Raw genomic sequence first — 230,686 nt, forward strand, 5'->3', positions numbered from 1 at the left:
TTGGCCGACTTCACAATCAACAGCCCGGTGTTTTCGTCTTCCTGTTCCTCAAATGCAGGCGCTTGCAGCAGTTCATCAAAATGCGCCCTGATGTTTTGCAGCGTGGCATCGGGGTCTGTTAAAGCATTTGTTGGTGTGTGTTCTTGTAAAGAATCACTTTTGTGTGGATTTTTTAAATTCTTAGTCATCAAACAAAAAAATATAGTAAAACAAAAAACAAACTCACAGTCATATCATTTTAGGGTCAGATTGAGCAGTAAGCAATATTTTATAGCCTATAAAGCATCTATAAAGCCATTATCTGCTTGTTGTTACTCTCTATAAATTTATGCTTTTTTGCTGATTTATTTTTGCAAAACACAAAAGATTTTTTGTGGATAAACTGATAAAAAAAGCGGCCGGAATATCAATCCCGGCCGCTTGCTAAACCTCTTTTTATGGGCTGCTTCAAATCACCCCAACTTCACCAAAGCCTCTTCCAAAGCCTTAATTTTGGCGTCGGCATCGGCTAGTTTCTGGCGTTCTTTTTCTATAATTTCGGGCTTGGCATTTTGTACGAAACGCTCGTTGGCCAACTTGGCTTCGGTTGATTTCTTAAAGCCCCGGGTGTACTCCAGCTCTTTTTGCAGGTTGGCTTTTTCGGCCTCTACGTCCATGTTTGAGCCCAGGTCAATCGTAAATTCATCGCCTTTAATTACGAAGCTGATACCGTCTGTTTTATCGCTCACATACCGGATTTCTGAAATATTGCCCAGTTTCTGAATCAAGCCTGCCAATGCTTCATAACGTGCCTGATTACCCGTTTTAACAGCCAATGGCAAAGCCTCTTTAGGCGATATCTGCTTGGCATTACGGGTGTTACGTACTGTGGTGATGATTTCTGTCAGGATATCAAAATCGGCCAGAATCTCTTCATCTACTGCTCCGGCAGTTGGGAACGGTGCGATACAGACAGAGTCTTTATCTGCTCTGGGTTTAATGTTCTGCCAGATTTCTTCGGTTATAAACGGCATCCACGGATGCGCCAGGCGCATCAGGGCATCAAATATCTCAAGCGTGGCGTTGTAGGTTTGGCTGTCAATCGGTAAGCTCTTGCCATCTATGTAAGCCGGCTTAATCATTTCCAGATACTGTCCGCAGAAATCGTCCCAGATTACGTTATAGGTACTCATCAGGGCATCAGACATCCTGAACTTGCTGTAATGGTCAAGTGCCTCGGCCACTACCTTATTCAGCCTCGAGTTAAACCATTCAACCGCTTTGGCCGAAGCAGGGTTCTGGTCGGCGGTTTCGGCTACCTCCCAGCCTTCTATCAGCCTGAACGCATTCCATATCTTGTTGTTGAAATTACGGCCCTGCTCAATCAGTTTTTCATCATACAGCAGGTCATTACCCGCCGGTGAACTGAACAGCATACCCGTACGAACGCCATCGGCACCGTATTTTTCAATCAAATCGAGCGGGTCGGGCGAGTTACCTAATGATTTCGACATCTTACGCCCCTGCTTATCGCGCACGATACCCGTCAGGTACACATTCTTAAACGGATAGATACCACGGTACTCATACCCGGCAATTATCATACGGGCTACCCAGAAGAACAGAATCTCGGGGGCAGTTACGAGGTCGTTGGTTGGGTAATAGTAGTTAATATCTTCATTATCAGGATTTTTGAAGGCATCAAAAACCGACATCGGCCATAACCATGAGCTGAACCAGGTATCCAGCACGTCTTCGTCCTGGGTTAAATCCTGCTCGCTCAGGGCAAACAACTGGTATTTGTTGCGGGCTATTTTCAGGGCTTCCTGCTTGCTGGCGGCCACTATACAGGTGCCGTCGGGCATATAATAGGCGGGAATCCGATGCCCCCACCAAAGCTGACGGCTGATACACCAGTCGCGCACGTTTTCCATCCAATACTTGTAGGTATTCTTGAATTTCGGCGGTATAAACTGAATCGTATCGTCCATTACGTTTTTCAGCGCAGGCTCCGACAAGTCTTTCATTTTCAGGAACCACTGTAACGATACCTTCGGCTCTATTACGGCTCCGGTGCGTTCTGAAGTACCAACGGTCGATTTATAATCTTCCACCTTCTCCAGATTGCCCGATTCTTCCAGCATCTTGATAATCTTCTTACGCGCCACAAAGCGGTCTTCTCCTACCAGAATACGGGCTTTCTCGTTCAGTTTACCGTCATCGGTTAGTATATCAATCACTTCCAGATTATGTTTCTGGCCAAGTGCGTAGTCGTTCTGGTCGTGTGCGGGGGTTACCTTCAAGGCTCCGGTACCGAAGTCAACGGTTACGTATTCATCGGCAATAATGCTGATTTCACGGTTTATGAGCGGTATTCTCACTTTCTTGCCTATGAGGTGTTGGTAACGCTCATCTTCGGGATTCACACAAATGGCGGCATCGGCCATGATGGTTTCAGGGCGAACGGTGGCAATGGTAATGCTGCCGGCATCGCCATCATAGCGGATATACACCAGCTTCTGCTGGATATCCTTCATGATAACCTCTTCGTCAGATACCGTGGTTTTGGCCTGTGGGTCCCAGTTTACCATTCTGTATCCGCGGTAAATCTCACCTTTGTTATACAGGTCAACAAAAACCTCAATTACAGCATCATACAGGCTGGGTTCCATGGTAAAACGGGTACGGTCCCAGTCGCACGATGCCCCCAGTTTGCGCAATTGCTGCAAGATGATTCCGCCGTATTTCTCTGTCCACTCCCAGCAGTATTTCAGAAATTCTTCACGAGACAAATCACTTTTGTTGATTCCCTGTTCTTTCAGCATGGCTACAACCTTGGCTTCGGTGGCAATAGAGGCGTGGTCGGTACCCGGCACCCAGCAGGCTTCTTTGCCTTCCATTCTGGCTTTGCGTGTAAGCACATCCTGTATGGTATTGTTGAGCATGTGGCCCATGTGCAGCACGCCCGTAACGTTTGGCGGAGGGATAACGATACAGTAAGGCTCTTTGTCGGGGTTTGGTTTTGAACTGAAGAATTTGTTCTCAGTCCAGTACTGATACCACTTGTCTTCTATTTCTTTCGGATTGTAGGTTTTGCTTATCATACTTATCTGGTGGTCTGTCAATACATCTTTTATGTTTCTCCGGTGGTTCCAATTGGTTATCCGGCAATCTTTCGTGTAATCTTTCCAATTATAAAAAAGAATGCAAAATTACTGATTTTTTGCTGAATCTGCACCTGGGCGGGCTATAAAAAAACCTGCACTCTCTTTCGGAAAATGCAGGCTGTTCAGGATAGGTTACAGGGAAAAAGGGTAATTAGTTGGCATCTATTATTTTACCCGAACCGCTGATGCGGTGGCTGATTCTGGGTGCACCCCTGAACCACACAATTCCGCTGCCTGCAATGTACACATCCAGGTAATTGTAAGCGGTGGTTTCGCAACGGCCCGAGCCATTAATCTGCACATCGGTGTTGTCGGCACGCAGGCCAAAGGCTTCTATTTTTCCGCTGCCTGTCAGGGTATAAATGGCGTTGCGGGTATCGCCTTCCAGATATATCAGCCCTGAGCCGCCAATTTCGGCATCTACGTCGCCGGTCATGTCGGTGGCTACGTCAATCAGCCCGCTACCCGACAGCAGCAGCTCTATGTTTTTGCCAAAAATCTTGTTGTCGCTCACCACCCGGCCACTGCTTGACACATAGATGCCGTACACGTCGGGTGTCTGAATCCAGATTTTCACCTTATTGTTGCTATACCAGCCCCCGTTGCTGTCTATAATAAGGGTATTACCGCTGATACGGGTAACAATACGGGGGATAATGTTGTTTTCTGCTTCAATTTTTATGTCACGGGCTGGGCCTTGGGTCAGAATTACCTCGGCGGCTACATTCAATTCAATGCGGTTGAAGTATCCGGCCCGGCGGAACTCGGTTGCGATGATTCCGGTGCCGGGGTCATCATAATAAATATTGCAGGAAGATAATCCTGTTACTCCCAAAAGGATTATGCCGATAAACATCAGGGTGCGTTTCATAAGTAATACGATTTTTAGCTTTTTCTATGTTTTTTTTGTCTTTAACTCTTAGATGCTATATGTTTGCGTATAGTTGTCTGCCAATATGTTAATAACATGTTAATGACATTTGAACGGCGTTTTTCCCTTATAACAGAAGCAAAAAAAATGAAAACACTTTGGGGCGTAGACCTGGGCGGTACCAAAATTGAAGGCGTAGTAATGAACGCCGATACCAACGAAGTTTTATTAAGAAAGAGGATTCCGACAGAGGCGCATGAGGGCTATGCGCATATCATCAGCCAGATTGCCCGGCTGATTAATTTACTGAAGGAAGAAACAGGCCTGGCACCGGTAGCGGTGGGGTTTAGTACTCCGGGGGCTTTAGACCCCAGTACACAAACCATGAAAAACTGCAACACCACCTGCATGAACGGGCAATTTATGAAGAAAGACATAGAAAAAGCCATTGGTGTACCTATTGAAATTGCCAACGATGCCAACTGCTTTGCACTGGCCGAAGCCACTATGGGTATTGTGAAAGACGTAGTGCCAGATGCCAAAGTGGTGTTTGGTATTATTATGGGTACAGGTGTAGGCGGTGGCGTAGTAATAAACGGCCAGGTGCTGAACGGCAGACACGGCATAGGCGGCGAATGGGGCCATAATGTGTTGGAAGAAGACGGCTACGACTGCTACTGTGGCAAAAAGGGTTGTAATGAAACCGTTTTCAGCGGGCCGTCGTTGCAGCGGTATTATACCAAAATAAGTGGCAAAACACTGACCATGAAAGAGATTTACCAGTTGCATCTGGCCGGTACAGACCCGCATGCTACGCAAACTTTGCAGTATCTGGTGAAATCGTTCGGGAAAGCCATTTCTTATATTGTTAATGTACTAGACCCCGATGCCATTGTAATTGGTGGCGGTGTAGGTAACATTGACGAGATTTATACCGAAGGCCCCGAAGAACTGAAAAACTGGATATTTAACAGCCGGGTGGTTGAAACGCCGTTTCTGAAACCCAAACTGGGCGACAGCGCAGGGGTATTTGGCGCAGCAGAGCTGGTAAGAGGATATTGAGATTTAGATGAACTGCCAGAAAAAATGGAGCCACCATTGCGGTAGCTCCATTTTTATTCTATTGCTCTAACGATTTGCCTATTTCATTAATCTGCTCGTCATCAGACTCTTCATTGCCAAGCCCTTTCGGGTTTAAGCCATACTGGTTTACGCCGTAATCGCTATCCTGAAATAACATCCATAACCCATAAAATGGAATTAACTGAAACCAGCCGCTATTGCCCAGGTCGTGGCAACGTTTGGCGTTCTGCGCCCAGCCAAACCATGTAAGAGGTATCAATGCCAGAATCCAGATTAAAAAGCCCAGGGCAGGTGAGGCGGTAAGGAGCATTGAAGCGATGGAACCAATAATCATAAGAACAAAAGTAGAAATAATAATACTTAGACCGTACTCTGTTCTACGGATGCGGCCTTCGAAAGAAAATGGTTGTTTAAACATTTTAGTAAAATTTAGGGTAATTAGATTATATAAAAGCTCAAAGTCTTATTTCAGAACATCGGCTGTTGGCAGCAATAAATTTTAGACAAGCACTTTCGTCTATTACGACTCTAATGATTTACCTATCTCATTGATTTCATCATCGTACGCATCGCCATTTCCAATACCTTTAGGGTTCATTCCGTACTTGTTTTCTCCCGGGTCACTATTCTGAAAAAGCATCCAAAGTCCGTATAATGGAATCAACATAAACCAACCACTATTGCCTAAATCATGACAACGCTTGGTACCCTGAGATAACGAGAACCATATGTCTCCCAAAAAAACTATAGTTCCTAAAAATTTAACAAAGGGAGCCTCACTGAAGTCGTATATAAACCCGATAAGAAAAAAAATCACATAATAAATTATCAGACTTAGCCCGAATTCCAGTCTTCGGATTCGGCCTTCGAAAGAAAAAGGTGCTTTAAACATTTTAATATAGAGTTTAGGGTAATTAAATCATTTGTTTCTTTTTAATCTGGATATACTTGTTGATGGCTGAAATGCTCAACAAGTGTGGCTGGGTAATTAAACCCTGAATACCGGCTTTTACCAGTTCTTTTAAAATCAGGTGGTTCTGGGTCAGAAAATGCTTGCCAATGGTTTTGGTATAAATATCGCGCAGGTTACCGGCCGGTTCGCTTACCAGCTCTACAATCTCGGTATTTTCAAAAAACACCACCAGCACCAGGTGATACTTGGCAATGGCTTTCAGGTACTGGAGGTTTCGCTTCAGACTATTGATGGAGTCAAAGTTGGTGAAAATAATCAGCAGACTTCTTTGCCGAACCTTTACCCGAACGAATTTATAAAGCCGCTCAAAGTCTGACTCCAGGAAATCCGTCGTCAGATTATACAGTTGGTCATTTACTATTCCAAACTGCTTGTACTCGCTTCTGGCAGGCAGGTATGAACAGTTCTTTGACGAGAAAGTTATCAGCCCTGCCTTATCTTTTACATCTAATATTGACTTCGTAAGGGCAATGGTGCCGTTAATGGCGTAGTCGAGCAGGGTTTGCTGTTTAAAGGGCATTTTCATGCTGCGGCCCATATCTATTACCATATAAATATCCTGGCTGCGTTCTGCCTGATACTGGTTCAGCATCAGCCGCCCCTGCTTGGCGCTGGCTTTCCAGTTAATGTGCCGGTAGTTGTCGCCGCTTATATAGTCTTTTATCTGCTCAAACTCAAGGCTCTGCCCTATTTTACGAATATGGGTGGTATTGGTTTCAGCGTAGCTGCTGGTAAGGGCATGAATAGGCAATTTCTTGAACTGCTCAAAAGACGGATAACAACTGACAGACGACAGCCCCTCGAACTTCATTTTGCGGGCAGTAAAAGCCAGAAAAGATATGCTACACAAAACATGGGTGTGTTCCCAGGTGTAAATGCCCCTTTGTGTGGGTCTTACTTTATAAATAGCTTTGTGCTGTGCCAGTTTATTTAAAGACAGCTTCAGCTTCCAGGTTCTTAGTTGCAGCAGGTCGGGTAAATCTTCGTAAATGGTCAGGTTTAAAGGCGAATTGACATAGTTTTTTAACTGAAGCTCAATCTGGTTCTCGTCGCCGTTGCTCAATCTGTTTGGTAAAATTCTGGTGCTGGTAATTAACTGCGGCTTACTGTAAAGCATGATGGTTTCGGCCAGCACTGCTATCATGAGCAGGCACAACAGTAACTGCCCCAGCACAAAGGCAGGCGTAAACACCAGCCCTACTGAAAAAAGAGCAATGCAGATACCCAGAACCATGAATGTTCGTGAGGTAAGATAAAACGATTGAAAGAAGTTCATCAGCGCGGAATCTCAACTTTAGAGAACAGGTTGTCTAATACTTCATCTTCATTAACACCCTCCATTTCGGCATCGGGTGTCAGTATAACCCGGTGGCGCAGCGTAGGTTTTGCCATGCTTTTTACGTCTTCGGGTATTACAAAATCTCTGCCAGACAAGGCCGCCCTGGCTTTTGAAGCCAGCATTAAGGCCACAGAAGCACGAGGAGAAGCACCCAGCTCAAGCAATTTATAGTTTCTGGTTGCCTGAATGAGCAACGTTATGTATTTCAGCAGGTTGTCTTCAATTATTACCTGCCTTACCAGCTGACGCAATTCGGTTAATACCGCTTTGTTTAAAACCGGTTGAAGGCCATTGACCAGGTCATGGTAGGTGTTATAATTGAAGCGTTTCAGCATTTGCACTTCATGCTCGGGCGATGGGTACCCGATATTGATTTTAAACAGGAAACGGTCAAGCTGTGCCTCAGGCAGGCGGTAGGTTCCCTCCTGCTCTATCGGGTTCTGGGTTGCCAGTACCACAAACGGCGAGTCCATCAGGTACGTATGGCCGTCAATGGTTATCTGGCGCTCTTCCATCAGTTCAAACAGGGCTGCCTGCGTTTTGGCCGGAGCCCGGTTTATTTCATCAATCAGCACGATATTACCAAATACCGGCCCTGGTCTGTATTCAAAATCGAGAGTTTTAGGATTAAAAACGGAGGTTCCCAGCACATCAGACGGCATCAGGTCTGGCGTAAACTGAATCCGCTTGAACGACACATCCAGCACTTTACCCAGCAGCTTGCTCATCATGGTTTTGGCTACACCCGGCACCCCTTCTATCAGCAGGTGGCCATCGCTCAGCATGCCAATCAGTACCAGATCTATTACTTCTTCCTGCCCGAAAACAATCTGATTAAGCGTTTGCTTGATGTCGTCAACGGCTTTGGTAACCGCAGCCAGGTCAATTCTACTTTTAAAGATTTCTTCTTCGTTTTCCATTACTAATGCTTTATTGCTGGTAAAATGAGTTAATTTTCTGGTAAAGGTTAATCAGGCTTTCTTTACTGATTTCGTCCTGAGACCTGACCGAACCGACTGCCTCGTAAACTTCGTTGATTACCTGCTGGCTACGGCCGGTTTTACGGCTTATTTTCTCTAATGTTGCTTCCTGAAAATCCTTCTGATGCAACTGGTAATTTTGCAGCAGGTATTCGAAGAACTGCGCAATAACCTTATCGGCAATTGATTTATGATTTTGCTGCTGCCAGTATAAACCACTTACCGTTTGTATGTAGGTTTCGCTGGTATTACGGGGCATTACATATACCGGAACCGGTTTTTGTATGCGACGATAATAAATGAGTATAAACAATAAAATGGCTGCCAGAAAGGTATAAAACGCCCACACCAACGGCGGATTTTTAAATATTACCTCCAACACTTTACTTTTACCAACATTTAGTTTTTCATCGGGCTTGCTGTTGTAATAATTGTCCCAGATGATGTTGTTTTCTTTCAGTTTTATCTTTTCTGCTATTTTATTGAAAAGCGTATAGTTGTTTTTATACAACAAGAAATAGTTGCTTAAAAGAATAGGGTTGTTGCTCAGAAAAATGCGGCCTTCGCCACAGGTCAGCTCAAGCATTTGTATCTGGCCGGTGTTATCGGTTATCAAGGTATCAATAGCAGTAACGCTGTTTTCACCGAGCAGAAATACCGAGTCTAGCACAGCGATGGCTGGCTTATGCCCCCATAAATGGTAAGGCGTGGTGGTATTGTTCTGTTCGTGCCAGTTTACATACCAGCGGCTCTCTTTTAGCGCAGGCGGAAAAAGCAAACTGACCTTATCGCTGTGAGGCGAATAATACAGTGAATCAATAAACTCAGTTGACAGGCTATATGCCGCTATAAAAACCGTATTCCCTTTACCGGCAAAGTTTTTAAGCTGGTGGATGTCTTCACCGGACGGATAAAAATATGGCGAAACCACCACATAACTATTTCTGGCAGTGCCTAATATGCCGTAGTTGGTGTTCTCAAAGCTCAGGTCATTTTCAGTGAACCGGCCACCGGAGTTACGCACCAGTTCATCATAAAAAAATTTACAATCATAAGGCCTGTAAGAATGCGGGCTTACGGTAAAAAACTTATCAAACTTTTTACTGCGGGCAGATAACCTGCTAATGCCGAAAATAATCAAGATGGCCCCTACAATCAGAATTGCACCTGTAATGAATAGTTTTTTAGTCATGCCTTATGGTTAAGGAAACCCTTAAAAGTTTTTTCAATGTTCAGGAAGGCGGCATCAGAGACGGTAAAATTGCCAAACCACAGGTATTCGTAATAATGGGTACACTGCCTGAACAGCCCGAGCCTTTCTTTTGAAAAAGCAGTTTTACGGCTTAGTTCACGGGTATAATCCTGATTGGTTTTATCAATATTAAATTCTATCAGCTGTGCTTCGTTCAGCATTTTCATTACCCACAGGTAGTAATACCGTACAGCAAGCCGGTAATTTTTATCCTGTATACATTTTTCAATCTGGGCGTTCAGGTCAAGGGTATTCACCACTTTCAGGTCCAGGTTTCCGGTTTCTAATACAGAGGTGTTTACAGGTACTGCCGGATTATTTCTAAATTCAAAATCTTTCAGGTTTTTTATAATCAAATAACCGGCACCAGCCAGCGCCAGGGCAATAACCACCCACACAAATACCTTAAATACGGCACCAATTGTGGCCAGCACGTATGCCAGCGCCCGGTTATCGGTATTGCTCTTTTTAAGAGGCCCGGGCGTACGGGCTTTTTGTTTTTGTTCTCCTTTAAAATTATCAACATACCATAGTTTTTCTTCACTTTTTTTCAGCGAATCCACATGTGCTTTTGCCAGGGGCTTGTCGTCCTGCGCAAAAGATGGTGTTACTGCAAAAAAGAGAATCAATACTGGTATGAAGAGCTTATTTATGAATAATAGCTTCAAGGTATTGTTCATACGGATATTTTTCAGTCAGCTTTTTAGAATAAATAAAAAAGTACCAGATAACAAAAAGCCAACTACTTATAAAGACAAGAGATAAAAACAGCAAAACAAATATATTGGTGGTCTCAAAACCCTGCTTACCCAGATAGGTAACGTAGCTCTCAATCAGCGCAGCAATGGTAGTAAAAGGTATGGTTCCGATATATATTTTTACGCTTTCCGACAGCCCCTTTCTGAACGCCTGTTTTCTGGTAAGTGTGCCAGGAAACAGAAAACTTAAACCCAGAATAAGGCCTGCCATACACTCCAGCACAAGGCCCATGAGTTCAAAAGTGCCGTGCAGCATAATTACAAATATAGCATCTGTTCCGAGATTATTCTGAATGAAGAGCGAGAAAAATGCGCCTATCATTATGCCATTGGTAAAAGTGAGATAAAAACTTCCCGTTCCTAATAAAATACCGGTAATAAAAACCATCAGCCCTACTCTCAGATTATTGGCAAATATGCTCATAAACATATTCAAGGGCTGTGCAGAATTGTACACACCGAAGGGCTCGCCTTTTTTGATGTTAGCTTCTGTCATCCTGACGTAATCTGAACCAAGAATACCTTCAATAAAACCGGTGTCAATAAAAGAGCATACATAGCCCAGCAAACAAAAAGTAAAAAAAATGGCAGCAGATAACCAGAGTATGCGTGAATGATGCCCCAGTATTGCCGGAAAATCTTTTACCCAGAAATGGTAAAAAGGATTTTTGTTTTGTTTCTGATGCAGAAATATTTTTTTGTAAACCCTTGAAGAAAGAGAGTTTACATATTGGCTTATTTTACTGTGTGGATAATGCGTCTGAGCATAAGACAAATCGTTCATCAGGTCGATGAAATCAGAAGATATTTCATCAGGATCTGTTTTTAAGTCATTTTCAATTTCTTCCCACCGCTTAAAGTTTCTGTCAATAAAAGTACTTTCCCTCATATTTTGGTTTAAAATCCCAAGATAGCAAATTTTACATTATATTTGAAATTTACATTCTGATGTTAATAAAATACTGAAGCAACGATTCTGAAAAATGAAATTTCTATCTATTCCCACCTATCTGAATATCGATTTAAGATTTGAGCTGGCCAGTGCCGGCACACGTTTTGGCGCTTACCTGATAGACTGGGCAATAAAATGGGTATATATAATTGCGGTGTCGTTCATTAGCATTGACACCCTGTCTATCAATAATTTAGTTCTTTCATTTATTATCTATGCGCCATTTATATTTTACTCATTCTTGTTCGAATGGCTTAATAAAGGCCAGTCGCCGGGTAAATACCTTTTGAAAATCAGGGTGGTAGGTGTTGAAGGCAATTATCCGTCGGTTTACCAATGCGCTACGCGTTGGTTGTTTCTAGGGGCCGATACCTGGATATTTTCTTTGTTTATGGCTATTCATCAGGCTTTTTCGGCATTGGCGATATTCAGCCCGCTGGTTGGCGGACTGCTCATTTTGCTGTCTGACAAGCAACAACGCCTGGGCGACATGGCAGCCAATACAGTGGTGGTAAAAACCAAAGAAAAGATTATTTACATAGAAGACACCATTTATGCCTACGCCACCAAGGCCAGCGGCTATAAGCCGAAGTATCCGGAAATTATGCGTTTGTCAGACAAAGACATTAACAGCATAAAGCTGCTCATGGAAAAAGGAGACAGATTGATGAACCCGGCAATTGCAGCTAAGCTGGCACAGCACATTAAAAATCTGCTTAAAATTGAGAGCACTGAAGACAATTTTGCGTTTCTGAAACAGCTATTGAACGATTATAATTATTATGCCATTAACGATGAAAAATAAAGCAGCCTCTCAGGGGGCTGAGAGGCTGTTCAACTAAACACTTAACTGTGACCGACGGAAAGTTTTGTTCAGGATTCCCCGGTATATACTTCCGAATTTCAGATAACACCACTTTCTTAACTCACGTATCTCTCGGATTGACAATAATTTAAGGGACTTCTTTAATTCTTTTTCAAACAAACTACTTTCAAAACTCACTTTCTCCAGGATCACTTTTACATAGTCTAACATTTTCATAAGTCATCAGTTGATTAGAATGGTTATTAGCGACTAGTAGGTGTAAATTTACTAAATAATTCTTCAATATCAGAAACAAAAAAGTTTAATTTTTCATTAAAAAAATATCACAAAATTAATGTGTATCCATTTACACGTCTACTGATTTAACGCCTCAACCGCTTGTGTTATTTCTTTTGAAATATTAAAAAAAGATAAAATTTTAAGCATCACTGATTCCATTACGGCATCAGGGCACGAAGCGCCGCAGGTAAGCATGATGGTGGTCTTTTCCTTCTCCTCAATAAACGGGCTTGTTACCTCCGTTCTGGTATGAAGGTTATAATGACGGATAAGGTTTTTATCCAGAATTTTATCCTGCGACTGAATAAAAAACGTTGGGAGTTTCTCTTCACAAAGCTCAACCAGATGCGAGGTATTAGAACTGTTATACCCCCCAACTACTACGGCAAAGTCGGCTTCATGCTGCAACAAAGCATAGGTGGCCTCCTGGTTATCGTTGGTAGCATAGCAGAGGGTGTCTCGGGTATTGGCAAAATGCTTTTCAATTTCAGGGCCCTGCAACTGGTAATGGGTTATCATTACCTGTTTCAGGTAATCGGCAATGGCCTGGGTGTCAGACGCCAGCATGGTTGTCTGGTTTACCACCCCTATACGCGCCAGGTCTTTGTCGGGGTCAAACCCTTGCGAGTATTGCCCGGCGAAATCAACATAAAACTGGTCTTTAGGTAAAGCGCCGGTAATGTATAAAGCCAGTTGGCAGGCCTCGGCCATGTCGTTTACAACCACAGTCGGGGCGTTTTCTTTGCTATGCGAAAAAGTTGCACGGGTTTCTTCATGCCCGGGTTTGCCATGCACCACAATAGAGTAGCCTCTTTCGCCTATCTGCTGCGCGCGATTCCAGACTTTTTCTACAAAAGGGCAGGTGGTATCGTACCTGTATGGGTCAATCCGCAATTGTTCCAGTTGCTGCTGAATCTCTAGCGTAGTGCCAAAAGCCGGTACAATAACAGCATCATCTGGTTGCAGGTTGCTCCAGTCAATCAACTGGTTACCTTTGGTATCCATCAGAAACTGCACACCCTGCGACAGCAGGTCGGCGTTTACGTCAGGATTATGAATCATTTCACTTAACAAAAAAATGCGTTTATCCGGATTTTCGTTAATCGTCTTATAGGCAATTTCTACTGCGTTTTCAACGCCATAGCAAAAGCCGAAATGCCTTGCAATGAGAAACCTGACAGAGCCAAAGTCGAGTTCGGTAGGAGAAAAATCTTTCTTCAGCCTGTCTTTTAACCGGCGAATCTCCTTTATTCTTCCTATAACATTACTTTTATAAATTTCCGGTATAACGAACGACTTCATGGTGTGATGAATAATAAAACCCGACTATATAATCAAAATCGATAAACAATTGTTCAGAAGAATTTTAATTTTTATTTGTTAATACTACAAAATTAAAATTTCTATAGTACAAAATAAGGAATTATCTGTATTTTCGCATTTAAAAGCCCTAACGATTGCAAAAACATATCTTAATGCGTTTGAGTTTATTTTTTTTTCTGGCAGTAATGTGTTGCACTTCTTTGGCTCAAAGTACCTATGCACCATTGAACAACGACTATCAGCATCTTCTGGAACGATACGAAATAAAAGGCAACCGATTATCCAATAAACTCTTCAGCAATATTAAACCGGGGTTTCGTAAAGACCTGGTTCAATTAACTACCGGGCTTGAAAAAGACTCGCTGGCCGGGTTATCTAAAACAGACCTGTTTAATATTGCTTATCTGCAAAACGACAGCTGGGAATGGCTGGCAGATAGCTACACCGACTCTATACCAGCAGCAAAACTTGAACAGATTAACAGCAGAAAACCTGTTTTCAGGCAGCTATTTGTCAAAAAATCAGACTTTTATCAGTTCAATAACGATGATTTTGACATACACCTCAACCCTATTGTCAACTTTTCTGTTGGTTCAGATAACCGTTCTGTCAACTCTCTTTACACCAATACGCGTGGCATTGAGATACGTGGCAATTTCAGCAAAAGGCTGGGTTTCTATACAATGCTGACAGAAAATCAGATAGTTTACCCGCAATATGTGAAAGATTACGCCAAACGCTACGACGGTTTCCCTTATGAAGGTTTCACCAAAATTATAGATGACGACTCTACACGTTTCGTTACAGATTTCTTTTCGGCCCGCGGTTATATTACTTTTAAAATACTGAAGAACATTACCATGCAGTTTGGGCACGACAAAAACTTTATCGGCTCTGGCATACGCTCACTGATTCTGTCAGACTTCTCGGCGCCTTACCTGCATCTTAAAACCACCACCCAGGTAGGCCGGTTTCAGTATGTAACTATTTTTGCACAGACCGTTAATAAGCAGACCGCCATAGCCGCTGATGGCACTGAACGGCGCCCGCCCAAATTTTTTACGTTTCATCATTTAAGCCTTAACGTAACTAAAAACCTGAATTTCGGTATTTTTGAAACCATCTCATACGGGCAGAGGAAAGTTGGCTTTGATATAAACTACATTAACCCCATTATTTTCTACCGATTTGTGGAAGGCCACCTGGGTAGCGTTGATAACTCTATTGTGGGTGCCGACTTTAAACTTAACCTGGCGCGCAGGTTTTCATTTTATGGCCAGTTGGTGCTTGATGAGTTTAATTTTAAGCACTTTAAGAAAAAAGGCTGGTGGGCCACTAAATATGCTACCCAGCTGGGTATGCGTTATATAGACGCGCTCAATATAAAAAATCTTGACCTGCAACTTGAATACAATGTGGCGAGGCCGTATACATACAGCCATAACTCAAGCTACAGCAATTTTGTACATTATAATATGCCTATGGCTCACCCCTTAGGCGCCAATTTCAGAGAATTTTTAATTAACATTCGTTACCAGCCTGCACCAAGGCTTACATTTACTTATAACCTGATGCGAGCCGGGCACGGTGAAGACATAAACAATGTTAACTACGGAGGCGACATACTGCGGAATTACAACCTGCTGAGGCCTGGCGAGTACAATAATTATATAGGGCAGGGAAACAAGGCAAAAATAAGATTTACAGACATTAGCGTATCTTATATGCTATTTCATAATTTTTATTTAGATGCGGGTTTCCAGCACAGGCAGGTTAGCTACTCAAAAACACCCGAAAACCTTAAAAGTAATATTTTCTCAACCGGTATCAGGTGGAACATCGGCAAAAGACAGCTATTATTTTAGAGTTTTCATCTACTTTTAATGCTCTTTTTTAAGAGTTTCAATCTTTCTTTATAATTTTGCAACATAATTGCATTTGTTAAAGTACGGTAATAGATCCGTACATGATTCTATGAAGAAAGTCGCACTCATTCTTTTCTGCCTAATATCTCATTTTTCGTTTTCACAAACAAAAGAAGAAACCCCTGCAGCCAACGCCCATTGCGATTGCTTTATACAGGGCGTAGTGCGCGACAATGCCACCAAGCAACCCATTGTGGGTGCAGTGGTACTTATAAAAGAACTCAACAAAGGAACGACAACAGATATAGACGGCCGCTACCGCATTACCAACTTATGCCAGGGCACTTTTAAGGTAATAGGGCGTATTGTGGGGTATCAGGAAAAAACCTACACCATTAAACTTGAACACGGAGCCGAACAGGAAATAAAGCTTTCGGAAGACGAACTTCACCTGGCCAATGTAGATATTAAAGCCGAAAAAATTGATAATCTGACACAAACCAGAAATGTGCTGGATAACGAAGCCCTGGACCAGACCCGGGGGCAGTCTCTGGGTGAAGCCCTGAAACAGATAACGGGCGTAACTACCCTGCAAACAGGTAGCTCAATTGCCAAGCCTGTTATACATGGCATGCACTCTAACCGGGTGCTGATAATGAACAACGGCGTAAGACAGGAAGGCCAGCAATGGGGCAGCGAACACGCCCCTGAAATAGACCCCTTTGTAGCAAAAAAAATAACAGTGCTGAAAGGTGCCGCAGGCGTAAGATACGGCTCTGATGCCATTGCAGGTGTAATTATGGTAGAGCCTGATGCACTTCCTGATTCTACGAAGATAGGTGGGGAAGTAAACACCGTCTATTTTACAAACGGGCATCAGGTGGTAACGTCAGGCATTCTGGAAGGAGGATTGCGCCAAAAAAAAGCAGAGGTACCGCAATCAATCGGTGTAAGAGTTCAGGGAACGTTTAAAAGAGGTGGCGACATTTCAACACCCGATTACCGGCTGGCCAACACGGGGGTATCTGAAGTAAACTTTTCAGTTAATGCCAATTACAGACGAAGAAACTCGGTGTCTGAGGTTTTCTTCAGCCAGTTTAATACCCAGATAGGTGTGTTTGCCGGTTCGCATATAGGCAATGTAACAGACCTGGTGCAGGCCATAGAACGAGGCAGACCTTTAAGTATTTATACCCCAGAAACGTTTACTTATGCCATTGGCAGGCCGTATCAGGATGTGCAGCATAACCTGCTTAAATTAAAAACCGTTGCACAAACCAAAGGTGGAAAAATTTCATTAACACTGGGCCGACAGTTCAATTACCGCAAAGAGGTTGACGTATTAAGAGGCGACAAAAACCTTGTGCAGTTGTTTCAGCTAACCAGTTATACAGGCGAATTGCTATTTGAGCATAAGCCCATAGCCCGTTTGTTTACCGGCTCTGTGGGCCTGAATGGTAATTTTCAGCAGAATATTACCAGTGGCACGCTTCAGAAACCCAGCTCATCGACGGTGCTGATACCCAATTTTCAGAATTATACAGGTGGCATATTTCTGATAGAACGCCTGGTGCGCAACCGTTGGGAAATGGAAGGCGGAATGCGATATGATTTCAGGAATCTGGATGTTTACAGAATACCCAGAGGCCAGCAGGCCGTGGTTAATAATAACCAGCAGAACCAGAATTTTACCGGTACTTTTGGGGTAAACTACAGACCGCACTCACAGTGGAATCTGATACTGAACCTGACGTCTGCCTGGCGAGCGCCAACGGTTAATGAACTTTACAGCGACGGCGTACACCATGGCGCTGCCAGCTATGAAAAAGGCGATGAAACCCTACAGCCCGAAATAGCTACCAATCTGTCGTTTACAACCAATTACATTACCAAACAGGTACAGATGGAACTACACCTGTACAATAACTATATAAGAGACTTTATTTTTTTATCGCCAACCGGCAGGCCAACCTTAACCATCAGGGGCGCCTTTCCGGAGTTCAGATATGCCCAGACAGACGCCCGTTTCAGGGGCTTCGACCTGAGCGGCAATTTCTTATTGTATAAGGGTGTTTCACTTAATTCAAAGCTGTCTTACCTGCAGGCACAGGATATCAGCCACAACCAGCCGTTGATTATGATTCCACCCAACAGGTGGGAAAACACCCTGCATTATGACTGGAAGAAAACCGGCTTGTCGCTCACTAATCTTTATGTGGCTAAACAAACGCGGGTACCTGCTAAAGTTATTTTCAGCGATATACCGTCAGACGAAATTGTGTTTAACCAATACGGCGGCGACTTTGCGCCTCCTCCTTCGGCTTACTCGCTCTGGTCAGCAACTGTCAGTCAGCAAATCAATTTGGGGCGCAATAATAATTTAGGGGTATCGGCCAGCGTAAGCAACCTGTTCAACACGCAATACCGCGATTACCTGAACCGTTTCAGATATTTTGCTGATGAAATTGGCAGAAACGTAACCCTTAGGGCTAAATATACATTTTAAAGCGAGACATTAATTTTTGCAATATTGTTGCATAATAAGTTTCCCAAAACTATATTTGCACCATTGTTGCATTTGAACGTAAAACACTAAATCTCAATATCATGCAAAGAAGTCGCGTAATTCTCTTCAAAAGTATGGCGTTAGCTGCCTTGCTTTCGGTGGCAGCCTGTAAAAAAGAATCGGTAGATGTAGAAGATGAGAATGAAATTATCACAACTGTTAAATTGAATTTCACGTCGGGTGGTACTACTAAAACTTTTGTTTTTAATGACCCTGACGGTGATGGAGGAAATGCCCCCTTAAAATTTGACAATATTGCTCTTGCAGCCAATACTACGTACACGTTAACAGTAGAGTTGATGGACGAATCGAAGAATCCAGCTGATAATATTACAGAAGAAGTACAGAAAGAAAGTCAGGAACACCTTTTTGTGTTTACGCCTTCGCCGTCAGGTTTATTAACATATACTTACGGAGATAAAGACGTGCGTAATTTCCCGATTGGCCTGACAGGTACAGTAAAAACTGGTTCAGCCGGTACAGGTAAATTAAAAGTACAATTGAGGCATCAACCACCAGTAAACGGAAAAGATGTGAAAGATGGCACCATTACCCCCGGTAGCGACGACGTAAACCTTGATTTTAACATTGCCATTCAATAATTCTGGCTTACACTCATCATTTAGTTTATAAATAGTTTAGGCACTAAATCCGCATGTTTCTAACCTGCGGATTTTTATTTGGATGATTGCCGGAAGTTTAGTTCGGTGGCAATCTTGATGGTTCTTATTTCAGAGGCGTTTTGCTTTTTCTCAATCGTATCCAGTAAGATTTCAGCGGCGGTTTTACCAATGGCAAAGGCAGGTTGCACAACAGTGCTTAGAGGCGGGTCAAGCAGGTGGGCTACTCCCAGATTAGTAAAGCCAATAAAGGCTACGTCGTCTGGTATCCGTATGCCTTGGGCTTTTACAGCAGCAAAGCTATCCAGCGCCAGACGGTCGCTGGCGGTAAAAATCGCATCAGGTTTTTGGGTGTCCAGCAGTTCAAAAATCACCTGCCTGGCTTCTTCGGGTGCAAATCCGCAATACCTTACCAGGTTTTCGTCAAAGATAATACCGTATTTAGCCAGCGCAGCTTTGTAGCCTTCCAGCCGCTCTTGGGTTGTATATAACAATGAAGGGCTGGTAATATGTGCTATGCGTTTTCGTCCGTTCAGAATCAGATGTTCGGTGGCCTGAAAGGCCCCCTGAAAATTATCTGCTATTACTTTGTTGGTTTCAATGTCGTTCGTAATGCGGTCAAAAACCACCAGAGGCACGCCCCTCTTTTGTATTTCAAGCAAATGACCGGTATGGGTGGTTTGCCCGGACAACGATATCAGCACACCGTCTACCTTTCGCCCAACCAGGTGCTGAATATTGCTACACTCGCGCTCATACGACTCATGGCTTTGAAATATCACCACATGGTAGCCCCGCTTGTAGGCCTCTGCCTCTATCCCATTAATTGCCTGAGAAAAGAAGTGGTTAGCTATTTCAGGCACTATCACCCCTATTGCCCGGCTCTTGTTTTCTTTTAGACTAAGGGCAATCGGGTTGGGGTGATAATTCACCTTTTCGGCATACTCCAATACCAGCTTTTTGGTATCGGGGTTAATTTCATAGCTTCCCCTTAGCGCTCTTGACACCGTAGAAGTAGACAAATTAAGTGCCCTGGCAATATCTTTGATGGTGATGGCTTCCAATAGATTACAAAAAAATACAAATTATTAAAATACGACACTGTATACGCGCCTGCCATAGGGCGTAGAAACGACAATCAAAGATATTAAAATTATCAAAACCTAACGCGGAAAATGCCATTTTGGTAACGTTCCCGACAACGTTTGCATAAATAAAGTCATAAACATATTTGTATCTGCCTGTATTCCGTTTGCATCTTAGCATATAATTTGGTTCGGCACAACAGCTTGCGTAAGTAGTAGTATCTTTGAAAAATTCAATCGACATCCAAATGTTTAATATTTCAGGCAAAGTTGCCCTTGTTACAGGTTGCAACAAAGGTATCGGTAAAGCCATTGCCATTGGCCTGGCAGAAGCCGGGGCTGATATCATTGGCGTATCAACCAGTATAGCCTTAGAAGGCAGCGAAGTTGAAGTGGCCGTTAAGGCATTAGGTAAAAACTTTAAAGCCTATCAGGCCGATTTCAGTAACCGTGACAGCCTCTATCGGTTTATTGAACAGGTAAAGGCCGATTTTCCGGTTATTGATATTCTTGTAAATAACGCAGGCACCATACTTCGTAAACCCGCCGCTGAACACCCGGACGAATACTGGGACACAGTGATGACCATCAACCTGGACTCCCAATTCATTTTGGCACGCGAGATTGGCGCACGCATGGTAGCACAGCAATCGGGTAAGATTATTTTTACTGCCTCATTGCTTACGTTTCAGGGCGGTATCAATGTGCCAGGTTATGCTGCCAGCAAGGGAGCTATTGGCAGCCTTGTAAAAGCGCTGGCAAACGAATGGGCCAGCAAAGGTGTAAACGTAAATGCCATAGCCCCGGGCTACATTGCCACAGATAACACAGAGGCACTCAGAAACGACCCTGAGAGAAGCACGTCTATTCTGGCACGTATTCCGGCTGGCAGATGGGGCGAAACACAAGACTTTAAAGGCCCGGCTGTATTTCTGGCTTCTAAGGCCTCAGATTACGTACACGGCACCATACTAACAGTTGACGGAGGTTGGATGGGCAGATGAGACGCATTCATCAATCAGACAATTATTAAACTTTAACAATAGCAACATGCAATCAAGATATGAAAGTAGCCCTGCCGAAACAGCAGGAATGAATACCAGCCAGTTAAGAGACAATTTTCTGGTAGAAACCCTGTTTACACCCAATCAGATACATCTGGTTTACTCTCATTACGACCGCATGATACTTGGTGGGGTAATGCCCGTAGGAGAACCGGTATCGCTTGGTAATTATGAAGACCTGAAGGCTGAGTATTTTCTTGAAAGAAGAGAGATAGGAATTATCAATGTAGGAGGTGAAGGGAAAATTACTGTAGACGGCGAAAAGTTTACTGTCAATAAACTTGACTGCCTATATGCAGGCAAAGGCGTAAAAAATGTAATTTTTGAAAGTATAGACCATGCAAACCCTGCCAAGTACTTCGTTCTTTCGGCACCTGCACATGCGGCCTACCCTACCCGCCTGATGACCAAAGAAGAGGCATCACCGGCAAGTATGGGTTCTGTTGAAACAGCCAATCAACGTATTATTTATAAGTATATTCATCTCGATGGAATCAGAAGTTGCCAGTTGGTGATGGGTCTAACGGTTTTGCAAACAGGCAGCGTATGGAACACCATGCCATCGCACACACATGACCGCCGGATGGAAGTGTACTGCTATTTTGATGTACCTCAAAATCACGGAGTGCTGCATCTGATGGGTCAGCCACAGCAAACCCGTCATTTATGGGTAGGCAACCACCAGGCCATTATCTCACCGCCCTGGTCGGTTCATTCAGGCTGTGGCACTTCTAATTACTCGTTCATCTGGGGAATGGCCGGAGAAAACCAATCTTTTACAGATATGGACTTTATCACTATTCCTGAGTTACGGTAATCTTACCCGGTTTACGCATATATTAATTATTAAATTCAACCTGATATAAACTATGAAACTCACCACAAAACTTACGGTGGCAATGCTTGGCTTATCGACATTTGTTTTCGGACAAAAGAAGATAGATGTGGCCAAAGAATTTGCCTTTGCCGCACAACAATATGAAGGCATGCTGAAAAGCCACCCTGATATTACCAAAACGCCGCAATCAACCAACCCTGACGGAACACCCAGAGACATGCCCACTAGTTGGTGGTGCAGCGGCTTTTTCGGAGGTTCACTCTGGTATATTTTTGAGCAGACACAAGACCCTAAATGGAAAGATGCAGCCCACAAATGGACAATGGCCGTAGAAAAAGAGAAATTCAATACCGGCACACATGACCTGGGCTTTATGTTGTATTGCCCGTTCGGAAACGGATACAGACTAACCGGAAATGAGCAGTACAAAGAAATCATGCTAACCGGCGCCAAGTCTTTAGCTACCCGCTTCGACCCGAAAGTTGGCGTTATCAAATCGTGGAATAACTGGAAAGGTTATAAGTATCCGGTAATTGTAGATAACATGATGAACCTGGAGTTTTTGTTCTGGGCGGCAAGAGAATCGGGCAACAAGGATTTTTATAATCTGAGTGTTACCCATGCCGATAACACGCTTAAAAACCATTTCAGGCCTGATGGAAGCAGCTACCATGTAATAGCTTATGGCGAAAACGGCGAAGTGCTGAAAAAAGGTACCCATCAGGGTTATGCTGATGAATCGGCTTGGGCACGTGGACAAGCCTGGGCCCTTTATGGTTACACAGATATGTACCGCGAAACCAAAGACAAAAAGTATCTGGCCCAGGCAGAGAAGATTGCCGATTACTATCTGAATCACCCGAACCTTCCGGCAGATAAAATTCCTTATTGGGATTTTAATGCACCCAATATCCCGAACGAGGAACGGGATGCATCAGCTGGCGCCATTACGGCATCTGCTTTATTAGAGCTAAGCACTTATGTAAGCAAAGCCAAAAGCAAGGTATATTTCAACGCTGCCGAAACCATGCTGGCAAGCCTGGCAAGCCCCTCCTATAAAGCGAACTCAGGCGAAAACAACCATTTCATTTTAAAGCATTCAGTAGGCGCCAAGCCTCTGAAATCAGAAATTGATGTGCCGTTGGTTTATGCAGATTATTATTTCTTAGAAGGATTGTTAAGATATAAAAAGTTGAAAAAGTAATGGCTGTGCGCCTCTGTTATCGCCAACAAAAAAGCCCCTAAAACAAGGGGCTTTTTGCTTTAATTACAATTTATTTTACTTCTAACTAAAACATTTATTCTTACAGATGAGCCATTTGCCCAGCTTATGATTTTCATGTTTGATATTAATACTTCAATACCACAGAAAGTGACCAATTTCTACATTAACTTATAAAACAAACCCCGGCAAAACGTTTAACATTTAGACATCAAAATATTAAAATCATTAAACAAAGACCAGACATTAAGCCTTTTAACAAAGCAATTGTGGGCAAGCTGAAAAAAAAACAAATAAAACAAGCACAAAAAAAACCTAAATGACTAATAATGAACTGGTTAACAATACTTTCAATCAAACCTCTACCGCTGAAAGCATATTATTAACAATCAAATTCTATTTTTTTTTACCAACCAATAAGATTTTTTACTAATTTTCAAAAAATCAGTGGTCAGCTATTAAAAGTGACCTTAAAGCCAGTAAAAAGGCTCGGAATAGTTCATTTTTCGGGTCATATTTATAATTACGGGCTTAAATCACTTGAATTTTGTACCCTGCCTTTTTTTAGGATTTTTCAACAGCAGTAGCAGCGCAGGAATCACACATGGATACTAATAATCAGATAAAGAATACTTTGGCAAAATAATTGCTTCAAAGTTTCAGGACTTGCAGGCTTATTAGCAGGAAAAGCGATGTTTCTACTATTTCTCAATAAATTAAAAAACCATGAGCAAAAAGTTAAAACTTCTGATAATTGATGATGAGGCTAGTATCAGAAAGGTTTTAGAGCATTTCCTTAACAAAGAATTTGAAGTTACTGTAAAAAATGATGGCATGGAAGGCATGAACTGGCTGGAAGCAGGTAATGATACCGACTTCATAATTGCTGATTTGAATATGCCCAATCTGAACGGAAAAGAGTTTACCAAAGTAATCAGGTCAAGCAATTTGTATTCAGACCTGCCAATTATTATACTTTCAGGAACCGACGAAAGCAAAGAACGCATAGAATGCCTGAATCTGGGTGCCGACGACTTTATGCTCAAGCCTTTTAACCCTATGGAGGTACATGCCAAAATTAAAGCTATTTTGCGCAGGGTTAAGCCAAAATCCATCATTGATTCGTAGAAAACTCATCTGTATAATATGAATAATCCTTTACCTAATACTGCTATTGTACCGGAGGAGGAAAAGCTCCCGATTAAGATTATTTTTATTGAAAGAGACGACAAAGTAGTGGTTGATTTCCTGAAGAAATTCGGAAAAAAAATCCATATTAAAATTATGGGTACTCCGGAAGAATGTCTTAATTATCTTAAAAACACCTACCCTCCAGACGCCATTGTTATCAATAAAGGTAACGGCGGTCTTAAATTCCTTGAAACGATTCGCGGACAAGCATGGACCCGCTCTTTACCGGTGATAGTTACCAGCGAAAATATTACAGCAGGATTAATTAAAGAAGTACAGGAAAAAGGCGGTGATGATATATATCCTATCGATTTTAGTTCAGGCGATTTAATAGTCCGCCTTGAATACTTTATCAAGCGTCGGCATTACAAGGCCATGCAGCAAACCAAAGCCAGTATACTTGATGTAAAAATACCCTTCTGGAAAAGATTTATCGATGTTACCACCACAGGCCTTGCGTTATTACTACTCTCGCCGTTGTTAATTATCGTTGCTATTCTGATAAAGCTTGACTCCAAAGGGCCTGTCATATATCTTTCCAAGCGTGTAGGGGCCGGTTACAAGATATTCAGTATTTACAAATTCAGAACCATGCGTACAGATGCCGACCAGCTGATAAAAAACATGGGGTCGCTGAATATGTACACCAAACAAACCGAGCAAAAACAGATTGCCGGGTTATGCGATACCTGCCAGGCCATTGGCTCATGCCAGCAGCAGCTATATATGGACGGAGAAATGATCTGCGAGAAAATGTATCTGTCTGAGAAAAAAGAGAAAGCCGCCTTTATGAAGTTTCAGAATGACCCGCGCATTACCAAACTGGGTCGTTTTCTGCGCAACACCAGTATTGATGAGCTCCCACAGTTATTTAATATATTCCTTGGCGATATGTCGCTTGTAGGGAACAGGCCTTTGCCGCTTTATGAAGCCGAAAAACTAACTACCGACGAATACATAGAACGCTTTGCCGGCCCCGGCGGCCTTACCGGGCTTTGGCAGGTTACCAAACGTGGTAAAGGCAAAAAAGAAATGACAGAAGAAGAGCGTATTCAACTGGATATTGAATATGCCCGGAATTTCTCTTTCAAGTATGACATGAAGATATTCTTTATGACCTTCCCTGCACTTTTGCAGTCAGAAAACGTATAAGAATCTCTTTGAACCGAACCTATTTATATTAAAACACATATTGCAGCAGCCAACCGGTTAGCTGTCTGGTTTTTAACATCAAACTTTATAGAAATGGATGCAATTTCCTTACCTGGTTGGGTAAAGCAGATTCTTAGCAAGCCTTTACTGATTAATCAATATACTGAAAGTGAAATTGACGAGCTAAAGAACAAATTAGCCAGATTCAATGTTGAAAATCCGGTTGCCAGTATTTTAATACCGGCCTGGAACGAAGAAGAAGGTATTCTGCATACTTTAATTTCTCTCGCCAACACCAATACTGAATACCCGACAGAACTTATTATAGTTGATAATAACTCTACCGACGGCACCAATGCGTTGCTGAAAAGACTGGGTATAAACGTACTTTTTGAAGAAAAACAAGGCGTTGGGCATGCCCGCATACAGGGCTTGCATAAGGCCAAAGGAAAATATCTGTTGTCTGCCGACAGTGACACCTTGTATCCGCCGGGTTGGATTAATGCAATGATAAATGCTTTGAAACAAGGCGAAAAAGACAATGTTTATTGCGTGCATGGAACCTATGCCTTTTTACCGAGCGATAAAACCCCTCGCTGGCAATATGGAATTTATGAGTTTCTGAGTGGCTTTGTGATTCGTAAAAACGAGAAAAACACACCATATCTGAACGTTTTGGGTTACAACAGTGCGTTTATAACCCAAAAAGGTATTGAAGTAAACGGCTACGATATACCTGTGCAACGTACCTTCAGAGGCATTGCACGTAATAAAGGCGGCTATGCCGCAGTAGATGGCATGATGGGTTACAGACTCATGGAAGCCGGAGGTAAAATTGCGGTGGTTTCAGATTATGATGCCAAAGTCTGGACAAACGACAGACGTATCCAGATTGACGGTGGTATCTGGAAAGCGCTGGTGTTCCGTGTGCAGAAACATCTTTTCAAAAAGTAATTACACGGCCATGTCAATTACACAGATAATTAAAACAAACCAGAGCCTGAAGCAATTTGTGCACTGGTGTTTAATACCCAAACATCAGGCAAGACCCCGACTATGGGTGTCTTGGTTTGTTAACCCGTTTTTCCATAAAAAAGGTAAAGGAGTAACTATTTGCCACAGAACCCGGATGGACGTTCTGCCGTTTCAACCTTTCAGTATCGGCAATTACAGCACTATTGAAGACTTTGCTACCGTCAATAACGGTGTTGGCGCGGTAAGTATAGGCAATAATTCAAGAATAGGTATTGGCAATGTAGTAATAGGCCCAGTAAGCATTGGTAATAATGTAATACTGGCACAAAATATTGTTATGAGCGGGCTAAACCATACTTACACTGATATTGAAACGCCTATTTCTCTGCAACCGGTTACTACCTCACCTATTGTTATTGAAGATGATTGCTGGGTAGGAGCCAATGCCGTGCTAACCGCCGGTGTTACCATTGGTAAACATAGCGTGGTAGCTGCCGGAGCCGTAGTTACCAAAAGCATCCCACCTTTTAGTGTGGCAGTCGGCAATCCAGCCAGAGTTATTAAACAGTACAATCCTGCCTCGCAAAGGTGGGAAAGCACCATTAAAAAAGAATCCTCTCCGGCTAACGGATAATTGTTTTCTTAAGCCCCATTTACCTATGCCCGCCGATTTCCCCAAGGTTTCAATTATCACCATTAATTTTAACGGCACAGCTGTTACGGCCGAGCTGTTGCAATCGCTTGAAAAAATCACTTATCCTGATATTGAAGTGGTTGTGGTAGATAACAGCACAAAAACGCCCGGGCATGAATTATCCATCAGATTCCCGTGGATTAAATACCTGGAAACAGGAGAAAACAGGGGTTTTGCAGGTGGTAACAATCAGGGAATAGAACTAGCCACCGGCGATTACATATTTTTACTGAATAATGACACCGAAGTAGCGCCGGATTTTCTTGAACCATTGGTGGCCCGTATGCAAAGCGATACAACCATTGGGGTAGTATGCCCGAAAATCCTCTACTTTGATGAGCCGGATACCATTCAGTTTGCGGGTTTTCTGCCCATAAATCCTATCACCGGCAGAGGGTTTTCAATTGGCTATCTTGAAAAAGACAAAGGCCAGTATAATGAAGCCAGACCAACCTCGAGGGCACATGGGGCAGCCATGATGTTTTCCAGAGCTGCCATGGAAAAAGTAGGCCTAATGGCCGAACTTTTCTTTCTATACTATGAAGAAATGGATTATTGCGAACGTTTCAAACGAGCGGGATACACCATCTGGTATGAACCAAAAAGCAAAATATGGCATAAAGAATCTATCAGTACCGGAAAAGGTTCAACGCTTAAAACTTATTATTACGGCCGGAATCGTTTATTGTATTTACGCCGTAATACCTTCGGGTTCCAGCGGGTTTTAATGTATCTCTATTATTTCATCATTGCCGTACCGAAAAATTTACTCGGGTACCTGATAAAAGGAGACACCGCACATCTAAAGGCTTTCTGGCAGGGTTTAGCCTGGAACTTCAGCAATGGTTCAGCCGATATTCACGATAAAAAATAATCAGTACAGCAGCATATAAACAAACTTCGCAATGCGTATAGGTATAGAAGCTCAACGGATTTTCAGAAAAAAGAAACACGGAATGGATATTGTTATCCTGGAGGTACTCCGTGAGTTGCAGCAATTAAATACTCCTCATGAGTATTTTGTCTATGCCCAGCCCGACGAAGATATGCAAGCGCTTTCAAATAGCGCCAATACGCATCTGCATATAACCAAACCTGCCTTGTATCCTGTTTGGGAACAAAGCCTTCTGCCTAAAGCCGGCAGGAAGGATAACATAGATTTACTGCATTGTACCAGTAACACCGCTCCTATTGGCTCTTCTGTTCCATTAGTGGTTACAATTCATGATATTATTTATCTTGAAAAATGGATGATTCGAGAAGGAACCTATTATCAGCGTTTTGGTAATCTGTACAGGCGCTGGAACGTACCCAGAATAGCCTCAAAAGCAGAAATAATCATAACCGTAAGCGATTATGAGCGTGAACGGATTATTGAAGGTCTTAACATTTCGCCTGATAAAGTACGCACGGTTTACAATGCCTGCGGCAAGCATTTTACACCAGAACGAAATGAGGCCGAATTACTGGCTTTTCAAAAGAAAATGGGCTTGCCTGATAAATTTATTCTTTTTTTGGGTAACACCGACCCAAAGAAGAATCTGCCCAATGTTATGAAGGCCCTGGATATACTTCATCAAAGAGGCCAGCTTGATTTCAAGATGGTTATGCCTGATTTCGGTAAAGAACATTTATACGCCTTGCTGAAATTGCAGAACAGCGAATACCTCCTGAATCATATTATGCTTACCGGTTATATTCCAAACAAGGAATTGCCCAATCTATACCGGCTGGCGCAATTGTTTTTGTACCCTTCCCTGCGTGAGAGTTTCGGTATTCCTATTCTGGAGGCTATGAGTTGCGGTACGCCGCTTATTACCAGCAACACCTCTGCCATGCCGGAGGTAGCCGGAAACGGAGCCTTATTAGTAGACCCGACACAACCGGAGCAGATTGCAGAAAAAATAATAAAAGTTCTTACTGATAACGAGATACGTAAGACATCAATTGACTACGGAATTAAAAGAGCTGCCATGTTTTCGTGGCAAAAAACTGCTCAGGAAGTAGTGAGCATCTATAATGAAGTGCTGGCTTAGTCAATAGCTTTGGCTTTCTTTAGTAGGTACAAGCCTCTGGTCCTGGTCTGTAAGCTGGCAACCCGACAATGAAAAATCCGGTCCTTTGCGAACCGGATTTTTAAACAATATACGTATCCTGAACCATTCTTAACGGTTTTCTCTGCAAATACAAAATACTAGGCCTATGAAAGGCATATTTTTAGGCAGAGAATTTTTTCTGCTGCTCAGCTGGCGGTAGGTTTATGAGCGGGCAGTTTAACTACTCTCTTTAAAAAATTATGAATCGGGGGTTCGCCATATTTGGCTATCAGATGCGAAACACCAATCAGAAATGCAATGGGTAAAACAGGCAGCAATAAACCCGGAATAGACGGAAAGTACCTATTCAGTTTTATTATCATCGCTATCATAGCGCTTTCGTGAATGAGGTATAGAGGATAACTAACAAAACCCATATAAACCAACACCTTGTTATCAAATAAAGCCTTCAATTTATCTGAGTAAATGGTGGCCATAAAAATAACCAGAATCATTATTGCCCATAAAAATACAGCAGGGGTTCTTCCAAAAGTAAGAAAGAGTGACGATACCGATGAAATAACACCAGTTGCCAGAGCATAGCCTAAAAATGACTTTTGATGCTCTTTATAGTAAATATACATAAGAGAACCACAGGCAAACCAGCCAAAATAAATAAAACTAATCTGATGTGTTAATACATTAACCGGAACCAGCGCCTTGAATCCCATTTCTTCAACCAGAATTTTGATAATCATTCCACCTATGAAAATCAAGAAAATAGAAACAATTGCTTTTATTCTACCCCAGAAAAAATAAAGCAGGCCAAATATGAAATAATACTTTACCTCAACATACAACGACCAGAATACACCCTCCAGATACCCCTGATTATTGTGGAATATTTTGTTAATCCAGGCTGGTTCCATAAAAAGCAAACCCGGTATCACGTCTTTCAATGGAGGTATGCCGCCGGGTCTTTCAGGTAAAAATCTGGCGGTGGCATATATTAATACAGTGGCTATAAGCATTGCCGGAAATAACCTTAGCCATCTTTTAATAATAAATTCTTTAAATGAATAGCATTTTTCGAGCGTCATTAAAATTACAAAGCCTGAAATCAGGAAAAACAGCTGTACTCCTAACCAGCCTTTTTCAAAAAGCGGGAAGTCGGCAAACTGGCCGCCATAAGGCACCATGGCGGGCCATCTTGTGTAGGCATGATACAGTATAACCATCAGGATTGCCAGCCCCCTGAAACCATCCAGAAACTTAATTCGATTCATCTTTTTTAAATAGTAAGCGTAAACAATTCCAGATACGAAAAGAGTAATTATTGAGGCAATTTACTTTGCCTACGATAAAAAAACGCAAGTAATCAAAATAATCCACAGGCAGTTATGAGGTATATAACCATCTACTGCTTTTATAAAGAGCCAATAGTCCATGCTAATAAACAATGCAACTAAAGTGTATTTTCAGAAAATTACAAAACGTACTTCAGACCTTTTTATGCTTGCTTAAATACTGTTTAGCGAAAGCGCTTATCTGCGAAAACCCAACCGTATAGAAACTCAGCAAGGTAAAGTCGAGATATTTTCTTAACCAATAATAACCAAAGAATGTACCGGATATAAGCGTGAAGAAAGTAGCTAATGCCACACCATTGATGGTTTTAAAAACCGTAAGCGCGATAAAATCGAACACCACATTGGTGGCAAGCATGATAAGTACTTTATAAAAATTTATTTTAGGTTTATGTATGATGTCAAGCGTGATACCTAAGAATCGGTCAATGGGTAGTACCATAGCAAAACTCATCAGAATCCGATAGGCCGAAGTTGCATCTGTGCCCACATACTTACTACCGCCTAATAACTCTACTGCAAAATCTGCCAATAAAATTATCAGGATAGATACCGGTATTAAACCGATTGAGATGGTACCCGCATACTTCTGCATAATTTCGGTTACTTCTTTTTTATTGCCTCTGTTAAAAGCAGCCGACATAGATGGCATACCGGTAGCCAGAAAACTACGCAGCGGAATTTCAATGATTTCCATCAGGCGCATCGGAATAGCATACATGGCAATGGCAGCAGGCCCCGCCGTACCCAACAGAAACATAATGATGAAAGTATCTGAACTACGCAGCAAGTTGGTACTGATGGATGTACCTACGCTGTACTTCCCGAAATTGAACAAATCAAGTATAATTTCCCTGGTTCGCTTCGGGAACGTCCGTATGTGTGTCCAGCCTTTAATAATACAATAGCTGCTTACCACAAAGGCGCTTCCGGCGTTTATCATAAACAGTAAATCACTGTGCAGTTTACCAAAGATGATAGTGAGCAGAATCATCACAATAAAAAAGCCCTGATTGAGTATACGTAGTATCAGGAGTTTATCAAATCTTTGGCTGGCTTGCAGTATCCAAGACGAGATGGCAGAAGGAAGCGTGCATAAAAAGGTGATTCCAAACCAGCGGATGGTATTCATTATACCCTCATTACCGGTAAAGTTTAACAAATGCGCACCAATATAAAACAGTATGTTGGTCACAATCATAATGGCTGTAATTGCCAGACCCAAAAACCATACCGAGCCCAGAACGGCATCACCCCGTTCTTTTTCTGTACCTGAAAAAAACTTGATTAAGCCCACCTGAAGAAAACCGGTTCTGAAGGTATCGAGCAAAACAAAAACAGTCTGAAAGAAAAACCAGTAACCGATTTCGGTGGCAGGTAAGTATCGAAACAGAATACCGATAGTAACCATTGATAAAACAGCCATGCTCCCGTTGGCAAACAAGGATAAGAAATGTCTGTTTTGCAGTTTAGCTATTCCTTTTTTAAGGGTATTAATCATAGGTTAATTAGTGCTTGGTAAAATGTATTTTAAGAGGGCAGGTACTATTTGCCAGCCAGTAATTGGTTCTGAACCTCAAATATTTTCTCAACGCAGGCCTCCCAGGTATGGCTTTTACCACAGGCAATAGCTGCTTTTTTTTCTGCTTCTGTTTGAGGTTGAAGCGCCTTTTCAATAGCCTTTATGTATGCCTGTGTGCCCACGGCCAATTCAACATGTGGCAAAAACATCTGCATGGCAATGGTATCGGTAGCCACGGTTGGCTTACCCATAGCCAGATACTCATCAATTTTGCGCGGGTAGTTACCTATGGTCAGTTCATTAACGAGTTGAGGATTCATGCAAACATCCATAAACCGGATATAGGCTGGCAATTGAGCAGGTTTTTTAGAACCCAGAAAATGCACATTGCTCATGCCGTGCAACTGGCTGGCCTGAAACATGGCTTCTTCAGGCCCAATCAAAACAAATTGCCATTCTTTTCTTGTGGTGGCCAGCTCTTCCAATAGCTTTATGTCGAGCCTTTTGCCGGTAAGAAACCCGGTATAACCAATTCTTGGCTTTGGTATATCTTTCAGGTCGGCTGGCTCCTGATAGCTTTGGTCGGGGTCATACATATCGGTTTCACAACCCTGGCCAATATCGAGGCTTAACTGATGAAACTGCCGTGCGTACTGCGCCAGATAGGCCGAATTTGCAAAAACAGCATCGGCATCTTTTATGGTATCTGGCTCTATTCTTGTTCCGTGAAACTTAAAATAAGGGTGCTCTACCAGGTTGTCTCTTATATAATAAAAGCTAAGCAAAGGCCGTAGATATGCTTTGGTATACAAACCTGTAAACATCTGGCTGTCGTTTAAAACCACGCATCTTTCTGCATTCCAGCCCAATTGTTTAAGGGCTTTTTTTAGGCTGTTAAAAAAGCCTTTTCCGTTTCTTCTGTTCAGAAAATTGTATAGCGAAATATTCCGCAGCCAGTTTATAGAATAAGATACAGTAGCCGGGGTATGTACCCAAAGGTTGTCTGCTGCCTTAAAGGTATTTTCACCAAAGCCTAAGGACAATTTCAAGCGCCTTTTACCGGCCTCAGTGTTGGCCTGTTTATAAACAGATTTTATATCAATAGCAGGATTAACATACATAACCGGTTTGTTCTTGCTGAATTCAACAGCCAGATTTCGGGCATTACTGCCCAGGTTCAGTTCCCATTCCTGCTGGGCAATAACAATGTATGCGTCAATCTCTTTTAACATGTTTTTTTTCTTTAGCTTTAAGCCCCTGTTTAAAACCCCAGATTAAACATATAATGGCGGGTATGGCAATAATTTCCCAAGGCATCTTTTTAATGGTCTGTTTCTCCGTGTGGTGTGTGTATAAACTTTTTGCGTGCTTTACCTATGTTTAAAGCTGCTATAAGAATAGAAAAAATAGCAACCGGTATCTGCAAAAAGGCAGCCAACAGTTTTCGGTTATACCATTTTGCCGGAATCCCCATCAACAAGGCAATAGCAAGGGCAACAAATAAACCCAGGCTGTAATATAACAAAGACGGAACGAAGAAAAAGGTAAATGCTACCCACAAAACCAGAACTGCCACCAGCATTACTCTGGGCAGCAGGTAGGTCTGAAACACTTTATTGAAAAAAGAAACATTGCCTTTAAACAGCATTACCCAGCCTTCAACAAAATACTTCTCAAGAAATTCTATTTGCATGGCCAGCCAGCGGCTTCTCTGTTTGCTGAACACTTCTGTTTTTGCTACTTTTTCGTCATACACATAATGACCGTCCAGAAAAGCAATTTTCTTGTGCAGCTTCATCAACCTGAACTCCAGTTCTTTATCTTCGCCAGAGGTATCACCAATATCAGCCAGCAGGTTTACAAATAATGACCAGTTAAATGCCATACCACTGCCTATCAGGGCAGAGGGCAAACCAACAGCCACATGTCCTCTTCTGAAAATATGGTTATTAATTTCTTCTGTGCAGGCGTCCAGCAATGCAAAGGGGGTCTGAAAATTCTTGGCTGTGCGATGGCCTTGCACGGCCTCATAGCCAGCCTCAAATGCGTTGTTTACGGCATTCAAAAAACCGGGAGCCATGTGGTTGTCGGCATCAAGAATAACCACAATATCAACCGGGTCAGTAATGGTGGCATCAATGGCTTTTTGCAGCGCTTTACCTTTGGTGCTTTTCTCGAAGCTCACTTCAACTATTTTTATAGGAAGAGCCCTTAAAACATTAAGCGTTTTTTCGGTGAAAGAATCAGCAATAATAACTACTTCAAACAATTCAGCGGGATAATCCTGCCTGATGGCGTCTTTTGCGGTAGCAATAATAACCGCGTCTTCTTTATACCCTGGTATAAAAATGCGTATCTTTCTGTTTTTTGCGGCTTTGGCAAAGGCCTTTTTTTTACCCACTTTACCGGCAACCGAAAAAAACAACAGATACACAACCTGTATAGTAAGGTAAATCAGAATAACAAATTGCAGAATAAGACCTAAGTAGTGCATCGCAAATAGTTTTAGGTTGTTTTTTATTTACTGTTACCGGCTGGCAATGGTGTGTCCCATCTTGGGCTTAGCCATATTATAACCCAACTGAAATAGATAACTGCCGACGACGGCATGGCATTCATTACTTCGTTTCCATAACTACACAGCAGAATACCCGTTGCCCCGGCACATATAGATGTAAGCTGATTTTTGAGAACAGGGTCTCGGGTTTTCCAGATTATGCCAGAGCATTTACCGGTTATGTACATCATGCTTCCAAACCAGATAATAAACCCTACTATGCCATACATGCCCCATATTTTTACATACATGCTGTCTGGCGGTATGGTTGATATAAACTTATCTGCGTTGTATTTAGTACCCCAGTTACCCATTGTACCCACACCGGCACCAAAAGGCTTGTTTTTTATAAATTCGCGTAATTTTTTCTGATTCCGTAACCTTGCCTGCAATGATGCGTCTTCAGGGTCCAGTGATGTTCTGAATCTAACAATCTGGGCATTGCCGTTGCCAATGGTGGTGTACTTTAACATGCCTAAAAAACCAAGACCAATTACTGACCCTAAAATCAGCATCTTTATTTGCTTGCTTAAAACCAGAAAAGTAAAACCGCCACCAACCAGTGCTGCCATGGCTCCGCGCGTTCCTGAAAGCAGCATTCCATAAAAAATAATAACGGCGGCTATCAAATACCAGAGTTTCTTTGCCTTATTATATGGCCCCACTGCCAGAATAAAACACATAATAGATAATTGTGCCTGTGATGCCCCAAACTGGGCGGCCTCCGGATAATAAGAGAATATCCGTAGCTTACCAAACAAAATGTGTGTAACTTTTGCTCCTGCCTCCAGCCATCTCATTTCTGCGGCATCGGGCCCAAGTATATTTTGCTTTACACCATAGAGGGCACCCAGCAGCGACAAAATAATGATTATATTCAGAAAGATATTCACATCTTTCTTTTTATTGAGCAATAAATAGCCAGTTGATACTGTCAGTATCCAATATAAGGTGGTTGACCTCATTTCATAAAACCATCCTTCAAAGCTGGGTCTTTCCGGGTTTCCGATTTGCAGAACCGTAATTACAAACCATACAAAAGCAATCCAAAACAAATCGTTATTGAGATGCCTGATTCTATATCTGTTTGTGGTATTAAATAAAAGGCTTAAGACAATCAGCACAAGAATGGCATCCATTCCCAGACCAAACTGAATACCGACTATGTGTTTGCCTAATGTAGGCATTAAAAAACAATAGACTAAAAAGAAGTAAATGCCAAACCGGGGCTTGTAGAAAAGAACAATGACGAAGGCAATTACAAACGGCAAAACAATAACCATCATTCCGATGGTTATTCCTATATTAGCAATAGCCCATCCTAAAATAACAGCAATAAGAGTAAATGGTAATAGCCATATACTCTTTAGTTTATTTCTGTTAGATGTATATAAAACATCATTTTCCATGCAGTAGCAGAAGCAATTAAATCAATCAGAACCGGAAGGGTTATCAAGGAATCGGGTTAACGAATCCTCGATTTATTTCCAAATTCAAGTTTAACCAGGCTTTTTATAAAAGAGCGCAACGCGTTTCTTTTCTTGGGTACTTCGCCCAATGTCTCTTCGGCAAAATCTGTCTCTACACCATTCAGCAAAACCATCGGGGTTGTACCAGTTGTTTTGGCAAACAAGTCAAGAATTTCGTCGTCTCGTTGGTCCCAGATACGGTTAGCCCTGCAAAGCAGAATTGTCTGATGTAAATGAGGGAACAACCCAGGCTTGATTATCATTTTTTCAAGCGGAGGAAACTCAATAAGTACAAAATCTACATCTTTCTTTACAATCAGGTTATTCTTAGCTTCCCAGTTGGCAATCATGTTTTCTTCGGTATCCCATTGATGGGCTTCCAGGCTCATAGGCATAGAAATGCCAAGTTGTTTATATTCAATAGTTGGCAGCAGCAATTGTTTTTCAACGCTGAAACTCAGGTTGGTCAGTTCCTGCTCAAGCATATCAATAATGGTGCTTTTGCCCTCTCCTTTCTGCACACTTACGAAACCAATATAGACCGGCTTGTCGCGGGGGTCAACTCTTGATAGCACTTGCTGCATCAAACGAACATTGGCTAACTCCAGAAATTTGGGATTCTCACTCAACAGCGGGTATAAGCCCATAAATGGCTTACCTATCATTTTTTTAGCTCTACTGGGCTCAAGAATGGTTTTATTAATAAAGGCATTGCCTAAAACTACTGACAGCACCATTATAAAACCACCCAGAAAACCCACTACCACCAGAATAATCCTTTTAGAAGCATTGGGTTTAAGAGGCAGATACGGCGGGTCAACTACGTTTAGTTTTGAGGTGATTTCAGAGTTCTGCTGCGAAAGTTTGGCAAGGTTGAGGTCATGAAGCATCTGCAAATACTCTTGCTCATAAACAGATATCTGTCTTTCAATCTTTTTAAGGAAAGCGCCCAGCGGAGCAAATTTCCGGTATTCTTCAGTAAATTCTCTTTTGCGTTTATCCATCACTGCCAGTTTGGCTTTACCCTGTTCAACTGCAATGGTATTTTTAAACCATTCGTCAAGCACATTTTTGGTGGGTATTCCTTCCGGCGTATTTGTGTTGGCATTCAGCTTATCTAATGATACCCTTAAGTTATTTTCAATAACGTTGGCATAAGATTTCAGGCTGTCTAGTTCTCTCTTGTTTCCTTTGCCCCTATTAATTGCCTCACTAAAGGCAATTTTATTATAGACATCCGAGAGTTTTTCACGCTCGTTAATGATCTCACTACCGTAGAGCGACTGGTAAACCCTGTTCTTGATATTTTCATTTACTTTATCTAATGACCTGATTGAGGCCTGCTCGTCCATTTCCAGATTATGGTTCAGGGCATACAAGTCTTCTTTTTCATTGGCAACTGCCTTACTTTGCTCATAATAGTTAATAATATCGTTTTTCTTGTTAAACTCCAGAAAAACCTGCTCAACAGAATCGAGCCGGGCAAAAGACTTTTTGCTTTGCTCTTCAAAATAGCCTACAACCGAAACGGTTTGCCCGCCTTTCAGTAAACGATACTTATCCATGAAGATGTCCTCCAGCAGCTCCAGTGTATGTTTACAAATAAAAGGGTCATTGGCTTCATAAGAAATCTTAATGAAGTCGCTGCTGCTAACACGGTTCGATTTTATATTATTGAGTGCATCAATAGAATAATTGGGCACTTTTGAGTTAATGAGCCTGTAAATAACATTGGTGTCATTCTTTTTCATGTAGCTCGCAATTGCGGCGCGGGTTTCTGGCAGCGTAGATTTTACGACACTATCAATGGTCGACTGCGGCACGAGTTTCTTCAACTCTGTATATGACCCCCAGGTCATTTTTGAGGGGTCATGGTTTTTCATAAATAAGTGTTCGGCCAGCAAACTTACTGCCACATCTTCTTTGGTTTCTCTGGCCTGAATAAGAGAAAGCAGGTTATCAAACGCATTATTGGCAGTAAAAAAGTCGGCTTTTATACTGCCAATCAGACTATACCCGGATGCAATACCTGTATAAATAGTTGTTTCGGAAGTATAAACTTTTTTCTCGTTTCTGGTAAAATAAAAAATGGTTGCGGCCAGAACCAGAGGCACTAAAATGAGTGCCTTCAGGTTTTTGTAAATGATATTTAAAAAATGAAGAAGTGTCATTTCACTTGTTGTAATAATGAGGACAGACTAACCCCCGTAAATGATTCTAACTGAAAAAGATTGGTCTGAAATTTATTTAAAGTGGTTTCGTATTCCATTTTTGCCTTGTTGATGTAATCAAGCATTCTGGATACTTCAGATACACTAAGCTGACCCTGCAAAAACTCTTTCTCTGCCAGATTGTAATTAACCTGAAATGCCTGTTTGTTACTACTGCTTATTGCCAGCAGTTTATGAGAAAGTTTTAATTCCTGATAGAGGGTGATTACATCCTGCCTGATTGACAATGCTGAAACGTCTTTATCGTTCTCGATTGATTCTATCTGAGCCTTTCCGGTGTTTATCAGGTGTTTTCTGTTAAGTAAACTTGAAAGCGGGAAACTGATACCACCACCTACACTATAGAACCCCGACTGAACCATTGTGAGCCTGTTAAGCACGTTTTCGTACGAGGTCTGGTCGGTAACGGCTGAATAATTGGTTCCATAATGGTAATTTCCCCCTACTGTAATTCCGCTGTAAATGAGGTTTTTATTATATTTCAGCGTTGATTCTGCCGCCTTAAGGTTACTATTCAGTTTTTTTATCTGCGGCGAGTTTTTCAGGGCTGCATCAATCAAAAGGGGCAAAAGGGCGTCGGTAGCCAATGCTCTTGTCAGGGCATCTTCCGTGGCAGTTACCTGAGCTCTTGTCTCAGAAATGGTAAAAAAGTAGGAAACTAAAACAATGAATACAACTAGAGAATTTTTACGCAATGCCATTTAAAAAGACTGGTTATTGTTATGATAAATACACATAAACTGAGCTACAACGGCTTACAAAACCCATTATCAGTCAGTATGTCAAAAACTGTGCCTTTTTAATAAAAACAATCAAAAAATAGACGTGTACCGTAACACGTTGTAAAAATAACACAAAAATATCGGAACATTTACGTTGCGCGCCTGGCTTTTTCCCATATTCCTGAACTTACCCCCTTTCTATAACGGTTAAAGCCCAAAATAGCGCAGTAGTTCATAAATGAAAAATAGAACGGAACGAACAAAAGCTTGATTCTCATCTTCCGGTTTTCGAACCAATACCCTAATATAGCTAATAAATAAAATAAAACCTGCGCGAACATTATTATTTTATAAAAACTAAAGCCATTATCAGGGTCTTCCAGCAGCACTATTAGCAGGTTACACAAAAAAATAAGTGGCAGACAAAACGGGGCCACTGCCCACCGCATTGCTCTGTGAGAAACATACTGAAACGAAAGCCATCCGTATTTGAAAACGTTCCATAAAAATGCAAGTCGTCCTATTGACTGAAACCCACCCGTTGCAATTCTTACTTTTCGTTTCATTTCGTCATCTATTGAAAATGAGGGGCGTTCTATGGCGTAGGCATCAGGTTCATAAATTACTCTGTATCCGGCGGCGGCTACCCGCAGCGACACCATGAAGTCATCAAGCAGCGTATCTTTTTCAACGTTTCCGTAAAGGTGCGTTCTTACGGCAAAAAGTTCTCCGGCTGCTCCTACCACCGAGTACAGCCTGGTATCCAGTTTCTTCAGAAAAGATTCGTACTTCCAGTATAAGCCCTCACCTGCCCCGGCGGCGGCTTCAGTACTATCAGTTTGTATCCGCTTCTCACCTGCTACTGCGCCAACGTTTTCGTCCTCAAAATGTCTTACAATATTTTTAAGTACATGGTTGTTCAGGGTTGTATTGGCGTCGGTAAAAATAACAATCGGGGTGTTTATGGTTTTAATGGCCATATTCATGGCCTCAATTTTTCCCTTTCGTTCTTTACCACCTATAATGCGCAGCCTGGGGTAGTGTGGCTTTAGCCCCTCAAGGTACTCTGTGGTACCATCGTTTGAGCCTTCAGTTACAAAAAGAACTTCGAGCTTATCTGCCGGATACTCAAGACCAAAAGAATTTTTAACCTTGTCAGCTATGCAGGTCATCTCGTTATAGGCCGGAACCACCAAGGTAATTTCTGGTTGGAATGACGGGTTATTAAAGGATTTAAATGAAATACCCATCATTTTCCTGATTTTAACAAGCGCCCATGCTAACAATCCGTAGCCTAAGTACGTGTAAAAAACCAGGCCGGTAAAAACCCAAAAAAGAACTTCTATAATAGTTTTCATCTGTGGGGGTAATAACGTGTTTGACTTTTAAGTAAGGTAGTTACAAAGGGTTAATCAGAGAAAGGCTGACAGATAAAGCAGTTTGAAAACCTGAGACTCACAGGTAGTCTTCCATCCGTTTAAGATCTTCTTCTATAACAAGTTTGGCATGGTTTACATCAACTGCAATTTGCTGGTATAGTTTATTGAGTTCGCCTGCTTCAGGGTTTGCCTTTGCGTAGGATTCAAAGGCCTGCATTTTAGGGTGTAGAAAAGTAAGCCCCACCATTGAAAAAGATGGTTTTATCTGATGCGCCAGGCGGCCGACTTCATTAAAGTTTTTCTGGTTGATCTGGTCCTGTATTTCGTTCCAGACAGGGATACTTTCTTCCAGAAAAGAATTAAACATTATTTGCACGATAGAGAGGTCTCCACCATAAATCTCGTTTATATAATCTGCATCAAGATGCGCATTAAACTCAAACATAATAAAACGGTTTTAATACGTTATGAAAGTAAAATTAATACCATAGTTAATCTTTTTTATATTTCTTTTTAGCAACAAAAGTCAATCAAAAACCATACAGATAAATTTTCTAGAGCATATTTAACCTGTTCATGAGTTCAGGCTTATTGGCCCGGCTGATAGGAATAACCTTTTTGGCTATTACCAGGTTGTTTTCTTCAATGTCTACGATTTTATCGAGGTGAACTATATAAGAGCGGTGAACGCGCAAAAACTGTTCTCCCAGCTTTTCTTCCAGATACTTCATTGTGGTATGGATAATGTAGGAATTATCCTGCGTGAAAATCTTCACGTAATCGCCGATATTTTCGATATACAATATATCCGCATACGGAAGCCTTACGTATCTTCCATCTGTTTTTACGTAAATTTCCTGTCTTTGGGGCGAAACCGTTGTTTTTTTAGAATGTAGTTCCAGTGCCTTATCTACTGCCATTCTGAAGCGCGGCAGCATAATTGGTTTCTTAAGATAATCGGTTACCTGATACTGATAGGCATCAAAAGCATATTCAGTTTTGGTGGTTGTCATGATTATCTGTGGTATTGATGTGAGGTTCTCCAATAAATCGAACCCAGAAAGACCCGGCATCTCTACATCAAGCCAAATAAGATCCGTCTTTTCAGATGAGAGGTAAACCAGGGCATCTTCGGCATTTTCAAAAACTGCAGCCAGTTCAAGCGACTCATGTTGCTCACAAAGCCGCTGCAATGATTTACGCGCCATTACTTCATCTTCAACGATGATACATTTCAATTTCATGCTTGTAATTTGGCTAGTTCATTCCTTATAATAGGAAGGCTTTGATTAATATCTTCAAATATATTTTTCCATGTTTCCAGCAGTTCCTGCGTTTCGGATGGTTGCCTTATTCTGTCTTCAAAATCAAACATTCTTTTTTCCAGTTCTGTAAGGCCCACCATACCTAAAGTTGGTTTTAATTTATGCACTGCTTTGGCCAGGCTTTCTCTCTCGTTGGTTTGAATTAACCCAGCCAGAGAGTTAAAGTCTGGCACTACTTCGCTCAGAAAAGTGCGGAACATATCAGCGGCATAATCTTTATCGTCTCCGTATAGCTCATTTAAACAGGCTCGGTTCAGCTCAATGCCATCGGTGGCATTCTGCCGGGCAGCGTTATCATCTTCCTGGCCATTGAGATACTCCTGTATAGTACCCAGCAAATGATTAGGCGTAAAAGGTTTAGATATAAAACCATTCATACCAACTGCCATGGCTCTGTTCTTCTGGTCAATCATTGCTGAGGCAGTGAGAGCCAATATAGGGGTTTTTCTGTTTAAATTATTGGTATTTCTGATATTTATGGCGGCCTCATAGCCATCCATATTTGGCATCTGAATGTCCATTAAGATGATATCAAACTTCTCCTGGCTTGCCAACTCAACAGCTTTTTTGCCGTCTGCTGCAATAATATACGAAATACTCCATTTATCGAGCAGATTACTGATATACTTCTGATTCATGGCATTATCTTCTGCAATCAGTACTTTTCCGGCCTTTAATGCACTAGGAAATGGGGTTCCTTTGGTAACGCCTACCTCTGCAACTTTCCGGTAAGGCAGCACAAATGTAAATACAGAGCCGGCACCTTCCTGACTTTTAACTGATATATTACCACCCTGCAACTCTACCAATTGTTTGGTAATGGTAAGCCCAAGACCTGTACCTTTGTGCTTGTTTCCGTGCAGTGTAATCTGCTCAAATTTCTGAAAAACAAGGTCTAGCTTTTCTTCCGGAATACCAATGCCGGTGTCAGAAACCTTAAATTCAAGCCATACCCTTTCTCCATCTTCTTTTTTCACCTTTACCGAAACATCTATTGAGCCCTCAAGTGTAAACTTCTCTGCATTACCAATCAGGTTAAGTAATATCTGGTTAAGGAGCAGGTCGTCTCCGATATAATTTCCGGTTATGCGGGCATCAATCATTAAATCAAGATTGATAGGCCTGTTTCCCAGTTTTATTTTAAAAACCTGTTGGGTAGCACGCAGCAGACCTACAAGATCAAAAGGTTTTTTCTTTACTTCAATTTTGCCGTCTTCAATTTTTGCCATATCCAGCAGGTTCGAAATCAAACCGTATAAGAAGTCTGCCGTGGTTTTCAGCGCTTCCAGAAACTCCTTCTGTTGCTGGCTCGGCCGGGTGTCAAACAAAAGGTGCGTCATGCCAATAATGGCGTTCAGCGGTGTTCTTATCTCGTGGCTCATATTTGCCAGAAACTGCTTTTCTGCCTGCCTGGCTTCTTCGGCTACCTGTTTTGCCTTGGCGAGCTCCTGTTCAAGCAATTTCCGACCGGTAATATCATAATGCACACCAATTGAACCCACCAGATTACCGTTTTCATCCATAATAGGCGAGCCACTGATAATGGCCCAAAGGTCGCTCCCATCTTTTTTTAACATTTTCATTTCATAAGAGCTGCCTATTCCGTGTTTTCTCTTAGCCTGTTCATGGTTTAGCACATCTTCATAGCCTTTACCTATCAGTAAATCGGCAGCTATTTTGCCTACCAGTTCTTCTTCGGTATAGCCCACCATTTTACAGAAACTGCCATAGGCACGAATAATCCTTTGGTCGTTATCAACTTCCAACAAGCCCAAAGTCATGTTATCCATTATTTTCCTGTACTTCTCCTCACTTTTTCTGATGTTTTCGGCTGACAGGAATCTCTGGGTAATATCGGCATATTCCCAAAGACTGCCACGATAAGCGCCATCAAGAAAAATAGGTATGTAATCGCGTTCCAGTATTCTTCCGTCGGCGGTTGTGAGTTTTTCTTCAACCACCGTTTCTTTTTTGCCAAGCAGGCAGGCCATGTTTGAAAGAAACTGGTCGGTGTCATCAAAACACAATTTAACGCGTTCAAGCAAATCCAGGTAATTGGTACCAATCAGTTGCTCCGGGGCATCAGAGATTTTAAAAAAATCACAAAATTGCTGATTCACCAATATTACTTTTCTGTTTTCGTCTTCTACCAGAACGCCTTTCTGAAGATTAGAAATCAGGGCAGTCAGGCGCCGTTGGGTAGTCCGGAGTTCATCACTGCTGTTTTTTCTTTCAGTAATATTCCTGGCCACCGCCGATAACTCAACAATCCGGTTATTTTCTTTAAGCAAATGAACACTCTGGCCTATCCACACCACCTGGTTATCTTTGGTAAAAGCAGGAAACTCCACATAGGTGCTTTCCTTCTTTTCTTTCATCATGTTCAGATAAAAGCCTACCAGTTGTTCTCTGTATTCGGGTATTACCAGCTCAGTAAAGTGTTTTCCTATAATCTCTTCGGGTTCATAACCCAATGCTTCTCTAACTACCGGGTTTACAAACGTAAAAAAGCCTTCGGGTGTAATTTTATAAACAATATCTTTTAAAGACTCAATGAGTATCTGATACCTGTTCTCAATTTTCTGAACTGCCTCATTGCCTTCAACCCTTTGTCTTTCAAAATCAGCGTTAAAAGTGTAAAGCTTTTCATTCAGCTCGGCTAGCTGCTGTTTTTTTTCCTGTAGCAAAGCATCGGTTTCTAACCTGGCTTTTCGCTCCTGCTCAAGCTGTTGTTTGAGAAGTTCTAATTCCTCCATAATTGCTGCCTGATATAATCTGATAAACTGTAATAATAAATACACATGGCAAGCCTTTCAGGGCATACAATGCATATAGCCAAAGCTAAATATTTTAACGGATAGCAGTTTCTGGAAATAATATCTAGAGCAATAAAGAAAACATCAGTTTGAATTTCATTCAACTAACTCAAAAGCATTTCAATTCATTTTCAATAGCAACACTCAGATACAACATCCCATCAACTACATTTCATTGTTTCAGGAACGGCACAGGCTTGTAATTTGGCTTGAAAACCACAATAAACATGCCCATTTGTAAATTAAAAAAAATATTTGTCTTTATGGCATCAAAAAAAAATTAAAAATCTTTTAACTTTCCATTCTGGAACCACAACAGACACTAATTTTAATGTTTAAATACACAGCTTTTAAAAAACTTCTGACCATTCTCAAAAAGTTTAAAAGCACCTGTTTTGTAAAAATAATTTTCAAAACCTACTCATAAATAACCAGTTACAAGCCCAATATGACCTAAACATCCACCAGACACCTACTTTTATTGCTTCAATATTCTGTAGTTATTTCATACATTTACAATACAAAAACCAAATATATTTATATTATCATGAAAAAAAAGCTACTTGCTTGGAGTTTTTTACTCTGCCTTTTACTTTCCTTAAAAGTATCTGCACAGAATACCATAAAAGGGAAAGTAACTTCTGCCGATGACGGAGCCCCGATTCCGGGTGTAAACGTAACTGTAAAAGGAACCAGTATTGGTACTACCACCGATGGTAACGGTATGTATTCTATTGCTGCCAGAAGCGGCACCGAACTGGTTTTCAGCTTTGTGGGTATGGAAACCCAGACCGTGCTGGTCATTAACCAATCTACTATTAATGTGGTTTTAAGTGCCGGTAGCTCTACCCTTGGCGAAGTGGTAGTAACTGCTCTGGGGCAAACGCAAGAGAAACGCGCCATTGGTTATTCAATACAATCGCTTAAAGCCGAAGAGATAAAGAATTCAGGGAATCAGAACCTTGTGGGTGCATTACAGGGTAAAATTGCCGGAGCCGTTATAACCGGTTCAGGAGGCGCGCCAGGTGCGGGTATCAATATTATTCTCAGAGGTGTTACATCCCTGAGTGGAAATGCCGACAACCAGCCACTCTTTGTTGTGGATGGTATCATTATCTCTAACTCAACCAGCGCAGGTAACCCATTACCCAGTGCGGGTAGCAACTCACCGGGTGCAGGCGAACAATTTGCCAACACTAACCGGGCTGCCGACATTAACCCTGACGACGTTGAAAGTATATCTGTACTAAAAGGCCCTGCAGCTACGGCGCTGTATGGTTTGCGGGCTTCAAACGGGGCTATCATTATTACAACCAAAAGAGGCAAATCCGGTAAACTGAACATCTCGGTTTCGTCATCGGTAAGTGCCGATGTGCTGGGCAAATCACCCTCCATCCAAACTTCGTTCTTGCAAGGCCGTTTAGGCGAGTTTATTCCGCTTACTACTACGGGCAGAACCCCATACCAGTCGTTCGGGCCGGTATTTGACCCTCAAAACACTACCGACAGGATTTACGACAACTTCCGCGGTTTTTACAGAACGGGTATGACCAACAATAATAACATTACCCTTACCAAAGGTGGAGAGAAAGGCAATGTTTATGTATCGCTGGGCCGTAGTTACCAGTCTGGTATAGTACCTAATACTGATTTCGGCCGTACTTCTGCTAAAGTGGCAGGTTTATATAATATCACCAAAGATTTTTCTGTTTCGGCCTCTTTCAATTATATTAATTCTGGTGGTAAACGCCCACCTGCCGGCGATAAATCAATCTTCAGTGCTTTGGCTTACTGGCCTAACACTTATGATGTAAACGATTACCTGAATGCAGACGGAACCCAAAAAAATATTCTGCCGGGCTTTACCGACAACCCTCGATACCTGGTTGAAAGAAGCCCGCGCGTAGATAAGGTGAACCGCTACATTGCTGACGTAACCTTAAACTACAACATTACTGATTGGTTGTCTGCAAAATATCAGCTAACCTACGATACCTACCACGAAACCCGCAGCCGCCAGGTTGACAGTACTTTTGACGTCGGTATCCAGGTAAAAGGTTTTCTTGTGAACGAGTTTCTGAACTACCGCGAGCTCAACTCAAACTTTTACGTAACAGCTAAAAAAGATTTCGGAAATAACTGGAGCGGTTCATTGATGCTTGGCAACTCTTTAGTAAACAGCGAACGCCCGGACAGCTACTACATTCGAGGTGAGGGATGGAAGACGCCATTTACTAATGAAATAAGCAGCTACCGTAACCAGCAAACCCGATTTTACTCGCCTGCGCATTATAGAATAGCCAGTTTCTTTGGCGATGCCAAACTGAGTTATAAAGACCTTTTATATTTGAATATTACAGGCAGAAACGACATTGTTTCAACGCTGCCTCAGGCCAATAACTCTTTCTTCTATCCGTCGTTTAACCTTGGGTATATATTTACCGAGCACCTGCCGGCCAATAATGTTTTGTCTTATGGTAAGTTACGTGCCTCATGGGCACAGGTAGGTAAAGGTACCGACCCTTACGTATCTGGCAGTTATTATGAAATAACCGATAATTTTCCGTTTGGTAACACCGTGCCGGGTTACTTCAGAAGAACTACTACTGCCGACCCTAACCTGAAACCGGAGCGTACCACCTCAATTGAAATTGGTACCGAACTGCGCTTCTTCAAAAACCGTTTCATGCTCGACGCCACCTACTTTACTATGGATAGCCGCGACCAGATAGTGCGCGCCCCTGTGTCTAACGTGTCGGGTTATTCATTCTATTATACCAATATCGGTCTGATACGCAACAAAGGTGTGGAGTTGCTGGCTACTGCAAAAATTATCCAGAGCAAGGATTTCTCATGGGATGCCTCATTGAACTGGTCGAAGATGTCGGGTAAAGTAATTGAAATGCCAGCAGAATTAAAAGAAATAGCTTATTATGACAACGTAGTTGGAAGTTTAAGAATCAGAGAAGGCAGTAAAATTGGCGATTTGTGGGGGTATGATTATCAGAGAGCGCCAGACGGCCAGTTGCTGATAAATGCCTCTACGGGTTTCCCGGTAACAAGCACCACACTAACCCAATATGGAAATGCACTGCCCGACTGGATTGGTGGTTTGACCAATACCTTTAATTATAAAGGTTTAAGTCTGTCTGCACTATTAGAGTGGCGCCACGGTGGCGATGCCATAGATTTGGGCGAAAGAAACGCACTACGTAGTGGGTCAATCAAACTCACCGAAAGACGCTACGAAAAAGTGGTTTTCAATGGTGTGGTTGAGCAAAAAGGGTCTGATGGTAAATCTACCTACACTCCAAACACAAAAGAGGTATATTTAGATGACTTACTGTACAATCCATCAACTTCTACACGATTTAATGCCTGGTCGAAACTGAATATTCAGGATGCGTCGTGGATTCGCCTTCGTACAGTTAGCCTAAACTACGCACTACCGCAAAGCCTAATTGGCAAAACCGTATTTAAAAACGGTGTAAGATTCAGCTTTACAGGTACCAACCTGTTCCTGAACACGCCTTTCCGCGGATATGACCCGGAAGCGCTCTCTTTTGGTTCTGGCACCAATATTATTGGCTTTGTGGGTCGAAACAACCCGGCAACCAAAAGCTTTATGTTTGGAGTGTCGGCTAATTTCTAACATTGTACAGATTTGAAAAACATTATTACCATTATTGCAATGAAAAAAGCACATTATATATATTCCCTTTTAGCGGCTGGGTTTATGACAATCCTCTCGGGTTGTCAGAGCTTCCTCGATGTGAATGTCGACCCAACCCTGAAATCAGATGCAACCGTACAGGAGCTCCTGTCTACCGCACAATTATACACCAGCGAGGCCAGTTACCAACAGGCTTACGTAGCCGCGCAATATGCACAACAACTGGGCAGTAACCTGGGTACTAATGGTACAGATGCCTATTATGAGGCAGAAAATGCCTCAGGGTGGTCAAACCTTTATTTGTATGTTATACCTCAACTGAATCTGATAATCAAAAAAGGTCAGGAGCAAAACAGCCCTGCCTATGTGGGAATAGCTAAAACTTTGTTAGCTTATAACCTGGGTTTAGCCACCAGCAACTGGGAAAACATACCATACACACAGGCAGACCAGAAAAATTTCAGCCCGGCCTACGATACCCAGCAGAGTGTATATGCCTCTATTCAAAAATTACTTGATGAAGCCATTACAGAGCTGGTTAAAGATGCGGGTACCAAACCGGGCAATGATGACATGATTTATAAAGGAGATATGGGAAAATGGAGCCGCCTGGCCTATTCATTAAAAGCCCGCTATGCCATGCATCAGTCGTCTATTAATCCGCAAACTGCCTCACAGACCGCTTTGGCTGCCTTGCAGAACGCCATGACCAGCAATGCCGATGATTTTCAGTTACAGTACAACTCAAAAAACCTGAGCCCCTGGTATAGCCGTGTGGCACTGGCCAACAGCACCGGTAACTTATCTGTTACTTACGGCAGCACTTTTGTAAACCTGATGAATGGCACGGTTCAGGGCATTGTAGACCCCCGCCTGCCCATAGTTGTTACCCGCAAAAACGGACAAACTACTTACGCTGGTGTGGCACCGGGTTCAGGTGCCGGCTCAACCGTTGACTTTAACATTACTGCCTGGCATTCTAATATCAATTCGCCAATTGTGATGATGACTTACGCCGAAGTAAAAGCCATTGAAGCCGAAGCAAGGTTTTTGGCTAATGGAGGCAGCATTAGCTCATCCGGCACAACAACCGATGCCTATAATGCTTACCTGGCCATTGCCCGCGCCAATATGCAGAAACTGGGCGTAAGCAGCACCAATATAGATACTTACCTGAGCGCCTCTGTGGTAAATGTAGGCGCTGCCAACCTGACTTTAACACACATTATACGTGAGAAATATAAGGCGATGTTTTTGATTGGTGATATCTGGACAGACGTCAGAAAATACAATTATCTTGATTTCCCGATGCCTCTGAACCTTAATCCGGATCTGAACGGACAACGCATTCAACGCATGAAGTACCCTTCATCAGAGCTGACAAGAAATGCAAAAAACGCAGAGGCTAATCTGAAACAACCGGGTGTAAAAATGTGGTTATTCAACAAGTAAGGTATCTAAATTAAAAATTGAAAGAGATATGAAAAACATAAAAGTATTAGTTTTCACGATGCTGGCAGCCACTGCAGTTTTTATGACCGGTTGTTATGAAGAGCCAGACTTAATAGGTGACATAACCACCAGCAAGGGTAAAGTAGCGCAGATTTCTGTTGTGTGGCTGGGTACTACCCGCACAACAACTGCCAATACGTCGGTAGTTGCTAACCAGACAACCACACCGGGTGCCAATACAAATTTCAATATTGAGTACACCACGCAGGTTCCGGTTAAGGAGTTCAGGGTATATTGGGCTGCCACGGCAACAGGTACACAAACTTTGCTCACTACTATTCCTGCCGGTTCGCAAAAGTATGACGCCACACTTCGCAGCTATGTGCTGGCTATACCTATTACGGCGCAGACAACTGCAAAAACGTCAAGGGTTTTCTTTGCCGAAATAGTAACCGATAACGGTCTGCTGTCTGCACAGAAATCGGCTACTCTGACAACCAATTAAACCACAATTGATTGTAAATCATACTAGCGGTAAAATCCCATTGGCGTAAAAACCAGTGGGATTTTCGTTTAATCAGGATAACCATGCCCATGTGCTGATTTCGACGATAAATCTTAGATATTTACAATTCCACTAACACCTAAGTACAATTTTGGCAACGTTCCCGATAACGTTTGCATAAAAATATAGCCTGACTGGAAATATTTTCTTTAAAAATAATAGGTACTTTTACCTTCGCATAAAAGTATGATATATTTACGTTTATCTGTTAAACTCAAACCGTGACCTCTCTCGTGAATGCAGCCTTTGAAAAAACGCTGGTAGAAGACAACGACCTACCCTGGGAAATTGTTGATGCCAAAATCAGACGCAAAATCATGTCTTATTCAAAAGACCTTATGCTCGTAAAGGTAGCTTTTGAAAAAGGAGGCGTTGGCGCCACGCACAAGCACCCACACCTGCAAATGAGCTACATTGCCGGTGGCGTTTTTGAAATAACTATTAATGGCGAAAGTAAAATCCTGAAAGAAGGCGATGTCTACTTCGTTCCATCAGAGGTTTTGCATGGCGCCATTTGTCTGGAAGACGGTGTACTGGTAGATGTATTTAACCCAATGCGTGAAGATTTTATTCATACTTAATCGCTAAATCATGAAATCGTCATTTCTTGTTTTAAGTTTTATTCTGGCGGGTAATGTGGCGCTAGCACAGTACAACCCCGAAAAGCCCGACCTCAGGCAAGGCCGTTTTTATACTGAAGAGCAGGCAGCAAAAGTACACCAAGACCTTGCCCAAAACTACAGCGACAAAAAAAGCTGGGAAAAACGCGCCGCGCTTATCAGGCAAGGCATTCTTGAGGGTTCAGAGTTCAATCTGCTCAAGGTTCCCAAAGCATCTAATGTTACTATACACAGCAAAAAAGAGTTTAACGGCTACAGTGTAGAAAACGTATCTTTCCAGAGCCTTAACGGTATTTATGTTACCGGCAACCTGTACCGGCCAATACAGACAGGCAAAAAAATGGCAGGCGTCCTTTGTCCGCATGGCCATGGGCAAGACCCACGTCTGAAAGAATATACCCAGCAGCGTTGCGCCACACTGGCACGCATGGGGGCAGTGGTTTTTGCTTATGACATGATAGGCATGGGCGATATGAAACAGTGCGACCATAAAATACCAAAGGCCGTAAAACTGCAATTGGCAAACAGCACAGCCGCCCTCAATTTTTTATTGAGCCAGCCAGACATTGATAAAGAACGCATCGGCATGACGGGTGAGTCTGGCGGTGGCACCCAGACTTTTTTACTGGCAGCCATTGATAACCGCATTAAGGTATCTGTTCCGGTAGTAATGGTATCTGCGTATTTTTTTGGTGGCTGTATCTGCGAAAGCGGCATGCCCATTCACAAACGCCCCACGCATGAAACAACCAATGTTGAAATAGCTGCACTGGCTGCGCCAAGACCTATGCTGTTGGTATCAGACGGTGGCGACTGGACCAAAAACACCCCTAATTTAGAATACCCCTATATTAAGCGCATTTATTCATTTTATGGGGCTGAAGACAAACTGGAGAACGTGCATCTGCCCGATGAAAAGCATGATTACGGCATTTCTAAAAGATTGGCAGCTTATGAGTTTCTGGCCAGACATCTGAAACTGGAAATCAACAAGGTAAAAGTTAACGGAAAAATAGATGAAAGCATCAATGCTGTGCTTTCACCAGCCCAATTGCAGGTTTTTGATGCCGGCCATCCACTACCTGCTGATGCCCTAAAAGGAGACGACGCCGTAACGAAACTATTAAACTAAACCCTATGAAAAAGGCCATTATTTATACGCTGGCTTTTTACTGCATGGCTTGTAACACGGCACATGAGGGAAACCATACACAAACCACTATGAAACTGGAGGACACATTTGGATTCGACTACGAATTTTTAAAGAAACACAAAGAAGTAGTATTACTGGAGCAAGACAGCATGAAAGTTGCCATTGTAGGCGATTATCAGGCAAGAGTAATGACCAGCACCGCCCACGGAAACGGCGGTTTCAGCTATGGCTGGATCAACCATGAGGCCATTGCGTCGGGCAAATACACACCGCACATGAATGCCTTTGGCGGAGAAGAACGCTTCTGGTTTGGCCCTGAGGGCGGGCAGTATTCTGTTTTCTTTAAGCAAGGCAGCACATTTGACTTTGAAAACTGGCAAACCCCGGCAGAAATAGACACGGTTTCTTATGATTTGGTTGAGAAGCAAGCCAACAGAGCAGTTTTCACAAAGGATATGACGTTAGAAAACTACTCAGGCACGCAATTTAGGGTAAAGCTGAATCGTGAAATCAGTTTACTGAACAAATCTGATGCCGAGAAATTATTAGGTGTTGCACTTAAAGACATTGCCTGGGTGGGGTATCAAACCACCAATGCCCTGACCAATACCGGAGCTGAAGACTGGGATAAATCGAAAGGGGTACTTTCTATCTGGCTTCTGGGTATGATGAAAGCCTCACCACAAAACACCATCATTATCCCTTATCAATCAGGCAAAGCAGAATTGATTAACGACAGCTACTTTGGTAAAATTCCCGCCGGAAGACTGGTAAAAAAAGAAGACATTCTGTTCTTCAAGGCTGATGCGCAGGCCCGTGGTAAAATAGGTGTACCTCCGCAGGCCTTAAAGCCGGTTGCCGGAAGCTACGATACCGAAAACAAAATACTGACTATTGTGCAGTTTGATTACAATGGCGAAACCGACTACGTGAACTCGATGTGGGAAATTCAGAAAAACCCATACAGCGGCGATGCCATTAATGCCTATAATGACGGTAAAAATGATACGGGGAGTCAGATGGGGCAATTTTATGAATTAGAGACCTCGTCGCCTGCCATTGCGCTTAAACGCAATGAAACATTAACCCATGTACAACGTACTTTTCATTTTGAAGGGGCCGAGAACGCCCTGGATGCTATCAGCAAGAAGCTGTTAGGCATACATTTATCTGAAGTACCAAAACTTTGAATCTATAATTATCCACTCATGAAAAAAACCAAATTATTACTTCTGCTTTTTACTATCTCGCTTGCCAGTTACGCACAACCAGATAAAACGCTCTGGTATAAAAAGCCGGCGCAATACTTTGAAGAAAGCCTGGTGCTGGGTAATGGCAAATTAGGCGCCACTGTTTTTGGTGGCGTTCAATCAGACAAAATCTATCTGAACGATGCCACATTGTGGTCTGGTGAGCCTGTAAACCCTAATATGAATCCGGAGGCTTACAAGCATATTCCGGCTATAAGAGAGGCTCTTCAAAAAGAAGACTATAAACTAGCCGACCAGTTGTATCGCAAAATTCAGGGGAAATACTCCGAGTCATTTGCGCCGTTGGGCACGCTTTATATCAACTTTGCCAATGAAGATAAAGCGCAGAACTACTATCGCGAACTGAATATAGGCGAGGCGGTTTCAAAAACTACTTATGAAATTGATGGTGTAAAATACACCCGTGAATACTTCGTCTCTCACCCCGACCAGATTATGGTCATTAAACTGACCAGCAGCAAGGCCGGGGCATTGAGCTTTGATGTAAAGTTTAACAGCCTGCTTAAAAACAAGGTTTCGGGTAATGGCAATCTGTTATCGGTAAATGGATATGCCCCTGTAAAGGCTTTGCCTAACTATGTCAATTCGCCGAATGCAGTTGTATTTGATGAATCTAAAGGCACCAGATTTACAACCCTTGCTAAAATCAAAAATACAGGTGGCCGTGTATTGGCCACCGACAGCACTATCGGCATTAAGAATGGAACAGAGGCTTTGATCTTTGTATCTATAGCCACCAGTTTTAATGGTTTCGATAAAAACCCTGCCACCGAAGGGCTGGATAATAAAGCCATAGCAACGGCTAATCTGAACAAAGCATTTGCCAAGACTTATGCCCAACTAAAACAGGCGCATATAAAAGATTATCAAACGTTTTTCAACAGAGTAAGTCTGAATCTGGGTGCCACGCAGGCACCTGTTCTTCCAACCGACGAAAGACTGAGACGTTACGCCGAAGGTAAAGAAGATAAAGTGCTGGAAGTACTGTATTTTCAATATGGCCGATACCTGCTTATCAGCAGCTCGCGTACCAATGGTGTTCCTGCCAACCTGCAAGGTATCTGGAATCCCTATATGAGACCCCCCTGGAGCAGTAACTACACGACCAATATCAATGCCGAAGAAAACTACTGGCTGGCAGAAAACACCAACCTTTCAGAAATGCACAAGCCCTTACTCGGGTTTATCAGAAACGCTTCAGAAACCGGAAAAATTACGGCCAGAACTTTTTATGGTGTGAATGGCTGGACAGTAGCGCACAACTCCGATATCTGGGCTATGAGTAACCCCGTCGGTGATTTTGGTAATGGCGACCCCGTATGGGCTAACTGGACAATGGGTGGTACCTGGCTGAGTACTCATCTTTGGGAACACTACATTTTCACGAAAGACATCAGTTTCCTGAAAAACGAGGCCTACGGCATTATGCGTGGCGCAGCGCAGTTTTGTCTGGAATGGCTGGTGCCGGATAAAAACGGGAATCTGGTTACCTCACCGTCTACATCACCCGAAAACAAATATATCACATCAACTGGTTATCATGGCGCTACCCTTTATGGCGCCACAGCCGACCTGGCTATGATTCGCGAGTGCTTTGAGCAAACCATCAAGGCATCCAAAATATTGAACACCGATACCGAGTTCAGAACCACGCTGGAACAGGCACTGGCCAAACTATACCCTTACCAGATTGGTAAAAAAGGTAATCTGCAGGAATGGTATTATGATTGGGAAGACGAAGACCCTAAGCACCGCCATCAGTCGCATCTTTTTGGCTTGTTCCCGGGTAATCATATCACACCTGAAAAAACACCTTCTCTGGCTGAGGCCTGTCGTAAAACGCTGGAAATAAAAGGCGATGAAACAACGGGTTGGTCAAAAGGCTGGAGAATAAACCTTTGGGCAAGACTATGGGACGGCAACCACGCCTACAAAATGTATCGTGAGTTATTGCAATATGTAGAACCCGACGGTGTAAAGACCAAATATGCACGTGGTGGCGGTACTTACCCTAATCTGTTTGACGCCCACCCGCCATTCCAGATTGATGGCAACTTTGGCGGAGCAGCGGCCGTAGCAGAAATGCTGGTGCAGTCTGATGAAAACCTGATTCGCTTACTACCAGCCCTGCCAGACGATTGGAGCAATGGTTCAGTTAAGGGTTTATGCGCCAGAGGTGGTTTTGAAATAACCATGACCTGGGCAAATAAAACAGTGAAGTCTGTCACGGTTTATTCTAAAAGAGGCGGGCAAACCACTCTGGTAAGTGGTAGCAAATCTAAAAAAATCAACCTGAAAGTAGGACAAAAACTGAATGTGGTGTTGTAATATTTATCCTTATTAAATATTTCATTATGATTGCTAAAAAACTGATTGTTATTTTTCTGTTCGGCTGCATTGGCAGTTTCGCACAAAAACCCTATTCGGTTCAAATGGCTGAGTCGTTCATGAACTGGCATAAAGACTCCATTACCGTAAAACCTAATAAACCGGCTGCCTGGGATTACGAGCAGGGGCTGGCGCTGAAAGCACTGGAAAAGGTCTGGTACAGAACAGGAGACGGAAAATATTTTGAGTACATCAGAAAAGATATTGACCGCTACGTGCAGAAAGACGGCAGCATCAGAACTTATGCTTATAATGATTTTAATCTGGACAATATCCCTACCGGAAGAGCGCTGTTGATGCTGGCGCAACAAACACAGCCTGATAAAGAGAAATACATCAAAGCCGCCCATTTACTGTGGAAGCAGATAGAGAACCAGCCCAAAACCAAAGAGGGTGGCTACTGGCACAAGCAAAGGTACCCCTACCAGATGTGGCTTGACGGCCTTTTTATGTGCGAGCCTTTTGCGGCTGAATACAGCAGGCTTTTCAACAAGCCTGAGCATTTTGATGACATTGCCAGACAGTTTGCCCTGATTGAAAAATATGCAGTAGATGAACAGACCGGCCTGGTGTATCATGGCTACGACGAAAGCCGTGAACAGAAATGGGCAGATAAAAAAACAGGGCTTTCGCCGCATTTCTGGAGCCGTGCCATTGGCTGGTATGCAATGGCATTGGTTGATGTTCTGGATTTTTTCCCGGAATATCACCCGGAAAAAGCTAATCTTATCAAATATCTGCAACGCCTGGCACCTGCCTTGGTAAAATATCAAAATGCCCAGTCTGGTGTCTGGTATCAGATGACCACTCAGGGCAACCGTAAAGGTAATTACTTTGAGGCGTCTGCATCTTGTATGTTTGTGTATGCTTTAGCAAAAGGGGTTCGTCAGGGGTATCTGGATGCCCGGTATCTGTCGGCCGCCAGAAAAGGCTACGCCGGTATACTGAAAGAATTTGTTGAGAAAGAAAAAGACGGAACAATCAGCCTTAACAAAACCGTAAGTGTTGGTGGCCTGGGTGGCAACCCGTATCGTGATGGTTCGTACGAATATTATCTGAGCGAACCTATCCGCAAGAACGATTTGAAAGGGGTCGGCCCGTTTATCTTTGCCAGCGTTGAAATTGAAATTGCCAACGAAAACACTTTGGGCAAAGGCAAAGTAGTGGCTGTAGACGGGCATTTCAATAATGAATTCAGAAAAGACCTGAATGGTAATCAGGAGAATTTCCATTATACGTGGGACGACCGCATGCACTCTGGCTTCTGGCTCTGGGGTAATATCTTTAACGAGTTAGGCGCCAGAACAACCACAATTAAACAAGCGCCAACTGCTGCAAACCTGAAAGGCGTAAGTGTTTACATTATAGTTGACCCAGACACAAAAAAGGAAACAGCAAAGCCTGCTTTTATTCAGGCAGATGATATTAAACAGATTAGTAACTGGGTTAAAAACGGTGGGGTGCTTGTGATGATGGCTAATGACACCGCCAATTGTGAACATAAGAACCTTAATCTGTTGGCCAAAGAATTTGGCATTCAGTTTCTTCCCAAAAACATCAACATGGTGCAAGGGACAAAATGGGAACAAGGCCGTTTAGACATACCGGCGGGGAATCCCGTTTTTAAAAGCACTCAGGCGGTTTATATTAAAGAACTATCGCCATTGGCTTTGAGTACCCCTGCCAAATCTGTACTGACTGATAAAGGTGAAATAATTATTGCAACAGCAAAAGTAGGTAAAGGAACCGTGTTTGCAGTGGGCGACCCCTGGCTGTACAATGAATACACTGATGGCCGCCGCATACCGCTTGTTTATCAGAATTTTAACGCCGCTAAAGATTTAGCCACCTGGTTGTTACAGCAAAGCGCTAAAAAGTGATTGTGAGCAATTAATTAATGATTTTTTCACCCTGTACATTCTTCAGTCGGCATTTGCGTATTAAAGATACCTTTGTTTAAATAGCCACCGACTTCTGTCGGTTATTCGTCGCGGATAGCATATTATTGATTCAATCTCATTAATCACTTGTCAAAATAGTATTAAAAAAAGAAAAATTAGGGCAGAATAAATTAGTTAAAACTAAATAGTTTTGCTGAATCATAATTGAAAAACTTATTGCGACACAACTCTTAAAATGAGTATCCTTGTGTCAATTTCCAAATCTTAGACTTTGAGAAGCATGAAACCGTTTTTAGACGAAGATTTTTTGTTGCAAACCAAAACCGCACGCACGCTTTACCACGAGTTTGCGAAAAATATGCCCATCATTGATTACCACAATCACTTACCACCAGACCAGATTGTGGCCGATAAAGTGTTTAACAACCTAACCGAAATATGGCTTTATGGCGACCACTACAAGTGGCGCGCCATGCGCACCAATGGTATTAGTGAAAAATATTGTACCGGGGATGCGTCTGACTACGAAAAGTTTGAAAAATGGGCAGAAACCGTGCCTTATACCATGCGTAATCCGCTGTATCACTGGACACACCTTGAGCTTCAGCGGTACTTTGGTATTCAGGATGTTTTAAACCCTCAGACAGCTAAGAAGATTTACGATATTGCTTCCGAGAAAATCAGTTCGCCGGAGTTTTCGGTGAGAAATCTGCTGCGTAAAATGAATGTAAAAGTGGTTTGCACAACCGACGACCCGCTGGATACATTAGAATATCATAAGCAATTAAGAGATGCTGGTGATTTTGAAGTTAAAATGCTGCCGGCCTTCAGACCGGATAAATTTATATTGATTGATAACCCGAATTTCGCGACCTATATTCAGAAACTGGGTGCTATTGTCAATTTTGACATACTGTCATTTGAAGATTTGCTAAAGGCGCTTCGCCAGCGTGCCGATTTCTTCGCGTCGCAGGGAGGGCAAATTTCAGACCATGGGCTGGAACAAATTTATGCCGCCGACTTTACCCCTGAAACCGCAGACAGCGCCTTTAAAAATGCCATAGCAGGCAAAACGCTTTCAGAAACCGAAGCAGTTGTATTCAAATCAGCTATTCTGCATGAATTAGGTAAATTGTACGCCGAATTGGGCTGGACACAGCAGTTCCATCTGGGTGCATTGCGTAACAACAACAAACGTGCTATGCGCGTGTTGGGTCCTGATACTGGTTGGGATTCTATTGGAGACTGGTCGCAGGCGGCAGCTTTGTCTAAGTTTTTAGGCAAGCTGGATGAATACGATCAACTGGCTAAAACCATAATCTATAACCTGAACCCTGCTGATAATGAACTGATAGCCACAATGGTGGGCAATTTTAATGATGGCTCAATGGCAGGTAAAGTGCAGTTTGGTTCAGGCTGGTGGTTTCTTGACCAGAAAGACGGCATGGAAAAACAAATCAATGCATTGTCGAACATGGGCTTATTGAGCCGCTTTGTAGGTATGCTGACAGACTCACGCAGTTTCCTTTCATTCCCCCGCCATGAGTATTTCCGTCGTATTCTTTGCAATATTTATGGCAATGATATCGAAAACGGAGAATTACCAAACGACATAGCCTGGGTTGGTGAAACTGTGCAAAACATTTGCTACAATAACGCCAAAAACTACTTTGGCTGGTAAAAAGAGCCCTCATGAAACGCTTTGTTATTCTTTTACTACTGATAACCTCTCAGGTGTCGGCGCAGGTATCTACCACCAAGCCCTGGGCTTACTGGTGGTGGATGGGCAGCGCCGTTACCAAAGACGGCATCAGTCAGAATCTGAAAGAATATGCCCAGGCTGGTTTCGGTGGTATGCACATCATACCCATTTATGGCGTAAAGGGCGAAGAAAACAAATTTCTGCCGTTTTTATCACAAGAATGGCTGGAAATGCTTGATTTCACACTAAAGGAAGCAAAAAAAAATAATCTGGGTATTGACCTGACACTTGGTACAGGCTGGCCATTTGGTGGCAAAAGCGTTTCAACAGCAGATGCCGCTCAGGCATTCAGGGTAACGGAACACAACGGCCAATATATGCTTACCTTTGCTCCTACTAATCAGAAAGTAAAGCGAGCGGCCCCGGGTGGAGAAGGGTTGGTACTTGACCCATTCAATAAAGCAGCCTTAGAGCGTTATTTGCAAACATTTCAGGATGCCTTCGGACAAAAGGACTATCCTGTCCGTGCGTTTTATAATGATTCTTACGAGGTTTACGGCGCTAACTGGACTGCCAATTTCTTTCAGCGATTCAAGGATTTAAGAGGCTATGAATTGCAACAACACCTGGACGTATTGGCTAAAGAAAAAGCAGAGAGCCAACGCGAAAAACTGATATGGGGCGACTACAACGAAACCCTTTCTGATATTCTGCGTGACGATTTCACCAAAACCTGGACGGGCTGGTCGAAAAAACAAGGGAAACTAACCCGTAATGAAGCCCATGGTTCGCCCGCCAATATTCTTGACCTATATGCCCTTGCTGATATTCCTGAATCAGAGTTCTTCGGCAGTAAACCTTATGATATTCCACTTTCAAGGATAGACCCCGACTACGAAGAAAAACGTTTTGGTGTACCAGATGCACTGGTGCTGAAACTGGCATCTTCTGTGGCGCATGTAACGGGTAAAAAACTGGTGAGTTCAGAGACAGCTACGTGGCTGGGTAATCATTTCAAGGTATCTTTATCGCAGGTAAAACCTATTATTGATGAGTCATTCATTGGTGGAATAAACCACATTTTTTATCATGGCCTCCCCTATTCGCCACCCAATGAGCCTTTTCCGGGTTGGTTGTTTTATGCTTCTACCAATTTCAATCAGCAAAGTCATTTCTGGGATTACCTCCCCGAGTTGAATAATTATATAGCCCGCTGTCAGGAAAAGCTGCAAAACAGCAAGCCAGACAATGACATTCTGATGTATTTTCCCATCTATGACCTTTGGCAGTCGGTGGGTAATAAAGCCAAAACCCATGCCATTGATGTACACGCCATTATGAAAGACGGTATGCTTAAATCAGCTTTTGGCGATGCCTGCAAAACGCTTATGGCCAATGGTTTCAGCTTTGATTTCATCTCTGATTTACAACTGAAAAACTCTCAGATAAACAACAAGCAATTAGTTACGCAAGGCAAACACGCTTATAAAGCTATTGTTGTGCCTCCGGTTCAGTATATACCTCTGGCAACGCTGGCCTATCTTGAAAAATGCAAAAAGGCGGGCATATCAGTATTTTTCATTAATCATTTACCAACCACGGCTACAGGTTTTAAAGATTGGGATAAGCATCAGAAGCTATTTGAACAACTGTTACCGACATTCAGCTATTCAGTTAGTTCAGATATTATTTCAAGCCTGCAAACGGCTAAAATCAGAAAAGAAAAACTTTCAGAAGCTGGGCTTTCATTCATCCGCAAAAAAAACATCAACGGAACCTTGTACTTTGTAAGTAATCTGGGCAATCAATTCAGGCAGGGAACGATTCAGTTAGCCGCTACCGGCCGGGCTGTCAGAATCTACGATGCGCTACATCAGAAAAGCGGGTTGGTTAGTTTTAAAAGAATTGCTTCTGATCTTTTAGAAATACCAATTACGCTTTATGGCGGCCAAAGTATATTCATTGAGGTATTGAACCACAAACCTGCCAATGAAAAAGCCTTTGAGATGAAAAAGCCAGGAAAAACGATACCCTTAAAAGGCAGGTGGAAAGTGGATTTTATAAAAGGGCAGCCGTTTATTCCTAATTCATTTCAGACAGACACCTTGCAGTCGTGGGAAAATCTGAGCGACTCAACCGCTCAGTACTTCAGCGGAACTGCACGTTACCATTTAACTTTCAGCCTCGACAAATCAGAAATTAAAAACAGCTGGATCGATTTAGGCGACGTACGCGAAATGGCCTCCGTAAAACTCAATGGTAAAGACCTGGGCAAATACTGGTCATTACCTTTCAGAATTCCGGTTGCGGCCGATAATCTGAGTACAACCAATAAACTGGAAATAGAAGTTACCAATTTATCAGCCAACCGGATTAGGTATTTAGATAAAACAGGAGTAAATTGGAAGAAATTTTATGATACCAATATGGTAGACATTAAATATCAACCCTTTAACGCTGCCGAATGGAAGCCTGTTACCTCAGGATTACTTGGCCCCATACGGCTTATTTCTGAACAATAAATCCATCACAGAAAGAGAGTACCTCTTTCGTTAACCTAAAAAAATTCAACCCTTTATCTATGGAAAAAATCGGAAAGTATCGTTGGACCATCTGTAGTCTTCTTTTTCTTGCCACGACAATTAATTATCTCGACCGGAACGTTATCAGCTACCTGAAGCCCTACCTGGCAGATGCTTTTAACTGGACACCCGAACAAGAAGTAATTGACTATTCTAATATTGAAATCGCTTTCAAGTTAGCCTATGCTTTCGGGATGTTCTTTGCCGGAGGCTTCATTGATAAGTTCGGCACAAAAATCGGCTATGCCATTGCCACAGGTTTATGGAGCTTGGCAGCAGTAGCGCATGCTTTTTGTACCGGCACACTGGGCTTTATTATTGCCCGTGTTTTTCTTGGCGTTACAGAGGCTGGCAACTTCCCGGCTGCTATTAAATCGGTAGCTGAGTGGTTTCCTCAAAAAGAAAGAGCTTTGGCCACAGGTTTTTTCAACTCAGGCACTAACATCGGGGCTATTATTGTGCCGCTTTCGGTGCCTTTAATCGCCCAAAACTGGGGCTGGCAATGGGCGTTCATTCTTACGGGCCTTATAGGCTTCATCTGGCTTATTTTATGGTTTATCTACTACGAGGTACCCCAAAAACAGAAGCGTTTATCAGCAGCCGAATTTGAATATATCAATTCAGATAAATCAGAACCTGTGTCTGAAGAACGAGTACCCTGGTCTACGCTGCTAAAATTTCCACAAACCTGGGCTTTTGCCATTGGCAAGTTTCTCACTGACCCTGTGTGGTGGTTTTATCTTTTCTGGCTACCTGATTTCCTGATGAAACAATATAACCTGACATCAACTGAAATCGTCTGGCCGTCAGCATTGGTTTATGTCATTGGCAGTATTGGCAGTATCTTTGGCGGTTGGTTACCTATGAACCTTATAAACAGAAACTGGCCTGCCTTTAAGGCACGTAAAACCAGTATGTTAATATATGCCTTTGCAGTATTGCCGGTGCTATTTGCCCAGTATTTAGGTGCCATTAATATGTGGCTGGCGGTATTGGTAATTGGTATTGCGGCATCTGCACACCAGGCCTGGAGCGCCAATATCTTTACAACCGTTTCTGATATGTTCCCTAAAAAAGCTACCGGCTCGGTTACCGGCATTGGCGGTATGTTTGGTGGCTTGGGAGGTATATTACTTACATGGTTGGTACAGAAAAACATGTTTGTGTACTACACTAAAATAGGACAGATACAAACCGGATATTTTATAATGTTTTGTATTTGCGGCGCAGCCTATCTGTTGGCCTGGTTAATTATGCATGTACTGGTACCCAAAATGAAAAAGGTAGAACTATAAATATTCAACCGATATACTATTTACTATGAAAAAATTAATTGCATTTGGTATTTTTCTGACTATCAGTCATTTGTCTATCGGGCAAGACGTTAAATCAATAATCGAAGACCTTGAGAAAAAGCGCTTTGCCGCACAGGTTTCAAAAGATGCCGGTTTTCTCAACAAAGTTTTTGCCGATGATTTGATCTACGTGCATTCAAACGGCAAGATGGATAACAAAGAAGCCTATATTGCCTCGGTTCTTAATGGTGGCAGCGTTTACTCTAAAATAGATATTGAGAACATCTCTATCAGAGTATATAACAATAATCAGACAGCCGTGGTCAATGGCAGAATACTGGTTACCCAGCCCCCTGTTGATGGCAAACCTACTCTGCTGCCGTTGCAATACCTTGTTGTGTATGTAAAAGACAAGAAAAACGGCTGGCAGTTAAACTCATGGCAGTCGTTGAAACGACCTAACTGATTTTCTATATCATATTCTGAAAGAATGGTTTAACCGTTGTGCCATACACAATGGCTGGACCATTCTTCTCTGTTTAGTCCATTTGCAAGCTTTACACCAATGAAAAAAAGACTACTCCTGCCGGGATACTTTTTGCTAACTGTACTGACGGCTATTTATGCGCAGAAACCACAGACACTTACACCAGCCAAAACACCTGAAGAAGTTGGTTTCTCAACCGAAAAATTAAAAAAACTTGATGCCCATTTTCAGGAACTTGTCGATAAGGGCATCACACCAAATGCAGTTATGCTGGTTGCCAGAAAAGGCAAAATAGTGCATGAGAAAGCTTTTGGCTTTAGCAACCTGGAAACGAAGACACCACTTAAGAAAGATGATATTTTCAGAATTGCCTCACAATCAAAACTCATCACGACCATTGGGCTAATGATGCTGTTTGAAGAAGGCAGATTCTTTCTGGATGAACCCGTCTCAAAATACATACCCTCGTTTAAGAATACGAGTGTTCTTGTAAGTTATGAAGAAAAAGACCGTAGCAAGTATATTACCCGTCCGGCCAAATCAGCTATTACTATCAGGCATTTACTGAGCCATTCGGCAGGAATACCCTATGAGCACCCATTACAGGAGTTACCCGAATTCAAGGTTCCTTTCTTTTGCTCGGTAGAGAAAGATTTACTGAAAGATGTAGTTGACAGAATAGCGGCACGTCCTTTGCTTTCAGACCCCGGCACGCAATTTACCTACGGGCTGAACACTGATGTTGTCGGTAGGTTAATAGAGGTGCTTTCAGGTATGCCATTTGACCAATACCTGCATAAAAAAGTACTAGGCCCGTTAGGCATGACGGATACCTACTTTTACCTGCCTGCAGAAAAAGCCAGCCGATTAGTTGAGCTTTACTCTAAGCCTGACACTGGGGCAAAACTTAGTTTGCACACGAACGAAACCTACAGAAATTTTGCCGTCAGTGGTCAAAGAACCTACTTTTCAGGCGGCGCAGGTTTGGTAAGTACTATTCAGGACTACGCAAAGATTTGCCAGTTTATTCTTAACAAAGGTGAGTTTAACGGTAAAAGGCTGCTGAGCAGAAGCACAGTTGACCTAATGAGCAGGAACCAGATAGATAAAAGCTTTGTGTGGGACAGGCAGGATAAATTCGGTTTAGGATTACAGATTATCACGCCGGAGTCTCATTATGGCGATAACGCCACACCCGGCGCACTTACCTGGGGAGGTATGTACTGTTCAGAATATACGATTGACCCAAAAGAAGATCTGATGCTGCTGGTATTTACTAACGTTCATCCCTACGCGCATTATTCAGCGTTTGTACGTAATTTCAGAATTCTGGTTTATCAGGCACTTTTATAATTTTATCGGGCAAAGTACTGAGAAACGATTTTGCAAATCGTTTCTCAAAGTCCGATTTTCTGACGAACTTTGCCCGACAAGACAATATTATTTTTACAGCAAAAAATGGCACATCCGTTAGAAGGAGTAGGTGTAGCTTTAATAACACCATTTGACAGGCACCACGAAGTTGATTATGATGCTTACGTAAGGCTGCTGGAATTTACAAGTGCAGGCGCAGTAGATTATTTCGTTGTGCAAGGCACAACCGGAGAGACCTCTACCACAACTGCTGAAGAAAAAGCCCAGTTATTAAAGCTTGCCAAGGAAAACAACCCAAGAAACCTGCCCATTGTGTATGGCTTGGGCGGAAATAATACAAGAACCGTTTTAGAGACTATCAAAACAACTGATTTAAGTGGTGTTTCGGCCATTTTATCGGTTTGCCCTTATTACAATAAGCCTTCGCAGGCTGGGCTGATTGCCCATTTTACTGCCATAGCTGATGCATCGCCGGTACCGGTGTTGCTTTACAATGTTCCCGGCCGCACGGTTATTCATTTGCAGGTTTCTACTGTAGCTGAATTGGCTAAACATCCTAACATTATTGGTATAAAAGATGCCAGCACTATTGAAAACGCCCTTGAACTAGCCACGCGTTGTCCTGAGGATTTCTTATTATTGTCAGGTGACGACAATCTCGTGACATCCTCAATCAGCATTGGTTTCAAAGGTGTAATCTCGGTTATTGCCAATGCATTCCCGAAAGAGTTTGGAGAAATGACATGGGCTGCTTTAAATGGAGACTTTAAAAAAGCCGCCGATTTGCAAAGACGCTTTTTAGATTTCGACACCCTGCTTTACGTGGAGTCGAACCCGGTGGGTATTAAAAAATGTCTGGAGATTAAAGGAGTTTGCAGCTCAGAAGTACGCCTGCCATTGGTAAAAGCTTCGGCAGAGTTAGGCGCCAAACTTGAAAAAGCCATGATTAACGAGGGCTTCTGGCAATAAGATATTTCATTTGTTATTCTTCTGAAGGTGGGGTTTCCCCACCTTTTTCTTTTCTGGAAAAATACAGGGCGTCGCGCATGGATAAGTTTATTTCAAATCCAAGTACCAGGATAAGAGAAATAAGATACAGCCAAACCATAAGCGCAATAAAAGTACCAATAGACCCATACAATTTATTGTAGGAGTTGAAGTTAGCCAGATAATAAGAAAAAAGATTAGTGGCCAGAATGCCCAAAACCGAGGCAATAAATGCCCCGATGTTAAAGAATTTCAAGCGTTTATGCACAGCCGGGGCAAAAAAATAAATAACGCATATACCCAGGTAAAAAATCAGGAAGATTCCACCATACCTGACAATCTGCAACAGATAAAAAGTAAAGTTTTCGTTCAGAATCGCTTTTTCAAATAAAAAGTCCAGAATAATTCGGCCTACAATCAACACAACAATAGCACAAACCAGTACTATAAAAAGTAGCATAGTAAGAAAAAGCGCTATCAGCCTTGCCTTGAGGTAGCTGCGTTTTTCTTTTACATGCAGCGCCATATTAAATGCCCGCATCAGGGCCATCATACCATTGGTGGCCGCAAAAACCGTAAAGAAAAACCCGAATGACAGGATATCGCTCCGTTTTCGGCTTACAATTTCAAGAATAGTAAAAGACGTGCTTTCATAAATTCCCTGAGGCATTACGTCTCTCAGGAAATCCATAATCAAACGGTCGAGGTGGTTAATCGGAATATAAGGAATAAGCGTAAAAAGGAAGATTATGCCCGGAAAAACCGCCAGCAAAAAACTGTATGATACTGACGCTGCCCGTTGATCAATATCAAAGGTTATAATTTTTTTCCAGAGAATTACCAACAAATGATACAATGAAACGGTTGTGTTCCATAGATAGATACGCTCAAGAAATTGCCGGATTCGCTTCAAATTAAAAATACATTAGACTTTGTTTGCAAAAATACAAATTAACTTGGTTTTCATGAATTTTACCGATATTGCACCAGCGCTAATTAAGAAAATTTAAATTTACGTATAAGCAATAAAAGCAGGGTTTTGCCATTTTAACAATACACAATTTTTTAAACAACAGATAATTATATGCGATACAACATATTGTGGGCCGACGATGAAATTGATTTATTAAAACCATATATTATATTTTTACAGGGAAAAGGCTACGACGTAACCCCCGTACCAAGTGGGGCCGATGCCATTGACAAAGTGGAAACCGAGCGTTTTGACATTGTTTTTCTGGACGAAATGATGCCCGGTATGACAGGCCTTGAAACGCTGGCGCAGATAAAGGTAATTAAACCTAACTTACCGGTGGTGATGATTACCAAGTCTGAAGAAGAGCGGATAATGGAAGATGCCATCGGCTCGAACATTGCCGATTACCTGATTAAACCACTAAACCCCAACCAGATTCTTCTTTCTGTAAAAAAAATACTTGATAACAAAAGGCTGATATCAGAAAAAACCAATCTGGGGTATCAGCAAGATTTCAGAAATCTGGCTATGCAGTATAACGACCGCATCGGGCATCAGGAATGGGCAGAAATCTATAAAAAACTGATATATTGGGAATTACAATTGGATAAGTCGGAAGATAAAAGCATGGAAGAAGTTTTTGAAATGCAAAAATCTGAGGCCAACTCAAACTTCTGTAAATTTATTGAAGAAAACTATGAAGACTGGCTGAACGACCCCAAAGTTGAAAAACCGCTGCTTTCGCACCAGCTGATGAAGAAAAAAGTATTCCCTCTGGTGCAAACCAGCTCTCCGTTGTTTTTTCTGCTGATTGATAACCTGAGATACGACCAGTGGAAAGTACTTGAAGAAGTTATAAGCGATTACTTTAATGTGGAAGAAGAAAGCGATTATTACGCTATTCTGCCAACGGCTACTTCTTATGCCCGTAATGCTATTTTTTCGGGTCTTATGCCTTCAGACATGGCACGCCAGCACCCTGACTTATGGGTGAACGATGAAGGTGAGAACGAAGATGCACTTAACAACAACGAGGCCGAGTTTTTAAAACGCCAGATTGACAAAAGCAGGCTCAATATCAGCTTTTCTTACCATAAGATTCTGAACATCAATCAGGGCAAAAGCCTTGTAGATAATTTCAATAATTTATTGAAAAACCAGTTGATTGCCATTGTTTATAATTTTGTAGATATGTTATCGCATGCCCGCACCGAAATGGGCATGATAAAAGAACTGGCCCCAGACGAATCGGCTTACCGTTCTATCACGCGGTCATGGATTGAACACTCACCACTGCTTGACTTGCTGAAAAAAATTGCCGAGAAAAAAGGCAGGCTGGTTATTACTACCGACCATGGCATGATACGTGTGCGACATCCGAAAAGAATTGTGGGCGACAGAAACGTGAATACAAACCTGCGATACAAACAAGGAAAAAATCTGAACCTGGATGATAAAAGCGACCATGTGCTGGTTGTTAGAAAGCCCGAGCTGTTTATGTTGCCTAAGCCCAATGTATCAACAGCCTATTTCTTTACAATGGAAGACTATTTCTTTGCGTATCCTAACAATTATAACCATTACGTAAGCCATTATAAGGATACTTTCCAGCATGGGGGTGTCTCGATAGAAGAAATGATAGTTCCGTTTGCATATCTGACAGCCAAATAGTGAGTTTCATGAGAATTTTACTTGGTTTTATATTCTGCCTGATAGTTACAAAGGCTGTTGCGCAAACGCAACAGCCTAAATACATTGAAGATAAGTACTCTTACTTCTTTAACCTTACATTGGGTAATGCGCTGGGCGATTACAGAACAGTTCTGAAGGAAGGAAATAAATCAGGAGGCAAATTCGGTGTTTCTGCAGGCATTCTGCTTAACCCATACGGCAGAAAAAAAGCCTCGCCTGTTTTTTATGGCCTTGAGGGGGGCATACAGGCAGACGGCAAAGAATATCCCATAACAAGCTATAACGGCGACTTCCGAGTTACCAATACTTCTTTCTTTCTTAACGGAATAGCCCGCTACAGGCCAATTTTGTGGAGTTCTAAATTTAATCCTTATGCCGATGCATTTGCAGGTGCAAAACTGATTCAGACGGGTCTGGTTGAACAGTTGAATGAAGATGAATCGGAAACGCTGAAAAGATGGACCAAAGTAACACCTAATTACGGTATTGGTGTGGGTGTAGGTATCAAACTGTTCGGCGCTATGAAAAACAGTTATCTTGATATTGGCATTTATTACCAGCAGGCAGATGCCACTAAAATTGTAAAGCCTAATTCGGTAGAGATTGACAATAACTTTGAGTATAAAAGCAAACAGATTTTAACTACCACCAATCAGTTATTGATTAAAATAGGCATTACCGGTTTTAACTAAAGGCCATCTGAAAGGTCTGTTATATATCCTTTGTCGCAATAAAGTGTACGGCTCGGGAACCGCTCTATCAGTTCAAAGTTATGCGTAGCCATTAGCACGGCTGTTTTGGATTTCTCGTTGATATCCTTAAATAATTTCAGAATCTCAACAGACATCTCCGGGTCTAGGTTACCCGTAGGTTCATCAGCCAGTAATATCTGTGGGTGATTCAGCAATGCTCGGGCAATACCTACCCTCTGCTGCTCACCGCCAGACAACTGATGAGGCATTTTGGTAAGTATATTCTGGAGGTTCACAAGTTTTAAGGCCTCCTCAATTCTGTTTCTCATTTCATTTTTATCTTCCCACCCCATGGCTCTCAGATAAAAAACCAGGTTTTTTTCAATGTTTCTATCGCTCAACAACTGAAAATCCTGAAAAACAATACCGATATTTCTTCTTAAATACGGAACCTGCGCTCGTTTAATAGTATGCAGGTCATAACCGGCCACAATACCTGTTCCTTTTTCAAGCCATAAATCGGCATAAAGTGTTTTTAAAACTGAAGATTTTCCGCTCCCTGTACGGCCAATGAGAAAAACAAATTCGCCCTGATGGATAGTAAAGTTAACTGATGATAAAACCAGTTGCTCGCGCTGATAGATATAGGCGTTCCGTAGAGAAATAACGGGTTCCATATTTGTGAGGTAAGAATTAAAAGGCAACTGCCAGGCAGTTTTAAGCAATAAACGCAAAAACTGTCTGGCAGCGTATAAGAAATCTTATTTCTGATTTACTTTGGCGTGGTCGGCAAGAAACTTGGCAAGGCCACTATCAGTAAGCGGATGATTCAGCAAGGCAAGAATGGCAGAAAGCGGGCCTGTCATTACATCGGCACCTATTTTTGCGCATTGAATAATGTGCATAGGGTGGCGTACTGAAGCCGCAAGTATCTGGGTTTCGTATCCGTAGTTATCATATATCAGACGGATATCTTCAATCAGATTCATACCATCGGTTGAGATGTCGTCCAGACGCCCAACAAATGGCGAAACGTAAGTGGCTCCGGCCTTTGCAGCCAACAAGGCCTGTCCCGGCGAGAAAACAAGCGTACAATTGGTTTTAATACCTCTTTCAGAGAAGTATTTAATGGCCTTGATACCGTCTTTTATCATCGGTATTTTAACAACAATCTGCTCATCAATTTCGGCCAGTTCTTCACCCTCAACAATCATTTCTTCATATCTGGTCGAAATCACTTCAGCGCTTACGTCGCCATCAACAATGTCGCAAATGGCCTTGTAATGGCGCATTACGTTGTCTTTCCCTGCAATGCCTTCTTTGGCCATTAACGAAGGGTTAGTGGTTACACCATCAAGCACACCTAGATCCTGTGCTTCCTGTATTTCTTTAAGAGATGCGGTATCAATAAAAAATTTCATAATTCATCATAACCCCATATCCGGATAACGGATTATTTGTTAGGAACTCTCATGCCTTAGGGGAGTTAGTTACATGAAAGTAATAGATATTTTATTGAACAATTTGTATAAGCCAGAAACAAAAAAAGGCAAATTCACCGCTCAACCACAATACCCTTGCTTCGGTCAAGACCTGGGGGATTCAGCAGGAGCTGGTAATTTGCCGCTGCAAAGGTATGAAACTTTTTATGTTGCTACAAGTGGTTTTCAAAAAAAGCCGATTTCAGGCAGGTTGCATTATCTTTTGCACAGCCATTAACAACAAACAAATATAAACTAAAACTACTGATAATGAAGCATTAAAAAAATGTAATCAGGCCAATTTTAATGTTAATTAAATCCTGTAAATTTTAAAGATTTTTTTTCGGTAGAACGTACATAATTAGCTTTTAACTTGACAAAATGTATTTTTTTAGGTTGTTTTGACGTACCAATCCTAACCAAAAACTGATGCTAACGATGGCAAAAAAAATACTCCTCTGGATTTTCATGGCTATGTTTATTTATGCGGCCATTGTACAATATAACGACCCAGACCCTTATGTATGGGTACCGACCTACCTGATTCCGGTTTTTTTATGCTACCATAAAATGAAAGGCAAAGGCGAACCTATAATGTTTTTTACCATAGGTTTGCTATATCTGATGTGGGCAATTAACCAGTTTCCACCAGCTTGGGAAGGTGTAGTGCTTAATCAGATGGGTATGAAGACAATCAATATTGAGTTGGCAAGAGAGTCGCTAGGCCTGGGTATATGTACTTTGGCCATGTGGGTTTGTGCTTTGCTGAAACCTGAAGCGCAGATGTAATCCTTACTAAAAATTGAATGCGGCATTACTAATTGCCGCATTCAATTTTTTTTATTGTTTTATTCGTTCCAGGTCTTCTATGGTATCAATTCCTATACTTTCATAATTTGTTACAATGGCATATATTTTATAGCCAAACCCCAACCACCTGAGCTGCTCTAGTTTCTCGGTGTTTTCAAGCGGCGAAAGCGGTATGTGCGAAATCTGCTCTAACACATCGCTTCTGTAAGCATATATACCAATGTGCTTGTAAAAATCGGCGTGGTCAAGCCACTCATCCGGCTCAAAGCCTCTTACATAAGGCACAACCTGGCGGCTGAAATACAGGCACTGTTTTCTGATAGTAAGCACAGCTTTTACCACATTGGGGTCTCGAAGTGTTTCGTAGTCTTTTATCTTCTTAACGGCCGTGGCAATTTCAGTTTTAAAATCCAGCAGACCTGAAAGCTGGTCAATGGTTTCAGGGTCAATAAAAGGCTCATCGCCCTGGATATTAATGGCGTAGTCGTACCTGGCAACACCTCCGGCTTTTTCCAGTGCTTCAAAACATCTGTCGGTTCCTGTAGGGTGGTCACTTGATGTCATTATCGCGTCTCCACCAAACTCCAGAACATGATTCAGTATTCTTGAATCATCAGTTGCTACCACCACTCTTTGTAAACTCTTAGCTTTTAAGGCCTGCTCATACACCCTTTGAATCATGCTTTTACCGTTTATTTCAACGAGTGGTTTACCCGGAAAGCGGCTGGAAGCATATCGTGCCGGTATTATCCCAAGAATTTTCATAGGTCTCAATATTTTATTCGGGGCGAATTTACACGAAAAAAAAATTATATGCGTTAATCTCTCGCAGAATCATTAAATTTGCATAAAATTCAATCCGCTTGACTACGATGTTAAGATATTTTTTTACTATTGCTTTCCTGGTGCTTTATCTTACTGATACTTTTGGTAATTCACGAATATCCCCTCTTGATTCTCTTGGCATTGAGAAAAAGAACGGAAAAATATTTGTACTGCATAGAGTTGAACAAGGCGAAACGCTTTATTCGTTGCTTCGCAGATATGCTTCTACTGAAAAAGATTTTTTTGAAGCCAACCCCGAACTTAAAAAAAATGCCCAGGTAAATGCATTACAGATAATTTCTATTCCGGTACAGAGCAGGAATAAACCGGCTACTACCCATTCAAGAGTAATTGAGATTCAAGAGACCACATCTGACACTGCCAGACCCAAAAGCAGAATAGATGAAAACGGCATTGAAATTGTAGATGTGCCAGAGGCAACGCCCAAAGACACAGAAACTACTGTTGCAATAACCAAACCGGAACTAGCCCCCAAGCCTATTGACCCCAACGCAAAAACACACAAAGTAATGGCTGGCGAGGGTCTGTATGGCATTGCCAAAAAATATAATGTGAAGGTAGCCCAGATAAAAGAATGGAATAACCTGACATCTGACGGGCTAATGCTTGACCAGATATTAATTGTAGGAAAAATTACACCTGCGGCCAGAGAAGAGAAAAAAGAACCTATACAACCAAAAACTACTACTAATGCACCCACGGCATTGGCCGAAAAACCCAAAACTGTTGTTGCTCCCGCTGCAGATGAAGAGAAAAACAACCAGCAGGTAGTAACCAAACCTTTGGCCGGCGTAACACCAGGTGCAATACCCAATGCACCAACGGGCAAAAAATATTCAGAGCAGGGCATAGCAGAAATGATAGAAGCAGGTACGCACACCAATAAGTATCTGGCTTTGCATAGAACTGCTCCGGTGGGTACACTTATTAAAATAGAGAACGATGCCAACGGGCAAAGCGTTTGGGTAAAAGTTATTGGTAAATTAACCGGCCCCGGAGATGCAATCGTGAAGATTTCGCCAATGGCATTTCAAAAATTACAACCCAGAGACAAACGAATCCGTGCTTCTTTAAGTTATGCTTTATAAGAAGCACACCAATTTATTGTTATTTCATGCAGCATCACGAACCGCCAGAAAATAATACCTCATCGCCAGCAGAGGCTTCGTCTAAAGACAAAGTCTGGACGTTCTTCTTTGCAATTATGTATCCTGTTATTACTTTGTTCGGTCTTTTGTTTACAGGTATCGTAGCTGTTTTCTCGGCTATTTCTCGGGTTCTGGTGTTTCTTCTGCGCCTTATCAGAAAGTAGGCGCATAACTTTATGTAGTAGTATGACCGGATACATCATAGATTTGCTGAACGAAAAGTACGAACAATTTAATGCTCCCGGATTTATTCCTAACGACCCCATAAGCATACCACATAAATTTACTGTTAAGCAGGATATTGAAATCATGGGCTTTCTGGCTGCCACCCTTGCCTGGGGGCAACGCATAACCATTATCAACAAATGCAACGAGTTGATAGATTTGATGGATGGCGCCCCTTATGATTTTATCCGTAATCATCAGGACACAGACCTGAAACGATTTCTTTCTTTTAAACACCGCACTTTCAATACCACAGACACCCTGTATTTTATTGAATTCTTCAAAGATTTCTACAAAAAGCATACATCGTTAGAAGAGGCCTTTGCAGGTGGCATTACACCCTTATCTGTTGATACAAAAGCCGCGCTTGAAAACTTCCGGAAGGTATTCTTCAGTCTGGAAGATTTCCCTGCCCGTACCAGAAAACACATTGCCACACCAGCCAAAAATTCTTCATGCAAAAGAATCAATATGTTTTTGCGCTGGATGGTAAGAAAAGACAATAAAGGTGTTGATTTTGGCATTTGGAACAAAATATCGCCGGCACAACTAGTTTGCCCCTGCGATTTGCACGTAGAGCGCGTTGCCCGTAAACTGGGATTAATAAGCCGCCCCAAAGCAGACTGGCAAACAGCCATAGAATTAACCGGTAATCTAAAGCTGATTGACCCGAACGACCCGGTAAAATATGACTTTGCATTATTTGGTTTAGGAGTTGAGGGGTACATGTGATAATAATATCAGTATTAAAGGCTGAGTTATTCCGGAAATTTATATTTTTACCTTCCTATTCAAACCCTTTTCTATGACCACCACTACTACTCCGCCTCGCCTGGCGTCGGCTGATGTTTACCGCGGCTTTGTTATGCTGCTCATGATGGCCGAAGTACTTCGTTTTCATAAAGTTTCAGAGGCTTTGCCCAACAGCTCTTTCTGGGGTTTTGTAGCCGCCCAGCAAGACCACGTCAGTTGGGTGGGGTGCTCACTCCATGACCTCATACAGCCCTCGTTTTCGTTTCTGGTTGGTGTTGTGCTTCCTTATTCGGTAGCCAGCAGAATGAGCCAGGAGAGTAGTTTCGTAAAACTATTCGGCCGGGCATTATGGCGCTCATTGATTCTGATTTTACTGGGCATATTTCTGCGTTCTCAAAGGGCAGAGCAGACTAACTTTACCTTTGAAGATACGCTTACACAAATAGGCTTGGGGTATCCTTTTTTGTTTCTGCTCGGCTTTGCTTCTAAACGCGTGCAAATTGGTGCATTAGTTGTTATACTGGTTGGCTACTGGGCTGCTTTTGCACTTTACCCGTTGCCCGATGCCAATTTTGATTATGCAAACGCCGGAGCCATAAAAGACTGGGAACATAATCTGACAGGTTTTGCTGCACACTGGAACAAAAACACCAATCTTGCCTGGGCGTTTGACCGTTGGTTTCTGAATCTTTTTCCGAGAGCAGAGCCGTTCCTGCATAACCGGGGTGGCTATGCAACGCTTAGTTTCATACCCACTTTAGGCACTATGCTTTTGGGTTTAGTTGCCGGAAATCTGTTGAAATCTAACAAAAAACAACAGGATAAATTAAAGATATTCATCATTCTTGGTGTTTCAGGCCTTGTGCTGGGGTTGTTTCTGAATTGGTCGGGTATTTGCCCGAATGTAAAAAGAATCTGGACACCCACGTGGGTTCTTTTCAGTGGTGGCTGGTGCTTTTTGTTACTATCTTTTTTTTATTGGACAGTAGACATTCTTCAAAAACGTAACTGGTTTTTTATACTTACCGTTATAGGTATGAACTCTATTGCTGCCTATGTTATAGCTGATGGCTTTAACTCTTATGTCTCTTCATCGCTGAAAATTCATCTGGGGCAAAACTACGCTGCCATTTTTGGCGAACCTTACCAGACACTGGTGCATGGATTTCTGATACTGCTGATTGATTGGCTGATTCTGAGATGGATGTATAACAGAAAGTTGTTTATAAGGATTTAATGCGAATCAAAAAAGTACCCTTCTTGGCCCTCCCCGACCATGGGGAGGGAGTATATAACCTGCTTCCTTATGTTGGGGTAACCGCACCACTTAGGGGCGAGAGTGGGTTTCAAGGCTGCATTAAATTCGGAAAGTTTGACAAAAAATGTATTACATTAATTATCGCTTTCATTTCTGGCTTCAAATAATTGTTTAAGCCATAGTTTTTTTTCTTCTTCCTCTTCTTTTGGGCTCGGTTCATATTTTTTAAATCCATCCAAATTGGGCTGGCCCGCATCAACCCAGCAGGTAAACCAGAAATCACCAATCATTTTTATAGAAGCCCGCATTTGCCGTTCTATCTGATTTTTCAGCATTGTGTGGTATCTGGCAGAAAAAGCTCTTGAGTAAACGCGGGTAGTAACATTGTTTACCTCTTCAAAACTGTATTTTTTGTCTTCAGAGAACTCATTGCTCAACCCTTTCTCAATAATCAGCACGGAGTCCAGGGCTGTGTGAGCCGTTATTACTGCCTGCCAGGCTCTTTTGTCGGGTTGCTCTTCATAAGTTGCCTGCCCCAGCATCAAATCATAGTTTTCGGCAAATAATACAGGCAATCGACTCTCCCAAAGGCCGTGTATTCCAACCTGATTAGTTAGTTGGCCATTGTAATTACGGGTGGTATGCAAAGGCACATGCGCATCTGCAATATAATGCCCTAAATCTGCCGAAAGGCTTAAAATACGTTTAACATCTTTTTTTCTGAAAGCCTCTGTCAGTTGATACTTTATGGCATTAATGTGCCAGGGAACAATGCCATGAAGGTAAAGTGTATCTTCTCCCACCCTTTCAACAGCTTCTTTCCATGAATACGCTGGCAGTCGATTTCTTACAGAATCAGCATAATTGTCTAAATCTATAAAATGGCGGGGAGCCTCACGAGGCACAGCATAACGTCTGCGGTCGGCATTGACAGCATTTGCTGCTAAAAAATCAATATTGAGTTTGTAAAAGCCGAACATTTCAGGCGGAAGCATAAACACCGCCAGCCGGTTAATGCGCTGATGCGCAAAAAAGCCCCATAGTTTGGATTGGCCGGAACGGCCATCTTTCGGTAATTCAGGAACGATAACCGCAGAACGCGCCAGACCGGCGTTAAAAACAAATACCAGCCCGGCTACCGCCAGGCCTTGTTTTAAATAACTATTTAGTCTTGCAAAAGCTTGTTTTATTTGCTTCATTAGCAACAGTTTAATTATTGCCCTAATATTATACGTATTTCATTAAAATGAAAAGATTTCTGATTTTCTTTTACTTCATTGCTGTTTCTGCCAGTGCACAAGACCCACTGAAGGTTTATACAATACCTGCATTTAAAACGCAGGCAGGTAAAACCATAGCCAACTGCAAGCTGGCTTACCGTACTTTTGGACGCCTGAATACCAGCAAAAGTAATGCAATATTGTGGCCAACCTGGTTTGGCGGAAAAAGCCAGAATCTGATAAACCATGCAGGTAGTACCATTGATACCACCCGTTTCTATCTGATTCTGGTAGATGCGTTAGGGAACGGTGTTTCCAGTTCGCCGTCAAACACGGCAGACTTTCCTGATATTACAATTCGCGATATGGTTAACGCAGAGCATGCACTGGTAACACAAAAACTGGGCATTAATCATTTAACAGCTGTTATGGGTATATCGATGGGTGGTATGCAGGCTTTTGAATGGCTAACAGCGTACCCGGACTTTATGGATAAAGTGATACCCATTGTGGGTACCCCCAGACAATCTTATTATGACCTGTTGCTCTGGAAAACCGAATGGAACATTATTGAACAGGCCGGCCAAAAACCGGAAGACAGAAAAAATGCCATGCGCCTGGTGGCGGCAGTGCATAATCTGAACCTGGCCACCCCAGACTACTATGTGCGCACTGAAAAAGCAGAAAACGCAGATCAGAAAATACAGAAAATGGGAGACGATTACATAAAAAACAATGACCCGGAAAATTGGATTTGCCAGATAAAGGCGATGTTATCGCAGAATATTTATCGTACCTCAGGGATACCCCTGTCTGAAATGCGCAATTATGTAAAGGCCAGAGTTTTGGTAGTAGTGGCCACCAGAGACGAAATGGTAAACCCGGCTGCCGCCATTGAGTTTGCTAAAGCCCTGAATACTGAATATTTGGAATTAACCGGAGACTGCGGGCATATAGCAACCGGATGTGAAGGTGAAAAGCTCAAAAATGCACTGAAAGCGTTTTTAAATTAACCCAAATATTATTTTAAATTAATTGAAAAACACCTGAAAAGAGACTTTTCACTCAAAAAAGGCCGAACATATATTTTTCCTTTAAAGAATCTCAAATTTACAACCTGCCAGTTTGAGTTTTTTAATTTTTAGAAAAAAAACAACAAAAATTAAAACGCATTAAATCAGATTCTATATTTTATTCAGATTTACCACATTTCTCCAAAATCATTTAAAACAAAATATTATTTGGCAATAATACAAAAATATAAAATCAATAAAATATTTTCTAAAAAAAATGCAACTATTTTGTTTAATTTCCGTTATATTTGCAAAGTATTACAAAATATTATTCGGAAAAGACATATGAGTTCTATACAGAAAAAATCGCTTTTAAGATATTTGATGCCTGCAATTGCCTTGGGCGTATTTGCATTTTTAATGGTAGCTTATGGCTCGGCATACACGCCGCCAAAAGCCCAAAAGCAACGCATTGTATGTTTCAAATTCAAACAAGGTACCTCTCAGGAGGCTATCAAACAACACATGCATCAGTTTCAGGAATTGAAACGCGAACTACCTGAAATAGTTAGTTACTCTGCAGGAAACACCCTTTCTGAAAAAGGTGAAAATGCAGATTATGATGTATTACACTATCTGACTTTCAGAACTGATAGTGAAATGGAGAAGTTTCGTGAGAGTGCCCAATACAAAGCTTTTGAGAAATCAAATGAAGCTAACTGGGAAAAAGTTTTGGTTATTAACTCAGAGATAAAATAATTTTAGCTCTGGTATCAAAGAGATAACAGAAAAAGTACGCCATCAGGTGTACTTTTTTTATTTATGAGAGGCTTGCAAATAAACGAATGCAATAAATACAGTAGCGCAAAGGCATATTTTTATAGTTCTGTTTTGTTATTATTAATAAAATTTCTATTTTTGCACCCTCAATTGGATTTCTACCAAATAAGAACAGACAAATTATTACAATAAAATGGCAAATCATAAGTCGGCATTAAAGCGTATTAGAGCAAATGAGGCAAAACGCTTGAGAAATCGTTACCAACACAAAACAACCCGTACGATTGTTAGAAAACTACGTGGTCTTTCAGATAAAGTAGCAGCATTAGAGTTGTTTAAATCAGCGGCTTCTATGTTGGATAAACTGGCTCGTAAGAACGTTATCCACAAAAATAAAGCAGCAAACTTAAAATCTGGTTTAGCGAAACACATCAATTCGTTAGCGTAATTGATTGAGAAACAATATTTTGCTCATGGAAACAACTCCGTGGGCATTTTTTGTTTAGTATTGTTAAATTTTTTAATCGATACACTGCTGTGATGAACAACATACTTTCCTGGGCTGAAGAAGACCGACCAAGAGAAAAACTGATATTGAAAGGCAAAGCCGCGTTATCAGATGCAGAATTGATTGCTATTCTGATTGGTTCCGGCACCAGAGAGCTTTCAGCCGTTGATTTATCAAAAGTTATCCTCAACAGCGTTGGAAATAACCTGAACGAGTTGGCTAAACTGAGTATCAACGACCTGATGAAGTTTAAAGGTATTGGTGAAGCCAAAGCCATATCTATTGCCGCAGCGCTTGAATTAGGCAGACGCCGCAAGGAAAGTGAGGTACAGAAAAAAGCCAAGGTAACATCTTCTTATGATGCCTACCAGGCTGTTCGCCCATATCTGCTTGATTTATCGCATGAGCAGTTCTGGGTTTTGCTTCTCAACAGGGCCAATGGAATCATCAGACCTGTGCAGGTAAGTGTAGGAGGTTTGGCAGGCACAGTGGCTGACCCCAAAATAATTTTTAAATGTGCCATTGAATACCTGGCCTCAGCCATTATTCTTGTCCATAATCATCCATCAGGGAATCTGACACCCAGCCAGGCAGACAAAGACCTGACACGAAGGGTAAAAGAGGCTGGCCGACTGCTGGACGTACCCGTACTTGACCACCTCATTTTTGGAGATAACGGGTATTTCAGCTTTGCAGATGAGGGTATATTTTAAATGCGGTAAACTGATTTCACGTCCATTGATTGAATCTGACATTATAAATTTTATTAGAAATAAATGCTTACTGTTTCAAATATTTCGCTTCGCTTCGGAAAACGTACGCTTTTTGAAGAAGTAAATTTAAAATTCACACCCGGCAACGTGTATGGCCTTATTGGTGCCAACGGAGCAGGGAAATCTACCTTTGTAAAGATACTTTCGGGTGAAATTGAACCCACTACCGGCAATGTAAGTATGGACCCGGGTGAACGGATGTCGGTTCTGAAACAAAACCAGAATGCTTTTGACGATGAAACCGTATTGAACACGGTTATCAGAGGTAACGAACGCCTTTCTGAGATTATTCTGGAAAAAGACGCCATTTACGCCAAAGCTGACTTCACAGAAGAAGACGGTAACCGGGCGGCTGAGCTTGAGGCTGAATTTGCTGAAATGAATGGCTGGGAGGCAGAATCAGATGCCGCCTCTTTGCTATCAGGCCTGGGTATTAAAGAAGAGCTGCATTACTATACAATGGCTGACATGAACCCGTCAGACAAAGTGAAGGTATTGTTAGCTCAGGCATTATTTGGTAACCCGGATATACTGCTACTTGACGAGCCTACCAACAACCTTGACATTGACTCTATCTTATGGCTGGAAAACTTCCTGATGAATTTCAAGAATACCGTTATTGTGGTATCTCACGACCGTCACTTCCTCGACAACGTGTGTACCTACATTGCCGACCTTGACTTCAAAAAGATTACGCTATATGGTGGTAACTATTCGTTCTGGTATGAATCAAGCCAGTTAGCAGCACGCCAGAAGGCCGACCAGAACAAGAAAGCAGAAGAGAAAAAGAAAGAACTGGAAGAATTTATCCGTCGTTTCTCTGCTAACGTGGCTAAGTCTAAACAGGCTACTGCCCGTCAGAAAATGATAGAAAAACTGAATATTGAAGAAATTCAGCCTTCGTCGCGCCGTTATCCTTATATTGGGTTTAAACCGGAGCGTGAAGTGGGCGACCAGATACTATTGGTTGATAACCTGAGTTATCAGCTGGAAGACGGCACTTATCTTTTCAAAAATCTGAGTTTTCAGGTAGCCCGTAACGAAAAAATTGCGTTCCTGAGCAAAGACGGCTTGGCCGTATCGGCTCTTTTTGATATACTGATGGGTGAACGCAAACCTTCAGGTGGCACTTTCAAATGGGGTATAACCATTACTAACAGCTATTTGCCGAACGATAACGCCAAGTATTTTGCCAATAATGACCTTGACCTGGTAGATTGGCTGCGCCAGTATTCTACCGAAAAAGACGAAACTTTTATCCGTGGGTTTCTGGGCAGAATGTTGTTCTCTGGCGAGGAGGCTCTGAAAAAATGTACGGTACTGTCGGGCGGTGAAAAGCAGCGTTGTATGTTCTCGAGAATGATGCTTTCGGGCGCCAACGTACTACTTTTTGATGAACCAACCAACCACCTGGACCTGGAGTCGATACAGGCGCTTAACAAAGGTATGGAGGATTTCGCGAGCAATATTCTTTTTGCCTGCCATGACCATCAGTTAACGCAAACCGTAGCAACCAGAATTATTGAGCTGACTCCTAAAGGTTGCCTGGATAAACTGATGGATTTTGATGATTACCTTACAAACGAGAAAGTAAAAGCACAACGTGATGCGCTATATGCTTAATTTAGTTTAAGCGAAAAATAATTTATACCCATGCCCTGAGATAGTATTTGAAAGGCATGGGTATTTCTGTAAATTAAACACAAAATGGCTGATTTTACCGAAATATCACAAAAAGACCTGGAATCTTTAAGAAACCGGCCGGCAACATTGTTTCTGGATGTAAGAGAGGTATGGGAATTTGCTGATTTTAACATCGGAGGCCAGAATATACCCCCACACGAAATAACGGAGAAGCTGGACGAACTGAGCAACTATGAGACCATCATTGTGGCCTGCTCTAATGGCACCCGAAGTAGTATTGTGGCTCGTCTTTTAGCTAAAAAATTACCCGCAAAAGAAATATTGCACCTGGAAGAAGGCATCTATTAAAAAAGTATCAATAAGCAAGGTTATTACTTATTGATACTTATACATTAATTCACAATCATTAATAATTTCTGTCCTTCTTTACAAGCCACTTCCCAACTGCATACGCAAGAACCATTAATACTACGAAAAAAAGAATAGCAACCCAGGTTGGATATTGATAACCGAACATATTCGTTTTTATTTTAAGTTTCTACCCCACAAAAATACAACAAAAACCCATAAATGCAGGCTGTGTTCTATAAAAAAATCAAAAAAAATATATTCATTTTTTTACGCCCTGCGCTTTATACCTGTTAATACTAAGTCAATCTCTTTTTTTAAATAACAGCCTTAATAGCCATAACCAGCATGGCAGCCACCACCAGCCAGCCAATTATCTGTAAAAAAACTGAGTGCCTGTATGCGCCCATCAGCCTGGTTTTACGACTTGCCATAAGAATAATGCCCAACCCAACCGGCAGAATAAAACCATTGATGGTACCTACCCAAACCAGAATGCTTACGGGCTTGCCCACGCCTACAAAAATCATGGTAGAAAAAACAATAAAACCAATGATAATATGCCTGTTATATTTTTCAAAAAAAGGATGAAAAGTGCGTAAGAACGAAACTGAAGTATATGCTGCCCCCACAACTGAAGTAATAGCGGCGCTCCAGATAACAACTCCAAAAAATTTATAGCCCAGATTGCCCGCAGCACTTTGAAACACCGACGCAGCCGGATTATCTGCATTGAGACTGAAACCTGCCGATACGATACCCAACGAAGCCAGAAACAGCAGATACCGCACAACTGCAGTAACCAGAATACCCGTTGTAGCGCTTTTGTTTATCTGCGGCAGGCTCTCTTCGCCGCTTACTCCGGCATCTATCAGGCGGTGTACTCCCGCAAAAGTAATGTATCCGCCTACTGTCCCTCCTACCAGTGTGATAGTCGCCAACGCATCAAATTTCTGAGGGATAAGGGTTCTATGAACCGCTTCCAGTAATGGCGGCTGAGCAACAAATACTACATAAAAAATAAGTATTATCATAACCAGGCCCAGAACCCGGGCAAAGTTGTCCATCACTTTGCCTGCCTCTTTCGACAAAAATATGCCAATAGCCAAAGCCGCGCTGATAACAGCCCCTATCCTTACATCAATACCCAAAAGTACCTCAAAGCCCAAGCCTGCCCCGGCTACGTTACCAATATTAAAAGCAAGGCCACCTATCACGATTAAAACCGCCAGCAAATAGCCCAGCCCCGGAAACAAATCATTGGCTAAATCCTGGGCTCTTTTGTTACTCACTGCCACCACACGCCAGATGTTCAGCTGAGCCGCCACATCCAACAGAATTGATAACAAAATAACAAAGCCAAAGCTTGCCAGCAACTGCCCGGTAAAAACGGTGGTCTGTGTTAAAAAGCCCGGGCCAATGGCAGAAGTAGCCATCAGAAAAGCCGCACCTGTGATGGCACCTTTGTTTTGTCTGGTCATGGTTGAGGTATTAAGATTCGGTTTTTACCTATCATCAGCATAGGTTTTAATGAACCAAAGTAATTATAATTATAGCATCTTCAAATCTAATCAAACAATTAAGCAAAAGAGCGTATCACAAAAATTATGTAACACGCTCTTGTTATTAGTATGAACCCTGAATGATTGATGTTGAATGAGAATTTTATCCCTCATACTCCTCAACCGGAGGGCAGGCACAAATCAGATTTCTATCACCATAAGCAGAATCAACACGGCTTACACTTGGCCAGAATTTATCAGCTTTTACATAAGGTAACGGGAAGGCCGCTTTCTCTCTGCTGTATTGTTTATCCCAGGTTTCAGCTAAAACAACCGATGCCGTATGCGGTGCATTTTTCAATACGTTATTTGCTTTATCGGCAATGCCCGCTTCAATTTCAGCTATTTCTTCTCTGATAGTCAGCAACGCATTGCAGAAACGATCCAGCTCGGCTTTAGATTCTGATTCAGTTGGCTCAATCATTAAAGTACCCGCAACCGGAAACGAAAGCGTTGGTGCATGGAAGTTATAGTCCATCAGACGTTTGGCAACGTCTTCTGCCTCTACTCCTGCCGATGATTTGAACGGACGTAAGTCTACAATCATTTCATGAGCACAACGGCCATTACTGCCAGTGTAAAGAATCGGGTATTTATCAGCCAGGCGTGCTTTAATATAATTGGCGTTCAGAATGGCGTTTTTGGTGGCATTGGTTAGCCCTTCTGCACCCATCATGGCAATATAAGCGTAAGAGATAGTAAGGATACTGGCACTGCCATAAGGCCCTGCCGAAATAGCATGTACACCCTCATAGCCAGATACCGGCACTACTTTATGATTAGGCAGGAATGGCACCAGGTGTTGTGCCACACCAATTGGCCCCATACCAGGGCCACCGCCACCATGCGGAATACAGAATGTTTTATGTAAGTTGAGGTGACAAACGTCTGCCCCAATAGATGCCGGAGAAGTAAGCCCCACCTGTGCATTCATATTGGCGCCGTCCATGTAAACCTGTCCGCCATTGGCATGTACAATTTCACATATTTCTTTAATAGACTCTTCAAACACGCCGTGCGTTGACGGGTAAGTAACCATCAGACAAGCCAGGCTGTCGGCATATTGCTCTGCTTTGGCTCTCAGGTCTGCCACATCTATATTACCTCTTTCATCACATTTGGTAACCACCACCGTCATACCAGCCATTACAGCTGACGCCGGGTTGGTACCATGTGCCGAAGACGGAATCAAAGCTATATTGCGGTGTACTTCTTCTCTGCTTTCATGATAAGCACGGATAACCATCAGACCGGCGTATTCTCCCTGCGCACCAGAATTGGGCTGCAACGACATTTTTGCAAAGCCTGTAATGGCACAAAGCCAGACGTTCAGTTCTTCAAACAACTGCTGATACCCTAATACTTGTTCTTGCGGTGCAAATGGGTGCAGTTGCCCGAACTCCGGCCAGGTAACCGGAATCATTTCGGCAGTGGCATTTAATTTCATGGTACAACTACCGAGTGAAATCATCGAATGCACCAAAGACAAATCTTTGTTTTCTAATGACTTCAGATAACGCAGCATCTCGTGTTCGGTATGGTAACTACTGAATACCGGATGGGTCATAAACGCAGAAGTGCGGTTCAGGCTTGGTGCAAAAACCACATCTATTTCAGACTTCAGATTGATGATGGTTTCTTTACCATTGGCCTCTGCAAAAATATTCAGCAATTGTGCTACATCGGCCAGTGTTTTGTTCTCATCAAAAGAGATGCTCACATTACCCTGTTCTAAATAGCGGAAATTCACCCCCTCTCTTTCTGCAATGGCGCGTAGAGTTGCGCTGTCTTCAGTATGAATAGTAACTGTATCAAAAAAATTACGGGTCAATAACTGATAGTCGAGGCCTTCTATTGATTCGGCAAATAGTTTTGCCAGACCATGTACTTTACCGGCTATGTTTTTAAGGCCTTGCGGGCCATGATAAATACCATAAGCAGCAGCCATAACAGATAGTAAAACCTGTGCTGTGCATATATTAGAAGTGGCTTTTTCGCGACGTATGTGTTGCTCACGGGTCTGTAATGCCATGCGCAACGCACGATTGCCCTGTGCATCAACAGATACCCCGATGATACGACCCGGTATCTGACGTTTGAAAGATTCTTTGGTGGCAAAAAAAGCGGCATGTGGCCCACCATAGCCCATAGGTACGCCCAGCCTTTGTGCTGAACCCACCACCACATCAGCGCCCATTTCGCCCGGAGGTGTCAAAAGCGTCAGTGCCAGTAAATCGGCAGCAACAGCCACGGAGATATTCAGCTCATGGGCTGCAGTAATGAGGTCAGTATAGTCATACACCTCGCCGTTGGTGGCAGGGTATTGCAATAAAACACCGTAGATATCTTCCTGCGTAAGGTCGAAGGTTTCATGGTTACCTACCACCACAGTAATACCCATAGGTTTGGCCCTGCCTAACACCACATCAATGGTTTGCGGATGGCAAAGCTCTGACACGAAGAAAGTATTGGCGTTTTTCTTGGCAGCAGGGCGCACGTTGTGCAGCATAGCCATGGCTTCGGCAGCGGCAGTACCCTCATCTAATAATGATGCATTGGCGATTTCCATACCGGTAAGGTCAATTACCATGGTCTGGAAGTTCAACAGCATTTCCAGACGCCCCTGCGCTATCTCTGCCTGATACGGTGTATATGCCGTATACCATGCTGGATTCTCCAGTATATTTCTCAGAATCACGTTGGGTACTACGGTGTCGTAGTAGCCTGTCCCGATATAAGATTTAAAGATTTTGTTCTTTTGAGCCAACGCTTTAAAATCGGCCAGAAACTCAGCTTCAGATTTAGCTTTTGGCAGATTTAGTGGTGATTGCAGACGAATCTGCTGCGGTACAGTCTGGTTGATGAGTGTGTCCAGTGAATCGACACCGATAGTTTTCAGCATTGCCTGCAAATCGGCCTCGCTTTTGCCATGGTGACGGCTCTCAAAGGACTCTTGCGAATTGAGATTTATTTTCATCGGGATTTTTGATGTGTTTAAGAACGCCCCGCTGTTGCGGTAAATGAACCAATGCTGATAAAACAACAGGTTCATTCCTGATTGTTCTGCAAATATAATAAATTTAAAAAATAGTTGTTGAAACAAATTATTACAATAGCAGATAATTTTTTGAATAAAAGTTTAATTTGGTCTCGGTTTTGCCTGATTGTATTTAAATTATTAGATAAAATATCTACTATCTTGGTAGAGTTTAGATAAAGTAGCGGCAGACAGTTAAAATGTGCGTTTATTGTTTTTTCCAGAAGGGTATTGACGGTTAAAAATAAATAACAATCAGCCTTTGGTAAGAATCACTACTGTAAAACGAATAAAGGAGGCACAAGTGCCTCCTCATTTATCTTAAAATTTTTAAAAAGCTGATAACTTTACTTATACCCCCATTTATTCAATATCTGAATATCTTCTTTAATGGTGTCAATCGGCGCTTTGCCCTGATACGACTCCTGCTCAACAATAAAGTGAGTGGTGCCTCCGATTTTTCTGCCCAGGTCAAGCACTTCTTTAACGCCGATAATTCCGGTACCCAGAATCGTACTTTCATATTTTTCGTTGGCACCTGCAACGGCAATTTCATCTTTTACGTGCATCGATTCGAAACGACCCGGGTATTGTTTCAGCAGTTCAACGGCTCTTCCGCCACCGCCGTACATATTGCCTATATCCAGCTGTTGTACCACCAGTTTAGGGTCAGTATTCTGGAGTATAATATCATACACTTTCACGCTGCTCAGTTTCAGGCTGAACTCAAAATCATGGTTATGATACCCAAATTTCATACCCGACTTCTGGCACAGTTCACCAGATTTATTAAACACATCCATGAAGCGTTTCAGGCTGTCCAGGTCTTTACGCAAGCTCACATCCAGCCAGGGGCTTATTACATATTTCTGTCCACAGATGGCAGCATCTTCTACTGTTTGTTTCCACAAATCAGTAAATTCACCTTTGGCTTCATCCCAATGTTGTTTGCCCATTACAGTATGCCCGCTAGGCATTTTAAGGCCCAGATCGTCTAAAACTTTTTTAAACTCAGTGGCAGAGAAACCATAAAACTTACGGTTAACATAATTGGCGTGTTCTACATTCCTGTAGCCCATTTCGGCCACTTTTTTTAAAGTACCCAATGGGTCTTTCTGCATATCAGTGCGCACTGAATACAACTGCACCCCAACAATTTCATTTTTCTTTTTGCCGGCAAATAATTCATGAGATAAGGCCGTGGAAGCGGCAAGCGCCATAGCCCCTTTTTGCAGGAAGTCTCTTCGTTTCATAGTTTACTTATAGGTTTTAAATAGATGCCGGAAGTTTCCGTCTGGTTGAATTTTTAAATTTAATACAATGCCGGTAGATATGTAATATAAAATATTAAAATTTTCACAAATAAGGCAAAACTGCTTTTTTCAGCGACAGCACCAGTTCTTCGTCCATAAACTGAAATTCATCGGGTATATCAAGCACTATCATAGGTTTGTCATGAACTATGTACGGAAACTTTTCCTGAATCCTGATGCAGTGTTTTTTCTCCATCACAAAAATTATATCTGCCCAAAGTAAAAGTTTTTCATTGATTTTGATTCGGGCAGATGGCTCAGTACCGGCGGATTTTGCCTTATGCCCGGCATAATTTTTAAAGATGGCCTCTGCCGTGGGGCTTCTCCATTGGTTTCGGCTACATACAAAAAGGAGATTCATGTTACAAAAATATTAATGGCAAGTAAACCAAAAAATATTAAATTTTAATCATTTCCAGGCAAGATTAGCAATGCGGCCAGCCCGTCAGTACCAAACAAGAAAGAAATAGGCTGGTATTTAATTGAACCATTCTGAACAAGATTTGTCGGGCCAGGGTTTAATGAAGAAGTAAATTGCGATTAAAGCCAACTAATTTGACCGAAAATAAAAATCCGGAGGTCAGCAACCTCCGGATTTCACAATAAAAACATCTATAAACAGTATCTCTACTGATAAAAACCTACCTGTTGGTTTTACAATACAAAAGTAGGTACTAATTTTCATTTTTGCAACAATGTTGCAAAAATAATTTTATAGCATAAACCCTCCCAAATAGTAATTATACGTTTCGGTTAGTCGCTAAAAAACAATCTTTTGTCGAGCATAAGCCAAACTATGCGTATTTTTATCTATTTTTAAAAATCATTTTCCCAAAGAAAATTTTAATCTGCCCATGCAAATGGCTCTGGATTTAACCCATAACGGGCAAAATTCAGGAGATAAATTGGTTAGTGTGCAGTTTTTTTTCATTTTTACATTACAGTATTTCATCTTTCAAACTTCAATCGCTCACCCAATTATGAAAAGACGGGATTTTATCCAATTGTCCGGTATGGGTCTGGGGGCTATGGTGGGTTCAACCATACCTGTTTTAGGTAATATCGTTCCTGTTGAACAATTACTAGAGCCCAAGGCTGACGCCGCCGCAAAAAAGAAAATGGCCGATGTGGCACTTAATGCCGCCAAAGCCAAAGGAGCCACCTATACCGATGTGCGTATAGGCCGGTATCTGCAACAGTACCTCTTTACACGTGAAAATAAAGTTCAGAACATTGTCAATGCCGAATCGTACGGTGTCGGCATCAGGGTAATAGCCAATGGTACCTGGGGTTTTGCCGCCACAAGCGACGTCAGCAGCGCAGGCATTGCCAAATGTGCCGAAACCGCCGTTGCCATTGCCAAAGCCAATGCCAAAATACAAACTGAGCCCGTAATACTGGCGCCACAAAAAGGTGTGGGCGAGGTAACCTGGAAAACCCCGATCAAGAAAAACGCTTTTGAGATTCCGGTTCAGGAAAAAATAGACCTGTTGATGAAAGTTAACAGCGAAGCCATGAAAAACGGAGCAGGCTTTGTAACTTCTAACCTGTTTTTTGTGAACGAGCAAAAATACTTCGCTTCTTCTGACGGCTCATATATCGATCAGGATGTACACCGCATCTGGCCTACTTTTACCGTAACTGCCGTAGACAGACAAGCCGGTAAATTCAAAACCCGCGATGCCATCAGCTCACCAATGGGTATGGGCTATGAATACCTGGACGGTTTGGCCAGTGAGAAAATTCCCGGGCCAAACGGATTAGTTGGCTACCGTAATTCTTACGATATGGTTGAAGACGCCATTAACGCAGCCAAACAGGCCAAAGAAAAAATGACTGCGAGGTCTGTACAACCTGGTAAATATGATTTGGTACTTGACCCTAACCACCTGGGCCTGACCATCCATGAGTCGGTAGGCCACCCCACAGAGCTTGACCGTGTTTTAGGCTATGAAGCCAACTATGCCGGCACCAGCTTTGCGACGCTGGACAAGTGGAAATCGAAAAACTTTAACTACGGCAGTAAACTGGTAAATATTGTGGCCGACAAAACCCAACCCTATACACTGGGAACCGTAGGATATGACGACGAAGGCGTACCTTGCAAAGAGTGGGATCTGATTAAAGATGGTATTCTGGTAAATTACCAGGCCATAAGAGACCAGGTGAATATACTTGGCGAAAAAGAATCGCATGGCTGTTGTTATGCCGACAACTGGAATTCGGTTCAGTTCCAGCGTATGCCAAACGTATCGCTTCGCCCGAGCACAAGCAAGCTGAACGTAATGGACATGATTAAGGGCGTTGAGAAAGGTATTTACATCATTGGCCGCGGCTCTTACTCTATTGACCAGCAACGTTACAACTTCCAGTTTGGCGGACAACTTTTCTACGAAATCAAAAATGGTGAAATAACCGGAATGCTTGACGACGTAGCCTACCAGTCAAATACTCAGGAATTCTGGAACTCATGCACACAGATATGTGATAAGGACGATTACCGCACTTTCGGTTCTTTCTTTGACGGCAAAGGGCAACCATCGCAGGTAAGCGCTGTGTCGCATGGTAGTTCTACTACCCGTTTCAATGGTGTAAATGTGATTAACACCGGCAGAAAAATTGGTTAACCAAACACAAAAGAACATCAACAATGGCTATATTAACAAAAGAAGAAGCTAAGAAAATAATTGACAAGGTATTGGCCTTCTCAAAAGCTGACGAAATGAGTGTGGCCCTTACCGGGCGTCGCACGGGCAATATTCGTTACGCACGCAATACAGTTTCTACAAGTGGCGAGTCAACCGACTTATCGCTGGCTGTCACGGCAGTTTATGGCAAACGTAGCGGAACATCAACTATCAATGAGTTTGACGATAAATCGTTAGAAAAAACGGTTCGCAGGGCAGAAGAGATAGCCAAACTGGCACCTGAAAACCCTGAGTATATGCCTATGCTAGGGCCGCAACAATACCTGGAGTCAAATACTTTTGTGCAAAGCACGGCCAATATTGACCCTGCGTTCAGAGCGAAAGCGGCTTTCGACAGCATTGACCCCTGCACCAGGAAAAACCTCGTAGCGGCCGGTTATCTGGAAGACACCACCGGCTTTTTTGCAACAGGCAACAGCAAGGGTTTATTTGCTTATAACAAATCAACCTCGGTAGACTTCTCAATTACAGTACGTACGGCCGATGGCCTTGGTTCAGGCTATGCTATTAAAGATTATAACGACGTATCGAAACTGAATACCAAAGCAGCTACTGAAGTAGCCATGCAAAAGGCCATTGCCTCAGTTTCGGCACAGGCATTAGAGCCGGGTAAATACACGGTTATTCTTGAGCCCGCAGCTGCAGTAGACTTACTGCAAAACATGATGCGCAGCTTTGATGCCCGCAGTGCAGATGAAGGCAGAAGCTTTCTGAGTAAAAAAGGTGGTGGGGTGCGATTGGGCGAAAAACTTTTTGATGAAAGAGTAACTATATATTCTGACCCGACGAATCCGGATGCACCTACGTCAGGCTTTGCCGGAGACGGCCGGGCTCAGGAAAAAGTAACCTGGATTGATAACGGAGTGGTGAAAAACCTGACCTATTCAAGATTCTGGGCTGATAAAAAAGGCGTTAGAGCCGTGCCTCCACCATCAGGATTTATTATGGCCGGCGGAACACAGTCTTTAGCCGATTTAATTAAAGGCACTGAAAAGGGGATTCTGGTAACGCGTTTGTGGTATATACGAGCCGTTGACCCTCAAACATTATTGTACACTGGGCTTACGCGTGACGGAACTTTCTATATCGAGAATGGAAAAATCAAATTCCCAGTAAAAAACTTCCGTTTCAACGAAAGCCCGGTTATCATGCTAAACAACCTTGAAGCCATGGGTGCGCCGGTACGAATAAGCGGAAACCTGATTCCTCCATTAAAAATCCGTGATTTTACCTTTTCGTCTCTTTCAGACGCGGTATAAAATTTTACCCTGCCATGCCCCTCTCCTTTTTCGGGGAGGGGCTCTGGTTTATTTATGCGCAGGGTTCACCATCCAGTAACAAGCTACCCAAGCAGGTAGCTTAACGCGCGGTTTAATGCTACAATTAACAATTTTTAACTATCCGCTAAGCCATTTATTAGCCCGTTTATCAAAATCCCCACGAATCGGATATCCATGAAATCATTTTAATTCTTACTTTTATAGTCCTGAACAAATATTCTATCACTCACAAATTAAAAACTGAAAAAGCTTTGAAAAGAAGAGACTTTATCCAATTATCCGGAATGGGCTTCGGAGCTATGATGCTACCCAATATTCCGCTTGTGGGCAATACTGTTTCGCAAGAAGCCCTGCTGGACGGCGGCATAGATGTAGCCGTAAAAAAACGTTTAGCTGATGCCGCCCTTAATGCTGCCAAAGCAAAAGGTGCTACCTACACCGACATCCGCATTGGCCGGTACCTCAATCAGTTTGTTGTCACGCGCGAAGACAAAGTGCAGAACATTGTCAACACCGAGTCTTATGGGGTTGGTGTGCGAGTAATTGCCGATGGTTGCTGGGGATTCGCCGCCGTAGTTGACGCTAAAAGCGAAGCAGATACAGCCAGAGCCGCAGAAGAAGCCGTGGCCATTGCCAAAGCCAATGCCCGGCTAATGAAAGAGCCGGTACAACTGGCACCTCAAAAAGGCTATGGCGAGGTTAACTGGAAAGCACCTATCAAAAAGAATTCGTTTGAAGTACCTATTAAAGAAAAAGTAGATTTATTGCTGAGTGTAAACGATGCAGCCCTTAAAAACGGCGCCAATTACGTTAACTCGGTGCTATTTATGGTTAATGAGCAAAAATACTTTGCTTCATCTGATGGCTCATATATAGACCAGGACATCCACCGTATATGGCCCATTGCTGCGGTTACAGCCATTGACCCCAAAACAGGCAAGTTTGAAACCCGCCAGGCATTAAGCGCCCCAATGGGTATGGGCTATGAGTATTTACAGGCTAATCCGTCAGATAAAGTAATAGGTGTAACCACCCGCTATAATAAAGGCTATGATATGCTGGAAGACGTAACCGCCGCTGCCAGACAAGCCAAAGAAAAACTAACCGCGAAATCGGTTGAGGCAGGCAAGTATGACCTGGTTCTTGACCCTTCACACTTGTGGCTAACTATCCATGAGTCGGTAGGCCACCCTTTAGAGCTTGACCGCGTCCTGGGTTATGAAGCCAATTTCGCCGGAACCTCATTTGCTACGCTGGATAAATGGCAAAGCAAAAATTTCAACTACGGTAGTAAAGAAGTGAATCTTTTTGCAGATAAAACGCAGGTCGGGTCATTAGGAGCAGTCGGTTGGGACGATGAAGGTGTACAAACCAAACGCTGGGATTTAGTGAAAGACGGTATTCTGGTAAATTATCAGGCCATCAGAGACCAGGCACATATTATTGGCGAAAAAGAATCGCATGGTTGTTGCTATGCAGATAGCTGGTCTTCGGTGCAGTTCCAACGCATGGCCAATGTATCTTTGGCACCGGGTAAGGCTCCGCTATCTGTTGAGGAAATGATAAAAGACGTAAAGAAAGGCATATATATTATTGGTGACGGGTCTTTCTCAATAGACCAGCAACGCTACAACTTCCAGTTCGGCGGACAATTGTTTTATGAAATTAAAGATGGAAAGATTGAAGGTATGTTGAAAGACGTAGCCTATCAATCAAACACACAGGAGTTCTGGAACTCATGTGTGAAGATTTGCGACGAAAAAGATTATCGTTTGGGAGGTTCGTTCTTCGACGGCAAAGGGCAACCTTCGCAGTCAAGCGCGGTATCTCATGGTAGTTCAACTGCTCGTTTTAATGGGGTTAACGTCATTAATACAGCACGTAAAATCTAATTTACACAAGAGAGTGGAGAACGAAAAATGGAGAAAGGGTCGAAAAAAATACTTTTTCAGATTCCTTGTTCTTAACCATTTTCCTTGTCCAATCCCTAAAATCAAACCATTTAAAATCTGAAATCAAATGTCTGTTATATTAACCGAAGAAGAAGCTAAAGCCTTGCTGAAAAAGGTTTTGAGTTATTCAAAAGCAGATGAATGTGAAGTAAATCTGCTTGGCGAAATACGTGGAAATATCCGCTATGCCCGTAACGAGGTATCTACCAGTGGCTCTTTAATTAATAAAAACCTGCAGGTGCAATCTGCCTTTGGTAAAAAAGTTGGTGTTGCCACCATTGATGAGCTGGATGATGCCTCAATTGAAAAAGTGGTACGTCGCTCTGAAGAATTAGCCAGATTAGCCCCCGAAAACCCGGAATACGTAGGCATTTTAGAGCCACAGCAATATCTTAAATCAAGCGGACATTATGACTCTACCGCAAAAATTACCCCTGCCACACGTGCAGAGGCAGTAGATAAGAGCCTTCAATTATCAAGAGCGCAAAATCTGGTGGCGGCCGGTTTCCTTGAAGATCGCCACGGTTATAATGCCATGATGAACTCGAAAGGTTTGTTTGCTTATTATCTGGACTCAAACGTTAACTTTTCGTTAACCGTCCGCACGCAGGATGGCACCGGTTCTGGCTACGTAGCCAGAGGCTATAACGATATTAATAAACTGGATACAGCCGCAGCCACTAAAATTGCTATTCAGAAATCGGTAGGCTCTGTTGGCGCCAAAGCGCTGGAGCCGGGCAAATATACTGTTATTTTAGAGCCTACTGCCGCTGTTGTGCTTTTAGAAAACCTCTTTTTTGATATGGACGCCCGTAGTGCCGACGAAGGGCGGTCTTCCATGAGCAAACCGGGTGGCAAAACCAAACTCGGCGAAAAAATTGTAGATGAACGCGTTACTTTTTATTCAGACCCACAAAACCCTGAACTACCGGCAGCAGCCTGGTCGGGCGACGGGCAGCCACAGAAGAAATTGTTCTGGGTTCAGAAAGGGGTTGTAAAAAATCTGGCTTATTCAAGATTCTGGGCCAAACAAAAGGGCGTACAGCCGGTGCCTTATCCAAACAACATGATTATGGAAGGCGGCACAGCAACCCTTGATGAAATGATAAAAAGCACCAAAAGAGGAATATTAGTTACTAAACTTTGGTATATCCGCTCTGTTGACCCTCAGACTTTATTACAAACAGGTCTTACGCGCGACGGAACTTTCTACATTGAAGATGGCAAAATTAAACATCCGATTAAAAACTTCCGTTTTAATGAGAGTCCGATTATCATGCTTAATAACCTTGAAACGCTGGGCAAGCCAGAACGCGTGGTGAGTACCGAATCAAACCAGAATTACATTGTACCACCCATGAAAATCAGAGAATTTACGTTCTCTTCACTTTCTGATGCCGTATAACGGACTGGTAGTCCGTTGAAAGTACCACGGACTGATAGTCCGTGGCTATGGGAAAAAACCGAGATAGGGATGTCTAAAAAGTATTTTCAGGCAAATATTCTGCGGCAAAGATTATTTGGCAGCACTTGGCTTTTTAGACACCCCGATCTTAAGACAAATTACCAAGAATTAATTACTGAAAATTAACACTTCACAACATTTGAAACCTTTCGTTTTCACTCGGATTCAATACACTTCGGGGGATTGGGATACAGATCAGCGCATGCCTTCCAATATCCTAAATTCGCTGGTAGAATACACTACCATACCCGTTGATGAAAAAGAGAAAGTAGTGTTATTGAGCAGTAACGAAATATTCAGAAGCCCGTTCTGTTATTTAAGTGGCCATAAGCTGGTAGAGTTTTCAAGTCAGGAGAGAGAACATTTCAGAAAATATGTCGAAAACGGTGGATTTGTCTTCGTCGACGACTGTAACCATGATATCGACGGATTGTTTGCCAAATCATTTGAGCAGGAAATGGCTCGCACTTTTGGAGCCAAAGCACTTCAGAAAATACCCAACACTCATCCCATTTACCATTCATTTTTTCATTTTGATGGCCCGCCTACAACTAGTTTCGAGCTGAACGGCTGGGGCGATGACCTGGTACACGACTACCTGAAAGCCATACAAATTAATGGAAGAATCGGCCTGCTTTACAGCAATAAAGATTATGGCTGCGAATGGGACTACGACTTCAGAAATAAACGCTGGCTGGCAGAAGACAACACCAAGTTTGGGGTAAATATCATCAATTACGCATTAACAGTTTAAACATTGGAAACACAGAATCTTAATCACTATAAAACGCTGGTATCTAAACTACCACACTTAAAAAAAGAGATCGGTAAAGTTATTGTCGGCCAGGAAGAGGCCATCAATGAAATATTGATTAGTTTACTGGCGGGTGGCCATTGTTTGCTGGAGGGTGTGCCCGGGCTTGCCAAAACACTGATGGTAAAAACCATGTCAGAAGCGCTTGACATGAAATTCAAAAGAGTGCAATTTACCCCGGATCTAATGCCGGGCGATATTATTGGTACCGAGATATTGGAAGAAGACCATGAAACAGGTAAGAAGTTTTTCAAATTTAACCGCGGGCCCATCTTTGCCAATATTGTTTTAGCAGACGAGATTAACCGTACACCGCCCAAAACTCAGGCAGCTCTGCTGGAAGCAATGCAGGAATATAAAGTTACATACGCCGGCACCAATTATGACCTGCCCCTGCCCTTTCTGATTATTGCTACACAGAACCCTATTGAACAGGCCGGTACTTATCCCCTGCCTGAAGCGCAGCTTGACCGTTTCCTGCTTTATATTAAACTGGGGTACCCGTCTGAACAGGAAGAACTCAACGTACTGAAAAGTACAACAGGCAGCAGCAAACAAACTTTGCAGACCGTACTGACAGATAACGAGATAATAGATTTGCAAAAACTAACCAGACAGGTACATATCACTGATGAATTGATTGTAAAAGTAAACCAATTGGTAAGAAATACCCGCCCGGCCAATAGTAATTCTCAATTTGTAAAACAATGGTGCGACTGGGGCGCAGGCCCCCGCGCAGGTCAGGCGCTCATTTTATGCTCAAAAGCAAGAGCGGTATTAAACGAGCGCTTCTCGGTCGTTCCGGAAGATATTGAGACACTGGCGTATCCGGTGCTTCGTCATAGAATTGCGCTGAATTTCCGCGCCGAAGCTGAAAATATAACTACTGACAACGTAATTGGGGAGTTGTTGAAAAAATAAACCTGATGCTCACTACCGAACTCATTAAATTAAATAATCTGCAACTGGCTGGCCGCTTGGTTAGTGAAGAAGTAATGCTGGGTATCCACGGTAGCAAACGTTCAGGTATCGGTACAGAGTTTGAACAATACAGACACTACGAACCGGGCGACGACCCGAAAAGAATAGACTGGAAACTCTTTGCCCGTACCCAAAAGCACCTGGTGAGGGAATCGGCCACGGAAAGTAACCTGAATATCCGGTTTGTACTTGATTTATCGGGTTCCATGAATTATCTGGAAAAATCGGTGAGTCGATTACATTATTGTAAAATCCTTTTGGCATCACTGGCCTATTTGGGGTATCGACAAAGCGACAAGATGAGTTTGTATACACTTCAAAACGGCGACTTACAAACATTAGTACCTTCAGGCAAACAATCGTTCCAAAGAATTTTATACACGCTTGAAAAGGCAGAAGCGAGCGGGCCATGGAAAAACAGCAATCCGAAGTTCCCTGAGTTTCAACAAAAGCAAAAAGAGCTGATTTTCATAGCCTCTGATTTCTTACAGGCAGATAACGAATGGATACAGCTAATCAGGAATATTGCCAACCCCAGGCGCGATATTGTAATATTTCAGGTTTTGGGAGAAGACGAAATCAACTTCAATCTGAATGGATTTTATCGATTCAGAGATTTAGAAACGCAAAAGGAAATAGAATTACAGGCCGAAGCAGTAAAGGCCGAATTTAAAGCTGGTATGATGGCTTATCTGGAAAATCTGGAAAATGCTTTACAGATTCCAAACGTTAGTTTAATCAGAGTTACACTTAATGAACCCATCGCAAGAGTCATTGCCGAGTCATTAAAGAAAAGAAAATTTTAAGTATGGAATTGTTAAATCCTCTGATGCTTTGGGGTGGTTTGGCCATTGCCATACCCATTATTATCCATTTCTGGCATCAGAAAAAAGGTAAAGTTTTAGCATGGGCGGCCACTCAATGGCTTCTGGAAAAAAATCTACAACAGTCGAGAGGCCTCCGGCTGGATAATATTCTATTGCTACTGCTTAGGTGCCTGCTTCTATTGCTACTTTGCTTTTTATTAAGCAAGCCTGTTTTCGACTGGTCTGATGCGCCATCATCGTCTCAAAAAATACATCTGGTTCAACCAAACAAACTGATAATTGATAACTATAAGTTTGAATTGCAGGATGCGCTTAAAAAAGGCGAAAAAATCTATTGGATTCAACCCGTTTTAACCTTGGCGGAAGACCTGGGCCATGTACCGCAAACCGACAACTTTAACCCGCTATTTTTGCAATCATGCCTTAACAAATTGGCGCAAACCATCGATAAAGAAGATATAGCGCTTTATTTGATTAATAGTCAGAATCTGGCACAGGTACCTAAAATTTTTGTACCATCCGCTTTCAATCTGCTTACCATAGTTGATACATCCAAAAATAACCTGAAGCCCTATTTAGCTTTTGGTAACAAAAAGCTATTCGTAAATGCTGCCAATCAATTGGCACTGCAATCAGAATCACCCAACAACAATACTTATACAGGCAGCCCGGCCAATAATGCACCAATCGAGGTTTTGATTCTCAATCAGAATAATGCAGAAAAACAAACCATTTTAGCTTCATTAAAAGCATTGGAAGAAGTGTATAAAATTACACTGACAGCAGATACAGAGATTAACAAGCACAAAAAATACAACTGGGTATTCAGCGATAAACCCTTAAGCTCAAAATCAGAATATGATTCTGAATCAACTTTGAACATCATTTCTAACACAGATAATATTCCGGCCAACCAGTTAAGATACCAGAAGAATACTATTCAGATTCCGTACGGCCTCAATCCACAAACTTCTGCGGCCATTTTTAATGGTGAGTTTCCTGAGTGGTTGGCAGAGACGCTGATAAAACACTATGATTTAAACCCTGTACCTACGGTTTTAAGTAATCAACAATTGCAAAGTATATTTACTAAATCCGGTGCTGTTAAATCTCATCAGGAAAATGAACTTGCAAGAATCTTACTTTTTGCTTTCATCATTATTCTAAGCATTGAACGTTATATAGCCATCACTAAAAACGCATGAATCAGGTCAAACATATTATATCGGGTGTGCGCTTTCAGTTATATGCGGTGGCATTCTTTACATGTCTGCTGGTGGCAGTTTCCGCCTTTTTATTGGTATCAGTTTTTAGCGGTTCTTTGTCAGTATCGCTAATATGCAGCCTGCTTGCCTTTGGTGTTAGTGCCTACCAGACTCAATTGTTTAAAGATAAACAAAATGAAGCGGTAAGGTTAATCCATAAAACGGTCGGAGATACCGAGTATAGCCTTCAGTTACTCAATGTGTCGCAACCCAACATAGCTGAGCAATTGCAATTGGAAAGATTAGCCTTAAAATTGCAAGGACACAGAACACCAACAGCAATTAATTCAAAAATATGGGTTCCGATTGCCATTGCAATCGTTTCTATGCTTATTTATTTAGGGTATCCGCTTGTAAAACAGCATCAAAGCAAAGAAACCTTTGGCACTGAGACCCACACCAAAGCATCGCCGCAGGAAATGGCTAAACCACCAGTGTTCAGTTCAGCACAATTAACCATTACACCACCTGCCTATACCCAATTACCAACCAAAACAAATGACGATTTAAACGCCTCTGCCATCAGCGGTTCTATGCTTAAATGGCTAGTAGCGTTTAATCATACCAATAATTTGGCTGTGAAACTGAGCAATAACAGAGGCGAAGAACTCTCTTTCAGGAAAACAGGAGAAGTTTTTGAATATACCGACATGCTGCAAGGCTCTGGTTTATATGCCATAAAAGCCTATTGGAAAGACTCCCTCATATTTCAGTCTGACTATTACCGGTTGGAAGCCATACCAGACCTGGCACCCAGAATTGACCCGGCATCTAAAGAACTATATAAATTCCATTTCCTGAAAGACCCGAAAACCGTTCAGATTTCAGCAAAAATATCAGATGATTTTCAGGTAACACAAGCATTCATCATTGCTACAGTAGCCAGGGGGTCAGGAGAGAATGTAAAATTCAGAGAAATTAAATTACCTATAAATCAGGCGCATTTCAAGGAGGCTTTCATCAACAAGACCATTGATTTAAAGGCGCTAAACTTTGCCCCCGGCGATGAGCTTTATTATTACTGGGCCGCCATTGACAATAAACAGCCGGAACCTAACTATACCAAGTCTGACACCTACTTTATTGTTTATAAAGATACATCCAAAACAGAGGAGGCCGAGATGGCTACCATGGCCATGAATATACTTCCTGAGTATTTCAGAAGCCAGCGCCAGATTATTATTGATACTGAAAAACTCATCGCCAAAAGAAATAGAATCAGCCTGAAAGATTTTAAGAGTACATCTAATGAAATAGGTTTTGACCAAAAAGCACTACGCCTGCGTTATGGACAGTATCTGGGTGAAGAGTTTGAAAACTCTATTGGTGGCGGCGACCCTATTCCGTCAGACGCTATCAGCGGATCGGCTATGGGTGGCGACCTGCTGAAAGGTTTTACGCATGCACATGATGAAGGCGAGCACGACCATGAAGATGGTGAAAAGCACCAGGCTAATGGACATAGCCATGACCACGGCACTGAACCCAAAAGTAATCAGGACAACGAAGACCCGCTGGCAGCTATTCTGAAAGACTACGTGCACTCGCATGATGATGGCGAAGCCAATACTTTCTACGAACAATCTACCCGTAGTTTGTTAAAAATGTCGCTCGAGCAAATGTGGCTGTCAGAATTACACCTGCGTCTTTATGAGCCTGAGAAAGCCTTGCCATTTGAAAAAAAGGCACTCGAATTTCTTAAATCGGCACAGCAAAAGGCGCGTACATTTGTAAAGAAAACCAGCTTTGACCCACCGCCCATCAAAGAAAAAGAAAAGCGCATGACAGGCGAGTTAACCAAATTCAACGATGCATTCAGCTACGAAAAGAATTTTTCTCAACAAAAGTTAGAACTCCTGGTAGCGCAGGTGCTGGGTATTATAGATACAAAAAAAGAAGGCCAGAAACTAAACGGGTATCAAAAACAAAACTTATTGCTGTTAGGCACGTACCTGAGTGGTAAGGTAATGAATAGCAAGCTGAGCAACTGGTCTGTTTTAAACCAGCTTCAGCATTTAATAAACGATAAGGATTTAACGGTTGACGAAAAAGCTGAGCTGAAGACCAAACTATATCAGCTAACCGGTGTTGCTCAGCCAAAAGGCATATCGAACAAATCTTATACGGCAGAAAAAAAACTAGAGAAGGCATTCTGGAAAAATATCCGGTGATGCTACCTGTCAGACAAATACTAATACATGGCATTTAACTTACTCATATTATCAGTCTTCCAGTCAAAGTGGATACTTTATGTAGGCCTGGTGTTCTTATTGATTATCCAATTATGGTTGTTGTGGCGGTCAAAAGCTCTGCCTAAAAAACGCATACGGATACGCCTGGGGCTGAATCTGTTCGTTTGGCTGGCAGTTTTTCTTTTTGTTTTTCAGCCGGGCATAAAGCATACAACCAATGGCAACAAAATTTTACTGGTTGCCGCCAAAATACCCAAGGCTTATGTTCAGAAAATAAAAGACAGCCTTCAAATCGCAGATTCTTTCAATGAGCAGGATTTTAACCGCTTAATCAGTAGTAATCCGCAATTTGTTGACAGCCCCGGCAATGTATATCTCTTAGGGCAGAATTTCAGCCCTAAAACCCTAAGCTGGTTGAGTAACAGTAACCTGAACTGGATACCCTATTTTGACGAAGGACACCTAGAGAGATTAAGATATAAAAGCATTGTAAAAAAGGGAGACATGCAAGAGCTGAGCGGTAAATTAACCGTTAGTAAACCTCAGACACTCGCCATTAAATATGGTCATCAAACGTTAGATAGCCTCGTATTGCAAAAAGGCCATAATACCTTTCATTTCAGTTTTCCGGTTTTTACCATTGGTCGTACAGAGGCATTATTAACACTAGATGAGGCGCCGCTTGAGCACATTCATTTTTTTGCGCATGCTCCACAACCACGTAAAGTACTTTTCATATTAGGCAATCCTGATTTTGAAAGCAAAAATCTATCAGAGTGGCTGGGCAGAAACAATTATCAGGTTGAGATTATTACTACCATTGCCAGAGACGCCCAAAGCAAAGTTACTATCAATAAACCCGGCGATACTAAATCGTTCGACACTGATATTATCATAACAGACCCTGCCAATGCGGCGCATACCCTGGTAAAAAAAGCAGTTGCCGAAGGCAAAAGTGTCTTATTTATTAACTGCACTAAACCAGAAGAAGACGCTAAAATGCTGAATCAGGCTTTGGGTATGAATTGGCGAGTAAAAAAAATATCAAACGACCAAACAATAACCGTCGCGGATAATCTTACAGCACTGCCTTATGTACCTGAGCCGGCCGTTAACCAGAAATTAATCAGTAAATACCCCATAGCTATTCAGAAGAAAGCTGGGTCAGTTGGTTTGAGTTTTCTGAATGAGACTTTCCAGTTGAAACTAAGTGGCGATACCCTCGGCTATGCCCGTATTTGGTCGTCGGTATTTCAACAACTGGCTCCAGCTATTTCCGACAATATTCTGATTGATGCTCCTGTTTTTACCGATACGCAAACATCTATAGTTATTAATAATCCTACTGTCGTTTCTTCAAAAATCAGGATAGACACAGATACAACTATTTTATCCCAATCGCCAGTCAATCCGCTTACCTATTCAGGAAGCTATGTTTTCAGGAAACAGGGCTGGCAATCATTTCAGGATTCCTTATCGCTTTATGTGGAAGAAAACACAGGAGGGCTTAAGCAAGCCACACAAATACAAGAAGCCTTACAGGCGCATCAGCAAAAAAGTACATATAATGGTGGTAAAGCATCTTTACAGTCACTTACCACCACTTTGCCAGAATGGGCATGGTATTTAATTATTTTGGTGGGTTTAGTAGCGCTCTGGGTAGAACCCAAACTGAATTGATAAGTAATGCTTTGTTATCTTAGAGTTGCTTAACTGCTACTGAAATACTTTCCAGGCGTGTTTTAATCTGCCCAATGTTTTGTTTAATTTCCTTTTGCACCTCCAGCATTTTTTCGGCAGGTAAATCAGGAACAGAATTCTGGTGATGGTGTTCATGCTCATGGCCACTTCCATGTGTATGTTCAAAACCCGGCACCGCAAAGAAGTTCTTCTCCCAAGTATTAAAGTCAGCCTTCAACGTTGTCAATTCTCTGGCTAACGAATCAGCTTTTAAAGTTTTTTTTGCAAGTAAAAGGTTACTAAGGCTGTCGACCTTTTCTATTTCAGGCTCAATTTGCTCCTGAATAGCCTCTGCCTGTATGTGCACCTCATTGGCCTCTACCAATACGGGGTTGTCTTTCGGATTTTTTGACGAACACCCCATTACTGCAATTCCGGCGAAAAACAAAAGAATTTTATTCATTTCATTATTGTGTTTTATGCTTGAAAAAACGTTGTATCTGTGCCTCTTTTAACCGGGCTTCTTCTGACTTGAACCAATGAACCGGCGGATAAAAATAGAAAACAATTGAAACCAGAGAAATAAACCAGAATCCGGTGCGCTGCAATTTTGAAGCCTTGCCGGCAGGTTTGTACACCTGATAAAAAGTAACCCCGAAAATAATTAACTGGCAACACAGCAAAAGAGGTGCGTAGGCCTGCAGGGCAATAAAAATGCTTAAACCACCACTGATACTCAGCAGCAATGGTAAACCACAGCAAATCAGGTGAACGAAAGAAGCGGTAACCAGTTGGAATCCTAACAATACTTTTGTCATAATGCGATAATTTAATGACAGGCAGATTAGTATATGTAGAAATACCCGAACTTTAATAGATGAAATACTTGCAACAATGATGCAAAAATAAATCTCCATTACTATATTTGCAACATTATTGCATAAACAATTTTACTATGAAAAAATTCAGTTCATTTTTTTCGGTAGGGCTAATACTCATTTTATTGGCAGGCTTCATCAATACAGGCTTTAAAGTGCAGGCTGAAATCCAGCACATTACATGGAAAGACCTGCAGGATGTGCGCTTTAAGAAGAAATTTAACAAACAGGAGAATATGTTCTTTCTTTACCCTGAATTTGGCGAGCGTGTAAAAGCGCTGGAAGGAAAAGTGATACAAATAAGAGGATATATGATACCGGTTGACCCGGCTGAAAACGTATTTGTGCTTTCGGCCAATCCTATGGCTGCCTGTTTTTTCTGCGGAGGCTCGGGGCCTGAATCAATCATCCAACTGAAACTCAAACAACCACGCCGCTTTGCTACCGACGAGATATGGACCGTAAAAGGCATATTAAAACTAAACATAGACAACGTAGAAGAGCTGAACTACGTTTTACAAAATACAGAACCTATTAAGAAGTTTAATTGAGGTATCAGACTTCTTTTACGCTGTAAATTTAACGACAGCATACATAGCCACATAGTGGGTCTACATGGCTATTTATGATGCTTCAGTTACCTGCCGGCTTGTTAGTACGACGAAAAAATTTCTTTTTCGGTTTACCCGTCTGGCCGTCAGGTTTTGGGATTCTTGCATTTCTGTTCTGCCCTTTATACTCAGGGGCAACACCCAGACCCAGGCTTTCGGTAATGCTTTGCTTTTCAACTTCGCGCTCCAATAACTTTTCAATATTTACAATACGGTATTGATCTCTTTCATTAATAAATGTAATAGCGGTACCGGTGGTTTCTGCTCTGGCTGTACGCCCGATACGATGGATATAGTCTTCGGCATCGCGCGGCACATCAAAATTTACTACATGACTCAGATTATTGATGTCTATCCCTCTTGAAAGCACATCGGTAGCTACCAGAATCTTAAATTGCTTGTTTTTGAAGTCTCGCAATACATTTTCGCGTTCCTGCTGCGAATTATCGGATGATATCCCCCGGGCATCCAGGTTTAGTTTTGTTAAAGCCCTGATGATTTTTTCAATCATCATTTTCTGCGACGAAAACACAATGACCGACTGCACATTGTCATTTTTTAGCAAATGTGCCAGCAAAGGTATTTTCTGGGTATCGGTGGCCATATAAAACTGCTGGTCTATACCTACTGCAGGCTTTGATGTGGCCAGCCGCACTTCTGCGGGGTCTTTCAGTATTCTGTTGGCAAAATCTCTTATTTTTTTAGGCATAGTTGCCGAAAACATCAGATTCTGTCTTTGCACCGGCAGGTGCTTCAGAATATACATAATGTCGTCTGAAAAACCCATATCCAGCATCTTATCGGCCTCATCAAGTACCAGACATTTAATGTGGTCAAACTTCAGGTCTGTTGCTTTCATGTGCGCCATCAAACGCCCGGGCGTTGCAATAATAATATCGGCACCATGTACAAGGGCTTTTCGCTGCTGATTCCACTCTTCCCCTACTCCGCCGCCATAAATGGCAATGCTGGTGGCATTAATAAAATAACTGAATCCTTCTATTTGTTCATCTATTTGTTTAGCCAGCTCACGCGTAGGTACAAGCACCAGCACCGAGGTCTGGTTACTTTGGTTTCGCACAACGTGGTCTAGCAAAGGAATAAGAAAGGCAGCGGTTTTGCCTGTGCCGGTTTGCGCAGAAGCAAGAAGGTCTTTTCCTGAAAGAATAATAGGAATGGTTTGCTCCTGAATAGGAGAAGCCTGTACGAAATTCATGGCGTTTACGCCAGACAACAGGTCTTCATTTAGGTTAAATTCGCTAAATTGCAAGTTTTAATTAATAATTTTGATTGGTAAAAATGTAAAGATAGCATTTAGAAACGAAGAATGCACAGAAAGCCCAAAACATCGGCAATTCTGTGCATTTTTTTATAGGTTTATGGTGGCTTTTGTCATACCCGGTTTACGGTATTGCGCAACAGGCCAACATCTTATTTGAAGAAAAACTTACTGGGTGCAATTTCTACTTTTACAGAATCAATCAGTTCTCCGGTTACTTTATACCTGAAAACATAACCTGCCTGCTTGTAGGACGGCGTAACACCAGCATAGATGATATTTGCATTAGTATCAAATCCCAGGCCAGACAATGTACGCCTGATTAAGGGCTTGGCGGTTGATATTGCCGCATCGCTTATATTAAAGCTATATACTTCTCCGCCTTCACTCCAATTCGAATAATCAAAATAGATAGTTCTTTTGTCGGCACTTAAAATCAATTTTCCGGGTACTTTACCTGTTGTTTTTTCGGTACTGAAAGTGGCTTCGATTGATTTGGAAGATGGATTAATACGGAAAACCTCTTTCCCAACCGAACACCAAATCTTGTTGTTGGCATCAACTACAAGATTGGTGGTACCGCCTTTCATCGAAATTTTACCAGACACCTCATCTTTGGCAATATCAATTACGGTAATCTCGCTCTTGCCTGAGTAAGGGTCATTACCAATAAAGGCTTCATTACCTGCAACCACAATTCCTTCGGCGCCATTTTGAACAGCAATTTTTTTAGTTACTTTATTGGTGTTCAAATCAATTACCAGAACATACCCTGGTTTGTATGAATAATCGGCATTCAGCACGTCCCAACAAACTACATAAGCTTTATTAGAAGCAACTTTGATAGCGCTGCGTGGGTTTTCAACTTCTTTTATTGACGCCACCGACTTAAAGGTACGGGCATTTACAATTTCAATGGCGTCTTGGCCGTCAGTAGAGTTATCTACTAATATAATTCCTTTACCGTCTATTTCTGCGTATTCTGTAATACCCCCTACAATTGAGCGTTTATTTTCTTTTTGAAAAACATCAAGGGTAGCTTTTGTAGAATCTCGTTTCAGAAAAGATAGTGTGCCGTTGTTATCAAAAAAGTTGCCGGCGTTAATCACTATCACACCTGTGTCGTATGGTTGTGCGGGTTCTGCATCCTTGGTTTCGCAAGAGAATAAAGCAATAGAAACAAAACCAAGTAACAATAATTTTTTGTAGTTCATCTGGATTACTTATTTATGTTAAAAACAAAGTTGATTGCATAATTTCTGCCGGGCATGGCATTGCGTTTTGAGTTAAGGTAGAGCTCATCAAACAGGTTGTTAATCTGAAAAAACAATCGACCATCTGCATGCTTCCATTTCAGGCCACTTTCAAGTATCAGGTTTACCAAATGCTGGCCATCGAGCCATTTAGAGTTGTCGAAAGTGTAATACCGGCGGCTATTGGCTTGCCATTGAAGCGTTGCACGGAACGGCGTTCCGTGTTTTTTCAGCCACCCGGTTTTCCCGTTTGTCTGGTAATATAAATTGGCGGTAAAATTGTGCTTCGGTATGTAAATCAACTGCTTACCTATTACATCGTCAGAGAAAACATTATAAGCTTTCTGCTGCGAAGAATGCGTGTAAGCATATTGGGCATGAAACCCAATCGCTAGTTGCTCGCGCTGATATTGCGTTTTGTGTGTAAGCTCCAGACCTTTGGCCAATACCTGTTGCAGATTCTGTACCTTGTAATTCAAATCCGGATTCCAGTAGGCCCAGTTGTCAATCAGATTATGATACAGATTCATCGACGAGCTAAAACTGAAAGTATGGTGCTGCTTATTCCAGCTAATACCCATCTCTTTATTAAATCCGTCTTCGGGCTTCAGCTCCGGGTTGCCTAATTCAGACCAATAGCGTTCGTTCATGGTAGGCACCCGGTAGCTGCGTGAAACATTGCCCGTTAATTTGGTGGATTCAGTAAGCTGATATTCAAACCCCAAAGCAGGGGCTAAGGGTGGCTCAAAGCCTTTTACAAAGGCCTGACGCACATTAAGAGAGGCAAGTAATCTTTTTGAAACCTGGTACCTCAGCCAGGCAAAAACGTCTAATCTGTTCTCTGCAATGGTGTTTTTTTCATATTCGTCTACATGGGCTATTACATGCGCTGCTTCTGAGCCAATATGAGCTGTCAACTTTGAAATCTGCCATTCATGTTCGGCACGAATCAAAAACCGGTCAATGGCTGTCCGGCTGGGTTTAACAAAATTACCTTTACCATAATTGGTAATATCCTGCACATAACCTCCTCTTACAGTCAGTTTTTTAAATTGGTAGGTATTCAGAATCCTGACAGCCTGGGTTTGCAAAACCTCTCTTGTATGGATTGACTGCGGTGATATTTCGACATTATTATCAGAAACCCAGATGTTCAGCGAAAGCTGGTTTTGCTTTTTGGTGAGATAAAACAAATCCTGAATAAAGCCTCTTGAAGAAGTGGTTGAACGCTCAACCGGATAATAGTTCCGCTCGGTATAAGGGTAATTGTTGTTCAATACCCCCTGATAAAATACGGTTTTGGAAGAAATGCGTTTGTCAGAAATTCTGGCACTCAGCTGTGTCTGCCGGTTATCGAAACTAGCCAGCCTCTGTCCAAAACTTAGTTGCATTTTGTTTTCCCATACAGGCTTTGAATCTAGCAGTATACTGCCTCCAACAGCATCTGACCCCACCACACATGACGATGACCCGTATTGAATAGCCAGGAGGTCGAAACCTGCAGCAGGCAGAGTGGAGAAATCGCTCTGCCCTGTACTTGGTGAGTTGATATTGATGCCATTCCAGACTACAGCCGTATGATTGCTTGAAGTACCTCGTAATCCTATACTTGTCAGTTGCCCGTTTCCATAGGGCCGGAAATTAACCGGTGCCTGAAAGTTTAGAAATTCGGCCAGGGTCTGAAATTTTGCCTGCTCAATTGTGGCGGAATCAATACGCTGAATCTTTAGCCCTGCCATAAACCGGGTTGGAGCGAAGGTTTTCACCAACACTTCGTCCAGCATTCTGGTTGAGTCAGTCTGGCCCAATACAATTTCCTGCGACAGCAGAAGCCACGCAAAGGCAAAGGGCAAAACCCTCAGGCAAAAGCATCTGATAAAAATGCCCAATTAATTAACACATGTAAAATGAATGATAGTCTGTCGCTCAGTTGGCTTCATCCTCCGTAAAGCGCAAATAAGGATAGCTTTGGGCAGGTCTCCTGACTCGTCTCAGCATTTCCGGCCTTCCCGTATAACAGTGGCCATGCAGTTGAAATGCACTCAAGAAACTTACAGTTGCGGGGACAGCTCCCGGTTTACACGGGATTCCCTTTTAAGCCTTGAAACAACTATCGGAAGCTGTATAAGGCACCTAAAACTGTTGCAAAGGTAAAATGATTTTTAAAAATAACAGCAACAGGCACAAAAAATAGTATTGGGCAGTGCCATTATGAAAATCTGAAACACTTATAAACACAAATGAAGGGTTGTAAAATCTTATGTTTATATTCGCACAAACAAAACCTTAATCAAGAATGACCAAAAAGAGAATTGCCATTGATATGGATGACGTAATGGCGGCCACAGGAAAGAAAATCCTGAAAACTTATAACCACATTATCGGTACGGCTTTCACAGAGCAACATTTTGAAAACAAAGCCTACTTTGAGATTTTTGAAGAAAAAAACTATCATAAAATTCGGGTTGAAATATTTAAACCGGGCTTTTTCAGAGATGTGGAGGTAATGGCAGATGCCGTAGAAGTAATAAAAAAACTGCATGAGCAATATGAAATATTTATTGTGTCGGCAGCCACTGAGTTTCCTAATTCATTGAAAGACAAAATGGACTGGCTGGAAGAGCATTTTCCGTTTATATCATGGCGAAACATTGTACTTTGCGGAGATAAAAGCATTGTAGCCGCCGATTATATGATTGACGACCACGAGAAAAATCTGAAAACCTTTAAAGGTAAAACGCTGATGTTCAGCGCCATTCATAATCAGAAGGTAACCGGTTATCAAAGATTCAAATCATGGAAAGAAATTGAGGCTTTTTTTGAGAGTGAAAGTTAAGTTTATCTAAAACAGACTTGTTACTATGGATGTAACTGAAGAGGTCCCGATTATCTCAAAGCCCAATAATAATTATTTAAAATCTGTATTATTTACCGTAATTTTTCTAGATGCTTATATAGTTTTTTTCCAGCAATCAATTATTGAAGTTTCATGGTGGGTTATGTTATTGTCTTTATTATGTCTTTTAATCGGAGCATCTATATCAATAAACTTCCACGAGAGAGTATACCTTTTTTATGACGATAAAATTATTATTCAAACTCATAAAAGTAAATATCTGGATGAAATAGCTGTAAGTGATATTACAGCCTGGAATGAAGAAGTAACTAATAATTATAGAGATGGTAGTGCGACAGATTTAACTATTATTACTGATTACAAAGTAATACATATATATAAATCTGCGTATAAAAATTATTCGGAATTTATTGACTACTTAAAAAGACTGAATTTGCCTATTTATAAAAATCTAAAATCAATAGATACAGGAGATAAAGATGATATATTATCTCCATCACAAAAAAATGGGTATTCGATTATTTTGACTTTGTTTATACTTACACCATTTGTATTCTGGCTAATTGTAAGAACAAAGTCAGAATCAGACGAAAAAATATACTTTAATAGTAGAATAAGTAATATAACATTTTCCAAATACAATGCTGAATTAGAACTTTACGATTATCCCGAGATAAAGTTTATTACCAGTGATAAAAATGTTTTTAAAACTTATAATTATAATTACGGTAACCAAAAATATGTGCATCAAGACAAAACCGTAAGGCTTACTGTTTCAAAAAGTGATTACGAATGGCGAGTAAAAAATACATTCATTAAAAAAATACAATTATCTTCTACGGCGAAGCTCGATATAATAGATTATGAAATACTAGACTAAAACGCTTTGACTTACTTAGTGAAACCCTAACTAAAACCCAATATGACCGCGAAACAAATTGTAGAAAAACTGGCAGCTTTTCCTAACAGGGGTGTAGCCACCGCTAATGAAATACCTGTGCTTGATTATCTCAGCAGTTTGTTTCCGGAACAGGAAGTATCAAGGGAGTCGTTCAAAACGCCAAAAACTTACATTTCTATTGTCTGGTGGCTCATCGGTGGTTTGTTTGCGGGTTTATTAACTCTTAATTTCTCTCCAATTGCCGGGCTTTTTATCACACTCATATTTGTAACACTGGCTATGCTGTATTTCAACTGGTACGCATCGCCGGTTACGGGTTTTCCTCCACTGGTTACTTCGTATAACCTCGTAGTTAAGCCTAAAAGTAAAGCAACCAGCAAACCTAAGAAACTCATCCTGATGGCACATTGGGACACCGCCCCTATTTCCGTCCTTTATCGCCCCGAAATGATTGGCAACTTCCGGAAATCATTAAAAATGAGTTTGTTCCTCATGATTGTAGCTCAGTTTATAGCTATTTCTCAGTTTCTGGTGCCGAATAACTTCATTATGATGATAGGCAATGTATTGGCCTTTTATTTTCTGTTACAAGGTGTAGTGGGCACGGTAGACTATTTCCGCCTTGGCTATTCAAATGGCGCTTCTGACAATGCCACCGGAGTAGCGGCCGCTGTTGCCACTGCCGAGAAACTATGGGCTAAGAATTTAGACTATCTGGATGTAGAACTGGTTCTCACAGGTGCTGAAGAAGTAGGTATGATAGGAGCCAGAGCCTACATGAAAAAGCATTATACCGAATTTAATAAAGAAACCTATCTGATTAATTTTGATACCCTCGGCAGCGGCAATCTGAAAATTATTACCCAAACCGGCAGTTGGTCTAACATTGTGTATGACAACCAGTTGATACAAATAGCTAAACAAACCGTTGCAGCGCAGCCTGCATTAAAAAACGTAACCACAGGAGCCTGGCATACGGCTGACTTTGATTCAGTCTGGTTTCAGCGCGCAGGCATTCCTGCTGTAACGCTGGCAGCACTTGATGCACACGGACGAATGCCAAACATCCACCGACCAACAGATGTGCTGGCAAACGTAGATTTTTTACCTATGGAAAAGGCTGTTATATTAGCAGAGAAAATCGGAGAACAACTCAATATTTCTTAAAACACCTTACTATGAATCGTAACCAGACTTTTATCTTCTATGGCCTGTCTGCGATAAACATTGCTTCAGGCTTACTGGAAACCGAATGGCTTGGCTATATTACAAAACCGCTGCTGATGATTACCCTGGCCGTTTTTTACTACCAGCACACCCGTGCCACATTTAGTAAAAGAGACCGGCTTGTGTTATTTGCTTTATTTTTCTCTTGCCTCGGAGACACCTTCCTGATGTTTCAGCAATTAAACCCTGATTACTTTCTGATGGGCCTGGGTGCATTTCTGCTTGGGCATGTCTGTTATATACTTCTGTTTCAGCAAGAGGGTAAATCGCGCCATTTCCGTTGGCTGCCATTTATATCTTATGCCTGTTTGTTACTGTTTTTTCTGCTAAACAGAATCCCTGCCGACTTCAAGATTCCGGTTATATTGTATTCAGTAGTAATAACCCTGATGGGTATCCGTGCCAGCGAGCGGCAGGTAAATGACAAAAGTTATGAAGTAGTACTCATTGGCGCTGTTTTATTCATCATTTCCGATTCCCTCATAGCGCTCAATAAATTTGTGGTGTCAGTGCCACTGGCAGGGCTCTGGATTATGAGCACCTATGTAGTGGCTCAATACCTGATTATCCACGGGCTGCTAATAAATTCTATGTTAAAGAATCATTAAAACTTTATTATGGGATATATTCAAAGAAAAGATGATTGAAATCAAAAATTATTAAACTTTTTTATACTTTTTTATAAAAATACTTAAGTTCTAAAAGGATTTAAGGATAAGCCCATAATTTTAGAGACCCATTAATAATTTGTAGCCTTAATAATTAGAATTAGTTTATCATCTTCTTGCGTTAAAAATAAGAGAATCATACCTTCTTGCTTTAGCCTCATTTACAAATTTCGCTAACTTATCCGATAAAGTTGATGACTCTTCAAAAATTTTTATACTGTTAATTTCAGCCCCTTGTAATCTACTCAATCGTGGAGGTAAGGTGTTAAAAGCTACATTATAACAAATAGGAACCATAAATTTATCATTGGCCCATCCTGTCGACCATTCTGAGGTCACATATTCACTGCCTTTGGAATTTTCACTCCATAAAATCCATATTTCTCTTGAGTCATGTAGAGCCTGCTTTATTTCATCATCAAACTTATCTGCACTTTTTAAATCATAATCAAAAACAAATACTTCTAGCTCATTCTTTTCTAGTATATCCTTAATCATGTCAACAATTTTTTTGTCCTTCTTTGAATAACTAATAAAGACATCAAACTTTGTTCCTCTCTTATAGGCTTTTCTTTGTTTTACACTGCTTATAGCATATTCATAAATTAATGGAATAGTTTGTATATTATCTATTGAACAATTTTCTAAACATTTAGTTAATACATCTTTTAGCTCATCAACAAAATTATTCTTCGCCTCAAAAATACACTCTTTGTGTAGATTTCCTTTAAATCGAGTATTTTCAAGCAAAAACATCATTCTTCCTTCTTCCATTTCTGGCAGACTTAGCAATGTATTATTATGAATTCCCCAACAATTGTAGTAGTGAGGGATACAATCCATTATTGCTGACATAATTCCTATACACTTCTCCGGAAAACCATTACGACTATAATCAACAATTAATTCGAAAAATCTTTTTGAATCATGTTGTGAAATTGCTAATATTCTAATATTTAAATACCTCGTATCCAAATCTGTAAGGACCAAAGATGGTAATAACAAGTCCTTATTATTATTTCGTCTTTGTATCTCCTTAATAATTTTAATAAACTTACCACCTGCAGAATGCAATTCTGCTCCAGAAGTTTGTTTACCCTTTAACTTAAACGTTGAATAAATAAAATCGTCTTTGTGCTCCAAATAATGTTTATAAAAATATGCAAGTGCTGTATTTGGCATTACGTACACGGCCGTATTTAAATCAAGATCATTAGGATTAAAAAATAAGATACTGTCTGAAAAAGCTCCTTCAATGTCCTTTTTTAAAGACAATAGTCTTTCATCAATATCATAAAATATCGTTTTTTCAATATTAAAGTTTCTTAAGGAATGATCCTCACGCTCTATTAATTCTTCAAAAATTATCTGAAGGCTCCATGCACAATAACGATGTCCAGAGCGTGTCATTTCTGACATTACTATTGATATATTTCTTTCCTTTAAGAATTCCGTTATCTTTTTTGATGTCTTAGGTATATTCTTCAATCTTAGCAACAAACGACCGCAAATAGGCCAATAACGTGGAGGAATAGGTGTAAGCATAAAATCATGCTGTAATCTTACTTCATCATATTCAGTGCTTGAAGGAGGTGGATAGTAAATCCCATACAAAGAATTATTTTCCAAATTTATGTTAAGTGGCTCTAATAAATCAGGCGGAAGTTCTAGACGTCCCTCTTTTGTTATATACCCAATTCCTCCATGGTTCATATTTTACAATTTGTTATGAGTAGAATATTTATTAACAGCAAGTACTTATAAAAACATATTTGTAAGCTAATATTGTTAATATAAACAAAAGACTTAAAAAAAATACAAATAAGCATTTCATTAAGTCATTGTTGTAAACTTTTTTTTATTTAAAGGCCCTTATGAAGAAATTATTTATTTTTGCGCCTGCGGTAAGATGGCTCAGGCGCAATCAATTCGGCCATATCACTCAGTTCCAGTTTCAGGGCATTCATCGATAATGTTATTTCACGTACCGACAAAGTGAGTGCTGCTATCTGTAGCATCAATGCGCCGCCAAACATCCATTTGGCTGCCAGTTCGCGGCCAACAAAAATCAATAACATACAAACCGCACTTAAAAGCAGGCTGGAAATGGCAATTATCTGAATGTTCCTTACAATTCTGATGCGCCGCTGTAAACCGATAATCTGTGCAACTATATTCTCTTTCTCTTCTTCAGTTTTGTATTTTAAATGCAAATCTCTGATCAGACTAGCCAGCGCCAGAAACCGGTTAGTAAAAGCAATCATCAGTAATGAAACCGTAGAAAAAAGAAGTGCCGGAGTACCAATTGTCAATTCCATCAGATAATATTAAGCGAAATCAATCGATTCGCATGAGCCAAAGAGTTTGTAAAGAATTTAAGCGTAGCTGCCCGATATATAACTTTCTAACGAAGCTATCTGAGACTTCTGTTCATTGATTAACGTTGAAACCAGGTCATTGATAGAAATAATGCCTACCAGCGTGCTGCCGTCCATTACTGGCAAGTGCCTGATGTGCCTGTCAGACATTATCTGCATGGCATTTTCCAGTTTATCTTCCACATCTATGGTAATAACTTTGGCGGTCATTACATCTTTTACCTTTGTTTCATCTGAGTGCAGGCCTTTCAAGACAATCTTGCGGGCGTAGTCGCGCTCAGAGAAAATTCCGGAAAGGGTTCCGTTGTCAATTACTAAAACCGCCCCTATGTTTTTATCTGCCATCTCTACAAGTGCATTGTATACAGTTGTGTCTGACGAAACCGAAAACAGGGCATTGATTTTCTTTTTCTGCAATATCTGACGAATTTTCATAGGTGTGTACGTTATGGTTGATTGAAACTTCTTACAATTTTATAAAAAAAATCATAGAAAGCAATAGTTTGAAAAACAAAAATATATTCTTAACTTTGCACCCCTAAATAATGCGTTTCAGACATTAATCAGCGCTTATTCAGAATAAAACAGTATTCATTGTAAATCTATCATTCAAAAAATGTACGCAATCGTAGAAATCGCAGGTCAGCAATTTAAAGTTGAAAAGGGTCGTACGCTCTACACAAACAGATTAGAGGGTGAAACGAACGCTGAACTTGTATTCGACAAGGTACTCCTTGTTGACAACGGTGGAACCATTTCTGTAGGTACTCCAACCGTAGCTGGTGCTTCTGTAAAAGCAACCATCCTTGAACACCTTAAAGGCGAGAAAGTAATTGTTTTCAAGAAAAAACGTCGTAAGGGCTACGTTAAAAAGAACGGTCACCGTCAGTATTTGACCAAAATTCAAATCGACGAAATCGGAGCGTAAAACTGGTTGAGTGAAATGCTCAGCAACAAAAACATTTATTCATTGCAATTCACTAATTAAAAGAGAATAAGGTCATGGCACACAAAAAAGGTGTCGGTTCGTCAAAAAACGGCCGCGAATCAGAAAGCAAGCGCTTAGGCGTTAAATTGTTTGGTGGCCAAACGGCTATCGCTGGTAACATCATTGTTCGTCAACGTGGTACCAAACATAATCCGGGTGTAAACGTAGGTGTGGGCAGAGACCATACACTTTTCGCATTAACCGATGGTATCGTAGAATTTAAAAAAGGACGTGACGGAAAATCATTCGTTAACGTAGTAGCAGAAGCTTAATCAGCACCCTGCAAACGACATGTAGACCTGCCTTTACGGGCAGGTTTTTTTGTGCCTCAATAAACTTATTTCTGGTGTTTTATGTTCTTAACAAGACACTAATTCATTTAAAATACAAAACAATTGTCATGCTTCAACGCCAAACAATGATATATACCGAACTGAGCCCAAATCCGAATTCAATGAAATTCGTATTGAATTTTGAGCTGGCTCCGGACGGATTGTCTTTCGACTACCCCACCATTGTTTCTACTGCAGAAGAAGGTAAGGCTTCGCCTTTGGCGGCAGACCTCTTCCAATTCCCTTTTGTAAGAAGAATTTTTATTGCAGCCAATTTTATTACCATCACAAAAGATGATGATACTGAGTGGGAAGATGTAGTTTATGATGTTAAAAAGTTTCTGAAAATATATTTTGAGCAGAACCACCCGGTTTTTACACAAAAAACTATTGATAAAAATACCCTGATTATTGACGCCAATGATTCGGCCGTAGTGGCAAAAATTAAATCGACGCTTGACCAGTACGTTCGGCCGGCAGTTGAGTCTGACGGCGGTGCTATCAACTTTGCATCTTTTGATGAAATAACAGGCCAGGTAAAAGTCTACCTTCAAGGCTCTTGCAGCGGTTGCCCTTCATCAACAGTTACCCTGCGTGACGGTATCCAACGTTTATTAACAACAATGGTACCTGAAGTGAAAGAAGTAGTAGCAGAAGGGGTCTGATAATTGAAGATATTAGCTGAGTAGAGCCCGGGCAATGCCCGGACTCTTTTTAAAAATGCCGTCAAAGTGCATTGCCAGATATAATCCTGGACAATATACCTTCTTTCAGTGAATATCTGGAAACCTGCACGTGATTGATTCCAAAAGCCTGTATCACATATTTAATAAGGCAAACCGCTACTACAATCATATCTACACGCAGTTCTATCATTCCCGGAATCGCCATTCGATCAGTATGGTTTTTAAATACCAGTTCGTCATACGCCCTGTAAAACTCTGGAATTGAATACTCAAATCCTACTTGTTGTTCTTCAGGTAATACTCCTTTTTCCCGCATGTATTGCATATCAATCAAGGTATCAAAAGAACCTGACGAGCCGATTAAAATTTTAGGGTCATACTGATGGCAGGCATTGGCCAGCGGCAATAACTGCTCTCGGAAGTAATCATCCATCTGTTGTATCGAGCGCATAGAAACAGGGTCGGTCTTCATAAACTTATCCATTAATCGTTGTCCGCCTATTTCAAAGCTCTGTTTCCAGAGAATCCTGTCTGCATTACCGATAATAAATTCTACACTGCCACCGCCAATATCCATCACCATTGATGTTTCTTTAATGGGCACGGCTTCTTTTACGCCATCATATATCAGTTCAGCTTCTTTATCTCCTGAAATTACCTGAACTATGATACCGGTTTCTTCTGCTACACGATTAACAAATTCATCTTTATTGGCCGCATTTCTGATAGCGCTGGTACCAATGGCAAATACCTGCTTAGTTTCTATGTCATGGCTATCAATAATGCTCTTAAAATGCTTAAGAACACGCAAGGCTCTCTGGATACCCTCTTCAGAAATAATACCTTGGCTAATACCCCCCTGCCCTATTTTAGCCGGGATAGACTCTCTGTAAAGTGTCTGGTTGTTCTCAACAATCAATAAATGAAAAGTATTGGTTCCTAAATCAATGACGGCTATTTTCATGAAGCGGTATTCTGGTGATGTTTCCGGTGCAAAACTACACCTTTTAAAAAAAGACTTGCAGACCTGCCCCGATTAAATTTCATAAAAACCTGACGGATACTTGAAAAAACAATTAATTATTTCTACATTTGCAGCCCAAACAAAAGGAGGTGTATCTATATGTTAGTAGTAAATGTAAAAGAAAACGAGTCTATTGATAAAGCGTTGAAACGTTTTAAAAAGAAATTTGAAAAAACTGGTGTGTTGCGTCAGTTGCGTAAACGTCAGGCTTTTGAGAAACCTTCTGTAGCTCGTCGTAACGAGGTTATACATGCTCGTTATGTAACAAAACTAAGAAGCAACGAAGAAATCTAAAATCAATTGACAGCCTAACCGAAACTAAATTTCGGTGCTTAATTGTAAATAGATATATTTTAAACCATATTAGCAGTTTCAATTGCCTAAAGCAAATTGTTTACCGCTAATATGGTTTTTTATTTTTTACAGTATATCCAATTCGAAAAACGGCTTAGTCGGCATACGCTTACCGCTTATGAAAACGATATGAAGCAGTTTTCGTCTTATCTCCTCTTTCAATACGAACTGAAAGAGCCTGAAAAGGCCGATTCACAGATGATAAGGTCTTGGATAGCCGGCATGGCTGAAGAAAAAATGGATAACCGGAGCATCAACCGGAAAATAGCTACTCTCCGCAGTTTTTATGATTTTCTGCTTCGTCGCAAAGCCATCAATGCCGACCCGATGCTTAAAGTAAGGGCATTGAAAACCGACAAACCCCTACCGAAATTTGTTGAGGAAAAACCTATGAAAACGATGCTGGACGAAACCGGTTTTGAAGCCGATTTTGGCGGACACCGGGATAAACTGGTTCTGGAACTACTCTACGGCACAGGTATGCGGCTGGCTGAGTTAATTGGCTTAAAAACGGCTGATGTCAATCTATTTAACCAGACACTTACCGTGCTGGGCAAAAGAAACAAGCAAAGGGTTATTCCTGTCAATAAAGGCTTGGCAGAGGCCATTGCTGTTTATCTGATTTACAGGAAAGAGTTTCTGAGCAATTACGAAGATACCCCTTACCTGATTTTAACTGACAGCGGAGTGCAGGCGTATCCGATGTTTATACAGCGGTTGGTGAAAAAACACTTAACGCCCGTTACCTCTCTTGAACAAAAAAGTCCCCACGTTATAAGGCACACTTTTGCCACGCATCTGCTTAACCGGGGTGCCGACCTGAACGCTATTAAAGATTTGCTGGGCCACACCAGCCTGGCCGCAACACAGGTTTACACGCACAATACCATTGAAAAACTAAAGAAAGTATATCAACAGGCGCACCCAAAGGCCTGATTGGTGCCTGCCAACCGCAACATTCAACCTATAACTATGACTCTTGATGAAAAACTACCTCTACACCCTCTGCCTGATAGCGGCAGTTAGCCTTGCTTATTTTTATCCGCAATATTTTATTGAAGTCAATGGTTTTCAGTTAAAAGAGCTGATTATCCCTCTTTTGCAGATAATTATGTTCGGTATGGGTACAACCATGACCTACGACGATTTTCTGGGAGTAATAAAAATGCCAAAGGCGGTTATTATTGGGCTGGTATGTCAGTTTACTATTATGCCATTTTTAGGCTTTGCCATTGCCAGTACCTTCAATTTCCCTCCTGAAATTGCTGCGGGTGTTATTCTGGTAGGCTGCTCGCCCAGCGGGCTGGCGTCAAACGTTATTTCCTATATTTCAAAAGCCAATGTCGCCTTATCAATTACTATCACCTCACTTGCAACTATTCTGGCACCTTTTCTTACACCTTTTCTGATGAAAATGCTGGGTGGACAATTCATTGAAATCAATTTCTGGTCTATGATGTCAGATATCGTTAAAATGATAATTGTTCCCATCAGCATTGGTTTTCTGGTTAACAAATTACTAAAAAATCATAATACGCTATTACAGAAAATACTGCCGCTTATATCAATGGGGGGAATAACAATAATACTTGTGGTAATTACAGCTGCCGGGCAAAAATCAATTCAAGCCGTTGGTTTGGCTTTGGTTTTTGCTACTGTAATTCATAATGTAGGTGGATTTATTTTGGGCTACTGGGGCGCCAGATTATTTAAGCTGCCCGAGCAAGATTGCCGCACCGTAGCCATTGAGGTCGGGCTGCAAAATGCCGGGCTGGCCTCCGGCTTAGCAAAGGCAATGGGTAAGCTGGCTACAGTAGGCATAGCCCCTGCGTTATTCGGGCCAATCATGAACATAAACGGGTCGCTGCTTGCCAGCTTCTGGAGTAAAAGGCCGGTAGATAAGTCTTCAGCATCATAAGATACAAGAAAAGCACGGCTTCCCGTGCCTTTCTCTTTTATAAACTTCCGGAATCTTATCTTCCGGTGTACATGCTTTCGTAGTATTTCATGTAATCGCCACTGGTTACGTTTTTTAACCAGGTAGTGTTTTCAAGATACCACTCTACAGTGTTTGTAAGACCTTCTTCAAATTGAAGAGAGGGCTGCCAACCCAGTTCGTTCATTAGTTTGGTGGCATCTATGGCATATCTTAAATCGTGCCCGGCACGGTCTTGCACATAAGTGATTAATCCGGCAGAGGTACCCTCAGGGCGGCCGAGTTTTTCATCCATTATTTTGCAAAGCAGATGCACCAGGTCAATATTCTTCCATTCGTTAAAGCCGCCAATGTTGTAGGTCTCTCCATTACCGCCTTTGTGGTAAATAACATCAATAGCACGTGCATGGTCTTTTACATACAGCCAGTCGCGCACGTTTTCGCCTTTTCCATATACCGGCAAAGGCAAATGATGTATGATATTGTTAATCATTAGCGGAATCAGTTTTTCAGGAAAGTGATTCGGCCCGTAATTATTAGAGCAATTAGAAACCACCACCGGTAGCTTGTAGGTATTATGATAAGCCCTTACAAAGTGGTCAGATGAAGCCTTTGAGGCTGAATACGGAGAACGCGGATCATAGCTGGTGGTTTCAAGGAAGAACTCCTTCGGGTCATGCAGTTCACCATACACCTCATCGGTCGATACATGGTAGAATCGCTTACCTTCATAATTGTTTTCTTTCCATACCTCGCGAGCCGCATTAAGCAAGTTAACGGTGCCTATAACGTTGGTCATCACAAATGCCATAGGGTCTGTTATCGACCTGTCAACGTGCGACTCAGCGGCCAGATGAATAACGCCATCAAAATTGTACTTCTGAAACAGTCCTTTCAGAAAATCAGCATCTACAATATCACCTTTCTCAAATGAATAGTTAGGCAGGTGCTCAATATCTTTCAGGTTTTCAAGATTACCGGCGTAGGTTAGTTTATCCAGATTAACAATCTGATAATCGGGATACTTGGTAACGAATAGGCGAACTACATGAGAACCAATAAAGCCTGCTCCGCCGGTTATTAAAATGTGTTTTGATTGCATCTTTCTATTTCAGTTTAGGTATTACAAAAGGCCGGCAAATAGTTTAACTACCGGCGTTTTAGCACATGGCATTATTTGTTTTCAGCTATTTTCTTTTCCCAACGCCAGGCATCTTCCACACTTTCTTCCAACGACTTCTCGGTTTTCCAGCCCATTAGTTTTTCAGCTTTCTCAACACTTCCATATATTTTCTCAACGTCTCCTGCCCTGCGCGGCCCTATCTCATAATTCAGTTTTATATTATTCACTTTTTCAAAGGCTTTTATAACCTCTAATACAGTATTTCCACGGCCTGTGCCTACATTAAATACCTCATAAAAATTATCTTGTTTCTCTGAAAGCAATTTTAATGCCGAAACGTGCGCCTTTGCTAAATCAACCACATGTATAAAGTCTCTTACATTGGTACCATCGGGGGTATCGTAGTCGTTCCCGAAAACGGTCAGTTTCTCTCTTTTGCCTATAGCTGTTTGTGTAATAAACGGAACAAGATTGCCAGGTACGCCTCTTGGCAGCTCGCCGATATGAGCAGAAGGGTGCGCACCAATAGGGTTAAAATAACGTAATGATATAATTTTTAAAGCATTACCTGCTGCTATTGTGTCTCGAAGTATGTCTTCACAAATAGTTTTGGTATTGCCATAAGGCGATGCCGCTGGCTTACGCGGTGTATCTTCTGTTACAGGTATTGAATCTGGCTGGCCATATACCGTACATGACGATGAAAAAACAAGGTTCTTGATATTCAGTTTCAGCATCACCTCCAGTACATTAAGGGTTGAGCCTATGTTGTTTTCATAATATTTAAGCGGTTGCTGCACCGACTCACCTACGGCTTTATAGGCAGCAAAATGGATGATTCCTTCAATATTTTCTTCTGCACAAATCTTTTCAAGAGATGCTATATCGTTACAGTCGTTTTCATAATACTTTACAGACTTATCCAGTATTTTTTCCAGGCCTTGCAGCATGGTTTTTTCAGAATTGCTGAAATTATCAATAATAACAGGGTCATAACCGGCGTTCACCAGTTCAACTACTGTGTGGGAGCCAATAAATCCGGCACCGCCGGTAACTAAGATTTTCATAAGCTTAAATTATCCTGTTAAAGTTTTTGAAAAAGTTTTTTAGCAAAACTATTTGTTTTTTTGGCAAAAGTATGAATTTAGAGGTGGAATTAGAAAATTTTGAGGTTTGAAGTTTTAACATGGCCGTAGCATAGCAGTTAGCACACTGACTGTCAGCTATTTAAAGCCGTAACGGAGCAGGTATGAAAGAATCAGAAATAAAGGCGCTGGTAACACTTCTCGACGATGAAGATATGGAAGTAGTACAGCATGTAGAAAAACAATTGAGAACGATTGGTGGCGCGGTGATTCCTTTGCTGGAAGACCATTGGCAGGAAAACGGGTTGAATCCGGTGTTGCAAAAGAAAATTGAAGACCTTATTCATGACTTGCAATACAACTTATTAGTTACCAGATTAGTAGATTGGAAAAATAACGGGCACCAGGATTTGCTGGAAGGTATGTGGATTGTGGCAACGTATCAGTATCCTGATATCAGTCTTGAAAAATTGCGCCAGAGCCTGAACGATATTTATTTTGATACCTGGCTGGAATTCAGGGACGATTTGCACCCGCACGATCAGGTAAGGATATTGAATCAGGTGTTTTTTGACAAGTATAAGTTTCAGGCCAATACGAAGAACTTTCATTCTCCGGCCAACTCTATGTTGAATCAGGTTTTTGAACAACGCAAAGGCAACCCGATTTCGCTTTGTATCATCTATATGTTGCTGGCCAAGCGGCTGGGCATGCCGGTAAGCGGTGTTAATTTACCCAGCTTGTTTGTTCTGACCTACAAAAACCCACAGATACAGTTTTATATAAATGTATTTAACAGAGGGTTAATATTTTCTAAGATTGATATTAGCAACTACATTAAACAAATGCACTTGCTGCCACAGGATAGCTTTTATCAGCCCTGCACTAACCTTGATATTGTGTGCAGAGTTCTGAGAAACCTGATTGTGTCGTTTGAGAAAGTATCGGATGTAGAACGAGCGCAGGAAATAGAACATGTACTGAAGCTACTAACCGAATAGATTAACACACAGCTACCAGATAGTATTTGTCTATTTTCTCTACAAATATCTGGTATGTCTGGTCTATTTCATTAATCTTAAGCCTGCCATTAATAACCTGTTGATTGATGCTGAATGGTGCTATCAGCAGGTTATCGTTAAAAATTACCTTACGCTTACCATACAATTTATAAAGCGCCTCTTTTGCCGACCAGTAAATACAAAGTTTATCCAGGTCACCAGCAGCATCGGCCCTTTCAGCGTATGACAAAAACTTGTGGGCAATTTTCTGCAATTTTTCGCTTGGGCGTTCCATATCAATGCCCAATGGCAGGTATTTATGCATTACTACAGCCACGTATTCAGCAGTATGCGTTAATGAAAACTGCCAATCAGAACCCACCAGAAAAGGCTTACCATATTGATCCTTTTTAATACCCAGATACTCAATTCCCAGTTTGTCTGCCAGATACTTAATAGTTAACCTGCTGCAAAAAAACTCTATTTGCTTTTGGGCATGACTAATTCCAGCCAATTCGGCATCGGTCAATATTTCAGAGGGCAATAGCGCTTGCAGCTCATCATGCGACTCTTCGATTTTCCAGACAGCCAAAAATGATTCATTACTGTATTGCTTCTCATTGACAATGGCCATAAATAAAAATGCGTGGTTTTGGCGAAAAAGCCGCAAATAAATGAATAAACTGAAAACCAGAGTTTGATTTGAAATATTTTTTTACATTTGCTTACAGGCATCTAATTTCTGGCTGATAAAAAAACATCACCTTCAGAATTGAAAAAAAAGCAGATATTAACAGGCAATTAATAACCTTACTCACCTTTAATGTGGTAAAACCACCCGGGCCAGACTTTAAACCCCGTGGTTTATTTTAAACACAAAAAGGCTGAAATATTGCAGCAAATAAAGAATTCGTTGTCAGATTATAAGAAGTTTTTTGTGAATTCACAAAATTTTCTAAAATTGTATGCCTGAAATACAGCATAATCTTTTAAACTTTCGTCTTTTGACTAAGCAATGATTTTCTTTGAGCCTTGTTTTAGCAAATAACTATTTTGTAAAGTTTGCGGTAATTTTTTAAAACTAAACTAATACTATAAATTATCTGACCTATGAAAATTAAAATTCCTCAGTTTCATCTAAGCTTCTATACTACTACAATTATCTGTAGTTAATTCAGTTTTTATTACGCCTAATTTTTGTACTTTATATAGTTTACCTTGTACAATAAATACTTTGTTAACACTTATTTGCTATTTTGACTCATATTTTGAGGTATATATGCAATTTTAATTTATTTTTAATCACTTTAATTAATCTATAACAAACTAAATACGAATGAACAAACTTTTACGGGTTTCATTAGGCTGCCTGTTCCTCTTTATTTCATTTTGGGGAAATGCGCAAGATGTAGATGTAACGGGAAAAGTTACGTCTACCGAAGACGGTAGTCCGCTACCAGGTGTTTCGATTACAGTAAAAGGTACAACAAGGGGTACAACAACCAACATAGACGGAACCTACAAAATTTCTGTTCCGGCTAATGGTACGCTACAGGCCAGCTTTATTGGCTTTGCCTCGCTTGAACAACCGATTAATAATCGCAGAATTGTTGATTTTAATCTTGTACCAACTACTAAAGATTTGAACGAAGTGGTTGTAACCGGTTATGGTTCACAAATCAAGCGTGATTTGACAGGTAATATTGCCAAAATAAAAGCTGCTGAAATTGCTGATGTACCTGCTACAACGTTTGAGCAAAGTATCCAGGGTAAGGCCGCCGGTGTACAGATAAACCAGGGTACCGGTAAATTGGGCCAGGGTATCCAGGTACGGGTTCGTGGTCAGTCGTCGGTTGGTGCATCTAATCAGCCACTTTACGTATTAGATGGTATTCCGCTTACGCAAGAAAGCCAAGCCGTTTCAACCAGTGCTACTAACCCTTTGGTAGATATCAACCCACAAGACATTGAGTCAATCGAAATTTTGAAAGATGCTTCTGCGGGTGCTATTTATGGTGCGCGTGCTGCCAATGGTGTGGTACTTATTACAACTAAAAAAGGTAAGGCCGGAAAAACCAGTGTTTCTTTTGGTATGCTATATGGTAAAAGCAAGCCAACCAATGTGTTGCAGTTCCTGAACACCAAGCAATATATGGATTTTTACCGCATGGCTGCTGCCAACTCAGACGCCATTGACGGATATGAAGCAAGCGACCCTGATTCTTATACTTCTTATATGGAAAGCTTCTTTGTTACCCAAAGCCTGGGTACCTTAGGAACTGCCAAACAAGCTGATACAAAATGGGCCGACCTGGCATATCAGGATGCTCCGATGCAACAATATGACCTGAGCATTACCGGAGGTTCTGAGAAAACTACCATCTTTATCTCTGGTCAGTTGTTTGACCAAAAAGGTATTCTTGCCGGAAACGCATTCGGACGGATGTCAGGCCGCATGAATCTATCTCATAAGGTAACTGATAAATTATCGGTGGGAATGAACATGAGCATGACCCGCTCACTTAACGAGCGTGTATCAGGCGACCGCCAGTTTGACAACCCTCAGCAGTTGGTTGCGCTTCCTCCGATGACTCCTGCTACCGACCCTGATACAGGTTTACCGGTAGGTATGCCTCCCGGAGACATCAATATTCCGGTTTATTACAATGCTCTTATTAATATTGGCAATGCCTATTACAACACTACGGTGCATCGTAATATAGGTAATGTATTTGGTGAGTATAAATTCTTTGATGGCCTTCGATTCCGTTCTGAATTGGCAGTAGATTTATTGAACCAACAGGAAGAGCAATACTATAACAGCAAAACCCAACGTAACTTTGGTGCTCCACTAGGTTATGGGTACAATCGTTTTGTAAGAGTTGAAAACTACAACACCAACAATTACTTTGTGTTTGACAAAACAATTGGCGTTCATTCAATAGATGCAACTGCTGGTATGTCTTTCCAGAGTTCGCTGAGAAAAACGGTTGCAGCTGAAGGAAAAGATTTTCCATCTGACGCCTACCGCATGATTGCCAGTGCTGCCAGAAAAACAGACGCCAGCTCTTCTGAGGCAGCTTATAACTTCTTGTCATATTTTGCACGTATCAATTACAAATTCAACGAAAAATATTTGTTGGGTCTGAGTGCACGTACTGATGCTTCTTCTCGCTTTGGTAAAGATAACCGCTATGGTTTCTTCCCGGCGGTATCAGCAGGCTGGATTCTTTCAGAAGAAGGCTTCCTTAAAAACAGCGATGCGCTTAGCTTCCTGAAAATCCGCGGTAGCTGGGGTTTAACCGGTAATGCAGAAATTGGCAATTTTGACCATCTGGGCTTGTTTTCCGGCGATGCAGGTTATGGCACTTTACCGGGTCAGCGTCCATTACAGTTAGCAAACCCTAACCTGCGCTGGGAGGAAACCCAACAGGTTGATATTGGTTTAGACTTTGGTTTGTTTAAAAACAGAATCAATGGAGAAATTGATTATTACGAGAAAAAGACTACCGGTTTGTTACTGAACGTAAACGTACCTGGTACATCAGGTTTTGCGGTACAACGTAAAAACGTAGGCTCGTTAACCAACAAAGGTTTTGAATTCGTGTTGAATACCGAAAACCTGGTTGGCCAATTTAAATGGAAAACGAGCATCAATGCCTCTACCAATAAAAACGAAATTACCAGCTTGCAAGGACAGGTTATTGAGGGTGGTTTGAGCAATATGAGCCGTGCAGTTGAAGGCCAGCCGTTAGGCGTATTCTATACAGTAGAGTATGCAGGTGTTGACCCTGCCAACGGAGATGCACTCTTCTACAAAAACACTAAAAATGCAGACGGAACATTAGACAGATCAACTACTAATGTTTACTCACAGGCTCAACGCGTTGTAGTTGGCAGCCCACTACCTAAATGGATAGGTGGTATTACCAATACTTTCAGCTATAAAGGCATTGAGTTGAGCGTATTCTTTAATGGTGTGTTTGGTAATAAACTAAATTTCTACGGAGTAGGCCGTTTCTCTTCTGCTAATGGCCGTTATGAAGATAACCAGACTGTTAACCAGCTGGCAGCATGGACACCTGAAAACCGTGATACAAAAGTGCCTCAGGCCCGTTTGTTCTTTAACAACGGTGCGCAGGCATCAAGCCGCTTTATTGAAGATGGTTCATTTATACGCCTTCGTAACGTAACGCTGGCTTACAACCTGCCAAAATCTTTAATTAATAAAGTAAAACTAAGCAATGTAAGGTTATATGTAACCGGCCAGAACTTGTTGACATTCACAAAATATTCTGGTTGGGACCCTGAAGTAAATGCCGATGACATTGTGTCTAACATTGCTTTGGGTTATGATTTTTACACTACTCCTCAGGCAAAAACTATTACGGGTGGTTTAACAATCAATTTCTAATTTCTTTTTCAGCATTTAACGAAACAGAATGCAGTAATTTAATTTATTAAATAAAGCAATCAGAAAATAAAATGAATAAAAATATAAAAAATTGGGTTTTTACCTTTGCCACAGTAGCTTTTCTGGCAAGCTGTGACAAAAAGCTGGACGTATTGCCTACTGCCACCATTGAAGAAACGGAGGCGCTGGCAAACTCGCAGGCTGTTGAAGTTACGCTTATAGGTGCTTATGATGCCATTAGCAGCAGTAACGTTTATGGTGGTGCAATGCAGTACTCAGGTGATTTGCTAGGCGCTGAACCTACAGAAATGCGCTTTGCCGGAACATTTGTTACTTTAGACGAATTGTGGCGTAAAACTTTTACCACGACCAACTCTCAGACGCAGGCTACCTGGTTGCAGAGTTATAACGCAATTAATATTACCAATAACGTTTTATCGGCATTAGATAAAGTAGAGACATCTAAAAAGGCTTCGGTTGAAGGTGAAGCACGATTTATACGTGGTCTGGTTTATTTTGACCTGGTAAGACTTTGGGCCAAAGCCTGGGCAGACGGCGACCCTGCTACTAACCTGGGTGTTCCGTTAGTTACCACCCCAACCCGTGGTATTACTGATACTGATTATCGCCCAAGAGCTACTGTTGCTGCTATCTATGCACAGGTAATTGAAGACCTGACCAAAGCAGAAAGCTTACTTGGTAATCCCCAAAACACAGGTTTTGCTTCAAAAAGTGCGGCTCAGGCTATATTAGCAAGAGTTTATTTGCAACAAGGTAAATATGCTGAAGCTCGTGATGCGGCAAACAAAGTAATAAGCGGTGGCCAGTTTTCATTAACCCCTACTTTTCAAGAAGCGTTCAGGGATGCAACTAATGATAGTGAAATTATTTTCAGAATCATAGTTACAGATCAGGATGGTGCCAACAGCCTGAATACGTACTATGCACCAGCTTCTTATCAGGGTCGTGGTGATATTCGTGTACTGAGCCCTTTCCTTAACCTTTATGGTGCCGGTGATACAAGAGGTACTTACTTTGTGAGAGCTTCAAATAATACTTATACAGGAAAACACCTTGACCAGTACGGCGATGTATCTGTAATACGACTGGCTGAAGTATATCTGATTCGTGCTGAGGCTAACCTTCGTTTAGGAACCACAGTTGGGGCAACACCACTAAGCGATGTTAATCTCATCAGAAGCAGAGCAGGCGCAACGCCACTTACAACAGTTTCGGTAACAGATGTTTTGAAAGAACGTAAATTGGAGCTGGCTTTTGAAGGAGAACAGATACATGACGTAAAACGCACCAAAGGTGGCGTTGCCGGCCTTACTTACAGTGATAACAAACTGGTTATTCCTATTCCGCAACGCGAAATAGATACCAATAAATCATTGGTTCAGAATCCAGGTTATTAATCTGAATTATCAATTAATAAAAATAGCGGGCGCAAGCGTCCGCTATTTTTATTATTACCGGTTTTTACAGATTTTTCAATTCACCCCTTTCACTTTCATGGGTAATACAAATACTGACTCAGAGGCAGTAATAAAAAGTATATCTTTGTTTTTACCACCAAAACAAACATTGGCTGTCCATTTGGCAGGTATGTCAATTTGCTCAATTTTCTTTCCCTCCGGGTTATAAACACTTACTCCCCTGCCCGCCAGATACACATTACCCTGATTATCTATTGTCATTCCATCTGACAAATCTTTGGCAAACTCTGTCTTGTTAGTCAACGTGCCATCGGCATTTATATCATATCTAACAATAGCGCGGTTGCCCATATCAGATACATACAGGTATTTGTTATCTGGTGTACCTATCAATCCATTAGGTTTCTTAATTTCTGGGTCAACCAGAATAGCCTCTTTCTTTCCTTTGGGTAAATAGTAGAGCTTTTCTCCGTTTATACCGGCATCAGGGCTTTTTCTTTCCCAGTAATTGCGCTGATAATACGGGTCAGTAAAATACATACCGCCTTTTTTATCAATCCATAAATCATTTGGCCCGTTAAAAACATGCCCCTGATAACCTTTCAGTAAGACCGTTACTTTTTTATCCGGGCTTATCGACCATATCTCATTATGTTCGTCGGCACAGGTAATTAGGTTACCTTTTTTGTCAAAGTAAGTACCGTTAGAGCGGCCGGCATTATCTAAAAAAACTGATAGCTTACCGTCTGTATCATACTTCCAGATTTTGTTGTTGGGCTGGTCGGTAAAAAACACATTGCCTTTTTTGTCTGACGCTGGCCCTTCTGTAAACGAAAACTGATTAGAAACCAATTGTGGTTTTGCCCCTTCGGCAATTATACCAGATTGCTGGCTGAATGTTTCCATAGCTATAGATGTTGTTAGGCACATTATTACAGCTAGGCTTCTTTGTGATTTGTTTTTCATTTTTTACGACTAAAAATTTGAATAGATGCTTTTGTAAAAATATGAATAAACTTCAGACAACCCTGCCTCACTGAAAATTTTAATTAAATATAAAAGCGCATGGCCTGCCGTTAACGACAAACCATACGCATTAAAAACAGAACGCAACTGCATTGCCTGTGCCAAAAAAATAAACTTTCGCTTTAAAATCAGTTAAGGTGTTTGTCTTTTTTTTCTCTTTCCCAAAACCTGTGCTGTGCAATAGCGTTTACTAATTCTTCATCAGACTGATTAACTAACAAGCCGGATAGCGGATTAATCTCCTTTGCCAGTTCCTTCATTATTATTCTGGCGGCTCTTAGCAGTTCCACCCCTTTGCCTTTGGTGGCTATGGGCTTGCAGTGCTTGTAGGCTTCTTCTATAAATTCAATAGCTTCTGGTTCTTCCAATAAGGCTTCCACACTTTTTGTGCCGTCTGCTATGTAAACTGCATCAAACAGTACAGAAGCTGCCGTCAGCAGGCTTTGGTCTACCTTCAGTTCTTTACCCTCATTGCTTTTGATAATGCCGAGTTTTGGCGCTATTATTGATGCTTTCGCGCCTTCTTTTTCCAGGGCTTTCTTAATATCAGTTATTGATTTTGCATCAAATCCATCAGCAGCCAAAAGCGCAATTTGTCTGGTCTTAATGGTATCTTTAATCGTATTGATCATGCTCAACGCAGCAGATTTGCTGATTGGCGAACTAGTAAAAATGGGCTGATAGTCTTGTGGGTCGGCATCAGCGGGTAAACTATGATTCATAGGTTCTTCCAATATTTCAGGTACCGGAAGGCCCAGTCCGTCTGCCACTGTTTGGGCCAGCTTTTTATTGACCTTGGATAACAAACCAAGCATTCTTTGCCGTATTTCAATTGTCTCAACTTTGCCCAGTTCAAATTTCAGTGCATTGGCAATGTGTTGTTTTTCAGGCTCAGACTGGCTTTCATAAAATAAAGTTGCCTGGCTAAAATGGTCTAAAAAGCTTTTGCTTCTGCTTCTTATCTTTTTACTGTCTATTCTCTCAGTAAAACTTTGAAAACCACCCTCTGCCGCTTTTGCCTGAAACGGACAACCACCAGCCAAAGAATTAGGGTTATAACTCACCCTGCCTTTGTTGATGGTTTGTCTCATAAAACCATCGCGCTGATTATTATGAACTGGTGCCACAGACCTGTTAATTGGTATCTCATGAAAATTGGGGCCACCCAGCCTGAGGAGTTGCGTATCGGTGTATGAAAACAAACGGCCTTGCAGCAGTGGGTCGTTTGTAAAATCAATTCCCGAAACAACATTACCCGGGTGGAAAGCCACCTGTTCTGTTTCTGAAAAGAAATTATCGGGATTCCTGTTCAATACCATTTTACCAATTCTTTTAACGGGCACTAATTCTTCAGGTATTATTTTGGTGGGGTCAAGCAGGTCAATTTCAAATTTAAATTCATCCTCGTCTGGTATTATCTGCACACCCAGTTCCCACTCCGGAAAAGCGCCGTTCTCAATTGCTTCCCATAAATCCCGGCGATGAAAATCAGGGTCTTTACCAGAGATTTTCTGGGCTTCGTCCCAGCATACGGAATGTACGCCTAACAGTGGTTTCCAATGAAACTTTACAAAATGCGCCTTACCTTCTGCATTTACGAATCTAAAAGTGTGTACCCCGAAACCCTCCATCATGCGGTAACTTCTCGGAATCGCCCTGTCGCTCATTACCCACATTATCATGTGCATACTTTCGGGCATCAGAGAGATAAAATCCCAGAATGTATCATGAGCCGACGCAGCCTGCGGAATTTCGTTATGCGGCTCTGGTTTAACCGCATGAACAAGATCCGGGAATTTCATGGCGTCCTGAATAAAGAACACCGGTATGTTGTTACCAACCAGGTCATATATGCCTTGCTCGGTATAAAACTTTACGGCAAACCCTCTAACGTCTCTGGCCATGTCTGATGAGCCCCTTGACCCGGCCACCGTTGAAAACCTTACAAATACAGGGGTCTTTAAGTCTGGGTCCAGCAAAAAATGAGCTTTGGTGTATTCAGCCATTGACTCATAGACCTGAAAATACCCATGCGCCGCCGCACCCCGGGCATGCACCACACGTTCAGGGATACGCTCGTGGTCAAAATGGGTAATTTTTTCGCGCAGAATAAAATCCTCCAGCAAGGTAGCACCTCTCTCGCCTATTTTCAGCGAGTTCTGGTCGTCATTAACAGGCAAGCCATGATTGGTTGTCATGGTCTGGTCGGTAGCATCGGCAATATGAATGCCTAATTGCTCGGTTTTTTTATTATCAGCAGGCTGGTCAGAATCTTTCATGACTATTGTATTTTTAAATTGTTAAAATGGTAATAACTCCGAACTCAAAATCATTCTTTTTACCCCTGTTACCTATTTTTCTTGTAGGTTCAGTACACTATTTTATTTCCTGTTTATTCTTTGGGTTTTTATGCTTTTCTCAATCAGTAATTTCTCCTCTTCCGTTAATTCAATTAATATGGCGTCTTTATTCGGTTCAATTCCCCTACCAAAATGCGTGGCATATTGCTTGGTAAATTCTGCACCAAAAAACACAATCATGCATGAATAAGAAACCCACAACATAACCAGAATAATAGAGCCAGCAGCACCGTAGGTTGAGCCCGGCTCTGCCTTACCGAAATAAAACCCAAGACCTAACTTACCCAATGAAAAAAGCAAAGCAGTAACCATGGCGCCAATCCAAACATCTTTCCATTTAATCCGGGCATCTGGCAGAATTTTAAACATAAGGGCAAAAAGCACGGTGATGATAGCAAACGATATGAAAAAACTGATGAATTGTAAAAGAAACAAAGTAAAATCTGGCAGATGAGACTTTATCCAGGCGCTGAATGCGGCAAGTGCCGTGGTAAGAACCAGTGACACCAGAAGCAAAAAACCAATTGAAATGATGAGACCAAATGAAAAAAGTCTGTCTTTGGCCAGTTTCAGCCATTTTTCTTTCCCCTTTAACTGCGGCTTTATTTTTACTTCCCATATCTGGTTCAGCGATGTCTGTAATTGAAGAAATACTCCCAGCGCGCCAAGTATCAGCGAAATAACCCCAATAATAGTAGCCACTATGGAGCTTTTTCTTTCTCCTGCTTTGGCAATGATGTCTTCCAGCTGGCGGGCTGTGTCGGCCCCCATTGCTGCACTTACCTGGTTTGAGATTTCGCCCTGTACAGCTTCTTTCCCGAATACAAGCCCTGCCACCGCCACAACAATTACCAGCAGTGAGGGTATTGAAAAAATAGCGTAATAAGCAATAATGGCGCTCTGCCTGAATGGGTCGGCGGCGTTCCAGGCTTCAAACGATTTCCTGGTAATGAGCCACAAATTTTTTGGACTTGCTTTAGTATTACTCATATTAAATATCCGGCAAACCGATACTCGTACTCAGAGTATTGATGTTTCAGGTAACCAAATACAAAAATTTCAAACCAAGTCTGTTTTGTGGAATTAGTTGCGCACCTTCCTTACGCGCTTCATACCCAAACGTAAAAACATCTACATATCCTGAAAACCAAAAAGATGTGCTGGAGCTAAAAAAATGAAGTAAAATTGCCTTAAAGAAGAAAAACCAGACCAAAGGCAGATAAAATACCCTAATGCCCCCATCAGGTTTTTAGCCTTGCATAGATTTTTAAACCTGTATTGGTGGCATGCAGGTAGCTTAATATCTGGCTTAGTGCATGGCTTGCTGCTCAAATGCCATTGCACAACAACTTCAAAATCAAAAATGAAATGTACTTATGAATCAGGTAATGATACAGTTTTTTGAATGGTATTACCCGAATGATGGTTCGCTATGGAACAAAGTTGGTACTGAGGTAGAAACATTTAAAGAATTTGGTATTGATACTATCTGGCTCCCCCCTGCCTACAAGGGCGTAAGTGGGTCTTCTTCTGAAGGCTACGACGTTTATGATATCTACGATTTGGGCGAGTTTGACCAAAAGGGAACCATACGCACCAAATACGGCACCAAAGAAGAATATATTGCCGCAATTGAACACCTACAGAAACACAAAATAAAGGTTTTGGTTGATGTGGTGCTCAATCATATGGGAGGCGCCGATGAAAAAGAAAAAATAATGGCCAGAAAGGTAGACCCTGAAAACAGGAATGTTTTTATTGAAGAGCCTGTAGAAATTGAAGCAGATACTAAGTTTTTATTTCCGGGCAGAAACAAAAAACACTCCGACTTCGTGTGGGACTACCACTGCTTTACGGGCATTGACCATGATACAGAAAGTGGTGAAAGAGGCATTTACAAAATAATAAATGAGTATGGCGATACATGGGAAGAAGTGGTGGGCGAAGAAAAAGGAAATTTTGATTACCTGATGTTCTCTGATATTGAATCGAGAAATCCGGCTGTATTGGATGAATTGAAACGCTGGGGTAAATGGTATTTTGAGACCGTAAGGTTTGACGGAGTAAGGCTGGACGCCCTGAAACACATAAGCCCCCATTTTTATAATGAATGGCTCAGCTACATGAAAACCCACGTAAAGCAGGATTTAATTGTAATTGGTGAATTCTGGACGTCGGGGACGGTTGATGTATTAGAGAAATACATTGAGGCAACCGGTGCGGCTATTCAGTTATTTGATGCTCCGCTGCATTATAATTTTCATACCGCCTCAATAGAAGGCAATAACTATGATATGCGCCACATATTCGGCAATTCTCTGGTTAGCAGGCAACCAGACCTGGCAATAACCTTTGTTGAAAACCATGATACCCAGCCATTTCAAAGTCTTGAGTCTCCGGTTGATGCATGGTTTAAACCATTAGCCTACAGCTTGATTCTGCTAAGACAGGAAGGCCACCCCTGTGTTTTTTACTGCGACCTGTATGGCACCTGCTATACCCATGTAAACCATGAAGGCGAAGAAAAACAGGTAATAATGCCCAAAATTACAGTCTTAGAAAAATTATTATTTGCAAGACAAAAATATGCCTACGGACCACAGCATGATTATTTTGACGACGCTCATTGCGTGGGTTGGATAAGAGAAGGAGCTAATGGCCAAAATGGTTGCGTAGTTTTATTATCAAACGCCGGAGAGGCCGTAAAAACTATGCATGTAGGTATGCAGTACGCAGGCAAAAGATTTATTGATTTGCTGAGAGACGATGCGCAGGAAGTTTATATTGATGAAGCAGGAAACGGAGCGTTTGGCGTTGGTGCCGGAAGCGCTGCTGTCTGGATTGCGTACGATTAAGTTTGCTGAGGAATAATTGAAACAAATAAAATTCACACATTTACTATGAAATCTTCAAAGAAAAAAATCGACTCAAATGCCTCAGGCGAGGCAGAAATGAAACACAAGCCTGTTTTTGAAAGAGAATACGACCGACTATCTCAGAAACTGGCAGGTAAAGTTGCCATTGTAACAGGTGGAGACAGCGGCATTGGCCGAGCCATTTGTGTGGCTTTTGCCCGCGAAGGAGCAAAAGTTGCCATCGTTTACCGAAAAGACATAGAAGACGCTAAAGAAACACGCAAGCTGGTAAAAGAAAAAGGAAGTGAAGCCATTATTGTAAGTGCTGATATCAGTATTGAGAAAAACTGCAGAAAAATCATAGACAAAGTAATTAAAACTTGGGGTACCGTAGACATTCTGGTCAATAATGCGGCTGTTCAGTATCCGCAGACAGAAATAGAGAATATCAAAGAGCCACAACTGGTTCAGACTTTCCGCACCAATATTTTCTCACAGTTATTTCTGGTTCAGGCAGCTCTACCCCATCTGAAAGAAGGAAGTTCAATAATTAATACCACGTCGGTAACTGCTTATAAAGGCAACCCATTCCTGCTTGACTATTCGGCCACCAAGGGAGCCATAGTTTCGTTTACACGGTCTCTCTCGGGTATTCTGAACGCCAGAAAAATCAGAGTGAATGCCGTTGCACCAGGCCCAATCTGGACACCACTTATTACTTCTACTTTTCCGGACGAATCATTAGAGACATTCGGTAAAGACACTCCCATGCAAAGAGCAGGCCAGCCTGCTGAAGTAGCCCCTGCTTATGTTTTTCTTGCTTCAGAAGATGCCAGCTACATTACCGGCCAGGTTATTCATGTAAATGGCGGAGAAATTGTTAATGGCTAAATTTTAATGACACAAGCTGATTATCATGTTCAATTTACAACCACAAGATACACTTACAGAAAAAGAAATAGAATGCGGCATGAAACTGAGTATCAGAGAAGGGCTGGCCACTGAAACCATGACAGTGCTTACCAGTGGCGCCTTTCTTACCGCCCTGAGCCTGCTTCTGGGTGCTACCAACCTTCAGATAGGGTTCATTGCTGCATTGCCTGCATTCTCTAATATATCGCAGTTAATTACCATCTGGCTCGTAAAACGCTTTAATAACAGGCGTGGCATCAGCGTTTTGTTTTCTGTTATGGGGCGTATTCCGATATTGGTGATTGGTATAATAGCCTTGTTTTTTCCGCGCGACATCTCTATTGAGTTTATTATACTCTTTCTTTTCTTTAATTTCTTTTTTGCATCTATGGCCGGACTGACTTGGAATGCCTGGATGAAAGACCTGATACCGGAGAAAGTAATGGGTACGTATTTTTCAAGAAGAAGTGGATATCTGCAAACGCTGAACGTATGCCTGAGCCTCATTACGGCACTGGCAATTGATTATGTAAAAGATAACTTCGCGGCATTTGAATTAGACGCCTATGGTTTTATGTTTGTTGCAGGTGGTATTATTGGCCTGGCAGGGGTTTTAATGTTATCGCGCATTCCAGAGCCTAAGTCTTTTCTTGGTAATGAAAACGTATTCAGGCTTTTTATTCTGCCGCTTAAAGACAATAACTTCCTGAGACTGCTCATTTTTAATTCGTTCTGGGTATTTTCGCTTAGTATTGCCACACCCTTTTTTACTGTATTTCTGATGAACCACATGAAATACAGCATTTCATATATTATTACACTTACCATTATAAGCCAGCTTTGCAGTATTGCCACCATTCGAAGCTGGGGTGTGTTTGCCGACCGATACAGTAATAAAACCATTTTATCTATTTGCGCACCAATTTACATTATATGCATTGGCGCATGGTCTTTTGTTGGCATTTATACTGAATTTGCCTCAAACTTTGCTTTGCTGGTGGGTATTTATGCCTTTATGGGCGCTGCAACGGCGGGTATTAACCTTTCGCTAACCAATATTGGGCTTAAGCTGGCACCGCGCAAAGAGGCCATTGCCTATCTATCGGTAAAAAATTCGGTTACCGCTGTTTTTTCTTTTATGGGCCCGCTTATAGGTGGTTTTCTGGCCGACTACTTTGCTAACCGGCACTTGAATATCAGAATAGAATGGACAAGCCCCAGCCTCGACAAAGTTTTCAGAATTTTGTCGCTTCACCAATGGAACTTCCTCTTTATTATTGGCGCTGTGCTGGCGTTGCTATCCTTAGAGTTTCTGGTAAGAGTAAAAGAAGTTGGCGAAGTAGAAAAAAACCTGGTAGTTAAAATTATGAGAAGCAGCATCAGAAACAACCTGAAAGATTATTTTGTAGTGGGCAATATGCTTAACTGGCATAACCACCTGATGGCTGTTATAAGAAAGAAAAAAAACGAACCAATACAAGACGGAGTATCAAAGCCAACATAGCCATAAGTTTTAAAGACTGAAAAACAGGCAAAGCAAATCCATTTGGCTTAATTTTGCCTTATCTTTCAACATATGTTTAGTTTATATATTAACTTAGGCCATTAAAAACTTAGGTGAACGGGTATGATAAAAATAGGAGTGATTAATGTTTCGGATAGAGCCAGTGCAGGCATTTATGAGGATATTCCGGGTAAAGCGGTAGTTGAAACGCTAAAAGAATATCTGGTGTCTGAATTTGAAACGGTTTATAAGGTAATACCAGACGAACAAGCCCTGATTTCAGAAACTTTGATTGAAATGGCAGATGTGCATGAATGCTGCCTGATAGTAACCACCGGAGGAACCGGCCCCGCCAGGCGCGACGTAACACCTGAAGCCACCGAAGCTGTATGCCAAAAAATGATGCCGGGTTTTGGAGAGCTGATGCGCATGGAAAGCCTGAAATACGTACCTACGGCAATATTATCAAGACAAACCGCAGGCATACGCAACAAAAGCCTGATTATTAACCTGCCCGGAAAGCCAAGAGCCATTCGTCAATGTCTCGACGCTGTTTTTCCGGCTGTCCCCTACTGCATAGACCTGATAGAAGGCCCTTTTCTGGTTTGTAATCAGGATGTAATGAAGGAATTCCGTCCGAAGGGTTAAACCAGTCAACGGCGTAATAATTAGGAAGAAAAGCAGGGTAATTATCTGATAATGAGACATAACCAAAGCAGGTTCCGGCGTTCCGGAACCTGCTTAAGAATCGACTATACATTAAACCTGAAATGCATAATGTCGCCGTCGGCTACAACATATTCTTTGCCCTCTATACGCAGGCGCCCGGCCTCACGGCAGGCAGCCTCAGAGCCATATTTTACATAATCATCATAAGCAATTACCTCCGCTTTAATAAACCCTTTCTCAAAGTCGGTATGTATTACACTAGCCGCCTGTGGGGCTTTCCAGCCTTCCTGAATCGTCCAGGCTCGTACCTCCTGCACACCTGCAGTAAAGTAAGTGCGCAAAGTAAGTAATTTGTAAGCAGACCTTATCAGCCTGTTCAAACCGGGTTCTTTTAAACCATATTCGTCCAGAAACATGGCTTTATCATCAGGATCTTCCATTTCTGTAATCTGCGCTTCAATAGAGTTGTTCAGCACAATCATCTGGGCGTTTTCGGCATCTGCTACCTTCTGAAGTATCTCCGAAAACTTGTTGCCGGTATGCATAGATGCTTCGTCAACATTGGCCACATACAAAACAGGCTTAATGGTAAGCAAAAACAAATCGGCAATAGCTGGTAAATCTTCTTTGGCGAGGCCTAGTCCGCGTACATTCTTACCTTGCAAAAGCCATTCCTGGCACCGCTTTAATACATCAAACTCGGCTTTTGCTTTGGCGTCTCCACCTACTCTGGCCTGCTTTTCAATCTTCTGTATTTTCTTCTCAATACTATCAAGGTCTTTCAGTTGAAGCTCGGTATCTATAATTTCCTTGTCGCCAATAGGGTTTATGTCTCCCTCATCACGAAGAATGTTATCATCTTCAAAACATCTGATTACATGTATAATGGCATCAACCTCTCTGATGTTTCCCAAAAACTTATTACCAAGGCCTTCACCACGGCTGGCACCTTTAACAAGCCCGGCAATGTCTACAATTTCAATCTGGGTAGGCACTATCCGGTTAGGTTTTACGAGTTCGGCCAGTTTGTTTAAACGGCTGTCTGGTACATCAACCAAACCCACGTTAGGGTCTATGGTACAGAAACGATAATTGCTTGCCTGTGCTTTGGCACTATTAGAAACGGCATTAAAAAGTGTTGATTTCCCAACATTGGGCAGACCCACAATTCCGGCTTGTAAAGGCATATAATTTTGTTAAACTTTTGTCTGAATAAATTTTGCGCAAAATTACTTTAAAAGCATCAGAATGGCAAAAGTAAATGCAAAAGGGAAGGATAATTTGACACAGGCCTATAATAGCAAAGCCTTTGAGAGACTCCCAAAGGCTGAATGTCTTTAACTCCCATACTCAAAAAGCAATTATCAAAAAAAAAAGGAGAATTACAGATTCCGGTTTGGTGAAATAAAACCGAATCAGCAGCAAAAATTGATAATTGATAATTCGTTAGGAACTACTCCCATTTCAAGTCAGAGCCACCACCCGCAGCATAGTCGTCTGTCTCTTCGCCGGCTGCAGTAACCTGCTCGTTTTTGTACTGATCGAAGTCAAAATCAGGCATCAGTTCAGTTTTAATGTGATCAATTGTATCTTGCAAAGCTTCAAGAAATTTGTTAAAATCTTCTTTGTAAACAAACATCTTGCTCTTTTCAAATACAAAACCGCCATCTTTCTGAAAACGACGACTCTCGGTAATAGTCAGGTAATAGTCACTTGAACGGGTACTTCTTACATCAAAAAAATAAGTACGCTTACCCGCTCTTACACGTTTGGAGTAAATTTTGTCTCTGTCTTCTCTTTCCACAATCCTTGTTAAGTTTTAGAGGTTTAGAATGATTTTCAAATATAGGTTTTTATTATTTTATGCAAAATATTTTATTAGGATTTTCAAACAAAAATAATGTTAATTTTAATTCAAATCAGCAATTCTCAACATAAATATTTTAATTATGATTTCATTACAAAATTTTTGATTGTTTTCAGCCTTGCCGAAATTTTTGTATATATGCAGTACAAAATCAAATTTCAACCCTGAATGACCCATAAAACAGTAACCTTTCTGTGTTTACTCGTTCTGCTTAATTCTACATTGTTACAAGGCCAGGCGTCTTATCTGGGTACCGAAATGTTCGGTAAAGCATCTTTCTATGAAAATGTGTTTTACGGCAAAAAAACTGCAAACGGCGAAATTCTTAAAAAAAATATGCTTACCTGTGCACATCAGACACTTCCGTTTGGTACTATGCTTGAAGTAACCAACCTCACAAACAATAATTCGTGTATTGTAAGGGTTAATGACAGAGGGCCATTTATAAAAAAAAGAGTACTGGACCTGACACATGCCGCAGCCAGAAGGCTAAACATGTTGCACCACGGAGTAGTTAATGTTAAAATAACCATAGTAGGCCAAAACAACAAAGTGTACATTGCCAGCGCAGGTTCAATGATTAAAAGCTCTGCCGACTTAATGGTCAATGAGCCGCATGATGGCAAAGTAAAAGTGCCCATGAAACCCAGGCACAAAACTATATTAAGCAAGCCTTCAAGAGCAGCCAATAAGAAAAGAGCCATGAGAAGAAGCAAAACTGGCCATAGATAGACGGTAATTGCCCGCAGAGAAAATTTACAAAATAATTGATTGAATGAGGATGAAATTATGATTGACTTAGTAAAGATACGCGAATACGGTAGCATTGAGTTTCTGGCCAAGCAGCTGGTTGAAGGATTCATAACGGGTTTGCATAAATCTCCGTTTCATGGGTTTTCGGTAGAGTTTGCGGAACACCGCCTCTATAATACTGGCGAAAGCACCCGCTATATTGACTGGAAAGTATTTGGCAAAACCGACCGCCTGTATGTAAAACGTTATGAAGAAGAAACCAACCTGAGGTGCCACCTGCTGATTGATACGTCGTCATCGATGTATTATCCTGAAAAAACCAATGGTAAAATCAATTTCAGTATTATGGCAGCCGGCGCTATTGCTTATATGCTTCAGAAACAACGTGATGCGGTAAGTTTAACTACTTTCTCTGACGAAATCGAGTTGCAGACACCCATAAAATCAACGGCCTCGCACATACACAAGCTATTTCTTGACCTTGACTCGCTTCTCCTGAAACCCAAACCGAACAAAAAGACATCGGTAGTTGATACCCTACACGAAATTGCAGAAAAAATCCATAAGCGCTCGCTGGTAGTCATTTTCAGTGATATGTTTGACGACATTGCCAATACCGAGCGCCTATTCTCGGCCATGCAGCATTTACGCCACAATCTGCACGAGGTGCTGCTGTTTCATGTAACCGACAAGAATACTGAAGAAGACTTCAATTTTGAAGAAAGACCTTATGAGTTTATAGATCTTGAAACGGGTGAGAAGGTAAAAATACAGCCGTCGCAGGTTAAAACACAGTATCAGGCTGCCATTAAAGAATTTTACCACGACCTGCGCCTGAAATGCGGCCAATATAAAATAGATTTTATTGAGGCTGATATCGCGCAGGGCTTCGACCAGATTCTTTCTGCTTTTCTGGTTAAAAGAGGCAAAATGAAGTAATTCTTTCATTGATTCTATCCATTAACTTTTAAATATCATGAATACGGGCCGGCGTTTCTTTGTAGGTACTTCTGTGTTAGGTGCAGCGTATTTAATTTACAGAAAGATTTTCGGTGGAGACCCCGTTCAATCTACACTAAGCAAAACCGAACTGGCTGATGTTTCTGTGCCTCCGATGCCGGAAGAAATTGTTCCTGACAGCACCTTTACTCCATTTGAAACCCGCTTGCTACCTTCGCTTATAAGCGGCACAAATGACATAGCGGGTAAAAACCGTCTAGATTTTGAGGTTTTTCCGGATATGAACGGCCAGCCGACACCTCAGTTTAACTGCCGGTTTCTCTGGGGCAACGGTGTTGAATTTCTGAATCATAGTGGTAATACGCCGCCCATTGCTCTTCAAAAAGGCCTGGCTACTGGATTCGACAACTGCTTTTTGAATACATTGAAGGGAGTTCCGGCTGAACACCGCTATAAATGGGCATTATTCAATGATTTTCTGTTCTGGCAGAATAACCACACAGAGTTAGAGAAACTGGGGGCTGAAAACTATAATGCCATTAAACATCAATCTATTGACTCTGAAGGCAGAATGGTTCCGTTCTCATACACCATGCTTGATATTGAAGCCGGTGTAACCGACTTCTCGAAAATCAGTTCTTTTCTGAAAGGCTATTACAATGCCGCCAAAGCAGATAACCCCAAACACGTGGTTATCTTATATAGTTTTGCACCCAACAAGGGCTTTACCTACTGGCAAAGCGGTTATTATTATGATGGAGACCAAGTGCCGCAAGACAAGAAATTTTTCCCTTATTCCAAGCACAGCTACAATGAAGCTAAGGCCAAGGCAGGCAATGGCATTATCAATAACTATTTCCGCGGTAAAGACCTGATGTATAACATTATGGTCAGTTATCCGAAAGTGAACCTGCCCATTACCACGCCTATGTATCAGAAAGATGCCCATGGCCGGTTTATTGTTGATGCGAATGGTGACAGAGTTCTACGGAACGATTTTTTTGAAGAATCGCAACGCGGAGAAATCATCCGGTTTTCGGCTGCGGGCAGCAGAAATGAAATTTCTATTGATGAAGGACACAAATTTGGCGAATACAGGCTTAAGCCCGAGCTTTACCATGCAGTTAATCAGTTTGGGGGCTATTATTCAGAAATTTTCTTCCGGCTTCAAATGCTTGCTAAAGACTGCGGCCTGGGCGATGATTTTCAGAATATCCATGCCATTAATAACCCATACCAAACCATCGGCATTCTGAGACATGACCTGGAGTCAAATCCGTTTACGAATATCTACCGCCCTATTGACCGCATTACTTCAGAATGGCATGCGGCTTTAGTATATACACTGCTTAATAACCTATTAATATGGTCGAACGTTACAGGTGGTAACATTGGTCTGACCCAAAAAGGAGCCTGGATTAACGGTAGCTTTATACCCGGCCTGCACGTTTCTGCACCAGAAGGCAAATCTTTTGCGCAGGAATACTTTGGAGACGGCGCCGGAGAACCAAAAAAAGAGGGGCATTTGGGAAATTACCGGCAATGGGCTGCTAAAATGTACCAGATGCAAGCCGAAAACCGTGTTTATGGCCTTTGGCAAAAAACCGACAAAGTGCTGGCATTTGCCCACCCTGAACAGATTATTACAGGGCAGTTTCCGGCTGTGGGCCGACTGCAGGGAAACATTCTGAAACTAACAGCGGTTGAGTCTAAGCTGGAAATTGGCGAAAGTTTTAAGATAACCATTAAAAACACAAAAAATAGTACGTCAATTACCAAAACCATCGCTTCTAAAGCGGTGTTAAATGAGGTGGTGGTTTTACCCGCAGGTAAGTATAATGCCCAGGATATTTACCTTGAATACACAAACCCGGTAAAAGGAAAACTACAAAGCGTAAACGGACGCGGAGAAACCCTGTAACAGAAATTTATTTAGCAAGTGAGTCATAAATTAAACTAAATGTAAAGTATCCTCTGCCGTTGGTAAGCACAGCGCGCGAAAATGAAAAGCCAAATTGATTGAGGCGGATGTTTCCCCCAAAAGAAAGCCCTCCGGCACTACCAAGGTTGTTTACCGCCAGTTCTTGATGGCGCAGATGATTGTAACCTGCCATTAGCCTGAAGTTTTTGTGAACAAGAATTTCAGTTCCTAAAACCAGGTGCCTTAGCATTTGATCGGCCACAGATATTTTTTCTAAAACTTTATTACCCTGGTTATCGTAAGTAAAATTGAATGAGGCGCCGTTATAGGCAATGTCAAAAACATATAAATGATGGGCAGTTAAAGAAAACCTGACGGGCATGTGCGCTGGTTTAAAAGAGGCCCCCAACTGTAAGTCGAAAGGTATATCGGGACGGATACTTCCATAGCTTTTTACTACAAAACCAACATTTTTGGCCACAATTCCGATATTCAGGTCATGTTCAGGGTGTTTAAAGGTACCACCCCAGTCGGTCAGTACAGCCATTGAATTATAAGATTCAAGCACCGACCCGACCAGCTTTGCCGATACCCCAAAAGAAATATGGCTAATACGCCGGGCATGAGTTACGCCTAAAGAAAAATCATTGGCTGAAAACACATCAGTCAGATTACCAATGGCATCCATTCCCTGAAATGAACCATAATTCAGATTTTGCAGGCTTATACCCCACTGGCTGTTTTTGAGGTTATTCTTAAAGCGGGGGGCATAATTTAAGCTAAAAAAATTGCTCTGTGCCAGATACGGAGAATAATTAAACCCAATTTGCCCCCCCTGCGTAGTATCCAGCAAGGCCGGGTTGCCCACATGCAGATTCAGGTCTTTGTCGGAAAGCGACACATTGAAGCCACCCATGGCATTCAGACGTGCGTTATTGGGCAGGGTTAAAAAAGAAAAGCTGTTTTGTGCGTTTAATTCAGCACAAAAACAGCTTGCCCATAAAAACAAAATAAAAACAAACGGGTTAGAAAACAATATACCCCAGCTTGAAACCCAGCGCCAGATGCGGGATATTGAACCGTGCATCTTTGTAGCCAAGCCCTGAGTTATCAAACAAGCTAGTTCTTCCATAATTCCAGTAGTCTTCACCCGGCTCACTATTGTCATGATGATTGATGATGATTCTTCTTATTCCGGCGCCCACATAAAAATCAAATACAAATTTGGTATTTTTTTTGAATTCATCACGTATTCTTAACTGATAACCTATTTTGGCCGTTAAACCCACTACAAATTTATTAACCGGATAACTGACGGTTTCGTAATAATTACAAGCGCCGTTTTCGCATTCTCTGGCAACGTTTTTACTGTAACGGTCATTTATCTGCTTATAAAAAAGCTCGTAGGAGGCGTACCTTCCGGTAAATGCCTCTTTATACTTTCTTGCTTCAATTTTGGCTCTGAAATTCTCGCGAAAATCACTTTTAGAGCTATTAAAACTGTTTCCCCATAAATTAGCTTTACCTGTGCCATAACCAAATTCTTCAGAAAGTGTCCAGCGTTTGCCACTCAAATTATGTTCGGCCGCTATCTGAAAAGTGTTGTCGACATCAAACATAGCCAGTGGAGCAAACTTTACAATTAAATGTTTCTTTTGAAGTGAATCCTGTGCCAAAGACAGATTCAGAAAAAACATATTTGCGAGCAAAATGAGTATTAATTGTTTCATGATTCTGTTCTGATTACACTTAGCAGTTTCAGTTCTTGCTGGTCAGTATAGCTATATTGATAAATCCCCTGTCTTCCGGTTACTATCAGTACATTGTTATCGGGTATTACGTCATACGCTGAAAACTCCTGGAAATGCTTAATTAACTTCAATTCTTTGGGGTCTGACTTGTCAAATACTTTAAGTCCGTTTTCGCCTTCGGTTACAAAAAGAAGGTTGCCGTCTACACCAAGGCCATGCGGGCTTTGCATCGGATAACTGTTAATCAGTTTGGGGCTATTCATTTTTTTTATGTCTATCACATCAAGCAGATTTACCCCACGGTTGCAGTTGGTTCCGCTACGAAGCGTTACAAAAGCATAATCGCCTTCCGCTACAACAGGGTCACAGGCTGCAATATGCGCATAAACAGATACCTTCAAAGGGTTTTGCGGATCCTGAATGCTGAAAATAACCATACCCGTCTGGGTACCTATAAAAAGGTATTCGCCTAGCGGAAAAATGGTTTCTACCACTGTGTAAAGGTTGATTTTCCGGATAAAAGCAGGGTCGGCAGGGTTTGAGAGACCAAATACCCTTAGAGATTGACTATCAACCGTATATAAATAGTCTTTTGCAATGGTAAAACGGGCTGTTGACCCACCTTTGCCAACTGTTTCGGGTCCTGCTGACATTGAATCACCCTTACAGGCATACATAAATGCCGTAAACATAAAAAGACAAATAATTTTTTTCATGGTTATCGGCGGCATTTTGGGTTCAATAATTCTACGTATTCCCAACCTTTTACATAGCCCTTGTTAGGATTGACACACTCAAACCAACCTATTTCGTTCGGAAAGGAAGGAAAAGGAAAAGCTTTTTCAATGCGCTTCAAAACTTTAATTTTCTGTAAATCTGAAATATCTATGGTTACCAAATCGTCTGCATTATCTGCATAAAGTATATTGCCCTTAATAGAAATATCTTTATTGACAGGTATAGAAATAAACGCCACAGGTTTTGGACTGGCCTTATCTGTATTATCAAAGATATGGATACCCTCACCGGCTTCTCCCACGTACAGATAATTACCTTTTATGTAAATTTTGCCGGGATGAGACAAACTTCTGGCTTTTTGGACTTCAATTTTTCTGGCTGATGCATAATCAATGTAAACAGGTTTATAACCCATTACTTTTTTATTTGTGTTTTCATCATCCAGGTGTGGAACACAACCGCTTGCCAGAGCCATGACAAACAGCAGGTATAGTTTTTTCATAAAAATCTGGTTTTCAGGATGGTTTCATGAACCTTTAAGGCCATGACAGCCACAGCTTAAGAAAGGTTGTAAAAGTGATTCAGTTTTTTTTCAGATAAGCAATTACTGCCTTTCTGATATCATTTCGAACATCGTTTTCAGGAAATGTATCATTTATTGAAATAATATCGGGGTTGGTTCTCACAAAAAAATCAAGGTTTCTCTCTTTGCCCGTAAGCAGAAAATCGTTAGTTACCACTTTATATTCCTGATTCACATCCAGAGGTTTTCCGTTGATGCGCCAATCGTTTTTAGAGGCATCGTAGTTAATTCTGTCCCATTGCAGATACCCGCCACTGCCTTTGTTTTTCAGACCCGTTTCTAAAATTTGCTCCAGCAAACGCCCTCTCATCGTTATTTCTATAACTTTACCCCCAAAAGGCAAAATTCTGAGTACATCCAGCTGGGTTATTCTGCCAGACACCACATCGTCTATTCTGATAGACCCACCATTAAAAAACGCACAATCGGTTGTTTCAGGGGTGGCGGCTGTCATGGCTCTGGCTATCATGTTGCCCATAGGTGCCTGCTGATTACGGACGGTAGACTCATGACCATCAAGTGGTTCTTTCAAATCAGCAATTACCTCATTTTTATTAATTCCAATGGCTTTAAAGCTGGCATCGGCAATGTCTTCCCATTTTTTCACAACAGCAGCTGTAGTGGGTTCATCAGGAATCTGACTATCAATTTTTCTTAATTCAGATTTAACCGAGGCTTTTCCTGTGGCTTTATTAAAGACAATCCGGTGTATGTATGCGGTCTTGGCGTTAGCATCGGCCTTAGCCATAATCACGTTTCCTATTTTTTCAATCATGTTGTCATGGTCATGGCCACCCATAATCAGTTTTACCTCGGGCAGCATACCTGCCAGCCTGATATCATCTACTTTATTTATGTGCGTAAGGCCAACCACGAAATCGCATTGGGGTTTCAATTCTTCATAGGCTTTCTTTGCCGCCTCGAAGAAATCATCGTAATAAACATACTCTTTCGGGTTTGAGGGCAACACAATACCAAACATCCCCATTTTTACCTCTTCACCTTTTGCATTTTTAAAACTAAAAATTCTGGTTTTGGCAAAAGGCACCTTTACTCCTTTTACTACTTTACCAAAAGGCTCCAGTTTGCCATTAATTTTCTCGAGGGCATTGGTATTGAGCCACTCAAACCCAGACTCATTAATGCGTTCCTGTAAATCTTTCTGGTCCAGGTCAAACTCATGGTTACCAAAGCACACCCAGTCAAACCCAACGGCATTCATAACATCTACCATTTGTCTGCCTTTAATACCTTTCCCCTCGTATCTGAGTGTACCGGTAACAGAAGGGCTCAGGAAATCGCCGGAAAGAACAGTAATCGTATTCGGATTCTCTTTCAGCAGTTCCTGCCGTACAGTAGCTACGCGGGCTAAGCCGCCTATTCTGCCATTGTCAAGCGGCGAAATCTCATATACATCGTTCAGATGCAGAAAAGTAACAGCCACTTCGTCTTGCCCGGAACCAGATAAACGCGATGTATGGCATGAAAACATAATGAGCGCTATGCTCAGAAAAAGGATAATTCTTTTCATGGTAGTAGTTTTAGTCAGTCAATCAAAAAGGTTCAGACAATTGTTTTAAATGCCATTGCATACATGAAAGTGTATCAAATCTGCTTAGCAAATGTATATAAAAAGCACAACTTATTCCAGATTCCGTTTTATAAATACCCACCGGTTTACATCCACCATAAAAGTTTAAGCAGAGCCTGCTAAATAACCAAAAAAAATTGTATAAGCTTCAAAACCAATCATTTTTCTAAAAACACATTGGCAATCGGGGCATCTTCTAAGCTACTGACAATCAAACAGATAAAATAAAAAACTAAAACTTATCAAATTTTAACCAAAAGAGTTCAGCAAAAAAGCGTACCTTTGTATCCCGTAATCAAAGATATTTAGACCACATGTCAATGAACGGGCAACCCCGAAATCCGAAGTATATTTTCGTTACTGGCGGTGTAACTTCATCACTCGGTAAAGGCATTATTGCCTCTTCCTTAGCCAAACTACTACAAGCCAGAGGCTTATCAGTAACCATCCAGAAATTTGACCCTTATATCAATGTCGACCCCGGCACACTGAATCCTTATGAGCATGGCGAATGCTATGTTACAGACGATGGCGCCGAAACAGACCTTGACCTGGGCCACTATGAGCGTTACCTGAATGTGCCTACTTCTCAGGCTAACAACGTAACTACCGGCCGCATCTATTATAATGTAATTATGAAAGAGCGGAAAGGAAATTATCTGGGTAAAACTGTACAGGTGATTCCACACATTACAGACGAAATCAAAAGAAACATTCTGCAACTAGGCGAAACCGGTAATTTTGACATTATTATTACCGAGCTGGGCGGCTGCGTGGGTGATATCGAATCTTTACCCTATGTAGAGGCTGTTCGCCAGTTGAAATGGGATTTAGGAGAAGATAACCTACTTGTAATTCATCTTACATTGGTACCCTATCTGCAGTCGGCTGGTGAGCTTAAAACCAAACCAACCCAACACTCGGTTAAACAACTGCAGGAGTCTGGCGTGCAGCCTGATATTATTGTATGCAGAACCGAACACCCGCTACCACAGGATATCAGAAGAAAAATTGCGCTTTTCTGTAATGTTGAGCAGAATTCTGTTATTGAGGCAATGGATGCTGAAACGATTTATGATGTACCCTTGTTGATGCAGAAAGAAAAACTTGACCAGCGTGTATTGTATATGCTTGACATCTACAACGATCAGGATGCCGATATGGATGCGTGGAAGAAATTTCTGAGCCGTTTCAAGAATCCGATTGAGCAGGTAACCATTGGCCTGATTGGTAAATATGTTGAATTAAAAGATGCCTACAAGTCAATAGCCGAGTCGTTTATACATGCTGGCGCGGCCAATGAATGCAAGGTAGTGGTAGAATGGATACACTCTGAAAGCCTGACAACAGACAACATTGCTCAGAAATTTGCCGGGCTTGATGGCGTGTTGGTAGCCCCGGGCTTTGGCGAACGTGGTATTGAAGGTAAAATTGAGGCCGTAAGATATGTAAGAGAAAACAACATACCATTCTTCGGAATCTGCCTGGGTATGCAAATGGCTTGTATTGAATTTGCCAGAAACGTAATAGGCATGAAAGAGGCGCACTCAACCGAAATGGCACCTGAAACGCTGTTTCCTGTGATTGACCTGATGGAGGCACAAAAAAACGTAACCGACAAAGGTGGTACCATGCGTTTGGGGGCTTATGCCTGTAAATTGAAAGAAAAAACACTGGCACGTAAAATTTACGGCAAGGCTAATATCAGCGAGCGTCATCGCCATCGCTGGGAGTTTAACAGCAAATACCAGAAAGATTATGAAGCAGCAGGCATGGTGATATCGGGCATTAACCCGGACAGCGGCCTGGTTGAAATAGTAGAATTGCCAAACCACCCTTACTTTATTGGTGTGCAATTTCACCCGGAGCTGAAAAGTACGGTTATGAATCCTCACCCGCTTTTTGTTAATTTTGTAAAAGCGGCAATTGATTATTCTTTGAAGAAAAAACAGGTGCTCAACTAAATTAATTCTTTGAACGCCAGCGCCTTAGTGAGTGCCTAATCATTAGGATTTATTACGATTCTTTGCGACTTTTGTGCGTCAATCTGAAAGTTGCGATTGCATTTTTTACGAATTTTAAAATTTTAATGGAAAAATTAATAGACAAAAACCAGATAATTGGTATTGTGTTGTTGCTGGCCATGTGGGCAGGTTATACGTATTTTATGCCTTCTCCACCACCGCAGGAACCCAAACCTGCGGTTCCGGCAGAAGCTACAAAGGTTATACCCAAGAATACTCCGCAAACCACCGATACCACTGCATTGAAGGCCGCTTTCGGAGACTTTGCTTCTGCCGCCACCGGAACCAGCCGCGACATAGTTGTTGAAAACGAAGATGCGCGGTTTACATTCAGCACCCTGGGTGGTAATGTAAAAGAAGTAGTTCTTAAAAAGTATTCGGCTTATGACGACTTTAAAAGTGGCAATAAAAAACCTTTAACCCTGATTGACTCCAAAAGCTCAACTATGAGCATGGAAGTACAAACCAATAAAGGTAAAATTGATTTAAAAAAGCTTTACTATGCTTCAGACAATCAATCGGCAGTTATTAAATCAGGAGACTCAACTAAAGTAGTTTTCAAACTTGCCTTGGCCGAAAACCAATTTATTGAGCAGGTTTATACCATTAAAGGTACAGGCTATACAGTTGACTACGACATTAATCTGACAGGCCTTGACGCCGTTGTCCAAAATCAGCCGGTTCGTTTTTACTGGCAGGACAACCTGAAAGTGCTTGAGCATGACATCACAGAAAACCGTAAAGCAGCCCAGATTAACTACTGGGATGCCAAAGCTGATGATTTTGACGACCTGGGTTCAAACAAAGTTGAAAGCGACGAACTAAATATTGTAGACCCTATACAGTGGTTTTCGTTCAAACAAAAATACTTTATTACAGGTTTTGTAGCTAAGAATCAGCCGCTGGCAACACCGAAGTTCAAATTAACTACACCAGAAACCAGTCTTGATATTGTAAAAACAGCCGAAGTTGAGGCTAACATACCAATGTCAGATTTAAAGACCGGCAAAGGTAATTACCGTTTCTATTTCGGCCCGAACGATTATAATCTGGTAAAAACAGTAGCCACTGGTTTTCATAGAAACGTTTATCTGGGATACGACTTCGTGAAGCCCATTAACCGTTACATTTTTGTTCCGCTGTTTAATCTGGCAGAAAGCCTGATAAGTAACTATGGTTTGCTAATCATTGTGGTTGTATTAACCATTAAGCTGGTATTAACACCTCTTATTTATCGTTCTTATGTAAGCTCGGCAAAAATGAGAATTCTTGCACCTGAACTGAACGAGATTCGCGCGAAAGTAGGTGACGACCAGGTAAAAATGCAACAAGAACAAATGAAACTATACCAGCAGGTTGGTGTCAATCCGCTGAGTGGTTGTGTGCCTATGCTTTTGCAGATGCCTATTCTGATGTCGGTGTTTTTCCTGTTCCCGAATATGATTATGTTCCGTCAGAAAAATTTCCTTTGGGCATCTGACCTTTCAACTTACGACTACCCGATTAGCTGGGCAACTACCCTGCCTGTTGTTGGTAATCACATCAGTTTGTTTGTAGTGCTTATGACGGTTTCCAGTCTGGCTTTTACTTACTACAATAACCAGATAACCCCAGACCAACCGGGTCCAATTGACATGAAGAAGTTAAGCTATGTTTTCCCGATTGTTTTCTTCTTTGTATTGAACAGTTTTCCGGCGGCGCTAAGTTTTTATTATCTTGTTTCAAACGTTATTACCATTGCACAGCAACAAATTGTGCGCAGATTCGTTGATGAAGATAAAATACGGGAGATACTGATGAATAATAAAATAAAGTATCAGACCAACCCACAAGGAGCCAAGAAAGGCAAGTTTGCCCAGTTTATGGAAAAACAGGTAAAAATGGCCGAAGAAACCCGTAAACAGCAGGAAGAGCTGAAAAAGAAACAACAGGGTAAAAAATAAAAATTAAAGCTGGGCGCAAAACATCTTTACAGGGTTTTGCGCTCGCTTTCATATAAACTCCATTACAATGCCTATGAGAAGGACAAAAAATTTCTTCATTTTTTTATTCCTATCATATTCTGCCATAGCTCAACAACAGGCCAATCTGAATGAGAAAGATTATTTGTTGAGATATAAAAAAGCTGTGCAACTATATGCCGACCAGAAATTTAACGAAGCAAGAGATTTACTTGCCCCTCTGACCAATAAAAAATACAATAACGCGGTTTCGCCCTACGCACATTATTATTTTGCTTCTTCTTCTTATAAGCTGAACAAGTACTATGATGCACGTATTATGTTGAGACAGCTTCTGGAGCGTTTTCCGGGCTGGAGCGAAATAGACGACGCCTACTATCTGTATGGCAATGTTGCTTTTGCCGAAAATAAACCCGACGAAGCCCTGCAGGCTTTAAGCCGGGTTACATCAAAGTCTTGGAGAACCTCTATCGAGAACATGGAGTATGCATATCTGAGCAAGATAAAAGATTTAAGCCAGTTAAAGCAGTTGTATCAAAAGTCGCCGGATAACCCGGTGCTGGCACAACTGATTATTGATGCGATACAGAGAAGTAAAAATGCAACCCGCGATGACCTGGAACTGTCAGACAGGCTTACCAATCAGTTTAGCCAGAGAAACGCTGGGAGTAATTCGCCGAAAAAAACCAGGCAGAATGATGATTCTGATGCCATTAACGTAGCCGTAATGCTGCCCTTCCGGTTGTTTGAATTTGATGCCAGCAAAGCCACAAGGGCAAATCAGTATGTGTATGATTTGTATGCAGGCATGAAACTGGCTCAGGAAAAACTAGCCTCTGAACAAATCAATCTGAACTTATTTGCTTTTGACATTGAGAAAGACGCCAAGCAAATGAATCTGGTGGTCGCAAACAGAGGTTTTGGTAAGGTTGATGTGATTATAGGGCCACTATATCCGGAAGTAAACAAAATAGTAAACACGTTTGCGAAGTCAAATGATGCAGTTCAGGTGCATCCGCTTTCAAATAATCTACAGCTGGTTAGCGATGATAAGTCTGCATTTCTGGCGTCTCCGTCTTATGAAACCCAGTCGCAGAAAGCGCTAGAATACATAGTAAATGAGAAATCAGCGCGCTCTGTCAGCATCTATTATGGTAACACCCGTAAAGACTCTACATTTGCTTATATATACCGCGACAAAGCCGTTGCCAAAGGTTTAAGCGTTGTTACAATCAGGAGATTCAACACGAATGACGATATTGATACCAAAAGAAAGGCTGATCACATTTTTGTGTCATGCAGTGACCCTACTTTGGGTCCGAAAATAATCAGTGCATTAGATAAAAAGAAAGTTTCGGCGCCGGTAGTAGCGGCATCTTCTGCATTTGATTTTGAATCTTCTTCTCTAAGTATTTTCAACCGAGAGTTATTTCTTATTCAGCTAGATTATATCAACCGCGACAAAGAGGAAGTCAGAAATTTCAGAAGTGCGTTTATTAATGCACAGAATATTTCACCTTCATACTACGCTTATTGGGGTTACGATATGGTGCTGTTTTATGGTAGAATGCTAAGAATGGGTAAAAACCGTTTCAGAGCCAATCTGGACGCCATAGATTATACCCAAGGCTACACACTCGAAGGCTTTGATTACACTAATCGCTCTCATGAAAACAAAATTGTTCCAATTGTTAAATATGAAGACGGCAAGTTTGTAGAAGTAGCACGCTGATAATACCTATAATATTATTAAAAAGCCAATAGCATTACTTTATTCGAAAGCAGCTATTGGCTTTTTAATTTCTCAACTTTTTAAATTAAATATTCAATATTTATTGAAACTTCAATAGAAACAAACCATACCATATATTTAATTTATTCTATTTAAATATTTTTAATGATATTTTTTATATAAATAGTAATTTCAGCATAGATTGATTATTCAAAAAAAATAAGGAGAAAGTACAACTTTCTCCTTACCAATGTATATTCAATAATTATCAGATACCAAATGCTTCTTTTACTTTATCTATGTAATCAAGTTTTTCCCAGGTAAATAACTCAACCTCAACTTGTTTTTCGCCTTCTGGTCCTTTAAAAACTTTTGTTACCCACTTAGACTCGCGACCCATGTGGCCATAAGCAGCGGTTTCAGAGTATATTGGGTTTCGTAATTTCAGGCGTTGCTCAATGGCAAAAGGGCGCATATCAAATACTTTCTCAACTATTCTGGCTATTTCACCATCAGATAGCTTTTTGCCGTTGGCGCCTTTAACTTTTGCTGTGTCGTAAGTATCTACATAAACACCACAAGGCTTGGCAACCCCAATGGCATAAGATACCTGCACCAGCACTTCGTCACAAACACCGGCTGCCACCAGGTTTTTGGCAATATGGCGCGTTGCATAAGCAGCCGAACGGTCAACTTTAGACGGGTCCTTGCCAGAGAATGCCCCACCACCATGTGCACCTTTGCCGCCATAGGTATCTACAATAATCTTACGGCCTGTCAGACCGGTATCTCCATGCGGCCCGCCGATTACAAACTTACCAGTCGGGTTAATATGGTAGGTAATCTGGTCGTTAAACAATTTACGTAAAGAAGGCTTCAATTTTGCCTTTACACGTGGTATTACGTAACTAATAATATCTTTTCTTATTGTGGCTAGCATGGCCTCATCAGCGGCAAAATCATCATGTTGTGTTGACACAACGATAGTGTCTATTCTGATAGGCTTATTGTTGTCGGCATATTCAATCGTAACCTGTGACTTCGCATCAGGGCGCAGATACTTGATGCGCTTGTTTTCGCGGCGAATCTCCGACAGCTCCTGCAAAATTTTGTGTGCCAGGTCTAGTGCCAGCGGCATATAATTGTCGGTTTCACGGGTGGCATAGCCAAACATCATACCCTGGTCTCCGGCACCTTGTGCATCGGCTTTCTCTTCAAAATTTCTTTCATCCGCCGAGCGGTCAACACCACGGTTTATATCGTCTGACTGGTCATGAATAGCCGAAAGAATACCGCAAGAGTTAGCCTCAAACATATACTCAGACTTGGTATAACCAATTTTTGCAATCACATCGCGCGTAATGGTTTGCACGTCAAGATAGGTTTTGGTTTTTACCTCCCCTGCCAACACTACCTGGCCGGTGGTAACCAGCGTTTCACACGCAACTTTAGAAGAAGGGTCAAACGCCAGGAAATTATCAATAAGGGCATCAGAAATTTGGTCAGCAACTTTGTCGGGGTGTCCTTCCGAAACAGACTCGGAAGTAAATAGGTACGCCATAAATCTTGTTATTTGTTAAATGATTTTTCAAAAAGAGTATGCAAAAACTCTGTGCAGAAAGAAAAAGAAACTGTTTTTGACAAATAGAAAACGAAAGTTCTACTGCCCGCATCTTTTTACCACCGTAGTGTTTCTACTCGGTTGGGTTTCCGCATAAGGGAATTTCTTGATACTTACGCAAAATAAGCTAATTAGTGAAACAAATGCAAAAATTAATCTGCAAATATATCTATAATACTTAGTTTGTTTATCGAAATTATCTTTAAATACTTTTCTGGTTGGACAAATTATCTATTAACACTGCCTCATTGCCGATATTTTACCTTTACTTAAAATCTACAAATAACCGCAGTTTATAAAAAACAAAGAGATACTTTTAGTAAAAAGCATCTCTTTATTTTGAAAATTAACAATTTCTTAAACAATTATTTGGCAAAAATCATGAATTACCCACTTTGCCATTATCTATAACCCTGCGTATGCCCACAAACCTCAGATTATAATATTTTTCTTTCAAATAACTTATAATAACGCCCTTACTGGTAGCAGAATGAATAAATCTCAGGCCATGTTCGTCAGGTTCAAGCACAATGCCAACATGAGACACCCCCTTCCGTCGGGAACTGGTCCGAAAAAAAATCAGATCGCCAGGCTTCGCCTCTTCAATGCTCATTTTATTACCCAGCCGGTATAAATCGCGGCTTGCATGGGCAACCTGTATGCCAAAATAACCAAAAACATAATTTACAAGTCCTGAGCAATCAAATCCATGAGTAGCTTTGCCGCCATATCTATATCGGGTTCCTAATAGTTGTCTGGCAAATACCTGAATCTCATCAGTTAAACTAAGGCATTCAGAATCTGTAGATTCAGGCTGATGCGTTTCAGCCAAAAAAGGGGTCTCTTGTGCATTACAAGTACATACAGCAACAAAAAAAGACAAACTCAATATGATTTTTTTCAGCATAATATTGATTGGGTTCAGCAATAATTACAAGGCATTATTGAGGTCTGCTATTTAGAATGTCAATAGCAGTAAACATGCTTTGCAAATAACTCGACGGCTTTAAACCAGCATTTATCAATAGTGTCAGATAAACATAAAGTCAAATATAGAACGCCTGCCACTTAAAAAAAACGTTTGTGGAAAATTATACATTAAAAAAAGTTAAAATCTTTATTCGCTTTAAAATTATGTATATCTTCGCACCATTATGAACTAAGCAATTAGTTATTTAAAACGGGAACTATCCTTTACTAAACAATTTATGAAAAAGCAATTACCTCTGCTGGCAGCGCTCTTGCTGGCTTGTAACCTCTTATTTGCCCAAAATCCGGCAAAATTCACTATCAAAGGCATAGCAATTGACTCAGGAAATGCAGCAATGCCCTTCGCCACAGTTATGCTCTTGCAGCCCAAAGACTCTACGCTTGTCAATTTCGGACGTACCGATGAAAACGGTGCATTTGAATTTAAAAACGTAAAAAAGGCCAATTATGTTTTGAAAATCTCTTTTGTGGGATACATCCCCTTTCAGATTGATGTAAAGCCCGTAGAAGGCGCCGTTAATGACCTGGGTAACCTGAAACTTAAACCCATTGCCAAAGAGCTGATGGAGGTGGTTGTAAGAACAGCCCGGGCACCCCTGAATATTAAAGGTGACACCATTGAGTACAATGCGGCCTCATTTAAGGTGCCGCCGGGGTCATCCGTCGAGGATCTGTTAAGGAAACTCCCCGGTGTACAGATTGACCAGGACGGCAACATCAAAGCCCAGGGGCAGGATGTTAAAAAAGTAACAGTTGATGGCAAAAACTTTTTTGGGAATGACCCCAAAGCAGCTACCAAAAATCTTCCGGCAGATGCAATTACCAAAGTTCAGATTTTTAATGATAAATCTGAGCAGGCCAAAGCAACAGGCGTAGATGATGGAAAAAAAGAAAAGACCGTAAATCTGGAACTGAAAGAAGACTTCAAGAAAGGTGGGTTTGGAAAAATAATTGCCGGTGCAGGTACTAATGAACGTGCCGAGCTGAGAGGTAACTACAACCGATTTGATACCAAACAACAGTTTTCGGTATTGGGGCTTGGAAACAACGTTAACCAGACGGGTATATCAAGAGATGATTTTCAGGATTTCAGAGGAAGCCAGGCCAATAACTGGGGAGACGCCGCCGACTTCGGCTTCAATAGTGGTGTGTATTACTTCTATGATAACGACACCGAAGAAAGTATCAGTATTCCTATTGGTGGTCGTAATTTTCAGGGCTTTTCAGAAAATTATGCTGGTGGTGCCAACTATAACTTTGACACCAAGAAAACCAAATTCAGCTCAAACTATTACTATAGCCAAACGCAGCAACTGGTATCTAAGAAATCTCAAAGAGAGAATTTCCTGCAAAATAATGTTTCTTTCAAAAGCCAGGAAAACAGCTATCAGAACCGTATCAGCAGAAACCACAGGGTTAGCATGAGATATGAGCAGAATATTGACTCACTGAATACTTTAATTCTGATAGGCAATGGCCGTATTGGAGACGGAACCACTAAATTTAATAGTAAACAAGAGTTTTTCAGAAATGGCACAACGAAATCAAATGAAACCAATATCAACAATTTCAATGATTTCAATTCAACGGCAATTTCGTTGATCGGTATTTATCGTCATAAGTTCAAGAAAAAGGGCAAGAACTTTGCAGCCAGCCTTACCTACAATTATAATATATCAGATGGCGAGGCTCGCCAAAGCTCGGTGAACGAATTATTTGGTGCACCAGAAGGCCTGATACCTGGAAATATCAACCAGCTTAATACCACCAATAGTCCTCGTAATTTAGTAAAGTCGAGTTTGCTCTATGTTGAGCCAATATCAAAAAAATTCTTCTCCGAAACCTTTTATAACTTCAGCCTGCGCCGTGATGCCGTTGACAGAAACGTACAAACCACAGACGGTATTAGGATTGACTCGCTGAGCAATTATTACAACAACGATTTTGTGTATAACAGGCTCGGAACAAGCTTAAGGTATAATCATAAAGGAGTAAACATTTCATTAGGTGTGGCTGCACAACAGTTCCATTTTACTGGAAATTTTGCCCGTAGCAAAAATGCAACCGATTTTCAGAAAATCAACCGCGATGTTTTTGCCTGGATACCGGCCTCAACTATTAGCATTGACCTTAAAAACAACAGATATATATGGGCAGACTACAGCAAAGAGGTATCTGAACCATCTATAACAGACCTGCAACCAATTGTTGACAACAGCAATACTCTTTACCTGCGCGTGGGTAACCCCGATTTATTACCGATGAGTTCGCACCAGGGCTATATTGGTTATAACATGTTTAACCCTGCCAGCTTTACCAATATGTTTGTTAATGTTAACTATAGTTACCGCATAAACCAGGTAATATATAACCAGACAGTAGACCCTGTTACACTGGTAACAACTGCCAAGCCAACTAATATTTCGGGCGGGCAAAATATTGGCTCTTATCTGGGCTTTGGTTTCCCTATTAAAAAGACCAAAAGCAACCTTAATTTAAGCGGTGGTACCAACATCTCTAAAAACCTTGTTTACATTAACAACGTGCTTAATACTACCACCAATAACAACTATAATATAGGTTTCAGACTTGACCTGACACCAAGTGATAAATTCACCTTATATGCAAACGGTAATTTTGGCATTACCAATACCAAGTATTCAATTAATGATACCCAGAACCAGCAGATTTTTAACCATACACTGGGTGGAGAAATGAATATTGCCTTGCCTGCGGGTGTTTATTTCAGTTCAAACCTTAACTATCGCATTTATAAAAACGATCGTTTTGGCTTCAACCAGCATATCCCTATTCTTTATGCATCGTTTTATAAAATTGTTGGGAAGGCTAAAAAGGCAGAAATACGCGTATCAGGCTATGACCTCCTGAAGAAAAACATAGGTATTAACCAATATGCTTCGCAGAACTTCGTTTCTCAGGAACAAACCCAGACGTTGTCGAGGTACTTTATGCTAAGCTTTACTTATAATATGAGAGGTGTAAGCGCAAAGATGCGCCGCCAGGGTTGGTTCTAATTTAAACTAGTTAATTACTATTAAAAAATATACTTATGAAAGCTATTTTAAAATTCCGGTTCAGCTTAGTGTTTTTTGCGCTGTTAAGTCCGTTACTTGGCTTTTCACAAAAAACTGAGGGTGTAGTTATATATGAACGCCAGGAATTCTGGTCGAAAATTATCGGACAGCTCACGTATCTTTCAAATGAAGAAAAAGACCGCGTGAAACAAACCTGGGGTAAGAATGATGATGGCTGGAAATCAAAAACCAAGCTTGCCTTTAATGCCAATGAAAGTCTGTTAACCAATGTGGAGGAAGCCAGTGAATATGGGTGGTCTTCCAGAACTGAGGATTACTACATTTATCGCAATTTTGAGAAAGAAAAGAAAATTGAGCTGATAGAAATGATGGGTAAAACTTACGTTGTTGAAGATTCATTAAAGGCACCGAACTGGAAAGTACTAAACCAGATAAAAGATGTGGCAGGTTATATATGCATGAAAGCTGTTACCGAAGACACGGTTAAACATCAGAAAATTACAGCGTGGTTCACAGGCGACATACCGATTTCGGCTGGCCCGGAAAGATATTATGGCCTGCCCGGCTTGATTTTGGAACTGGAAATAAACGATGGCGATGTTATAATTACAGCAAGCTCCGTTCAGTTTAAGAAACTAACCGACGAACTGAAATTACCGAAATTGAAAGGTAAAAAGATTAAAGATGTTGATTATGACCGCCTTATAGCCAATCATATTAAAGATAGTATAAAATCATACAGGAATCCGTACTGGGCAATAAAGTACTGACAAAGCATAAAAAAAGAGAGAAGCGGCCGTTTCTCTCTTTTTTTATGCCTGAATACTACAACATCCGCTTGATTATATCTTGCACCGAAACCCCTTCAGCCTCAGCCTTGAAGTTTCTTACTACCCGATGCCTTAAAACTGGAATCGCCACTGCTTTTACATCTTCAATATCCGGCGAATACTTTCCATTAATCAGCGCATTGCATTTGGCAGCCAGTATCAGGTTCTGAGATGCACGCGGGCCAGCACCCCACTCGAGATATTTATTGGTATCGGCAATGGCCAGTTCAGAATTGGGGCGTGTTTTATGTACAAGGCCAACGGCGTATTCAACCACGTTGTCAGCCACTGGAACTCTGCGAACCAAATGCTGGAAATAAAGTATCTGTTCCCCCGTTAATATCTTCTTAACTATCTTTTTTGTATCAGAAGTAGTACTCTTTACAATGTCTAGCTCTTGTTTATAAGATGGGTAGTCTAAATGCACCATAAACATGAAGCGGTCCAGCTGAGCTTCAGGAAGCGGGTATGTTCCCTCTTGTTCAATCGGGTTTTGGGTGGCCAATACAAAAAACGGTCGGCCGATGCTGTGTTTGTGTCCGGCAACTGTAACGGCGTATTCCTGCATGGCCTCTAAAAGCGCAGACTGCGTTTTTGGAGGCGTACGGTTAATTTCATCTGCCAGAATGATATTGGCAAATACCGGCCCTTTAATAAATCTGAAATTGCGTTCGTTGTCCAGTGTTTCTGAACCTACAATGTCAGAAGGCATAAGGTCTGGCGTAAACTGAATCCTGTTAAAGTCTAAATCAAGTGCAGAGGCAATAGTCTGAATCAACAAAGTTTTTGCCAGACCCGGCACCCCTACCAGCAGGCAGTGCCCCTGGCAAAAAATAGCAGTTAACAATAATCTTACTGTGTCATCCTGACCTACAATTATTTGTCCGATTTCGCTTCTTAAATCATTAAAAGAAGCTTTCAGGGCATCGGCTGCTTCAACATCTGAATTAAACTGAACTTTGCTCATTAATATAAGGTATGGATAAGAAAATCTTTTCTAGTTTCCGACTTTGGCCTGCCCGAATATATTGCAGGATTCAAATTCCGGGTCGATTTTTATGTACACATCAGCGATTGCCTTTTTAAACCAAACATCTATTTCTTTGCTTCGCTTATCCATCAGGGCAAAATCTTTTATTTTTTCAAAATCATCCTTTAAACTGGCTATGTGCGGCGCATACTTGGCCTTATAATATATAATTCTTGAACCGGTTTTACCATCTTCACTTCTATACGGCATAGGAGGTGTAATAGAGCCTACCTTCATGCTGTCTATAGTAAAATACAATGTTGGGTCCATTGATTGGTCTAATGCCAGTTTTGAGGCACCTGTTTGCGGGTCAGAAATCATGCCACCGGCATCTTGCGTTTGCTTGTCTTCTGAAAACTCTTTGGCTGCCTTCTCGAATGTAATACTGTCGCGAACAATTTCTCTTCTCAGGCTATCAAGAAATCTGGTTGGCTCAGACAAGTCAAGACGGTTGTAATCAGGGCGTAATAAAATATGGCGTGCATGGAACTCCTGTCCACGAATTTCAAGCGTCTGAATCAGGTGAAGGCCAAAGTCAGATTCAACTACATCAGACATTTCATTGGGCTTCAGTTTCATGGCAACTGCCTCAAACTGCGGCACCATTTGCCCTCTTTTTGACCATCCCAAGTCACCACCATACTGGCGAGAACCAGGGTCTTCTGAATATTCTTTGGCGAGGTCTTCAAATTTTTCGCCTGCCAATATCCTTCGTTTATAATCAAGCAGGCGTTCAGACAGCTCGCCTTTCTGCGCTTTAGTTACCTTGGCCAGTCGTACAATGTGCCCAATCTGCACCTCAGTCGGTACCTCCGGAATACTGTCTTTCGGAATCTGATTAAAGAATTTTTTTACCTCATTCGGGGTAACTTTCAGATTCTTGGTTATTTCGCCCTGCATTTTCTGTGCCGTCAGCTGCTCTCTTACTTGCGACCGCACTTCATTTTTTAATGTTTCAAGTGATTTACCAAACTGGTCAACAATATTTTTTTCGTTACCATAAAGCTGAATCATTTGTTGCATACGGGCAGTAAGCTGGTCATCAACCATTTTATCATCAACCAGAACAGAGTCAATCTCGGCTTTGGCAACCAACAGTTTGTTTACAACCAGGCTTTCAAGAGCCTGGCATTTGGTAATAGGCTGTTGTTGCTGTGTAGAGCGGAGGTAGAGCTGTTCTACCTCAGAACGAAGTACAATATAGTTATCTACTTTGGCAATTATACGGTCAATATTAATTGGCTTGCTTTCCTGCGCAAAGGCCATAAAGGGAAGGCAAATGAATAAAACAAATTTCTTAAGCATAAAATTGGGAGTCTGTTATTTTCTATCGTTGCAGTACTATAACTTATTGTTTTCGGTTATCAATTACCTTTTCTAATTCTTCTTTATTTATCTTAACCGGGTATCGCTGCTCAAGCTCCTTATTTAACTGGGCTTCCAATTGTTTCTGGTAATCAGCCAATACCTGTCCACGAGCTTCGCGCAATGTTTTATACCTTGCCGGTTCAATCCTTTCTATATTCAGTTCTACAAAATTACCATTTTTAGTTATTGAACGGCTTCCCGGCTCCCATTTAAATCCATCAACAAAAATATTGTCACCCTTTTTAAAAAAACCTTCTTCAATTGAAACAGCCTCATTATCTTTTCTATTGAATCTCTTTTCTATATCTTTTTTAGAGTTGCTAAAGAAAATAAATGTTACACGCTGGTTTTTTGTCCAGTCAAAACGGTCGGCAGGTTTTGTTTTTACATAATCGTTTTCAATTATTCTTTCTATTGGCAAACCGTTTGCTATCAGAAAACTCTTTACTTTCTCAATTCTTTCTGCCGAATTGCTATTGTTTTCGTTATGATCTGCGTAACCACCTATTTCAACTATATACCCTTTGTTGGCTCGCATTATTTCCAGAAGGCTGGCCAGTATTTTTTTATGTTCGGCAGTTAGCTCACTGGCATACTTATCGTAGTAAAGTGGGGTTCTCATGGTGCTGTTAAGCGGATACGGAACACCCTTAGCAAAAATTTCCTTTACCTGTTCAAGCGTTCTGGCGTCTTTGGCTACAATCAGGCTACCCTGAATACGCTCTGGCATTCTGTATTTTTCTTTGTTTTTCTCATAAAACGCACGTTGACCCAGCGTATCGGCAACAGATTTTTCAAAAACAAGGTCATTCAACAACTGCACCTTCAAGAAACCCGCGCTGTATTCCTGCATCATCGATTTGAAATCAGGATTAACCTCTTCCAGATGCAATTGTGCATACTCTTTTACATTTTTATCAACAAACTTTTTATAAAAGCTTCTCATCCAGATTTCGGGAGTGTAGCCAGAAGGCACTCTTTCAACCAATTGTCTCTCCATTACATAATCAAAAAATGCTTTGGCTTTTATTTCGTTACTATTAATGGAAAAAATGGTACTTGCAGCAAGCGGGCTGCTCAACGAGTACCCCCAACGGCGCTTAAAGAGGTTGGTATCTGCTGTGGCAATGGCACCTTTAACGGTTTCATCATTTTCAGCAAAGTGCATATCTCTTTTCAATCTGCTCAGTGCATTATCTCTTACAAGGTCTCCTCTTGAATCTGTAACAACCTTTTCTTTCAATTTAGGCAGTAATTCTTCGTAAGACTCTAGCGGTAATTTTCTTGCCAGCCTGATAATATGCCAGCCTGCTGACGTTCGCACAGGCTTTGAAATTTCACCTTCTTTTAGTGCAAAAGCGGCTTCTTCAAACGCCGTTTCTTCTCTGGTACCAATACCAAAAACCGGCAGTAAACCACCATTATTTCTGGTGCGGTAATCGTCAGAATATTTTTCGCAAAGCGCCTCAAAAACAGTTCCCTGCTTTAAAGCGGCATACAATGAGTCTATCTCTGTTTTGGCTCTCAAAGCTAATGAATCTGCTGCGTTGGGCGGCACTACTTTTAAAATATGCTGCACCATAACTTTTCCGCTGTTTGGTCTGCGCTCACGTACTTTTACCAGATGATACCCGGCTTTGGTTCTTACCGGCATTGATATTTGGCCTACCGGTATAGTAAAGGCGGCCTTTTCAAGCGGATACACAAGTTGCAATGCTGTAAACCAGCCCAGGTCGCCACCTTTGATACTTGTCTTTTTATCGTCAGAAAACTGGTTGGCCAATACCTCAAAACTTTCTCCTTCAACGGCTCTACGGCGTATATCAACCAAACGGCTATATACTGCGGCAGTATCAGCCGGGCTTGCAAACTCTGGTAGCTGTAACATTATATGCCCCCCTCTCACCTCCTGTAGCAGCCAGTCATAGGTTTCTTTCAACAAGGCCTTAATTGTTACGCTATCTGTCAGATAGGCATCTGCCAGGATATTGTGGTACGTCTGCAACTCTTCATTAAACTCTTTAGACTTATCGTAGCCTCTTCTTTGTGCCTCTAACATTATACGCTGGTCCTGAACAAGCTGTTCTAATGCCTTTTCAACAGTGACCGAGTCTGAAACTACCAGTTTTTCAACTTCCCTTTTTACTTCAGAAACGCGAACTTCCTGATTACCAACCGTTAGCCCCACTGGTTCTGGGTTAACCTGACCCACAGGAGCCCCCTGCTCCGGCACCGATTGGCTTTTGGTAACCGACTTGTTGTTTGATGTCTTATCTGTGTCAGTTGGTGCCTTTTTCAGAATCTGGCACGAAAACTGGGAAGATATCAATAATGTATATGTAAGTATCTTATAAAATGGCTTCATAAATTGCACTTGTCAATCATCAAAGCAACATGAAAAATACATGCTACTGCCTTACAATAACTAAACTCTGAGCGTTTAAAAATTATTGTGATGAATACTAACTTTGTTTAGGTTTGCCACCTCTTAAAAAAGTCGCATAAAACTTAATAACTTAAAGAAATCAAAAATAACGGAAAAATCTGCTTTTTACGAAGTTTAACCGATTATTTCTTCCACAACAGACTCACCGGACGATAAATCCCGGCTTGTCCACTGCCATTTTTCATGTAGCCTGATACGCCCGTCGGGCAGTATTTCAGGTGTCGATATGCATTTGCCGGTCATTAGCTCGCCTGCTGTATTCAAATGCTCGTACCTCATATCTAAAACACTGTTTTTCAGCATCTTAGCAATTAAAAACCCTTTTACAACTGTGCCACCCGCATACTCGGCCCATACCACATCTGCTTCCTGACTATAGTGGAAAAGGGTTTCATCGCCAACATCGCCATTGGCAGCATTGCGCACTGCACGAAAAGTTTTTTTATGAAGATTTAACATTTAAACGATAGGCTCTTGTTGAGATAAACAATGAAAACTACCCAACCCCCAGATAATCTCTGTGGCATCTATACCTGTTATCTTTCTGTCCGTGAAGCATGATTGTATAATATCCAGTGCTATATCGTCTTTATTGCATCTGTAAGTTGGCACGATAACAGAACCGTTTGTAATCAGGAAATTAGCATAAGACGCCGGTAAACGAATGCCGCTGTCATATACGGCATTTGGCATTGGTAACTCTTTAATATTTAATGACTTTCCGTTCAGCAGTGTCATTTTGCTGAGGTCTTCCAGATTCTGTTTTAACGGATGGTAATTATCATCTGTTTTATCATGTTCTACTACCGTCAGCACCGAGTCTTCATTATAAAAGCGTGTGGTATCATCAATGTGTCCGTCTGTATCATCTCCTACTATGCCATCAGTTACCCATAAAATCTGTTCAACTCCGTAGTAATCCTGCAGATATTGTTCAATCTGTTGTTGATTCAGATGGGGATTCCGATTGGGGTTTAATAAACAGGATTTACTGGTAAGAACGGTTCCATTTCCATTAAATTCAACAGACCCACCTTCCATAATAATACCCGGCTCTACATAAGGCAGACCCAGATACTCAGCGATTCTAACCGGTATGCGGTCGTCATCGTCATAGGGTGGATACTTGCCGCCCCAGGCATTATAGCCCCATTCTACTATCATCCGCTCTTTGGTGTTGGGGTTGATCAGGAAAGCCGGACCGTGGTCCCGGCACCAGGAATCGTTTGATGGATGCACAGGAATCTCAACCTGCAAGGGGTCTATCTCGTATTGCTCAAGTAGTTTCTTTATTAAAGTTTTTTGGGCTTCATGAGTGGCATTGATACATACTTTCTCACTTTCAGCAATTGCCTTAATGAAAGCCATATATGCGGGATAAATTCTTTCCAAACGCTCGCCGTAATCCCAGGAATCAGAACTCTGCGGGAAACTCAACCATGTTGCGCGATGCGGATGCCATTCAGATGGAAAGAAAAAACCTTTTTGTTTAGGAGTAATAAGCACTATTTTCTCAGTTTTAATTGATGATTAGAAACAGAAAATTTCAAATGAGCGCAAAGTTAAGGCTATTATTTATAAAAAAGAACCCAAACACCAGTGTTGTTAGGTGTTTGGGATATTAATTCAGGTAATTCGCCTATTAGAAGAAATTAATCACTTATTCAATTAAGATTCTAATACATATTAGAACTCAGAATCACAAGGCCGTTCTAATCAAGCCTGCGTGGTATCAAGAAAATAGCCATTCATAGTTGCAAAACTTACCAGCTTATAATTCTTATCTGAAAGGTATTTGTAGATTTCGTTCTCATGAATATCAGATAAATCAGTATTATGAATCTCAACCACTATTAGCTTAGGACGATAAACAGCCAAATCAATTGATTTAATCACATTGAAATCATTACCCTCCACGTCGACGGTCATCAAATCAATTTTCTGCCCTTTGGGTAAGTGCGCATCTAAAACCGATGTCAGGGTCTGAGTTGTCAGTTTTCTCTCGCTCCTGTAATTAAACTTTTGCTTCCATTCTCTCATCATCCCCTCATCCATTGTATTGACTTCACTCTCTTTAAATTCATAAAATGTTACTTCCTTTTCCTGGTCCGACACTGCAGCCATAATCGGAATATCTTTCTTGCGCTTTCTTTTCCACTTGGCAATTAGAGCAGGGTTCGCATCAATAGCTATCCCTTGCCAGCCTTTTAAATATAGCTGGAAAGTATTAGAAATCTTATATGGGTGATGACAACCCACATCCAAATAAAAGCCATTCTTTACATCTTTTAATATCCATTGAATTAAGATTTCTTCACCTGTTTGCGAGAAAATCACTTTACCGAATTTGAAAATGTATCTTCTTATAAACAACAGTAGACTAAGCCTTGCGGCATCAAAAAGAGGCAATAGCCTAAATACATTGCTATACATAATAATATTTACTTAGGTACAAAACCAAAATCAACAAAGCCAGAGATTGAAAAATTGTTGTCGATTTCATTAGGTAAAACTGGTGGTGCAATTGAAGAAGGCTGGCTTTTATAAGCAAAACCTAAAATTTTAATATTCCCTTTTACTAAGGGATAGGGAATAATTCTACCTGATTTCGGATAAGCATCGTTCCAATTATTCGCTAGCACAGAAATAAAGTAATCCTTACCAACCACCAAAGGCAAACTTGAAACATTGACCCATGCTAATTTATTTGCTTGATTTTGAATAACATTTTGTTGCAATAATACCGACTTATTTGAAAAATCCCATACACAAACCCTATATTCTCCCGCATTTGGCAAAATTGTTCCTAATTTTACAATCCTACCTTCGACGAGTGTTTGAAACTTCAATCCGAATTCATAGTATGAAGAAAGATTTGTTGTTACTTTTATGTTCATGGTACTATCAGCCAAAAAACTAGTGAATGCCTCCTCAGAATGTATTTCTTTCTTTTTACACCCAATGATTATAAATATAAGGAGCATATTTGCCAGCAGAACAAAAAATTGTTTTTTCATAAAAATCAAAAAATTTCAAATAAGTACTTACCAATCAAAAAAACATTCCTTAAACTTAATTGTACCAATGGGCTTTTGAAGTAAACCTTTAATGCCTGAATACCCAATGCTTTGTTGCTTGTACATACTTTTATCCATCTGTGAGATAAAATATATGCTAAGGAAGTCGCATCAAACCTGCCTGATATTTTATTCTGCGCCTTAATACGTTGAAGCCAAACAGACGCTTTCCGAAGGTATTCAATGCTTTCGGCTTTTTTAAATGCAATAGAATAGTGCAAATCTATTTCTTCCTGCGTGGCATAAATTCCCAATTCGCTTAGCTGATGGCGATGATTCATTTTTATACCTTTCTCAGACCTTTCCTGCTGCATTGAACTTGTATTGGTAGCATGAATTCGGTAGTCTACCAGTATTTTGGGCAGAATAGCAACAGCATGGCTTGCGGCTATACGAACCCAGAGTTCGTAATCTTCTGCCGGGGGATACTCAGGTCTGTAATGTACCTCTGGCAGATGTTCTCTTCTCAACATCATGCCAGATTGAACGAAATAGTTTACAAACAAAAGTAAGGAGCCCAGGTGCTGGTCAGGAATGTACGATTTAATGAAATCACCGGTGGCATTTCCATCAGAATCAATCAGCCTTGCCCAACCTGAAACCATAGCATGGCCAGGATTTGCCTCTAAGAACTCAACCTCATCCTGTAACCTTGTAGGATAAGCCATGTCATCGGCATCCAGCCAGGCAATATACTTGCTTTTGGCTTCACTGAGCAGGCGATTCCTGGAAAACGCCAGTCCCTGATTAGATTCGTTCTCAATGTACCTGATACGGTTATCTTGTATTGAAAGAACAACATCTTTACTGTTATCAGTAGACGAATCGTTCAGTATAATCAGTTCAAAGTCTTTCAGCGTTTGATTTAAAATACTGTTAATGGCTTCTTTTACATACTTTTCTGCATTATAAACAGGCATTAACACTGAAACAACCGCCATAGCTGTGTTTTTTTGTTTACTATTCAACTATTCTGCAATCAGTTATTTTTTGGATTTGTCTGGTGAAGCATTTGTTCTGAACTCCATTACCAGACCACCAACAACCAACAGTACGAATATTATTGATGAAAATAAATCTATTTTTGTACCTATAACCACTGATTTCGGCTGGAATTTAAACTCAATTTTATGTTTTCCGGCTGGTACAACCATCGCACGCAAAACATAGTTAGCCCTGAAATGAGGCGTCTCCACCCCGTCAACATAAGATTTCCAGTCTTCATTACCTCTGTAATAAACCTCAGAGAAAACCGCTACCTGATTACTTGGTGAGTTTGACTCATAGCTTAATGCATTTGGCTTATAGTCTGTTAACCTGATGGTTGCCGTTGTATCTTGTTTTAGTGATTGGCCATTCAGGTAGCTATTGTATCGCTGATCTACAAAAGCTACAGTTTTAGGATTAAAATTAGCCACTGATTTCAATTCTTCGTCAGCATTTTTCACAACCTTTATTTCATTCACAAACCATGCGTTGCCCAGTGCATCCGGATTCCTCTGTGCTACAGGCTCACCATTCTGGCCAGAGGTTATAAAATACTTCGTATTCAGCATATTAAATACAGGCAGGTTGAGTCTACCATCTTTTATCATGGCATTTTCGTATAGTTCCTGCATTCTTTTCAGTTTAGCGCCGTGATACCCACCTACCGACTTGTGGAAATATGAAATCTGGGCATCAGACCAGAAGCCCTGGTCGGTGTGCAGGTCAAGTACTCTGAAATCAGGGTCTTTATCCTGCAAAATCTGCTCGTCGGCAGGCGAAGGGGTGTACGATTGTGTTATGATTGCTGATTTCGGTTTAAAATCTTCGTTGTTAACATATCGTTTATCTACCAGTATCAAATCAAGAGCAGCCAGCACGCCTATTACAATAACAAAAACATTGGCTTTTATTTTTTGCGTGGTGAACGCCCAGATTAATCCGGCTGCGGCGGCCAATAAAAACAATGAGCGGAAAATATCACTTAAAACTACCGATTGACGGTCGGCAATGATTGCTGAAAGATAAGAATTGGCAAAGTCCTGACCGTTAGCCTGTGCCATGCTCTTCACCATTCCGTCATCAGTCGGCGAATGGAAATCAATAAGTGAATAACCAATAATTATAAATACGGCTATACTACCCAACGAATAAATTAATGGCTTTTTGATATCTTTAAATGACAGGTTGTTATCAACAATTTGCTTGATACCTAACATTGAACCAGCCACCAGACACAGGTGCAGCAAGGTAAGAATCATCTTGCTGTCTCTGAACTTGTTGAAATACGGAAAGTACTCAAACATAAAGAAGTTAAAACCGGTAAAATAAGCCCCCCAGGCAATAAACAAATAAATAACAGAGGTGGCTAGCAGCACATACTTTAGACCGTCTTTAACTATAAACATAGCCAGTACAAAGAAAAACAAAACAATAATGCCTGAATAGTTTGCCCCTGAAGTGTAACCTTGCGGCCCAAAATACAAAGGAAGGCTTGAACTAAAGTTTTGCGCAGTTGCCGGGTCAACGCCTTTACCTACCATCATTTTGTAGGTTTCAGAGCTGGTGCCAAGGTTACCGTTTGATGAGCCCCCAACAAAGTTAGGCGCCAGTAAAGTAAGGGTTTCGGTTTTGCTGAAAGCATAGTTGGTGCCAAAGGCGTAGTCTCTGTCTAGCCCGTCTGAAGACCCGTTTACGTTTCCTAATGTGAGTTCTGACCTGCCGCGTGTGGTTTCTTTTGAATAAACCAGGGTGTTCCAGATATACATACCTCTGGTGCCAACACCAATGGTAAGGGCAATTAATATGATACCGTAGGCTTTTAATAAACCAGAAAAATTGCCTTTTTTAACATGAAGGAAGGTCTCAAAAATAGTATAAAAGCCAAGTAAGAAAAACAGGTAATAGGTTATTTGCGGATGGTTGGCATAGATCTCTAAGCCCATAAATAATGTGGTAATAGCTACCCCCAGCCAATACCTGCCTCTGAAAACCGCAATAAACCCGGCCAGAACCCCGGGTGCAAATGCAACAGCTATATTTTTTGAGATATGACCTGCCTCCAGAAAAAGCATATTATAAGAACCAAACGCATAGGCCACCGCACCAAAAAAGCTAAGCCATCGGTTTACGTTCAATACACGCATTAAAACATAAAAGCCTATCATTAAAGCAATGAAAATATTGGCCGGAACCGGAAAAACATCCAGCAAAGTGGCGCCTATCCAACTCGACCAGCTGTTCGGATACCCCCCTACTATCATATAGCTGGGCATACCACCAAACATAGAGTTGGTCCACCAGCCCCAGTCACCTGTTTGTTTATGAAAATCGTTTAGTTCTTTTGCAGCAGCTGAGGCCATCTGGATGTCGTGCAGGCCAAGTCTTTTTCCTTGCAAAAGCGGAGAAGCATACAAAAAACTAATCACAACAAAGCCAACAATTGCAAGAATAGTAGGGATGAATTTTTTAAACATCTTGTATTGGAATATGATGAAAATTAAATCTTCAATGGTGGTTTTCATTGCAAAGAACGCAAAGAAAAATCAAACTAGGTAAGAATAACACCAAATTTCTTTCCGAAATTTGCAAATACTTTGATTAAAATTAAGACAAAATGTTTCTGTTTAATATCACATTTAATGTTGAATCCGGCATTCATCAGCAGTGGCTGAAATGGATGAAAACCCATTTTGCTCCGGCAGTAATGCAAACCAATTTACCTACCCGCCTGACCATCCTGAAACTACTTACCGAAATTGATAATGGCGGCAGCACGTTTTCTTTTCAGTTTCATTTTAATACCATGGAGGACTTCCTGAATTTTGACCTGAACCACAAAGAGCTGCTTCTTGAACGCCATAATATTTTTTTCAGGGGTAAAACCGTTCAGTTCAGCACTTTACTTGAAGAAATTGAAACAGTTGCACCCTGATTATTACCCAAAAAGCCTGGAGAATTTACCCGGCACTTCGGTCTCGAACCGCAGGTTTTCTTTGGTTACGGGGTGCTTAAACGCCAGTACCCAGGCGTGCAGCCCCAGCCGGTTAATAGGGTTTGTGGTGGCGCCATATTTGACATCGCCCACTATAGGGTGTTTCATTTCCTGGGCGTGCACACGAATCTGGTTCTTGCGCCCTGTTTCCAGATTAAACTTTACTAACGAATACCTGCTGTTTCGTTGCAGCACTTCATAATGTGTAACGGCCTTTTGCCCTGCCGCCAGGTTATTGGTTGAATAGACTATCAGCGCCTTGCTTTCAACCAGATAAGATTCAATGGTACCGGCGTCTTTTTCAATTGCGCCTTCGGCTACGGCCAGATAAGTACGCTCTTCAATATTATTGTTCCAGTCTTCCTGTAAAAGTTTCTGCACTTTTTCGCTTTTGGCAAATATCATCAGCCCAGATGTCTCGCGGTCTAGCCTGTGCACTACAAATATTCTATTAGCCGTGTTCTGCTTTTTTACAAAGGCACTAAGAGTGCTATAGGCAGTATTGTCTTTTTGTTTTTCTGTGGCTATTGATAGCACGCCCTCCTGCTTAGCAATTACGATGAGATACTGGTCTTCAAAAACTATGGTTAAGCCTTTCAGCCGTTGATCTTCCGGCGGCTTTTTCCACTTTACCTCCACTATCTGCCCAGCCTTTAATGGATGGTTAAACTGAGTTATGGCTTTGCCCTCAATATATATATGCTTATCTCTCAGCAATACCTTTACATCATTCCGGCTTTTATTGATACTTCTGAGCAAAAAAACCAAAAGTTCAGTATCTTCATTTACTGTAAATCTGGTATCTGAGAGATTGTCAGTCCGTTTTTGTTGTCCGTTTCCTTTCTTGAAATTACCTCGCATAATCATTACTTATTCAAACATTCAGTAAGGCAAAGGTAGATATTATTCAACGGTTTGCCGACAGACCACACAAATTATTGGGTTATTCACAATTATCTGTTCCTAAAAACTTAGCAAACCATCAGCAAGCAATTTTTTCATTTTATATTTGTGCAGTAATCAAACCTCCGAAATAGTGAAACTCTGGCAGAAACAAAGCAGCAGCAATAGTTCTGATAATAAAGTAATTGAAAATTTTACAGTAGGCAACGACCGCGAAATGGACTTGTATCTGGCGGGTTTTGATGTACTTGGGTCTATGGCTCATGGTATTATGCTGGAAACCATTGGTTTGCTGAACACCGAAGAGCTGGCTAATTTGCTGGACGAGTGCCGTAAAATCTTCAAAAAAATTGAAGAGCATCAATTTCAGATAGAAGATAGTATTGAAGATGTGCATTCTCAGGTTGAATGGCTATTGACACAGGCTTTGGGCGATACTGGCAAAAAAATTCATAGTGGCCGCTCAAGAAACGACCAGGTATTGGTTGACCTGAAACTATTCATGCGGCATCAGGTGCGTACGGTGGTTCAGAAAATAGAAGTGGTGTTTCAGAAACTGATTGAGCAAAGCGAATTAAACAAACACCACTTACTGCCCGGCTACACGCATTTACAAATTGCTATGCCTTCGTCTTTCGGGCTATGGTTTGGCGCCTATGCCGAAAGTCTGGTAGATGACGTTCAGGTGCTTCAGGGCGCCTATAAGGTAATTAATAAAAACCCCTTGGGTTCCGGGGCTGGCTATGGAAGTTCTTTTCCGCTGAATCGTACCCTTACTACCCAACTGCTGGGTTTTAACGACCTCAATTATAATGTAGTTTATGCACAGATGACCCGCGGTAAAACGGAATATGTTACGCTGTCGGCACTAACATCGCTTGCCAATACGCTTTCAAGAATGGCTATGGATGTTTGTTTGTATAACTCGCAGAACTTCGGATTTGTAACCCTGCCTGATGCATTTACAACCGGCAGCAGCATTATGCCGCATAAAAAGAACCCCGATGTGGCCGAATTGCTGAGAGCCAAGAGCAATCGCTTGAAAGGGCTACCTACAGAACTGGCGTTTGTAACCAGTAACTTGCCAAGCGGTTACCATCGAGACATGCAGATTCTGAAAGAGATATTGATGCCTGCGTTTGACCAAGTAACAGAATGTCTGGATATAGCAGCTATGATGTTGACGAATATTGAGGTAAAGCCTGATTTACTGGCCGATAAAAAATATGACCCGATTTTCTCAGTTGAAAGAGTGAATGAGCTGGTTATGCAAGGTCTGCCGTTCAGAGATGCTTATCTTAAGGTTAAAGATGAAGTATTTGGTGGTACATATGAAGCGACCCGCGAGCTGAACCATACACTGGAGGGCAGCATTGGCAACCTATGCAATGAAGATATTGTGAGAATGATGGATGAAGTTATTAAAAGCTTTGAGTTCGAGAAAATTGACACAGCACTCAATAAATTATTAAATTGGGAAGTTCGATAAACTTTTATCAAAGTCGGCTACCATAAATAAAAATAACATCGTTCATTCAACCAGGTTTTTTAATTGCTTACAAACAACAGATTAACTAAAGTACTGATATCATAAACCAGGAGGAGTAATCCGGAACCGGAATTACTCCTCCTGGTTTTTCAGCCGGTTTACTTCTTATCACTAACCGCTACTGCAATTTTAGAATCTGCCGTGCCGTAGTACAGAAACCACCTGTCTTTAAAATTAACAAGGCCTTCTACAAAAACCACATTATTTACCTGCCCAGTTAGCTCATAAGGTTTATCAGGCTCAAAGAAAAAAGTTTCTGAGCGGTCAATAATTTTAGCCGGGTCATTTTTATCCAGTAGCACCTGTCCGGCTCTATACGCATTTTTGGTATTGGTTGCCTTATTCTGAAACCCCTTATTGGCGCTGTTATAAATCAGCAATATGCCTTTATCTGTTATAAACGCCGGAGGCCCCGACTCAACCAGCCAGCTATCAAAGTTATCGTCTCGTGGTTTTACAATTGGCTTAGGTTTTCCGGTTTCATCTTCCAGTATTTTCCAGTCGGTCAGGTTATCAGAAGAGGCTAGAAACAAATTGGTATCGCCAAAATACATCCAATATTTGCCGTTTATCTTTTTTGCTACAAATTTGTCTTTCACTTTTTCGGTAATGATGGCTCCCGATTTCGACCATAGGTTTTCATATTTGGCATCTTTAAATGCCAGCCCTTCTTTTTTCCAAGTCTGTAAGTCCGGCGATGAAGCCACACAAAGCCGGGCGGTTTTGCCATCGTAGGCTGTGTAGGTAAGAATGTACTTCCCATCTCCAGATTCTACCAGCCTTGGGTCTTCGCATCCTCCGGGATACTCATATTTTTTCATAAAGTCTTCGGCCGGATAAAAAACAGGTTTAGCCTGAGGTTTGAAATGAATACCATCTTCGCTCACGGCAAGCCCGAGGCGGGATGTTCCATCAACCACTTTCAGGGTGTCTTCTGCCCTGTACAACAAATACACCTTGCCGTCTCGCACCACGGCCGATGGATTATAGACATCTTTGGCTTCCCAGTTAATGTTCCTTTTCAGAATGGGGTCATCAAAAGTGGTCGTATCATTAGGTAATAAAACCGGGTTTTCTGCATCCTGCTTTACAAATGGTGTTAATTGCCAGTCTTGCTCAGTTCTGTTTTGGCAGGCTACTGCAAACAGGGCCAGAATAAGGAGATATTTTTTCATAGATTTGCATTTTCAGTTGTTTACATTAGGTTTCATTTCAAATATATACAATATCACTAAAACAAAATGATACGTTTACTCTTTCTTTTTATATTGGGCAGTGTGCCTGCATTGGCTCAGGAAAAACTACTGATGGTTGGCGGTGGAAAGCGCACCACCGATGTTATGGCCAAATTTATTGACCGCAGCGGTGGCGAAACCGGAGAAATTCTGGTTATAACCTGGGCTGGTGGTGAACCCGAAGAAAGCTACAAGGCTTTTGCAAAAGATGTGGAGGGGTTGTCGAAAATAAAAGTAGAGAAAGCGCCTTTTGCTCCGCTTACTGCTGCAAGTAAAGCCATCTTACTGGGTCAGTTGAAATCAGCAAAGGGTATATTTTTTACAGGCGGCGACCAGAACAGAATCATGGATGTTCTGCAAGACGAAGAACTTTTTAATGCCATGCACTCCTATTATAAAAAGGGGGTAGTATTTGGTGGAACGAGTGCCGGAACTGCCATTATGACCCCAATTATGATTACAGGCGAGGGCGACTTTAAGGTAATTGACGGTACAAAAGTTGAAGTAAAAAAAGGTTTAGGTTTGCTGCCTGACGTAATTGTAGACCAACATTTTATAAAACGCCAGAGACAAAACCGCCTCATAGGTCTGATTTTTAAAAACCCCGAACAACTGGGCGTTGGTATTGATGAAAACACAGCCTTGTATATTGAAAACAATAGCACGGCCGAAGTGTTGGGTGAAAGCCAGGTTATGATTTTTGAAGCCTTAAAAAAACGTAACGAGATGAAATTCTTGATACTGGAAAAAGGAGAAAAATATGACCTGCAAAAAAGAAAACGTGTAAAGTAGGTTGATGAGCTGATTTATTTCATCGCACAAAACACATTTTTCTTACCTTTGCAGCAAAAATCAATTATCTGATGAGTACCGACCGTTATATGCAGCGCGGTGTTTCTGCCGCTAAAGAAGATGTTCATAAGGCTATTGAAAAGCTTGACAAGGGTTTATTCCCGAAAGCATTCTGTAAAATTTCTCCGGATACGCTGGGAGCAGACCCTGCCTATTGTAACATTATGCATGCCGACGGCGCAGGTACCAAAACCTCTCTTGCTTATTTATACTGGAAAGAAACAGGTGACTTATCGGTATGGAGAGGTATTGCACAAGACTCTATTGTTATGAACACCGACGACCTGCTTTGTGTAGGGTCTGTAGGGCCAATGCTTATTTCATCGAGCATTGATAGAAATAAAAATAAAATTCCGGGTGAAGTAATTGCTGAAATAATAAACGGAACCGAAGAATGCCTGGAAATGCTGCGCAGCCACGGTATTGAAATTTACAGCACAGGTGGTGAAACTGCCGACGTAGGAGACCTGGTAAGAACCATTGCCGTTAACAGTACGCTGATAGCCCGAATGAAACGCGATGACGTGATATCGAACGATAGAATTGCAGCCGGCGATGTGATTGTGGGTTTAGCGTCTTTCGGACAAGCCACTTATGAGAAACAATATAACGGTGGCATGGGTAGTAACGGACTTACTTCAGCCCGACATGATGTGCTGAATAAAATATATGCCGAGAAATATCCTGAAAGTTTTGATGGAGATATTGATTTCTCGCTGGTTTACAGTGGCGAAAAATCGCTTACTGATGCTACTGCCACAGAATCGTTTAATTCAACTCAGGATAAAGAAACCTTAGACGCACTGCCTGATGTTGGCAAGCTGATATTGTCTCCTACCCGTACGTATGCTCCGGTAGCAAAAGTTTTTTTGGATGAACTTCGCCCGCATATACATGGTATGGTGCATTGCAGCGGTGGCGCACAAACAAAAGTGCTTCACTTTATAGACCAACTACATGTCATTAAAGATAATCTCTTCCCTATTCCTCCTTTATTTAAACTGATACACGAGCAAAGTGGCACCAGCTGGCAGGAAATGTACAAAGTCTTTAACATGGGGCATCGTCTGGAAGTATATCTGCCTGAACAATATGCACAACGAATTATAGAAATTGCCCAATCATTCAATATTGATGCACAGATAATTGGCCGGGTAGAACCTTTTGCTACCAAACGGGTAACAATCAGGAGTGAGTTTGGGGAGTTTGTTTATTGAGAGGACTAAGTTTATTAAAAACATAATGACAACGCCGGTTTGCAAGCCGGCGTTGTCATTTATCAAAGCTTAACTATTTCAACGGCACCGTTTTTCCCCTTGTCGCCGTATTTCTGTATGGACTCTTTAATGCTTAATGATTTTACAGAATATTGGTTACCTGAAAGCTTTATATCTTTATCCAATTGGGCTTCCTGCCCATCAATCAGTAAATAGTAAACTTCTCCTAAAAAAGACACCGTACCGGTTGCATTAAAGTTGTCTTTTTCAAACTTTGCTCTCATATTAATCCCCTTCATGTAAACATAATGGTTCTTTGACGACCAGACTATCTTTGATGCATTGAAAGTCCCCTCTCCTTCTTTTCTATTTAATACAAACCCATCTTTTTTTGCCTGAAACTGAACGTCGGGTAATTTGAAACGTGAACTTAAATTAGCCGTCAGATTCTTTGAAGAATCGAATCCCATACTGGCACCTGCCATCAGCAAGGCTCCTACTATGCTTAGTCTTTTCATTTCTGTATTGTTTATATTGTTTTCATCAGTTATGATGGCATTATCAGAAATGGTTGCACTTGTAGTGTCAGAATTTTTAGTATTACTTATATTCTGGTCGTCAATAGTAACAGGTTCATAATTGTCAGGTTGAGTTACTACGTATTGCGTCAACTTAACAGGTATGGTGTTCGAGCTTATTTCTTTCTGAATCTCCAAATCAGGCTCTTGCCTTGAGAAAACTACGATTAATGTCAGACTAACCGCCACACCACCGATAACGGCTCCGGAGCTGATGAAACTGCTTGAAACAACAGGAGAAGGGTTAAACGTAGGTATTGATGAATAATCCGAATCAATTTTTAATAACCTATCAGGCTTTATCTCAAAATTGTGGAATGCCTTTCGGTAAATACCGTCAATATTCCATAGTAAAAGAGGTATGAATAAAGGAAGAACAGCCCGCTTCTTGTTCTCTTTCTCCAGTAATAAAGCTCTGATTTTCTTTCTTGCTCTGGCAAGGTGAGATTTAGATGTGCCTTCGCTTATACCTAACTCCTGCGCTATTTCGGCATGACTGAATTTATCAATCACGTAAAGATTAAATACCAATTTGTGGTATTCAGGCAATTGGCTAATGGCTGCCATTAGTTCTTCGTGCGTAAAATCTGCGGCCAGTGTTTCTTCTTCTGTAGCCAGCATTTCACTTTCATATTGCAGCCACTCATTATGTGCTTCCTTTTGCTTCTGGTCTCTCAGATATTTCAAAGCCTCATTGACTACTATCTTTCTGAGCCAGGCATCAAAATGTCCTCTGCCCTCAAAACCCGAAGCTTTGTCAATGGCATTCAGAAAGGCATCATGCGCAAGGTCTTCTGCCACCTGTTTGTCTCGCACATACCTATAGCAAATACCCAACATTTTGCCGATGTTTTGTTTATAAGCCGTTTCCCAGAAATTCTGCATCAATTTGGTCATGTCATGAGTTTATTTTTGCTATGATGCACAAAGCTTAAAAGGTGGCAGTTTGATAGTATATTTTTTTTACGGCTAGAACCGAATAATCAGTCTTACCAGAAATACTCTAAACAGCCCCATACAAAAACGGCTAAGAAGATTGTCTCCTTAGCCGTTCGTTTTTCGCCATCTCTTAGTGGTTAGAGATTCATTTTCTTTAGCTCATTGACGGCAAAATCTGCTGCTCTTGCCGTTAATGCCATGTATGTGAGTGATGGGTTAACACAAGATGCCGAAACCATAGCTGCACCATCAGTTACAAAAACATTGGGTGCACCCCAAACCTGGTTATGAGCGTTCAATACAGATGTTTTCTTGTCTCTTCCCATACGGGCAGTTCCCATTTCGTGGATACCGATACCCGGGTTCGGCGTCAGGTTATTATAAGCATTGATGTTTTTTAATCCTGCTGCCTCCAGCATTTCTGCGGCTTCGTTCATCATATCGATACGCATTTTCAAGGCATTTTCTCCCCATGCAGCATCAAACTCAACAATTGGCAAGCCCCATTTATCTTTTTTGTCAGAAAGGGTAAAACGGTTGCTTTCATCAGGCAGGGTTTCACCAAAGCCACCGATGCCGAAAGTCCATGCTCCGGGAGTCGTTAATGACTCTTTAAATTCTGCGCCAAAGCCATCTTTATAATTACCTCTTCCCCATCCTTCGCGGCTGGCTCCGCCCTGATAACCAAAACCCCGTACATAGTCTCTTTTCTTGTCGCTGCCCCAGTTAACAAAACGCGGAATATACACACCGTTGGCTCTTCTTCCATAATAATACATATCTTCCATGCCCTCAAATGTACCCGACGCCCCTACACTCAGGTGGTGGTCCATGATGTTTCTGCCCAATTGGTCAGACTCATTACCTAATCCGTTAGGATGTGTTTTAGATTTCGACTGCATCAATATCCAGGCCGAGTTAATAGCTGAAGCATTAAGGAATATGATTTTAGAGAAGAAATCCATCTGCTCATTCGTATTCTGGTCAATGGTTTTAACACCTACTGCTTTACCTTTCTCATCATCAAAAATTACCTGATACACAATTTTATCGGCCATCAACGTAAGGTTACCCGTTTTGTTTGCAGCAGGCAAAGTAGAAGATTGCGTACTGAAATAAGCACCATAAGGGCAGCCACGCATACAGGCATTGCGGTATTGACATGAAGCCCGCCCTAATTCGGTCTGAATCTGTGTTGGCGCGGTTAAGTGAGCCGTGCGGCCAATGGTTACGTGGCGGCCATTAAATTTCTTCTGAATGGTACCTCTGACTTCCTTTTCTACGCAGTTCATTTCCATGCCCGGCTGGAAATTTCCATCCGGCAACACATCAAGCCCTTCTTTGTAACCACTCACACCAATAAACGACTCAACGTAGCTATACCATGGCGCCAGGTCCTTATATCTGATCGGCCAGTCTACCCCGTGTCCGTCTTCCAGGTTAGCGGTAAAGTCTCTTTCGTTCCAGCGGTAACTCTGGCGACCCCACATCAAAGAGCGCCCACCAACATGGTAGCCGCGAATCCAATCAAAGCCACGTTTTTCCAGATACGGATTTTGCTTATCGTTTTCAAAATGATGGCGGTGTTCTTCATTGGCCGTGTACCCGGTACGCACACTAGCCCAGTATTCTTCACGGGCCATGTTGTCAACTTTACCTCTGTGTGGGAAATCCCATGGATTTTTAGTAGCTGTTACATAATCAGTAACGTGTTTAATATCTCTTCCGCGCTCCAGCATCAACACTTTCAGTCCTTTCTCGCACAATTCTTTGGCTGCCCAACCACCAGATATACCCGAACCCACAACTATGGCGTCGTAGGTCATTTGTTCTTTTGATTTTCCTTGAATATTCATTTTCGTTACGGTTGAAATCTTTTCAGTTTTAAATTATAAAGCCCATACTTTCTGACCCGGCGTCATCTTCACACAACCATCATACCTGCCCGGTACTTCTACATAAGCCAGGGCATTTTTTGCCCCTGCTTCAGAAGTAAAATAACCCAGAAGTGTCAATTCTTTCATTAGTTTAAAGAACGGCACCGGAGGTGTCTCTTTCTTCGATTTATCGTTCGTCTTTGGGTCTTTAGGGTCTTTTACCAATCCAGTTTCATTATCTACAATTTTCTTTGATTGTTCCTGTTGTTTCAGCTCATCATTGGCCATTTGCTCAAACTTCTTCAAAAGCGCCGTTTGTTGTTCAGGAGTGCTCTCAAGAAATTTCTTTCCGTTGTCTTTTACCGACGCCGCTTCCAGGTCGTCCAGCCCTTTGGTAAAATGCGCCTGCTGCGCCGGAGTATAGCAATCTTTAAGCATCAATTCAATAAATGGCCCCACGCCAGCATCTTTGGCACCAGGGGTAGAAGTTTTCGGAATTATTATTTCCGCAATTTCAGATACAAGATTTTTGTAATCGGTGGAAAAAGAAAAACCTGAGGTAGCTGCTTCGGTTGCTGTATTAGACTTACAACCTTCCAGCATAGCAATCATTGTAGGGGCAGACAAAGCACCTCCCATCAGGAAGGCCACTCTTTGCATGGCATCTCTTCTATTCAATGTCGTAGTGATATTTAAAGGTTTGTCGATTATTTAGACCCTGAAATTACGGAAGAAAAAATTGTTTCATCAAATTTGGTTTCATGAAAATTGGATTAAAAACTATAAAAACATGAAAATAATTGTGTAAAGGTTAATGTTTGTTGAAATGTCGGTTTTTAATTCAAGATTGAATAAACAATTCGTCCGGCCTCCTTCACTATAAAATCAAGTAACAATTACAACGCCTTAGTAAGATTCTGAATAGAGCTACCCACAAAAATAAACCAGATTTGGTTCAATATCCGGGTCGCCTTCATACTCATTTTAATAACTGATATGCTGCTTTGTGGCGTCTGAAAGAACACAACGGTAAGAGGCGCTCACTAGTCTATTCAATTGGTCTGTTTAGTATAATAATTAATTAATGGTGTGCTAAAAACCAGACTCAAAAAATCAACATTTAGACTTGCAAAAAACACACTTAATGAACCCTTATGCCCATTAAGTGGGGTATTTTGAAAAAAAATTTTCACTTTTTACACTTAGCTATCAAAAAAAATATAACTTTACGACATGCTTAAATTTACTTCAATAATAAAGCGTAATTTTTTAAAAATCTGAACAAAAACTCACATGAAAATTGCAGTCGTTGGAACGGGATATGTTGGTCTGGTTACCGGCACCTGTTTTGCTGAAACAGGGAATCAGGTTACATGTATAGATATTGACAGCCGTAAAGTTGAAAAACTTAACAAAGGCAAATTAACCATTTATGAGCCAGGCCTTGATGTAATATTTGAGCGCAACACCAAAGAGGGGCGTTTGACTTTTACAACCAACCTTGCTGAGGGCATTAAAGACGCCCAGGTTATTTTTCTTGCTTTGCCAACCCCTCCGGGTGAAGACGGCTCAGCCGACTTAAAGTATATTCTTGGGGTAGCCAACGACCTGGGCCCTCTGTTAGAAAACTATACCGTAATTATAGATAAAAGTACTGTACCTGTAGGAACAGCAGAAAAAGTACATGACCGCATTGCGGCCAACGCTAAGGTTGAATTTGACGTAGTTTCTAACCCTGAATTCTTAAGAGAAGGGGTAGCAGTAGAAGACTTTATGAAGCCAGACCGCGTAGTAATTGGCACAAAATCAGATAAGGCGAAAAAAGTAATGGAAAAACTATATGCTCCGTTGGTTCGTCAGGGTAACCCAATTATTTTCATGGACGAGCGCTCTGCGGAGATGACCAAATATGCTGCCAATGCGTTCCTTGCCATGAAAATCACGTTCATGAACGAGATAGCCAATCTTTGTGAAAAAGCCAATGCCAATGTAGATGACATCAGAAGAGGTATTGGTACCGACAGCCGTATCGGTAAGCGTTTTTTGTTTGCAGGTATAGGCTACGGTGGTAGTTGTTTCCCTAAAGATGTTCAGGCCCTTGAAAAAACGGCTAACGATTTTGATTACGATTTCAGAATCCTGAAATCGGTAATGAAAGTAAACGAAAAACAAAAAACTAAGCTGGTAGCCCCATTGAAGAAGTACTTCAACGGAGACCTGAAAGGAAAAACCATTGCCATGTGGGGGCTTGCTTTTAAACCGCACACTGACGATATCCGTGAGGCACCGGCATTGTATAACATAAAAGAGCTAAGAAAAGCAGGTGCTAAAGTGGTTGTATATGACCCTGAAGCAATGGAGAACGTGCGTGGCGTAGTAGGCAAAAAAGTAAAATATGCTAAAAACCCATACGAAGCAATTCAGGATGCTGATGCATTAATGATAATGACAGAGTGGCCTGAGTTCCGCACGCCTGACTTTGAAAAAATGGATGGCAAACTAAAAAATAAGGTAATTTTTGATGGCCGTAACCTTTATGAACTAAAAGACATGAAAGATTTGGGCTATACTTATTACAGTATTGGTAGAGATACCGTAGAGGCATAAGTTAAATCAGAAAACTATCAGGCTTAGATCCCCTATCCTGCTTAGTTTTCTGATTAAAACAAAGTAATCAGGGGAAATTCAATATCATTTTATGAAAAGAGTACTCATTACAGGGGGCGCCGGATTTTTAGGCTCTCACCTATGCGATAGATTTATCAAAGAAGGCCATTACGTAATTGCCATGGATAACCTTATTACCGGCGATTTGCGCAATATTGAGCATTTGTTCAAGCATCCTAATTTTGAATTTTATCATCACGATGTCAGTAAGTTTATACATGTGCCGGGTAGTATTGATTATATCCTGCATTTTGCATCGCCAGCCAGCCCGATTGACTACCTGAAGATTCCGATTCAGACACTTAAGGTTGGGTCTTTGGGTATACATAATTGCCTTGGCCTTGCACGCGTAAAAAAAGCCAGAGTTCTTATTGCCTCTACTTCTGAAGTTTATGGAGACCCGCTCGTGCATCCTCAAAATGAAGAATACTGGGGGCATGTAAACCCGGTTGGCCCAAGAGGTGTTTATGACGAAGCCAAACGCTTTCAGGAAGCCATGACTATGGCCTATCATACCTATCATGGGCTTGAAACAAGAATTGTACGTATATTTAATACCTATGGACCACGTATGCGCCTGAACGACGGCCGAGTATTGCCCGCATTTATTGGCCAGGCTTTGCGAGGTGAAGATTTAACGATTTTCGGTGATGGCTCGCAGACACGCTCGTTCTGCTACGTTGACGACCTCGTTGAGGGTATCTATCGTTTGTTGCTGTCAGACTATGCGTATCCGGTTAATGTCGGTAACCCGGCTGAAATAACCATTAAGCAGTTTGCCGAAGAAATCATTAAGTTAACCGGTACTGACCAGAAGATTGTTCATAAGCCACTGCCAAAAGATGACCCCAAGCAACGTCAGCCAGATATTACCAAAGCAAGGGAAATATTAGGTTGGGAGCCCAAAGTAAGCCGTGCAGAAGGTTTAGCCATTACTTATAACTATTTCAAAAGCCTGCCGAAAGAAAGGCTCTACGAAGAAGCCATTCATCGTGATTTTGAAAAGAAATAAATGACAAAACCGGAGGCGCTCAGTCTCCGGTTTTTATTTTAGAAACTTTTTATGAAAGTTTTTATGCCGTAAGCGCAGTATTTGCCACCACAAGGTAGGCTTACCTGACAGCCGGTAAAGATGACGTATCGACATTTTATTGAAAACTCGTACATTTACAAACGTTTTCAACATACAAACTGTTTTAGAATCAAAAACAGTATTATTATTAACAGAATGAAGTTAGACCGAATAGAAGATGCCATTGAGGATATACGCAATGGAAAGATAATTATAGTAGTAGACGACGAAGACCGCGAAAACGAAGGAGACTTTATTTGTGCTGCCGAGAAGATTACCCCCGAAATGGTAAATTTCATGATAAAAGAAGGCCGCGGCCTGATGTGCACACCCATAACAGCCAAACGCTGCGATGAACTGCAGCTAAGCATGATGGTTGGTAAAAACACAGCACAACACGAAACAGCGTTTACCGTCTCAATTGATTTACTGGGCAACGGTTGTACCACAGGTATATCAGCCAGCGACCGCGCCAAAACCATTCAGGCGCTGGTTGACCCGGCAACTAAGCCTGAGGATTTCGGACGACCTGGGCATATTTTCCCGTTGAAAGGGGTTGACGGCGGTGTTATCAGAAGATCTGGTCATACTGAGGCTGCCATTGACCTGGCTACACTGGCAGGACTAAACCCCGTTGGTGTTTTAATAGAGATTTTGAACGAAGATGGCACAATGGCCAGATTACCCGAACTACGAGAAATTGCAGATAAATTTCAGCTAAAACTGATAAGCATCAAAGATTTAATTGAGTATCGCCTTCAGAAAGAATCACTCATTAAAAGAGAAATTGGTGTTCAAATGCCTACAGAGCACGGTTACTTTGATATGATTGCCTATCGCCAGCTTGATAACGAGCAGTTGCATCTGGCCTTAATTAAAGGCACCTGGGAGCCAGACGAACCAGTTATGGTACGGGTTCACTCGTCATGCGTTACCGGGGATATTTTCGGTTCTTGCCGCTGCGACTGCGGGCCTCAGTTACATGCCGCAATGGATATGGTTCAGAAAAACGGCAAAGGCATTGTATTGTATATGAATCAGGAAGGCCGCGGCATAGGGCTGCTGAACAAACTGAAATCGTATAAATTGCAGGAAATGGGAAGAGACACCGTAGAAGCAAATCTTGAGCTTGGCTTTAAAATGGATGAACGGGACTACGGTGTAGGAGCCCAGATTCTTAGGGACTTAGGCGTTAAAAAAATCAAACTTATCTCTAATAATCCGAAAAAAAGAGCGGGTTTAATAGGATATGGGCTCGAAATTGTTGAGAACATAGCCATAGAGATTTCTTCTAACCCTTATAACGAAAAATACCTGCAAACCAAACGCGATAAAATGGGGCATAAGATTATGGGAGCTTAAAATATTAGGCGTGCATAACAATTTCTTAATACCAAAAAATAGTACTTAATCAATAATTTTCATTAAATATTCTATAAAATATTTAATATCAAGCACTTATGTAAATAAAACACATGGGTGCTTGTTTTTTTTAGGGAAAATTTTTAAGACCTTTGTCAAGGCAATATAATCTGCTTGATGAATTTTACTTCGAACATTTCTAACTCCAAAAAAAACATGATGCAAAAATCTACTTTTTTGCGAGGAGCGTTTAGTCTCCTTGTTGGAATTCTATTTGCGTTTCAAGGCTTTGCTCAGGTTACAACCTCATCTATTACAGGTTTGGTTACTGACACCAAGGGCGATGGCCTACCCGGTGCAACTGTAGTTGCAGTGCACGTACCCTCAGGTACAAAATACGGAACCGTAACTAACGCAACCGGCCGTTACACTATTCCAGCCGTACGTATCGGTGGCCCTTATAAAGTAACTTTTACTTTTGTTGGCTTTAAAGACCTTGTAAAAGAAGGCATTATTGCCAATCTGGGTTCAGCTGCCAACGTAGACGCATCGTTAAGCGACGAAGGAACGATTCTTGACGAAATTAAAGTTACTTCAAGCCGGAGTGACATTTTCAGTTCTGACAGAACGGGTGCCTCTACTACCATCAGTAAACAAGCACTGCAATCATTACCAACCATCGGTAGCCGCTCAATAAACGACTTCACCAAATACAACCCGCAAGGTAACGGTCGTTCTTTTGGTGGTCAGGATAGCCGTTTGAATAACTTTACCGTTGACGGTTCGGTTTTCAACAATGGTTTTGGTCTTGGCTCTGAAGCGCAAGCAGGTGGCCGTACCAACTCTACTGCCATCTCTCTTGATGCCATTGAAGAGGTACAAATCAACGTTGCCCCGTTTGATGTTCGCCAGTCTGGTTTCGTAGGTGCTGGTCTGAACGCCGTAACCCGCTCAGGTACTAACGAAGTAACAGGATCTGTTTATCACAGTTTCCGTAACAACAGCAAAACTTTTGTTGGTACAAAAGCGGAAGGCTTCCCGGTTACTTCAGGTACATTCGACGAGAAAGTTTTAGGATTCCGTGTAGGTGCGCCTATCATCAAAAACAAATTGTTTATTTTCGTGAATGGTGAGTTCCAGAGAAGAACTGTACCTGCCTCAGCATTTGTTGCCAAAGGTTCTACCGCAGGTAACCCTACACGTGTTGAAAAAGCCGATATTGAAGAAGTTAGCGCATTGGTTAAACAGAAATTCGGATATGAAACAGGCCCATACGAAAATTATGATGACGAAACCTCTTCAGATAAGTTTCTTGCCCGTTTAGACTACAACATTAACGATAAACACAAAGCTACTGTACGTTATACTTTCCATAACTCACAAGACTACGTAACTATCAGCAATAGTTCATCTGCTGGTTTTGGTAACCGTATAACAGCCAACTCATTGTCGTTCAAAAACTCTGGTTATTTTATTCAGGATAACACCCGCTCTATTGTTGGTGAGTTGAACTCAACTTTTGGCGGTAAAGCTGCCAATAACTTCATTATTGGTTATGACCACCAAAATGAAGACCGCGCTTACGCCGGCTCTATGTTCCCTACCATAGACATCCTAAATAACAATGCCACTTATATATCAGTTGGTTTCGACCCATTTACGCCTAGCAATAAGCTAAACTATGGTACTTTCCATATCACTGATAACTTTACGCTTTTCAAAAACAAGCACACGCTTACTTTTGGTACTAACTACGAGAACTACAAATCAAATAACTTGTTCTTCCCGGCTTCTAACGGTGTGTGGGTTTACAACTCTTTAGACGATTTCAGAAAAGCCATGAACGGCGATAACAGCGTTGTAGCTAATATGTTCCAGTATCGTTACTCAGCTTTACCTGGTGGCGCTGAACCATTACAGGTATTGAAAGTTAATAAGTTTGACTTATATGCTCAGGATGAATACCAGGTGTCTCGTACTTTCAAGTTAACTTATGGTGTGAGAGCCAGCGTTATTGCTTTTGGAAATACAGCTCTTGAAAATTCTGTTATATCTGCCCAGACATACAAAAATATGGATGGCGCTTCTTACAAGGTTAACACAGGTACTTTACCAGATGCCAAAATTCTTTGGGAACCACGCGTAGGCTTTAACTGGGATGTAACCGGCAACCGCAGTACGCAGGTACGTGGTGGTACAGGTATTTTCACAGGCCGCCCTCCGTATGTATTTGTATCTAACCAGATTGGTAACAATGGTATCCTGACAGGTTTTATAGACCAACGCAATACCTCGGCATTCCCGTTTGTTAAAGATGCAAGCGTTTATACGCCTCCAACGCCAACGTTGCCTTCTACGTTTGATATTGCCGCTACAGACGCCAATTACAAATTCCCGCAGGTTTGGAAAACAAACATTGCCGTTGACCAGAAACTTCCGTTTGGTTTAGTTGGGTCGGTAGATTTCATCTACAATAAATTCCTTAACTCGGTATTGTATTTTGATGCTAACCTTGAAACAGCCACAGGCAAATTCAACGGCCCTGATACCCGTGACCGTTTCCCGGGTTCTGGCTTAACAGGTTCTAACCTTAATAACGCTATCCGTATCAACGATAACGTATCTCGTGCAGCTATTCTTACAAGCAAAAATGCAGGTGAAAACGTAATGTTGACTTTCAAACTTGAAAGACCATGGACAAAAGGCTTCTACGCGATGTTTGCCTATACTTATGCAAAAACCCGTGACCTGATGAGTGCCGGTTCAATTGCCTCTGGTTCGTTTACAGGTGCCAGAAGTGTAAATGGTAACAACAAACTTGGTTTATCATACAGCGACAACGACATACCTCACAGATTGGTAGGTACTGCCAGCTACAGAATTGAGTACGGTGGTAAGTTTGGTGGTGCAAGCCAGGTTTCATTAGGTTATGTTGGTGGCACCGGTACAGGCCGTTACTCTTACACCATTGCAGGTGATATGAACGGCGATGGTATTGCAGGTAATGATCTTCTGTTTGTACCTCTTAAAGCCTCCGATTTAAGATTCGTTAACACTACTGTAAGCGGTACTACTTATACTGCCGAGCAACAAGCAGCGGCTTTCGACAAATTTATTGATCAGGATCCTTACCTGAGCAAAATGCGTGGCAAATATGTTGAGCGTAACGGTGCTATCCTACCTTGGTTACATCAGTTCGACTTGTCGTACATTCAGGAGTTCTTCGTGAACGTTAAAGGTAAACGTAACACTTTCCAGATCAGAGCTGATATCCAGAACTTTGGTAACCTGCTTAACGGAAACTGGGGTATTGGTAAATTTGTAAGCAACGCATCGCCTCTTGCTTTTGCTAGTGTTACAACAGACGGTATACCTCAATACAGATTAAACACGCAAACATCAAGAACCACAGATGGTAAAACGATTACTACCAAAACTGAGTTATTGAAAGATACTTTCCAATCAAGAAGCTCAGCAACTGATGTTTGGAATGCACAGTTAACCCTTCGTTACATCTTTAACTAAGATTAAACGAATACCAGAAATAAAGGAAAATCCTGCCTCGAAAGAAGCAGGATTTTTCCTTTTAAGAAGGCTCCATTACATCGATTGTTAATAAACTGAAGTGTTGCTTATAGACTTACATGAGCAAAAAAATCCTGCCCCGGCCGGCAGGATAACGGTGTGCATTGTAAAGCCTCATTAAGCTGATATTTCTGAAACCTCATCGTCACTGAATTTTGCCCCAACCGGTGGCCGGTAGGCCTGGAAAGGAATTTTCAGTAAACTGCCCAGGCGGTCGTTCTCTTCAGGTTTCATGTGCGTATCTATACCATACACCAGTTTGGTGCGGTCGAGCGTCTTGAAAGTACCTAAGAGCCTGTCCCAAATCGAAAATATATTTCCGTAATTAGAATCTGTATAAGGCTGAACATAATGATGATGTACCTTATGCATATCTGGCGACACCAGCACCCAGCTCATGGCGTTATCGAGCCATTTTGGTATCACAATATTGGCATGGTTAAACTGCGATAATAGTACTGATATAGACTGATACATGAAGACCATCCACATGGGCGCTCCGGCAAGCACAACCCCTACTGTAGTAAATATGAACCTGAAGACACTTTCGCCGGGGTGATGCCGGTTAGCAGAGGTGGTATCTACATGTGTATCTGTATGATGTACCAGATGAAACCGCCACATCCATTTTACCTTATGCTCTGCCCAATGCACAAACCATGCACCAATCAGGTCGAGAAGCATTAGCCCAAGCACAGTGTACAACCATAAAGGCATTTCAGGTAACCATTGTAACACTCCGAAATGATTGGCAACGGCCCAGTCTGAAGATTTAAGGAGTATAAACGCCAGAACAAAATTAATAACAACCGTAGTAAGCGTAAAGAATATATTGATACCGGCATGCTTAATTTTGTTATATTTAAAGCTGAAAAGCGGCACAGCACTTTCAATGAGCCAGAAGAAGGCGATCCCTCCTACCAGTATGGCGCTGCGATGCGACGAAGGAATTGTTCTGAAATATTCAATTATGTTTTCCATAAATCAACAATTGATAAGTAGGTAGAGTTAAAATCTAAAGCCGAAGAAATTTAGCCAGAAATAAAATTTTTACAAAATATTGGCTACAATTTATTATATTTTTTCTTTAATTTGTAATATTAACTATTCACACATTACTAACCTAATTAGCCGGTATGCAAAAATGCATTTTCCTTGACAGAGACGGAGTACTCAATGAAGACAAGGTAGATTATGTTTATAAACTAGAAGATTATATTATACCTGAAGGTGTTGTAGACGGATTAAATCTGTTGAAAAATGCCGGCTACCTGCTTATTGTAATAACGAATCAGGCCGGTATTGCCAAAGGACTTTATAGCCGTGAAGACGTAATGAATTGCTATGATTTTTTACAAAGCCAATGTGGCGGTGTTATTGACGATATTTATTTTTGTGCGCATCATCCACAATATACTTCTGAGTCGTTACTTCGCAAACCAGATTCTCTCATGCTTGAAAAAGCCATGGCAAAATATAATATTGATGCAGCGCACTCTTACATGATCGGCGATGCCGAAAGAGATGTAAAGGCAGGAATAAAAGCAGGAGTAAAAACTATACATATTGCCACAGGTAAGGAAAATACCCAACTGGCCGATTACAGTTTCAGTAATCTTCTTGAGGCATCAAAATTTATAACTGAAAACCCGGCCTGATAATATTTGAGGTGGTTTATGACCTTAACCATAAACCACCTCTGCTATTAACAATGGCTTTTCTCAGCTACACTCTTTGGGGTAGTTTTACCGTATGCCGGGCATTGCTGACGGCGGCATGAGGCCATCAATGCACCTGCTAAAAGAAAAAGAATGAGTACTTTAGCCTTCATTTTGTATTACATATCAGTTCTAATCAAAACGCTTAAATCCTCAGTTTATTTTATACCAGTGCATCTTCTGCGGTTTTCTTGTTCTTTTTTGCAGATCCGTTACCCGGTATGGTGTGGGTCTCTTTCTTTTTGCTAGACTTATAACCCAGTATTTCCATCATTGAGTTGCTTTCCTGTTCATCTGCAAAGAGTTCTGTAGTTATATTTCCTTCAGCATCCAGATTCACTAACACGTGCTGCGGAGCCGGAATCAGGCAGTGCTGAATACCCCCATAACCGCCCAGCGATTCCTGATAGGCGCCTGTATGGAAAAACCCTATATACTGGTCTTCGTTCTCAATATCAAAAATGGGCAGGTATAAATCTTCTGAGTGGGCTTCTGTATTATAAAAATCCTGGGAGTCGCAGGTTAATCCGCCCAGATTTACCTTTTCATAGGGGCTGTCCCAGTTGTTAACAGGCATCATGATGTACTTCTGGCCAATACCCCATGAGTCAGGCAGCTGAGTAATAAATGAGCCGTCAATCATATACCATAGCTCACGGTCATTTTGTTGTTTTTTATCAATTACTTTGTAAATAACTGCGCCGCTTTCGCCTACTGTATAACTCCCGAATTCTGTAAAAATATGGGGTACAGGAACATTATTTTTATTACAAATCCACTGAATATTCTCAATAATTTCGTCAATCATTGCCTGGTAATCATAATTAAACACCAGCGAGGTCTGAATCGGCAGCCCCCCTCCAATGTCTATCGAATCAAGGTCCGGGCACATCTTCTTCATTTCGCAGTATTTAAACATAAAGCGTGTCAGCTCAGACCAATAGTAAGCGTTATCTTTTATACCTGCATTGATAAAGAAATGCAGCATTTTTAGCTTAAAATTAGGATTAGGCTTAATTTTATCCTTATACAAATCATTGATGTCGCTATACCTAACACCCAGCCTTGAAGTATAAAAAGCAAAGTTGGGTTCTTCATCAGTGGCAATTCTTATTCCCAGATTTACTGTTTCTGCCTTAGAGTTCTGAAGATAATAGTCAATCTCTTTCAGGTTGTCCAGAATCGGAATACAATTTACAAAGCCGTCATTATGCAGAGCCGATATACCTTCCAGATACTTAGGTCTTTTATAACCATTGCATATAATATAGGTATTTTCATTGATTTTCTCTTCTTCATACAACGACCTGATGATGTCAATGTCAAATGCAGAAGAGGTTTCAAGGTGAACGTTACTTTTAAGGGCCGTTTCTATAACAAACTTGAAATGCGATGATTTCGTACAGTAACAATAGGTATAGCTTCCTTTGTAATTATATTTTTTCATGGCATTTCTGAAAAGCAACTTTGCGTTTTCTACATGCTCTGAAATTTTAGGCAAATAACTGATTTTAAGAGGAGTGCCATACTGCTTAATAATATCCATCAGTGGTACGTTATTAAACATCAGTGTATGTTCTTCATCAACACCAAATTCCCTCGTCGGAAATTCAAAAGTTTGTTCTATTAGATCTATGTAACGTTTCATCTCTAAGTAAAATGCATAAAATTTTTAAAGGTTTTGTAATGTTAACGCCTATCTCTGACTAAAATAGTGTGCAAATGTGATATAAATTTAACAACTTTGCAACTGATATTTGTAACACAGTTTTAATACCTGTGGTTCATATTTTTTTATTACTTTTATTTTTTGCAATTATCACCTGAAACCCCCGAAGACAGGTACTTGAAAAAGTCTGGGTTTGTGAAATACTTATTATAAATGAGCCAAAAAATTCACTTTATCGCTATAGGTGGCGCTGTGATGCACAACCTGGCCCTTGCGCTACAAAAAAAAGGATATATCGTAACCGGTTCAGACGATGAAATAAACGACCCTTCAAAAAGCCGCCTGGCTGCTGCCGGTATCTTACCAGCTGAATTAGGGTGGTTTCCTGAAAAAATAACAAAAGATCTAGACGCTGTCATATTAGGAATGCATGCTTTTGCAGATAACCCCGAGTTAGCAAAAGCCCAGGAACTCGGCCTGAAGGTGTATTCGTTCCCGGAATATATTTATGAACAAAGCCTTAATAAACTAAGGGTTGTAATTGCGGGCAGTCATGGCAAAACAAGCATTACCAGTATTATTTTACATGTATTAAAATATCATAATAGAAAGTTTGACTATCTGGTAGGAGCTCAGATTGAAGGTTTTGACATTATGGTAGACCTGAACGACGACTCGCCGGTTATCATTATTGAAGGTGACGAGTATCCGGAGTCAAAAATACATCTCAAATCTAAATTCCTATTCTATCATCCACACGTGGCGCTTATCAGCGGTATAGCCTGGGACCACTTCAATGTTTTCAAAACTTTTGATAGTTATGTAAGCACTTTTGAAGAACTGGCAGACGGCCTGCCTAAAGCCGGAGCCATTGTGTATGATGAAACCGACGATATAGCCAAAGTAATTGGTGAAAAAGACCGTGCCGATGTAGCTAAACTTCCGTATAAAGCACATCCTTACAAGGTTGAGAATGGTAAATGCGTGCTATTGGTGGGAAAAACCGAAGTGCCACTTGAGATTTTTGGCGAACACAACATGAAAAATCTCAATGGCGCCAGGCTCATACTAGACCGTCTGGGTATTTCAGACGAACAGTTTTATGAGGCTATCAGGCATTTTAAGGGAGCATCTAAACGTTTAGAAAAACTCGGCGAAAATGCCAATACACTTGTATTCAGAGACTTTGCGCATGCGCCTTCTAAACTGAAGGCTACTACCCATGCCACCAAAATGCTGTACAACAACCGCCGGCTTATAGCCTGCTATGAACTACATACATTCAGCAGCCTGAACAAAGATTTTCTACCGCAGTATGAAGGCACAATGAACGATGCCGATGTGGCCGTGGTTTTCTACTCGCCTCATACTTTAGAAATGAAGCGTCTACCGGCAATTTCAGCAGATGAAATAAAGGAAGCCTTTGGCGACGATAACCTGCTGGTATTTACAGAGCGAGAGCAGATAGTTGATTACCTGCTTGAGCAAAACTGGTTTCAGACCAACCTGTTAATGATGTCGTCTGGCACATTTGGCGGACTGGTTCTGCCAGAACTCACTAAGCGGGTTCTTGAAAAAGAGGTAAAAGAAGAGTTTCCGAAGGTAAAGGTAATATCGCAGAGTAAAGAATCTAATTCGTGGTCAGGTCTGCTTTCGCAATTCAAAAAAGTATTTGATTCAGAATAATACCGGCAGGTAGAGGCACTCCTGGTTGCCTCTACCTCTATTTCAAAAACGCCCAGAGTTTTCTGGTCTTCAGGTAATTTAAGTCTTCCTGGTTGGCGTAGGCCTCTTTCTCAAAACCGATTCTTCTGTAGGCTGTCCACCATTCGCCACATCGTAAATAATGATACAGCCACTCGGCAACATACCAGATATAAAACGGTATCACTAACAATTCCAGTTGCTGGCGAATATGTATCCGCTCATGATTAATCAGGACCTTATCCGGGTTCCGGGGTCTGACAATAATAAACGGAAAAAGCGTAATTCCGTTTATTCTACTGAGAGGTATTCCTTTAATAATAATCATCTGGTCAAAAATAAGAAGTATTTTGTTTATTAGAAACATTCTGTTTTTCATCAGCCATTTATGTTAATTTTCGAGCATTTAAAGCCGATTATCACAAAATAATTAGGAAACTATCCAATCCTTTCACACCTTTACGGCAACATTTAAACCCATTAACTAAACCAATCAATGAAAAAAGTAAGCTTTTTCGTATCGGCATTTCTGATTAGCACCCTATCTTTTGCCCAAACAGCCGAAGACGTTATTAATAACTATGTAAAGGCTATCGGTGGTAAAGAAGCTATATCAAAACTGAAAGATTTAACCATGAACCTAACCGGTGAAGTACAAGGTGCAAGCCTTGAAGTAGTGGTGCAAAAAAAATCACCCGGTAAATTTCTGCAAGCCATCAGCGTAGTGGGTATGGGAGAAGTTCAGAAACAAGTGTATGATGGCACCAAAGTGCGCGCCTCTGGTATGCAAGGCTCAGAAGATATTACTGACCCTGAAAAAGTAAAAGCGGTAGCCATGCAGGCATATATAGCGCCTGAGGCAGAATATACCAGCCTTGGTGCCAAACTGAACTATGTTGGTAAAGAAAAAATCAACAATGCAGATGCACACAAAATTGAGGTAACTATAGGAGCAGTTAAAATGACCGAATATTATGATACTACTACCGGCCTGAAGGTGCGTCAATCACTTACTGCCGAGACTCCGATGGGTTCTCAAACCATTATTACTGATTTCAGCGACTACAAAGACGTAAGCGGTGTAAAAATGCCATATAAACTGAATCAGGATTTAGGAATGGCTCAGTTGGAACTAAAAGTTGATAAAATTACCGTAAATACTAACCTGGCAGACAGCCTGTTTGAAATTAAGTAAAACAATGCCTGAAATATTTTTTAAAAAGAGGAATAGCCTGCTGGGCTTATTCCTCTTTTTTTGCAGTTATGCCCATGCGCAAAACCGCTATGAATTTATACATCCGCAAATGGGCACTATGTTCAGAATTATACTGTATGCCGCAGATTCTACTCAGGCACTCAGGGCATCTCAAAAGGCGTTTATCCGGTTAGATACCCTTAATATGCTATTGAGCGACTACCGCGAAGACAGTGAAATAAATACCCTTTGCCGCACATCCGGCTCTGGCGCTTTTGTAAAAGTCAGCAACGATTTATGGCGTATCACACAAGCCTCAATAGAGGCAGCCCGCCTTACCGATGGCTATTTTGATATAACTATTGGGCCTATGACACAACTGTGGCGCCGTATGAAACGCCAGCAGCAATTGCCAACCGATAAGCTGATTGAAGAAGCCCGTGCAAAAGTTGGCATTGAAAACATAGTACTTCATAAACAGGAACAGTCTGTTATGTTAAAGAAAAAAGGCATGCGGATTGATTTTGGAGGCATTGGTAAGGGTTATGCAGAAGATGAAATGATGAAGACGCTTAAAAATGAGGGAATACGCTCTGCCATGATTGAAGCCGGAGGCAACATTGTGGTCTCTGCTGCTCCGCCAAAAGAAAAAGGCTGGAAAGTAACCATCAACAATGAGGATTACTACCTGAAAAACTGCGGGATTTCAACTTCAGGAGATAAATACCAGTTTGTGGAAATTAATGGCAGGAAATATTCGCACATACTAGACCCCAAAACCGGAATAGGCACTACAGAACCTAAACAGATTACGGTTATTACCAAAGACGGCACCAGCTCTGAGTGGCTTTCGAAAGGAATATATCTGATGAGTAATGAAAAAGGACAAAAACTGGCCAGAAAATTGAAAGCAAGGGTTTTCTGATATTACTGTTTACCGTCTTTCAATGAATAAGTAAGTTTATTTATAGTAAATACCTCCCGGTTAATCAGGCTGTTATCTTTTCTGATGGTCTGGTATCCATAAACCAGAAAACTGTGACCGTACCACGCTACCAGGCTGGTTCGGTCAGTATCTGTAATTTTCTCCGTTTCGGTGCCTGCTTTTAAGTCGAAGCTGTCAAGGTCTTTTACTTTTTCATTTTTACGTACTATCACTGTCTTTATCTGGTCTTCGTCAGGATACGCCAGTATAAAAAAATCGTTCTGATGGGTTATCTGTACCATAGGGTTCAACTCGCCCGATTGCACTTCTTTCAGCGAAACGCTGTTATCCCAGACTAATTTGCCGTGGTGGTCAAACCCGCAAATAATGGCGTGCGTATATCTGAAGTTATTGTACACCTCGCCCCCAATCCTATAATTACGCCAGGTACTTATACTTCCATTAGATGGAGACTTATATTCAGGATAGAATACTTCGGCTACCATTAACCATCCATCGGGTGTGGGTATTATGTTGTGCAAAAGTAAACGGTTGCGGAGCTTCACTTCTTTACCCTGCTGTTTTTTTTGTCTTATTTTCGCTTTTATCTTTTCTTCTTTTCTTGGTTTCAAAAAGCTGAAAAAATTATCCAGGTCAGAAAAATCTATATATTGAATTTTAGAGTCATGGTCGAGCCTCTGCAGATAAAACCCGATTGATAGAGGAGAACACCCCTCGGCATAATTACCCAAAAGTAAAGGGGAGCCGTTGGCCATTGTCAGAATCTTGCCTGAAATGGGCGTTTTCTGTTTGTCGCCCAGATTTAAAGTCCGCAAATGTTTACCCTCATAAGAGTAAGTTTTTACTATGTACTGGCAATTTCTATCGTTTTTCAGCATCACCAGTAGCAAGCCATCCTCATAATTTACGTCCATCTCGCTGATTGACAAATGATTGGCGTGGATTTCTGGTAAAACTCTTGAGGTTTTATCGAAGAAATTAAACATTACAACCACCGGGCGGTCGTTAAATTTGCCACCTATATATCCTTTACTCTGCAATACCACAAAATGGTCTATATCCATATTAGTAAGCAGATTGCCCTCAATATAGGTTTTGTCGCCGGTTTCAAGGTCAAGCCTTAAAACACCTATATCTGTCTTTTCACGTTTTTTAAAAAGACTAAACAAAAAACGCTCGTTCTGAAAAGTTCTTATTAAGTTAAACTCATCTTCAACGGCAAACGGAGTTTTCCATAATTCAACCAGGCTACTGTCATATCTCACAAAATCGATGCTCTTTTTGCGCTTGTATAAGTCTTCTTTTGAATGAAACAGCAAAACGCCCTGTTCGCCTAACGAATACAACTGGTGTTCTTCTTCAGTGCTACTGGCCAGGTCCAGCTCAATTCTTTTCCCCTGCATGAGCTGAGCGCTTGCATCTATGGAAAACAGCCATAAAAATAATAGAGCCAACAGGTAAAGTCTATCAGTGTTTTTCATAAAGCATCTTAAAAGTCAACGGATTACCAGCCCTCGTCTGCCCAATTCTACAACCTCTAAGTTAGACATTTTTCTGTTATCGAGAGAAAATTTCAATAAAGTTTTTACTTTATGAAAGCCCTCATTTCCGGCTGCTCCCGGATTCATATACAGCATGTTGCTCTTTTTTTCGTCTCGTATAACCCTGAGTATATGCGAGTGCCCACAAACAAAAATATCGGGTATCTGCTCTCTCAGTTTTTTCTTTATGGCCGGGTTATAACCAGGTGGTGCTCCGCCTATGTGAGTCATCCAGATACGGTAGCCCTCTAACTCAAAAAACTGGTGTTCGGGCAATTGCCATTGTATTTCTTTTGAGTCAATATTGCCAAATACAAAGCGGGTTGGTTTAAACGCCTGCAATTGTTCAATAATTGACACAGAACCCACATCGCCAGCATGCCATATTTCGTCACAGGTTTTGAAATGTTCAAAAACCTGTTTGTCCAGATACCCATGGGTATCCGAAATAAGTCCGACAGTAGTCATAAGAACGTTAATTTGAAAATGAGGGCCGGCTTTGCAGTTCTTTCAGCTTAATGTATTTCAGACTTGCATAAACAGCCTGTGTAAGCGACCAAACCAGCCCTGCATAACCATTAAGGAAATTAAGTCTGATAAAATACTCAACAAAAAAACTTACCGGAAATTTAGTAACTACTTTTAATGTTGAGGCACGCTTACCTTTTTTGTAGAGTTCAAAAGCACTTCTGGACGAATAGTCGTTCATTTTCTGAAAAAACTCGGCTACATCAGAGAAACTGTAGTGCAACATACTGTTTTTCAATGTCAATGTTTTGCCATCCAGCACCACATCTTCGTGCACATCATTTGTATTATAATTCCCGTAGCGCTTATTAAATATCCGAAGGGTAGCTAATTTAGATTCGCGGCCATATTTTAACTCCTTGCCCAGGAAGATAAGTATGCGAGGCACCTTAAAACCCTGATACCCGGTATTGGATTCAAGGCTGGCGTCAATCTCATTTTTTAGTTCCTGAGTTACCACTTCATCCGAATCTACCACAAATACCCAGTCATTAATTGCCTGCTCAACAGCAAAGCGTTTCTGATTACCAAAACCGTTAAATGCTTTGTAAAAAACGCGGCATCCAAATTCTTTTGCAATTTCAAGCGTTCCGTCTGTGCTGCCGCTGTCAACAATTACTATTTCGTTTGCCCATCCGGCTACGGCCTCCAGAACCTGTCTGATTGTGCGGGTACTATTGTAGGTAAGTATAACTACCGAAAGATTCATGCGGATAAGCTTTTAATTTCAAAAGTAATATTGTTTGCAGTTTTAACATTGTAATTTTGCAAAAAATTCAGGATTAATGATTGAAACCCACGCACATATTTACGATGAGCAGTTTGAGCCAGACCGTTCCCAAATGCTTGAAAGAGCCCTGGCAACAGGCATTAAACAAATCTGGATGCCTAACTGCAACCATGAGACCATAGACGGCATGCTGACCTTGGAGCAACAGTACCCCGGGCTATGTGTACCCATGATGGGCGTTCACCCGTGTTATATAAAAGAAGACTACGAACAAGAACTGAACAATACTGAACAATGGCTGGCCCGAAGAAAGTTTGCCATGATTGGCGAAATAGGCATTGATTTCTACTGGGACTTAACATTTGTACCACAACAGGAAGAAGCATTTATTGCCCAGCTGCGCCTGGCTCAGAAATATAGTTTACCTATTTGCATCCATTCGCGTAATTCGAAAAATGGAGAGCTGAATGCCATTGTGCGTTGTATTGAACTGATTGAGCAATTCGGGTGGAGCGATTTGAGAGGAATTTTTCATTGTTTCTCTGGGAATCTGGATGAAGCCCGAAGAGTTGTTAGTCTAAACTTTTTGTTAGGCATAGGCGGCGTTGCCACCTTTAAAAACGGAGGGATAGACAAAGTGTTGCCACACATAGGACTGGAGCATCTGGTACTGGAAACAGACTCGCCCTATCTTGCCCCTGTGCCGCACAGAGGCAAAAGAAACGAAGTGGCCTACCTGGCGTTGGTGGCCCAACGGATTGCTGAACTGAAGCAATTATCGTATGAAGATGTGGTTCATCAGACAACTGCCAATGCAATGAATTTAATAGAGAGTATTACACCAGAGCTTTGAACCTGAAACTTATTTTAACAGGATTACTTTTTGCCGCTTTGTGGGCTTCTGCCTCTGCCGCTGCCAAGCTTGGTCTCCGTTCGGCTGAGCCACTGGTGCTTTTTCAGGTTCGGTTTCTTGCCGCCGGCATTATAATGCTGGCTTACTCGTTTGTGGTGCAAAAAGACAGGCTACCCAAGGGTAAAGAATGGCGTGAGTTAACCATCTTCGGCTCGCTGAACGTAACACTTTACCTGAGTTTTTTTGTGCTAGGCATTAAAGAAGTAGCTGCGGGTTTAGGCAGTTTGGCTACGGCAACCAATCCGTTGTTTATCAGTATTCTTTCGGCGTTCTGGATTGGCCGGCAGGTAAAATGGGCCGAATGGACGGCCGTACTTATGGGGCTGGCAGGGGTGGCAGTGGCTACTTATCCCCTGTTTCAGGAAAGCTACGCTTCTCCTCTAGGCTTGTTTTATCTGTTTCTGAGTATGCTCTCTTACTCTGTTGGCACTATTTATTATTCAAACATAGACTGGAAACTTTCTAGGACAGCCATTAATGGCTGGCAGGTATTTATAGGGGGTGTTATCATGCTGCCACTCACTGTTTTAATGCACAAAGAGCCAAACCATTATGACCTCAACTTTACTTTGTCGGTTCTTTGGCTCACCTTGCCGGTTTCTGTATTGGCAGTGCAACTATGGCTTTATCTACTTAAAGCAGATGCGGTAAAAGCATCTATGTTTTTGTTTCTCTGCCCTATTTTCGGCTTTATTTATTCTTACTTTCTTCTGAACGAGCCCATCACCTATCATACCTTTTTGGGTACAGCCCTTGTAATAGCCGGTTTATACATTGGGCAGAGAGAAAAAACTAAATAAGGTTATTCACTAAACTTGTGCTATTTACAATAGCCTAGCTCTTCGCCTAATATCTCAAATGACCACCTTCTTTTGTCAATCAGGTAATTATTCTGTTTGTATGGCCAGTTTACACCGCCATCGGTACTGGCGCGCAGATCATAACGCTGGCCAATTCTAAGCATGTAAGTTTTGGCAACTCTTACATCTTTTGTAATTGTAGGCATATTAACCCATTGATTTTTGCCGGGTTCGCTAAACTGGGTTTTCATTTGAGACGGGATAGCGTTTTCATCGAGTTTCATGCCCTTTGGGCAGGTGATGTCAAACACAAGCTCTATAGCCTGCGGAACAGGTAAAGAACTCACATCCAGAACAAAGCTTATGTTTTCGCAAATATTTAAACTGCCCGATTCGGCAATTGGTTTCTTGACGTCTCCTCCGTAAATATGATTGTGATTAAATAATCTAAGCCTGGCTTCTTCGGTTTCTTTTGGCAAATAATTGAATTGAAACGCGGCAGTATTGTTTAAGCTGATATAATATCCTGCAAAGGCAATACCTGTTTTGGCATTTACCAACTCGCAATAATAATACAGATCTACGTCTTTAAAATTACTTTTGACGGTAACCGTGGGTCCCTGTTTACAAAGCCAGCGCGGCCAACCGTTTATCCAATAGGCAGCATAACCGATTTCTGCAGTACATTCTAACTTACTCGTGCCTGTATTTCTGTTAATTACTGAACTCCCCTCTACTTTCCAGACACCTGTGTCAGAGTTATAGCTTATTAATGGTATAATATCTCCTGCTTTTATTGCGGCTTTTGTGTCAGGATTTATGGTAGCCGGGTTCAATTCAAATGTAACTGTAATGGGTTTTGAAAACGAGCTGGCTACCTCTTGCGTACCTGAACTTGCCTCTATAACCGCAAAACCTGCCATTGTCGAAAAACTGAAAGCATCTGTTAAGCTACTATTGTTTTTGTCTACCGGGTTACGGGCCAGACCATCTTCTGGCAGATAGGAAGAACCGGAACGGTTATCAAAATGATAAACCACCAAATCGATATCTCCGGCTACGGCTTGCTTCTGCTTGTTCAGAAAAGCTGTGCCCTCTTTTACGGTTACAACTACATTTTCCTGTTTAGTTACGTTCTCTGACTTTAACATTGCTAATTGAGTGGTTGCTCCGTTTTTACCTGCCATTAACTTAAACTGATTAGCAGATACCCCGGCAGGCGGATTTGCCACACTAAAAAAACGAGGGTTAAAGAACTGATTACCGGCATCAGTAAAAGTAAACTCCTTAATTATTTTTGTATAGCCCTCTGCCTCAGCTACTACAGTAAATGAAACCGGTGATTGTGCTGAAGGAGTAACATCAGGACTGACGGCCAGAAAAATAAGGCCCTCCTTATTTATTCTGAAGTTTTTTGTATTCAGGTTGGTTACTATCTTGTCGGCATCTTTACCAGCTATTGTAAGCCTGATGTCTTCAGGGAGTTTTCCGGTAGCGCTTGAAAACCTTATTTCAAGTTTAGACTTCTCAATGGGCTCTTTGAATAGCAACTGAAAGCCATCAAGCGGATTGTCGCAGGCACCCAGAACAAAACATTCAAGAAATATTGCAATCAGCAATCTATATGACATTTTAAGCTTCATAAAACGGCTATAAATGATTTTTTACTTTGGTAGAACTTTTAACCACTAATCATGAAGGCCTATCATCCAATATTTTGCTGTTAAGAAAGCCTTCATACGCCTTGAATCAGTTAAGTCTGTATCTGAGACTAACTGAAAGCATCGGAAAATAACTATAATTTCTAACATTCTTCTCAATAAGGGCAATCTGGCTATCCAGGGTGGTAGACTCAAGAAAACCCTGAAATCCCGCATTTATTTTAGGGCTGCCCATATAAAAACAACCTATATTAAAATTTACGCCTAGTTTCTTCTTTGGTATTGGTTTGCCAAAACCAATACCGGCATAAGGCATTAAATTACTCCATTTAATATCTAAATCTACCTGTCCGAAATCTTCTGAGGCGATTTCGACACCACCCAAAAGAAGCCCCGTTGGCGAAGTAACCCTTACAAAATACTTTTGCCTTACACAATAGCCGAGGCCTGCTCTTAAAAAGAACTTTTCTTTCTTAAACGGGTACCAGCTTAGCATACCGGTTACAACGTTTCGATGTATATCCGGCTGAAAAAATACCGAAGACCCTTCCGGCAATTTCAGATTCAGCTCTCTTGTAAACCTGAAATAACTGAATCCGAGTTCAGCCAGTAAAACAACTTTTGAGGGAATCATTACTGAAAGGTTCGTACCTGCGCCAAGGGTTGAAACATTTAAACCTACAACCGCTTGCCTGAAGGTCTGAACAATTGAAGTATCTTTTTGTGATCCCTGACAACAACAAGGAAGCAAGCCACAAAAAAACAGAAAGGTATTTAGAAGAAAAGTCTTCATGATTACTCACTTATAGTTCAATACAATTAAATCTCTGTAAGCCAATCAGTATAAATATACTTAAAAACTACAAGCGAAAAACAGTCTGTTTTTTCATTAAACCCATAAATCAGAAAAATGCAAGAAGTACCTGTTTAGTTTATATGATTTAATATTAAAAAATTGTTTCCTGGCTTTTGAGGGGCAAAAGCCAAGGCAAAACATTTCTAATGCAACAAAAAAAGCCCGGAAACGAAACATTTCCCGGGCTTTCAATTTTTTTACAATTCTACTTCAATTCATAACTAACCGTAAACAAAAAAACCATAATCAGAATATCCACCATTGGCACCAGGCTTACTTTAAAAGCAAAGTCGTAGTTTCTTTTCACAAATGCTATCCAGGAAACCACCTGGGTGGAAACAATTAAAATGGGTAAAGCAACGAGCGTTCCGAAAATCAACCATGCCGATTGGCTTGTTCCTGCATTGAATACATAGGGCGACATGATGGCGCCAAATGCTGCAGGAATGAGAATCACCAGCATACAAATGTTGGCAATTAAACTGCAAGTTTTCATACGGGTTAGTATTTAAAGGGTAAGAGACTAACCAAATATAAAATATTTTTTGTACAAATGCGAGCTTATTAATAAAAAAAAGCACAAAACCGATGATTTTGTGCTTTATATTGTATTAATGACGAATTATTACTTCGCAATTTCCATACTTACCTCGCGGGCATTAATGGTTTTGCCTTGCATACCGTCTAATACTTTTTTTACATCTTGCTGAGGAACCTCAACAAAACTGAATTTATCATAAATATCAATTTGACCAATGGCACGGCCTGCAATGCGGGCTTCTGACGTAATGGCACCTACAATATGGTTAGGGGCAACGTTATCTTTACGGCCTACACTGATAAACAAGCGAACCATGTCTGTTCTGCCCGAACCACGGCTACCCGGGTCCTGACGTCTGTCACGGGGTTCAAAACGGCGTTCAGTTCCACGTTGCTGGTCTCTTCCGCCAAATTCGCGGCGTCCGGCATCTCTGCTGCCAAAGCTGCCTCTTGCGTCTTTTCTTTCAAATCTTGTGTCCTGAGTCCTTGGTTCACGGTAGCTGTCAGAAAGTTGTGCATCAGAGAATTCGCTTTTTACGGCTCCAACCTGCATGTTAATCAAAGCAGCCATAATTTGTGCATCAGAATAGCCTTCTTCGCTCAATTCGCCTACAATATCTTCATAGAAATTGTCTACTCCGGCAAGAAGCGTTTCTCTTACCTGATCAATGAATTTACGATGACGCGTCTTTACCAATTCATTGAATGTCGGTATTTTTCCTTGTTCAATTTTTACTTTAGTATAATTCTCGATGTCACGCAGACGGTATTTATCACGGCCTGAAATAAGCATAAAGGCTTTACCGGTTTTACCGGCACGACCAGTACGGCCAATGCGGTGCACGTAATACTCAAGGTCTTGCGGCACATCAAAGTTAAAGACTGCATCTACACCAGAAACGTCAATACCACGAGCTGCTACGTCAGTAGCTACCAGTATCGTTGTTACACCCGCGCGGAATTTGCTCATAACCTGAGAACGCACCTGCTGGCGCATGTCTCCATGCAAACCCTCAGCGGCGTAGCCACGTACCTGCAACTCGCTCACGATTTCATCAACTTTAGATTTCGTGTTGGCAAACACAAGCATCAGTTTCAAATCATGCACATCTATCAGGCGGGTCATTACCTCCATTTTAGCTTCTTTACGTACAGCAAAGAAAAACTGTTCAATGTTGGCGTTTGAAACCTCTTTTTTCAATGTTTTAATAATTTCAGGGTCTTTCTGAAAACGCTTGGTTATTGAAAGGATTTCGGGCGACATAGTAGCCGAAAACAACAGGGTTTGTCTTTCAGTCGGAGAAAAAGACAAGATTTTTTCAATATCTTCACGGAAACCCATATTAAGCATTTCATCGGCTTCATCAAGAATTGCCAGCTTAATATCGCTCAACACAAGTGTTTTGCGTTCAATGTGGTCCATAATACGGCCAGGCGTACCTACCACAATCTGAGAACCTTTTTTCAAGGCAAGGAATTGGCGCTCGTATGACTCACCACCATAAATCGCAGCTACGTTCAAGCCTTTTTTGTACTTGGCCAGTTTTTGAATCTGCTCTTTTACCTGCAGTGCCAACTCACGCGTAGGGCACATAATTAAAACCTGTGTGCTTCTGTCTGTTTCGTCAACTGCTTCTATGGCCGGTATACCAAAGGCAGCAGTTTTACCTGTACCTGTTTGCGCCTGGCCAATTACGTCGCCACCACGCATTACAACCGGAATAGCTGCTGACTGGATAGGGGTAGCGTACTCAAAACCTAATTCTTCAATCGCACGAAGAACATACTCCGAAAGCGGAAGCTCGGAAAATTTTACTGATTCCATTAAGGATAAAATGTTTTTTAAGTCGGAACCTACACTGCCGTTCTCACGCAAAACCGTGAATTGCCCCGAATGCCGAAAAATAATAAAGCGAACGATGAGAACCATCCGTTGCCTGCTCTGAAAGGAATTTGAAAGAAAGAGAAACTCTTTGTGTCGAAATTATATTTACGCAGAGGCCCAATCGGATGTGCCTTTTATAAAACTTTTGCAAAACTAATACTAACCATCCTATTTTGCAAGCATTGAGCCAAAATAATTGTATTTTTTCTAGAATAGTGACTTTCACCCCGCCTGAAAATCACTATTCCAATATCTAATATTATTAATCTAATTAATTGAGTTTTGTTATGGCCTGATAAACCAGCACTTTGAATTTATCTCCTAAATCGGCATAGCTGTTGGGTACCTTCTGTGTCATGATTAACCCGATAATCCCTTCCTTAGGGTCTACCCAATATGTAGTGCCATAATACCCGCCCCAATCATAAGTACCCACCGATGGCGGAACCCTGGCGGCCTCTTTTTCAGTAGTTATGGCAAAGCCCAGACCAAATTTCTTGTAACCCAGATTAATATCACCTATCTGGTTCTGGGTCATCATTCTCACAGTAACCGGGCTCAATAGTTGTTTGCCGTTATACTTACCCCCATTAAGTACCATCTGCAGAAAAACTGCGTAGTCAGTAACGGTAGATACCAGCCCACCGCCTCCGGAATGATATGTACCCTTAGCTTTTGAATACTCGCCTACATTGGCAGGCGCTTTTATTACTTTTTTCTCTTTGTTTTCGGTATTCAATGTGGCAAGCCTGTTAAATTTTGACTCAGGCAAATAAAAATAGGTGTCGTTCATTCCCAGCGGTTTGAATATCCGCATACGCAGAAATTCATCAAAACTTACGCCAGAAACCACTTCTACCAGATACCCCAGCACATCTGTATTAAGTCCGTACGTAAATTTTTCGCCCGGGTTGTGTGCCAAAGGAAGCTTTGCCAACCTGTTGATAGCATCTTCCAGGGTATTAAACGGGGTATCAACACCGCTTGGGATATTATTTTTAGCATAGATTGCCACAGCTTCTTTTGAGCCTATCATCGGATACCCGATGCCAGAGGTATGTGTCAATAAATCACGTATAGTAATTTCTCTCCTGGCAGGTGTTGTGGTATAGCTACTGTCTTTTTCATTGAACTTATCAAGTACAACCGGATTTTTGAACGACGGTATATATTTAGAGATGGGGTCATCGAGCAAGAACTTACCTTCTTCAAACAACATCATTACCGCTACGCTGGTAATTGCCTTGGTCTGGGAGGCAATACGGAAAATTGCATTTTTGTCCATTGCTTTTTTGGTGCTGATGTCGTCATATCCATAGGCTTTATGATAAACGGTTTTACCGTTACGCGCTACCAGTACCACAACACCGGCCATGTAAGACTTAGCTACATACTCGTTAATCACTTTGTCCATGCGCTGTAATCGGACAGTACTCATGCCCTGGCTTTCTGGTGTACCCGGGGTTAATGCCTGCGAAAAAACGAATTGATTAAACAGCATCAGCAATGCTAAGGAGCAGAAATATTTCATATTGATAGAGGTTTTAAATAGATAATGTTTGTTCATACGCTTAGAAAAACAAATATAAAATTTCCTGCTGATTATTGTGCATCGGTAAGGTTCATTTTACACAGGCATTATATTACAGCAGGCCTGAAATTATTCAGCGAAATTGCCTTACATTTGAGTTATATATGTAAACCGACATGATTCACAAGTCTTTTTTTGAAACCGACCCAAAACGGCGCAAAGTTTTCTTTCAGCAGTGGTTACCCGAGCAGCAGGCAGACGGCATAATAGCTCTTGTACATGGTTTGGGAGAACACAGCGGCCGTTACGAACACGTGGCTGAATTCTTTACGGCGCATAATTACGGTGTAATAGCCGTTGATACATACGGACACGGCCAAACCACCGGCAAAAGAGGCCATGCAGAATCAATGGAAGCATACATGCAGCAAATAGAGCGTTTACTGACGCTGGCCGCTCAAGCTGTACCTCAAAAACCTGTATTTCTTTATGGCCATAGTATGGGCGGAACCCTCGTGCTCAACTATCTGTTCAGGTATCATCCGTCTATTGCGGGTGTCATTGCTACTTCGCCTGCTGTTAGGCCGGGTTTTGCTCCACCCAAATTCCTGCTGGCAATCGGGCGTCTGGCCCGCATGGTAGCGCCTTCATTCACTCAGTCCAATTCACTTGATTTAAACTATCTGTCTCATGACCCCGGTGTTATGGCAGCGTATAAAGCCGACCCACTGGTGCATAATCAGGTTTCGGGTGTGGTAGGCCTTGGACTAATAGAATGGGGCGAATGGCTGTTGGGTAACGCCGGAACTACCCCTGCCCCACTGCTGTTGATACATGGCACCGAAGACAGGCTGACGAGTTTCAGCGCAACCAAAGAACTGGCTTCGAAACTCTCGGGTGATGTTACCTTTAAACGCTATGATAAACTATACCATGAATTGCATAATGAATTTGAAAAATATGACATACTGAACGACCTCTTCAACTGGATAAAAGCTCATTCATAAGTCATTAATTCCTATTAATAGTTGGCATAATTTTTTAACAATTAAACGTACATCAAAAAAACAGGTTAATCTATTTATTCAATAAATGAAACTTTCTATTAGTTGCCAGCTTGATTATGAAACAGAGCAGAACACCCCGCTTATTCTGATGCTTAGGCCACGCAGTGGCTCAGGTCAATGGATAATCAAGGAAGAATACCTGTTGCAGCCCTCTGTTCCTGTAATTGAATATACAGACCTTTATGGCAACCTTTGCCAGAGAATATTTACACCAGATTCTAATTTTACCATTCGCACGTCGGCCATTGTAGAAGTTGCCGATTTTATTGACGTAGATTTTAATGCTAATTATGTTCCGGTGCAGTTATTGCCGGATGAAACACTGATTTATCTTTTGCCAAGCCGCTATTGCGAGTCAGACAAAATGGGGCAAATGGCTGCATCAATTGTGCAAAATCAGGTAACCGGATACCAGCAGGCAGAGGCTATCAGACAATGGATAAACGAAAACATCAGGTATGAATATGGCCATAGCAATGCCTCTACCTCTGCCCAAAATACTGCCGAAACCCGCATAGGGGTTTGCAGAGACTTCTCTCATCTGGGCATTGCGCTTTGCCGCAGCCTGAATATCCCGGCGCGCCTGGTGGTAGGCTATTTATATGAGCTTAAACCAATGGACCTGCATGCCTGGTTTGAGGCTTACCTGGGGGGCAGGTGGTACACATTTGATGCCACACAAACCCAACCAAGAGGCAAAAGAGTGGTGTTAGCCTATGGCCGTGATGCCGCCGATGTAGCCATGGCCACACAGTTTGGCAGCATGGAACTAACCCAGATGCAGGTATCGGTAGCGCCTGCCTGAGAATTTGATTTTTAAACACCCATTAAATGTCTCAATTTAATATTTACAGTTCATCGGCGGGTTCCGGAAAAACCTTTACGCTCACCAAAGAATATCTTAAACTGGTGCTGAAAACCGAACGCCCGTTCTATTTTAAGCAGATATTAGCCATTACTTTTACGAACGATGCTGCAACAGAAATGAAAGACCGTATTCTGGATGCACTGAAAGAAATAGGCAATGAAGAACGATTGGCTGAGGGTGCCAGATACTGGCCGATGTTCAGAATGATTGTAGAAGAGACCGGCTTGCCTGAAGACGTAATACAAAAAAGAGCCAATACTGTTTTCAGGAATATTATTCAGGAATATTCTGATTTTGCCGTGAAAACCATCGATAGTTTCGTCAACCAACTGGTAAATGCCTTTACTGAAGAATTAGGCCTGCCCTACAACTACGAAATTGTACTGGATACCGACCGGGTAATGACCGAAGCAGCTGAACGCCTGATTGAAAAAGCAGGAAATGAAGAACACAGAGAGATTAGTGCGATTCTGGAAAACTTCATAAAAGATAAAGTTGGTGACGGGCAAAGCTGGAACTTTGTAACAGACGAGCTGGCCAAATTCGGCAATCACCTCATTAATGACCAGTATTACCCTCTACTGGTAAAACTGGACAGACTTGAAAGCGCCGATTTCAACGAAATTTCAACTAATATTCATAATTATCTGAAATGGTTTGAGGACACCATCAGAGAATTGGCAATCAAGGCTATCCAACTGATAGAAGCACAGGGACTTTCTGTTGACGATTTTACACAGAAAGGTAAAGGCATAGGCGGATATTTTTATAATATGCGCGACGACTTTACCAATGAATATTATACCAAAAAAGAAGGGTCACCCAATAGTTATCATTGGGCTGCTGTAAGAGACGACAAATGGTATAGCGCCAAAGGCACCCCCAAACCCACCCAGGCGGCTATAGACAGCATCAAAGAAGATTTGAGAAGCATCTTCTTCGAAATGCAGGACTTCAAAGATAATCATCTGAAAAAATACACGCTTTACAGCGTGCTTCGCCCCAATCTCAGAAAGCTGTCGCTTCTGAAAAAAATGAAAGATGAGTTTGACGAGGTTCTAACCGAGAAAAATCAGGTTTTTATAGCCGAGTTTAACCGGAAGATTCTAAGCATCATTCTATCAGAGCCTGTTCCTTTCATTTATGAGCGCATTGGTGAAAAATACCTGCACCTGCTGATTGACGAGTTTCAGGATACCTCAGATATGCAGTTCTACAACCTGCTGCCACTTATTGAAAACTCATTGGCAGGCAATCATTTTAATTTGGTGGTGGGCGACGCCAAGCAGGCTATTTATCGCTGGCGTGGTGGTAAGATGGAACTGATTGTGCATTTGTTTAAAGGCAATATAAACGCATTGTTGCAAAATTCGCTGATACAGAAACATCAGGCTGAACAATTTATGTCTATTGGTAATTTCCTTACGCCTAAAGCGCTTAACACTAATTTCAGAAGCGCACAGGAAGTAATTGATTTCAATAACCGATTTTTTGAAGCATCGCTTGATAGATACTCAGCCGAGTTTCAGTTTTTACCCAGTGTGTATGAAGATTTCAGACAAGAAAAACCCACAAGCTCGCCAACCGGCGGGCATATACAAATTGAATTTCTTGATTACGACAAAGAAGGAGCAGTTATGCTTAACCGGGTGCTTGGGTTGGTTGAGCAGGTACAACAGCAAGGGTATAACGTGGGTGATATAGCCATCTTATGCCGCCGTAACCGTGAGTCATCTGCTGTGGCAGACTTTCTGACACAAGCCGGGTACCCGATTATCTCGCGTGACTCGCTTCTGCTTAAAAATTCACCCTATGTGCGTTTACTGATTGCATTGATGAGGGTAATCAATCAGCCCAATAATCGACTGGCAAAATCTGAAGCAGCGTATTTGTTTTACCAGACTATTCTGAACCAGATGCCAGACAACGAAGCCACTTCTGAAATAAAGAACCTGGCTGAAACCAGCAACTCTACGGCCTTTTATGAAATCTTCAGCCGTTACGGTTATAAGCTCGACCCCGCTAATATGATAAAAGCCGGAATCTATGAGCTTACAGAAAAGATTATTGATGCTTTTGATTTATTCAACCGTTCGCATCAGAAAAACTACCTGTTCAGGTTTTTAGATGTGGTGCTAAACTACAGCCTGAAAGAAAGCAACCACTTGCAGGATTTTCTGGTTTACTGGCAGGACAAAAAAGATAGTTCAGTGCTGTCTGTTAAATCACCGGCCGAAGAAAATGCCATTACCATCACAACCATTCACCGCTCCAAAGGGCTGGAATATCCGGTTGTAATTATCCCCTATGCGCAATGGTCCATGCGCCCGCAAAATCAGGCAGAGATATGGGCCGACTTAGAAACCCTTGAATACGAAGAACTATGGCATAAATCAGAGACACAAAACGTAAAACTGATGTCGGCACCTGTTAAATTCAGCGAAAAACTAAAAATGACTGAACTGACAGAACAATATAATCAGGAGATGCAGGCCACTTTTCTTGAAAACCTGAATATGCTGTATGTAGCTTTTACCCGAGCGGCACATCAGTTATACGTTATCTCTCAGAAAAACTTTCAGGGGAAAATACAGGGTGTCGGAGAACTCGTAAAAGATTTTTTACAGGTAGAAGGTGTATTTGATGCCGATTTGAACTTCTATGAAATCAACAAAGGTACTTTTATAAAAAAGCATGATAAAAAGCCTGCCGACAATAACACATTAGTACTGAAAAAAATAATCAGCGAAGACCGTAGCGACAGGCTCCGGTTAAGGCGGTTATCAGAAAAGATTTTTGATACCGAAACACTTGACAAAACCAAAGACAAACACAATAAGGTGCGGTCTGCACTTGCCAAAATAAAAAGCAAAAGTGATATACCCAATGCGCTAAGAGAGTTAGCTTTTGAAGGGGTTATCAGCCTCAATGAATACAATTCGATTGAGAGTTCTCTTCATAAAATAATGAATTTACCGCTGTTGGCGCCTCTTTTTGAAGAGGGATTAACAGTTGAAAACGAAAGAGAAATTTTATTACCCAATGGTGAAATAAAACGTGCCGACCGTGTGGTTTTTATAGATAATAAAGTATTTGTTATCAGTTATAAAACCTACGGCAGCCATGAGCCCGCCAGAATAGAGAAAGACAGCAGGGATATCAGCTATTTAGGCAGATTATATCAGCAAATGGGTTATCTTAACCCAAGCCTGCTGTTAGTATATCTCGAGTCGGCAGAGGTATTACCGGTACCATTCTGATGGCAGATACCTGCCGGCAAATACGGAAAATCAGGCACCAAACAGGTTTTTGTTTATAAATTCATTTCTGAATTTTCCTTCCGGGTCATAATGTGCCATTAGTTTTTTAAAGTCTTCCAGCCTGGCAATGCGCGATTGTAAGACTTCAGGATATAAAGTAAACAATTTGCCCCAGTGCGGCCTTGGGTTAAAAGGTGCCAGTTGTTGCTCTATTAAGGGTAAAAGACCCATAACGGTCTCTATTTCCTGTTTCCATGTAAAATGGAAAATAGCACAAGCCTGGTTATAACCCGGGCTTAGCCACAAATTGTCAGCGGCCATGGTACGAATCTCAGAAATAAATAAGTGCGGTGTTATTTGTTCATGCAGTTTTTCAATAGCCATCATGGCCTCATAACCATACTGTAGAGGTACAAAGTATTCGGCCTGCAGTTCTTTTCCACTGCTGGGTGTAAAACCCATTCTGAAATGAGGCATGCGCTCATACCAGGGGCCCTTTACCCCCATTTGTTCAGTGCAATTTTCAGCAGAAAGGTCTTCCAGAGGGTGTATATTTTTTACAGATGCCCTGGCACCATAAAATTCGGGTTCAATTTTTACATCATCATGTGCTTCGCAACGGCTTTTAATCCAAACCTGATTAATGTTTTTGTTGCGCCAGTCGGTAAAAAGGCTAACGCTGTATCCGCTCGCCATAATGGTCTCAAAATTTTTTTCCAGCACGGCCATAGGCAGGTTTTTGTAAACCAATTGTTTCATGCTGAAAGCAGGCTGCAATTGCAATGTAAGTTTGGTTACTACCCCCAATGCCCCTAAATTTACAATGGCGCCATTAAAAGCCTCATCTGTTTCTTTTGAAAGATTAACTACTTTTCCACGTCCGTCAATAAATTCTATGCCTATAACAGACGTAGCCAGGTTACCGTTATTCAAACCAGATCCATGTGTTGCCGTTGCACAGGCACCTGCTACTGAAATATGTGGCAAAGAGGCCAAATTAAATAAAGCAAATCCGTTGTCATCAAGGTATTTACACAAGTCGCCATATTTTATTCCGCCCTCAACGGTTACGGTTGCATCTGCCTTATCTAAAGCCAGTATTTTGTTCAGCCCTGCTGAAGACACCTGATTTTCGTCACTATCAGCAATCGCATTAAAAGAATGCCTCGACCCCAAAACTCTCAGGCTCTTTTGGATTTTTACAACTTTCTGCACTTCTTTTATAGTAGCAGGGTTGTGCAGGTTATCGGCGCTGTAAGTTAAATTACCTGCCCAGTTGGTTCTGGCGTCGGCGTCCCGGCAGGCACTTAATTGTGTAATAACACTACCTGCTACCAGAGCCGAAGAGGTTTTCAGAAAGGTTCTTTTGTTCATAAATAAGGGTATTGTACCGGCTAAATAAGCATTACAGACTTTAGGTGAAAGTTACCTAATTGCTTGGCAAATACAAACAGAAACCGCCGATAATTAATATAGTAAGCACCATGGTCTAATGATTAAATTATCAGTTTTTGCACACACCAACAAGCCAGCCCACCGTTTGTCGGCCATTGCGACGCTCAACCATAAACAGCAGGCATACTTTTTATTAAATTTCAGTAAAGAACCTTGCATATTTTTATGTAAGTATCAAATAATCAGTACATTTGTTTAGTCCTCACTTACAATTACTTGTTTTATGAGAAAGTCCATCGTCTACTGCAGTATTATCATATCCATGTTTGGTTGCCGGTCAGAAAACTCAGACAATCAATTGGCCGATAGTTCTATTGCTTACCCTGATAGCGTAACTATTGCCAGACCTATGGCAGATACCTTATGTTTTGAAGAAATAGTTGGAAAAGACGTAACAACCGTGAGGCTGATTATTGATGGCAATAGCGTAAACGGAAACATGGAGTGGCTACCCTGGGAAAAAGACCGCGCCAGAGGCACCTTAAAAGGCCAGAAAAATGGCAACGAAATAATTGCCGACTATGACTACATGATTGAAGGCATAAACCAGTTAGAAGAGAAAATTTTTGTTATTGATAGCGACACACTACTCATAAAAAGCGGAGAACTGGAGGAGAAAAATGGCAAACTGGTAATGAAAGACCCAACCAAAGCCAGAATTGGCCAAACACTTACTAAAAAAGCCTGTCAATAAAAAAGGGGTTGTTAAACCCCTGTAAATATCATCCAAACAAATCACTGCTCAGGTAGCGGTCGCCTCTGTCGCAACAAATAAATACAATCGTGCCGTTATCCAGTTCATTAGCCAGCTTTATAGCCGCTGAAGCTGCGCCGCCACTACTCATGCCTGCAAAAATCCCTTCGGTTTTGGCTAGTTTTCGGGCCATATCAGTTGCTTCGGCTTCCGATATATCCATGACTCTGTCAACACGTTTAGGGTCAAATATTTTGGGCAGATAGGCCGCAGGCCATCTTCTGATACCCGGTATCGAAGAGTTTTCAGTAGGCTGGCAGCCCACAATCTGAATATCGGGGTTTACTTCTTTCAAGAACATTGAAGTACCCATTATAGTACCCGTAGTACCCATAGAACTCACAAAATGGGTAATTGTCTGCTCGGTGTCGCGCCATATTTCGGGCCCTGTGGTTTTGTAATGCGCCAGATAATTGTCTGGGTTTGCAAACTGATTCAGCATCAGATACTGCCCCGAAGCAGCCTGGCTCTCGGCGTAGTCGCGGCATTTTTCTATATTTTCAAGCAAAACCACTTTGGCGCCAAAGGCCTCCATAGTCAAGGTTCGCTCACGGGTAGAATTAGAAGGCATCACCAGTTCAATCTCCAGGTCATACAACCGGGCTATCATGGCCAGCGCAATTCCGGTATTACCACTGGTAGCTTCAATCAATTTCATACCCGGTTTAATATCGCCTCTTTCTACTGCACTTCTAATCATGTTTAAAGCAGGCCTGTCTTTTACGCTACCTGCCGGGTTGTTACCCTCAAGCTTGCCGTAAATCTTTACATTTGGGTTAGGGTTCAGTTTTTTTAATTCTACTAATGGGGTATTCCCTACCAGGTCTATAATGCTTGCCATTTCAAAAACTTTTGTGTGCAGGTATGTTGTACTTTTTGATTTTAATGTAGCTATACTTAAACTGTTTCGCGTTCTACTACCCTTATTTCAGGTTTATGATACACGGTTGAGTAAGCAGGCACCGTTTTGGTAAGCCATACGTTACCGCCTATAATTGAATGTTTGCCTATAACGGTGCTTCCGCCCAGAATAGTGGCCCCTGAGTAAATAACCACGTGGTCTTCAACCGTAGGGTGCCGCTTGGTGTTAATCATTGATTTATCGACACTCAATGCGCCCAAAGTAACACCCTGATACAACTTTACATGCTTGCCGATGATACTTGTTTCGCCTATAACCACACCCGTACCATGGTCTATAAAGAAATGCGCATCAATCCGGGCACCCGGATGAATATCAATCCCGGTCTTCGAGTGCGCATATTCTGTCAGTATTCGTGGCAAAAGTGGTATGTCCAATAAATACAACTGATGCGCCAGTCTGTAAAAAGAAATAGCATAAAAGCCCGGATAGGCACGCACTACTTCAAACTCGCTTTTGGCAGCCGGGTCTCCTTCCAGAATAGCCTGAATATCGGTCTTGAGGGTTTCATATATCAGCGGAATACTCTCAAAAAACTGCTGAGCTCTCCATTCAGGATTGCAATCTTTGCATTGATACGTTGACAGCAGAATGTTCCGCAGTTCCAGTTCAAGATTTTTAAATTGTATTTCAATTTCTTCTTCCGACCTGAAATACTCTTTGGTTTGCTCGGGAAAAAGCAGCCGGATTATCCGTAAGGCCCAGGCGGCAATATCCTTGGTTGGCGCTACCGGTTCGGTATTGCGGTGCTTGTCAAATATATGTTGAAGGAAAAACTTGTTCATATACAAGGGTTAAAAACCTGATTGATAGATTTATGAGTAACAGCATAACACCCAAATTATGGCTGCTGTTCCTGATACTAACGAAATTGGCAAAAAAAGCTTGAAAGTAAAAATAGGTTTTTTTTTGACAATACGATGAAATATAACTTTCTGACTACGATAACCTGCACAGAAAAGGTAGTTTTCTGCCAATATGGCAGACTACACCTCGTTTATTGACTGTTGGAATACTAATTGTTATTGACACAACATTGGTTTAAAAACAACTAAAAATTATAGATAATTATGGTAGCTGAAAAAGGTACGATTTCGATTAACACCGAAAACATTTTTCCCATCATCAAAAAGTTTCTTTACTCCGACCACGAGATTTTCTTGCGTGAGTTGGTTTCTAATGCTGTTGACGCTACACAAAAGCTGAAAAAACTGGCCTCAATGGGCGAGTTCGACGGTGAATTAGGCGAATTGAAAGTAACGGTATCAATAGACAAAGAAGCCAAAACCATTACTATCTCAGACAAGGGTATTGGAATGAGCGCTGAGGAAATCAAGAAATACATTAACCAGATTGCGTTCTCAGGCGCTAAGGAGTTTTTAGAAAAATACAAAGATACTCAGGATACCAACCAGATTATCGGTCAGTTTGGTTTAGGTTTTTACTCGGCCTTCATGGTGGCTCAAAACGTAGAGATTATCACCAGGTCTTTCAGAGATGAGCCTGCAGCCCGTTGGATTTGCGACGGCAGCACTGAATTTGAAATTACCGAAGCCGATAAAGCCGAGCGTGGTACTGACATTATTTTACACGTGGCACAAGATTCGGAAGAGTTTCTTGAGAATCACAGAATCAGCCAGATTCTTGAAAAATATGCCAAGTTCCTGCCAGTTGAAATTGAGTTTGACGGTAAAATTGTAAATAATCCGAATCCGATCTGGACAAAATCACCTTCTGAATTAACTGAAGAAGACTATAAAAATTTCTATAAAGAGCTGTACCCTTTCAGTGAAGACCCTCTTTTCTGGATTCATTTGAATGTAGACTATCCGTTTAACCTGACAGGTGTGCTATATTTCCCTAAAATTAAGAAAGACTTTCAGCTGAACCGTGAAAAAGTACAGTTATACAGCCGCCAGGTATTTATTACTGATGATGTAAAAGATGTCGTGCCTGAATTCCTGCAGATGCTTCATGGCGTTATTGACTCACCGGACATCCCGCTGAACGTCTCGCGCAGTTATTTACAAGCTGATGGCAACGTAAAGAAAATCAACTCGCACATTACCAAAAAAGTAGCCGATAAACTGCAGGAGCTGTTCCGTAATGACCGCCAGGGCTTTGAAGAGAAATGGGAAAGCGTGGGTATATTTGTTAAATACGGTATTATTTCAGACGATAAATTCTATGACAGAGCCAAAGAGTTTGCACTTCTGAAAAATGCCGACAACCAGTATTTTACTTTAGATGAATACCGCGAAAAAGTACAGGCTAACCAAAGCGATAAAGATGGCAAAGCAGTATTTTTATATGCAAATGATGCCAACCAGCAAGACGCATTTATTGCCTCGGCCAAAAAACGCGGGTATGATGTTTTAATACTAGACTCGCCGCTTGACGCACACTTTATCAATACGCTGGAATCGAAACTTGAAAAAGTAACCTTTAAACGAGTAGACTCTGACAGCATTGAAAAACTGATAGATAAAGGCCTTAACGTAGAAAGCGTATTAAATGAAGACGAGAAAAAACAGGTAGAAGAATTGTTTAAGGGTATAGTTGGCACCAATACCGTTCAGTTAGAGTCTCTTCCAACCGACGAAATGCCAGTAACTATCATTCAACCTGAGTTTATGCGTCGCTGGAAAGATATGTCACGCGTGAGCGGCCAGAACGATATGTTTGGCATGATGCCTATGGGTGTAAATGTGGTAGTAAATACCAACCATACCCTGATAGATAAATTGCTGAAAACAACAGATGAAGAAGGCAAAAAACAATTGGCTAAACAATTGTATGACCTGGCGCTACTGGCACAAGGTATGTTGTCTGGCAGTGATTTAACCAGATTTGTTGAAAGAACTGTTTCAGCGCTTTAAAATTACTTTGTATATAAAAAATGCCTCATGAGAAACTTCCCGTGAGGCATTTTTTATTTCGCTATCTATTATACAAGTTCCTTTGTTTCCTGTTCTTTTGTTTCCTGTAGTATTTTATGGTAGTAATTTTCATACTTGGGTACAATGTTCGAGATGTCAAATTCCTGCGCATGTGCCAGTGCATTGGCCTTGAAACGAGGCAGGTTTTCATCTTGCAGAATAAACAAGGCATTGCGCACCATGTCTTCAATATCACCTACATTGCTCAAAAACCCGGTTACGCCATGCACATTCAGCTCAGGCAAACCACCTGTATTGGTAGATATAACAGGCACTTCGCAAGCCATTGCTTCTAAGGCGGCTAAGCCAAAGCTCTCTTTTTCAGAGGGCATCAGAAATAAATCAGCTACAGACAGCACCTCTTCAATGGCATCAAGCTTACCCACAAAACGAACGTCTTCACCCAGCCCCAGATCGCGGCTCAATTGTTCCATAGCAGCACGTTCGGGGCCATCACCCACCAGTACCAGCTTGCATGGGGTAAGCACTTTTAGCCTGGCAAAAACTTTGATTATATCATCAATCCGCTTTACTCTTCTAAAATTAGAGGTATGCACCAAAAGTTTTTCGTCGTTCGGGCAAATAATGCGTTTAAAATGCTCTTTTTTCTGTTTCTTGAATCGCTCTAAATCTACAAAATTCGGAATCACCTCAATTTCTTTTCTAACACGGAAAGTGTTGTATGTCTCCTTTTGCAGGTCGGCTGAAACCGTGGTAACACCGTCAGACTCATTAATGCTGAAAGTAACCACCGGCGCTAGCGTGGCGTCTTTACCTACAATGGTAATATCTGTACCATGCAGGGTGGTAATAACAGGCACATTTATACCCTGGCATTTTAAAATTTGCTTGGCCAGAAAAGCCGAGGTAGCATGCGGAATTGCATAATGAACATGCAGAATATCCAGTTTTTCGTATTTCACAACGTCAACCATCTTTCCGGCCAGGGCCGACTCATAAGGCGGATACTGGAAGAGCGGGTAACTGGCAATATTTACTTCGTGGTAAAAAATATTCTCATTGAAGAAATCCAGTCTGGCTGGCTGCGTATAAGTAATAAAGTGTACCTGATGACCGTTTTTTGCAAGCGCTTTGCCTAGTTCTGTGGCAACAACACCACTGCCCCCAAAGGTAGGATAACAAACAATTCCGATTTTCATAGATGCGGTTTAAATCCGTTTTTTTAGTACAACAATTTTTTTCAAAAAAAATCCCAAACTCGTGCATTAAGTATTTGTGATTTTCGAAAGTATAGAAGTTCTTTCAAACTATTTTAGTATTTTTGAGAAAATGAACAAATCTGAGTTTCTGAAAACTATAGCCGCTTTTTTCCGACTGGTTCGTTTAAACAACCTGCTTATTATTGTGCTTACACAATATATGGCCAGAATTTTTTTAGTAGGGCCAAAAGCAGACTGGCAGAGCTACATTTTTGAGTTAAAGCACTTTTTACTGGTTTTCGCTACGGTTTGCATTGCAGCAGCCGGATACATTATTAACGATTATTTTGATATTAAAATAGACCTGGTGAACAAACCACGTGAGGTAATAATCGGTAAAATCATTAGACGGCGCCGGGCTATTCTCAGCCATCAGATACTTAATTTCATAGGCATAGCCATCGGTCTTTTTTTAGGCTTAAAAGTTTTCCTGATTAATGTATTTGCGGTTTCGGCACTCTGGTTTTATTCAGAGAGATTCAAACGGCAGGCTTTTATCGGCAATTTTCTGGTGGCATTTCTTACTGCTTTCTCGCTCATAGTACTGGCGGTCTATTATAAGCAAAACGAAATGCTGGTTAACATTTACGCTCTGTTTGCTTTTTCTATTTCTTTAATTCGTGAAATAATCAAAGACATGGAAGACATCAGGGGTGACGCCCGCTACGGATGCCGTACCCTGCCTATTATTTGGGGTATCAGACGCACCAAAATACTGCTTTATATATTTATTGTAGGCTTTGTGTCTATATTGTTTTTTATGGCATATAGCCTTCATAATCAATACCTGATTATGATTTTCAGCGGGTCAATCATTGTTTTCACCTGGCTGATAAATAAACTATACTGGGCCGACCGCAAGAAAGATTTTACACTGCTAAGCAGAATTTGCAAAATTATTATGATGGGCGGCATAGCCAGTATGATATTTGTCTGACAACAGAAGCAGCCCAGACTTGATACAACAGAACACTTATGGACAGAAAAAAAAATATTGAACGCATTAAAAGCGAAGAGTTTGACATCTGTATTATTGGCGGTGGTGCCAGTGGCGCCGGCTGTGCCCTCGATGCGGCTCTGAGAGGCTTTAAAGTAGCATTGATAGAAAAGAACGATTTTGCCGCTGAAACCTCTTCCAAGTCTACCAAACTGATACACGGCGGCGTAAGGTATTTAGAGCAGGCTTTTAAGAATCTGGATTTCGGACAGTTAAGGCAGGTGCGCCACGGATTGGAAGAGCGCCATATAGTTATAAAAAATGCACCGCATCTGGCTCATCCGCTGGCTCTGATTACCCCCGTTTTCAGCTGGCTGGAAGGTATGTATTTTACTATTGGTTTAACCCTATACGGTTTTTTTGCCAAGAATGATACGCTTCCTAAAGCCAAATGGCTAAGCAAAAAAGAAACGTTTGAGCGAATGCCCACCCTTACCCAACGGCTGCATAGTTCTGTTATGTATTATGACGGACAACTGGATGACGCCAGATATTGCCTGGCATTGGCTCACAGCGCCGACTTACAGGGTGCTGCTACAGTGAATCATGCCGAGGTAATTAGTTTCGGAAAGGATGCTTCCGGTAAATTAAGGTCGGCATTGGTAAAGGATTCATTGACTGATACAACATTCAGTATTCAATCGAAGCTGTTTATTAACTGCACTGGCCCGTTTGCAGACAGTATCAGGCTATTGGCTAACCCTGCCATTGAAAAAAGGCTACGCCCAAGCAAAGGAGTACACATAATGCTGCCTGCTGATGTGCTGAAAAGCAAAGATGCCATGCTGATACCCAAAACCAAAGATGGCCGTGTGGTGTTTGTGATTCCGTTTGAAGGCGATGTTATGGTAGGAACAACCGATGATGAATACCGTGACATTGACAACGAGCCCATTCTGATAAGCCGCGAGGTTGATTTTCTACTTGAAACCCTGGAGCCGTATCTGGCTAAAGTGCCCGATCGTTCAGCCATTAAATCAGGTTTTGGCGGATTACGCCCGCTGATAGCTTCATCAGGCTCTAAAGCCACAAAAAAACTGGTGCGCGACCACGAAGTAGAACACGATGCAACGTCTAACTTGCTAAGCCTGCTTGGTGGTAAATGGACAACCTACCGACTAATGGCTAAGGATACCATAGATGATGCCTGCCAGCTTCTGGAAACCGACATACCTTGTTCTACCGACCAGCACTACCTGGCGGGTGGAGAGAAATATGAATTTGAGCACTGGCAAAGCATACAGAAAGTGCATGGGCTTGCCGAAGACATCTGCCAGCATCTGGTTAAAAAATATGGTACACTGGCTGCAGAAGTTTTAAAATATGCACCCAAAGAAAGAATCCACACCGATTATCCGTTTATTAAGGCAGAGGTATTGTATGCAGTGCAGGTAGAAATGGCTTGCACCCTGCGCGATTTCTTTGCGAGAAGAACAAGGCTGGAACTGCTCGACTGGAAAACCACCTATGACCTAACCCCTGTTGTTGCCGACCTGATGGCAGAACCAATGGGATGGACGGAGCTTCAAAAGCAGGCCGAGGTAAACAATTATCGCCAATTATTAAGCGGTTTTATGCAGCATGCCGGCATCACTACCTGATAGCAAACCTCATTGCAAACCAAGTTTTAGCCACCCAATGAAAAAAAAGCTGTTAGTAATCATTCCCTGCTTTAATGAGGAGGCCTCAATTGCGCAACTGCTAACAGAGCTGACACATTTACAATTGCCTTATGAAATTAACATAGCTGTAGTAAATGACTGCTCAACAGATAACACAATTAGCGTTGCCCGACAATTTGATGTTAAAATTTTAAATCTGGTTGTTAATCTGGGCATTGGCGGTGCGGTACAAACGGGTTATAAGTATGCCAATAGAAATGGCTACGAACTGGCAGTGCAGATGGACGGCGATGGGCAACACCCCGCAGCAGAGTTATCTAAACTGCTTAAACATCAGGAACAAACCCGGGCAAATGTTGTAATAGGCTCCAGATTCTTATTGAAACAGGGCTTTCAGTCGTCTGCACTAAGAAGGAGGGGCATTGCCTATTTTTATAGGCTCAACCAATTGCTTACAGGTAAGCGCATTGTAGATATTACCTCCGGCTTCCGGTTATTTGATAAACAAGCCATCGCATTTGCCGCAGAGAATTATCCTGACGAATACCCTGAGCCTGAATCATTGGTTATGTTTGCCAAAGCCGGGCTACATATTGAAGAAATACCAGTGGTAATGAAAAACAGACAAGGTGGCCAGTCTTCTATTCGGTCACTTTCAAGTATTTACTACATGATTAAAGTTACGCTGGCTATGTTTTTTGCTTATATAAGAAAATAGCCATTACTACTGGCGAAAAAAGAAAACCCTGATATCAGCTTCAGTATTTTTAATAACAGGTTTCAATAACATAAGCGCATTACTGATTGCAAATGCTTTTGCCTTGCTTATCTGATTATCTGCCAAAATGCGTTCTTTAATGCTCGAAAAATCTAAAGTTTCCAGTCTGAAATCCTTAAGCAGCCTGAAGCCATATTTGTCGAAATAAGCGGTCAGATTTACGGGGTTAAAATAATTGATATGCGGGCTATGAAAACTAAACTGCCACAGGCGCTCCAGGTATGATTTTACTTTCAGATAATAAAGCGCTTTGGCAACCCGATAAAAGAACCCGTTACTCATTGGGATATTGACAATCAGAACTCCGTCTTTTTTCAGGTCTCTCTTAATGCTCAGCAACAAGCTTTCTAAATCAGTAATATGCTCAAAAACGTCGTTAAATATGATAAAATCATAGCCTGCCGAAGAATCTTTAGCTACATCAGGATAAAAACCATGCACTACTTTCAGGTTGTTTTGCTTGTAGTAGGGTGTAAATGTGGTTTCCGGTTCAATGCCCATACAATCAATGCCATTGGCTTTGCAAACTTCCAGCCACCAGCCATTGCCGCTGCCAATTTCAAGTCCGCTAATAGCTGCCTCGTTTTTAAAGTAATTATCTTTCAACTCTTTTATAATCAGTTGAAAGTTATGTAATCGGAGTTGCTTCAAGCCTATCTCGCGGCTATCCTCTTCGAGACTAGACCTGAACGATAAATCAAAATCGGCATCAGACGAATACAAATCACATACACTGCAATGGTATACGTTATGTCTCAATTCAAATTTTAAATCCTGCTTATTTCCACACACAATGCATGTAGCTTGGTTCATCTATTTACCGGTTTATTTCATTCTTTTTAATTTCGGCCATTTTCAGGTTATTTTTTGCCAGTTCAAAATTGGGACTTAAATCAACTGCCTTTTGCAAATAAGGGATGGCCTTGTCATATTCTTTTAATACATTATAGGCCGAACCTATATTATTATAAGCCTCGGGGTAATAGGGCCTCAGTTTTATAGCCTCTGTTGCTATTTTTATACTCTGCCGTAATTCTCCGGCCAAATAATAATTAAAGCTTAAACTCAGGTATTTTTCGGGGCTTGGGTCTAACCTGATGCGCTCCATTTCATAGCTAAGCCTGCTTTGGCGTCTGGCTGATGAGGCTTTAAAAACCAATGCCTCCGTATTACCTGGCACGCGCTTTAAAGTTTCGTAAGCAAGTTCATGCAGTTTATCATAGTGCTGCTGGCGGTCATATATACGCATAAGTAACTCAGAGGCAGGAATATATCCGGGTGCAATTTTGCTGGTGTTTAATAAAGCCTGAATGGCCTCCGGGTATCGGCCCTGATTAAACAGGAACCTGGCATAATAATACCATGAATCAGCATTTTTGTTATTAAAAAGCAAGGCATTTTTAAAGTGAGATTCTGCTATGGCGCTATCGCCCTGCGCTTCTTTTAGCACCCCCATATTTATATGCAGGGTATAATAACCAGGTGTTAGAACCAGAGCCTTGTTGAAATATTTTTCAGCTGTTTCAAAATCATTTTTGCCCATTTTGGAAATACCGTAGTTCATCAGCCCACGCGCATTTTCAGGGCTTTTAATAGTAACATCATACCACAGGCTTTCTTCAGTATGCCACACTTTATTTCTCTGGTAAGTGCCCGCACCATAGCCTAGCAGCACCACTACAAAAATTGCAACGGTAGCACCGGTATGCTTTTTAAAAAAGTTTTTGTAAGGCATCATAAATAAAGCCATTGCCCAAACCACGCTCATGATCAAACCCACAAATGGAAAAAACATCCGGTGGTCGTTCATTACCTCACCCAGCGGAATCACACTCGAAGATGGCACCAGCGCCAGAAAAAACCATATAATACCAAAGCTGATTGGCCTTGTTCTGGCATTTTTTGAAAACCATATTGCCAGCACCAGCATAACAGCTAAAAATACTATCCCTACAAAAAAACGGATTTCCCAGATACTGCTTAATACTTTCCAGTCGGTATCAGCATTCAGGTGAACAGGCAGAAACAATGAACTAAAATAATAAGCAATTACAAAAGGCTGCGAAATTAGGTAATGCCATGCAGAGGTACCTCCGGCCTCCCAGGTTTTAGGTGTCAATCTGTCTATCCACATATATAGCAAAGCACAAACAACAAAGGCAGGCAGGGTTCTGGCAACGGCATTCAGTATTTGTCTGAAATGCTTTACTCTGAAAAAATCGGTCAGGCTAAGATTCTTTTCGAACAAAATGACATAAAAAAACAAAATAGGCGCAAACATAACAGCCGTAGGTTTGGCTAAAGCACCTATTGTAACAGGTATAAGATACAGGAAAGTTCTACGGCAAAACCCTGAACGCGCATACATCACAAAAGCCAACACCACAAAAAATGTTGACAGGGTATCTGAGCGGGCTATCACATAGTTGACCGTCTCGGCCATTGCCGGGTGCAGCAAATACCAGGCTACGGCAGCCAGAGCAATGAAATAATTATAACCGCTTTGAGATGAAACATCGAATACCTTCTTAAACAGCAGGAGCATCAGCCAGCCCTGAACCAGAAATATAATAAACGTAAGCAAATGAAAATAGAAAAGATTATAGCCGTTGCCCAGCCAGTAATCTATGGCAAGAGACGTGGTAACAACAGGACGATAGGCCTGATTAGCCGGGAGTGTACTGAAAGTAGTGGCATCTTTAAAAAAAAGCGGAATGTTTTTGAGGCTTCTGATGTACAGGTTATTAACAACCGTGTGGAAGTCATCAAAATGAAATGCATTATAAAAATGATTGCTGTAAACAATACAGGTAACCAAAACAACTAAAGCGAAATAATGCCAGGGTAAGTTAAAGTACCTTTTCATTTAAGACAATTTAATAGGTATGGTATGCAGCGGGAAGATTGAACACCCCGCTGCAATGGATTTACAGTTTAATGACTGACTGCATGTTCCACCAGATAAAAGCATAAATATCTGCCATTTGCTCAATATTTTTGGCTGTATTGCTTGCCCCATGACCCGAGTTGGTATCAATTCTGATTAACAACGGGTTAGTGGTGCTTTTGCCGGCTTTTGCCTGTAACATGGCTGCATATTTAAAAGAGTGTGCAGGTACTACGCGGTCGTCATGGTCGGCAGTGGTAATGAGCGTAGCCGGATAGTTTACACCCGACTTGATATTATGCAATGGTGAGTAAGCATATAAGACCTTGAACTCATCAGCGTTGTCAGACGAACCATAATCGGCAATCCAGTTCCAGCCGATGGTAAATTTCTGAAAACGGAGCATGTCCATCACCCCTACCTGCGGAATAGCAACTTTGGCCAATTCGGGTCTCTGGTTAATTACCGCACCTACCAGAAGCCCGCCGTTTGAGCCACCCCTTAAAGCCAGGTGGGCATTATCGCAGTATTTCTGTGCTATCAGGTATTCACCGGCGGCTATAAAATCATCAAATACATTTTGCTTTTTCAGTTTCATGCCCTGTTCATGCCATTTTTCGCCATATTCACTTCCGCCGCGTAAGTTCGCCTGTGCATATACGCCTCCCTGTTCCAGAAACGGAATAAGCAACGGACTAAAAGCGGGGTTCAGACTAATATTAAAGCCTCCGTATCCATACAGCAACGTAGGGTTTTGTCCGTTCAGCTTAATTCCCTTCTTATAAACAATAAACATTGGCACCTGGGTACCATCTTTACTGGTATAAAACACCTGTTTGGTTTCAAAATCAGTGGCTTTAAAATCAACTTCAGGCGCCCGGAACACAGCGCTTTGCCTGGTGCCCAGATTATAACTAAAAATAGTTGACGGATAATTGAAAGAAGTAAAAGTATAAAACACTTCTTTGTCGTCCGCATTGCCACCAAAGCCGGAGGCAGTTCCAAGACCTGGCAATTTAATCTCGTTTTCAAGTTTACCTTTTACATCATATACATAAGCGCGGGTGGTTACGTCTTTCATGTAGGTAAGAAACAACTTTCCACCTGCAACACTTGCCGACTGCAGCGGTTCTGTTTTTTCTGCCACTACCGATTTCCAGATGCCATTTGCTGTATCAAAATTCTCTATTTTTTCGTTCTTGGCATCTTTATTCGTCTGTATCAGCAAAGTTTTACCTACGTTTTCAATTACGCTATACGAGAAATCGGTTACCTCTGCCACAACCGGTTTGAACGACTTTGAGCCGGATTCTTTATAAAACAACGCATTGCCGTCTTTTCCTTTGCCTCTGTCGCTTACATACAATACTGCATACAATTCATCTTCGGTAGTGCTTACGGTATGAAATCGCTGTGGGTTAGCCTTGTCTTCAAATACCAGTTCATCGGCATCCTGGGTTGTGCCAATTTTATGATAAAACACCTGATGGTTCTCATTTTTAGCAGCCAGTGCGCTGCCATCCGGTTTCGGGTACCTGCTGTAGTAAAAACCATTACCCTGCCAGGCAATGCCAGATACCTTTACCCATTCTACTTTATCGGCAAGATTCTGCTTGCTGTTAACATCCATGATGAAGATATCCTGCCAGTCTGACCCACCCTTAGACAAGGCATAAGCTGCATACCTGCCGTCTTTAGAAAGTGTAAATTGCGCCAGCCGGGTTGTACCGTCTTTTGATAAACTGTTGGGGTCAAGCACTACTTCCGGCACACCGTTTAATCCTTTTTGCCGGTATAAAACCGATTGATTCTGCAGCCCGTCGTTCTTATAAAAGTAGTACCATTCGCCTTTACGGCTGGGTGCCGAATACTTGGCATAATTATAGATTTTCTCTAATCTTTTCTTGATTCCCTCCCGATAGGGTATCTTCTCAAGGTACGAGAACGATAATTGGTTCTGTTGTTTTACCCATTCAGCAGTTTCAGCAGACCGGTCGTCTTCCAGCCATCGGTAAGGGTCTTCTACAATTGTGCCATGATAATTATCTTTTTGGTCAACCGTATGAGTTAACGGGTAGTTTAATTGTGCCATTACAAAACAAGGAAAAATAAAAAAAATAGCGGTTAGTATCTGGTTTGGTTTATTCATAGTAAGAGATGATTTTTATACTACAAAGTAAAGAATATTCTGCCAATTACCATTCTTCAGGCCATATTCAGGACACACAAAAGGCCTCAAACTCAAGCCATTTTCTGGCAAGACCTGAAATTTTATGATTGCGTTGCAATGGGTTCACAATCTTTTTTAAAAATTGTTGGGCAGAAGGCATAAAAAATGAGCCCAGTCATTGGTAAGAAAGAGTTGGAGAATGACCAGATTTACATTCAAATTAAGAAAGAATCACCCTATCAACAATAATGAACCGGTATCAAAAAGCCCGTTCAATTTGTTTTTTCTTATTCCAGGGTGCAGTTGTCTGGCGCGAGAGGTCATATAAAAACCATAAAACAACAGCCAGAAATACTAGAAATATTATTCTGAAGATAAGGCGATTACGATTACCCGTAGTATTATTTTTCATTTCATTCATTAAAAAATCAAACTAAGCTTTGGCTATAGTGCCCGGCGACCAGTAAAACAAAAATCTACCGCTT

190 protein-coding genes and 2 riboswitches (2 of these 192 only partly in view) are annotated in these 230,686 nt (G+C 41.5%); of the genes, 100 read left to right on the forward strand and 90 right to left on the reverse strand.

The features are described 5' to 3' along the window. The 3 genes from C0V77_RS04895 to C0V77_RS04905 form a co-directional block, all read right to left on the reverse strand. Positions 1-188: the 5' end (the start) of an AAA family ATPase gene (locus C0V77_RS04895; protein ID WP_101725216.1), read on the reverse strand. 925 nt of this gene lie to the left of the window's left edge; 188 of the gene's 1,113 nt are visible here — the first part of the coding sequence; it begins with the start codon at positions 186-188; its stop codon lies beyond the left edge, outside the window. Between the two features lie 264 nt (positions 189-452). Continuing rightward, complete coding sequence (locus C0V77_RS04900) at positions 453-3,083, reverse strand: valine--tRNA ligase (protein WP_101725217.1); 2,631 nt, start codon at positions 3,081-3,083, stop codon at positions 453-455. A 214-nt stretch (positions 3,084-3,297) separates the two neighbouring features. Continuing rightward, entirely contained in the window at positions 3,298-4,017 is a 720-nt protein-coding gene (locus tag C0V77_RS04905) for a head GIN domain-containing protein (RefSeq protein WP_101725218.1), read from the reverse strand. 147 nt (positions 4,018-4,164) lie between these two features. Here C0V77_RS04905 and C0V77_RS04910 point away from each other — a divergent pair, with 147 nt between their 5' ends. After that, the gene (locus C0V77_RS04910; RefSeq protein WP_101725490.1) at positions 4,165-5,079 is read left to right on the forward strand and encodes an ROK family protein; all 915 of its coding nucleotides are present in this window, start codon (positions 4,165-4,167) and stop codon (positions 5,077-5,079) included. 58 nt (positions 5,080-5,137) lie between these two features. On the opposite strand, the gene C0V77_RS04915 is transcribed toward C0V77_RS04910, so the two are convergent. From C0V77_RS04915 to C0V77_RS04945, 7 genes are all read right to left on the reverse strand, one after another. After that, complete coding sequence (locus C0V77_RS04915; protein WP_101725219.1) at positions 5,138-5,518, reverse strand: DUF805 domain-containing protein; 381 nt, start codon at positions 5,516-5,518, stop codon at positions 5,138-5,140. Between the two features lie 102 nt (positions 5,519-5,620). Further along, positions 5,621-5,992 (reverse strand): DUF805 domain-containing protein, encoded by a 372-nt coding sequence (locus C0V77_RS04920; RefSeq protein ID WP_101725220.1) that lies wholly within the window; start codon positions 5,990-5,992, stop codon positions 5,621-5,623. A gap of 22 nt (positions 5,993-6,014) precedes the next feature. Then, positions 6,015-7,349: a DUF58 domain-containing protein gene (locus C0V77_RS04925; protein WP_101725221.1), complete on the reverse strand. Its 1,335-nt coding sequence runs from the start codon at positions 7,347-7,349 to the stop codon at positions 6,015-6,017. Beyond that, on the reverse strand, positions 7,349-8,332 hold the full coding sequence (locus C0V77_RS04930; protein WP_101725222.1) for a MoxR family ATPase: 984 nt from the start codon (positions 8,330-8,332) through the stop codon (positions 7,349-7,351). Before C0V77_RS04930 ends, C0V77_RS04925 begins: the two co-directional genes overlap by 1 nt. 10 nt (positions 8,333-8,342) lie before the next feature. After that, positions 8,343-9,584, reverse strand: a complete 1,242-nt coding sequence (locus C0V77_RS04935; RefSeq protein ID WP_101725223.1) for a DUF4350 domain-containing protein — start codon at positions 9,582-9,584, stop codon at positions 8,343-8,345. After that, complete coding sequence (locus C0V77_RS04940) at positions 9,581-10,324, reverse strand: hypothetical protein (protein WP_101725224.1); 744 nt, start codon at positions 10,322-10,324, stop codon at positions 9,581-9,583. The genes C0V77_RS04935 and C0V77_RS04940 overlap by 4 nt, the downstream gene beginning before the upstream one ends. Beyond that, a complete protein-coding gene (locus tag C0V77_RS04945; protein WP_101725225.1) occupies positions 10,290-11,291 on the reverse strand; it encodes a stage II sporulation protein M in 1,002 nt (333 codons plus the stop codon). Before C0V77_RS04945 ends, C0V77_RS04940 begins: the two co-directional genes overlap by 35 nt. Positions 11,292-11,385: 94 nt before the next feature. Between C0V77_RS04945 and C0V77_RS04950 the strand changes: the two genes are divergently transcribed. Then, complete coding sequence (locus tag C0V77_RS04950) at positions 11,386-12,159, forward strand: RDD family protein (protein ID WP_101725226.1); 774 nt, start codon at positions 11,386-11,388, stop codon at positions 12,157-12,159. 375 nt (positions 12,160-12,534) lie between these two features. On the opposite strand, the gene C0V77_RS04960 is transcribed toward C0V77_RS04950, so the two are convergent. Then, positions 12,535-13,761: a 4-hydroxy-3-methylbut-2-enyl diphosphate reductase gene (locus C0V77_RS04960; RefSeq protein ID WP_101725228.1), complete on the reverse strand. Its 1,227-nt coding sequence runs from the start codon at positions 13,759-13,761 to the stop codon at positions 12,535-12,537. 173 nt (positions 13,762-13,934) lie between these two features. On the opposite strand from C0V77_RS04960, the gene C0V77_RS04965 reads away from it, so the two are divergent. The 3 genes from C0V77_RS04965 to C0V77_RS04975 all read left to right on the forward strand — a co-directional run bounded on the left by C0V77_RS04965 (position 13,935) and on the right by C0V77_RS04975 (position 18,815). Then, positions 13,935-15,647 carry a capsule assembly Wzi family protein gene (locus tag C0V77_RS04965; RefSeq protein ID WP_101725229.1) on the forward strand — a complete coding sequence of 571 codons (1,713 nt, stop codon included), beginning with the start codon at positions 13,935-13,937 and terminating at the stop codon, positions 15,645-15,647. Positions 15,648-15,756: 109 nt separating this feature from the next. Beyond that, a complete protein-coding gene (locus tag C0V77_RS04970) occupies positions 15,757-18,153 on the forward strand; it encodes a TonB-dependent receptor (RefSeq protein WP_101725230.1) in 2,397 nt (798 codons plus the stop codon). A 101-nt stretch (positions 18,154-18,254) separates the two neighbouring features. Further along, positions 18,255-18,815 carry a hypothetical protein gene (locus C0V77_RS04975; protein WP_101725231.1) on the forward strand — a complete coding sequence of 187 codons (561 nt, stop codon included), beginning with the start codon at positions 18,255-18,257 and terminating at the stop codon, positions 18,813-18,815. A 74-nt stretch (positions 18,816-18,889) separates the two neighbouring features. Here the strand turns inward: C0V77_RS04975 and C0V77_RS04980 are convergent, their stop codons facing one another. Continuing rightward, complete coding sequence (locus C0V77_RS04980; RefSeq protein ID WP_101725232.1) at positions 18,890-19,897, reverse strand: LacI family DNA-binding transcriptional regulator; 1,008 nt, start codon at positions 19,895-19,897, stop codon at positions 18,890-18,892. A 269-nt stretch (positions 19,898-20,166) separates the two neighbouring features. On the opposite strand from C0V77_RS04980, the gene C0V77_RS04985 reads away from it, so the two are divergent. The 9 genes from C0V77_RS04985 (at position 20,167) to C0V77_RS05025 (ending at position 29,090) form a co-directional block, all read left to right on the forward strand. Beyond that, positions 20,167-20,922, forward strand: coding sequence for an SDR family oxidoreductase (locus tag C0V77_RS04985; RefSeq protein ID WP_101725233.1), 756 nt, complete (start codon positions 20,167-20,169; stop codon positions 20,920-20,922). Positions 20,923-20,968: 46 nt separating this feature from the next. Then, the gene (kduI, locus tag C0V77_RS04990) at positions 20,969-21,799 is read left to right on the forward strand and encodes a 5-dehydro-4-deoxy-D-glucuronate isomerase (protein ID WP_101725234.1); all 831 of its coding nucleotides are present in this window, start codon (positions 20,969-20,971) and stop codon (positions 21,797-21,799) included. Between the two features lie 52 nt (positions 21,800-21,851). After that, complete coding sequence (locus C0V77_RS04995; protein ID WP_101725235.1) at positions 21,852-23,024, forward strand: glycoside hydrolase family 88 protein; 1,173 nt, start codon at positions 21,852-21,854, stop codon at positions 23,022-23,024. 744 nt (positions 23,025-23,768) lie between these two features. Then, positions 23,769-24,170 (forward strand): response regulator transcription factor, encoded by a 402-nt coding sequence (locus C0V77_RS05000; RefSeq protein ID WP_101725236.1) that lies wholly within the window; start codon positions 23,769-23,771, stop codon positions 24,168-24,170. A gap of 18 nt (positions 24,171-24,188) precedes the next feature. After that, positions 24,189-25,385, forward strand: coding sequence for a sugar transferase (locus C0V77_RS23455; RefSeq protein ID WP_255408946.1), 1,197 nt, complete (start codon positions 24,189-24,191; stop codon positions 25,383-25,385). Between the two features lie 93 nt (positions 25,386-25,478). After that, positions 25,479-26,339, forward strand: coding sequence for a glycosyltransferase family 2 protein (locus C0V77_RS05010; RefSeq protein WP_101725237.1), 861 nt, complete (start codon positions 25,479-25,481; stop codon positions 26,337-26,339). Positions 26,340-26,349: 10 nt separating this feature from the next. Next, positions 26,350-26,994, forward strand: a complete 645-nt coding sequence (locus C0V77_RS05015; protein WP_101725238.1) for a DapH/DapD/GlmU-related protein — start codon at positions 26,350-26,352, stop codon at positions 26,992-26,994. Between the two features lie 25 nt (positions 26,995-27,019). Beyond that, positions 27,020-27,928, forward strand: coding sequence for a glycosyltransferase family 2 protein (locus tag C0V77_RS05020; RefSeq protein ID WP_101725239.1), 909 nt, complete (start codon positions 27,020-27,022; stop codon positions 27,926-27,928). A gap of 31 nt (positions 27,929-27,959) precedes the next feature. Further along, positions 27,960-29,090: a glycosyltransferase family 1 protein gene (locus C0V77_RS05025; protein ID WP_101725240.1), complete on the forward strand. Its 1,131-nt coding sequence runs from the start codon at positions 27,960-27,962 to the stop codon at positions 29,088-29,090. A 206-nt stretch (positions 29,091-29,296) separates the two neighbouring features. Here the strand turns inward: C0V77_RS05025 and C0V77_RS05030 are convergent, their stop codons facing one another. The 11 genes from C0V77_RS05030 to C0V77_RS05080 all read right to left on the reverse strand — a co-directional run bounded on the left by C0V77_RS05030 (position 29,297) and on the right by C0V77_RS05080 (position 44,418). Next, positions 29,297-30,376 carry an acyltransferase gene (locus tag C0V77_RS05030; protein ID WP_101725241.1) on the reverse strand — a complete coding sequence of 360 codons (1,080 nt, stop codon included), beginning with the start codon at positions 30,374-30,376 and terminating at the stop codon, positions 29,297-29,299. Positions 30,377-30,590: 214 nt separating this feature from the next. Then, entirely contained in the window at positions 30,591-31,958 is a 1,368-nt protein-coding gene (locus C0V77_RS05035) for an oligosaccharide flippase family protein (protein ID WP_101725242.1), read from the reverse strand. 44 nt (positions 31,959-32,002) lie between these two features. Next, the gene (locus C0V77_RS05040; RefSeq protein ID WP_101725243.1) at positions 32,003-33,211 is read right to left on the reverse strand and encodes a glycosyltransferase; all 1,209 of its coding nucleotides are present in this window, start codon (positions 33,209-33,211) and stop codon (positions 32,003-32,005) included. A gap of 89 nt (positions 33,212-33,300) precedes the next feature. Next, positions 33,301-34,473, reverse strand: a complete 1,173-nt coding sequence (locus C0V77_RS05045) for a glycosyltransferase family 2 protein (protein WP_101725244.1) — start codon at positions 34,471-34,473, stop codon at positions 33,301-33,303. Positions 34,474-34,496: 23 nt separating this feature from the next. Next, the gene (locus tag C0V77_RS05050; protein ID WP_101725245.1) at positions 34,497-35,945 is read right to left on the reverse strand and encodes an O-antigen ligase; all 1,449 of its coding nucleotides are present in this window, start codon (positions 35,943-35,945) and stop codon (positions 34,497-34,499) included. 56 nt (positions 35,946-36,001) lie between these two features. Then, positions 36,002-38,176 (reverse strand): hypothetical protein, encoded by a 2,175-nt coding sequence (locus C0V77_RS05055; RefSeq protein WP_101725246.1) that lies wholly within the window; start codon positions 38,174-38,176, stop codon positions 36,002-36,004. Next, the gene (locus C0V77_RS05060; protein ID WP_101725247.1) at positions 38,173-38,937 is read right to left on the reverse strand and encodes a TolC family protein; all 765 of its coding nucleotides are present in this window, start codon (positions 38,935-38,937) and stop codon (positions 38,173-38,175) included. The genes C0V77_RS05055 and C0V77_RS05060 overlap by 4 nt, the downstream gene beginning before the upstream one ends. A 170-nt stretch (positions 38,938-39,107) precedes the next feature. After that, positions 39,108-40,316, reverse strand: coding sequence for a glycosyltransferase family 2 protein (locus tag C0V77_RS05065; RefSeq protein WP_101725248.1), 1,209 nt, complete (start codon positions 40,314-40,316; stop codon positions 39,108-39,110). A 97-nt stretch (positions 40,317-40,413) separates the two neighbouring features. Then, positions 40,414-40,782, reverse strand: a complete 369-nt coding sequence (locus tag C0V77_RS05070; RefSeq protein WP_101725249.1) for an Hpt domain-containing protein — start codon at positions 40,780-40,782, stop codon at positions 40,414-40,416. Positions 40,783-40,891: 109 nt separating this feature from the next. Further along, positions 40,892-41,581 carry a LytTR family DNA-binding domain-containing protein gene (locus C0V77_RS05075; protein ID WP_101725250.1) on the reverse strand — a complete coding sequence of 230 codons (690 nt, stop codon included), beginning with the start codon at positions 41,579-41,581 and terminating at the stop codon, positions 40,892-40,894. Further along, positions 41,578-44,418, reverse strand: a complete 2,841-nt coding sequence (locus C0V77_RS05080; protein WP_101725251.1) for a PAS domain S-box protein — start codon at positions 44,416-44,418, stop codon at positions 41,578-41,580. The genes C0V77_RS05075 and C0V77_RS05080 overlap by 4 nt, the downstream gene beginning before the upstream one ends. A 607-nt stretch (positions 44,419-45,025) precedes the next feature. Here C0V77_RS05080 and C0V77_RS05085 point away from each other — a divergent pair. The 14 genes from C0V77_RS05085 to dapA all read left to right on the forward strand — a co-directional run bounded on the left by C0V77_RS05085 (position 45,026) and on the right by dapA (position 65,910). Continuing rightward, positions 45,026-48,130, forward strand: coding sequence for a SusC/RagA family TonB-linked outer membrane protein (locus C0V77_RS05085; RefSeq protein WP_229236199.1), 3,105 nt, complete (start codon positions 45,026-45,028; stop codon positions 48,128-48,130). An 84-nt stretch (positions 48,131-48,214) separates the two neighbouring features. Continuing rightward, a complete protein-coding gene (locus C0V77_RS05090; protein ID WP_158237884.1) occupies positions 48,215-49,603 on the forward strand; it encodes a SusD/RagB family nutrient-binding outer membrane lipoprotein in 1,389 nt (462 codons plus the stop codon). 28 nt (positions 49,604-49,631) lie between these two features. Continuing rightward, on the forward strand, positions 49,632-50,108 hold the full coding sequence (locus C0V77_RS05095; RefSeq protein ID WP_101725252.1) for a hypothetical protein: 477 nt from the start codon (positions 49,632-49,634) through the stop codon (positions 50,106-50,108). A gap of 281 nt (positions 50,109-50,389) precedes the next feature. Next, positions 50,390-50,749 (forward strand): cupin domain-containing protein, encoded by a 360-nt coding sequence (locus C0V77_RS05100; protein ID WP_229236200.1) that lies wholly within the window; start codon positions 50,390-50,392, stop codon positions 50,747-50,749. A 10-nt stretch (positions 50,750-50,759) separates the two neighbouring features. After that, positions 50,760-51,920, forward strand: coding sequence for a S9 family peptidase (locus C0V77_RS05105; RefSeq protein ID WP_101725253.1), 1,161 nt, complete (start codon positions 50,760-50,762; stop codon positions 51,918-51,920). Positions 51,921-51,925: 5 nt separating this feature from the next. Beyond that, entirely contained in the window at positions 51,926-53,131 is a 1,206-nt protein-coding gene (locus tag C0V77_RS05110; protein ID WP_216824396.1) for a DUF6786 family protein, read from the forward strand. A gap of 18 nt (positions 53,132-53,149) precedes the next feature. Continuing rightward, positions 53,150-55,540, forward strand: a complete 2,391-nt coding sequence (locus tag C0V77_RS05115; RefSeq protein ID WP_101725254.1) for a glycosyl hydrolase family 95 catalytic domain-containing protein — start codon at positions 53,150-53,152, stop codon at positions 55,538-55,540. 26 nt (positions 55,541-55,566) lie between these two features. Further along, a complete protein-coding gene (locus C0V77_RS05120) occupies positions 55,567-57,480 on the forward strand; it encodes a glycoside hydrolase family 88 protein (RefSeq protein ID WP_101725255.1) in 1,914 nt (637 codons plus the stop codon). Positions 57,481-57,781: 301 nt separating this feature from the next. After that, on the forward strand, positions 57,782-59,182 hold the full coding sequence (uxaC, locus tag C0V77_RS05125; RefSeq protein ID WP_101725256.1) for a glucuronate isomerase: 1,401 nt from the start codon (positions 57,782-57,784) through the stop codon (positions 59,180-59,182). An 11-nt stretch (positions 59,183-59,193) separates the two neighbouring features. Beyond that, positions 59,194-61,725, forward strand: coding sequence for a glycosyl hydrolase (locus tag C0V77_RS05130; protein WP_101725257.1), 2,532 nt, complete (start codon positions 59,194-59,196; stop codon positions 61,723-61,725). 59 nt (positions 61,726-61,784) lie between these two features. Further along, positions 61,785-63,080, forward strand: coding sequence for an MFS transporter (locus C0V77_RS05135; RefSeq protein ID WP_101725258.1), 1,296 nt, complete (start codon positions 61,785-61,787; stop codon positions 63,078-63,080). Positions 63,081-63,105: 25 nt separating this feature from the next. After that, positions 63,106-63,546 carry a nuclear transport factor 2 family protein gene (locus C0V77_RS05140; RefSeq protein ID WP_101725259.1) on the forward strand — a complete coding sequence of 147 codons (441 nt, stop codon included), beginning with the start codon at positions 63,106-63,108 and terminating at the stop codon, positions 63,544-63,546. Between the two features lie 99 nt (positions 63,547-63,645). Then, on the forward strand, positions 63,646-64,920 hold the full coding sequence (locus C0V77_RS05145) for a serine hydrolase (RefSeq protein ID WP_101725260.1): 1,275 nt from the start codon (positions 63,646-63,648) through the stop codon (positions 64,918-64,920). Between the two features lie 105 nt (positions 64,921-65,025). Continuing rightward, entirely contained in the window at positions 65,026-65,910 is an 885-nt protein-coding gene (gene dapA / locus C0V77_RS05150) for a 4-hydroxy-tetrahydrodipicolinate synthase (protein WP_101725261.1), read from the forward strand. Positions 65,911-65,923: 13 nt separating this feature from the next. On the opposite strand, the gene C0V77_RS05155 is transcribed toward dapA, so the two are convergent. After that, positions 65,924-66,841, reverse strand: coding sequence for a YihY/virulence factor BrkB family protein (locus C0V77_RS05155; protein ID WP_101725262.1), 918 nt, complete (start codon positions 66,839-66,841; stop codon positions 65,924-65,926). Positions 66,842-67,012: 171 nt separating this feature from the next. On the opposite strand from C0V77_RS05155, the gene C0V77_RS05160 reads away from it, so the two are divergent. After that, entirely contained in the window at positions 67,013-68,575 is a 1,563-nt protein-coding gene (locus tag C0V77_RS05160) for a bifunctional response regulator/alkaline phosphatase family protein (RefSeq protein ID WP_101725263.1), read from the forward strand. Positions 68,576-68,583: 8 nt separating this feature from the next. After that, the gene (locus C0V77_RS05165) at positions 68,584-69,288 is read left to right on the forward strand and encodes a hypothetical protein (RefSeq protein WP_101725264.1); all 705 of its coding nucleotides are present in this window, start codon (positions 68,584-68,586) and stop codon (positions 69,286-69,288) included. Here the strand turns inward: C0V77_RS05165 and C0V77_RS05170 are convergent. Beyond that, complete coding sequence (locus tag C0V77_RS05170) at positions 69,285-69,965, reverse strand: cell division ATP-binding protein FtsE (protein ID WP_101725496.1); 681 nt, start codon at positions 69,963-69,965, stop codon at positions 69,285-69,287. The two genes, C0V77_RS05165 and C0V77_RS05170, sit on opposite strands and share 4 nt — an antisense overlap. A gap of 84 nt (positions 69,966-70,049) precedes the next feature. Further along, the gene (gene fsa, locus C0V77_RS05175; RefSeq protein ID WP_101725265.1) at positions 70,050-70,709 is read right to left on the reverse strand and encodes a fructose-6-phosphate aldolase; all 660 of its coding nucleotides are present in this window, start codon (positions 70,707-70,709) and stop codon (positions 70,050-70,052) included. A 73-nt stretch (positions 70,710-70,782) separates the two neighbouring features. Here fsa and C0V77_RS05180 point away from each other — a divergent pair, with 73 nt between their 5' ends. After that, entirely contained in the window at positions 70,783-71,007 is a 225-nt protein-coding gene (locus C0V77_RS05180; protein WP_101725266.1) for a hypothetical protein, read from the forward strand. A 200-nt stretch (positions 71,008-71,207) separates the two neighbouring features. After that, positions 71,208-71,558, forward strand: a complete 351-nt coding sequence (locus tag C0V77_RS05185) for a transmembrane 220 family protein (protein ID WP_101725267.1) — start codon at positions 71,208-71,210, stop codon at positions 71,556-71,558. A 51-nt stretch (positions 71,559-71,609) separates the two neighbouring features. Here C0V77_RS05185 and kdsB read toward each other — a convergent pair whose 3' ends face one another. After that, a complete protein-coding gene (gene kdsB / locus C0V77_RS05190) occupies positions 71,610-72,344 on the reverse strand; it encodes a 3-deoxy-manno-octulosonate cytidylyltransferase (protein ID WP_101725268.1) in 735 nt (244 codons plus the stop codon). A 107-nt stretch (positions 72,345-72,451) separates the two neighbouring features. On the opposite strand from kdsB, the gene C0V77_RS05195 reads away from it, so the two are divergent. The 4 genes from C0V77_RS05195 to C0V77_RS05210 all read left to right on the forward strand — a co-directional run bounded on the left by C0V77_RS05195 (position 72,452) and on the right by C0V77_RS05210 (position 75,788). Continuing rightward, positions 72,452-73,513, forward strand: a complete 1,062-nt coding sequence (locus C0V77_RS05195; RefSeq protein ID WP_101725269.1) for a LysM peptidoglycan-binding domain-containing protein — start codon at positions 72,452-72,454, stop codon at positions 73,511-73,513. A gap of 26 nt (positions 73,514-73,539) precedes the next feature. Continuing rightward, positions 73,540-73,737, forward strand: coding sequence for a hypothetical protein (locus C0V77_RS05200; RefSeq protein WP_101725270.1), 198 nt, complete (start codon positions 73,540-73,542; stop codon positions 73,735-73,737). 22 nt (positions 73,738-73,759) lie between these two features. After that, positions 73,760-74,530, forward strand: coding sequence for a TIGR02757 family protein (locus tag C0V77_RS05205; protein WP_101725271.1), 771 nt, complete (start codon positions 73,760-73,762; stop codon positions 74,528-74,530). A gap of 73 nt (positions 74,531-74,603) precedes the next feature. Continuing rightward, positions 74,604-75,788 (forward strand): acyltransferase family protein, encoded by a 1,185-nt coding sequence (locus tag C0V77_RS05210; protein ID WP_229236201.1) that lies wholly within the window; start codon positions 74,604-74,606, stop codon positions 75,786-75,788. Positions 75,789-75,943: 155 nt separating this feature from the next. On the opposite strand, the gene C0V77_RS05220 is transcribed toward C0V77_RS05210, so the two are convergent. Next, the gene (locus C0V77_RS05220; RefSeq protein ID WP_229236202.1) at positions 75,944-77,008 is read right to left on the reverse strand and encodes a zinc dependent phospholipase C family protein; all 1,065 of its coding nucleotides are present in this window, start codon (positions 77,006-77,008) and stop codon (positions 75,944-75,946) included. A gap of 47 nt (positions 77,009-77,055) precedes the next feature. Between C0V77_RS05220 and C0V77_RS05225 the strand changes: the two genes are divergently transcribed. From C0V77_RS05225 to C0V77_RS05250, 6 genes are all read left to right on the forward strand, one after another. Then, the gene (locus C0V77_RS05225) at positions 77,056-78,042 is read left to right on the forward strand and encodes an alpha/beta hydrolase (protein ID WP_101725273.1); all 987 of its coding nucleotides are present in this window, start codon (positions 77,056-77,058) and stop codon (positions 78,040-78,042) included. A 345-nt stretch (positions 78,043-78,387) separates the two neighbouring features. After that, a complete protein-coding gene (locus C0V77_RS05230; protein ID WP_101725499.1) occupies positions 78,388-78,801 on the forward strand; it encodes a Dabb family protein in 414 nt (137 codons plus the stop codon). Positions 78,802-79,015: 214 nt separating this feature from the next. Further along, positions 79,016-79,270 carry a 30S ribosomal protein S20 gene (gene rpsT / locus C0V77_RS05235; protein ID WP_101725274.1) on the forward strand — a complete coding sequence of 85 codons (255 nt, stop codon included), beginning with the start codon at positions 79,016-79,018 and terminating at the stop codon, positions 79,268-79,270. Between the two features lie 92 nt (positions 79,271-79,362). Continuing rightward, on the forward strand, positions 79,363-80,043 hold the full coding sequence (gene radC, locus C0V77_RS05240) for a RadC family protein (RefSeq protein ID WP_101725275.1): 681 nt from the start codon (positions 79,363-79,365) through the stop codon (positions 80,041-80,043). Positions 80,044-80,106: 63 nt separating this feature from the next. Next, positions 80,107-81,726, forward strand: coding sequence for an ABC-F family ATP-binding cassette domain-containing protein (locus tag C0V77_RS05245; RefSeq protein WP_101725276.1), 1,620 nt, complete (start codon positions 80,107-80,109; stop codon positions 81,724-81,726). An 84-nt stretch (positions 81,727-81,810) separates the two neighbouring features. Next, positions 81,811-82,095, forward strand: a complete 285-nt coding sequence (locus tag C0V77_RS05250) for a rhodanese-like domain-containing protein (RefSeq protein WP_101725277.1) — start codon at positions 81,811-81,813, stop codon at positions 82,093-82,095. Positions 82,096-82,412: 317 nt separating this feature from the next. Here the strand turns inward: C0V77_RS05250 and C0V77_RS05255 are convergent, their stop codons facing one another. The 4 genes from C0V77_RS05255 to C0V77_RS05270 all read right to left on the reverse strand — a co-directional run bounded on the left by C0V77_RS05255 (position 82,413) and on the right by C0V77_RS05270 (position 88,368). Continuing rightward, a complete protein-coding gene (locus C0V77_RS05255) occupies positions 82,413-83,576 on the reverse strand; it encodes an NRAMP family divalent metal transporter (RefSeq protein ID WP_101725278.1) in 1,164 nt (387 codons plus the stop codon). Between the two features lie 184 nt (positions 83,577-83,760). Beyond that, complete coding sequence (gcvP, locus tag C0V77_RS05260; protein ID WP_101725500.1) at positions 83,761-86,634, reverse strand: aminomethyl-transferring glycine dehydrogenase; 2,874 nt, start codon at positions 86,632-86,634, stop codon at positions 83,761-83,763. Between the two features lie 407 nt (positions 86,635-87,041). After that, entirely contained in the window at positions 87,042-87,947 is a 906-nt protein-coding gene (locus C0V77_RS05265) for a sugar phosphate isomerase/epimerase (protein ID WP_101725279.1), read from the reverse strand. A gap of 103 nt (positions 87,948-88,050) precedes the next feature. Then, complete coding sequence (locus tag C0V77_RS05270) at positions 88,051-88,368, reverse strand: low molecular weight protein tyrosine phosphatase family protein (RefSeq protein ID WP_101725280.1); 318 nt, start codon at positions 88,366-88,368, stop codon at positions 88,051-88,053. A gap of 619 nt (positions 88,369-88,987) precedes the next feature. Between C0V77_RS05270 and C0V77_RS05275 the strand changes: the two genes are divergently transcribed. The 10 genes from C0V77_RS05275 to C0V77_RS05320 all read left to right on the forward strand — a co-directional run bounded on the left by C0V77_RS05275 (position 88,988) and on the right by C0V77_RS05320 (position 103,171). After that, positions 88,988-90,634 carry a TldD/PmbA family protein gene (locus C0V77_RS05275; RefSeq protein ID WP_101725501.1) on the forward strand — a complete coding sequence of 549 codons (1,647 nt, stop codon included), beginning with the start codon at positions 88,988-88,990 and terminating at the stop codon, positions 90,632-90,634. A gap of 23 nt (positions 90,635-90,657) precedes the next feature. Next, entirely contained in the window at positions 90,658-91,974 is a 1,317-nt protein-coding gene (locus C0V77_RS05280) for a TldD/PmbA family protein (protein ID WP_101725281.1), read from the forward strand. A gap of 272 nt (positions 91,975-92,246) precedes the next feature. Beyond that, positions 92,247-93,887: a TldD/PmbA family protein gene (locus C0V77_RS05285; RefSeq protein ID WP_101725282.1), complete on the forward strand. Its 1,641-nt coding sequence runs from the start codon at positions 92,247-92,249 to the stop codon at positions 93,885-93,887. A 127-nt stretch (positions 93,888-94,014) separates the two neighbouring features. After that, positions 94,015-95,352 (forward strand): TldD/PmbA family protein, encoded by a 1,338-nt coding sequence (locus C0V77_RS05290; protein ID WP_101725283.1) that lies wholly within the window; start codon positions 94,015-94,017, stop codon positions 95,350-95,352. Positions 95,353-95,551: 199 nt separating this feature from the next. Beyond that, positions 95,552-96,166, forward strand: a complete 615-nt coding sequence (locus C0V77_RS05295) for a DUF4159 domain-containing protein (protein ID WP_101725284.1) — start codon at positions 95,552-95,554, stop codon at positions 96,164-96,166. Between the two features lie 3 nt (positions 96,167-96,169). Next, a complete protein-coding gene (locus C0V77_RS05300) occupies positions 96,170-97,147 on the forward strand; it encodes a MoxR family ATPase (protein WP_101725285.1) in 978 nt (325 codons plus the stop codon). A gap of 5 nt (positions 97,148-97,152) precedes the next feature. Next, entirely contained in the window at positions 97,153-98,013 is an 861-nt protein-coding gene (locus C0V77_RS05305) for a DUF58 domain-containing protein (protein ID WP_101725286.1), read from the forward strand. Between the two features lie 2 nt (positions 98,014-98,015). Continuing rightward, complete coding sequence (locus C0V77_RS05310; protein WP_101725287.1) at positions 98,016-99,239, forward strand: BatA domain-containing protein; 1,224 nt, start codon at positions 98,016-98,018, stop codon at positions 99,237-99,239. Further along, the gene (locus tag C0V77_RS05315) at positions 99,236-101,470 is read left to right on the forward strand and encodes a hypothetical protein (protein WP_101725288.1); all 2,235 of its coding nucleotides are present in this window, start codon (positions 99,236-99,238) and stop codon (positions 101,468-101,470) included. Before C0V77_RS05310 ends, C0V77_RS05315 begins: the two co-directional genes overlap by 4 nt. A gap of 27 nt (positions 101,471-101,497) precedes the next feature. Continuing rightward, positions 101,498-103,171 (forward strand): hypothetical protein, encoded by a 1,674-nt coding sequence (locus C0V77_RS05320; RefSeq protein ID WP_143706007.1) that lies wholly within the window; start codon positions 101,498-101,500, stop codon positions 103,169-103,171. A gap of 19 nt (positions 103,172-103,190) precedes the next feature. On the opposite strand, the gene C0V77_RS05325 is transcribed toward C0V77_RS05320, so the two are convergent. Together C0V77_RS05325 and C0V77_RS05330 are read right to left on the reverse strand one after the other, a co-directional pair. Beyond that, a complete protein-coding gene (locus C0V77_RS05325; RefSeq protein WP_101725290.1) occupies positions 103,191-103,634 on the reverse strand; it encodes a hypothetical protein in 444 nt (147 codons plus the stop codon). A 4-nt stretch (positions 103,635-103,638) separates the two neighbouring features. Further along, a complete protein-coding gene (locus C0V77_RS05330) occupies positions 103,639-103,989 on the reverse strand; it encodes a hypothetical protein (RefSeq protein WP_143706008.1) in 351 nt (116 codons plus the stop codon). A gap of 137 nt (positions 103,990-104,126) precedes the next feature. Between C0V77_RS05330 and C0V77_RS05335 the strand changes: the two genes are divergently transcribed. Continuing rightward, the gene (locus C0V77_RS05335; RefSeq protein WP_101725292.1) at positions 104,127-104,600 is read left to right on the forward strand and encodes a DUF3299 domain-containing protein; all 474 of its coding nucleotides are present in this window, start codon (positions 104,127-104,129) and stop codon (positions 104,598-104,600) included. An 82-nt stretch (positions 104,601-104,682) separates the two neighbouring features. Here the strand turns inward: C0V77_RS05335 and C0V77_RS05340 are convergent, their stop codons facing one another. The 3 genes from C0V77_RS05340 to C0V77_RS05350 all read right to left on the reverse strand — a co-directional run bounded on the left by C0V77_RS05340 (position 104,683) and on the right by C0V77_RS05350 (position 109,045). Continuing rightward, entirely contained in the window at positions 104,683-105,930 is a 1,248-nt protein-coding gene (locus C0V77_RS05340) for a DEAD/DEAH box helicase (RefSeq protein ID WP_229236203.1), read from the reverse strand. A 161-nt stretch (positions 105,931-106,091) separates the two neighbouring features. Continuing rightward, the gene (locus tag C0V77_RS05345) at positions 106,092-107,153 is read right to left on the reverse strand and encodes a YncE family protein (protein WP_101725293.1); all 1,062 of its coding nucleotides are present in this window, start codon (positions 107,151-107,153) and stop codon (positions 106,092-106,094) included. 5 nt (positions 107,154-107,158) lie between these two features. Continuing rightward, positions 107,159-109,045, reverse strand: coding sequence for a TonB-dependent siderophore receptor (locus C0V77_RS05350; protein WP_229236204.1), 1,887 nt, complete (start codon positions 109,043-109,045; stop codon positions 107,159-107,161). Positions 109,046-109,145: 100 nt separating this feature from the next. Further along, positions 109,146-109,344: riboswitch (cobalamin riboswitch) on the reverse strand. A 144-nt stretch (positions 109,345-109,488) separates the two neighbouring features. Between C0V77_RS05350 and C0V77_RS05355 the strand changes: the two genes are divergently transcribed. From C0V77_RS05355 to C0V77_RS05370, 4 genes are read left to right on the forward strand one after another with little or no spacing between them, the layout of a single operon-like run. Further along, positions 109,489-110,028: a 5' nucleotidase, NT5C type gene (locus C0V77_RS05355; RefSeq protein ID WP_101725294.1), complete on the forward strand. Its 540-nt coding sequence runs from the start codon at positions 109,489-109,491 to the stop codon at positions 110,026-110,028. A 25-nt stretch (positions 110,029-110,053) separates the two neighbouring features. After that, complete coding sequence (locus C0V77_RS05360) at positions 110,054-110,929, forward strand: hypothetical protein (protein ID WP_101725295.1); 876 nt, start codon at positions 110,054-110,056, stop codon at positions 110,927-110,929. A 42-nt stretch (positions 110,930-110,971) separates the two neighbouring features. After that, positions 110,972-112,117 carry a M28 family metallopeptidase gene (locus C0V77_RS05365; RefSeq protein ID WP_101725296.1) on the forward strand — a complete coding sequence of 382 codons (1,146 nt, stop codon included), beginning with the start codon at positions 110,972-110,974 and terminating at the stop codon, positions 112,115-112,117. A gap of 11 nt (positions 112,118-112,128) precedes the next feature. Further along, the gene (locus tag C0V77_RS05370) at positions 112,129-112,785 is read left to right on the forward strand and encodes a lysoplasmalogenase (RefSeq protein WP_101725297.1); all 657 of its coding nucleotides are present in this window, start codon (positions 112,129-112,131) and stop codon (positions 112,783-112,785) included. 168 nt (positions 112,786-112,953) lie between these two features. On the opposite strand, the gene C0V77_RS05375 is transcribed toward C0V77_RS05370, so the two are convergent. The 3 genes from C0V77_RS05375 to C0V77_RS05385 all read right to left on the reverse strand — a co-directional run bounded on the left by C0V77_RS05375 (position 112,954) and on the right by C0V77_RS05385 (position 115,658). Further along, on the reverse strand, positions 112,954-114,558 hold the full coding sequence (locus C0V77_RS05375) for a toll/interleukin-1 receptor domain-containing protein (RefSeq protein ID WP_101725298.1): 1,605 nt from the start codon (positions 114,556-114,558) through the stop codon (positions 112,954-112,956). 170 nt (positions 114,559-114,728) lie between these two features. Beyond that, positions 114,729-115,163 (reverse strand): DUF2721 domain-containing protein, encoded by a 435-nt coding sequence (locus C0V77_RS05380; RefSeq protein ID WP_101725299.1) that lies wholly within the window; start codon positions 115,161-115,163, stop codon positions 114,729-114,731. A 57-nt stretch (positions 115,164-115,220) separates the two neighbouring features. Continuing rightward, entirely contained in the window at positions 115,221-115,658 is a 438-nt protein-coding gene (locus tag C0V77_RS05385) for a CBS domain-containing protein (protein WP_101725300.1), read from the reverse strand. A 181-nt stretch (positions 115,659-115,839) separates the two neighbouring features. On the opposite strand from C0V77_RS05385, the gene rplU reads away from it, so the two are divergent. The 3 genes from rplU to C0V77_RS05400 all read left to right on the forward strand — a co-directional run bounded on the left by rplU (position 115,840) and on the right by C0V77_RS05400 (position 117,208). Then, the gene (gene rplU, locus C0V77_RS05390; RefSeq protein WP_101725301.1) at positions 115,840-116,151 is read left to right on the forward strand and encodes a 50S ribosomal protein L21; all 312 of its coding nucleotides are present in this window, start codon (positions 115,840-115,842) and stop codon (positions 116,149-116,151) included. 74 nt (positions 116,152-116,225) lie between these two features. Then, complete coding sequence (rpmA, locus tag C0V77_RS05395; protein WP_101725302.1) at positions 116,226-116,483, forward strand: 50S ribosomal protein L27; 258 nt, start codon at positions 116,226-116,228, stop codon at positions 116,481-116,483. A gap of 128 nt (positions 116,484-116,611) precedes the next feature. After that, positions 116,612-117,208 (forward strand): NifU family protein, encoded by a 597-nt coding sequence (locus C0V77_RS05400; RefSeq protein ID WP_101725303.1) that lies wholly within the window; start codon positions 116,612-116,614, stop codon positions 117,206-117,208. Between the two features lie 61 nt (positions 117,209-117,269). Here the strand turns inward: C0V77_RS05400 and C0V77_RS05405 are convergent, their stop codons facing one another. Further along, positions 117,270-118,193 (reverse strand): phosphatase, encoded by a 924-nt coding sequence (locus tag C0V77_RS05405; RefSeq protein ID WP_101725304.1) that lies wholly within the window; start codon positions 118,191-118,193, stop codon positions 117,270-117,272. 159 nt (positions 118,194-118,352) lie between these two features. On the opposite strand from C0V77_RS05405, the gene rpsU reads away from it, so the two are divergent. The 3 genes from rpsU (at position 118,353) to C0V77_RS05420 (ending at position 120,525) form a co-directional block, all read left to right on the forward strand. Continuing rightward, positions 118,353-118,547 carry a 30S ribosomal protein S21 gene (gene rpsU, locus C0V77_RS05410; RefSeq protein ID WP_101725305.1) on the forward strand — a complete coding sequence of 65 codons (195 nt, stop codon included), beginning with the start codon at positions 118,353-118,355 and terminating at the stop codon, positions 118,545-118,547. A gap of 111 nt (positions 118,548-118,658) precedes the next feature. Beyond that, positions 118,659-119,543 (forward strand): tyrosine-type recombinase/integrase, encoded by an 885-nt coding sequence (locus tag C0V77_RS05415; RefSeq protein WP_101725306.1) that lies wholly within the window; start codon positions 118,659-118,661, stop codon positions 119,541-119,543. Positions 119,544-119,589: 46 nt separating this feature from the next. Further along, the gene (locus tag C0V77_RS05420; RefSeq protein ID WP_101725307.1) at positions 119,590-120,525 is read left to right on the forward strand and encodes a bile acid:sodium symporter family protein; all 936 of its coding nucleotides are present in this window, start codon (positions 119,590-119,592) and stop codon (positions 120,523-120,525) included. A 55-nt stretch (positions 120,526-120,580) separates the two neighbouring features. Here C0V77_RS05420 and rfbB read toward each other — a convergent pair whose 3' ends face one another. Further along, positions 120,581-121,645 carry a dTDP-glucose 4,6-dehydratase gene (gene rfbB / locus C0V77_RS05425; protein WP_101725308.1) on the reverse strand — a complete coding sequence of 355 codons (1,065 nt, stop codon included), beginning with the start codon at positions 121,643-121,645 and terminating at the stop codon, positions 120,581-120,583. A 71-nt stretch (positions 121,646-121,716) separates the two neighbouring features. Then, positions 121,717-122,733: a UDP-glucose 4-epimerase GalE gene (gene galE, locus C0V77_RS05430; RefSeq protein ID WP_101725309.1), complete on the reverse strand. Its 1,017-nt coding sequence runs from the start codon at positions 122,731-122,733 to the stop codon at positions 121,717-121,719. Positions 122,734-122,915: 182 nt separating this feature from the next. Between galE and C0V77_RS05435 the strand changes: the two genes are divergently transcribed. Continuing rightward, positions 122,916-123,752 carry a transglutaminase-like domain-containing protein gene (locus C0V77_RS05435; RefSeq protein ID WP_101725310.1) on the forward strand — a complete coding sequence of 279 codons (837 nt, stop codon included), beginning with the start codon at positions 122,916-122,918 and terminating at the stop codon, positions 123,750-123,752. A gap of 1 nt (position 123,753) precedes the next feature. Here the strand turns inward: C0V77_RS05435 and C0V77_RS05440 are convergent, their stop codons facing one another. Continuing rightward, positions 123,754-124,386, reverse strand: coding sequence for a 4'-phosphopantetheinyl transferase superfamily protein (locus C0V77_RS05440; protein WP_101725311.1), 633 nt, complete (start codon positions 124,384-124,386; stop codon positions 123,754-123,756). Between the two features lie 702 nt (positions 124,387-125,088). Here C0V77_RS05440 and C0V77_RS05445 point away from each other — a divergent pair. Both C0V77_RS05445 and C0V77_RS05450 read left to right on the forward strand, forming a co-directional pair. Further along, positions 125,089-128,166 carry a TonB-dependent receptor gene (locus C0V77_RS05445; protein WP_101725312.1) on the forward strand — a complete coding sequence of 1,026 codons (3,078 nt, stop codon included), beginning with the start codon at positions 125,089-125,091 and terminating at the stop codon, positions 128,164-128,166. Between the two features lie 71 nt (positions 128,167-128,237). Continuing rightward, positions 128,238-129,584 (forward strand): RagB/SusD family nutrient uptake outer membrane protein, encoded by a 1,347-nt coding sequence (locus tag C0V77_RS05450; protein ID WP_101725313.1) that lies wholly within the window; start codon positions 128,238-128,240, stop codon positions 129,582-129,584. A gap of 75 nt (positions 129,585-129,659) precedes the next feature. Here C0V77_RS05450 and C0V77_RS05455 read toward each other — a convergent pair whose 3' ends face one another. The 3 genes from C0V77_RS05455 to C0V77_RS05465 all read right to left on the reverse strand — a co-directional run bounded on the left by C0V77_RS05455 (position 129,660) and on the right by C0V77_RS05465 (position 133,981). Beyond that, positions 129,660-130,511, reverse strand: coding sequence for an SMP-30/gluconolactonase/LRE family protein (locus C0V77_RS05455; RefSeq protein WP_229236205.1), 852 nt, complete (start codon positions 130,509-130,511; stop codon positions 129,660-129,662). Between the two features lie 248 nt (positions 130,512-130,759). Continuing rightward, complete coding sequence (locus C0V77_RS05460) at positions 130,760-132,910, reverse strand: catalase (protein WP_101725315.1); 2,151 nt, start codon at positions 132,908-132,910, stop codon at positions 130,760-130,762. 102 nt (positions 132,911-133,012) lie between these two features. Further along, complete coding sequence (locus C0V77_RS05465) at positions 133,013-133,981, reverse strand: YihY/virulence factor BrkB family protein (protein WP_101725316.1); 969 nt, start codon at positions 133,979-133,981, stop codon at positions 133,013-133,015. A 386-nt stretch (positions 133,982-134,367) separates the two neighbouring features. Between C0V77_RS05465 and C0V77_RS05470 the strand changes: the two genes are divergently transcribed. The 4 genes from C0V77_RS05470 (at position 134,368) to mog (ending at position 138,910) form a co-directional block, all read left to right on the forward strand. Next, on the forward strand, positions 134,368-135,846 hold the full coding sequence (locus C0V77_RS05470) for an alpha-amylase (protein WP_101725317.1): 1,479 nt from the start codon (positions 134,368-134,370) through the stop codon (positions 135,844-135,846). A gap of 45 nt (positions 135,847-135,891) precedes the next feature. Further along, positions 135,892-136,737 (forward strand): SDR family oxidoreductase, encoded by an 846-nt coding sequence (locus C0V77_RS05475; RefSeq protein ID WP_101725318.1) that lies wholly within the window; start codon positions 135,892-135,894, stop codon positions 136,735-136,737. 25 nt (positions 136,738-136,762) lie between these two features. Further along, on the forward strand, positions 136,763-138,262 hold the full coding sequence (locus tag C0V77_RS05480) for an MFS transporter (RefSeq protein WP_101725319.1): 1,500 nt from the start codon (positions 136,763-136,765) through the stop codon (positions 138,260-138,262). A 123-nt stretch (positions 138,263-138,385) separates the two neighbouring features. After that, entirely contained in the window at positions 138,386-138,910 is a 525-nt protein-coding gene (gene mog / locus C0V77_RS05485; protein ID WP_101725320.1) for a molybdopterin adenylyltransferase, read from the forward strand. A 104-nt stretch (positions 138,911-139,014) separates the two neighbouring features. Here mog and ychF read toward each other — a convergent pair whose 3' ends face one another. Both ychF and C0V77_RS05495 read right to left on the reverse strand, forming a co-directional pair. After that, complete coding sequence (ychF, locus tag C0V77_RS05490; RefSeq protein WP_101725321.1) at positions 139,015-140,118, reverse strand: redox-regulated ATPase YchF; 1,104 nt, start codon at positions 140,116-140,118, stop codon at positions 139,015-139,017. Between the two features lie 266 nt (positions 140,119-140,384). Continuing rightward, positions 140,385-140,735, reverse strand: a complete 351-nt coding sequence (locus C0V77_RS05495) for a DUF3276 family protein (protein WP_101725322.1) — start codon at positions 140,733-140,735, stop codon at positions 140,385-140,387. Positions 140,736-140,966: 231 nt separating this feature from the next. On the opposite strand from C0V77_RS05495, the gene C0V77_RS05500 reads away from it, so the two are divergent. The 3 genes from C0V77_RS05500 to C0V77_RS05510 are packed head-to-tail and all read left to right on the forward strand — an operon-like array spanning position 140,967 to position 144,432. Beyond that, positions 140,967-141,530: a septal ring lytic transglycosylase RlpA family protein gene (locus C0V77_RS05500; RefSeq protein WP_101725323.1), complete on the forward strand. Its 564-nt coding sequence runs from the start codon at positions 140,967-140,969 to the stop codon at positions 141,528-141,530. 57 nt (positions 141,531-141,587) lie between these two features. Continuing rightward, positions 141,588-142,490, forward strand: coding sequence for a DUF58 domain-containing protein (locus tag C0V77_RS05505; RefSeq protein ID WP_101725324.1), 903 nt, complete (start codon positions 141,588-141,590; stop codon positions 142,488-142,490). 37 nt (positions 142,491-142,527) lie between these two features. Continuing rightward, complete coding sequence (locus C0V77_RS05510) at positions 142,528-144,432, forward strand: hypothetical protein (RefSeq protein WP_101725325.1); 1,905 nt, start codon at positions 142,528-142,530, stop codon at positions 144,430-144,432. A gap of 7 nt (positions 144,433-144,439) precedes the next feature. Here the strand turns inward: C0V77_RS05510 and porQ are convergent, their stop codons facing one another. The 5 genes from porQ to C0V77_RS05535 all read right to left on the reverse strand — a co-directional run bounded on the left by porQ (position 144,440) and on the right by C0V77_RS05535 (position 149,035). Beyond that, complete coding sequence (porQ, locus tag C0V77_RS05515) at positions 144,440-145,519, reverse strand: type IX secretion system protein PorQ (protein WP_158237885.1); 1,080 nt, start codon at positions 145,517-145,519, stop codon at positions 144,440-144,442. Then, complete coding sequence (locus C0V77_RS23020) at positions 145,458-146,162, reverse strand: hypothetical protein (RefSeq protein ID WP_158237886.1); 705 nt, start codon at positions 146,160-146,162, stop codon at positions 145,458-145,460. The genes porQ and C0V77_RS23020 overlap by 62 nt, the downstream gene beginning before the upstream one ends. Next, a complete protein-coding gene (locus C0V77_RS05525) occupies positions 146,159-146,899 on the reverse strand; it encodes an LVIVD repeat-containing protein (RefSeq protein WP_101725328.1) in 741 nt (246 codons plus the stop codon). The genes C0V77_RS23020 and C0V77_RS05525 overlap by 4 nt, the downstream gene beginning before the upstream one ends. Positions 146,900-146,901: 2 nt before the next feature. Then, positions 146,902-147,423: a hypothetical protein gene (locus C0V77_RS05530; protein ID WP_101725329.1), complete on the reverse strand. Its 522-nt coding sequence runs from the start codon at positions 147,421-147,423 to the stop codon at positions 146,902-146,904. A 79-nt stretch (positions 147,424-147,502) separates the two neighbouring features. Beyond that, complete coding sequence (locus C0V77_RS05535) at positions 147,503-149,035, reverse strand: bifunctional UDP-sugar hydrolase/5'-nucleotidase (RefSeq protein WP_101725330.1); 1,533 nt, start codon at positions 149,033-149,035, stop codon at positions 147,503-147,505. A 374-nt stretch (positions 149,036-149,409) separates the two neighbouring features. Between C0V77_RS05535 and C0V77_RS05540 the strand changes: the two genes are divergently transcribed. The 3 genes from C0V77_RS05540 (at position 149,410) to C0V77_RS05550 (ending at position 154,812) form a co-directional block, all read left to right on the forward strand. Then, on the forward strand, positions 149,410-151,059 hold the full coding sequence (locus tag C0V77_RS05540) for a CTP synthase (RefSeq protein ID WP_101725331.1): 1,650 nt from the start codon (positions 149,410-149,412) through the stop codon (positions 151,057-151,059). Positions 151,060-151,184: 125 nt separating this feature from the next. Next, the gene (yidC, locus tag C0V77_RS05545; RefSeq protein ID WP_101725332.1) at positions 151,185-153,062 is read left to right on the forward strand and encodes a membrane protein insertase YidC; all 1,878 of its coding nucleotides are present in this window, start codon (positions 151,185-151,187) and stop codon (positions 153,060-153,062) included. Positions 153,063-153,135: 73 nt separating this feature from the next. Beyond that, the gene (locus tag C0V77_RS05550) at positions 153,136-154,812 is read left to right on the forward strand and encodes an ABC transporter substrate-binding protein (protein ID WP_143706010.1); all 1,677 of its coding nucleotides are present in this window, start codon (positions 153,136-153,138) and stop codon (positions 154,810-154,812) included. A gap of 268 nt (positions 154,813-155,080) precedes the next feature. Here C0V77_RS05550 and metK read toward each other — a convergent pair whose 3' ends face one another. Both metK and C0V77_RS05560 read right to left on the reverse strand, forming a co-directional pair. Then, on the reverse strand, positions 155,081-156,373 hold the full coding sequence (gene metK, locus C0V77_RS05555; RefSeq protein WP_101725334.1) for a methionine adenosyltransferase: 1,293 nt from the start codon (positions 156,371-156,373) through the stop codon (positions 155,081-155,083). A 62-nt stretch (positions 156,374-156,435) separates the two neighbouring features. Continuing rightward, a riboswitch (SAM-I-IV-variant riboswitch) is annotated at positions 156,436-156,551 on the reverse strand. Between the two features lie 261 nt (positions 156,552-156,812). Continuing rightward, positions 156,813-157,340 carry a C40 family peptidase gene (locus C0V77_RS05560; protein WP_101725335.1) on the reverse strand — a complete coding sequence of 176 codons (528 nt, stop codon included), beginning with the start codon at positions 157,338-157,340 and terminating at the stop codon, positions 156,813-156,815. 301 nt (positions 157,341-157,641) lie between these two features. Here C0V77_RS05560 and C0V77_RS05565 point away from each other — a divergent pair, with 301 nt between their 5' ends. Together C0V77_RS05565 and C0V77_RS05570 are read left to right on the forward strand one after the other, a co-directional pair. Then, positions 157,642-160,458 carry a TonB-dependent receptor gene (locus tag C0V77_RS05565; RefSeq protein ID WP_101725336.1) on the forward strand — a complete coding sequence of 939 codons (2,817 nt, stop codon included), beginning with the start codon at positions 157,642-157,644 and terminating at the stop codon, positions 160,456-160,458. A gap of 35 nt (positions 160,459-160,493) precedes the next feature. Then, complete coding sequence (locus tag C0V77_RS05570; protein ID WP_101725337.1) at positions 160,494-161,249, forward strand: GLPGLI family protein; 756 nt, start codon at positions 160,494-160,496, stop codon at positions 161,247-161,249. 55 nt (positions 161,250-161,304) lie between these two features. On the opposite strand, the gene C0V77_RS05575 is transcribed toward C0V77_RS05570, so the two are convergent. From C0V77_RS05575 to C0V77_RS05615, 9 genes are all read right to left on the reverse strand, one after another. Next, complete coding sequence (locus tag C0V77_RS05575) at positions 161,305-162,276, reverse strand: MoxR family ATPase (RefSeq protein ID WP_101725338.1); 972 nt, start codon at positions 162,274-162,276, stop codon at positions 161,305-161,307. Between the two features lie 30 nt (positions 162,277-162,306). Then, on the reverse strand, positions 162,307-163,644 hold the full coding sequence (locus C0V77_RS05580) for a peptidylprolyl isomerase (RefSeq protein ID WP_101725339.1): 1,338 nt from the start codon (positions 163,642-163,644) through the stop codon (positions 162,307-162,309). A 43-nt stretch (positions 163,645-163,687) separates the two neighbouring features. After that, positions 163,688-166,072 carry a peptidylprolyl isomerase gene (locus tag C0V77_RS05585; RefSeq protein ID WP_101725340.1) on the reverse strand — a complete coding sequence of 795 codons (2,385 nt, stop codon included), beginning with the start codon at positions 166,070-166,072 and terminating at the stop codon, positions 163,688-163,690. A gap of 195 nt (positions 166,073-166,267) precedes the next feature. Further along, positions 166,268-166,612: a n-acetylglutamate synthase gene (locus C0V77_RS05590; RefSeq protein ID WP_101725341.1), complete on the reverse strand. Its 345-nt coding sequence runs from the start codon at positions 166,610-166,612 to the stop codon at positions 166,268-166,270. Next, positions 166,613-167,653, reverse strand: coding sequence for an agmatine/peptidylarginine deiminase (locus tag C0V77_RS05595; protein WP_101725504.1), 1,041 nt, complete (start codon positions 167,651-167,653; stop codon positions 166,613-166,615). A gap of 216 nt (positions 167,654-167,869) precedes the next feature. Next, positions 167,870-168,586 (reverse strand): FkbM family methyltransferase, encoded by a 717-nt coding sequence (locus C0V77_RS05600; RefSeq protein ID WP_101725342.1) that lies wholly within the window; start codon positions 168,584-168,586, stop codon positions 167,870-167,872. A gap of 8 nt (positions 168,587-168,594) precedes the next feature. Continuing rightward, complete coding sequence (locus C0V77_RS05605; RefSeq protein ID WP_101725343.1) at positions 168,595-169,170, reverse strand: DUF4082 domain-containing protein; 576 nt, start codon at positions 169,168-169,170, stop codon at positions 168,595-168,597. 5 nt (positions 169,171-169,175) lie between these two features. Further along, complete coding sequence (locus C0V77_RS05610; RefSeq protein WP_101725344.1) at positions 169,176-170,171, reverse strand: glycosyltransferase; 996 nt, start codon at positions 170,169-170,171, stop codon at positions 169,176-169,178. 42 nt (positions 170,172-170,213) lie between these two features. Next, a complete protein-coding gene (locus C0V77_RS05615) occupies positions 170,214-172,739 on the reverse strand; it encodes a hypothetical protein (protein ID WP_101725345.1) in 2,526 nt (841 codons plus the stop codon). Positions 172,740-172,831: 92 nt separating this feature from the next. Between C0V77_RS05615 and C0V77_RS05620 the strand changes: the two genes are divergently transcribed. After that, positions 172,832-173,149 (forward strand): DUF4286 family protein, encoded by a 318-nt coding sequence (locus C0V77_RS05620; protein WP_101725346.1) that lies wholly within the window; start codon positions 172,832-172,834, stop codon positions 173,147-173,149. Between the two features lie 3 nt (positions 173,150-173,152). Here the strand turns inward: C0V77_RS05620 and C0V77_RS05625 are convergent, their stop codons facing one another. Continuing rightward, positions 173,153-174,070, reverse strand: coding sequence for an RluA family pseudouridine synthase (locus C0V77_RS05625; RefSeq protein ID WP_101725505.1), 918 nt, complete (start codon positions 174,068-174,070; stop codon positions 173,153-173,155). A 175-nt stretch (positions 174,071-174,245) separates the two neighbouring features. Here C0V77_RS05625 and argH point away from each other — a divergent pair, with 175 nt between their 5' ends. Continuing rightward, the gene (argH, locus tag C0V77_RS05630; protein ID WP_101725347.1) at positions 174,246-175,601 is read left to right on the forward strand and encodes an argininosuccinate lyase; all 1,356 of its coding nucleotides are present in this window, start codon (positions 174,246-174,248) and stop codon (positions 175,599-175,601) included. Positions 175,602-175,759: 158 nt separating this feature from the next. On the opposite strand, the gene C0V77_RS05635 is transcribed toward argH, so the two are convergent. Continuing rightward, on the reverse strand, positions 175,760-176,836 hold the full coding sequence (locus C0V77_RS05635; RefSeq protein ID WP_101725348.1) for a glycoside hydrolase family 130 protein: 1,077 nt from the start codon (positions 176,834-176,836) through the stop codon (positions 175,760-175,762). 66 nt (positions 176,837-176,902) lie between these two features. Here C0V77_RS05635 and C0V77_RS05640 point away from each other — a divergent pair, with 66 nt between their 5' ends. Together C0V77_RS05640 and C0V77_RS05645 are read left to right on the forward strand one after the other, a co-directional pair. Continuing rightward, positions 176,903-177,688, forward strand: a complete 786-nt coding sequence (locus tag C0V77_RS05640) for a cyanophycinase (protein ID WP_101725349.1) — start codon at positions 176,903-176,905, stop codon at positions 177,686-177,688. 71 nt (positions 177,689-177,759) lie between these two features. After that, entirely contained in the window at positions 177,760-178,965 is a 1,206-nt protein-coding gene (locus tag C0V77_RS05645; RefSeq protein ID WP_173830523.1) for an AIR synthase related protein, read from the forward strand. Between the two features lie 62 nt (positions 178,966-179,027). Here the strand turns inward: C0V77_RS05645 and C0V77_RS05650 are convergent, their stop codons facing one another. The 3 genes from C0V77_RS05650 to C0V77_RS05660 all read right to left on the reverse strand — a co-directional run bounded on the left by C0V77_RS05650 (position 179,028) and on the right by C0V77_RS05660 (position 183,037). Further along, entirely contained in the window at positions 179,028-180,440 is a 1,413-nt protein-coding gene (locus C0V77_RS05650) for an RNA polymerase sigma factor (RefSeq protein ID WP_101725351.1), read from the reverse strand. Between the two features lie 179 nt (positions 180,441-180,619). After that, the gene (locus tag C0V77_RS05655; protein ID WP_101725352.1) at positions 180,620-182,338 is read right to left on the reverse strand and encodes a GMC oxidoreductase; all 1,719 of its coding nucleotides are present in this window, start codon (positions 182,336-182,338) and stop codon (positions 180,620-180,622) included. A 33-nt stretch (positions 182,339-182,371) separates the two neighbouring features. Further along, positions 182,372-183,037, reverse strand: a complete 666-nt coding sequence (locus tag C0V77_RS05660) for a gluconate 2-dehydrogenase subunit 3 family protein (protein ID WP_101725353.1) — start codon at positions 183,035-183,037, stop codon at positions 182,372-182,374. Positions 183,038-183,652: 615 nt separating this feature from the next. Between C0V77_RS05660 and C0V77_RS05665 the strand changes: the two genes are divergently transcribed. The 4 genes from C0V77_RS05665 (at position 183,653) to C0V77_RS05680 (ending at position 190,985) form a co-directional block, all read left to right on the forward strand. Next, complete coding sequence (locus tag C0V77_RS05665) at positions 183,653-184,966, forward strand: UDP-glucose/GDP-mannose dehydrogenase family protein (RefSeq protein WP_101725354.1); 1,314 nt, start codon at positions 183,653-183,655, stop codon at positions 184,964-184,966. Between the two features lie 91 nt (positions 184,967-185,057). After that, a complete protein-coding gene (locus tag C0V77_RS05670; RefSeq protein ID WP_101725355.1) occupies positions 185,058-186,038 on the forward strand; it encodes a UDP-glucuronic acid decarboxylase family protein in 981 nt (326 codons plus the stop codon). A 207-nt stretch (positions 186,039-186,245) separates the two neighbouring features. Next, positions 186,246-187,460 carry a bifunctional 3,4-dihydroxy-2-butanone-4-phosphate synthase/GTP cyclohydrolase II gene (locus C0V77_RS05675; RefSeq protein WP_101725506.1) on the forward strand — a complete coding sequence of 405 codons (1,215 nt, stop codon included), beginning with the start codon at positions 186,246-186,248 and terminating at the stop codon, positions 187,458-187,460. 216 nt (positions 187,461-187,676) lie between these two features. After that, the gene (locus tag C0V77_RS05680; RefSeq protein WP_101725507.1) at positions 187,677-190,985 is read left to right on the forward strand and encodes a carboxypeptidase regulatory-like domain-containing protein; all 3,309 of its coding nucleotides are present in this window, start codon (positions 187,677-187,679) and stop codon (positions 190,983-190,985) included. A gap of 177 nt (positions 190,986-191,162) precedes the next feature. Here the strand turns inward: C0V77_RS05680 and C0V77_RS05685 are convergent, their stop codons facing one another. After that, positions 191,163-192,026, reverse strand: a complete 864-nt coding sequence (locus C0V77_RS05685) for a sterol desaturase family protein (protein WP_101725356.1) — start codon at positions 192,024-192,026, stop codon at positions 191,163-191,165. Between the two features lie 155 nt (positions 192,027-192,181). On the opposite strand from C0V77_RS05685, the gene C0V77_RS05690 reads away from it, so the two are divergent. Further along, on the forward strand, positions 192,182-192,703 hold the full coding sequence (locus C0V77_RS05690) for an HAD-IIIA family hydrolase (protein WP_101725357.1): 522 nt from the start codon (positions 192,182-192,184) through the stop codon (positions 192,701-192,703). Between the two features lie 47 nt (positions 192,704-192,750). Here the strand turns inward: C0V77_RS05690 and C0V77_RS23460 are convergent, their stop codons facing one another. Together C0V77_RS23460 and C0V77_RS05695 are read right to left on the reverse strand one after the other, a co-directional pair. Beyond that, the gene (locus tag C0V77_RS23460) at positions 192,751-192,876 is read right to left on the reverse strand and encodes a hypothetical protein (RefSeq protein ID WP_255408950.1); all 126 of its coding nucleotides are present in this window, start codon (positions 192,874-192,876) and stop codon (positions 192,751-192,753) included. Between the two features lie 50 nt (positions 192,877-192,926). After that, on the reverse strand, positions 192,927-194,411 hold the full coding sequence (locus C0V77_RS05695; RefSeq protein ID WP_229236206.1) for an arginine decarboxylase: 1,485 nt from the start codon (positions 194,409-194,411) through the stop codon (positions 192,927-192,929). 234 nt (positions 194,412-194,645) lie between these two features. On the opposite strand from C0V77_RS05695, the gene murC reads away from it, so the two are divergent. Next, entirely contained in the window at positions 194,646-196,118 is a 1,473-nt protein-coding gene (gene murC / locus C0V77_RS05700; RefSeq protein WP_101725358.1) for a UDP-N-acetylmuramate--L-alanine ligase, read from the forward strand. Between the two features lie 37 nt (positions 196,119-196,155). On the opposite strand, the gene C0V77_RS05705 is transcribed toward murC, so the two are convergent. Next, positions 196,156-196,515: a hypothetical protein gene (locus C0V77_RS05705; protein WP_229236207.1), complete on the reverse strand. Its 360-nt coding sequence runs from the start codon at positions 196,513-196,515 to the stop codon at positions 196,156-196,158. A 117-nt stretch (positions 196,516-196,632) separates the two neighbouring features. On the opposite strand from C0V77_RS05705, the gene C0V77_RS05710 reads away from it, so the two are divergent. Both C0V77_RS05710 and C0V77_RS05715 read left to right on the forward strand, forming a co-directional pair. Further along, complete coding sequence (locus C0V77_RS05710; RefSeq protein WP_101725359.1) at positions 196,633-197,331, forward strand: hypothetical protein; 699 nt, start codon at positions 196,633-196,635, stop codon at positions 197,329-197,331. A 4-nt stretch (positions 197,332-197,335) separates the two neighbouring features. Further along, complete coding sequence (locus C0V77_RS05715; RefSeq protein WP_101725360.1) at positions 197,336-198,256, forward strand: FAD:protein FMN transferase; 921 nt, start codon at positions 197,336-197,338, stop codon at positions 198,254-198,256. A gap of 2 nt (positions 198,257-198,258) precedes the next feature. Here the strand turns inward: C0V77_RS05715 and C0V77_RS05720 are convergent, their stop codons facing one another. Genes C0V77_RS05720 through C0V77_RS05730 form a run of 3 tightly spaced genes read right to left on the reverse strand, consistent with a single transcriptional unit; the run spans position 198,259 to position 201,055 of the window. Beyond that, positions 198,259-199,758, reverse strand: a complete 1,500-nt coding sequence (locus C0V77_RS05720; RefSeq protein WP_143706012.1) for a hypothetical protein — start codon at positions 199,756-199,758, stop codon at positions 198,259-198,261. A 15-nt stretch (positions 199,759-199,773) separates the two neighbouring features. Next, complete coding sequence (locus tag C0V77_RS05725) at positions 199,774-200,286, reverse strand: metallophosphoesterase (protein WP_101725362.1); 513 nt, start codon at positions 200,284-200,286, stop codon at positions 199,774-199,776. 7 nt (positions 200,287-200,293) lie between these two features. Then, positions 200,294-201,055: a glycosyltransferase family 2 protein gene (locus tag C0V77_RS05730; RefSeq protein WP_101725363.1), complete on the reverse strand. Its 762-nt coding sequence runs from the start codon at positions 201,053-201,055 to the stop codon at positions 200,294-200,296. 76 nt (positions 201,056-201,131) lie between these two features. On the opposite strand from C0V77_RS05730, the gene C0V77_RS05735 reads away from it, so the two are divergent. Continuing rightward, positions 201,132-201,929: a TatD family hydrolase gene (locus C0V77_RS05735; RefSeq protein ID WP_101725364.1), complete on the forward strand. Its 798-nt coding sequence runs from the start codon at positions 201,132-201,134 to the stop codon at positions 201,927-201,929. Continuing rightward, positions 201,926-202,789: a DMT family transporter gene (locus C0V77_RS05740; RefSeq protein ID WP_101725365.1), complete on the forward strand. Its 864-nt coding sequence runs from the start codon at positions 201,926-201,928 to the stop codon at positions 202,787-202,789. The genes C0V77_RS05735 and C0V77_RS05740 overlap by 4 nt, the downstream gene beginning before the upstream one ends. Before the next feature lie 20 nt (positions 202,790-202,809). Here the strand turns inward: C0V77_RS05740 and C0V77_RS05745 are convergent, their stop codons facing one another. The 5 genes from C0V77_RS05745 to C0V77_RS05765 all read right to left on the reverse strand — a co-directional run bounded on the left by C0V77_RS05745 (position 202,810) and on the right by C0V77_RS05765 (position 209,262). Continuing rightward, positions 202,810-204,420: a hypothetical protein gene (locus tag C0V77_RS05745; protein ID WP_158237887.1), complete on the reverse strand. Its 1,611-nt coding sequence runs from the start codon at positions 204,418-204,420 to the stop codon at positions 202,810-202,812. 118 nt (positions 204,421-204,538) lie between these two features. Beyond that, positions 204,539-205,243 carry a hypothetical protein gene (locus C0V77_RS05750; RefSeq protein WP_101725367.1) on the reverse strand — a complete coding sequence of 235 codons (705 nt, stop codon included), beginning with the start codon at positions 205,241-205,243 and terminating at the stop codon, positions 204,539-204,541. 268 nt (positions 205,244-205,511) lie between these two features. Beyond that, positions 205,512-205,802 carry a hypothetical protein gene (locus C0V77_RS05755; protein ID WP_101725368.1) on the reverse strand — a complete coding sequence of 97 codons (291 nt, stop codon included), beginning with the start codon at positions 205,800-205,802 and terminating at the stop codon, positions 205,512-205,514. 129 nt (positions 205,803-205,931) lie between these two features. After that, positions 205,932-207,671, reverse strand: a complete 1,740-nt coding sequence (locus C0V77_RS05760; protein WP_101725369.1) for a DEAD/DEAH box helicase — start codon at positions 207,669-207,671, stop codon at positions 205,932-205,934. Positions 207,672-208,002: 331 nt separating this feature from the next. Continuing rightward, a complete protein-coding gene (locus C0V77_RS05765) occupies positions 208,003-209,262 on the reverse strand; it encodes a serine hydrolase (protein WP_101725509.1) in 1,260 nt (419 codons plus the stop codon). A 176-nt stretch (positions 209,263-209,438) separates the two neighbouring features. Between C0V77_RS05765 and C0V77_RS05770 the strand changes: the two genes are divergently transcribed. From C0V77_RS05770 to C0V77_RS05780, 3 genes are all read left to right on the forward strand, one after another. Beyond that, positions 209,439-210,269: an alpha/beta hydrolase gene (locus C0V77_RS05770; protein ID WP_101725370.1), complete on the forward strand. Its 831-nt coding sequence runs from the start codon at positions 209,439-209,441 to the stop codon at positions 210,267-210,269. A gap of 85 nt (positions 210,270-210,354) precedes the next feature. Further along, on the forward strand, positions 210,355-211,134 hold the full coding sequence (locus C0V77_RS05775; protein ID WP_101725371.1) for a transglutaminase family protein: 780 nt from the start codon (positions 210,355-210,357) through the stop codon (positions 211,132-211,134). A gap of 26 nt (positions 211,135-211,160) precedes the next feature. Continuing rightward, positions 211,161-214,457 (forward strand): exodeoxyribonuclease V subunit beta, encoded by a 3,297-nt coding sequence (locus tag C0V77_RS05780; RefSeq protein ID WP_101725372.1) that lies wholly within the window; start codon positions 211,161-211,163, stop codon positions 214,455-214,457. A 30-nt stretch (positions 214,458-214,487) separates the two neighbouring features. On the opposite strand, the gene C0V77_RS05785 is transcribed toward C0V77_RS05780, so the two are convergent. Further along, positions 214,488-215,831 carry an FAD-binding protein gene (locus C0V77_RS05785; RefSeq protein ID WP_101725373.1) on the reverse strand — a complete coding sequence of 448 codons (1,344 nt, stop codon included), beginning with the start codon at positions 215,829-215,831 and terminating at the stop codon, positions 214,488-214,490. Positions 215,832-216,135: 304 nt separating this feature from the next. On the opposite strand from C0V77_RS05785, the gene C0V77_RS05790 reads away from it, so the two are divergent. Beyond that, positions 216,136-216,606 carry a hypothetical protein gene (locus tag C0V77_RS05790; protein ID WP_143706014.1) on the forward strand — a complete coding sequence of 157 codons (471 nt, stop codon included), beginning with the start codon at positions 216,136-216,138 and terminating at the stop codon, positions 216,604-216,606. 28 nt (positions 216,607-216,634) lie between these two features. Here C0V77_RS05790 and cysM read toward each other — a convergent pair whose 3' ends face one another. Beyond that, positions 216,635-217,507 carry a cysteine synthase CysM gene (gene cysM, locus C0V77_RS05795; RefSeq protein WP_101725375.1) on the reverse strand — a complete coding sequence of 291 codons (873 nt, stop codon included), beginning with the start codon at positions 217,505-217,507 and terminating at the stop codon, positions 216,635-216,637. Between the two features lie 56 nt (positions 217,508-217,563). Further along, a complete protein-coding gene (gene epsC, locus C0V77_RS05800; protein ID WP_101725376.1) occupies positions 217,564-218,373 on the reverse strand; it encodes a serine O-acetyltransferase EpsC in 810 nt (269 codons plus the stop codon). 285 nt (positions 218,374-218,658) lie between these two features. On the opposite strand from epsC, the gene htpG reads away from it, so the two are divergent. Beyond that, positions 218,659-220,467, forward strand: coding sequence for a molecular chaperone HtpG (gene htpG / locus C0V77_RS05805; RefSeq protein WP_101725377.1), 1,809 nt, complete (start codon positions 218,659-218,661; stop codon positions 220,465-220,467). 68 nt (positions 220,468-220,535) lie between these two features. Here the strand turns inward: htpG and bshA are convergent, their stop codons facing one another. Then, a complete protein-coding gene (bshA, locus tag C0V77_RS05810) occupies positions 220,536-221,687 on the reverse strand; it encodes an N-acetyl-alpha-D-glucosaminyl L-malate synthase BshA (protein WP_101725378.1) in 1,152 nt (383 codons plus the stop codon). A gap of 130 nt (positions 221,688-221,817) precedes the next feature. On the opposite strand from bshA, the gene C0V77_RS05815 reads away from it, so the two are divergent. The 3 genes from C0V77_RS05815 to C0V77_RS05825 are packed head-to-tail and all read left to right on the forward strand — an operon-like array spanning position 221,818 to position 225,084. Continuing rightward, positions 221,818-222,684: a geranylgeranylglycerol-phosphate geranylgeranyltransferase gene (locus C0V77_RS05815; RefSeq protein WP_101725510.1), complete on the forward strand. Its 867-nt coding sequence runs from the start codon at positions 221,818-221,820 to the stop codon at positions 222,682-222,684. Positions 222,685-222,722: 38 nt separating this feature from the next. Then, positions 222,723-224,345: a glycerol-3-phosphate dehydrogenase/oxidase gene (locus tag C0V77_RS05820; protein WP_101725379.1), complete on the forward strand. Its 1,623-nt coding sequence runs from the start codon at positions 222,723-222,725 to the stop codon at positions 224,343-224,345. 37 nt (positions 224,346-224,382) lie between these two features. Then, entirely contained in the window at positions 224,383-225,084 is a 702-nt protein-coding gene (locus tag C0V77_RS05825; protein WP_101725380.1) for a glycosyltransferase family 2 protein, read from the forward strand. A 6-nt stretch (positions 225,085-225,090) separates the two neighbouring features. On the opposite strand, the gene C0V77_RS05830 is transcribed toward C0V77_RS05825, so the two are convergent. The 4 genes from C0V77_RS05830 to C0V77_RS05845 form a co-directional block, all read right to left on the reverse strand. After that, positions 225,091-225,957 carry a class I SAM-dependent methyltransferase gene (locus C0V77_RS05830; RefSeq protein WP_101725381.1) on the reverse strand — a complete coding sequence of 289 codons (867 nt, stop codon included), beginning with the start codon at positions 225,955-225,957 and terminating at the stop codon, positions 225,091-225,093. A gap of 4 nt (positions 225,958-225,961) precedes the next feature. Beyond that, entirely contained in the window at positions 225,962-228,010 is a 2,049-nt protein-coding gene (locus tag C0V77_RS05835; protein ID WP_101725382.1) for a lipopolysaccharide assembly protein LapB, read from the reverse strand. Positions 228,011-228,071: 61 nt separating this feature from the next. Further along, the gene (locus C0V77_RS05840) at positions 228,072-230,123 is read right to left on the reverse strand and encodes a prolyl oligopeptidase family protein (RefSeq protein WP_229236216.1); all 2,052 of its coding nucleotides are present in this window, start codon (positions 230,121-230,123) and stop codon (positions 228,072-228,074) included. A gap of 511 nt (positions 230,124-230,634) precedes the next feature. After that, a protein-coding gene (locus C0V77_RS05845; protein ID WP_173830524.1) for a histidine phosphatase family protein crosses the window boundary here: on the reverse strand, positions 230,635-230,686 show its end. It continues 461 nt past the right edge of the window; only the last 52 of its 513 coding nucleotides appear in the window; its start codon lies off the right edge, out of view — the gene reads right to left on this strand; its stop codon occupies positions 230,635-230,637.

The organism is Emticicia sp. TH156, assembly GCF_002855535.1.
Taxonomy (GTDB): domain Bacteria; phylum Bacteroidota; class Bacteroidia; order Cytophagales; family Spirosomataceae; genus Emticicia; species Emticicia fluvialis.

Bases quoted from the DNA above. Each gene is read 5' to 3' on its own strand.
- C0V77_RS05535 (WP_101725330.1), bottom strand. From the start codon at position 149,035: ATGAAAAGAATTATCCTTTTTCTGAGCATAGCGCTCATTATGTTTTCA.
- C0V77_RS05455 (WP_229236205.1), bottom strand. From the start codon at position 130,511: ATGGAAACATTCAGCCAGCAATCTGGTATAATTGCCGAAGGGGCAAAA.
- C0V77_RS04910 (WP_101725490.1), top strand. From the start codon at position 4,165: ATGAAAACACTTTGGGGCGTAGACCTGGGCGGTACCAAAATTGAAGGC.
- C0V77_RS04920 (WP_101725220.1), bottom strand. From the start codon at position 5,992: ATGTTTAAAGCACCTTTTTCTTTCGAAGGCCGAATCCGAAGACTGGAA.
- C0V77_RS05510 (WP_101725325.1), top strand. From the start codon at position 142,528: ATGAATACGGGCCGGCGTTTCTTTGTAGGTACTTCTGTGTTAGGTGCA.
- epsC (WP_101725376.1), bottom strand. From the start codon at position 218,373: ATGAACAAGTTTTTCCTTCAACATATATTTGACAAGCACCGCAATACC.
- C0V77_RS05030 (WP_101725241.1), bottom strand. From the start codon at position 30,376: ATGAATCGAATTAAGTTTCTGGATGGTTTCAGGGGGCTGGCAATCCTG.
- dapA (WP_101725261.1), top strand. From the start codon at position 65,026: ATGGCACATCCGTTAGAAGGAGTAGGTGTAGCTTTAATAACACCATTT.
- C0V77_RS23460 (WP_255408950.1), bottom strand. From the start codon at position 192,876: ATGAAGGCTAAAGTACTCATTCTTTTTCTTTTAGCAGGTGCATTGATG.
- C0V77_RS05620 (WP_101725346.1), top strand. From the start codon at position 172,832: ATGTTTCTGTTTAATATCACATTTAATGTTGAATCCGGCATTCATCAG.
- C0V77_RS05480 (WP_101725319.1), top strand. From the start codon at position 136,763: ATGTTCAATTTACAACCACAAGATACACTTACAGAAAAAGAAATAGAA.
- C0V77_RS05610 (WP_101725344.1), bottom strand. From the start codon at position 170,171: ATGGCGGTTGTTTCAGTGTTAATGCCTGTTTATAATGCAGAAAAGTAT.
- yidC (WP_101725332.1), top strand. From the start codon at position 151,185: ATGGAAAAATTAATAGACAAAAACCAGATAATTGGTATTGTGTTGTTG.
- C0V77_RS04970 (WP_101725230.1), top strand. From the start codon at position 15,757: ATGAAGAAAGTCGCACTCATTCTTTTCTGCCTAATATCTCATTTTTCG.
- C0V77_RS05540 (WP_101725331.1), top strand. From the start codon at position 149,410: ATGTCAATGAACGGGCAACCCCGAAATCCGAAGTATATTTTCGTTACT.
- C0V77_RS04925 (WP_101725221.1), bottom strand. From the start codon at position 7,349: ATGAACTTCTTTCAATCGTTTTATCTTACCTCACGAACATTCATGGTT.
- C0V77_RS05075 (WP_101725250.1), bottom strand. From the start codon at position 41,581: ATGAAATTGAAATGTATCATCGTTGAAGATGAAGTAATGGCGCGTAAA.
- C0V77_RS05470 (WP_101725317.1), top strand. From the start codon at position 134,368: ATGAATCAGGTAATGATACAGTTTTTTGAATGGTATTACCCGAATGAT.
- C0V77_RS05370 (WP_101725297.1), top strand. From the start codon at position 112,129: ATGAATCGTAACCAGACTTTTATCTTCTATGGCCTGTCTGCGATAAAC.
- rplU (WP_101725301.1), top strand. From the start codon at position 115,840: ATGTACGCAATCGTAGAAATCGCAGGTCAGCAATTTAAAGTTGAAAAG.
- C0V77_RS05650 (WP_101725351.1), bottom strand. From the start codon at position 180,440: ATGACCAAATTGATGCAGAATTTCTGGGAAACGGCTTATAAACAAAAC.
- C0V77_RS05090 (WP_158237884.1), top strand. From the start codon at position 48,215: ATGACAATCCTCTCGGGTTGTCAGAGCTTCCTCGATGTGAATGTCGAC.
- C0V77_RS05665 (WP_101725354.1), top strand. From the start codon at position 183,653: ATGAAAATTGCAGTCGTTGGAACGGGATATGTTGGTCTGGTTACCGGC.
- C0V77_RS05255 (WP_101725278.1), bottom strand. From the start codon at position 83,576: ATGACCAGACAAAACAAAGGTGCCATCACAGGTGCGGCTTTTCTGATG.
- C0V77_RS05710 (WP_101725359.1), top strand. From the start codon at position 196,633: ATGAAAAAAGTAAGCTTTTTCGTATCGGCATTTCTGATTAGCACCCTA.
- C0V77_RS05200 (WP_101725270.1), top strand. From the start codon at position 73,540: ATGCAGCATCACGAACCGCCAGAAAATAATACCTCATCGCCAGCAGAG.
- murC (WP_101725358.1), top strand. From the start codon at position 194,646: ATGAGCCAAAAAATTCACTTTATCGCTATAGGTGGCGCTGTGATGCAC.
- C0V77_RS05110 (WP_216824396.1), top strand. From the start codon at position 51,926: ATGAAAAAGGCCATTATTTATACGCTGGCTTTTTACTGCATGGCTTGT.
- C0V77_RS05225 (WP_101725273.1), top strand. From the start codon at position 77,056: ATGAAAAGATTTCTGATTTTCTTTTACTTCATTGCTGTTTCTGCCAGT.
- kduI (WP_101725234.1), top strand. From the start codon at position 20,969: ATGCAATCAAGATATGAAAGTAGCCCTGCCGAAACAGCAGGAATGAAT.
- C0V77_RS05440 (WP_101725311.1), bottom strand. From the start codon at position 124,386: ATGGCCATTGTCAATGAGAAGCAATACAGTAATGAATCATTTTTGGCT.
- C0V77_RS05265 (WP_101725279.1), bottom strand. From the start codon at position 87,947: ATGAAACGAAGAGACTTCCTGCAAAAAGGGGCTATGGCGCTTGCCGCT.
- kdsB (WP_101725268.1), bottom strand. From the start codon at position 72,344: ATGAAAATTCTTGGGATAATACCGGCACGATATGCTTCCAGCCGCTTT.
- C0V77_RS05725 (WP_101725362.1), bottom strand. From the start codon at position 200,286: ATGACTACTGTCGGACTTATTTCGGATACCCATGGGTATCTGGACAAA.
- C0V77_RS04935 (WP_101725223.1), bottom strand. From the start codon at position 9,584: ATGACTAAAAAACTATTCATTACAGGTGCAATTCTGATTGTAGGGGCC.
- C0V77_RS05080 (WP_101725251.1), bottom strand. From the start codon at position 44,418: ATGGAGGAATTAGAACTTCTCAAACAACAGCTTGAGCAGGAGCGAAAA.
- C0V77_RS05020 (WP_101725239.1), top strand. From the start codon at position 27,020: ATGCCCGCCGATTTCCCCAAGGTTTCAATTATCACCATTAATTTTAAC.
- C0V77_RS05060 (WP_101725247.1), bottom strand. From the start codon at position 38,937: ATGGCATTGCGTAAAAATTCTCTAGTTGTATTCATTGTTTTAGTTTCC.
- C0V77_RS05025 (WP_101725240.1), top strand. From the start codon at position 27,960: ATGCGTATAGGTATAGAAGCTCAACGGATTTTCAGAAAAAAGAAACAC.
- C0V77_RS05775 (WP_101725371.1), top strand. From the start codon at position 210,355: ATGAAACTTTCTATTAGTTGCCAGCTTGATTATGAAACAGAGCAGAAC.
- C0V77_RS05640 (WP_101725349.1), top strand. From the start codon at position 176,903: ATGATACGTTTACTCTTTCTTTTTATATTGGGCAGTGTGCCTGCATTG.
- C0V77_RS05705 (WP_229236207.1), bottom strand. From the start codon at position 196,515: ATGAAAAACAGAATGTTTCTAATAAACAAAATACTTCTTATTTTTGAC.
- C0V77_RS05170 (WP_101725496.1), bottom strand. From the start codon at position 69,965: ATGGAACCCGTTATTTCTCTACGGAACGCCTATATCTATCAGCGCGAG.
- C0V77_RS05750 (WP_101725367.1), bottom strand. From the start codon at position 205,243: ATGAAGACTTTTCTTCTAAATACCTTTCTGTTTTTTTGTGGCTTGCTT.
- C0V77_RS05345 (WP_101725293.1), bottom strand. From the start codon at position 107,153: ATGAACTACAAAAAATTATTGTTACTTGGTTTTGTTTCTATTGCTTTA.
- C0V77_RS05010 (WP_101725237.1), top strand. From the start codon at position 25,479: ATGGATGCAATTTCCTTACCTGGTTGGGTAAAGCAGATTCTTAGCAAG.
- C0V77_RS05590 (WP_101725341.1), bottom strand. From the start codon at position 166,612: ATGTTAAATCTTCATAAAAAAACTTTTCGTGCAGTGCGCAATGCTGCC.
- C0V77_RS05050 (WP_101725245.1), bottom strand. From the start codon at position 35,945: ATGGAAAATGATGTTTTATATACATCTAACAGAAATAAACTAAAGAGT.
- C0V77_RS05310 (WP_101725287.1), top strand. From the start codon at position 98,016: ATGGAATTGTTAAATCCTCTGATGCTTTGGGGTGGTTTGGCCATTGCC.
- ychF (WP_101725321.1), bottom strand. From the start codon at position 140,118: ATGCCTTTACAAGCCGGAATTGTGGGTCTGCCCAATGTTGGGAAATCA.
- C0V77_RS05680 (WP_101725507.1), top strand. From the start codon at position 187,677: ATGATGCAAAAATCTACTTTTTTGCGAGGAGCGTTTAGTCTCCTTGTT.
- C0V77_RS05580 (WP_101725339.1), bottom strand. From the start codon at position 163,644: ATGCTTAAGAAATTTGTTTTATTCATTTGCCTTCCCTTTATGGCCTTT.
- C0V77_RS05400 (WP_101725303.1), top strand. From the start codon at position 116,612: ATGCTTCAACGCCAAACAATGATATATACCGAACTGAGCCCAAATCCG.
- C0V77_RS05420 (WP_101725307.1), top strand. From the start codon at position 119,590: ATGAAAAACTACCTCTACACCCTCTGCCTGATAGCGGCAGTTAGCCTT.
- C0V77_RS05585 (WP_101725340.1), bottom strand. From the start codon at position 166,072: ATGAAGCCATTTTATAAGATACTTACATATACATTATTGATATCTTCC.
- C0V77_RS05210 (WP_229236201.1), top strand. From the start codon at position 74,604: ATGACCACCACTACTACTCCGCCTCGCCTGGCGTCGGCTGATGTTTAC.
- fsa (WP_101725265.1), bottom strand. From the start codon at position 70,709: ATGAAATTTTTTATTGATACCGCATCTCTTAAAGAAATACAGGAAGCA.
- C0V77_RS05445 (WP_101725312.1), top strand. From the start codon at position 125,089: ATGAACAAACTTTTACGGGTTTCATTAGGCTGCCTGTTCCTCTTTATT.
- C0V77_RS05120 (WP_101725255.1), top strand. From the start codon at position 55,567: ATGATTGCTAAAAAACTGATTGTTATTTTTCTGTTCGGCTGCATTGGC.
- C0V77_RS05405 (WP_101725304.1), bottom strand. From the start codon at position 118,193: ATGAAAATAGCCGTCATTGATTTAGGAACCAATACTTTTCATTTATTG.
- C0V77_RS05685 (WP_101725356.1), bottom strand. From the start codon at position 192,026: ATGGAAAACATAATTGAATATTTCAGAACAATTCCTTCGTCGCATCGC.
- C0V77_RS04900 (WP_101725217.1), bottom strand. From the start codon at position 3,083: ATGATAAGCAAAACCTACAATCCGAAAGAAATAGAAGACAAGTGGTAT.
- C0V77_RS05695 (WP_229236206.1), bottom strand. From the start codon at position 194,411: ATGAAACGTTACATAGATCTAATAGAACAAACTTTTGAATTTCCGACG.
- C0V77_RS05500 (WP_101725323.1), top strand. From the start codon at position 140,967: ATGACCCATAAAACAGTAACCTTTCTGTGTTTACTCGTTCTGCTTAAT.
- C0V77_RS05015 (WP_101725238.1), top strand. From the start codon at position 26,350: ATGTCAATTACACAGATAATTAAAACAAACCAGAGCCTGAAGCAATTT.
- C0V77_RS04945 (WP_101725225.1), bottom strand. From the start codon at position 11,291: ATGAGGGAAAGTACTTTTATTGACAGAAACTTTAAGCGGTGGGAAGAA.
- C0V77_RS05460 (WP_101725315.1), bottom strand. From the start codon at position 132,910: ATGAAAGATTCTGACCAGCCTGCTGATAATAAAAAAACCGAGCAATTA.
- C0V77_RS05270 (WP_101725280.1), bottom strand. From the start codon at position 88,368: ATGAATCTCCTTTTTGTATGTAGCCGAAACCAATGGAGAAGCCCCACG.
- C0V77_RS05105 (WP_101725253.1), top strand. From the start codon at position 50,760: ATGAAATCGTCATTTCTTGTTTTAAGTTTTATTCTGGCGGGTAATGTG.
- C0V77_RS05165 (WP_101725264.1), top strand. From the start codon at position 68,584: ATGAGAATTTTACTTGGTTTTATATTCTGCCTGATAGTTACAAAGGCT.
- C0V77_RS05645 (WP_173830523.1), top strand. From the start codon at position 177,760: ATGAGTACCGACCGTTATATGCAGCGCGGTGTTTCTGCCGCTAAAGAA.
- rpsU (WP_101725305.1), top strand. From the start codon at position 118,353: ATGTTAGTAGTAAATGTAAAAGAAAACGAGTCTATTGATAAAGCGTTG.
- C0V77_RS05560 (WP_101725335.1), bottom strand. From the start codon at position 157,340: ATGCTGAAAAAAATCATATTGAGTTTGTCTTTTTTTGTTGCTGTATGT.
- C0V77_RS04960 (WP_101725228.1), bottom strand. From the start codon at position 13,761: ATGAAGTCGTTCGTTATACCGGAAATTTATAAAAGTAATGTTATAGGA.
- C0V77_RS05275 (WP_101725501.1), top strand. From the start codon at position 88,988: ATGAAAAGACGGGATTTTATCCAATTGTCCGGTATGGGTCTGGGGGCT.
- galE (WP_101725309.1), bottom strand. From the start codon at position 122,733: ATGAAAATCTTAGTTACCGGCGGTGCCGGATTTATTGGCTCCCACACA.
- C0V77_RS05070 (WP_101725249.1), bottom strand. From the start codon at position 40,782: ATGTTTGAGTTTAATGCGCATCTTGATGCAGATTATATAAACGAGATT.
- C0V77_RS05670 (WP_101725355.1), top strand. From the start codon at position 185,058: ATGAAAAGAGTACTCATTACAGGGGGCGCCGGATTTTTAGGCTCTCAC.
- C0V77_RS05000 (WP_101725236.1), top strand. From the start codon at position 23,769: ATGAGCAAAAAGTTAAAACTTCTGATAATTGATGATGAGGCTAGTATC.
- C0V77_RS05360 (WP_101725295.1), top strand. From the start codon at position 110,054: ATGGATGTAACTGAAGAGGTCCCGATTATCTCAAAGCCCAATAATAAT.
- C0V77_RS05735 (WP_101725364.1), top strand. From the start codon at position 201,132: ATGATTGAAACCCACGCACATATTTACGATGAGCAGTTTGAGCCAGAC.
- C0V77_RS05625 (WP_101725505.1), bottom strand. From the start codon at position 174,070: ATGCGAGGTAATTTCAAGAAAGGAAACGGACAACAAAAACGGACTGAC.
- C0V77_RS05715 (WP_101725360.1), top strand. From the start codon at position 197,336: ATGCCTGAAATATTTTTTAAAAAGAGGAATAGCCTGCTGGGCTTATTC.
- C0V77_RS23455 (WP_255408946.1), top strand. From the start codon at position 24,189: ATGAATAATCCTTTACCTAATACTGCTATTGTACCGGAGGAGGAAAAG.
- porQ (WP_158237885.1), bottom strand. From the start codon at position 145,519: ATGCACGGTTCAATATCCCGCATCTGGCGCTGGGTTTCAAGCTGGGGT.
- C0V77_RS05720 (WP_143706012.1), bottom strand. From the start codon at position 199,758: ATGAAAAACACTGATAGACTTTACCTGTTGGCTCTATTATTTTTATGG.
- uxaC (WP_101725256.1), top strand. From the start codon at position 57,782: ATGAAACCGTTTTTAGACGAAGATTTTTTGTTGCAAACCAAAACCGCA.
- C0V77_RS05475 (WP_101725318.1), top strand. From the start codon at position 135,892: ATGAAATCTTCAAAGAAAAAAATCGACTCAAATGCCTCAGGCGAGGCA.
- C0V77_RS05565 (WP_101725336.1), top strand. From the start codon at position 157,642: ATGAAAAAGCAATTACCTCTGCTGGCAGCGCTCTTGCTGGCTTGTAAC.
- C0V77_RS04995 (WP_101725235.1), top strand. From the start codon at position 21,852: ATGAAACTCACCACAAAACTTACGGTGGCAATGCTTGGCTTATCGACA.
- C0V77_RS05040 (WP_101725243.1), bottom strand. From the start codon at position 33,211: ATGTTAAAAGAGATTGACGCATACATTGTTATTGCCCAGCAGGAATGG.
- C0V77_RS05840 (WP_229236216.1), bottom strand. From the start codon at position 230,123: ATGGCACAATTAAACTACCCGTTAACTCATACGGTTGACCAAAAAGAT.
- C0V77_RS05365 (WP_101725296.1), top strand. From the start codon at position 110,972: ATGACCGCGAAACAAATTGTAGAAAAACTGGCAGCTTTTCCTAACAGG.
- C0V77_RS05770 (WP_101725370.1), top strand. From the start codon at position 209,439: ATGATTCACAAGTCTTTTTTTGAAACCGACCCAAAACGGCGCAAAGTT.
- C0V77_RS05600 (WP_101725342.1), bottom strand. From the start codon at position 168,586: ATGTATAGCAATGTATTTAGGCTATTGCCTCTTTTTGATGCCGCAAGG.
- rpsT (WP_101725274.1), top strand. From the start codon at position 79,016: ATGGCAAATCATAAGTCGGCATTAAAGCGTATTAGAGCAAATGAGGCA.
- C0V77_RS05305 (WP_101725286.1), top strand. From the start codon at position 97,153: ATGCTCACTACCGAACTCATTAAATTAAATAATCTGCAACTGGCTGGC.
- C0V77_RS05760 (WP_101725369.1), bottom strand. From the start codon at position 207,671: ATGGAATCAGTAAAATTTTCCGAGCTTCCGCTTTCGGAGTATGTTCTT.
- C0V77_RS05205 (WP_101725271.1), top strand. From the start codon at position 73,760: ATGACCGGATACATCATAGATTTGCTGAACGAAAAGTACGAACAATTT.
- C0V77_RS05655 (WP_101725352.1), bottom strand. From the start codon at position 182,338: ATGAATATTCAAGGAAAATCAAAAGAACAAATGACCTACGACGCCATA.
- C0V77_RS05755 (WP_101725368.1), bottom strand. From the start codon at position 205,802: ATGAAAACTTGCAGTTTAATTGCCAACATTTGTATGCTGGTGATTCTC.
- C0V77_RS04985 (WP_101725233.1), top strand. From the start codon at position 20,167: ATGTTTAATATTTCAGGCAAAGTTGCCCTTGTTACAGGTTGCAACAAA.
- C0V77_RS05550 (WP_143706010.1), top strand. From the start codon at position 153,136: ATGAGAAGGACAAAAAATTTCTTCATTTTTTTATTCCTATCATATTCT.
- mog (WP_101725320.1), top strand. From the start codon at position 138,386: ATGATAAAAATAGGAGTGATTAATGTTTCGGATAGAGCCAGTGCAGGC.
- C0V77_RS05530 (WP_101725329.1), bottom strand. From the start codon at position 147,423: ATGAAAAAACTATACCTGCTGTTTGTCATGGCTCTGGCAAGCGGTTGT.
- rpmA (WP_101725302.1), top strand. From the start codon at position 116,226: ATGGCACACAAAAAAGGTGTCGGTTCGTCAAAAAACGGCCGCGAATCA.
- C0V77_RS05115 (WP_101725254.1), top strand. From the start codon at position 53,150: ATGAAAAAAACCAAATTATTACTTCTGCTTTTTACTATCTCGCTTGCC.
- C0V77_RS05180 (WP_101725266.1), top strand. From the start codon at position 70,783: ATGAAAGTAATAGATATTTTATTGAACAATTTGTATAAGCCAGAAACA.
- C0V77_RS05290 (WP_101725283.1), top strand. From the start codon at position 94,015: ATGTCTGTTATATTAACCGAAGAAGAAGCTAAAGCCTTGCTGAAAAAG.
- C0V77_RS05380 (WP_101725299.1), bottom strand. From the start codon at position 115,163: ATGGAATTGACAATTGGTACTCCGGCACTTCTTTTTTCTACGGTTTCA.
- C0V77_RS05570 (WP_101725337.1), top strand. From the start codon at position 160,494: ATGAAAGCTATTTTAAAATTCCGGTTCAGCTTAGTGTTTTTTGCGCTG.
- C0V77_RS05315 (WP_101725288.1), top strand. From the start codon at position 99,236: ATGAATCAGGTCAAACATATTATATCGGGTGTGCGCTTTCAGTTATAT.
- C0V77_RS05575 (WP_101725338.1), bottom strand. From the start codon at position 162,276: ATGAGCAAAGTTCAGTTTAATTCAGATGTTGAAGCAGCCGATGCCCTG.
- C0V77_RS05095 (WP_101725252.1), top strand. From the start codon at position 49,632: ATGAAAAACATAAAAGTATTAGTTTTCACGATGCTGGCAGCCACTGCA.
- C0V77_RS05045 (WP_101725244.1), bottom strand. From the start codon at position 34,473: ATGCACTACTTAGGTCTTATTCTGCAATTTGTTATTCTGATTTACCTT.
- C0V77_RS05765 (WP_101725509.1), bottom strand. From the start codon at position 209,262: ATGAAATATTTCTGCTCCTTAGCATTGCTGATGCTGTTTAATCAATTC.
- C0V77_RS04905 (WP_101725218.1), bottom strand. From the start codon at position 4,017: ATGAAACGCACCCTGATGTTTATCGGCATAATCCTTTTGGGAGTAACA.
- C0V77_RS04915 (WP_101725219.1), bottom strand. From the start codon at position 5,518: ATGTTTAAACAACCATTTTCTTTCGAAGGCCGCATCCGTAGAACAGAG.
- C0V77_RS05145 (WP_101725260.1), top strand. From the start codon at position 63,646: ATGAAAAAAAGACTACTCCTGCCGGGATACTTTTTGCTAACTGTACTG.
- C0V77_RS05415 (WP_101725306.1), top strand. From the start codon at position 118,659: ATGGTTTTTTATTTTTTACAGTATATCCAATTCGAAAAACGGCTTAGT.
- C0V77_RS04930 (WP_101725222.1), bottom strand. From the start codon at position 8,332: ATGGAAAACGAAGAAGAAATCTTTAAAAGTAGAATTGACCTGGCTGCG.
- C0V77_RS05690 (WP_101725357.1), top strand. From the start codon at position 192,182: ATGCAAAAATGCATTTTCCTTGACAGAGACGGAGTACTCAATGAAGAC.
- gcvP (WP_101725500.1), bottom strand. From the start codon at position 86,634: ATGAAAATAAATCTCAATTCGCAAGAGTCCTTTGAGAGCCGTCACCAT.
- C0V77_RS05375 (WP_101725298.1), bottom strand. From the start codon at position 114,558: ATGAACCATGGAGGAATTGGGTATATAACAAAAGAGGGACGTCTAGAA.
- C0V77_RS23020 (WP_158237886.1), bottom strand. From the start codon at position 146,162: ATGAAACAATTAATACTCATTTTGCTCGCAAATATGTTTTTTCTGAAT.
- C0V77_RS05820 (WP_101725379.1), top strand. From the start codon at position 222,723: ATGGACAGAAAAAAAAATATTGAACGCATTAAAAGCGAAGAGTTTGAC.
- C0V77_RS05525 (WP_101725328.1), bottom strand. From the start codon at position 146,899: ATGAAAAAAATTATTTGTCTTTTTATGTTTACGGCATTTATGTATGCC.
- C0V77_RS04965 (WP_101725229.1), top strand. From the start codon at position 13,935: ATGCGTTTGAGTTTATTTTTTTTTCTGGCAGTAATGTGTTGCACTTCT.
- C0V77_RS05505 (WP_101725324.1), top strand. From the start codon at position 141,588: ATGATTGACTTAGTAAAGATACGCGAATACGGTAGCATTGAGTTTCTG.
- C0V77_RS05330 (WP_143706008.1), bottom strand. From the start codon at position 103,989: ATGACAAAAGTATTGTTAGGATTCCAACTGGTTACCGCTTCTTTCGTT.
- C0V77_RS05785 (WP_101725373.1), bottom strand. From the start codon at position 215,831: ATGAACAAAAGAACCTTTCTGAAAACCTCTTCGGCTCTGGTAGCAGGT.
- C0V77_RS05830 (WP_101725381.1), bottom strand. From the start codon at position 225,957: ATGAACCAAGCTACATGCATTGTGTGTGGAAATAAGCAGGATTTAAAA.
- C0V77_RS05385 (WP_101725300.1), bottom strand. From the start codon at position 115,658: ATGAAAATTCGTCAGATATTGCAGAAAAAGAAAATCAATGCCCTGTTT.
- C0V77_RS05230 (WP_101725499.1), top strand. From the start codon at position 78,388: ATGAGTTCTATACAGAAAAAATCGCTTTTAAGATATTTGATGCCTGCA.
- C0V77_RS04975 (WP_101725231.1), top strand. From the start codon at position 18,255: ATGCAAAGAAGTCGCGTAATTCTCTTCAAAAGTATGGCGTTAGCTGCC.
- bshA (WP_101725378.1), bottom strand. From the start codon at position 221,687: ATGAAAATCGGAATTGTTTGTTATCCTACCTTTGGGGGCAGTGGTGTT.
- C0V77_RS05035 (WP_101725242.1), bottom strand. From the start codon at position 31,958: ATGATTAATACCCTTAAAAAAGGAATAGCTAAACTGCAAAACAGACAT.
- C0V77_RS05605 (WP_101725343.1), bottom strand. From the start codon at position 169,170: ATGAAAAAACAATTTTTTGTTCTGCTGGCAAATATGCTCCTTATATTT.
- metK (WP_101725334.1), bottom strand. From the start codon at position 156,373: ATGGCGTACCTATTTACTTCCGAGTCTGTTTCGGAAGGACACCCCGAC.
- C0V77_RS05355 (WP_101725294.1), top strand. From the start codon at position 109,489: ATGACCAAAAAGAGAATTGCCATTGATATGGATGACGTAATGGCGGCC.
- C0V77_RS05195 (WP_101725269.1), top strand. From the start codon at position 72,452: ATGTTAAGATATTTTTTTACTATTGCTTTCCTGGTGCTTTATCTTACT.
- C0V77_RS05280 (WP_101725281.1), top strand. From the start codon at position 90,658: ATGGCTATATTAACAAAAGAAGAAGCTAAGAAAATAATTGACAAGGTA.
- C0V77_RS05065 (WP_101725248.1), bottom strand. From the start codon at position 40,316: ATGAAAACTATTATAGAAGTTCTTTTTTGGGTTTTTACCGGCCTGGTT.
- C0V77_RS05220 (WP_229236202.1), bottom strand. From the start codon at position 77,008: ATGAAGCAAATAAAACAAGCTTTTGCAAGACTAAATAGTTATTTAAAA.
- C0V77_RS05435 (WP_101725310.1), top strand. From the start codon at position 122,916: ATGAAAGAATCAGAAATAAAGGCGCTGGTAACACTTCTCGACGATGAA.
- cysM (WP_101725375.1), bottom strand. From the start codon at position 217,507: ATGGCAAGCATTATAGACCTGGTAGGGAATACCCCATTAGTAGAATTA.
- C0V77_RS05085 (WP_229236199.1), top strand. From the start codon at position 45,026: ATGAAAAAAAAGCTACTTGCTTGGAGTTTTTTACTCTGCCTTTTACTT.
- C0V77_RS05135 (WP_101725258.1), top strand. From the start codon at position 61,785: ATGGAAAAAATCGGAAAGTATCGTTGGACCATCTGTAGTCTTCTTTTT.
- C0V77_RS05835 (WP_101725382.1), bottom strand. From the start codon at position 228,010: ATGAAAAGGTACTTTAACTTACCCTGGCATTATTTCGCTTTAGTTGTT.
- C0V77_RS05320 (WP_143706007.1), top strand. From the start codon at position 101,498: ATGGCATTTAACTTACTCATATTATCAGTCTTCCAGTCAAAGTGGATA.
- C0V77_RS05745 (WP_158237887.1), bottom strand. From the start codon at position 204,420: ATGTCATATAGATTGCTGATTGCAATATTTCTTGAATGTTTTGTTCTG.
- C0V77_RS05780 (WP_101725372.1), top strand. From the start codon at position 211,161: ATGTCTCAATTTAATATTTACAGTTCATCGGCGGGTTCCGGAAAAACC.
- C0V77_RS04940 (WP_101725224.1), bottom strand. From the start codon at position 10,324: ATGAACAATACCTTGAAGCTATTATTCATAAATAAGCTCTTCATACCA.
- C0V77_RS05825 (WP_101725380.1), top strand. From the start codon at position 224,383: ATGAAAAAAAAGCTGTTAGTAATCATTCCCTGCTTTAATGAGGAGGCC.
- C0V77_RS05790 (WP_143706014.1), top strand. From the start codon at position 216,136: ATGAGAAAGTCCATCGTCTACTGCAGTATTATCATATCCATGTTTGGT.
- C0V77_RS05160 (WP_101725263.1), top strand. From the start codon at position 67,013: ATGCGATACAACATATTGTGGGCCGACGATGAAATTGATTTATTAAAA.
- C0V77_RS05335 (WP_101725292.1), top strand. From the start codon at position 104,127: ATGAAAAAATTCAGTTCATTTTTTTCGGTAGGGCTAATACTCATTTTA.
- radC (WP_101725275.1), top strand. From the start codon at position 79,363: ATGAACAACATACTTTCCTGGGCTGAAGAAGACCGACCAAGAGAAAAA.
- C0V77_RS05815 (WP_101725510.1), top strand. From the start codon at position 221,818: ATGAACAAATCTGAGTTTCTGAAAACTATAGCCGCTTTTTTCCGACTG.
- C0V77_RS05465 (WP_101725316.1), bottom strand. From the start codon at position 133,981: ATGAGTAATACTAAAGCAAGTCCAAAAAATTTGTGGCTCATTACCAGG.
- C0V77_RS05635 (WP_101725348.1), bottom strand. From the start codon at position 176,836: ATGAAAAAATATCTCCTTATTCTGGCCCTGTTTGCAGTAGCCTGCCAA.
- rfbB (WP_101725308.1), bottom strand. From the start codon at position 121,645: ATGCAATCAAAACACATTTTAATAACCGGCGGAGCAGGCTTTATTGGT.
- C0V77_RS04950 (WP_101725226.1), top strand. From the start codon at position 11,386: ATGAAATTTCTATCTATTCCCACCTATCTGAATATCGATTTAAGATTT.
- C0V77_RS05325 (WP_101725290.1), bottom strand. From the start codon at position 103,634: ATGAATAAAATTCTTTTGTTTTTCGCCGGAATTGCAGTAATGGGGTGT.
- C0V77_RS05450 (WP_101725313.1), top strand. From the start codon at position 128,238: ATGAATAAAAATATAAAAAATTGGGTTTTTACCTTTGCCACAGTAGCT.
- C0V77_RS05130 (WP_101725257.1), top strand. From the start codon at position 59,194: ATGAAACGCTTTGTTATTCTTTTACTACTGATAACCTCTCAGGTGTCG.
- C0V77_RS05055 (WP_101725246.1), bottom strand. From the start codon at position 38,176: ATGACACTTCTTCATTTTTTAAATATCATTTACAAAAACCTGAAGGCA.
- htpG (WP_101725377.1), top strand. From the start codon at position 218,659: ATGGTAGCTGAAAAAGGTACGATTTCGATTAACACCGAAAACATTTTT.
- C0V77_RS05140 (WP_101725259.1), top strand. From the start codon at position 63,106: ATGAAAAAATTAATTGCATTTGGTATTTTTCTGACTATCAGTCATTTG.
- C0V77_RS05615 (WP_101725345.1), bottom strand. From the start codon at position 172,739: ATGAAAACCACCATTGAAGATTTAATTTTCATCATATTCCAATACAAG.
- C0V77_RS05245 (WP_101725276.1), top strand. From the start codon at position 80,107: ATGCTTACTGTTTCAAATATTTCGCTTCGCTTCGGAAAACGTACGCTT.
- C0V77_RS05730 (WP_101725363.1), bottom strand. From the start codon at position 201,055: ATGAATCTTTCGGTAGTTATACTTACCTACAATAGTACCCGCACAATC.
- C0V77_RS05250 (WP_101725277.1), top strand. From the start codon at position 81,811: ATGGCTGATTTTACCGAAATATCACAAAAAGACCTGGAATCTTTAAGA.
- C0V77_RS05185 (WP_101725267.1), top strand. From the start codon at position 71,208: ATGGCAAAAAAAATACTCCTCTGGATTTTCATGGCTATGTTTATTTAT.